General features: G+C 42.0%; 206 protein-coding genes, 2 tRNA genes and 2 pseudogenes (1 of these 210 cut by a window edge). 80 read left to right on the forward strand and 130 right to left on the reverse strand.

Annotated elements, in window-relative coordinates; genetic code table 11:
* The 13 genes from tssI to H589_RS0104240 all read right to left on the reverse strand — a co-directional run.
* A partial coding sequence (gene tssI / locus H589_RS0104180) for a type VI secretion system tip protein TssI/VgrG (protein WP_156891645.1) occupies window positions 1-1,169 on the reverse strand: 1,169 nt, incomplete at its 3' end.
* Between the two features lie 39 nt (window positions 1,170-1,208).
* A complete protein-coding gene (locus tag H589_RS0104185) occupies window positions 1,209-1,724 on the reverse strand; it encodes a TcdA/TcdB catalytic glycosyltransferase domain-containing protein (protein ID WP_027720870.1) in 516 nt (171 codons plus the stop codon).
* 101 nt (window positions 1,725-1,825) lie between these two features.
* Entirely contained in the window at window positions 1,826-2,800 is a 975-nt protein-coding gene (tssG, locus tag H589_RS0104190; RefSeq protein ID WP_169433102.1) for a type VI secretion system baseplate subunit TssG, read from the reverse strand.
* Window positions 2,764-4,587 carry a type VI secretion system baseplate subunit TssF gene (tssF, locus tag H589_RS0104195; RefSeq protein ID WP_027720872.1) on the reverse strand — a complete coding sequence of 608 codons (1,824 nt, stop codon included), beginning with the start codon at window positions 4,585-4,587 and terminating at the stop codon, window positions 2,764-2,766. Before tssF ends, tssG begins: the two co-directional genes overlap by 37 nt.
* Window positions 4,574-5,176 carry a type VI secretion system baseplate subunit TssE gene (gene tssE / locus H589_RS20275; RefSeq protein ID WP_084146863.1) on the reverse strand — a complete coding sequence of 201 codons (603 nt, stop codon included), beginning with the start codon at window positions 5,174-5,176 and terminating at the stop codon, window positions 4,574-4,576. The genes tssF and tssE overlap by 14 nt, the downstream gene beginning before the upstream one ends.
* 6 nt (window positions 5,177-5,182) lie before the next feature.
* Window positions 5,183-5,665 (reverse strand): Hcp family type VI secretion system effector, encoded by a 483-nt coding sequence (locus tag H589_RS0104205; protein ID WP_027720873.1) that lies wholly within the window; start codon window positions 5,663-5,665, stop codon window positions 5,183-5,185.
* A 33-nt stretch (window positions 5,666-5,698) separates the two neighbouring features.
* A complete protein-coding gene (tssC, locus tag H589_RS0104210) occupies window positions 5,699-7,144 on the reverse strand; it encodes a type VI secretion system contractile sheath large subunit (protein WP_035075072.1) in 1,446 nt (481 codons plus the stop codon).
* 26 nt (window positions 7,145-7,170) lie between these two features.
* Entirely contained in the window at window positions 7,171-7,809 is a 639-nt protein-coding gene (gene tssB, locus H589_RS19140) for a type VI secretion system contractile sheath small subunit (RefSeq protein WP_084146865.1), read from the reverse strand.
* Window positions 7,810-7,866: 57 nt separating this feature from the next.
* A complete protein-coding gene (gene tssA / locus H589_RS0104220; RefSeq protein ID WP_027720875.1) occupies window positions 7,867-8,961 on the reverse strand; it encodes a type VI secretion system protein TssA in 1,095 nt (364 codons plus the stop codon).
* A gap of 20 nt (window positions 8,962-8,981) precedes the next feature.
* On the reverse strand, window positions 8,982-12,962 hold the full coding sequence (locus H589_RS0104225; protein WP_027720876.1) for a type VI secretion system protein: 3,981 nt from the start codon (window positions 12,960-12,962) through the stop codon (window positions 8,982-8,984).
* A gap of 8 nt (window positions 12,963-12,970) precedes the next feature.
* On the reverse strand, window positions 12,971-13,696 hold the full coding sequence (locus H589_RS0104230) for a DotU family type IV/VI secretion system protein (protein ID WP_027720877.1): 726 nt from the start codon (window positions 13,694-13,696) through the stop codon (window positions 12,971-12,973).
* Window positions 13,696-15,102 (reverse strand): type VI secretion system baseplate subunit TssK, encoded by a 1,407-nt coding sequence (gene tssK, locus H589_RS0104235; RefSeq protein WP_027720878.1) that lies wholly within the window; start codon window positions 15,100-15,102, stop codon window positions 13,696-13,698. The genes H589_RS0104230 and tssK overlap by 1 nt, the downstream gene beginning before the upstream one ends.
* Window positions 15,095-15,652, reverse strand: coding sequence for a hypothetical protein (locus tag H589_RS0104240; protein ID WP_169433103.1), 558 nt, complete (start codon window positions 15,650-15,652; stop codon window positions 15,095-15,097). The genes tssK and H589_RS0104240 overlap by 8 nt, the downstream gene beginning before the upstream one ends.
* 746 nt (window positions 15,653-16,398) lie before the next feature.
* Between H589_RS0104240 and H589_RS20750 the strand changes: the two genes are divergently transcribed.
* From H589_RS20750 to H589_RS20755, 3 genes and pseudogenes are all read left to right on the forward strand, one after another.
* A complete protein-coding gene (locus H589_RS20750; protein WP_156891647.1) occupies window positions 16,399-16,632 on the forward strand; it encodes an IS110 family transposase in 234 nt (77 codons plus the stop codon).
* A gap of 251 nt (window positions 16,633-16,883) precedes the next feature.
* Window positions 16,884-17,129: pseudogene (locus H589_RS21205) on the forward strand (IS110 family transposase); the annotation flags it as partial.
* Window positions 17,130-17,535: 406 nt separating this feature from the next.
* A complete protein-coding gene (locus H589_RS20755) occupies window positions 17,536-17,826 on the forward strand; it encodes a hypothetical protein (protein ID WP_156891649.1) in 291 nt (96 codons plus the stop codon).
* Here the strand turns inward: H589_RS20755 and H589_RS0104260 are convergent.
* The 8 genes from H589_RS0104260 to H589_RS0104295 all read right to left on the reverse strand — a co-directional run bounded on the left by H589_RS0104260 (window position 17,754) and on the right by H589_RS0104295 (window position 25,467).
* Complete coding sequence (locus H589_RS0104260; RefSeq protein ID WP_027720882.1) at window positions 17,754-18,341, reverse strand: single-stranded DNA-binding protein; 588 nt, start codon at window positions 18,339-18,341, stop codon at window positions 17,754-17,756. The genes H589_RS20755 and H589_RS0104260 overlap by 73 nt on opposite strands.
* 13 nt (window positions 18,342-18,354) lie before the next feature.
* Complete coding sequence (locus H589_RS0104265) at window positions 18,355-18,708, reverse strand: hypothetical protein (RefSeq protein ID WP_027720883.1); 354 nt, start codon at window positions 18,706-18,708, stop codon at window positions 18,355-18,357.
* 83 nt (window positions 18,709-18,791) lie between these two features.
* On the reverse strand, window positions 18,792-19,442 hold the full coding sequence (locus tag H589_RS0104270) for a biotin/lipoyl attachment domain-containing protein (protein ID WP_027720884.1): 651 nt from the start codon (window positions 19,440-19,442) through the stop codon (window positions 18,792-18,794).
* 256 nt (window positions 19,443-19,698) lie between these two features.
* The gene (locus H589_RS0104275; RefSeq protein ID WP_027720885.1) at window positions 19,699-21,951 is read right to left on the reverse strand and encodes a carboxyl transferase domain-containing protein; all 2,253 of its coding nucleotides are present in this window, start codon (window positions 21,949-21,951) and stop codon (window positions 19,699-19,701) included.
* A gap of 136 nt (window positions 21,952-22,087) precedes the next feature.
* A complete protein-coding gene (locus tag H589_RS0104280) occupies window positions 22,088-23,506 on the reverse strand; it encodes an ATP-binding protein (protein WP_027720886.1) in 1,419 nt (472 codons plus the stop codon).
* A gap of 27 nt (window positions 23,507-23,533) precedes the next feature.
* Window positions 23,534-23,905, reverse strand: a complete 372-nt coding sequence (locus H589_RS0104285; protein WP_027720887.1) for a PilZ domain-containing protein — start codon at window positions 23,903-23,905, stop codon at window positions 23,534-23,536.
* A gap of 56 nt (window positions 23,906-23,961) precedes the next feature.
* Complete coding sequence (locus tag H589_RS0104290; RefSeq protein ID WP_027720888.1) at window positions 23,962-24,711, reverse strand: OmpA/MotB family protein; 750 nt, start codon at window positions 24,709-24,711, stop codon at window positions 23,962-23,964.
* Between the two features lie 3 nt (window positions 24,712-24,714).
* On the reverse strand, window positions 24,715-25,467 hold the full coding sequence (locus H589_RS0104295; RefSeq protein ID WP_027720889.1) for a motility protein A: 753 nt from the start codon (window positions 25,465-25,467) through the stop codon (window positions 24,715-24,717).
* Window positions 25,468-25,576: 109 nt separating this feature from the next.
* Between H589_RS0104295 and H589_RS0104300 the strand changes: the two genes are divergently transcribed.
* Entirely contained in the window at window positions 25,577-26,404 is an 828-nt protein-coding gene (locus tag H589_RS0104300; RefSeq protein WP_027720890.1) for a purine-nucleoside phosphorylase, read from the forward strand.
* A 174-nt stretch (window positions 26,405-26,578) separates the two neighbouring features.
* Window positions 26,579-27,256 carry a hypothetical protein gene (locus H589_RS0104305; RefSeq protein WP_027720891.1) on the forward strand — a complete coding sequence of 226 codons (678 nt, stop codon included), beginning with the start codon at window positions 26,579-26,581 and terminating at the stop codon, window positions 27,254-27,256.
* Window positions 27,257-27,387: 131 nt separating this feature from the next.
* Here H589_RS0104305 and H589_RS0104310 read toward each other — a convergent pair whose 3' ends face one another.
* The 5 genes from H589_RS0104310 to H589_RS0104330 all read right to left on the reverse strand — a co-directional run bounded on the left by H589_RS0104310 (window position 27,388) and on the right by H589_RS0104330 (window position 32,387).
* Window positions 27,388-28,200 carry an ATP-binding protein gene (locus tag H589_RS0104310; RefSeq protein WP_027720892.1) on the reverse strand — a complete coding sequence of 271 codons (813 nt, stop codon included), beginning with the start codon at window positions 28,198-28,200 and terminating at the stop codon, window positions 27,388-27,390.
* Between the two features lie 161 nt (window positions 28,201-28,361).
* Window positions 28,362-29,963: a hydroxylamine reductase gene (gene hcp / locus H589_RS0104315; RefSeq protein ID WP_027720893.1), complete on the reverse strand. Its 1,602-nt coding sequence runs from the start codon at window positions 29,961-29,963 to the stop codon at window positions 28,362-28,364.
* Window positions 29,964-30,065: 102 nt separating this feature from the next.
* Window positions 30,066-30,257 (reverse strand): ferredoxin, encoded by a 192-nt coding sequence (locus H589_RS0104320; RefSeq protein WP_027720894.1) that lies wholly within the window; start codon window positions 30,255-30,257, stop codon window positions 30,066-30,068.
* A gap of 153 nt (window positions 30,258-30,410) precedes the next feature.
* Window positions 30,411-31,721 carry a 4Fe-4S binding protein gene (locus H589_RS0104325; protein WP_027720895.1) on the reverse strand — a complete coding sequence of 437 codons (1,311 nt, stop codon included), beginning with the start codon at window positions 31,719-31,721 and terminating at the stop codon, window positions 30,411-30,413.
* A 42-nt stretch (window positions 31,722-31,763) separates the two neighbouring features.
* Window positions 31,764-32,387, reverse strand: coding sequence for a 4Fe-4S binding protein (locus H589_RS0104330; protein WP_027720896.1), 624 nt, complete (start codon window positions 32,385-32,387; stop codon window positions 31,764-31,766).
* Window positions 32,388-32,503: 116 nt separating this feature from the next.
* Here H589_RS0104330 and H589_RS0104335 point away from each other — a divergent pair, with 116 nt between their 5' ends.
* On the forward strand, window positions 32,504-33,184 hold the full coding sequence (locus H589_RS0104335; RefSeq protein ID WP_027720897.1) for a Crp/Fnr family transcriptional regulator: 681 nt from the start codon (window positions 32,504-32,506) through the stop codon (window positions 33,182-33,184).
* Here H589_RS0104335 and H589_RS0104340 read toward each other — a convergent pair.
* Complete coding sequence (locus H589_RS0104340) at window positions 33,179-33,769, reverse strand: methyltransferase domain-containing protein (protein ID WP_035075079.1); 591 nt, start codon at window positions 33,767-33,769, stop codon at window positions 33,179-33,181. The genes H589_RS0104335 and H589_RS0104340 overlap by 6 nt on opposite strands.
* Window positions 33,770-33,902: 133 nt before the next feature.
* Between H589_RS0104340 and H589_RS0104345 the strand changes: the two genes are divergently transcribed.
* On the forward strand, window positions 33,903-34,763 hold the full coding sequence (locus H589_RS0104345; RefSeq protein ID WP_169433104.1) for an SPOR domain-containing protein: 861 nt from the start codon (window positions 33,903-33,905) through the stop codon (window positions 34,761-34,763).
* Between the two features lie 10 nt (window positions 34,764-34,773).
* Here the strand turns inward: H589_RS0104345 and H589_RS0104350 are convergent, their stop codons facing one another.
* The 5 genes from H589_RS0104350 to H589_RS0104370 all read right to left on the reverse strand — a co-directional run bounded on the left by H589_RS0104350 (window position 34,774) and on the right by H589_RS0104370 (window position 41,785).
* Window positions 34,774-35,775: a chemotaxis protein gene (locus tag H589_RS0104350; RefSeq protein ID WP_027720900.1), complete on the reverse strand. Its 1,002-nt coding sequence runs from the start codon at window positions 35,773-35,775 to the stop codon at window positions 34,774-34,776.
* Window positions 35,776-35,901: 126 nt separating this feature from the next.
* Entirely contained in the window at window positions 35,902-37,311 is a 1,410-nt protein-coding gene (locus H589_RS0104355; protein ID WP_027720901.1) for a tetratricopeptide repeat protein, read from the reverse strand.
* Complete coding sequence (locus H589_RS0104360) at window positions 37,308-38,603, reverse strand: HlyD family type I secretion periplasmic adaptor subunit (protein ID WP_027720902.1); 1,296 nt, start codon at window positions 38,601-38,603, stop codon at window positions 37,308-37,310. The genes H589_RS0104355 and H589_RS0104360 overlap by 4 nt, the downstream gene beginning before the upstream one ends.
* Window positions 38,603-40,321: an ATP-binding cassette domain-containing protein gene (locus H589_RS0104365; protein WP_027720903.1), complete on the reverse strand. Its 1,719-nt coding sequence runs from the start codon at window positions 40,319-40,321 to the stop codon at window positions 38,603-38,605. The genes H589_RS0104360 and H589_RS0104365 overlap by 1 nt, the downstream gene beginning before the upstream one ends.
* Window positions 40,322-40,432: 111 nt before the next feature.
* A complete protein-coding gene (locus H589_RS0104370; protein ID WP_027720904.1) occupies window positions 40,433-41,785 on the reverse strand; it encodes a TolC family protein in 1,353 nt (450 codons plus the stop codon).
* Between the two features lie 180 nt (window positions 41,786-41,965).
* Here H589_RS0104370 and H589_RS0104375 point away from each other — a divergent pair, with 180 nt between their 5' ends.
* Window positions 41,966-44,326: a CHASE2 domain-containing protein gene (locus H589_RS0104375; protein WP_027720905.1), complete on the forward strand. Its 2,361-nt coding sequence runs from the start codon at window positions 41,966-41,968 to the stop codon at window positions 44,324-44,326.
* 93 nt (window positions 44,327-44,419) lie between these two features.
* Here the strand turns inward: H589_RS0104375 and H589_RS0104380 are convergent, their stop codons facing one another.
* A complete protein-coding gene (locus tag H589_RS0104380; RefSeq protein WP_027720906.1) occupies window positions 44,420-46,714 on the reverse strand; it encodes a cysteine synthase in 2,295 nt (764 codons plus the stop codon).
* Between the two features lie 184 nt (window positions 46,715-46,898).
* On the opposite strand from H589_RS0104380, the gene H589_RS0104385 reads away from it, so the two are divergent.
* From H589_RS0104385 to H589_RS0104410, 5 genes are all read left to right on the forward strand, one after another.
* Entirely contained in the window at window positions 46,899-48,662 is a 1,764-nt protein-coding gene (locus tag H589_RS0104385; RefSeq protein ID WP_027720907.1) for a motility associated factor glycosyltransferase family protein, read from the forward strand.
* 168 nt (window positions 48,663-48,830) lie between these two features.
* On the forward strand, window positions 48,831-49,058 hold the full coding sequence (locus H589_RS0104395) for a hypothetical protein (RefSeq protein ID WP_027720908.1): 228 nt from the start codon (window positions 48,831-48,833) through the stop codon (window positions 49,056-49,058).
* A 2-nt stretch (window positions 49,059-49,060) separates the two neighbouring features.
* Window positions 49,061-49,687 carry a phosphatase PAP2 family protein gene (locus H589_RS0104400; protein ID WP_035075080.1) on the forward strand — a complete coding sequence of 209 codons (627 nt, stop codon included), beginning with the start codon at window positions 49,061-49,063 and terminating at the stop codon, window positions 49,685-49,687.
* A 4-nt stretch (window positions 49,688-49,691) separates the two neighbouring features.
* A complete protein-coding gene (locus tag H589_RS0104405; protein WP_027720910.1) occupies window positions 49,692-51,329 on the forward strand; it encodes an ArnT family glycosyltransferase in 1,638 nt (545 codons plus the stop codon).
* 174 nt (window positions 51,330-51,503) lie between these two features.
* Entirely contained in the window at window positions 51,504-52,724 is a 1,221-nt protein-coding gene (locus H589_RS0104410; protein WP_027720911.1) for a response regulator, read from the forward strand.
* Between the two features lie 4 nt (window positions 52,725-52,728).
* On the opposite strand, the gene H589_RS0104415 is transcribed toward H589_RS0104410, so the two are convergent.
* Together H589_RS0104415 and H589_RS0104420 are read right to left on the reverse strand one after the other, a co-directional pair.
* A complete protein-coding gene (locus tag H589_RS0104415) occupies window positions 52,729-53,532 on the reverse strand; it encodes a metal ABC transporter permease (RefSeq protein ID WP_027720912.1) in 804 nt (267 codons plus the stop codon).
* A complete protein-coding gene (locus H589_RS0104420; protein ID WP_027720913.1) occupies window positions 53,525-54,349 on the reverse strand; it encodes a metal ABC transporter ATP-binding protein in 825 nt (274 codons plus the stop codon). The genes H589_RS0104415 and H589_RS0104420 overlap by 8 nt, the downstream gene beginning before the upstream one ends.
* A gap of 192 nt (window positions 54,350-54,541) precedes the next feature.
* Between H589_RS0104420 and H589_RS0104425 the strand changes: the two genes are divergently transcribed.
* Both H589_RS0104425 and H589_RS0104430 read left to right on the forward strand, forming a co-directional pair.
* Entirely contained in the window at window positions 54,542-55,120 is a 579-nt protein-coding gene (locus H589_RS0104425; RefSeq protein ID WP_027720914.1) for a GDSL-type esterase/lipase family protein, read from the forward strand.
* Window positions 55,121-55,189: 69 nt separating this feature from the next.
* Window positions 55,190-56,212, forward strand: a complete 1,023-nt coding sequence (locus tag H589_RS0104430) for a threonine aldolase family protein (protein ID WP_027720915.1) — start codon at window positions 55,190-55,192, stop codon at window positions 56,210-56,212.
* A 78-nt stretch (window positions 56,213-56,290) separates the two neighbouring features.
* On the opposite strand, the gene H589_RS0104435 is transcribed toward H589_RS0104430, so the two are convergent.
* On the reverse strand, window positions 56,291-58,147 hold the full coding sequence (locus H589_RS0104435) for a bifunctional lysophospholipid acyltransferase family protein/GNAT family N-acetyltransferase (RefSeq protein WP_027720916.1): 1,857 nt from the start codon (window positions 58,145-58,147) through the stop codon (window positions 56,291-56,293).
* A 205-nt stretch (window positions 58,148-58,352) separates the two neighbouring features.
* A complete protein-coding gene (locus H589_RS0104440; RefSeq protein ID WP_035075081.1) occupies window positions 58,353-58,706 on the reverse strand; it encodes a hypothetical protein in 354 nt (117 codons plus the stop codon).
* A gap of 126 nt (window positions 58,707-58,832) precedes the next feature.
* Between H589_RS0104440 and H589_RS0104445 the strand changes: the two genes are divergently transcribed.
* Together H589_RS0104445 and malQ are read left to right on the forward strand one after the other, a co-directional pair.
* Window positions 58,833-60,614, forward strand: a complete 1,782-nt coding sequence (locus tag H589_RS0104445; RefSeq protein WP_027720918.1) for an alpha-amylase family glycosyl hydrolase — start codon at window positions 58,833-58,835, stop codon at window positions 60,612-60,614.
* A gap of 119 nt (window positions 60,615-60,733) precedes the next feature.
* On the forward strand, window positions 60,734-62,245 hold the full coding sequence (gene malQ, locus H589_RS0104450; protein WP_027720919.1) for a 4-alpha-glucanotransferase: 1,512 nt from the start codon (window positions 60,734-60,736) through the stop codon (window positions 62,243-62,245).
* 10 nt (window positions 62,246-62,255) lie between these two features.
* Here malQ and H589_RS0104455 read toward each other — a convergent pair whose 3' ends face one another.
* Complete coding sequence (locus tag H589_RS0104455; protein WP_027720920.1) at window positions 62,256-63,905, reverse strand: NAD+ synthase; 1,650 nt, start codon at window positions 63,903-63,905, stop codon at window positions 62,256-62,258.
* A gap of 194 nt (window positions 63,906-64,099) precedes the next feature.
* On the opposite strand from H589_RS0104455, the gene H589_RS0104460 reads away from it, so the two are divergent.
* Together H589_RS0104460 and H589_RS0104465 are read left to right on the forward strand one after the other, a co-directional pair.
* A complete protein-coding gene (locus H589_RS0104460) occupies window positions 64,100-66,871 on the forward strand; it encodes a hybrid sensor histidine kinase/response regulator (RefSeq protein WP_027720921.1) in 2,772 nt (923 codons plus the stop codon).
* A 123-nt stretch (window positions 66,872-66,994) separates the two neighbouring features.
* Entirely contained in the window at window positions 66,995-67,336 is a 342-nt protein-coding gene (locus tag H589_RS0104465) for a hypothetical protein (protein ID WP_027720922.1), read from the forward strand.
* Window positions 67,337-67,511: 175 nt separating this feature from the next.
* On the opposite strand, the gene aroC is transcribed toward H589_RS0104465, so the two are convergent.
* Both aroC and aroL read right to left on the reverse strand, forming a co-directional pair.
* The gene (gene aroC, locus H589_RS0104470; RefSeq protein ID WP_027720923.1) at window positions 67,512-68,564 is read right to left on the reverse strand and encodes a chorismate synthase; all 1,053 of its coding nucleotides are present in this window, start codon (window positions 68,562-68,564) and stop codon (window positions 67,512-67,514) included.
* A 16-nt stretch (window positions 68,565-68,580) separates the two neighbouring features.
* Window positions 68,581-69,093: a shikimate kinase AroL gene (aroL, locus tag H589_RS0104475; protein ID WP_027720924.1), complete on the reverse strand. Its 513-nt coding sequence runs from the start codon at window positions 69,091-69,093 to the stop codon at window positions 68,581-68,583.
* A gap of 296 nt (window positions 69,094-69,389) precedes the next feature.
* Between aroL and H589_RS0104480 the strand changes: the two genes are divergently transcribed.
* Entirely contained in the window at window positions 69,390-71,894 is a 2,505-nt protein-coding gene (locus tag H589_RS0104480; protein WP_027720925.1) for a mechanosensitive ion channel family protein, read from the forward strand.
* Between the two features lie 50 nt (window positions 71,895-71,944).
* Here H589_RS0104480 and H589_RS0104485 read toward each other — a convergent pair whose 3' ends face one another.
* The 4 genes from H589_RS0104485 to H589_RS0104500 all read right to left on the reverse strand — a co-directional run bounded on the left by H589_RS0104485 (window position 71,945) and on the right by H589_RS0104500 (window position 74,878).
* Complete coding sequence (locus tag H589_RS0104485; protein ID WP_425411452.1) at window positions 71,945-72,361, reverse strand: rhodanese-related (seleno)protein; 417 nt, start codon at window positions 72,359-72,361, stop codon at window positions 71,945-71,947.
* A 163-nt stretch (window positions 72,362-72,524) separates the two neighbouring features.
* A complete protein-coding gene (locus H589_RS0104490) occupies window positions 72,525-73,853 on the reverse strand; it encodes an APC family permease (protein ID WP_027720927.1) in 1,329 nt (442 codons plus the stop codon).
* Window positions 73,854-73,982: 129 nt separating this feature from the next.
* On the reverse strand, window positions 73,983-74,321 hold the full coding sequence (locus H589_RS0104495; RefSeq protein ID WP_027720928.1) for an STAS domain-containing protein: 339 nt from the start codon (window positions 74,319-74,321) through the stop codon (window positions 73,983-73,985).
* A 113-nt stretch (window positions 74,322-74,434) separates the two neighbouring features.
* Window positions 74,435-74,878 carry an ATP-binding protein gene (locus H589_RS0104500; protein ID WP_051249625.1) on the reverse strand — a complete coding sequence of 148 codons (444 nt, stop codon included), beginning with the start codon at window positions 74,876-74,878 and terminating at the stop codon, window positions 74,435-74,437.
* A gap of 278 nt (window positions 74,879-75,156) precedes the next feature.
* On the opposite strand from H589_RS0104500, the gene H589_RS0104505 reads away from it, so the two are divergent.
* From H589_RS0104505 to H589_RS0104515, 3 genes are read left to right on the forward strand one after another with little or no spacing between them, the layout of a single operon-like run.
* Window positions 75,157-77,652, forward strand: coding sequence for an ABC transporter ATP-binding protein/permease (locus tag H589_RS0104505; protein ID WP_027720930.1), 2,496 nt, complete (start codon window positions 75,157-75,159; stop codon window positions 77,650-77,652).
* 2 nt (window positions 77,653-77,654) lie between these two features.
* Complete coding sequence (locus H589_RS0104510) at window positions 77,655-78,152, forward strand: Crp/Fnr family transcriptional regulator (RefSeq protein ID WP_027720931.1); 498 nt, start codon at window positions 77,655-77,657, stop codon at window positions 78,150-78,152.
* Window positions 78,153-78,185: 33 nt separating this feature from the next.
* Complete coding sequence (locus tag H589_RS0104515) at window positions 78,186-78,791, forward strand: hypothetical protein (protein WP_027720932.1); 606 nt, start codon at window positions 78,186-78,188, stop codon at window positions 78,789-78,791.
* A gap of 81 nt (window positions 78,792-78,872) precedes the next feature.
* On the opposite strand, the gene H589_RS0104525 is transcribed toward H589_RS0104515, so the two are convergent.
* The 6 genes from H589_RS0104525 to rfbC all read right to left on the reverse strand — a co-directional run bounded on the left by H589_RS0104525 (window position 78,873) and on the right by rfbC (window position 84,806).
* Window positions 78,873-79,319: a GNAT family N-acetyltransferase gene (locus H589_RS0104525; RefSeq protein WP_051249626.1), complete on the reverse strand. Its 447-nt coding sequence runs from the start codon at window positions 79,317-79,319 to the stop codon at window positions 78,873-78,875.
* 83 nt (window positions 79,320-79,402) lie between these two features.
* Complete coding sequence (qrcD, locus tag H589_RS0104530; RefSeq protein ID WP_027720934.1) at window positions 79,403-80,635, reverse strand: menaquinone reductase integral membrane subunit QrcD; 1,233 nt, start codon at window positions 80,633-80,635, stop codon at window positions 79,403-79,405.
* Between the two features lie 14 nt (window positions 80,636-80,649).
* Window positions 80,650-81,408, reverse strand: coding sequence for a menaquinone reductase iron-sulfur cluster-binding subunit QrcC (gene qrcC / locus H589_RS0104535; protein WP_027720935.1), 759 nt, complete (start codon window positions 81,406-81,408; stop codon window positions 80,650-80,652).
* An 18-nt stretch (window positions 81,409-81,426) separates the two neighbouring features.
* Window positions 81,427-83,499 (reverse strand): menaquinone reductase molybdopterin-binding-like subunit QrcB, encoded by a 2,073-nt coding sequence (gene qrcB / locus H589_RS0104540; RefSeq protein WP_027720936.1) that lies wholly within the window; start codon window positions 83,497-83,499, stop codon window positions 81,427-81,429.
* Window positions 83,500-83,512: 13 nt separating this feature from the next.
* Entirely contained in the window at window positions 83,513-84,064 is a 552-nt protein-coding gene (gene qrcA / locus H589_RS0104545; RefSeq protein ID WP_027720937.1) for a menaquinone reductase multiheme cytochrome c subunit QrcA, read from the reverse strand.
* 190 nt (window positions 84,065-84,254) lie between these two features.
* On the reverse strand, window positions 84,255-84,806 hold the full coding sequence (gene rfbC, locus H589_RS0104550) for a dTDP-4-dehydrorhamnose 3,5-epimerase (RefSeq protein ID WP_027720938.1): 552 nt from the start codon (window positions 84,804-84,806) through the stop codon (window positions 84,255-84,257).
* 259 nt (window positions 84,807-85,065) lie between these two features.
* Between rfbC and H589_RS0104555 the strand changes: the two genes are divergently transcribed.
* The 4 genes from H589_RS0104555 to H589_RS0104570 all read left to right on the forward strand — a co-directional run bounded on the left by H589_RS0104555 (window position 85,066) and on the right by H589_RS0104570 (window position 88,066).
* Complete coding sequence (locus H589_RS0104555; RefSeq protein WP_027720939.1) at window positions 85,066-85,626, forward strand: CvpA family protein; 561 nt, start codon at window positions 85,066-85,068, stop codon at window positions 85,624-85,626.
* Window positions 85,627-86,394 carry a nucleoside triphosphate pyrophosphohydrolase gene (mazG, locus tag H589_RS0104560; RefSeq protein ID WP_027720940.1) on the forward strand — a complete coding sequence of 256 codons (768 nt, stop codon included), beginning with the start codon at window positions 85,627-85,629 and terminating at the stop codon, window positions 86,392-86,394. It abuts the gene before it with no gap.
* A 196-nt stretch (window positions 86,395-86,590) separates the two neighbouring features.
* Window positions 86,591-86,800 (forward strand): hypothetical protein, encoded by a 210-nt coding sequence (locus H589_RS0104565; protein WP_027720941.1) that lies wholly within the window; start codon window positions 86,591-86,593, stop codon window positions 86,798-86,800.
* A gap of 252 nt (window positions 86,801-87,052) precedes the next feature.
* A complete protein-coding gene (locus H589_RS0104570; RefSeq protein ID WP_027720942.1) occupies window positions 87,053-88,066 on the forward strand; it encodes a FecR domain-containing protein in 1,014 nt (337 codons plus the stop codon).
* 194 nt (window positions 88,067-88,260) lie between these two features.
* On the opposite strand, the gene H589_RS0104575 is transcribed toward H589_RS0104570, so the two are convergent.
* The 3 genes from H589_RS0104575 to H589_RS0104585 form a co-directional block, all read right to left on the reverse strand.
* The gene (locus H589_RS0104575; protein WP_027720943.1) at window positions 88,261-92,004 is read right to left on the reverse strand and encodes a hypothetical protein; all 3,744 of its coding nucleotides are present in this window, start codon (window positions 92,002-92,004) and stop codon (window positions 88,261-88,263) included.
* Between the two features lie 233 nt (window positions 92,005-92,237).
* On the reverse strand, window positions 92,238-92,525 hold the full coding sequence (locus H589_RS0104580) for a type II toxin-antitoxin system RelE/ParE family toxin (protein ID WP_027720944.1): 288 nt from the start codon (window positions 92,523-92,525) through the stop codon (window positions 92,238-92,240).
* Entirely contained in the window at window positions 92,512-92,763 is a 252-nt protein-coding gene (locus tag H589_RS0104585) for a CopG family ribbon-helix-helix protein (protein WP_027720945.1), read from the reverse strand. Before H589_RS0104585 ends, H589_RS0104580 begins: the two co-directional genes overlap by 14 nt.
* A 310-nt stretch (window positions 92,764-93,073) precedes the next feature.
* On the opposite strand from H589_RS0104585, the gene H589_RS0104590 reads away from it, so the two are divergent.
* The 7 genes and pseudogenes from H589_RS0104590 to H589_RS0104625 all read left to right on the forward strand — a co-directional run bounded on the left by H589_RS0104590 (window position 93,074) and on the right by H589_RS0104625 (window position 99,843).
* Window positions 93,074-93,862 (forward strand): hypothetical protein, encoded by a 789-nt coding sequence (locus H589_RS0104590; protein WP_027720946.1) that lies wholly within the window; start codon window positions 93,074-93,076, stop codon window positions 93,860-93,862.
* A gap of 99 nt (window positions 93,863-93,961) precedes the next feature.
* On the forward strand, window positions 93,962-94,204 hold the full coding sequence (locus tag H589_RS0104595) for a helix-turn-helix transcriptional regulator (RefSeq protein WP_027720947.1): 243 nt from the start codon (window positions 93,962-93,964) through the stop codon (window positions 94,202-94,204).
* Window positions 94,204-95,994: pseudogene (locus tag H589_RS21210) on the forward strand (AAA family ATPase). The gene H589_RS0104595 and the pseudogene H589_RS21210 overlap by 1 nt, the downstream one beginning before the upstream one ends.
* 413 nt (window positions 95,995-96,407) lie before the next feature.
* The gene (locus H589_RS21215) at window positions 96,408-96,794 is read left to right on the forward strand and encodes a plasmid mobilization protein (protein ID WP_051249627.1); all 387 of its coding nucleotides are present in this window, start codon (window positions 96,408-96,410) and stop codon (window positions 96,792-96,794) included.
* Window positions 96,784-97,752 carry a relaxase/mobilization nuclease domain-containing protein gene (locus H589_RS19160; RefSeq protein ID WP_027720948.1) on the forward strand — a complete coding sequence of 323 codons (969 nt, stop codon included), beginning with the start codon at window positions 96,784-96,786 and terminating at the stop codon, window positions 97,750-97,752. The genes H589_RS21215 and H589_RS19160 overlap by 11 nt, the downstream gene beginning before the upstream one ends.
* 377 nt (window positions 97,753-98,129) lie before the next feature.
* Window positions 98,130-99,326 carry an AAA family ATPase gene (locus H589_RS0104620; RefSeq protein WP_027720949.1) on the forward strand — a complete coding sequence of 399 codons (1,197 nt, stop codon included), beginning with the start codon at window positions 98,130-98,132 and terminating at the stop codon, window positions 99,324-99,326.
* A gap of 1 nt (window position 99,327) precedes the next feature.
* Complete coding sequence (locus H589_RS0104625; protein ID WP_027720950.1) at window positions 99,328-99,843, forward strand: hypothetical protein; 516 nt, start codon at window positions 99,328-99,330, stop codon at window positions 99,841-99,843.
* A 10-nt stretch (window positions 99,844-99,853) separates the two neighbouring features.
* On the opposite strand, the gene H589_RS0104630 is transcribed toward H589_RS0104625, so the two are convergent.
* From H589_RS0104630 to H589_RS0104675, 10 genes are all read right to left on the reverse strand, one after another.
* Window positions 99,854-101,041: a tyrosine-type recombinase/integrase gene (locus H589_RS0104630; protein ID WP_027720951.1), complete on the reverse strand. Its 1,188-nt coding sequence runs from the start codon at window positions 101,039-101,041 to the stop codon at window positions 99,854-99,856.
* A 182-nt stretch (window positions 101,042-101,223) separates the two neighbouring features.
* Window positions 101,224-101,315 (reverse strand) — tRNA-Ser (locus tag H589_RS0104635).
* 162 nt (window positions 101,316-101,477) lie between these two features.
* Window positions 101,478-102,134: a response regulator gene (locus H589_RS0104640; RefSeq protein WP_027720952.1), complete on the reverse strand. Its 657-nt coding sequence runs from the start codon at window positions 102,132-102,134 to the stop codon at window positions 101,478-101,480.
* Between the two features lie 306 nt (window positions 102,135-102,440).
* A tRNA-Ser gene (locus tag H589_RS0104645) sits at window positions 102,441-102,535 on the reverse strand.
* A gap of 103 nt (window positions 102,536-102,638) precedes the next feature.
* A complete protein-coding gene (der, locus tag H589_RS0104650; protein WP_027720953.1) occupies window positions 102,639-103,991 on the reverse strand; it encodes a ribosome biogenesis GTPase Der in 1,353 nt (450 codons plus the stop codon).
* Between the two features lie 259 nt (window positions 103,992-104,250).
* Window positions 104,251-105,297, reverse strand: a complete 1,047-nt coding sequence (mtnA, locus tag H589_RS0104655) for an S-methyl-5-thioribose-1-phosphate isomerase (protein ID WP_027720954.1) — start codon at window positions 105,295-105,297, stop codon at window positions 104,251-104,253.
* A gap of 16 nt (window positions 105,298-105,313) precedes the next feature.
* The gene (gene gatB / locus H589_RS0104660; protein WP_027720955.1) at window positions 105,314-106,759 is read right to left on the reverse strand and encodes an Asp-tRNA(Asn)/Glu-tRNA(Gln) amidotransferase subunit GatB; all 1,446 of its coding nucleotides are present in this window, start codon (window positions 106,757-106,759) and stop codon (window positions 105,314-105,316) included.
* 51 nt (window positions 106,760-106,810) lie between these two features.
* Window positions 106,811-108,091, reverse strand: a complete 1,281-nt coding sequence (locus H589_RS0104665) for an MltA domain-containing protein (protein ID WP_027720956.1) — start codon at window positions 108,089-108,091, stop codon at window positions 106,811-106,813.
* A gap of 6 nt (window positions 108,092-108,097) precedes the next feature.
* Complete coding sequence (locus H589_RS0104670; RefSeq protein ID WP_027720957.1) at window positions 108,098-109,843, reverse strand: ARMT1-like domain-containing protein; 1,746 nt, start codon at window positions 109,841-109,843, stop codon at window positions 108,098-108,100.
* 6 nt (window positions 109,844-109,849) lie between these two features.
* Window positions 109,850-110,701 (reverse strand): NAD(+)/NADH kinase, encoded by an 852-nt coding sequence (locus tag H589_RS0104675; protein WP_027720958.1) that lies wholly within the window; start codon window positions 110,699-110,701, stop codon window positions 109,850-109,852.
* A gap of 227 nt (window positions 110,702-110,928) precedes the next feature.
* On the opposite strand from H589_RS0104675, the gene H589_RS0104680 reads away from it, so the two are divergent.
* Window positions 110,929-111,345 carry a DVU0524 family FlgM-associated protein gene (locus H589_RS0104680; RefSeq protein ID WP_027720959.1) on the forward strand — a complete coding sequence of 139 codons (417 nt, stop codon included), beginning with the start codon at window positions 110,929-110,931 and terminating at the stop codon, window positions 111,343-111,345.
* 96 nt (window positions 111,346-111,441) lie between these two features.
* Window positions 111,442-111,741 (forward strand): flagellar biosynthesis anti-sigma factor FlgM, encoded by a 300-nt coding sequence (gene flgM, locus H589_RS0104685; protein ID WP_027720960.1) that lies wholly within the window; start codon window positions 111,442-111,444, stop codon window positions 111,739-111,741.
* Window positions 111,742-111,834: 93 nt separating this feature from the next.
* On the opposite strand, the gene fliW is transcribed toward flgM, so the two are convergent.
* From fliW to H589_RS0104745, 12 genes are all read right to left on the reverse strand, one after another.
* Window positions 111,835-112,287: a flagellar assembly protein FliW gene (fliW, locus tag H589_RS0104690; RefSeq protein WP_027720961.1), complete on the reverse strand. Its 453-nt coding sequence runs from the start codon at window positions 112,285-112,287 to the stop codon at window positions 111,835-111,837.
* Window positions 112,263-112,502, reverse strand: coding sequence for a carbon storage regulator CsrA (csrA, locus tag H589_RS0104695; RefSeq protein ID WP_027720962.1), 240 nt, complete (start codon window positions 112,500-112,502; stop codon window positions 112,263-112,265). Before csrA ends, fliW begins: the two co-directional genes overlap by 25 nt.
* Window positions 112,503-112,645: 143 nt before the next feature.
* The gene (flgL, locus tag H589_RS0104700) at window positions 112,646-114,202 is read right to left on the reverse strand and encodes a flagellar hook-associated protein FlgL (RefSeq protein ID WP_027720963.1); all 1,557 of its coding nucleotides are present in this window, start codon (window positions 114,200-114,202) and stop codon (window positions 112,646-112,648) included.
* Between the two features lie 38 nt (window positions 114,203-114,240).
* A complete protein-coding gene (gene flgK, locus H589_RS0104705) occupies window positions 114,241-116,376 on the reverse strand; it encodes a flagellar hook-associated protein FlgK (protein ID WP_027720964.1) in 2,136 nt (711 codons plus the stop codon).
* Window positions 116,376-116,855, reverse strand: a complete 480-nt coding sequence (flgN, locus tag H589_RS0104710; protein WP_027720965.1) for a flagellar export chaperone FlgN — start codon at window positions 116,853-116,855, stop codon at window positions 116,376-116,378. The genes flgK and flgN overlap by 1 nt, the downstream gene beginning before the upstream one ends.
* Window positions 116,856-116,932: 77 nt before the next feature.
* Window positions 116,933-117,676 (reverse strand): rod-binding protein, encoded by a 744-nt coding sequence (locus tag H589_RS0104715; RefSeq protein WP_027720966.1) that lies wholly within the window; start codon window positions 117,674-117,676, stop codon window positions 116,933-116,935.
* 1 nt (window position 117,677) lies between these two features.
* Complete coding sequence (locus H589_RS0104720; protein ID WP_156891654.1) at window positions 117,678-118,811, reverse strand: flagellar basal body P-ring protein FlgI; 1,134 nt, start codon at window positions 118,809-118,811, stop codon at window positions 117,678-117,680.
* Window positions 118,812-118,879: 68 nt separating this feature from the next.
* A complete protein-coding gene (locus H589_RS0104725; protein WP_027720968.1) occupies window positions 118,880-119,578 on the reverse strand; it encodes a flagellar basal body L-ring protein FlgH in 699 nt (232 codons plus the stop codon).
* 22 nt (window positions 119,579-119,600) lie between these two features.
* On the reverse strand, window positions 119,601-120,605 hold the full coding sequence (flgA, locus tag H589_RS0104730; protein WP_027720969.1) for a flagellar basal body P-ring formation chaperone FlgA: 1,005 nt from the start codon (window positions 120,603-120,605) through the stop codon (window positions 119,601-119,603).
* Window positions 120,606-120,723: 118 nt separating this feature from the next.
* Entirely contained in the window at window positions 120,724-121,506 is a 783-nt protein-coding gene (gene flgG, locus H589_RS0104735; protein ID WP_027720970.1) for a flagellar basal-body rod protein FlgG, read from the reverse strand.
* A gap of 18 nt (window positions 121,507-121,524) precedes the next feature.
* Complete coding sequence (flgF, locus tag H589_RS0104740) at window positions 121,525-122,292, reverse strand: flagellar basal-body rod protein FlgF (protein ID WP_027720971.1); 768 nt, start codon at window positions 122,290-122,292, stop codon at window positions 121,525-121,527.
* 234 nt (window positions 122,293-122,526) lie between these two features.
* A complete protein-coding gene (locus tag H589_RS0104745; RefSeq protein WP_027720972.1) occupies window positions 122,527-122,799 on the reverse strand; it encodes a hypothetical protein in 273 nt (90 codons plus the stop codon).
* 462 nt (window positions 122,800-123,261) lie between these two features.
* Between H589_RS0104745 and H589_RS0104750 the strand changes: the two genes are divergently transcribed.
* The 10 genes from H589_RS0104750 (at window position 123,262) to pnp (ending at window position 133,981) form a co-directional block, all read left to right on the forward strand.
* Window positions 123,262-123,729, forward strand: coding sequence for a ribosome maturation factor RimP (locus H589_RS0104750; RefSeq protein WP_027720973.1), 468 nt, complete (start codon window positions 123,262-123,264; stop codon window positions 123,727-123,729).
* 73 nt (window positions 123,730-123,802) lie between these two features.
* Window positions 123,803-125,206 (forward strand): transcription termination factor NusA, encoded by a 1,404-nt coding sequence (nusA, locus tag H589_RS0104755; RefSeq protein WP_027720974.1) that lies wholly within the window; start codon window positions 123,803-123,805, stop codon window positions 125,204-125,206.
* A gap of 12 nt (window positions 125,207-125,218) precedes the next feature.
* Complete coding sequence (locus tag H589_RS0104760) at window positions 125,219-125,458, forward strand: YlxR family protein (RefSeq protein ID WP_027720975.1); 240 nt, start codon at window positions 125,219-125,221, stop codon at window positions 125,456-125,458.
* A gap of 6 nt (window positions 125,459-125,464) precedes the next feature.
* A complete protein-coding gene (infB, locus tag H589_RS0104765; protein ID WP_027720976.1) occupies window positions 125,465-128,362 on the forward strand; it encodes a translation initiation factor IF-2 in 2,898 nt (965 codons plus the stop codon).
* Between the two features lie 54 nt (window positions 128,363-128,416).
* Entirely contained in the window at window positions 128,417-128,704 is a 288-nt protein-coding gene (locus H589_RS0104770; RefSeq protein ID WP_027720977.1) for a DUF503 domain-containing protein, read from the forward strand.
* A gap of 40 nt (window positions 128,705-128,744) precedes the next feature.
* Window positions 128,745-129,098: a 30S ribosome-binding factor RbfA gene (rbfA, locus tag H589_RS0104775; RefSeq protein ID WP_027720978.1), complete on the forward strand. Its 354-nt coding sequence runs from the start codon at window positions 128,745-128,747 to the stop codon at window positions 129,096-129,098.
* On the forward strand, window positions 129,061-130,026 hold the full coding sequence (locus H589_RS0104780; protein WP_027720979.1) for a DHH family phosphoesterase: 966 nt from the start codon (window positions 129,061-129,063) through the stop codon (window positions 130,024-130,026). The genes rbfA and H589_RS0104780 overlap by 38 nt, the downstream gene beginning before the upstream one ends.
* A gap of 167 nt (window positions 130,027-130,193) precedes the next feature.
* A complete protein-coding gene (gene truB / locus H589_RS0104785) occupies window positions 130,194-131,129 on the forward strand; it encodes a tRNA pseudouridine(55) synthase TruB (RefSeq protein ID WP_027720980.1) in 936 nt (311 codons plus the stop codon).
* A gap of 68 nt (window positions 131,130-131,197) precedes the next feature.
* Window positions 131,198-131,467 (forward strand): 30S ribosomal protein S15, encoded by a 270-nt coding sequence (rpsO, locus tag H589_RS0104790; protein ID WP_027720981.1) that lies wholly within the window; start codon window positions 131,198-131,200, stop codon window positions 131,465-131,467.
* Between the two features lie 300 nt (window positions 131,468-131,767).
* Window positions 131,768-133,981: a polyribonucleotide nucleotidyltransferase gene (gene pnp / locus H589_RS0104795; protein ID WP_027720982.1), complete on the forward strand. Its 2,214-nt coding sequence runs from the start codon at window positions 131,768-131,770 to the stop codon at window positions 133,979-133,981.
* 136 nt (window positions 133,982-134,117) lie between these two features.
* On the opposite strand, the gene H589_RS0104800 is transcribed toward pnp, so the two are convergent.
* Window positions 134,118-135,407 (reverse strand): phenylacetate--CoA ligase family protein, encoded by a 1,290-nt coding sequence (locus H589_RS0104800; protein WP_027720983.1) that lies wholly within the window; start codon window positions 135,405-135,407, stop codon window positions 134,118-134,120.
* 119 nt (window positions 135,408-135,526) lie between these two features.
* Here H589_RS0104800 and H589_RS0104805 point away from each other — a divergent pair, with 119 nt between their 5' ends.
* A complete protein-coding gene (locus H589_RS0104805; RefSeq protein WP_051249628.1) occupies window positions 135,527-136,309 on the forward strand; it encodes a prepilin peptidase in 783 nt (260 codons plus the stop codon).
* 103 nt (window positions 136,310-136,412) lie between these two features.
* On the opposite strand, the gene gmhB is transcribed toward H589_RS0104805, so the two are convergent.
* From gmhB to H589_RS0104845, 8 genes are all read right to left on the reverse strand, one after another.
* Entirely contained in the window at window positions 136,413-136,946 is a 534-nt protein-coding gene (gmhB, locus tag H589_RS0104810; protein WP_027720985.1) for a D-glycero-beta-D-manno-heptose 1,7-bisphosphate 7-phosphatase, read from the reverse strand.
* Window positions 136,947-137,145: 199 nt separating this feature from the next.
* Window positions 137,146-137,946 (reverse strand): tetratricopeptide repeat protein, encoded by an 801-nt coding sequence (locus H589_RS0104815; protein ID WP_027720986.1) that lies wholly within the window; start codon window positions 137,944-137,946, stop codon window positions 137,146-137,148.
* A gap of 30 nt (window positions 137,947-137,976) precedes the next feature.
* Window positions 137,977-139,101 (reverse strand): glutamine-hydrolyzing carbamoyl-phosphate synthase small subunit, encoded by a 1,125-nt coding sequence (carA, locus tag H589_RS0104820; RefSeq protein ID WP_027720987.1) that lies wholly within the window; start codon window positions 139,099-139,101, stop codon window positions 137,977-137,979.
* The gene (kdsB, locus tag H589_RS0104825) at window positions 139,098-139,841 is read right to left on the reverse strand and encodes a 3-deoxy-manno-octulosonate cytidylyltransferase (RefSeq protein ID WP_027720988.1); all 744 of its coding nucleotides are present in this window, start codon (window positions 139,839-139,841) and stop codon (window positions 139,098-139,100) included. The genes carA and kdsB overlap by 4 nt, the downstream gene beginning before the upstream one ends.
* 35 nt (window positions 139,842-139,876) lie before the next feature.
* Complete coding sequence (locus H589_RS0104830; protein WP_027720989.1) at window positions 139,877-141,151, reverse strand: 3-deoxy-D-manno-octulosonic acid transferase; 1,275 nt, start codon at window positions 141,149-141,151, stop codon at window positions 139,877-139,879.
* Between the two features lie 60 nt (window positions 141,152-141,211).
* Window positions 141,212-142,120, reverse strand: a complete 909-nt coding sequence (locus tag H589_RS0104835) for a D-alanine--D-alanine ligase family protein (RefSeq protein ID WP_027720990.1) — start codon at window positions 142,118-142,120, stop codon at window positions 141,212-141,214.
* Window positions 142,086-142,745, reverse strand: coding sequence for a hypothetical protein (locus H589_RS0104840; RefSeq protein WP_027720991.1), 660 nt, complete (start codon window positions 142,743-142,745; stop codon window positions 142,086-142,088). Before H589_RS0104840 ends, H589_RS0104835 begins: the two co-directional genes overlap by 35 nt.
* Before the next feature lie 203 nt (window positions 142,746-142,948).
* The gene (locus H589_RS0104845) at window positions 142,949-143,230 is read right to left on the reverse strand and encodes a hypothetical protein (RefSeq protein ID WP_027720992.1); all 282 of its coding nucleotides are present in this window, start codon (window positions 143,228-143,230) and stop codon (window positions 142,949-142,951) included.
* A 417-nt stretch (window positions 143,231-143,647) separates the two neighbouring features.
* Between H589_RS0104845 and H589_RS0104850 the strand changes: the two genes are divergently transcribed.
* A complete protein-coding gene (locus H589_RS0104850) occupies window positions 143,648-143,965 on the forward strand; it encodes a TusE/DsrC/DsvC family sulfur relay protein (RefSeq protein ID WP_027720993.1) in 318 nt (105 codons plus the stop codon).
* A gap of 121 nt (window positions 143,966-144,086) precedes the next feature.
* Here H589_RS0104850 and lpxB read toward each other — a convergent pair whose 3' ends face one another.
* Window positions 144,087-145,214 carry a lipid-A-disaccharide synthase gene (gene lpxB / locus H589_RS0104855; RefSeq protein WP_027720994.1) on the reverse strand — a complete coding sequence of 376 codons (1,128 nt, stop codon included), beginning with the start codon at window positions 145,212-145,214 and terminating at the stop codon, window positions 144,087-144,089.
* Window positions 145,215-145,425: 211 nt separating this feature from the next.
* Between lpxB and H589_RS0104860 the strand changes: the two genes are divergently transcribed.
* Window positions 145,426-145,686: a hypothetical protein gene (locus H589_RS0104860; protein WP_027720995.1), complete on the forward strand. Its 261-nt coding sequence runs from the start codon at window positions 145,426-145,428 to the stop codon at window positions 145,684-145,686.
* 127 nt (window positions 145,687-145,813) lie between these two features.
* On the opposite strand, the gene pdxA is transcribed toward H589_RS0104860, so the two are convergent.
* The 6 genes from pdxA to H589_RS0104895 form a co-directional block, all read right to left on the reverse strand.
* On the reverse strand, window positions 145,814-146,800 hold the full coding sequence (pdxA, locus tag H589_RS0104865; RefSeq protein ID WP_084146875.1) for a 4-hydroxythreonine-4-phosphate dehydrogenase PdxA: 987 nt from the start codon (window positions 146,798-146,800) through the stop codon (window positions 145,814-145,816).
* A gap of 81 nt (window positions 146,801-146,881) precedes the next feature.
* Complete coding sequence (glgB, locus tag H589_RS0104870) at window positions 146,882-148,780, reverse strand: 1,4-alpha-glucan branching protein GlgB (RefSeq protein WP_035075091.1); 1,899 nt, start codon at window positions 148,778-148,780, stop codon at window positions 146,882-146,884.
* A gap of 7 nt (window positions 148,781-148,787) precedes the next feature.
* Window positions 148,788-148,991 (reverse strand): hypothetical protein, encoded by a 204-nt coding sequence (locus H589_RS0104875; RefSeq protein ID WP_027720998.1) that lies wholly within the window; start codon window positions 148,989-148,991, stop codon window positions 148,788-148,790.
* Between the two features lie 9 nt (window positions 148,992-149,000).
* Window positions 149,001-150,449: a glycogen synthase GlgA gene (glgA, locus tag H589_RS0104880; RefSeq protein ID WP_027720999.1), complete on the reverse strand. Its 1,449-nt coding sequence runs from the start codon at window positions 150,447-150,449 to the stop codon at window positions 149,001-149,003.
* Between the two features lie 26 nt (window positions 150,450-150,475).
* Complete coding sequence (locus tag H589_RS0104885) at window positions 150,476-150,955, reverse strand: NUDIX domain-containing protein (protein WP_027721000.1); 480 nt, start codon at window positions 150,953-150,955, stop codon at window positions 150,476-150,478.
* Between the two features lie 922 nt (window positions 150,956-151,877).
* Window positions 151,878-152,486 (reverse strand): L-threonylcarbamoyladenylate synthase, encoded by a 609-nt coding sequence (locus tag H589_RS0104895; RefSeq protein ID WP_027721001.1) that lies wholly within the window; start codon window positions 152,484-152,486, stop codon window positions 151,878-151,880.
* 201 nt (window positions 152,487-152,687) lie between these two features.
* On the opposite strand from H589_RS0104895, the gene H589_RS0104900 reads away from it, so the two are divergent.
* Window positions 152,688-154,349, forward strand: a complete 1,662-nt coding sequence (locus tag H589_RS0104900) for a glycosyltransferase family 2 protein (RefSeq protein ID WP_035075093.1) — start codon at window positions 152,688-152,690, stop codon at window positions 154,347-154,349.
* A gap of 103 nt (window positions 154,350-154,452) precedes the next feature.
* Here the strand turns inward: H589_RS0104900 and H589_RS0104905 are convergent, their stop codons facing one another.
* Window positions 154,453-155,043, reverse strand: coding sequence for a TrmH family RNA methyltransferase (locus tag H589_RS0104905; protein ID WP_027721003.1), 591 nt, complete (start codon window positions 155,041-155,043; stop codon window positions 154,453-154,455).
* A 156-nt stretch (window positions 155,044-155,199) separates the two neighbouring features.
* On the opposite strand from H589_RS0104905, the gene H589_RS0104910 reads away from it, so the two are divergent.
* The 8 genes from H589_RS0104910 to lipA all read left to right on the forward strand — a co-directional run bounded on the left by H589_RS0104910 (window position 155,200) and on the right by lipA (window position 163,439).
* Window positions 155,200-155,595, forward strand: a complete 396-nt coding sequence (locus tag H589_RS0104910) for a response regulator (RefSeq protein ID WP_027721004.1) — start codon at window positions 155,200-155,202, stop codon at window positions 155,593-155,595.
* 27 nt (window positions 155,596-155,622) lie between these two features.
* Window positions 155,623-156,348, forward strand: coding sequence for an Hpt domain-containing protein (locus tag H589_RS0104915; RefSeq protein WP_027721005.1), 726 nt, complete (start codon window positions 155,623-155,625; stop codon window positions 156,346-156,348).
* An 18-nt stretch (window positions 156,349-156,366) separates the two neighbouring features.
* A complete protein-coding gene (locus H589_RS0104920; RefSeq protein WP_027721006.1) occupies window positions 156,367-158,160 on the forward strand; it encodes a chemotaxis protein CheA in 1,794 nt (597 codons plus the stop codon).
* Window positions 158,161-158,288: 128 nt separating this feature from the next.
* Window positions 158,289-159,086, forward strand: coding sequence for a sirohydrochlorin cobaltochelatase (locus tag H589_RS0104925; RefSeq protein ID WP_027721007.1), 798 nt, complete (start codon window positions 158,289-158,291; stop codon window positions 159,084-159,086).
* Window positions 159,087-159,179: 93 nt separating this feature from the next.
* Window positions 159,180-160,730, forward strand: a complete 1,551-nt coding sequence (locus H589_RS0104930; RefSeq protein WP_027721008.1) for an ASKHA domain-containing protein — start codon at window positions 159,180-159,182, stop codon at window positions 160,728-160,730.
* Complete coding sequence (locus tag H589_RS0104935; RefSeq protein WP_027721009.1) at window positions 160,720-161,970, forward strand: small ribosomal subunit Rsm22 family protein; 1,251 nt, start codon at window positions 160,720-160,722, stop codon at window positions 161,968-161,970. Before H589_RS0104930 ends, H589_RS0104935 begins: the two co-directional genes overlap by 11 nt.
* 7 nt (window positions 161,971-161,977) lie before the next feature.
* A complete protein-coding gene (lipB, locus tag H589_RS0104940; RefSeq protein ID WP_027721010.1) occupies window positions 161,978-162,622 on the forward strand; it encodes a lipoyl(octanoyl) transferase LipB in 645 nt (214 codons plus the stop codon).
* Window positions 162,564-163,439: a lipoyl synthase gene (gene lipA, locus H589_RS0104945; protein ID WP_027721011.1), complete on the forward strand. Its 876-nt coding sequence runs from the start codon at window positions 162,564-162,566 to the stop codon at window positions 163,437-163,439. The genes lipB and lipA overlap by 59 nt, the downstream gene beginning before the upstream one ends.
* Before the next feature lie 202 nt (window positions 163,440-163,641).
* Here lipA and H589_RS0104950 read toward each other — a convergent pair whose 3' ends face one another.
* Complete coding sequence (locus tag H589_RS0104950) at window positions 163,642-164,328, reverse strand: SDR family NAD(P)-dependent oxidoreductase (protein WP_027721012.1); 687 nt, start codon at window positions 164,326-164,328, stop codon at window positions 163,642-163,644.
* 283 nt (window positions 164,329-164,611) lie between these two features.
* Between H589_RS0104950 and H589_RS0104955 the strand changes: the two genes are divergently transcribed.
* The gene (locus H589_RS0104955) at window positions 164,612-164,884 is read left to right on the forward strand and encodes a DUF4242 domain-containing protein (protein ID WP_027721013.1); all 273 of its coding nucleotides are present in this window, start codon (window positions 164,612-164,614) and stop codon (window positions 164,882-164,884) included.
* A gap of 74 nt (window positions 164,885-164,958) precedes the next feature.
* Here the strand turns inward: H589_RS0104955 and recJ are convergent, their stop codons facing one another.
* The 10 genes from recJ to H589_RS0105005 form a co-directional block, all read right to left on the reverse strand.
* A complete protein-coding gene (gene recJ / locus H589_RS0104960; protein WP_027721014.1) occupies window positions 164,959-166,692 on the reverse strand; it encodes a single-stranded-DNA-specific exonuclease RecJ in 1,734 nt (577 codons plus the stop codon).
* 108 nt (window positions 166,693-166,800) lie between these two features.
* Window positions 166,801-167,463, reverse strand: a complete 663-nt coding sequence (locus H589_RS19170) for a tetratricopeptide repeat protein (RefSeq protein WP_084146877.1) — start codon at window positions 167,461-167,463, stop codon at window positions 166,801-166,803.
* Between the two features lie 68 nt (window positions 167,464-167,531).
* The gene (gene pyrF, locus H589_RS0104970) at window positions 167,532-168,224 is read right to left on the reverse strand and encodes an orotidine-5'-phosphate decarboxylase (protein ID WP_027721015.1); all 693 of its coding nucleotides are present in this window, start codon (window positions 168,222-168,224) and stop codon (window positions 167,532-167,534) included.
* 1 nt (window position 168,225) lies between these two features.
* Window positions 168,226-168,858: a guanylate kinase gene (gmk, locus tag H589_RS0104975; RefSeq protein WP_027721016.1), complete on the reverse strand. Its 633-nt coding sequence runs from the start codon at window positions 168,856-168,858 to the stop codon at window positions 168,226-168,228.
* Complete coding sequence (locus tag H589_RS0104980) at window positions 168,851-169,111, reverse strand: DUF370 domain-containing protein (RefSeq protein WP_027721017.1); 261 nt, start codon at window positions 169,109-169,111, stop codon at window positions 168,851-168,853. Before H589_RS0104980 ends, gmk begins: the two co-directional genes overlap by 8 nt.
* A gap of 11 nt (window positions 169,112-169,122) precedes the next feature.
* A complete protein-coding gene (locus H589_RS0104985; protein ID WP_027721018.1) occupies window positions 169,123-170,004 on the reverse strand; it encodes a YicC/YloC family endoribonuclease in 882 nt (293 codons plus the stop codon).
* Between the two features lie 198 nt (window positions 170,005-170,202).
* Window positions 170,203-171,483, reverse strand: coding sequence for a tRNA (N(6)-L-threonylcarbamoyladenosine(37)-C(2))-methylthiotransferase MtaB (gene mtaB, locus H589_RS0104990; RefSeq protein WP_027721019.1), 1,281 nt, complete (start codon window positions 171,481-171,483; stop codon window positions 170,203-170,205).
* Between the two features lie 51 nt (window positions 171,484-171,534).
* Window positions 171,535-172,806 carry a DEAD/DEAH box helicase gene (locus H589_RS19175; protein WP_051249630.1) on the reverse strand — a complete coding sequence of 424 codons (1,272 nt, stop codon included), beginning with the start codon at window positions 172,804-172,806 and terminating at the stop codon, window positions 171,535-171,537.
* 321 nt (window positions 172,807-173,127) lie between these two features.
* On the reverse strand, window positions 173,128-174,117 hold the full coding sequence (locus tag H589_RS0105000) for an SAM-dependent methyltransferase (RefSeq protein ID WP_027721020.1): 990 nt from the start codon (window positions 174,115-174,117) through the stop codon (window positions 173,128-173,130).
* A gap of 274 nt (window positions 174,118-174,391) precedes the next feature.
* Window positions 174,392-175,249, reverse strand: a complete 858-nt coding sequence (locus tag H589_RS0105005; protein WP_027721021.1) for a ribonuclease H-like domain-containing protein — start codon at window positions 175,247-175,249, stop codon at window positions 174,392-174,394.
* A gap of 235 nt (window positions 175,250-175,484) precedes the next feature.
* Here H589_RS0105005 and H589_RS0105010 point away from each other — a divergent pair, with 235 nt between their 5' ends.
* Both H589_RS0105010 and H589_RS0105015 read left to right on the forward strand, forming a co-directional pair.
* A complete protein-coding gene (locus H589_RS0105010; protein WP_027721022.1) occupies window positions 175,485-176,429 on the forward strand; it encodes a PilZ domain-containing protein in 945 nt (314 codons plus the stop codon).
* A gap of 25 nt (window positions 176,430-176,454) precedes the next feature.
* Window positions 176,455-177,036 (forward strand): flavodoxin family protein, encoded by a 582-nt coding sequence (locus H589_RS0105015; RefSeq protein ID WP_027721023.1) that lies wholly within the window; start codon window positions 176,455-176,457, stop codon window positions 177,034-177,036.
* Between the two features lie 90 nt (window positions 177,037-177,126).
* On the opposite strand, the gene H589_RS0105020 is transcribed toward H589_RS0105015, so the two are convergent.
* Complete coding sequence (locus tag H589_RS0105020) at window positions 177,127-177,579, reverse strand: DUF3795 domain-containing protein (RefSeq protein ID WP_027721024.1); 453 nt, start codon at window positions 177,577-177,579, stop codon at window positions 177,127-177,129.
* Window positions 177,580-177,598: 19 nt separating this feature from the next.
* Complete coding sequence (locus H589_RS0105025; RefSeq protein WP_027721025.1) at window positions 177,599-178,228, reverse strand: YigZ family protein; 630 nt, start codon at window positions 178,226-178,228, stop codon at window positions 177,599-177,601.
* 173 nt (window positions 178,229-178,401) lie between these two features.
* Between H589_RS0105025 and H589_RS0105030 the strand changes: the two genes are divergently transcribed.
* Both H589_RS0105030 and H589_RS0105035 read left to right on the forward strand, forming a co-directional pair.
* On the forward strand, window positions 178,402-178,746 hold the full coding sequence (locus H589_RS0105030; protein WP_027721026.1) for a DVU0772 family protein: 345 nt from the start codon (window positions 178,402-178,404) through the stop codon (window positions 178,744-178,746).
* A 338-nt stretch (window positions 178,747-179,084) separates the two neighbouring features.
* On the forward strand, window positions 179,085-180,275 hold the full coding sequence (locus H589_RS0105035; RefSeq protein ID WP_027721027.1) for an aminotransferase-like domain-containing protein: 1,191 nt from the start codon (window positions 179,085-179,087) through the stop codon (window positions 180,273-180,275).
* 127 nt (window positions 180,276-180,402) lie between these two features.
* On the opposite strand, the gene H589_RS0105040 is transcribed toward H589_RS0105035, so the two are convergent.
* From H589_RS0105040 to H589_RS0105050, 3 genes are all read right to left on the reverse strand, one after another.
* Entirely contained in the window at window positions 180,403-180,756 is a 354-nt protein-coding gene (locus H589_RS0105040) for a hypothetical protein (protein WP_027721028.1), read from the reverse strand.
* Window positions 180,757-180,761: 5 nt separating this feature from the next.
* The gene (locus H589_RS0105045; protein WP_027721029.1) at window positions 180,762-181,367 is read right to left on the reverse strand and encodes a DUF8043 domain-containing protein; all 606 of its coding nucleotides are present in this window, start codon (window positions 181,365-181,367) and stop codon (window positions 180,762-180,764) included.
* 80 nt (window positions 181,368-181,447) lie between these two features.
* Window positions 181,448-182,998, reverse strand: a complete 1,551-nt coding sequence (locus H589_RS0105050) for a glycosyltransferase family 9 protein (RefSeq protein ID WP_245577042.1) — start codon at window positions 182,996-182,998, stop codon at window positions 181,448-181,450.
* 433 nt (window positions 182,999-183,431) lie between these two features.
* On the opposite strand from H589_RS0105050, the gene acs reads away from it, so the two are divergent.
* The 6 genes from acs (at window position 183,432) to H589_RS0105085 (ending at window position 192,153) form a co-directional block, all read left to right on the forward strand.
* Entirely contained in the window at window positions 183,432-185,423 is a 1,992-nt protein-coding gene (gene acs, locus H589_RS0105060) for an acetate--CoA ligase (protein ID WP_027721031.1), read from the forward strand.
* Window positions 185,424-185,713: 290 nt separating this feature from the next.
* Window positions 185,714-186,553, forward strand: coding sequence for a pirin family protein (locus H589_RS0105065; RefSeq protein ID WP_027721032.1), 840 nt, complete (start codon window positions 185,714-185,716; stop codon window positions 186,551-186,553).
* A gap of 159 nt (window positions 186,554-186,712) precedes the next feature.
* Window positions 186,713-187,339 carry a nitroreductase family protein gene (locus H589_RS0105070; protein WP_027721033.1) on the forward strand — a complete coding sequence of 209 codons (627 nt, stop codon included), beginning with the start codon at window positions 186,713-186,715 and terminating at the stop codon, window positions 187,337-187,339.
* Between the two features lie 326 nt (window positions 187,340-187,665).
* Complete coding sequence (locus H589_RS0105075; RefSeq protein ID WP_027721034.1) at window positions 187,666-188,940, forward strand: L-lactate MFS transporter; 1,275 nt, start codon at window positions 187,666-187,668, stop codon at window positions 188,938-188,940.
* Between the two features lie 297 nt (window positions 188,941-189,237).
* Window positions 189,238-189,579: a hypothetical protein gene (locus H589_RS0105080; RefSeq protein WP_027721035.1), complete on the forward strand. Its 342-nt coding sequence runs from the start codon at window positions 189,238-189,240 to the stop codon at window positions 189,577-189,579.
* A 60-nt stretch (window positions 189,580-189,639) separates the two neighbouring features.
* Window positions 189,640-192,153 carry a TIGR03960 family B12-binding radical SAM protein gene (locus tag H589_RS0105085; protein ID WP_027721036.1) on the forward strand — a complete coding sequence of 838 codons (2,514 nt, stop codon included), beginning with the start codon at window positions 189,640-189,642 and terminating at the stop codon, window positions 192,151-192,153.
* Window positions 192,154-192,372: 219 nt separating this feature from the next.
* On the opposite strand, the gene H589_RS0105090 is transcribed toward H589_RS0105085, so the two are convergent.
* A complete protein-coding gene (locus H589_RS0105090; RefSeq protein WP_027721037.1) occupies window positions 192,373-192,816 on the reverse strand; it encodes a hypothetical protein in 444 nt (147 codons plus the stop codon).
* A gap of 476 nt (window positions 192,817-193,292) precedes the next feature.
* Here H589_RS0105090 and H589_RS0105095 point away from each other — a divergent pair, with 476 nt between their 5' ends.
* Both H589_RS0105095 and H589_RS0105100 read left to right on the forward strand, forming a co-directional pair.
* On the forward strand, window positions 193,293-194,027 hold the full coding sequence (locus H589_RS0105095) for a tetratricopeptide repeat protein (protein WP_027721038.1): 735 nt from the start codon (window positions 193,293-193,295) through the stop codon (window positions 194,025-194,027).
* The gene (locus H589_RS0105100) at window positions 194,024-194,677 is read left to right on the forward strand and encodes a PilZ domain-containing protein (RefSeq protein WP_027721039.1); all 654 of its coding nucleotides are present in this window, start codon (window positions 194,024-194,026) and stop codon (window positions 194,675-194,677) included. Before H589_RS0105095 ends, H589_RS0105100 begins: the two co-directional genes overlap by 4 nt.
* A gap of 28 nt (window positions 194,678-194,705) precedes the next feature.
* On the opposite strand, the gene bioB is transcribed toward H589_RS0105100, so the two are convergent.
* The 10 genes from bioB to H589_RS0105150 all read right to left on the reverse strand — a co-directional run bounded on the left by bioB (window position 194,706) and on the right by H589_RS0105150 (window position 208,626).
* Window positions 194,706-195,686, reverse strand: a complete 981-nt coding sequence (gene bioB / locus H589_RS0105105) for a biotin synthase BioB (RefSeq protein ID WP_027721040.1) — start codon at window positions 195,684-195,686, stop codon at window positions 194,706-194,708.
* Window positions 195,687-195,688: 2 nt separating this feature from the next.
* On the reverse strand, window positions 195,689-196,978 hold the full coding sequence (gene bioA / locus H589_RS0105110; protein WP_027721041.1) for an adenosylmethionine--8-amino-7-oxononanoate transaminase: 1,290 nt from the start codon (window positions 196,976-196,978) through the stop codon (window positions 195,689-195,691).
* 62 nt (window positions 196,979-197,040) lie between these two features.
* Window positions 197,041-197,757: a dethiobiotin synthase gene (bioD, locus tag H589_RS0105115; protein ID WP_035075106.1), complete on the reverse strand. Its 717-nt coding sequence runs from the start codon at window positions 197,755-197,757 to the stop codon at window positions 197,041-197,043.
* A gap of 1 nt (window position 197,758) precedes the next feature.
* Complete coding sequence (locus H589_RS0105120) at window positions 197,759-198,115, reverse strand: hypothetical protein (RefSeq protein ID WP_027721043.1); 357 nt, start codon at window positions 198,113-198,115, stop codon at window positions 197,759-197,761.
* Window positions 198,115-199,770, reverse strand: coding sequence for a hydantoinase/oxoprolinase N-terminal domain-containing protein (locus H589_RS0105125; RefSeq protein ID WP_027721044.1), 1,656 nt, complete (start codon window positions 199,768-199,770; stop codon window positions 198,115-198,117). The genes H589_RS0105120 and H589_RS0105125 overlap by 1 nt, the downstream gene beginning before the upstream one ends.
* Window positions 199,771-199,875: 105 nt before the next feature.
* Entirely contained in the window at window positions 199,876-200,688 is an 813-nt protein-coding gene (amrB, locus tag H589_RS0105130) for an AmmeMemoRadiSam system protein B (protein ID WP_027721045.1), read from the reverse strand.
* A 16-nt stretch (window positions 200,689-200,704) separates the two neighbouring features.
* On the reverse strand, window positions 200,705-204,109 hold the full coding sequence (locus H589_RS0105135; protein ID WP_051249631.1) for a tetratricopeptide repeat protein: 3,405 nt from the start codon (window positions 204,107-204,109) through the stop codon (window positions 200,705-200,707).
* Window positions 204,110-204,216: 107 nt separating this feature from the next.
* Window positions 204,217-205,233, reverse strand: a complete 1,017-nt coding sequence (locus H589_RS0105140) for a sigma-54 interaction domain-containing protein (RefSeq protein WP_027721047.1) — start codon at window positions 205,231-205,233, stop codon at window positions 204,217-204,219.
* A 203-nt stretch (window positions 205,234-205,436) separates the two neighbouring features.
* A complete protein-coding gene (locus H589_RS0105145; protein ID WP_027721048.1) occupies window positions 205,437-206,846 on the reverse strand; it encodes a sugar porter family MFS transporter in 1,410 nt (469 codons plus the stop codon).
* A 373-nt stretch (window positions 206,847-207,219) separates the two neighbouring features.
* Window positions 207,220-208,626, reverse strand: a complete 1,407-nt coding sequence (locus H589_RS0105150) for an NAD(P)/FAD-dependent oxidoreductase (protein ID WP_027721049.1) — start codon at window positions 208,624-208,626, stop codon at window positions 207,220-207,222.
* Window positions 208,627-208,874: 248 nt separating this feature from the next.
* On the opposite strand from H589_RS0105150, the gene H589_RS0105155 reads away from it, so the two are divergent.
* From H589_RS0105155 to H589_RS19180, 3 genes are all read left to right on the forward strand, one after another.
* A complete protein-coding gene (locus H589_RS0105155) occupies window positions 208,875-209,306 on the forward strand; it encodes an RrF2 family transcriptional regulator (RefSeq protein WP_027721050.1) in 432 nt (143 codons plus the stop codon).
* Window positions 209,307-209,504: 198 nt separating this feature from the next.
* Window positions 209,505-209,978 (forward strand): DUF1499 domain-containing protein, encoded by a 474-nt coding sequence (locus tag H589_RS0105160; protein ID WP_027721051.1) that lies wholly within the window; start codon window positions 209,505-209,507, stop codon window positions 209,976-209,978.
* Between the two features lie 111 nt (window positions 209,979-210,089).
* The gene (locus H589_RS19180) at window positions 210,090-210,524 is read left to right on the forward strand and encodes a rhodanese-like domain-containing protein (RefSeq protein ID WP_035075111.1); all 435 of its coding nucleotides are present in this window, start codon (window positions 210,090-210,092) and stop codon (window positions 210,522-210,524) included.
* A gap of 172 nt (window positions 210,525-210,696) precedes the next feature.
* Here H589_RS19180 and folE2 read toward each other — a convergent pair whose 3' ends face one another.
* The 3 genes from folE2 to H589_RS0105180 form a co-directional block, all read right to left on the reverse strand.
* Window positions 210,697-211,464, reverse strand: coding sequence for a GTP cyclohydrolase FolE2 (folE2, locus tag H589_RS0105170; protein ID WP_027721052.1), 768 nt, complete (start codon window positions 211,462-211,464; stop codon window positions 210,697-210,699).
* A 180-nt stretch (window positions 211,465-211,644) separates the two neighbouring features.
* Complete coding sequence (gene nikR, locus H589_RS0105175) at window positions 211,645-212,064, reverse strand: nickel-responsive transcriptional regulator NikR (RefSeq protein WP_027721053.1); 420 nt, start codon at window positions 212,062-212,064, stop codon at window positions 211,645-211,647.
* Between the two features lie 19 nt (window positions 212,065-212,083).
* Window positions 212,084-212,749: a class I SAM-dependent methyltransferase gene (locus H589_RS0105180; protein ID WP_027721054.1), complete on the reverse strand. Its 666-nt coding sequence runs from the start codon at window positions 212,747-212,749 to the stop codon at window positions 212,084-212,086.
* A 348-nt stretch (window positions 212,750-213,097) separates the two neighbouring features.
* Between H589_RS0105180 and gcvH the strand changes: the two genes are divergently transcribed.
* The 4 genes from gcvH to H589_RS0105200 all read left to right on the forward strand — a co-directional run bounded on the left by gcvH (window position 213,098) and on the right by H589_RS0105200 (window position 217,712).
* Complete coding sequence (gene gcvH, locus H589_RS0105185) at window positions 213,098-213,478, forward strand: glycine cleavage system protein GcvH (RefSeq protein ID WP_027721055.1); 381 nt, start codon at window positions 213,098-213,100, stop codon at window positions 213,476-213,478.
* Window positions 213,479-213,566: 88 nt separating this feature from the next.
* On the forward strand, window positions 213,567-214,898 hold the full coding sequence (gcvPA, locus tag H589_RS0105190; protein WP_027721056.1) for an aminomethyl-transferring glycine dehydrogenase subunit GcvPA: 1,332 nt from the start codon (window positions 213,567-213,569) through the stop codon (window positions 214,896-214,898).
* Entirely contained in the window at window positions 214,898-216,343 is a 1,446-nt protein-coding gene (gene gcvPB / locus H589_RS0105195) for an aminomethyl-transferring glycine dehydrogenase subunit GcvPB (protein ID WP_027721057.1), read from the forward strand. The genes gcvPA and gcvPB overlap by 1 nt, the downstream gene beginning before the upstream one ends.
* The gene (locus H589_RS0105200) at window positions 216,330-217,712 is read left to right on the forward strand and encodes a dihydrolipoyl dehydrogenase family protein (RefSeq protein ID WP_027721058.1); all 1,383 of its coding nucleotides are present in this window, start codon (window positions 216,330-216,332) and stop codon (window positions 217,710-217,712) included. Before gcvPB ends, H589_RS0105200 begins: the two co-directional genes overlap by 14 nt.
* A gap of 199 nt (window positions 217,713-217,911) precedes the next feature.
* On the opposite strand, the gene H589_RS0105205 is transcribed toward H589_RS0105200, so the two are convergent.
* Window positions 217,912-219,063, reverse strand: coding sequence for an SGNH/GDSL hydrolase family protein (locus H589_RS0105205; protein WP_245577044.1), 1,152 nt, complete (start codon window positions 219,061-219,063; stop codon window positions 217,912-217,914).
* A 98-nt stretch (window positions 219,064-219,161) separates the two neighbouring features.
* Between H589_RS0105205 and H589_RS0105210 the strand changes: the two genes are divergently transcribed.
* Window positions 219,162-219,785, forward strand: coding sequence for an MBL fold metallo-hydrolase (locus tag H589_RS0105210; RefSeq protein ID WP_084146879.1), 624 nt, complete (start codon window positions 219,162-219,164; stop codon window positions 219,783-219,785).
* Between the two features lie 233 nt (window positions 219,786-220,018).
* Here the strand turns inward: H589_RS0105210 and H589_RS0105215 are convergent, their stop codons facing one another.
* On the reverse strand, window positions 220,019-221,086 hold the full coding sequence (locus tag H589_RS0105215) for a phosphotransacetylase family protein (RefSeq protein ID WP_027721061.1): 1,068 nt from the start codon (window positions 221,084-221,086) through the stop codon (window positions 220,019-220,021).
* A 74-nt stretch (window positions 221,087-221,160) separates the two neighbouring features.
* A complete protein-coding gene (locus H589_RS0105220; protein ID WP_027721062.1) occupies window positions 221,161-223,269 on the reverse strand; it encodes an acetate--CoA ligase family protein in 2,109 nt (702 codons plus the stop codon).
* A gap of 27 nt (window positions 223,270-223,296) precedes the next feature.
* Between H589_RS0105220 and rnc the strand changes: the two genes are divergently transcribed.
* A complete protein-coding gene (rnc, locus tag H589_RS0105225; protein ID WP_027721063.1) occupies window positions 223,297-224,001 on the forward strand; it encodes a ribonuclease III in 705 nt (234 codons plus the stop codon).
* Between the two features lie 105 nt (window positions 224,002-224,106).
* Here the strand turns inward: rnc and H589_RS0105230 are convergent, their stop codons facing one another.
* From H589_RS0105230 to H589_RS0105250, 5 genes are all read right to left on the reverse strand, one after another.
* Window positions 224,107-224,979: a flagellin N-terminal helical domain-containing protein gene (locus H589_RS0105230; RefSeq protein ID WP_027721064.1), complete on the reverse strand. Its 873-nt coding sequence runs from the start codon at window positions 224,977-224,979 to the stop codon at window positions 224,107-224,109.
* A gap of 527 nt (window positions 224,980-225,506) precedes the next feature.
* Window positions 225,507-227,150 carry a flagellar hook protein FlgE gene (locus H589_RS0105235; protein ID WP_027721065.1) on the reverse strand — a complete coding sequence of 548 codons (1,644 nt, stop codon included), beginning with the start codon at window positions 227,148-227,150 and terminating at the stop codon, window positions 225,507-225,509.
* Between the two features lie 75 nt (window positions 227,151-227,225).
* Window positions 227,226-227,999: a flagellar hook assembly protein FlgD gene (locus tag H589_RS0105240; RefSeq protein WP_027721066.1), complete on the reverse strand. Its 774-nt coding sequence runs from the start codon at window positions 227,997-227,999 to the stop codon at window positions 227,226-227,228.
* 43 nt (window positions 228,000-228,042) lie between these two features.
* Window positions 228,043-229,782 (reverse strand): flagellar hook-length control protein FliK, encoded by a 1,740-nt coding sequence (locus H589_RS0105245; protein ID WP_027721067.1) that lies wholly within the window; start codon window positions 229,780-229,782, stop codon window positions 228,043-228,045.
* A gap of 125 nt (window positions 229,783-229,907) precedes the next feature.
* Window positions 229,908-230,686: the 3' portion of a glycosyltransferase family 9 protein gene (locus H589_RS0105250; RefSeq protein ID WP_027721068.1), read on the reverse strand. It continues 634 nt past the right edge of the window; the window shows 779 of its 1,413 coding nt (coding positions 635-1,413); the start codon falls outside the window, past its right edge — the gene reads right to left on this strand; its stop codon occupies window positions 229,908-229,910.

The following is a 230,686-nucleotide window of genomic DNA, read 5'->3' on the forward strand; positions in this document are numbered from 1 at the left end:
CAGCAGGACGAATTTTCATCCTTTTTACCCTGCCTATCCCAAAAAAAATGCACTTTGATGCGTCCGTACTTATCAGTCCAGATTTCTTCCCCGGCCTTACCTGTGACCACAGCAGTAAGCGGACCAGGAACTCGCGGTTTTGAAAATGTACTGACAGGACGATATTTAGTTTCTGCGGGAATGGCGGTAATGCCGTATCTGCACTGCTCAGTGGAAGCTGAAATAGATAGCGCGGTAACTGCCCATTTGGCATTGATATCACGACGATCATGTTTTGTTACGGTAAAGGTTCCACCAGCGCAGAGACCGGATGCCGGAGAGGAAGCAAAGAGAACCTTCTCGTTTGCTTCCAGCCCATCAAGCCTTCTACCAGCAATGGTTTCCCCTGTGCTTTTGACGGTGTAGCCCGCAGGATATTCATATATCATCCGACTATTTTCCCCCGCAGCCGTTGAAGTAAGCTCTGTATCAGGGGTTTCAAAATTATAGTCACCTGTTCCATATTTTCCGGTAATAGTGCGTTGGGAAAGCGAAACATCAGTAATTTGCTTAGCAGGGATATTGCTTGCATTTTTAGCATGAAAAGTCAGCGAGTCCGCCTGTTCGCATTCTGCAAAAGTATTGGCACTGTCTGCCAGTACCATAGTATGGGCACTGGATGTATGGGTGAAAAAATAAAAAATACCTTCCTCTTCCATCAAACGGGAGACAAAGGCAAAAGCTGTTTCATTATATTGCACCGTATATTCGCGCGTGTCATAACTTCCAGTAAGTTTATCGCTTATGTCCGTATAACCTGCATCGTTGCAAATCTTTTTAACTATTTCCGGCACACTCATGTTCTGGAACACAGCGCAGTCCGCCTGCATGTTCATGAGCCACAGCCACGGTCGCAGCTCCAGAGTGTAATGCGTGGCTTCAACTGTGCTAAGCCCCATGGTAAAGCGTGTTACCATTCCGTTGATATATCTGTTTGATTTTCCGCCCGGCAATTGAATAGCGACTGAAACGTCTTTACCTACTATAGAGGTAAAATCCAGTGCGTTATCTTTGCTGTTTGCGGACACAGAAAAGGTAAACGGCTCAGAAATAGCTTCCTGTCCGGTTATTGCGTCTAGGGTTAGTTTATCTTTTCCTAGGGGGGTAGTTAGGGTAGTGATGTTTGTCATGAGTGCGATGCTATCTAAGCCATGTATTTTCAGATTCCATTACAAGGTTATATCCAGATTTTTTTTGAAATGAATATTAAAAGGCGCATTAATATTGGTTGGAAGAGGAGCTCCTGTTGAATATGTGTCAAAATCAAGATAAATTCCTCCTTTCGCATGAAGTGCCCATATACGTATTATATCACTTACTGCTCCATAATTTTTCCAATGTGTAAGCTCTTCATAGAGATGAGAAGGATTGCCCAATGCATGAAGAGTTGATATTGAGCGAATGTTTATAGCTATAAGATTTCTTGTATCATTTCTGAACACAATCAGCTTTTTAACACCAATTATATCAGTAAGTGCTGTAACTCTTTCAACATTTGGATATTCGCGAAGAATGTTTGCAATTATATCTGCATTTCGTTCAATGTTTGAGGTGTTTGTCCACAACCAAACGCCTTCATATTGAGGATTCTCCATAGCCCACTTTGCAAGGTTCCTTGCTTGGGGATTCGGAACTTCGTTCCCAACCCATATAAAATGAATTTTATTGGGAATTATTGTTGGCATAGTTATATCTCATGCAGTTTATGTTATTAATATAATTTGTTATCATGTTTCTATCATTAAATCTGCGACTACCTTTTCAGGACAGTATATTAGATTTTTTATTACACCCACCCCAACCACCCATCCCCACCAAACCCAAGCCGCATATCAATATGCTCGCCATCCTTAAGCAACAATTCCACATTGCATTCCATACCTTCCCCCACGTAAAACCGTACAAGATCCAGTAACAAAGTTCGGCAGTTTCCCGCAGGACAAGGCAGAAAATTTTTATATTGATCTGCCGTGAGCGGTCCGAGCACAAGAGTAAATCCTGAGGATTGATCCCATGCCTTATTGCCGAGCACCGCATCCTCGCCGAGCGTCTGATTCTGACCGGACGGACCTATACGTGTCCGGTCTTCCGGCTCAATGGTCAGCCAGTCCCCTCGGAAAGGCACAACCTTTGCCGGAATCTCAAAATGATCTGCCACTAACATTTCCAAACCGACAGCCGAACGAGGATGCATGGCAAAGAGTCCGGCATGCCGCAGAAGCGATGCATCAGGAACACCTGCCCCCCCCGGAGCTTCCGGAACAGGAGATGTACAAAGCCCTTCTGTGCCCATCCCCGCAATAGCATAGGCGTACTTGGCAAAAGGACTTTCAGAAGGATGCGGGTCAGCTCCCCTTCCTGGATGCAGTTTAACAATCGCATTGTAGTACAAGGAAATAAGACGATTGTTGAATATATCCAAGAAATCTCGTAAACCCGTGTCACCAACACGAATGCGTTCCATTATCAGGTCTGTTACTGGAGCCGGCAATGGACCGTGGGCACCGGCAAGACCTATAAAATTAACCTGCAATGCAGCCTTCCCCGTTTCTGTTTCCGCAGCAGACAGCTCACTTGCAGGAAATGCCTGCGAGACTCTGGCTGTGAAACGGATAGTCTCATCCTCGGGACTGTCGGCGCACACATCTCCCTCTGTCAGGCTGCGTAGAATACGCACTGCCTGCCAGAAATCAAAACGCCACGGTTCCGTGTAGAGTCGTTCGTTTAAAGTACAGGCTGACATCCGGTTTTCGGCGGCCATTGATACCATACTCCCTTGCGCCCGGCGCTTTTAAGCGTCAGCTGTGTAAAGGTGTTTACATTTGCATAAAGGCCGAAAAATCCATTTAAGACTGAGGCAAACACGAACCCACTGCCTCCTGCAAAATTACTTTCCTCCAAAGTCAGCTCCATACATGTTCCGCGGACAAAACCTCTCCATGCCAGATTTCCGATTCTTTTAGCCACGGGTCTGCATTGTATATTCTTTACCCCCTGTATCTGCTGCTGTGACGGAATATCATCGTCTGCGGCATAAAGACGCAAAATTTCACGCAGAGCATCTGTGGCTTGCGGACCATCAAGTGATAAGTGATTCAGGCTGAGATGTGAGATAAGACGCCACATGGCTGCGCCACCTATGGAGGGCGAACGCTGCTGTGTAGGCTTAAGAAGTAACCGGATATCACCCACTGGCATATTTATATCGCGATCAAGCAAAGTTTCAGCCTGCGCTGATGCAGCAAGATGACGGTTTGTGCATAAAAGACGGGCAAATACAGTACGTGCTGGAGGACTCATCGGGTTAAAGTCCAGATCCGTGAATGACAGATAAACATCTGTGCCGGGTGTCCCTGTAAATGCAGGAGAACGACGCATCAACCAGAAAAGACGGGCACGCTCCGCTATCATATGATGTGTTAAAGCGAAATACGGCTCTATGCGTAATGTTTCGGTTCTACCAGGCTCCACGGCACTGACTGATTCAATAGAGTGAATCTCTGTTGACAGATTTCTCCTTGCATCAGCAATCAGACGATATTCGCTTTGCGTCTCATCCAATCGAATCGGTTCAGAAATTTTCTCAAACAGATTTACCACAGGAACAGCTCCAGTGCGGAACATCGCACTGTTCACGACAGTTCGCCTTGCGGGAACTTGTGAGAGCGGGATAAGGATATCCACACTGTCAGAAGTGGATTTCAGTTGTTCTAATCCTGCAATATCAACAAAAAGAAATCGTTCAGGAAATGCAAAATATTCCTGAATCAATTGATAAGCGGGGTGAGAATAACTTCCACGCGGCAGAAGAAGTTCTTCAGGAGTGAATCCTACAGGCTTAAGATTTTTAGCTCCGAGAGAGAGAGGTGAAGCATCAGGATTATCGTGAGGGCTACGCAGGCAAACATCAAGCACGCCGGAAACAAGAGCTTCGTACAGTGGGAAAGTATCAAAACAATCTCCATGAAGAAAGATACGCAATGTGCTGAGTATGCAAGCAGAAAGAGGAACTCCTTGCCCACGCAGCCGCAACCGCAAAACAGTGGAAGCATGGGTTGCTCTGCCCTGAAAATTATACAGGGACGGAGGTTCAAAAACAGCTTCAACGACTGAAACAGGATATACAGTTACAGGCCATGCCGTGCTCCAGCGCAAGGTAACGTCCCCGTCCTGTGCTGCGCAGTGAAGCTTGGTCCCTGCAGGGATAGTGTACCCGGAAGTTAAATCTCCTTTGTCCGGGTCAGGGGATAATTCCGCAATGCTCATAGATGGTACCGGACTTGTAAAATTAGGGTAGAGCATACCCAGCAACGTAGTAGAAACCTGAGGGATTTCAGCATCAATATTTCGGCGGATTCTTGCTGTCAGCCATGCAAAGGACTCGATAAGCCGCTCAGTAAATGGATCAGGAGTTATGTCCGGTCCCAGCTCCAACCGCCCTGCAATACGGGGATAGTGCTTTGCAAATTCCATCCCCGCCTTACGAAGATACGCAAGCTCACTTTGATAATAGTCGCGAACTCCTGCATCTGATTCATGACTTGCCATTACTTTTCTCCTCTTCACTAAATGACGTGCTTTGTGCATCAAATGTCACAGGAAAAGAAAAGCTCATGCGCCCGGATACACCCTTTAAACGGGCTTCGATCTGTAAACCGACACGAAATCTCTGCCCTGCCGTATCCTGCCCGGCAGCGTCTGTAACGGCAGCAGTACCGAACACCGGATTAGCTGAAGAGTATACCCTGTCTCTCTCTCCTTTGGCCAAGGCAACTCTGTGCAAAATTTCAGACAAAGGAACAGCTGAGACCTGCACATTCTCCAGCCGAGGCTCAAAGGCACTGATAGCACGAGCTACCAGCCTGGCAAGCTGCTCGGCGTCAACTTGTACCCCCGCAACTCTCCCTCCAAGATCCGGTAAGCCATAGTCAAGAACAGTCGGGACATCGCTTCCTTCAAGCCAGTCGGCCTGAGAAGCTCTAGTATTGAGAAGTTTGAGCACGTCCCGCAATACGATTCTCCGATAATCCTCAGACAGGCATGTCCTCTTGGGAACCGGCTCAGGCCCCGCATGCGGGGTGTCATCCACGAGCCGGTCCAGAAGAGGTGCTATGTATGTCGTTTGAATACGCTGCATGATTCACTACGATATTTCATTCGTTTCTAGAGAATGTGTAGCTGCTGCGGTTCCACTGGCGCCACCAACCTTTTTCTGCTGTTTGTATTCGTATTTAATCTTTCCGTAGTTCAAAGAAAGTGTTTCGACTGGCAAGTCTCCACCACCACTGACACTGTAATTGGAAATAATGACATCGTTCATGGTTAAGATCATATAGGCAACTACATCGCTTCCATCCATACGGCAGGCTGTGAAAATCACTTCATCAATAGTGGTACCGTTCCACAAAGCTTTGCATATTGATGGGCTTGAGAGGTCAAAACGCTTTGACACTGAAAAATCAGAATGGTGTGCACGTGAAGTTGTTCCACCTCCCTCGGAACTGCGAATAGGTGATGTTGGTTGGGAAAATCCATGTGAAAACGAGTAAATCTCTATCTGTTTATCGTAGCCTTTAACCGTGGACTCTCCATCAATGTCCTTGATCTTCAAAAACATATTTTGCATTAGTGATTCCTCTATTCTCTTGCGAGGTTATGGTTAAGCTGCAGGCTGCGGTAGTTCGGCTACAAGACGAATACTGGCCGTGAGTTCTTCAAGCTGAAAATGCGGCCGTAAGAAAATAGTTGCATTATATACACCCGGCTTGCCCGGTACGTCGGTTACATCAACTCTGGCCTCACGCAGCGGATAACGTGCTTTGATTTCCTGACCTGCATCATCAGACAAAAGCACGTAATTTGATATCCACGTATTCAGGTAATCGGATACGTTTTGGGCAGTCATAAAACTACCGACTTTGTCACGCATGATAGATTTGATGTAGTGAGCAAAACGAGCTGCATTGAGCAGATATGGCAACACTGCGGAAAGCCTGGCGTTGGAATTGGCCTCGTCAGTATTATAGATCTTTGGTTTGTTAGTAGTCTGGCCCCCGAAAAAGGCCGCATAGTCGGTGTTCTTGCAGTATATCAACGGAAGAAAACCTAGATCAGACAATTCCTTCTCCCGCCTATCCGTAATCGCTATTTCAGTTGGGCACTTAACGGCGATATCACCGTCATCAGTTTTAAAAGTATGAGTAGGCAGCCCTTCAACAAGTCCTCCGCCTTCCACTCCTCTTATGGCAGCAGTCCAGCCATACTTTGCAAAGGCTGAGGTTATACGCTGTGCCATAGCCCATGCGGCATTACCCCAAAGGTATTTCTTATGTTCATGACCATCCACATCCTCTACATAATTAAACTCTTCTACCGGCAGGGTATCCGGTCCATATGGCAGGCGTAATAAAACATGAGGCATAGCAAGCGTCACATACCGAGAATCTTCACTCGCCCGGAAAGAACGCCATTTAATTAGTTCTGAACTTTCAAACAGCTTAGTCAAATCACGAGGATTTGCGAGCTCAGTAAAACTGTCCATATCAAACAACTTGGGATCTGCACCGGTCAAAAGCGGAGTGTGCGCCGCCGCTGCAACATTCGAGAGTTTCTCTATCAGCGCCATATCCTGAGGATGCCTGCCGAATTCAAAATCATACAGGAGGCAACTGTAAGGCATACCGCCAAATGTTCCATACTCTTCTTCATAAACTTTTTTAAAAAGATTGCTTTGGTCAAACTCAACCGCTTTTTCAAGATCAGCCTGCAATTCCTTGCGCGAAATATTAAGAACGCGCAGTTTCAACATTTCTCCTGTCTCGGAATTTTTGACCAGATAATTCAATCCGCGCCAAGTGCCTTCAAGCTGTTTAAAATCAGGAGAGTGCAAGACCTCGTTAAGCTGTGTAGAAATCAACTCGTCAATACGCGCAATGCGATCAACCAGCATAGCTGCTGTATCTTCCAATGGCTCCATATCCTTTGAAAGCAGCTGGTTTGCCAACTCAGCAAGCATGGCCTTGGCATAAGGAACCTGCGACTCATCTTTGGCCATTTTTCCGTCATACAGACATTTATCAAGAGTACTTTTATTTTCAGGACTCATTATGAACTCCTTTTAGGCCTGGATTGTTATGCTTTTTCAGGCTTGCTCTTACCAGCCTTATCCTCATCTTCCTTCTGTTCCGGTTCTGGCGCTGCAGATTCTACTGCATCATCAGCTTTTTTTGAATCCTTCGCGCCTTTCGCCCCCTTAGCTTCTTCCTTTTCTTCCGACCCAGCCATAGCCAAGTCAGCCAAAGTCTTAAGTTCACTTTCATCCCGAATAAATTCCTGCATCAATTTATCCAATTCATCATTGCCATCAAGTTTTCCAAGCAAATCTACCAAGCGCTGCCTTGAATCGAACAATGACTTAAGAGCGGGTACTTGTTTAACAACGTTAATGGGCAGAAAGTCATCCATTTCCTTAAACTTAAGCTCCAAATTCAGGTTTGCAGGATCGTCACCCAACTTGTTAGGAACTTGAAAGGCAAGTCGCGGGGCGGCTGAAGCCAAGACCTGATCCACGTTATCTCGATCCACAAAGACAAACTTGCGTTTCTTAAGCGGAGGAAGTGGCTCTTCCGGCTTGCCGGAAAGATCCGCCATCATACCGACAACAAAGGGTAACTGCTTCATGACTATGGCCCCACCTATCTCCACATCATAGGTGATCTGGACTCTAGGAGGTCGAACCCGTCCCAATTTTTGTTGAGTGCTTTCGGACATGTTTAGTTCTCCTTTTAAAGGTTGTTTTTCTGGGCAACGACATGCCCCCGGACTTACCTATGACAGATTATCCCCCTCGGGGATGCCTAGCAGGGAGAGTATGCTATTCAGAGAATGGTCTTCACCCACTAGCTCCCCGAGCAAGTCGGCCAGCGGCATCTGCCCCCACGATACAGCCCGTTTGACTAAATACGCAGTCGGGCTGTGCGGCTCCGTGGCTAGAAGGTAATCGGCAGCCTTATTTAAAAGGAGGTAAGCCTCCTGACGGCTGGTGATTACAGGTCCTGAAGTTGCACCCTCTTCAAGGATATCAACAGCTTCCACGGTTTCATCAGTTGTCACTGTATAATTTCCTTCCTTGTGCCATGTTTGCGTGCGGATAAGAATGGACTGGAGCATTTCTCGCAAAAGTCCAAAACCGGGAGAATCCTTACCGCACAGAGTATCCAGTAAATTCTCTAAGACATTTAGTTTCGTCAGACATTCGGCAAGGTCATTAATCAGGGTTTCGTAGAACAAAACGGAGGTCGAGCCAGCAACTTGATTGATTCCCTCCCGGGTTGCTTTTCCTTCCCGCTCTGCTTGGGCAAGAATAGCTTTATCCCGCACACCGATATGCTCTAAATATTCAGCTTCCGCCCAATCAGCATAGGTATAGGTGCGCCCATGGTGTATTTCAGGCTCAGTAATAGCTAAAAATTTAACTCGTTCTGCCAATACCGCATTCATCCAAAGAAACGGGGCAGTTCGTTTATCAATATCGCCATCAGGCAAGGGATGTACCGAATCCCAAAATGTTTTGGTCATTTCCAGTATCAGGTTCAAACCGTCATACAGCCCTTTTGCTCCATAAAGACAAAATGAAGCTTCCGTGAGCCATGCAGCTATCTGCAGATCCTTACTTGAAGTTGCGAGAGCGTCCTCACATAATCTAAAAACTTTTGGCCAGTCGGCCCGCTTAAGTTCTCGGGTCCACACCCCTCGGGGCAGATTTATATCTTCTTCGCGGCGTGCATCCTTAATCGCATCATAAGTCTCTGAATAGATAAGATACTCACCACATGGCGAAGTCTCCGACAGAGGAGAGAGGAGCAACGACAAATTAATTTCATATTCCGTCCCGCTGGACGAAGTAAATGTATAGTTTTCCATGTAAACTCCTGCCTTTACTCCTAAAATCTTTTTAAGTTCAACCAAACAGAATATGGATCAAATTTCGGCATTTCTTGTGGAAACATATCTGGAAGAGTCAGCTGTTTTCCAGGAGGACTTCCTGCCTTACCTACTTTACGTAATGTTATTCTCAAAAAAGACCTCACCACGCCTGTTGAACTGCTTTCAACAGGCATTCTGACCGAGCTGCTGTCCACTTCCTCTGATCCCTTACGCTTTGTAGGAACTTCAAACATTATTGTTCCCGATTTAGGTGTGGTTCCATCGACAAGAAACTCATCCTTAAATCGATTAGCCTGCATAAAAGCCAAAAGAGCCCATGGAGAATCATAATTATAAACAACAGTTGTTTGTGAGTCAGGTGTACCGGAATCCTCTTCTATCTTTACGGGGATGCGAGGGCCGTCTTTGGCCCACTGAAGAGTAAACATAACGGGTGAACCGTAGCTCCACAGTCCTGCGCGTTTACCATTGCGCCACGATAAGAGCGTTCTGCCGAGTTGCAATTTTTGATCGATAAGTTGATCTGTATTGAGCTCTCCGGATTGCGGATCATGAAATGCGAGCTCAACATCAAAACTTAACGGACCAAGGCTCTCACCTTGTTTCGGGTCACCCATAAATATGCGGATTTCTTCTATACTATTCAAAAAACGCTGAATCTTAATAGGCAGTTCTACATCAGGGGGTTGGGGCAACATTGATAGAAAAGTCAGAATATCATTTGGAGACGCACTTTCCTGAATATTTGACGGAGACGAAAAAGGAAAATGACTGGCCAGTTTTTGGGTAAAATAGTCTGCGGCCTGATTCCAAGCCTGTGAAAACCGCTGTAAATACAGCCAGTCAAGCCGCTTATGTACGGCTTCATATAACGCAACAGTCTTTTGATTAAACCAGCCATCTCCGGCTACAGGGGGAACTGCGGTTTGATTGCCAAGCCCATACAGCACGTATTGCTCAAGCTGGGTTAACGAATTGCCGGGGACATGCGCATCATATTGATCAAGGTCATCAATAATATCTTCCCAACGGGTAATGATGGAGAAGTCATCCTGAGTGAAGTCATCTCGCATATACAAATAGGCCAGTGCCGGTTCTGCCCAGGTTGTAGAAATAAGACGGATCCTATCACGTTGAGAAGCAAGGTATGAAACAAGTTCTTTTTTACTTTGCAGTCCAAAAAGAGCCACCGAAACAGGTGTATTTCCGTCCCATCTATCCAGTGATTGATAATTAGGGGTATATAACTTTTCTTTTTTAAGAGCTTCATCACTTCTGCGCAAAAGATTCATAGCCTGTTTGTCAACAACTGCGGATAGTTCAGAACGTTCGTATTGCTGTCCCAATCGATTATAGATGTCGAGAATTCGCAACAAAAGAGGTGCTGCCTGACTGAAATTAATAGCCCCGTCCCCTTCTGGTCTGAAACGCCCCGAATAAGTTAAACTATGAACAGGAACAAACTGCTGTGCCTGGCCAATAAGAGCTGCGATATTCTCGGATAGGCGCTCCCCTCCCTGCTTTTGTACTGTACTACGAAATGAGCTGGGAAATTCTTTCATTTCGTTGTTAAAATAAACGTCAAAAGGAGCCGCAAGCTCTACCGCTTGTTGGAGCATCGATATTTTCCAGACAAGACGTGTGGCCGGGGGAATATCAGGAGAAAGGGGAAAATCCTCAGCCTTACGCATGAATACCTGTTTTCGCAAATCAGAAATCGATTGCTGCAGTAAGATCACTATTGGTCTCAGAGTAAGGACAGAGTCTCCGGTAATAAATAGTGTGCCTGTAGGTGGCGATTTTTTTTGGGCTAAATTGGCATAGAGGGTTTTGTGTCTGATCTCACCCTTCTTGCGCCAGTTATCAATATTAAATGCGCGCAACAGAGTTTCAGACGCAGCCTTTGTGAAAAGATCATTCATTGGCCAATCAGGCGGAAAATCTAGTTTTGCCGGCCAATTCTGTTCTGGATTACTCAAAAGGCCACGCACTGCGGCAATATCATCCTCAACTCTTACTTCTTCACTACCGGGACGATACGAGCCGCCATTTTGCGTGAGCGAGCCTAATGCGTCGACAAGTTCATTTGTAGCGTGCAATAATGGATTACCATCAAAAATCTGCTCATAAAGGAGTGACATTCTGCTATCAAATGCAGTTACCGCACGCTCAGAATATTTGCTCAAATCGATACGTTGGTAGGTACTTTTAGCCATAATACCTTCCAACCTCTTTCTGTCTTCATTGAAGACATTCTCTAAATCGAGATTAAAAACATAATTTATTATATCTTTCAGATCGTCGACATTGTGTATACTTTTTAAGCTATTGAACTGTTCGCAACGAGTCTTAAAGAGAGCGGAATCATTGATATGCCTATTCAATTCTTTATATGCAGGAAGATCAGTTATATAAGCATCAGCCACATTCACATTTGGAATTGCTGGTGAATCTTTGTAAATTTCAGACCCCTTATATAGCAGACCAAGTGTAACCCCTTTTAGGATTATTTCGTTGAAGATCATGCTGTACAATTTGTCGATACGTGACTCAATCCTATACAAAAAACTTGTTGGAAAAACTATAGATGTAAGCCAGCCATCCTTTGCTCCTTCCATAGTCATTAAAAGAGTACGTGCATTATTCTGAAAGGCCTTTTGGATACGGGGAACTCTAGTTGCCATTTTTTCAAGACGGTTTTGCGGAATCTGCAATCCTTCAGTCCACCACGTCATGCCAGTGGCATTATTCATAGTAATATATGTTCTAACCACAGGCAGCACCGTTGGCACATCCCTCTGCAAGGCATTGCCTCCACCCCAGATAAAGACGGCCCAGGTACATAAAATAAAAACAATCAGGAACTGAGCAGCACGGATTATGCCTGTTCTCCGAGTCATAATTCGACTAACTGGGACAGCAGAGGAGTGTTCCGCAAACACTTTCTGCGAAAGAAGGTCCCTAATAAATACTGCACCCTGGCCCTGCCGACCGACTGGAGACCCACAAAACCAAATACCTCGAAATTGAAACGGCTCATGATAAACGCTGTGACGGAACACTTCGTTTGTAAGACGGCGCAATGGTTTAAAAAAACTTTCAATATGCGATTGAAATGCAAATATATGCTTAGCAACTTTAGGCTCTATCGGTCGGGAAAATATTTCACTGCGGAGATCTTCAAGCGCCCCCAAGATACTTCTTTCAGCTTCGTCCAGCCATCCAGAAGACCATGTAGCATCGGGGACATAAGGACTAGACCAACCAAACATTTGACGTAATTGATCGGAAGAGAGAGCACTACAAACTTCAGAAAATCCTTCAATACATTCACAAGAAGTGACCAATAAATAAATTGGTGGACGCATTCCCAATGTATCCTGCAAATGAGCCAGCTGAGAATTCACAGCTTCTCCTAAAGTCTCAGCTTTATCGATAGAGTCAAGGCTTTGTGCTGGAAGCACAACGATGAGTCCGTCAAGAGGCCTGCAAGGCTTATAACGCAACATCACTTTCAACAGAGAGGTAAAAGCATACTTCGCGTGAATATTTCCTATATCACCCAATGGACCAAGCGGAACCAGAGCGACTCCCTGCTTAAATTGAAACCAATTAAATATGCTGCCATTAGACTTTTGCGCTCCTGCATTGGCAAATATTTTCTCCCCCCCATCCTCAGCATCTCCAAGCACTAGACACCATGGAACGTCACGTAAGCGCCATAAACCGATTGATCGCACAGTTGCGTTCATTTGTTTTTGGAGACTAAGACGTATTTCTTTTTTGGTAGAGCCAAAGAGTTTACTCTGCTCTGCTTCTCCCTCAGGTTCAACAGAGACAAACTTCTCTGCAGATTTGTGAATACGCCACAGAGCAAACATTGTCACAGCAGCAAACAACAAAGTACTCACTGCCGCCCCAAAGAACAGCAATGACAAATGTGAACGAATTATATCCATTATGGATGCTACTGACATTAAATCCTCTACACAGGTAACTGATTAAGAACATCCCTAAGCGGATCAATAGCTGAACACCAAACAAAATGAGAAAGAACAAGCAAGCTCACGCACACTAAACCAGCTCCAAGCATCCAATATCTAAGAGATGGAAGACTACGAGCTACAGATGGAGTAAAATTACGCCCATAAGCATCTGGACAAAAAGTTGTTTGTGATAATTCTTCTTGAGTACGTCCAAGGACAATCAATTCTCGTAAACCGGAATGATATACAGTAGGTATACTGTTTACGGAGTCTCCATATTTTCCTGTAAACCCTAGAGCAAAGGCATCAAGCAATATTGCCGCTAATGCGGCATTATCCCGTGAACGTTCACAGATTATACGGTCGGCGATTGCATATAGCCTGTCACCCGCAGATCTGGTTCCGAAAAGTCGATATTCAAGAGGATTGGAATTCCACCATGCCTGTCCGTACCATTCATTAGATAAAAACAGATCGTCAGCCAGACCAACCATAACAAGTTGAACCTCAGCAGCGCTGCTGGCCGGAAGCATTTTTACCTGGCTTTGCAGTAACTCTAAGAGCTCACCCTGAAGCTGGTCTGGAGACTCAAAATCAGTTTGTTCTGAAAATGCCGTAGTCAGGATTTTAAAAAGCAGCCCTGTGAATTCCCGAAACTGTCGTATAGCAGAATGATCAAGACGCTCACTTCCAGCAGTACATGAAATTGATTGTGCAAGGATCATCATTTCACTCCGGTCTGCACATTTGACTCTGAAACAAAATTCAAATTTTCTGCTGAATAATTAGCAGTAGAAGTGTCATTGTTGCTTGTATGAAAGGTAAATAGGCATATCGAAGAAGGCCGTAGCATATCTTGCCCTTCAGCTACACCGGCAATGAAAAGTTCATTTGGTGGAGCAGTCGCTTCATCCATATGAACTTTATATAGAATAACCTTAACAGGTGTTACCATCCCCGCGATACGATCAAGAATGCTACGCTTGGCACCGATGGTGCGCTGCTTCATAAGTTTATTCAGTGTCTCGTCCTTGCCTATGACCGCCTGATCCATCCATTCCTTTATTTTCTGAGGATCATCATTCGGTCCAAAAGAGACTCCTATGATATAATCGCCCTCACTGTATGGTATATTCTTGACTTCAAGAGTGAATACAGATTTTTCTTGTTTAAACACATGCGTTTTATATGCTTCTGGGATACCAGCTTCAATCATACGGCAAATAAAAGCGGCTAGTTTTTTAAAGCACCGCATGGGATCGGCATGCTCATAGTCAACACGCGGCGGCAGAAATGCTCCGCCTATACTTGCTGCTCCTCCTGCAAGGCTGTGCATTGCTGTAAATAATGTCAGTGGATGTGCAGCCCCGGAATGAAGCAGTGCTTCAAATGCCGAAAGACCTGTAAGAAGCCCTAACATATGAAAACGTGTTTCCAACAATAAAGAAGATTCATTTGCACTTAACGATGCGGCTCTATCAACCAAAGTCGAAGCCTTACTCCGTATCCTCTCTGCCAATGTATGGCACAGCGAGTATAGCTTTGTATCGTCTCTAACAACCATTAACGGAGAGACAAAATGTGTTAGAAAAAACTGTACGCCTTTTGCTTTGACATGAGCCAACGGCAAGGCCGAAAATCGTGAAGGAGGAATATCTCCTGCCCACAATGCAATATTGGGCACCAGCCCAGGCACCTGAATCTCTTCACCGGTAGTCTGATCTCGGACAATCGTTTCCCGGCTATAGTATCGAGAGGTTTTGTCATCGACTAATGTTCCGTCAGCATGTCTCGGTATTGTGATCCAGATACACACTCCCTCAGGTTGTTCGGCAGCCGTAGCATCAAGGGATATTTCCAATTCTATATGCCGGGCATTATCATTCTTAAAACATACTATCTGCCCATCTGGCATAACAGCACTCAAGCTAAGGACACGAAAAAGCCCCTGAAGCAAAAGCCCTTGATTGATTTCAAGAGAATTTACCCCCCAACTAAATGGGTTAAGACTCATCAGCTTGTAATGTAATTGAGCTTCATGGTGTTGATCTGCCGCTTGGAAATGTTGAGGCATGAGAAGCATACCCTCATGCCAAAGGACAGCATCAGGAATGGCAGTAGAATCACTCATTTCCAGCCCCTGGTTCTTTAGTGTTGGGTCCAGCAACGGTAAAATCATACCTACCTAACGTAAGTACCATATTGTCTCCACGAGTTGTACGAAACCGATGCAGCCCCTCTGTCTGGTAGTCGGCAAATATGACAATAGATTTGGTCTGATCTTTCAGATTAATAGCTATAGGAGGGACGACTATGCCCGGTACATACTCATGATGCAGTACCCAATAATCCTGTTCTGACGTATAATCCCGTTGAAACTGCTCTTTTCCCGAAAACCATTGTCTCGCAGACAACGAAGCAACAGCTGTTTCGGTTCCATCAGTCAAAGGCATAAGAACATCTACTGCTACAGCACTGCTGTTATTAGCGTTCGGAGTAACATTAACGGAGATGCTTATATCCTGATGTGTAAATATAAACCCTGACGAGTGCTCAGCACAGCCGGAAAGAGACACCAGCGTGCATAAACAGAAACTAATCCCCGAAAATAGCAGGAAAGCAGCTGTACAATTCAATTCTCTCAGGAATTTCTTATGTGACCGGAAGGATAGAATGCTCAATAGACCCTCTCTGTATAGATATTAACAATTATATAGATACAATTATTCATATACTACAGAGTTATCACATCAAAATAAAAAAGAATAGTGACATCGTTAAAATAGGCAAAAAATATATTCTTACCCAACTATATATAGGTAAACAGCTAGTACCGAGCTGAGTTCAACTTATACGGTAATAATTTTCTATGATTTGAGTCTGTAATTAACAGGAATTGTTCAGAGAAATAGACAATTAGAAAGCATGGGATTATTTGTGGAAAGGTGGTACAATTAAAGGATGTAGCCTTTCTTAAGTAGGCGATATGAGAACTCTGCTTTTTTCATTACCCATTCTTTTAGCAACGTTCGATAGCATGATAAAATCAGCAGAGATATGCATATTCGTATTTGGAAAGGATTTGTGTATACAACTGCAATATATGTGATGTTGTGGGCATACAGATATATGCGACTATATGCAGTTTTATTCCATTACGCTGCGGAGAACACTGATTATAAACTTCGTTTAAAAAAGCATTTTAATTTATAACCATTACAAACAGCTTAAAGCGTAATTCTACACTGCAATCGGGCTATTAACACATTTTAATAATTCTAGAAGACTAACCAATAGTAAAAAAGAATCGCTCAGTCCCACGCCCTTCTTTAATTCACTTATTGATCTTTACCTCTGATAATCCACCATTTTTTTTGACATAAAAGTACTATGTCAGCACGCCCGTGTTTAATTTGGTAGACTACCAGTGACTGTGAAACTCACAAGGAGAGCTGACAGTCTTGACTGCATAAAGCTCGCGGAACTTGCAGTGTCAGGCCTGCTCCGGTCAATTGCTATTCCTAACGAAAGAGAAGAAGCATTTCGTGCATTATCGCGAAGACGCCATCATCTCACTGATTCAATACGTAAGGCGAAGCAACGTATCAGAGTTCTGCTTTTGTCTTCAGGTGTTAATGAACCAGTAAGTATAGACCGCTAATATATTTAGCAGTTAGTGCTCTTGAAGAACAAATTTTCCCTGCAGGAGCATCAGAAACCAGAGACATCCTTCTTTCGTAACTTCAATATTTCATTTCCGCTCAAAAAGATGTTGATACAAAACTTGAACGACTAGCTCAGGATCAAGACGAAGCCAAACGTATTGCTGCAATGAAGTCCGTTTCTGGTGTTGGAAGAGTTGTAGCAACAACATTTGCGCCAGAAAGATTTAAACCATAACGCTTTAACAAAAGTAAAGAAGTCAGATCCTATCTTGGACTTGCTCCAGTGATCCGGCAAAGCGGCAGTAGTAAAGGCAGAGCAACTCTTTGTCCGGTAGGGCAAAGAAGGCTGCGAAGCCTACTTATAGAGGCTGCTTGGATATGGAAACAAAAGGACGAATGGGCGAGAGAGTTTTACAATATAATTTTGAGCAGGCACGGAGTGTCGCAAAAGGCAATTGCTGCGCTTGCCCGAGAACTTGCAGCGTTGCTTTGAAAGCTTAGTGCTTCCAAAACAACGGCATAACTGATCGCGGGGCGGCTTTGGTTGCGTAGACAACGACATAAAAATGGCGGTCCTAAATTGATTTGGTACCGAATCGGTACTTGGTGCCACTGAGCACGAATAAGAAAAGGTGTATCAAAACTTTCACCATGTGGTGAGGAACAGTTACGGCCTATGAAAATTTGAAATCAGAACTGACGGGGTGCTTGACAATGTGCCGCATAAGAAAAAGCCGCTCCTATTTTAGACTGAATTTACAGTCCAACAGGAACGGCTTTAGTATACAACTTTAGTGTTCACCCACAGTTGAACCTTTCGCACGGGTTGATGTTCTCACCCTTAATGCAGGAGTACTCGACCGAGGGATTTACCCGGTCCATGTCGTACCATGTGGTAAATGAGTCATAGACGATTTTTCATCAGCATGGATCGTGATTCCTGCCACGATGACTCCGGTGATGATGTCGATGATTTCTTCCCGCGACTCGGACTTGATGACTTCGGTCAGAGTCCTGTCCATCCCCTTCTCTTCCATAAAATATTATACGGCCCAACAGTTCAAGGATTAAAAGCAATCCTCCTGCCGGTAACTGGACACTCTCTACACACGACGAATCAGAACGGAACCTCGTCCATACCACTTGCTTCAGAAGGAAAAGCTGGACCTAAATCTTCATCATCAGGATAGCTGCCATACTGCTGACCTTGTGCCTGCTGATTATTCTGCTGCTGAGGCTGGGCTTGAGCCTGATTCTGAGACTGATAGCCACCCTGCTGATTATTGAACTGCTGCCCCTGCTGATATCCACCTTGTTGCTGTCCCTGCGAATATCCTTCCTGCTGTCCGCCCTGATATGCTCCGTCCTGCCTGCTATCCAAACCTTGAACATTGTTGGCCTGAATTTCGGTAGTATAGCGGTCCTGACCATTCTGGTCCTGCCACTTACGGGTCTGAAGCTTACCTTCAACCAGTACAAGACGACCTTTAGAGAGATATTTACCTACAAACTCAGCAGTCTGACGCCATGCAACAACACGATGCCATTCAGTTTTATCAACTTTCTGTCCAGAGTTACGATCTTTATAGCCTTCATCAGTAGCAACTGAAAAATTCGCAACAGCCTGACCGGAGGTTGTATACGACAGTTTCGGGTCCTGCCCGATGCGTCCAATCAAAATAACTTTATTCATGCTTCCTGCCATGTACGGCCCCCATTTATCTGTCTTTTATCTTAGCTGCAATTCTTTCAGCAGCACTTAATACATCTTCCAGATCATAACTGATTGTATTGGCTTCTGATGCCTTCCAATCGCCTAAGGCTTTTTCCAGCCTGACTTTCAAATTATATGCTTCACGAACAGTCTCGCTCAGGTTTTCAGTCATATCGGCAGACATCATCCCTAAATCCAACCGACCTTTAAGATCATCCACAAGTTCCAAAACCCCGTGTGGAAGACCGGGAGGTTGCGGCAGCTGCCATGCGGACTCAACCAGATGAGGCCATTTCTTTTCAACTTCGGACTCATCATAAGTCTGGGCCATAACCCTTATCTGAAGCACTTGTCCCATCTGAAAGCTCCTTTCCTAATACGGATAAAAAGGGTCCGTCAATGACAACATTTTAGCATAAAGCATGATCACAATCAAAAATCCTATTCGTTCTCTTCCCATTCACTTTGGACTCGATTCACAACTTCCTGAATCTGATTTAACTGGTCAGCGGGACACACGCCTATAAGAGGCTGACCGGCATCTACATTATCACCATTCTGAAAATAAACAGAATAAATAAGTCCTTCAGGACCACTATAATTTAAGGCTGTTTCTCTTTTCATGCGAGAAACAATGAAAAGGTCCAGACCTTCGGTAACTTTTACAGAACGCTCGCCGGAACCTTTGATCTTAGTATCAACCTCAGGAGTGAAATAGTATTTTGCTTTTTCCGGTGCATTAAAAAGAAAAAGAGCCTTCTTCAAAATAAGCTGTATCACTTCTTCTTTAGAGAGGAAATGACGAATCTTAATAAGAGATTCTCCTGCTTCAACAAACTGCCCTTCAAGCTCCTGTCTGATAGAAACAATTTCACCTTTTTCGGGAGCAGTAATAGTCTTAGTGTTTCTTTCACGGGTAAGCTTTGCCAGCACCGTTCCAGATTTTTCCTTCCACTCTCCACAAGGACCATTAACCTTGTCGCCAACCTTAAGGCCTGAATATTCCACTAGACCTGTATGTGGTACTGAAATTTCAATTTCTTCGTAGGGTGAAGCCTTAATATCTTCTAGCAACTCTTTAATATTTAACACTATATTAACCTCTGAATTATTTCTGACTAATATTTTAACGTAAACGGCAGCAGTCGATTACTTACTGTTTTAATGCCGGACATAAAACATACACTATACAGAATACTGCATACATCTCACATAAAGTACGGCTTTGGGAAACTTGCAAACAATACACCCAAAGTCAACTGTTCATGCAGTCCCTACCACAGAAAACAAATTTAGATAACAACATACATTAGCGAAGGTTTATGTGGACGTCAGGTCATCAAGTGGCCTATCTATAGTATAAATTCCTACCGCCCATAGTCATTAAGGACTGTTGAATATTTTTAGCCATTTCGCGCCTATCCCATATCCCCTGAATATGCCCTCGCGAAAGTGCATTCCATGCATTATGATAATCCGGTGGGACAGCAATACCTGTTGTCTCAGCGATAACCCTTGGTCCTGCAAAACCTATTTTCGAAGACCGTATACCAAACTGGTAAGGTGAACATCCAAGAAAACTGGCAACTGATCCACCATAAGAATTGGAATCGTAAATAACTAGATACAATCCACCTGCATCTACGTAACGACGTAACGCCATAGTACAACGAGGCATCTGAAGAACTCCGTTTGTACCTTCCTGAATTCTAATTCCGGCAGTTCCATGGATATAAGCAATGAGAGGCAGCTGTTTACGCTGTGCCCGCTCTGTGGCACGAATAATTTTTTCCCCTTCAGCAGCTCCGACCGATCCCCCTCTAAAAGGGGCTGCAAGACAAATGACAACAGCATTAATATCATTCATGCGTGTTTCAAATGTTATGCAAGCTGAGCGCAAGCCTGTCTTTTTGCGAGCCTCATCAAGTTTCAAGTCAAATCCTTCATAGTCAATAGGATTTGCTGATTCTATTCCGGAATTAAACTCAAAACCATCGGCGTAATTAAAAACATTATACAGATACCACTGATATTCCATGGGAAAATGGTGTCCACAATGGCTGCATACCCCAGCAAAATCTCTAAAAAGATCTGGTCCCCAAAGGTCAAGGCAACCTTCTTTAGCAGCATTAGGACAGGAGTACGTCCGATCTACACGACCTCGTGGGCTGTTATATTTCCAGCGCCCCTCTTCAAAACAAGGTCCCTGCCCCGGATTAGACAGACAAAATAATTTATCACGAACTTCTGCTGACATTTTACGCTCAGACAAACATTCGTTATTATTCTTTTGGAGTATTCGTGCAGTGCGCTCTTTAACAAGGTGGGCTTCCGCCTGAATTTCTTCCATCCCCTGCTTTGCAGCTCTAACCCCCCGCCCCACGAGATTATAAAAAAACCATGATTTAGTCGCCCAGGCGACTCCCTGAATTGCTGAAACAGTGCGTAAAAAGATTGACCGGTGGTCCATGTAAGCAGAGGTGGATAACCTGCGAAATTTTTCATAACGCTTCTCGACCAGCCGTTTGCGCGCTCTATGACTCAGAGCCCAGCGCATGAAAACATCCTCTCCTTCATCGGCATTCTGCTGCTTAAGTGCCATAGCCCGAAAAAGCTTAAGGCCTTTCACTGAAATACATGCTTCATTAGTCGCTCTTATAACCTCAGTCCGCAACTGCCTGAAAAAATCGTAACTATTCGGTTTTGCACCAAGATCAGGTTCTTGAATAATCCGGTCAATATATCCCATTCTGAGGTTATCAGCAGCAGTTATAGCCAACCTTTTTGCACATCCAGCAATCAATGTATCACTGACCCTTTCCCCGTCAGTAAGGTTTGCTTCAATTGCTGCAGCTCCCTCAGGGGAAATAACAGAGTAATAACCATGAGATAGCATTAGCCTGCGGTCGGCAAGACCTATGGCCTCGGCACCGCCTGAACCGCCTTCGGAAATAACAGATATAATCGGCACATCAATGTTGCCCATCTCATAAATATTTTTGGCAATCTGCTGCGCTGCTCCGGGATAATCTTCTACTGGATATGAACCGGGAGTGAAAACGTAGGTATGAATAGGTATTCCTTCAGCCTGTGCAACCTTCATGTAATGCAAAGCCTTGGCATTACCCCAAGGTTTTACTGAACCGCCATTACGAAATTCCTGCCCATGCCCCTTTTCCTGACCAATTACCATAACAGGCTGGTGAATAATCTTCTGGCCGACTCTACGGGTTATATATGCCTGTGCAATGAGCATTGAAGGGTCAATACTGAATTCTCCAAGCCCACCAAGTTCAGTATAATTATCGTAAACATTCTCCAGAATATCTGTAAGACAGATACGTTGCGGATGGCGGACAATGCGCACGAAATCCATAGGACTAAGTTCTTTTTCGAGTTTAGATTCAAGGAAAGAAAAAAGATCTTCTAGACGGGAAAGCCTGCGTGCTGATTCCTCATTTGAAAAAGAGTTTCGCAATTCACGGAACTCACTTAGCTCAGAACTGAGCATAGCTATATTGGCATTTTCGCCATTACTGAAAATGTCCCTTATGTAAGTAAGCCGCTCTGAAAGAGCATCTATACGCTTGTCAGTGTTCATATTTAAAAGACGCTCTTAGCACTTTGATTGGTGATTTCGCCTCCGGTAGCCAAAGCGGACATTCCCCTTTGCTAACCACAGCTGCAAAGCCATTACATCACAGCTGAAAACAATGTGTATGATTAAATTAAGACAGCTAAAATTCAAGTAATCCTGAAGTCTTATCAATCAGATAAGAAATATTTGATTCTAAAGGTCTACCAGACCTGTCAAAACCATTTAAAATTAATTCTTCCAAGAATTGCACTCCTCGCCTGCGTGCCTGCTCAAGAGTGCCTCCACGCACAATTGCGAGAGCCAGATTGGGATCAAATTCAGTAGGGATATCATAATCGCGGTCAGTCGGAACCTGAGTATAAACGCTGAGCCAATCATGTTCGTTCCAACCAAATTCTGTAATTCGGCCTACCCACGGATTAAAATAATTATCAGGATTTTCCGCTATAATCCGATACTCCAAGGCAACCCCGCCAAGTGTAACATTATCCTGAGCATATTCCATAGACTCTCCCAGACCAAGTCGAACCTGCTCACGCACAATATCAACATCATCATTACCATCAATCGCAGCAATGGAAGCAGAAACACCATTTTCAACCTGAATACGGGTATTTACTTCCATAAGAAATGGTTCACCACGCGGAGTTACAATCCATTCCCACGTACCGACGTTATCGTAAGCCACTTCGCGGGCCATGGACAGAGAATGAGCTGTGATATTTTCCATTACCTCGGCAGCATTAAAAATATAATTTATCTCATCAGGAGCAAAACCGGGGGCAACTTCAATGCGTTTCTGATTCCCATTACTTTGTACCGAACAATTGCGAGTACCAAAATGAACATGCTTCTTTCCACTACGCTCGGATACAATCTGTACTTCAAGATGATTAAAGCCGTAAATACGCTGCTCAATTAACACGCCTTCATCATTAAACTGCCGTTTTGCGTAGTTACGAATACGTCTGTAAACAGACTTAAATTCATCAGGATCAGTAACTTCTTCAATCCCCATACCTCCACCGCCGGCAGAAGCTTTGACCATTATAGCCGGGGCCTGAAAGCCCTGCTCACGCTGAAAAGAGAAAAGACTTTCCGCAAGTTCTACAGCCTCAAGTTCATCATAGATCGGGCTGTCAGAACCGGGAACGGTAGGAACGCCCAGACTGCGGGCTAAGCGCTTGGTATTAATTTTGTCACCAAGCTCTTGAATAATCCACCATGATGGACCAATAAATATTAATGGATTATTTCTATCAACAACTCTGCGGGCAAACCTGAAATCCTCAGCAAAAAAACCATATCCAGGGTGAATAGCTGTTGCATTACATCTGTCCGCTACGCTGAAAATTTCATTAGCATCGCGATATGAACTAATTCTGAAAAGGCTGTTTTCCCCACCTTCATCACGCGCAAAACGTACATGCCCACTATCGATGTCAGCTTCAGTATAAACACAGGTAAAATCCTGACCAAGCTCAACACAGGCTTTGGCTATCCTGATCGCAATCTCACCACGGTTGGCAATTAAAACTTTGTGCTCAGCTTTATACACTTAAAAACCACCACAACTAGTTATTGGCTATTTGCATGCACCATTTTTCTTACGCAGCAGAATCATCCGTTTCTGTACTTCAAGGACCAATTTATCAAGACGTTCTTCCTGATACTTATCCAAATCAACAAAAACACAACCCATAAGCCCATCACCAATATCTCGAACAACTTTAGCTTCAAGATTTGATAAAAGAACCTTTTTGCCCAAAATAAATTCTATTTCAAACTGCTCATCAACATTAAACGGCTCTTTTCCTGAAGAAAAAGCCAATCCGTTTACGCTAAAATCTTTAACACTATAAGCCCCGGTGCGACCCGTAATTTTAATGACAAGCCCCGGAAGACTCGTCCGGAATGCACCTCTGGCCTGATTTTTACTTTCAAATAAAATTTCCATTACGCTCTCCAAATAATGTTCAACAGTTTTAGAAAGTCCCGCCGAACAACCATACATTATGGTCCTGTCAGTATCTTATCCAGTACAAATTCTACCCGCCTGTTTCGCATACGATTTTGCGGAGAATTATTAGGTACTAACGGTTCCATCTCCCCTAACCCCGTAGCCGTCAATCGATTCGGCTTAAGACCTAGCTTCATTAAAAACCTTAAAACATTTACTGCTCGTAAGGAAGATATTTCCCAGTTATCTTTAAGCCTGCTACCCTTACCCGGCTGGGTATTATCAGTGTATCCTTTAATATTAATATACTGATCGGGATGCTTCAAAAAGAAATCTTTAAGAGCCTTAATTGCGTCTTGTCCTTTCTTAGTCAACGTAACACGCCCCGGCTTAAACAGTACATCAGCAGGCAACTTGATCGTAATTTGTCCATCTTCAAATTTTGCACTCAAAATGCCTGCCACACCCTTGGTGGTCTGAAGATACTTCACAGATTCAAAAACCTTACGCTGAGCCTTGATAATCTGTCTGCGGGTCATAACCTGATTAAGAATAGCCCCGGCCTCTTCTCTTTCGACTCGACTGGTAGCAACCTTATTCATTTTACCGGTGATAGCCTGTGTTACAGACTGAAAAGTCATGTCAAATTTTTTAGCATCAATCTCAGACATTGAATAAAGCAAAATGAAGAAGACCAGCAGAAGCATGGATAAGTCAGCAAAAGTAGTTATCCACTCATTAGTATCGTCTTCGTCTTCCGGATCATCAATTACGAGCATCCCTTTAGTCAGATCATCACTCATAGACTACTCCCCAGCTCTATCTCTAGGTGCCTGAAATGAAGATAACTTTTCATATACAAGTCGTGGGTTATTATTCTCAAGGATAGATTTTGCTCCCTCAAAAATAATTTCAAGATGCAATTGCTCCTGAAGAGTTCTAGCCTTAAGTTTAGCTCCGATAGGAATAAAAAGAAGCGTTGCAAGCAAAGATCCGTAAAAAGTCGTCAAAATAGCAACTGCCATTGCAGGACCGATAGATGCCGGATCTTCAAGGTTTGACAGCATCTGAACCAGACCGATAAGAGTCCCGAGCATACCGAATGCAGGAGCAAGACCGGCAAGGCGCTTATAAACATCCTGTGCAATTTTATGACGCCTTTTCATGGCAGAAATCTCAATCTGCAAAGTGGCACGAATAAGTTCAGGATCAGCATTATCAGCAATCAGCTGGCATGATTTTCTTAAAACAACATTTTCCGTCTGAACATTTTCAAGAGCGATAAGTCCTTCACGGCGGCTGATTTCGGCAACCTTAACCATGATATTAACAACTTCATTAACCTTAACTTTTCTTGAGGAAAATGCCTTAAAGCCCGCAACCATGGCCTGTATGACTTCTTCAAAGGGGAAAGCAACGCAGATGGATGCCAATGTACCACCAATAACAATCATCATACCGGGAACATTGACAAAAACATCAACAGCTCCACCAATAAAAATTGCCCCCACAACCAGAGAAAGTCCCACAAGCATTCCGATTAAAGTGGAAAAATCCATAGAATCCCGTTCTCTTTTCAGTTAGTAGTGAATCCGGTAGGCAGAAAAAACGTATGAACCCCGATTCTATCTGCCCATTAAATCAACAATCAAACCACGAGTAACACCTATGTCCTCCCCAGAATCTATAAGTACTATTAGCAGGCATATACTAGAAAAGATAGATAATTTTCAACATGGTACAACCGGAATCATTCTTGGTTCCGGTCTAGGAGAAGCCATTACCAAGCTGGATAAATCTATAACAATACCCTACTCTGAAATTCCTGGCCTCCCTCAATCTACAGTCAAAGGACACAGCGGCTCTCTGATCTACGGCTTTATTAATGAAAAACCTATACTTGTCTTTAGCGGCCGTTTTCATCTTTATGAAGGATACAGTGCCGCAGAAGCCTGCACTACTGTACGGGTCATGGGAGAAATGGGTATTAAAAGAATATTCATTACTAATGCCGCAGGCGCACTTAATCCCCAGTACGACGCTGGAGATCTCATGCTGATAACTGATCACATCAACCTCACAGGACAATCTCCTCTTACTGGTCCAAATCATAATAACTGGGGATTACGCTTTCCTGACATGAGTAAAGTATACTGCAGTGAACTACGTAAAATAGCCCTTGAAGCCGCAAAAGCCGTTTCTGTCCGCCTTGAACGTGGTGTATATATGCAGATAAGCGGTCCCAATCTTGAAACACCTGCGGAAACCCGCATGTACAAAATGATGGGCGCGGATGCTATAGGAATGTCTACAGCGATTGAAGCGGTTGCCGCTGTACATATGGGTATCAAAGTTATGGGTATTACATGCCTGACTAACAAAAATCTGCCAGACTGCATGGCCGAAACAACCCATGAAGCTGTAATCGAACAAGCTACCAAATCATCTGCTGCAATGTCCTCTTTGATGAAAGAAATTATTTCTCGCTTGGATTAAAGGGACTGTCATTTTAATGGCTTAATTTGCCGTCGCCTATAAATAATCCTAAAATGCCACGGATTCAAGGGGCTGTATACACAACTCTTTTTATCCGTGGCATCTTCATTGCTACCTGTTTAACAGCAGCAAATCTATGCCCTTTTGCAGATATTATTAAATGGGGAACTTTTCATGAAAACCAAAAAATTATTCATAATTATAGCTTCGACAGCTCTTATGGCAGCCGCAGCATGTTCTGGGTATCAGGAACGTACACTAGACTACCTTGGGAAACGTCCTACAACAGGATCTTTTTTTAAAGAAGATGCAACGCCCATGGTAACAATAAACTACAAAGCAGGAACCCAGATAGCCAATCAGCTTGAAGAAAGACTGCCACCGGGGTCCCCTATAACTGTTACTATGTTCCGCATGCGCGGCAGCCAACTGCAAACAGACTTTGCAAAAGTGCTTACCGAACAGCTTGCATCAAGAATTGCTCAAGAGGGATTTGCTATTGTTGCTGACAGTTCTAAATTTCCAATGACTGCTTTAGATGATGATTTTGCTCCGCCTGAAAGATGTGTTCTTGCTGGGGCGTATTCAGTTGGCCCGGAAATTATCTCTATCACAGCCGCAGTCACAACAGTCAGCGATGGAGAAATTCTCGGATCATATGACTGGACAGTGCCGCTTAACTCGAAAACAAGAGCTCTGTTACCTATAAAAGAGTCACCATACATAGAACCCATGGTTAACACATCTGGGCCCATTGAAAAAACAGAAGCTGCTCCCAATAATTTCACGCCGCAATTCGAAACAGGATTACATAATAGAACTCCAGGTTTTGAGCAGAATATTATGGATTAGCTGAAGAAAGATAAGCCTCTAAAAACTTGATTGCTTTTTTATAACTAAAACGGGAAAATACATATTTAATATGTATTTTCCCGTTTAGCGTTTAAATCTTCGCAACTGCGTGGCTATAATAAATTACTAATTTAAAGGGGAACTGGCTGTGCCAAACTTGTTCTGGCTTTAATTTCTCCAGTTCTTTTCACAATAATTTTTTCTGCCGGGATATCTGCATTTGCCGCTTTAATAGCTGCGGCAACTATTCTACTGAAGTTTGAGCAGCAAGGAACTTCCATTTCAAGAACGGTAATAGACTTAATACCACTGATAGAAAAAATTTCAGTCAAGCGTTGGAGATATAGATCGACATCATCAAACTTAGGACAGCCCATCAGCACTTTTTTGCCAGGTAGAAATCTTTCGTGATATCCGGGAAGAGATACAGCAACACAATCAGCTGTAAGCAACAGATCTGCTCCTTTAAGAAAAGGGGCCTCAGCAGGAACAAGCCTGATCTGAATGGGCCAATGAGTTAATTGCGAAGGTCCGGGTTCGCCCCCCTTCTCTGTCGGAATATTTGCTTTCCGGCAGGGAGAAGGTTCAAATGTCTGTAATTTTGAGCCGCTGCAACCGCAACCGCTACTAACTTTAGGCTGAGTACTATCAAGCCGCAGGCTTTCAGGAGAAGGCATATGATCAGGAACATTCCGCCCCTGCTCTTTCAACAGATTCTTCACAGCATCAGGGTCAAAATCATCTGCCTCAACTTCTATAACTTTCAAAGCTCCTGTGGGACATTCCCCGAGACAGGCTCCCAGCCCATCACAATATTTTTCTGCAACAAGCTTTGCCTTTCCGTCAATAATCTGCAAAGCCCCTTCTTCACAGCCCGGCACACACTGTCCGCAGCCGTTACACAACTCTTCATCTATCTGAATTAACTTTCGTATTACTTTCATATTATACTCCGAAAAATATATATTTCAGGGAGCTTGCGTCCCTGCAGGCCTAGAATTTAATGAGGGCTAAAAATGACCATCACCAGAGCTCATTCCTGTTGCAAAATTTCAAAAAAAAGGATGGAAAAGAACTACAGTCTTTCCCATCCATATAATTATTTTTAACCGAGAATAGCCTTGAGATCTTCTTCAGGTGTACTGATAGGCATGATGTTAAAATTTTCAACTAAGAAGTTTAATACGTTAGGAGTTACAAATGCTGGAAGACTTGGTCCGAGACGGATATCTTTGATACCGAGATGGAGCAGAGTCAGCAAAATAGAGACTGCTTTCTGCTCATACCATGACAAAATCATGGATAGCGGTAACTCATTAACACCGCATTCAAATGCACCGGCAAGAGCTACGGCAATCTGAATCGCAGAGTATGCGTCATTACACTGCCCTATGTCGAGCAAACGGGGAATGCCGCCGATATCACCGAGTTTCTTGTCAAAGAAACGGAACTTGCCGCATGCAAGAGTAAGGATAACAGTGTCGTTAGGAGCCTGTTCAACAAACTCAGTATAATAATTACGCCCGGGCTTAGCACCGTCACACCCGCCAACAAGGAAAAAATGTTTGATTGCTCCAGACTTAACACCTTCGATAACCTTGTCAGCCACGCCAAGAACTGCGTTGCGAGCAAAACCGCAAAGGACTGTTCCTTTATCTGTATCAGCTGCGAAACCGGGAAGTTCTTTTGCTTTTGCTATCACTGCGGAAAAATCACCGTTAGTCACGTGTGTAACACCGGGCCAACCAACCAGCCCAGTTGTAAAGATATTACCCTTGTAACTTTCTACAGGTTTCTGGATACAGTTTGTGGTCATAAGAATAGCACCGGGAAACGCCGCAAACTCTTTTGCCTGATTCTGCCATGCTGTTCCGTAATGTCCGTAAAAATGATCAAATTTTTTCAGTTCAGGATAACCGTGACACGGTAGCATTTCACCGTGGGTATATATATTAATTCCAGTTCCTTCAGTCTGCTCAAGAAGCTGACGCAAATCTTTCAGGTCATGACCTGAAACAAGGATAGCCTTACCGGCTTTTGCACCAAGTGGAACTTCAGTAGGTACAGGATGACCATAAGCTCCAGTATTCCCTGCATCGAGAAGTTCCATAGCCTTTAGATTCATTTCACCGCATTTCATTGCCAGTCCGACCAGTTCTTCCATACTGAGAGATTTAGGTACGCTGGCAAGAGCTTCATGGATGAAAGTATATAAAGCTTCATCTTCCTGACCGAGAATAGCTGCGTGATCAGCATAAGCAGCTACGCCTTTGAGGCCGTATACAAAAATTTGTTTTAAAGAACGCAAATCTTCATTTTCATCAAATGATGTAACAGAGAAGGATTCACCCTGTTTGCTAAGCTCAGCGGCTGTGCCTGTTATAGTTATAAATGAGCCGCAATCAGCACTGACTTTTGCAGCTAATGCATCACGTGCAGCAACAACATTTTTAATGACTGGAACAAATCTTTCTTCGTCAAAATTAACGTTGGTAAGGGTTGAGAAGACTCCTTCTGCAGTCAGCCTGTTTATTTCGTTTGAAACAACAACTCCTTCTTCACGGGCAGCGGTTGCTGCTGTTCCAAGCTCAATAAGAACATAAATCAGAAGATCCTGAATAGCTGACACTTCATCGGTTTTCCCACAGACACCTTTAACGGTGCATCCCTGGCCTTTTGCTGTCTGTTCACACTGGTTGCAAAACATTTGTTTCTCCTTTTCAGGTAAATTTATTTCCTTTCCGTTGAATGCAGAATAGGAAATCCCCCCTTACAAGTATTTGATTCAGGTCAAAAATTCATATTCTTTTTAATCTTCCCAAAAAATACAGTTTACCGGACAAATTTCCATAGCGGCTTCTATCTTTTTTTCATCAGCACCTTCTGGATTGAATACCTGTGCCAGATCACCAGGGCCCATTGAGAAAACTTCCGGGCATTCTTCAACACAGGCTTCACATCCGATACAACCATCAATATCAACAACTACAATACGACTCATAATCATTCTCCTAAAAACTGACTATTAATTTTAAATTTAACATACTCGCAGGGCTTATAAAACCATTTTCAAATTGTTTTGCATTTAAACGAGAATAATTACTATAAAGGTAAAGTAAATGTATTTTAAAGAAAAAGCAGAGACGAACAGATATTAAATACGTGCCACACCCAAAAACAAAGCATGCAGAGAAATAATAATTACTAAAAAGATACTGCGAGACAGGGAAGCGGAGGTAAAAGGAAGCTTGTAATTAATGCTGGAACTGGAGCAAGAAGAAATACAATCACCGCACATGGTGCAAGAAAGCCCCGGACGCCCTGCTTCAATATCTAATTTGGAAAGGGCATCATAACGACACGTCTTGCTGCATTTCATACATTTGCAGCAAGAAGATGAAATACGCATACGCCACGGTGAGAGCTTACCCAGTAAATTAGAAAGAATCCCAAGAGGACAAAAAGCTGTGCAATGAACCATCATCCCCATTTTCATGGAAAAGTGTACCATAACCAAAATACCGACTAGACCGAAACATACTGCAAACCATATAGCTGTATAACCGGATATTCCTATATATTTCATACCCCATGCTGCACCGACAACCAACAGAAAAAGGACAAAACGCAACCAGATAAGTTTACGCATAAACACCTTAGAAGATGGTTTCATGCTGAGACGACTGCACTGATCATCCCATGCTCCAATATAGCAAAGATGGCTGCACCATGCCGGACCGACCAGCAGTACTGATACTGTAAAAAGAATCGGCATGAAAAATCCGCTGCCGCGAAATACAGGTCCGCCAACAATTAGAGCAGGTACAGGGAGATGTAGTACTCCTGTCATCAAAAAACGTTCAACTCCTGCAAGTCCAAGTACAAGCTGACCGAAAAATATCAGTGAAAAGAAAGCCCAGATGCGTGGGCGGATATTTTTTGCTCCTTGCGGTGTGTACATCTTATCGCCTATCCATGCTGCATATAAAGCAAGCAAAAATATTTCAGCTCTGCCCCAGCCTGGTAAAAACCGGTCAACCATAAGAATCGGGAAATTTACTTTACTACGGGCTATCTCAAGCAGCAAAGCAGTAAGCAGAAATATAGATGCCTTAAACCATCCCCTTTCCGCATGCCGTGAAAAATACTCCTGCCCTGTTTTTGAATAAGCAGAGACAGCTGAAAATAAAGTAAGGGCAAAAAGTAAAGTCATAATTGCAGCCAGTCTTATCCAATCATCCCCAGTATTGGTTCGGAGGCTGATCAGGTCAGCACCATTAACGACCCATATGAATGCCCCGAAAGAAAGTGATACTGCTGCGACATAGCTGAGCCATAGTTCTCTGGTAAAGGTAAGAAGACAGAGTGCAATTAAAGCAAAAGCAAAACCCCAATCCCCACCGCGAAGCGCATGAGCAGCAAGCAGAAGATATGAAATAGTTATGAAAAAAATACTCAAAAACATTTCCTCTTTATACAACAGACAGCATACCCTGCATACAAAATCCTAGTCTTTAAGAAGTTTATCATAGCCGAGACTATCCATAACTACTCCAAACCGCTTACGTTCTTCATAGTTTTTCATCCATATTTTCACGGCCTTACCAATAATACCCAGAACTTCATCACTGGAATAGACTCCTGAAAGTTCTGTTCCAAGGCGGGGATGACGTCCCAGACGTCCGCCGGCAAGAACCCGCCAGCCGTTGCGAGAACAAGAAATAGCTTCTGTAGGACAGTTGGCGACGCAATAACCGCACTCCAGACATTTATCTCTGGCAATGACAATACGTTCGCCGGACAGCTCCATAGCTTCATCAGGACATGAACGCACGCATTCCTCACAATGGATACAGTTTTCATGATCAATAACAGGCATACAGGCACGTATAAGTCCGATATCAGCAATATGGGGGCGTGAGCACCCATTGGGACAAGCTGCCACTTTTACAGAAAAAACTTTATGTCTATTAACCTTTTCACCGTAGTGTTTTTTTAAAAAATCACTCCACCCGGTATCAGCAATTGTTTTTTCAATATGTTTTGAAAAAGAACTTTCAATAAATAATGCAAAGCGGCATTCTCCGCCTTCTATACCCCGACAAATATTAATTGAAGCAGTTTTGCTCATAGTAAACATCCTCTTCCCATGTTATCAGGCTGTTAAAATATTACTATCATAGATTGGAAAACAAACTGACTTAAGTCATATAGCCACTAGATTAATTGTATTAAAGGATAGTTATAATGAAAACAAAGAATAATCTTGAAAAAATAGCCCTGTTTGCAGGCCTGTCAGACTCTCAATTAGAAAAACTGGAATCCATTGCTATCCCTAGGGATCTTGTTAAAGGAGAACAGATTTTCATTTCCGGTGAAGAGGCAAAAGGATTTTACAGTGTAGCGTCCGGTAAAGTTAAAATATATCGTGAATCACTATCAGGTAAAGAACAGATAATTCATATTTTCGGAACAGGGGAAATTTTCGGAGAAGTTCCTGTATTTCAAGGGAGCAGCTATCCCGCAAGTGCCATAACTCTTATAAAATCAACTCTACTCTATTTCTCACGCGAGAAGTTTGAGCGTATTATACGGGAAGATCCAGAACTGGCAATGTCCATGCTTGCTCTACTATCCGGCAGACTCCGCCAGATGGTAAACCATGTTGCTGCGCTAAGCCTGGCTGAAGTACCCGGAAGATTGGCAAGTTACCTGCTACTCCTGAAATCTACCCAAAAATCAAATATTCTTGAGCTGGACTTGCCCAAGGGACAAATTGCAGCGTATCTGGGAACAATTCAGGAGACTCTCTCACGCATTTTCAAAAAGATGAGTGAACAGGGACTTATCAAAGTAGAGCGTAAAACAATTGAAATTATTGATGAAGAAACATTAGAACTAATTGCCAGCGGTGAAGAACAGCTATAATTTACGCAGAATAAACTCAATACAACTTTCACATACAGGTGTACGGGTCTGATCAATCTGCTTTTCTGCCAGACTCATACGGAAAAAATCCCGTACAACTTCAAGTTTTTCAAGATAAACCTGTTCACCGAACCCAGTGACAAGATCAAGTATATTTACAGATCTTGGAGACCAGGACTTAGTTTTGTAAACTGTAAAAGTCCATTTATGCTCTTGATTAAAACGACTAGGCCATACACCCTGTTCATACATGTCCTCATCTGGAACTGAAATAACCAAAAAACCACCCGGCCTTACAATACGTATCCAGTTTTTCAAGCCTATGATGCAATCATCCAAATCCTCCAGACAATGGCTTGAATGTAAAAAATCATAACTGTTATTTTCTACATTTTCCATAAGCATTGCATCGCCATCATCTTTATCCCATGTACGACAAGAACGCATTCTGGCAAATATTCCGGCATATTGCCCAAGAGGATCTGGTCCACCACCGATATCTATACCGTCGCCCGCAAAATAACGGGTATGGAAAGGACCTATATTATAACGTCTCTTTGCCGCTTTGCTCTGTTCTTTACCCATTATTGTGCCTCAAATTAATTTCGTATTAATATTTACAGAACTAATCAGAATCAATATACATTAAGAATACTTTACTTAAAGGACTGTGTACAAAAAAATGATGTGTTTCACCAGAATTTTTATATGGACGTATGTGCTTATATGCGTAGCAATATGCAGCCCTGCTATATCATCTGCTCAATCAATAACTATTTTGGGCAAAGGTCTTTATCAAATTATCCCTTCAGAAACAAATAAAAACAAAAATATCCTTACCTTAAAAGACTATGCACAACTGAAAGACACTGTTGATATAGAAGCTGTCAAAGGAACTTCTTTCGGTTTCGAATTTGTCCTCGATGCAGCTGAACCTGTTAGCACCGTCCTTGAAATACACCATCCTAAAATAGCTCATGCAGTTGGTTTAGGGTACACAACTATTCATACTTTCCCTGTAGAATTAACACCTGATGAAAAGTATTTTGCGGGCTGGAATTTTTCAAAGACCGAAGAACTTCAAGCCGGAAAATGGACATTCGGTTTTGCCCTTCCTGATAGCCCTGTATGCGAGTTCTCTGTCACGAACATTGAAGAGCTTGTATATGACGGAAACAGCCTTAAAGGCGTTAAAGAAGTAAAAGTAATTAAAGAGAAAACCGATGCCCCCCAAATAGTTGCAGGTACAACCATTGCTGCTAAAACTGAAACAACAATTGAAAATGCAACGGATAAAAAAAGTTTGCCGTATGGAAAAACTTTAACGAGATACCTTGTAAGAGGGGGGAGGTTCCTATCGCTTGCTGAAGCTGAAGAGAATGCAGCCAGAGTTAAAAAAAGAGGGTTTGAGCCTTTTATTTTTGTGAGGGAAAAAAGCAAACAGAATTATTGGTACTATCTCTTCATCCGTATGTTTGATTCAGAGCAGGAGGCAACAGATTTTGCAACAAAATACAGGCAGGAATTTCGTCGCATGGCCGTTCCTCAGAAAATTAAAATTAAACTGGCCCCTATGTAAATAAAAATATTTATGTATTATTTGTATCCGACTTTACGTCTTCCAAAGCCTGCTTAACAAGAATAGAAATCTGAGGTTTGGAGTATTGCCGATCAGCTCCGACAGACAAGCCTTTATGCAAAAGTTCTTCGGTGATAAGTGAAGAGAAGAGATAAACTCTTAATCCACTAATATATTGGTCATTTTTTATTTTACGGGTTACGGCATGCCCGTCCATACCCGGCATTTCAATATCCGAAACAACAAGATGTACATAGTCTGAAACAGGACGACCTGTTTCTTTAACTTGATTTGAAACAGACTCAAGCTCACTCCATAAATCCTTTCCGTTAGGGAACGCCTTAACTTCAAATCCACCACGCTCAAGTGAATTTTTAACAAGATTACGCATTGAACGGGAGTCATCTGCACAAAAGGCAATATAAACCTTATCATCCACTTCTTCTATCTCAAGAAATGAAGCATTTTCTTTATTCGGACTCAAATCTTCCAAAGCCTGCTCAAGATCAAGAACCTGTAGAATTCTTTCAGGATCGGTAAGTTTCACGGTCCCGATAATAGTGCCCTCAACATACTTAGCCATACGGCCCTGCAAAGACTCAAGTTCTCCCCAGCTGATTCTGTGGATTCTATTCACCCCTGAAACAAGAAATGCACTGACCTGCTCATTAAATTCGGTAACCAGCACCATCCTGTTCTCACCACGAACCTTCTCCAAACACAACCAGCCACTGAGATCAATAAGCGGAATAACCGATCCCATAAACTCAAACATACCCAAAACAAGCGGATTCCTAGGATCAACAACACCAGAATCACCAGATTGAAGGCCTTCTTCTTTACGACCTGAAAAATTCTTTAAATCTGATTCCTTGATGATTTTCTTAACCTTCGCAACGTTGAGCCCGAAGGACCAGCGCTTTCTAGTCTCTCCAACCCATTCATCAAGATATAATTCAAGCAGTTCAACTTCATTAGTGCCTGCTTTAAGCAATATTTTGCTTCCAGTCATTTATTCCCTATCCCTTCACTTCATCGTTCCAAATAGATTTTTTTAAAAAGCAAGTGCCTACAGTTTTATCTTAGCGTGCGGATTCCGTCCAGCGTTCAATAAAAAAATAACAGAATTGACATTCTATTACATTTTCATTTCTTTATTGAGTAAATTCAGCATTTCATTAAAAACATCATCCCAATTACCTGATTTTTTCTGTCTAAAGAGAGTCATCGTTGGATACCATGGTGTGTCATTACGTTTACACATCCAGCGCCAATCAGAATTATACGGGAGAGCAACCCATACAGGCAATCCTAAAGCTCCGGCAAGGTGTGCAACAGAAGTGTCTACAGTAATAATTAAATCAAGTTGGAGCATAACTTTTGCTGTATCAGCAAAATCTTCACATCCTCCGCCAAGCTCACGAACCATTATCCCGCAAGCCATTTTTTCCCGTTGAGCAATTTCAGGACCTTTTTGCAGTGAATAAAGAGTCACTCCGGGAATACGCGTAAATGTAAGAAAGTTTTCTAAACTGACAGAACGGTTATGATCGTTTTTATGAGTTGGCTTACCTGCCCATACAATTCCTATTTTTTTAATTGTTCCTTGTGGTACATGAACGGGAAAACCAGCCTGTGCCGGCGGAGTTATATACGGACACCCCCTGGGAATAGTATTAATATCATGTTTCATAATACGCGGCAGACTCATAAGCGGAGCCTGAACATCAAAATCAGGAAGCTTGTCTCCGGCGCTGATTATTCCATCCAGCCCATCAAGGTTTCTAAGTAAAGAAATAAGTTCTTTCTGACATTCAAAAAGAACTTTGCCACCGGCTTTTGCTACTTCAGAAACATAACGGCAGAAATGCAGGCTATCTCCAAAACCCTGCTCGGTGTAGATAAAAATACGTTTTCCAGACAAAGGAGAGCCATCCCACAATGGCTGCCTGAAATGACGCTCAGTCAATTCCTCGCGCTGCCACCGATATTCGTAAGCTTCAAAACCTTTTAGAAAATCTCCCTTGGCTAGCAAAGCAAGAGCACGGTCCCAGTTAATGTTTGCCTTTCCTGGTTTCTGTTTCAGGCAATAATCAAAAATTTTAATGGCTTCATCCAGCTTGCCAAGATCCTGCAGGACCAGCCCCATATTATAATATGCGTCAATAAATTTCTTATCCAGTTCAACAGCCTTACGATGGCAGGTTACAGCTTCTTTAAGTCTTCCCATCCTGCGCAAAACATTACCCAGATTACTCCAACTTCCGGGAGAATCTTCCCTCACGGCTATAGCTCGTCTATAGCACATTTCCGCTGCTTTGAATTTATTCTGTTCACGCAAGGCAACACCGAGATTTGTAAGCAGAACAGGATCATCAGGCATGAAGGAGAGAGCCATTACATAGTGAGTTACAGCCTCATCATACTTCCTTGATGAATGTGCCCTTATAGCCTGTTCAAAGGCACGCCGTGCATTGTCCGGCAACAGATCAATCCATTCAGTTGTTTTAGGATCAGACTGTGTTGTATCATTTTCTTCCTGACTCATCTTTCCCTCATAGCATAGCTCATTGAGCCCATAAACGGTTCCAGAATATACTCTAAAACGGTTCGGGTTCCTATATGAATTCCTGCAATAACTCTGATACCAGGAAACAACTTGTAATAGTTACCGTCATGTTCGAAATAATCCTTATCAGTTACAATGCGGACACGATAAAAAGTACGGCCACGATCAGTGGAATCAGCATCAGGACTGATGTTTACTACTTTACCATCAAGATTACCAAACCTTGCTGCATCACGAGAGGCAAGTTTCACAACCGCTTTCTGACCATCTTTGACATATCCGATATCACTTATGGCCAATCGAGCTTCGATAACGAGTTTATCCCCGCCAGGCACGATATCCATAACAGTCATACCAGGACGAACCACTTCACCAAGACTGACTACGTACATAGTTTTAATAACACCATTTACAGGGGAACGAATCACCGTACGCTTTAAATTGTCCTGAAATTTTCTAAGACGCTGTGATAACTCTTCCAGTTCCCTTCGGTCATCCTGTAATTCCTGACGTACAGAAGCATAATATGAATTTGTTATTTCCTTAATGTCAGCTTTTGCCTGCGACAATGCTGAACGTGCTTTGACAAGCTTTGCGGAATCTTCTTCCATAGAACTCTTAAGCTTGGATTCTTCTTTCAGAAATCCAAGATGCTTATAACGTGAAGTCAAACCATCTTTTAAAAGACCTGAACTTATTTTGATCTGTTCCTGCAAAAATTTAAGACTGTTACGAGAATTACGCATACGCGAACTTATTTGCAGAATATCCTGCTCACGTTGAATAATTCTTTCCTTTTCTGAGTCCAAATCATTTTCAAGCCGAGCTTTACGGGTTTGAAATAATTTTAACGAACGCTCAATGAGTGTCGGAAATTTTTTAACAATATCGACTGGATAATTAGGCTGTGCAAACCCCTTGTCTTCAGCCTCAAGTCTGGCAATATTTACCCGTAATGACTTCACACGCACATCTAATTCTTCAACGCTTGAATCACTTGCTGTAGCCTCCAGCTCAATAAGCTCCTGTCCCTTAGTTACCGTGTCTCCTTCACGTACATTAATTTTTAATATAATCCCGCCTTCAAGATGCTGAACAGGTTTTACCCTTGAGCTGGGGATTACCTCACCATCAGCCTGACTGACAATATCTAACTTAAAAAAACAGGCCCACACTATAAAGCTTATACACATTGCGATACACAGCAGTAAAAATAAGTGGTTCGCCGCTTTAACTTCACCGGAGTACTCAGAATTTACTTCGGTATTCATTATTCTTCTCCACTTTCAGGCATAGCTGCAACCTGACCCTTTTCATCAGCAATACGTTTAGCACTTGATTCAGCAGTATAAGCAACTTGTGGTTTAGGTTTATGCCCAAGATCGATAATAATGTCAGCACGCTGCATAATGCGCATATCCTGCGTAACAACAATCAGAGTCTTTTTTGCCTTAACCAGACTTTGAATGACCATATTCATGATCCGCAAACCTTCCATATCAAAACCTTCGGCAGGCTCATCAAGAACTGCTACAGAACCCTTCACAGCAAGAGCACGTGCTAGAGCCAGTCTACGCCGGATACCTACAGCCAGCTCTGCCCCGCCATTCATAACAGGCGCTTCCAACCCCTTGACACTGGTATTAAGATATCTTGTAAGACCGGCAGCTTCAACAATACGTTTAACCCGGTCATCACCAATATGAGGGCAATTCAAGCATATATTTTCTTTGATTGTGCCATTCAAAAAAGTAGGTTCCTGCGGAAGGTACATCACCTGAGACCTCCACCACGGCGCTGCAAGCTGGCGTAAATCAACACCTCCAGCTAAAATCTGCCCTCTCCCTGGATCGATAAGGCCTATCAGCAACCTCACCAAAGTTGTTTTACCGGAACCGTTATGCCCGGTTACAACAACAAAATTCCCGGGTTTAATATCAACATTCAGTCCTTCAAAAAGAGGACCTGTTGAGCCGGAATAGGCAAAACCCAAATCTTTTATTTCAACGGCTCCGCTATAATCTTTAAGAACAGTTCCTGTTTCAGACTCAAGTGGCTGCCGCAAAAATTCATGCAATGACTGCATCATACTTGATGCCTGACCGATCATAGCTCGTGACTTTATAAAAGAAGTAGAAACAGAAAGGGACTTACCGGAAAGAATCGATATACCTATCAGCCCCCCCATACTAAGGGACCCCATTACAACTTCGCGTGCGCCGAAAGCATACACAAGAACCCGAAGAAGCATCGCCAGACTTTGAATAGTAGCCTGTCCGCGAGTTCCTCTATGTACCATTTGACGTTTGATAAGCTGAATCTTGCCAAACTGTTCCTGAAAAACATTTGATACAAAATTTTTACCGCCAAAAGCCCTCACCGTATCAGCACCGGATATGGCATTGGTAACATTTCCCCTATGAACTACAGACTCATCACGCATACTCTCCATAAGAACATTCCCACTGCGCATATTGGTCCAGCCTGCTAGAAGAGTCACAGCAACAGCAAAAATAGTTATCAACGCTAACGCAGGGCTCAGAAAAAAAATCGCTCCTACAAAAATAATAAAAAAAGGCATATCCAGTACAGAGCATATTACTGAAGCATCATACCCACTTTGAACTGTCTGGATTCCGCCCATCAACTCATGAATTCGTGCAGGGGGAATACGTCCCATGGTTGTCATTTTTGCGCGGGCGAGACAATTAAGCACAGTCTCTGACAAAATTCTATCAGGACAAACATTTACGGCTGCAGCTAAACGTGAACGGACAATAATGAATCCATGATTTATAAATCCGGCAATAAGCATACCGGTTGTAAGCGTAATAAGTGTCCCGTCAAATCCGTAGCCCACATAACGATTCAAGACCTGAATTACAAAAATAGGTGAGGCCAGTGAAAGAATGTTAATGAAAAAAGACGCAACAATAATTTCAAAAGCAAGAAACGGATGAAGTGATAATCTGCGCAGTAGTTCTCTCATCAATAAATATCCTTTTTCCGTCCATAATTACCAAATGAGATTTGAAAACAAAAATTCCATGGGCATGCACACATGGAATTTTATATAGTTACGGTTAAGTCAATCCGGCTATCACTCAAACACTTCAAGTTTCATGACACCCATTTGATAAAGCAGTCTGTATGCATAAATAATGTTATCAATATTAGCACCTACACTGGCACTTGTCGCTGTTGAATAATCACGCTCACCAACCAGAATATCAAGGAGTTCAACCTGCTCGCCGGTTGCTCTCTTTTTCTTGATCAGATCAAGAAATTCAGCTGTAATATTAGCCTGTGTTCTATAAAGCTCAGCATTCTTACGGAGGGTCATAAGTTCAAGCCAGGCGTTGCGAACATTTTCTTCAACCAGACGTCTGGTATCTAGGTCCTGCTTGCGGATTTCACGCAGATTGGCCTTTGCTGCCTGAGTACCTTCATACTCACCCAGCCCGGAAAAACCGGAATAACTGACCTGAAAAGTGGCTTTATTCTCCATTCTCACTCCATCAGCACCCTGATCCTGCTCCCGCCTTTTACCTTCGAGAACAACCTCAAATTTAGGAAACAGAGTTGCCTGCTGGACATCAACCTCGCTGCCGAGTCTCTCCTTAACATGTTGAAGCTGAGTTAAAAGAGGATTGAGTTTGAATGCCTGAACAATTGCATCATCAAGAGTTCCGGGCATAAAAGACGCTGGCATTGTTACCGGAACCATTTTGTTGATTTCTTCCACGGTAACAGGATATCCAAACACTGCTTTAAAACGGTTTCGAGCTGTTTCAAGAGCTCTTTCCTGTGTAACACGGTACGACATTGCACCTGCAAGCTGAGCTTTAATCTGTAACTCTTTGTATGATAGTCCTGCCCCTCTTTTTACAAGAGTTTCCTCCATTCCGGATAGACGCTTCATACTATCTTCAGACTGGATAGCGTACTTAAGAGTTTCTTTGGCACGGATAAGCCCCATGTAGGCCGAAACTCCCTGAATAATAAGATCCTGACGAATCCTTTCAAGTATTGTCTTCGACTCTTTCAAGGTCGCTTTTGCGCTGTCAACTGAACCGGAGGCTCCACCGAAATCATATAGCAACTGCGTGGCCGTAACTTTCTGCTCGTTTCTAAATTTGTTTGTTCCACCACCGGGCTTATCAATCTCCTCACGACCAGCTTCGGCAGAAACATCTAATGAAGGAGTCCAGCCAGACCAGCTTTGCGAGACAGAATGCTCAGATGATTCCACGCGAGCTTCAGCGGCCTTAATCCGATCATGAGTCGCAAGAAGATCTCTCAAAATCCCTAAAAGATATGGCTTACCGTCAACCTGATCCGGGTTTATAGCAGTCATGCCCTCTGACATAGCAGGCTGCGCACAGACATTGCTGCCAGATCCTGTTATGAGGCATATTGCCAGAATAATTGCAGATATACGGATAAACGTCACTCCAGAAAACCTCCAGATATTGTCAAATATATTAATGCAATACGATGCATTCCATCATTTTCTTCTATACTTATACTACAACATATATATAATATTAATTGAAAAATCCAGATTATTCATTAATATTAAGTTTCATATATAGTTATCTTTTAACACAAAAGAATGAGGATGAGACATAAAATGAAAAATAGGCTAAAAAAAATTTTAGGTTCCGATACCTCCCTGCTCCTTATGACAGGTTTTGCCGCCTCTATTTTTGTTGCAATTCTATATGTTTTCCAACCCTCTATTCTCCAATTCGTAGACTATAAAATTTATGATCAAATTATGCGCACCAGCCCTGTCGGTAAGAAAACAGATTTACCTGTTATTGTAGACATTGACGATGCTAGTCTGGCTGAACTTGGTCAATGGCCATGGCCCCGTTACCGTATGGCATTACTGCTTGCTAAAATTCAACAGGCAGGAGCTCTTTCAACCGGCCTTGATATTCTTATCGGCGAACCTGACAGAACCTCGCCCCTTACAATACAAAAAAGTTTAAAAAATGAGCTTGGAGTTGCTGTTGACTTCAAGGGATTGCCTCAAGGACTGATGGATAACGACGAAGTACTGGCAGATGTTCTTAAACAAGGACGTTACGTACTAGGATTCTATTTCGATTTTCTGGAACAGGAAAAGGATCCTTCCGTGACTTCACAGCCATGCTTTGTAAAACCCTTGCCAGTTGCACAGATAAAAACCAAAAACGCACCTCCGCTCAGTTCTTTAACTCTAAATGCGTTTGGTGCTATCTGCCCTTTACCTGTGCTGACAAAGGCATCCCCCCTGTGTGGATTTTATAATACAATCACCGACTTTGATGGCGTGGTACGCCGAGTACCATTAGTTATCTCACTCAACGGCAAGCAGTACCCGAGCCTTGCGTTGGGAACACTTATGAAAGCCATGGGCCGACGAAACGTAATTGCAAAAACCAACAGCTATGGTTTCGAATCTATCAGACTGGGAAAAACTACAATTCCAGTTGATGCTAAAGGGCAGATGCTAATTCGTTACCGTGGAGGCAGAACTGAATTCCCATACTATAGCGCCAAAGATATATTAAGCGGCAAAGTAGGTGAAAAAGAACTCAAAGGTAAAATAATTTTCATGGGAACTTCCGCAGCAGGTTTGCGTGATTTACGTGTAACACCTTTTGCTGCCGATTACCCTGGTGTAGAAGTTCATGCGACCATTGTAGACAACATACTTACGAAAGATTTTCTGCTTAAACCGGACTGGGTCCCCGGACTCGAACTGCTGCTTATAGTTTGCGCAGGTATTGTAACAACACTTTTGCTGACATGGTCACGTTCACTCTGGATGATGCTTCCCATTTTCGGTATGGGCACAGTCATTGTCTATGGCTCAGTTTTTATATTCAGAGAATACTCTGCATACCTCACGCCCATGTATTCACTGATAATTCTGGCTTTAAACTTTACAATGCTTACGTTGATAAAATTTTGGAGGGAAGAAGGTCAGAAAAAATTCCTGCAGGCAACTTTCTCATCTTATCTTGCACCTGAACTGATCGACGAAATGTTCTCCAACAGAGAAATGCCTGAACTGGGCGGTGAAGCAAGGTTTATTACTGCGTATTTCACTGATATCCAAAGCTTTTCTACTTTTTCAGAAAAACTGACCGCATCGCAGTTGGTCGAATTACTCAATGAATACCTATCCGTAATGACAGATATTTTAATTGAAGAAAGGGGGACGTTGGATAAATACGAAGGAGATGCAATTATTGCTTTCTTCGGTGCCCCCATGGATGTGCCTGATAACGCCCTGCGAGCCTGCCGTGTGGCCGTAAGAATGCAAAATGCCAATAACGAGCTGCGCGAAAAATGGAGCAGAGAAAAACCGCTTCCTGATGAACCGGTCCGCAACACAAAAGGATTCCCAGAAGAACAATGGGCTAAAGATGAAAAATGGCCGAAAGTTGTTCACAACATGCGCACCAGAATAGGTGTCAACTCAGGTGAAATAGTCGTTGGTAATATGGGAAGCTCCATGCGTATGAACTACACCATGATGGGTGATGCGGTTAACCTTGCCGCCCGTCTGGAAGAGGGGGCAAAACAGTTCGGAATTTTCAATGCGGTCAGCCACTTCACTCTTGAAACTGAAGTTGAAGTTGATGGCAAAACATATAAAGTAATAGACCTTGTTGAAGCACGCCTCATTGATAACATTCAAGTCGTTGGTAAAAACGAACCTGTACGCATTTATGAACTGGTCGCAATGAAGGGAGATTTGACTGAAAGCGAAAAGAAACTATTCGAATTATTTAATAAAGCCAGAAATGAATATGTCGCCATGAACTGGGATAAGGCTATTAAACTTTACGAGGAAGCCAATAAATACGAGCGTTTCTCAGACACCAAGCATACCCCGTGTGAAGTCTTCATTAAAAGAGCTGAGGAGCATAAGATAAATCCACCTGTTCCTGAAGGTGAGGCATGGGACGGTGTTTATCGAATGACTAAAAAATAAAAAAATCCCCCCGTTTCACCACGGGGGAATTCTTCTTTTCATCCGTACTAATTCGGTTACAAATACAAAATTAGTAAAAAACGCAACATCACTCTATTTCACCTTAAATACCCTTGCGCCCTCAGAACTGTCTTCAACATTATAACCAAGCTCCATAAGCTGATCACGCATGCTGTCTGCGGTGGCAAAATCTTTTTTTACTCTTGCAAGCTCTCGTTGCTCCAAAAGATCTTTGGCCTCTTCCGGTAGGAAAGAAAACGGTACAGGCATGGCTTCGTGATCAAGAATTCCAATAATTTCATCGACTTCCAAAAGCTGATCCAAGCATAACTTTGCTTCTTTACCGCAAAGCTTCCCAGCACTTAAATGAGAATTTATACTTTTTGCAAAACTAAATAGAATCGGCCAGAAACGATGCAGCATAAGATTATCATTTAATGCCTGTGACAATCCGCTTTTAAGAGTAAAAATTTCTTGATCAATGTCTTCAGACACCTCGCCGAAATCGCCGGAAACAACACTCAATCCTGCTGCCAGATCCTGCAATCTCTGCTGATTCTTTACCCACATAGAAACAGCTTGATCACTGCAGACAAGCGGTTTCTTATAAGATGAAGACAGCATCCACATACGTACAGCTATAGGTTGTACGGCTTTCTCAATCAGTTCATCTACGCATGGCAAAACAGGACCACCCGGCAGTACGGGCTGAGCCACCATCCATGCCTGCGGTGAAACTCCTGCACCGGCCCAGATAGCTCGAATGTTTTCAAGGTGTGGAAAACGGTGAATTTCACCTGCTAAGAGCAGACTCACACCGGGCAGACCTTCAAGAGCAGTGACGGCCTGCTGCATAAACCAACTGGGACGAACATTGCCCCACTCTGTTTCAATAATATCACCGAGCTTAAGATCCTGCAGAGTAGCCCGCTTAAGCAAAGTAAAATCACGAGGATTTTCCTTAACATAATTATCCATATCCACGGTCTTTCCGAGGCTGACTTTATCGATATCCATGTTGGACATCTGTCCGTAACCTTTGTCACGCGAGATATCAAAATATACTGAGCGCAACTTTTCGTAAGCCAGACCGTGCGCAAGCAATGTACGGCAAAGCTCAACAGTACGATCGATGGATTCTGAAGAACGTGAAAATTGCATGGATTCACGAACACCTAAAAGACGTGCAGCTTTACGTATTGCAGTAGCAGTCTTACTGGCAAATGTATTTCGATCTACTCCTCTTTCCCGTGAAGCAGCCAGAGTCTGATCCTCCAGATCAGCCAAGCCCACGAGGGCTGAAACTTTAGCTCCTTCACGTTTAAGATGCCGAGCCATCACATCAAGAAGTACTATTCTTCTAAATGCTTCCGGATCATAAGGATTGTCAAAAGACGGTCCCATAGTAAAAAGACCTGTTTCAGCTTCGGTAAGAGCCAAAACTTTATCTTCACCTGAACAGTGATCAAAAATCTTTGGGCCCTTCATAACCTGCGGCCGAAACAATGGAGTGGAAAGATATCTTTCACCTCCGTCAGGAAAAACAGTTACCACCAGCCCTTCATCCAGATCAGCAGCAACTGCAGCAGCACCGGCCATGGCGGCCCCGGAACTCATCCCCACAAAAACGCCTTCTTCTTTTGCAAGCCTGCGACATGCTTCAAAGGCATCATTGTCCTGCACCCTGATGACCTGATCCAGCTTATGCTTATCATATATACCTGGAGGATAAGACTCCTGCATATTCTTAAGCCCCTGAATCTTGTGTCCGGGTTCTGGTTCCACAGCTATGACCTGAATATCTTTATTCAACTCTTTAAGCCGTTTTGTTATTCCCATAACAGTTCCGCTGGTTCCCAGACAAGCGACAACATGGGTAACCTGCCCTTCAGTCTGATCCCAGATTTCCTGTCCGGTTCCCTCATAATGAGCCTCGATTGAAGCTTCATTATTGTATTGATCCATAAGCAGATATTTTTCAGGTTCTTCACGATATAAACGATAAGCAAGTTCAATCGCTCCATCAGTTGCCAGATGACCGGGGGTGAGCATGATTTCAGCACCATAGGCCCTCATAATCATTTTACGCTCTTCTGAAGCAGTCTCCGGCATAATCAGCATCAGTTTGTAGCCTTTTACTGCACATGCCATTGCCAGCCCTATTCCCGTGTTGCCTGATGTAGCCTCGATAATAATTTTGTCAGGACTAAGCTCGCCGGAAAACTCGGCCTTACGTATCATTGCCCCGGCAGCACGATCTTTGATTGACCCTCCGGGGTTCATAGATTCCAGCTTAGCCAGAATCTTGACTTTTTTATTAGGATTGAGTCCGCGCATTTCAACCAGAGGAGTACCACCAACTAATTCAAGAATATCACTAACAAACATTTTATTAATCCTTTCAAGCAGTTAAACATCAAAAATGAATCTTGAACGTCACTTGCGTTTAATCTGGCAACTTTTTTGCAAATAAAATACAGAAGATTATCGGCCTGCTTACGTAAACCGGGAAAGAAATAAACCCGGCACATGAATACAGCCTAATAAAAACAGTCTGCCAAGGACGGAAACAATGTCAGCTTATCCATTTCTTAAAGACAACATCGAAGCACTTGCAACATACAACCCGCCCTTTCATGCCTGGCTGAGCAGTCAGGATATTGACGAAGAGCAACTTACCTCTTCGCTCTTCAAAAACAACTGGGGCATTCTCGACTGGAAAATGGAGAATGGCAAGGGCCTTTTCGATTCTCTGATGCCCAATCTCATATATAAAGACTGGAAAGTCACTGAAAAAGCTGACACAAGCGCGACATTCATCATTGGTTGCAATGTAGGTTACGGACTGAATCATGTTCTCATGAATACCCCGGACACCCATAAAGTTATTATTACGGAACCCAATCCGGAACTTTTGCTGGCCTGTCTGGGACAGACTGACTACCGCCCGTTTATGAAGGCTGGAAAACTTCATTTTTGCAGTACCGATGAAAACAATTTGATGAATATCATTAAAGATCTGGACCTTCAATTCGTATACGGTAAAATATATTTACGCCTTGATATTGCAAGTCAGCAGATTGGCCCCGAATACGCACGCTGGGCCGCGACCATCCGTGATAAGATGGAATCTTTCAGTGTTGAAATGACTACTCTGCGCTTGAAGCAGGATGTTATGGTCGGCAATGAACTCGAAAATTTTTCTAAAACTATTACTGATGGCTCAATCACCCCGCTCAAAGGAGCTGGAAAAGGACTAGGAGCTGTAGTGCTCGGTGCAGGACCGTCTTTAGCTGAATTCGGACCGGAACTTGCGAAAAATCCGGGTAACGCAATTTATACTACATCGTTGCAGGGACTTCCCGCTGTACATAAAGCAGGAATAAAACCTCATTTCTGCGTCGGGATTGACTACAGTCCGCATATGATCAGGGTATATGAACAACTGGATAGAGAGTGGGCAAAAGATATTCCTCTTATCTACTCCACTAAACTGGATAACAAAGTTCTGGAAGCATATCCAGGACCGACCATTCCCATGTGGACTATGGGGGGCCTTGGCACATTTGCTTTACATAATCATGAAGAAGTCTTTGACGCAGGTAGTAACGTAAGTGTGACTCTGGCAAGATTTCTAGACTGGTGTGGTTTCAACCATATCCTTTTGGTCGGACAGGATTTCGCATGGAAAGGTAAAGTATCACATGCAGACGGTCACCAGAACTCTGGAGCTACTTATAATAAAAACATGATCGTAAATCTTAAAAATGCCGATGGTGAAGACATAACCTCAACTCTACAGTACATGACTTCCAAAAGAGAAATGGAAGGAGATATTAAAACTCTAAGCACACCATTTTTCAACCTATACGGCGGATGTGCTTTAATTGAAGGGGCACGTAATGTTGATATGCAAAAAATTCATATGGAAGGTCTGCTTTCATCTGCTCCCGGAGGAATTGATTACTTCAAAACGGCCTTGAACATGTCACGTACTCCAAGAAAATTCCCAATTTTTGAACCAAGAAGCCTAAAGTGGAACAACTCTTTGAAGCACGCAACCAAACGGCTTGAAAAACTATTCCGCAAATATTCAAAGAATCAGGAAGAAATTCATAAAGCAATGCATGAAGTTTATTTCTTCCTGCGTCAGGACCCACTATATCTGCCATATCTATATAATGAAATTCTCGATATGGCAGGTCTTGCAAGAGCAAAATCAAGCTATGCACCAAGGGATCTTCCACGCTTTAAACAAATTATTAAGAAAACCATGCAGAAAGTAAGGTACATGGATCGCTGCCTGAGTGTCGCGGATACACGTAAGGCCGCCTGAAAAGATGACCAGTAAATCACTTACTGGACAAATTTAATCGATTTTTACTGAAAATCCCCGTTATATCTGTAGCGGGGATTTTTAAATTTTATATCTTTAAAATATTTTCCAAAACAAATACGGACTATTTCACTTGAATACATTCTTTGCGGAGTGTAAACCGTGCCCATGAGCGAAAACAAACAAGATATGCCATATTTCCTTGAAGACGGAACACTGATAATCCCATTTTCATGTCCTGATCACAGCTATAAATACTGGAAAAAAGAAGGAAAAAAACTTTCTGAAATCCTGGCTGATCTTGATACAGATAAAGAAACATGGACCAAATTCACAACTGACACGCACCCGGACGATGTTCTGACCGAAGAAGAATCAAAAAAAGAAGAGAATTGAAATTGACCTCTTTCTTTCATAAGTATCAGGCTTTGTGCCATTTTTTTATAGGATCACTGCCACTCTTGTTGATTCTTGGAATTATTCAGCTGAATTTTAACAGTGAAGTGGAAGTGGCAATGTGGTTTACAGCGCATGCAAAAGCCAACCCTGACTTGAAAAGTTTTGCCAGAATTGTAACGGATTGGGGCAATATTGCTTTTTATCCTATTTATCTTTGGTTTTTAATAACCGGAATAATGCAGCGCAAAAAAAATAAATCCAGATTAAGATTTGCGCTTGTGTTTCTAGCTGTTCAACTGACTGTGAGCCTTTTGCTGGTGCGAATTATGAAAATTTCCATCGGTAAACCAAGGCCGGGAGAAGGAACTTTTTTTGATCCCTACTCCACAAGAGGCGGATACCACTCTATGCCCTCCGGGCACACTACTGAAATTTACGGGGCGTCAGTGCCCCTTATTTTGCGATACCAGCAAATCCTTCTCACGTTAGCTCTCGGTGTATTTGCCGCCGCTGTTGCCTTCAGCCGTATTTACCTCAGCTGGCACCATCCTAGCGATGTGCTTTGCGGCTGGATGATCGGTTCTGTAGCTGGATTTGCTATTCACCTTTTCTCTAAAGAGGATTGATACTATGCATTTTGAAAAAAAATCCCTGATCTGGGATACAATGGAAAAACACCCTTGGATCAGCGTTCTATTCATCATTATCCTGCAATCAATTTTTACCATGGACTATCGGTCATTGTGGTTTTCCGATGAAGTACGCTACGCGAATGTTTATCATCAGATGAAAGACGCTGGTCACTGGCTGGTTATGTATCTTAACGGCGTTCCATACCCGGACAAGCCACCTGTATATTTCTGGTTTCTATCCATGCTAGACACTTTTACGCCAGCAGACGGCATTAGTGTTTTCTTTCTGGGATCAGCTGTATCAGCAGCCATTTTTCTACTCTCAACAGTTGCGCTTGCCCGCACCTTAGGCTGTGGACGTAAAACAAGTCTCGCTACCGGACTGGTTCTACTGACAAATATATTTTTTGTAGGCATTGCACACTATTCGCGCATGGACCTGCTCTTTGGAAGCTTTATTATCTGGGCCAACATATGCCTGTTTAAAGGATTTCATACCGAAAATTCTGGAAAATGGTTCATGTCGGCATTTGCCCTGATGGGAATTGCCACTTTAACAAAAGGCCCTCTAGGTCTTGTTTTCCCATTATTGACTGCTATATGTTTTCTTATTTGGAAACAAAAATTGAAACTTTTCAAAAACAAGAACCTGCTCAAAGGTTTTTTGATTCTACTTGCGATTCTTATTGCCTGGGTTGTCGGAGCGTTACTTGTTGACGGCACCTCATTTATTCACAATATTTTTTATAAACAGATATATCAGAGAGCTGTAAGCTCATTCCATCACGAAGAACCATTTCAGTACTATCTTATAGCTTTTCCTCTGGCATGGCTTCCGTGGACAATGGCTATCTTTGCCATGCCCTTAAGAAAACTGTTTAAAGTTAATCATTGGGTTGAAGTTATAGGTCAACGTAAAAATACACTTACTGACGGGCGAGACTGGGCATGGATTATGTTTATAAGCGGATTCGTGCTTCTAACCTGTCTGAGCATTAAGGTATTAATATATATACTGCCGCTTTTTGCTCCACTTGCAATCCTCACAGCTAAAGGTCTTCTAGGTGAAGGAACAAACGAGCCTGTAATCAACTCCAGACGTCTCTGGATCGGAGTCGCCGGGGTATATCTACTTTTAGCTATAGCAGCTCCGTTTGCGGAAACGTTCTTTCCATTTGATTTCGCACTCAAAGGTATGTCTTTCACAGTTCTCATCATGGGACTCGGAGGACTGGCCCTTCTAGCGGTTAAAAACTCCGGTGGAAAAATGGGACTGCTTGTTATGGCTGCGACAATGGTTATCTGGATTCAACCTCTGGCTTTGCAGACACTGCCTTCACTTGACCAGCTTATGAGTCCCCGCCAAACGGGTGAATTAATGAAAAAATATGTAACTCAAGGCAGTTACCCTCTGGCTCATAAAATCTATTCCGGTATTTTTTCTTACTACGCCGGAACAGACATCCATGAAACAAGCGATATGGCTGAAATAGAATCGATCCTCAAAGAGAAAGATAACGTAATTCTTGTGATGCAGAAAAAATATTATGATCGCTGGGAAAATAAACCAGATGGAATAAAGGTTATCAACGAACAGTTTATTTCAGACAGACCGTATGTACTCATAAAAAAATAATTCTAAATAACAGACTTTAAACTAAAGACCGTTTCAGATACCTGAAACGGTCTTTTTTGATTATTGACTGTTTCTCTTATGCAATTCTCATTTTCAAAAACAACACACCATGGTATAAATAAAACATTATTACTTAAACCTGTTAAATCATAACTAAAGATTCGGGATAATAAAATGAGTAAATCAAAAAATATTCTTTTTGTTGACGAAGATAAATCACAGCTTGATACCCTGAACAAAATGATCAGCCCCATGGAAAACCGCTGGAAAACAAGCTATGCATGCTCAGCAGATGAAGTCTTAAATGAATTACAGACCCGTCCCTTTGATGTAGTTGCAACTGATTTGAATATAATGGGATATGAAAGTGACACTTTATTAAGTGAAATTAAACGACGCCAGCCGGGAGCAATACGATTCATCATTTCAGAATCAATCAGCTCCGAAAATTACCTTCAGTTTGTTAACTATGCACATCAATTCATCACCAAACCATGCACATCAGCGGAATTAATTGGACAGATTAAAAAAAGCCTGCGCCTGAAAAATATTTTCCTCAACGAAAGAGCCGCAAAAGCCATTGCTTCGATTGAAAAACTTCCTTCAATGCCAGATATTTATCACAAACTGGAAAGAGAGTTGAAAAAAGAAGACGTTGTCATCAGTGATATAGGTAAACTAATTGGTGAAGACATCAGCATGACTGCTGGTCTCCTCAAGTTAGTAAACTCTCCTTTTTTTGGTCTTTTCTCAAAAGTAACCAGCCCCGAAAAAGCAGTTACTCTTCTAGGACTGGATACCCTTAAAGGTCTCGTACTAGGTATGCATTTGTTCAACTCAAAAGGGTCTGAAAAAATAGATTTCTCCATCAAAGAACTGGGTAAGCACTGCCAGTATACAGGACTTCTGGGACGCTCTATCATAAAAGCAGAAGGCGGCAGCAATGATGCTGCTGAGAACACCTTTTTAGCAGGGTTCATGCATGATATAGGCAAACTGGTTCTTTCCACATCATTTACTGATGAATATGCTACTATTCTATGCATAGTACGCGAAGCAGATATCCCTATTCAGGAAGCAGAAAAAGACATTTTAGGATTTACTCACGCTGAAGTTGGTGCATATCTACTGGCGATATGGGGCTTTAATGAAGAGGTTGTAGAAGCCGTATACTGTCACCACAATCCATATAAACTAGGCAGTACAGACCTAAGCCCGGCAGTTGCAATTCATGTCGCTAATTCATTTGAACATGAACTGCGCGTAACTAATGCAAACTATGCCCCGCACCTGCTAAATGCACAATGGCTTGAACAAAATGGATTCTCAGACAAGATTGTCGGCTGGCTCCAATTATGTGCAGAGCAGATGGAGGAGGCTATAGGCGTCTCATAATTTGTTACACCTTAAACTTTGAAAGCAAAGAAGAAACAGCAAATCCAGCAACGCTTACAGCAATAATTGTTGCTCCTGATGACAGGTTAAGCTCATAAGAAAGCAGTAGCCCGCTCACGCAGAAAAACATGCTGAGAACAGATGACAAAATCATCATGGTATGCAGGGATGAAGTTCTGCTTTCAGCTATTTGCGGTGGTATCGTCAAAAGAGCAATTACAAGGATAAGTCCGACAACCCTGATGACCATCACTACGCTGAGCGCAATCAAAGCCAGCATAAGAAAATAAAGAGGAGTAACAGGTATACCCCTGGCCCGGGCAAATTCCTCATCAAAGGACATAGCCCAGAATCCTTTATAGCAGGTGAATACCACCAACAAAACAATTACTGTCAGCCAGCCCATAAGAATAAGATCAGAATGCGGAGTAGCAAGAATTCCTCCGAACAGATAACTCATCAGATCCACATTATAGCCCGGCGTAATGTCTAGCAGAATAATTCCAAGAGCCATACCAGCAGCCCACATGACTCCGATAAAAGTATCAGCCCTCTCTTTTACTTTTATCGTGACAAACGCCATCAGTAAGGCGGAAAAGACTGCAAAGGCAGCTGTAACAGGAAGCATAGGCAGGCCAAGAAAAAAAGCAAGCCCGACTCCGCCATAAGAGGCATGAGCAATACCTCCGGACAGCAGAACAACTCTGTTCACCACGACCAGAGCACCTATAATGCCGCAGATAATAGATGCAAGAACTCCGGCAATAAGGGCATTCTGCATAAACTCGAAATGTAAAACATCAATCATTCCAATCTCCTTCAACCCTATCCTTATCTTCAGCATGAAATTCAAGCACCCTGTGCGGTAGCTCTCCATGGGTAATCAATTCGATTGGGCACAACCCTTCTTCGGTTTCTCCGTAAGCTTCGTTGAGCAGTTCACGGGTAATCTTGGGCTGATCATGCAAATGAACAGTTCTGTTAACACAGGCTACGGATTTAACTCCCTGTCCCAAAACGGAAATATCATGACTGACCATAATCACTGTCATATCCTGATTTAACTCACGCAGCAGACAATAAAGACCGCTCTTGCCGGCCTGGTCAACACTGGCGGCAGGTTCATCCAATAAGAGCAATTTCGGATCATCTACAATTGCACGAGCAATAAAAACACGCTGCTTTTGTCCGCCGGAGAGATCAGTAACCTTTCGGTTAATATGTTCAAGCATACCAACTCTTTTCAACGCCCTTTCCACATCTGCTCCAGCCTTGCTTCCAAAACGGACTCCAAAAGCCCCCTTCAGGCCGGGAGCAACTTTCCCCATAAGAACCGCATCTCTTACAGTTATAGGAAAGCTCTCGGACACAGTGGTATATTGAGGCATGTACCCGACCTGCCCCCCATGTTTCCCCGGGGGCATCCCAAGTATCTCAATGCTTCCCTGCTGTGGTTCGATTAATCCTAATAACAGTTTCAACAAAGTTGTTTTACCACCGCCGTTCGGACCTATCACGGCAAGGTAATCATCCTTAAAGATATCAAAACTGACATTATCGATAACTCTTGCAGCCCCGTAACCGAAGCTTACATTTAGAAAACTGATTACCTTTTCAAAACTCATCCTTTACCTCCCCCAACTATGAGGAAACATTTTTGAAATTATTTCATATAGATTACAACTTGATATTTATATTGACCAAACCTTAACTTGGGATAATTAAGCATAAGCAGAAAATTAACAATAGACCATATGTAATTTGGCTCAGATAAAGTTCTAGGTAATTTGAAATAACATTTTTGAAGGAAAGTTAAAATGGAACTGGTATTCATAGGTGATTCTCTCACCTTAGGTGTTGGTGACCCTGAAAGGCTGGGCTGGGCCGGACGTATATGTAAACGAATCGACCCTGACGGATCAAAAATAACAGCCTATAACCTTGGTATTCGAGCTTCAAGTTCTAAACACATCTCTTCCCGCTGGAAATATGAAACAGATAAGCGCATAAATCAAAAAAACAATTCAATGTTAATTTTTTCTTTTGGAGCTGCAGATTTTGTCAACGGGTTGAAACGGAAAGAAAGCATTGCCAATGCAAAACAAATCCTTAAATCAGCCAGCACATTTTTTAAAGTGGCATTTATATCTCCACCACCTGTAATTGATAAACTGCGGGACAGTAATATCTCGGAGCTGTCAGACAACTTAATTGAACTATGCCAGAATCTTGACATTCCATATCTAAACATTAACTACAGTTTACGGAAAAAAACTGCCTATATTGCTGACATTGGCAATGGTGACGGTGTTCACCCTGGCAGTATAGGCTATGAAATTATGACAGAAATTATCTTCGATTTTCTAGCCCCTCTTATCCAACCGAATCTAGATTAAACCCTACTTCCACTACTAACAGCTGTTTTATTCGTAAATTTTTCAGCTGATTCCCAAGGAGTATTAACAATGCGCTCATTTGCCAGTGATAATTATGCAGGAGTTCATCCAGACATAATGGATGCCATAGTCAAAGCAAACCATGATCATATGCCTTCGTATGGCGTTGACCCTATTTCAACTGAAGCTCAACAGCTCTTTCGTGATCACTTTGGAAAAGATGCCAAAATATTTTTCATAGCAACAGGAACAGCTGCCAACACACTTATATTGAAACACCTCACACGCAGCTGGAACAGCGTTATCTGTTCTGAATGCGCCCACATTACCGTCGACGAATGCGGTTCCTGTGAAGCAATTGCCGGAATAAAACTGATCCATGCCCAAACAATCAATGGAAAACTCAGCGTAGAAGCTATCGATCCGATACTCTCAGGAAGACTGGATGTACATCAGAGTCAACCCGCTGTAATCTCCATAACTCAGAATACAGAACTTGGCACACTATACTCGATTAATGAGATCAAAGAAATTTGCGCATACGCCCACAGTAAAGGACTATATGTTCACATGGACGGAGCACGTATTGCTAACGCCTGTGCAGCATTAAATGTCTCACTTAAGGAAATGACTGTTGATTGCGGTGTTGATGCGCTCTCATTCGGCGGAACCAAAAATGGATGTATGTGCGCTGAAGCAGCTGTATTTATTAATCCGGAGCTCGGTGTAAATTTCGAATTTGTCCGCAAACAGGGCATGCAGCTTATCTCCAAAATGAGATATGTCGGCGCCCAGTTCAAAGCTTTGCTAAGCAACGACTTGTGGCTTAGAAATGCCCAACACTCTAATAGAATGGCAGCATTGCTGGCTGAAACTGCCGGCAAAATTAATGGAGTTACTATAACTCAAAAAGTTGAAGCCAACGGCGTTTTCGCCATTATTCCTGAAGAAGTAACCATTAAATTACAAGAAAAATTCCCTTTTTATGTTTGGGATGAATCGACAGGAGAAGTGAGATGGATGACTTCATGGTCTACGACTAATGAAGATATCAATGAATTCTGCTTCTCCCTGCAAGATCTTATGAAATAGTCTCAAATATCCAAATCAAAGAAACGCCCCGATCTGTTCAGTTCGGGGCGCTTTTTTATTAACCGCAGATCATTTATGCTATACGGCAACATTATCGTCATCTCCTTCACATTTTTCACTGATAACAGGTGCAATTTTGCGATGATACTCAAGGTATTTTGTTGCCTTATCTTTACCCATAAACTTTTTTAAACTGCGTTCTGAAGTTTCTAACAGATCAACAACTATCAAACCGTCTAAAGAATTTCCAAAATCAGGATCAACACTAAAACCGGCAAGTTTACCACCAAGCTTCAAATAATGACGCAGCAAAACAGGTATGCCGACACCTCCTTCAATATCCTGCACTACTTTCTCAAGATCATCTGGACTGGAAATTTTTTTTTCAGGCAAAGCTTTTTTCCAGTACTTAAGTTTCTTGAACTTAAGAGGCTTAACCGGCGAAACTAGCTTTGCCAGATCATCACGCCCATTATGTGTCATGAGCGAATCAGCAATAAACTCACGGGATAATTTTTTATAATCATTTGAAATGCTGACACACCCGAATAGGTATCTATATTTAGGATTATTTGAAAGGTACCCTGCCACCCCCTTCCAAAGCATCATTAGTGAGAACATATTACGCTGATATTTTGAGCTAATGAATGAACGTCCAAGCTCAAGAGAAGGACTGACATGATCAAAAAAAGTTTTATCAAATCTAAAAAAAGAATGACTATAAACACCGTTCAATCCAAATCTGTCAATTAACTCATCTGTACGGGCAAAACGATAAGCACCGGCAATTTCACTATTTTCACGACTCCAAAGCACCAGATGTATAAATGTATTATCAAAACGATCCACATCAACAGCCTGTCCGGTTCCCTCGCCAACCTCACGAAATGTTTTTTCTCTGAGCCTACCGATTTCACGCAAAATAAATGGACACTTTGATGAATGGACTTCAAAAACTATAAAATCAGTGTTTTCAGCTAGAATACTGTCTCTGCCCAATGACTCAAGCTCAGAAAGGATTCTATTTTGCCCGATTTTTTCGCATAACGGCTTCTCTTTTTTTCTAAAAACTGGAATCAAAGCTTTATTTTTTTTAAATCTTGACTGGAGTGCATAGGTTCTAAATCTCAAATATTGAATAAGGTCACTATTCTTTTCAAAATCCAGAAGCCGTTCACCGCTAATGGTATTGCCTACTGCAAATTCGACAGAGCCTGACCTTTTCTTTAAATTCTCACGAGGAATCAGAACAGTCCTTAATCTAGGATGGACCATGCCCATGGCCTGAAATAAAGCACTGTTACGTCCATTGAAGAAAACAGGAGTTGCACTTGCTTTGGTTTTCTTTATTATCCCGGCAACAGTCGGACTCCATAAAGGGTCCTCAACTTTACGGTCTTTAATCTTCAAACTGGCTACTTCTCCAGCAGGAAAGACAGCAAGCATCCCTCCTCCTTTTACCCACTTCACAGCCTCTTTCAATCCCGAGATATTACCCATTTGAGAATCTTTACGCCCAAAGGGATCTACAGAAATAAGATGTTCACGCATTTCAGGAACAAGCCCAAGCATAAAATTTGCCATTACCTTCACGTCAGGACGTACCATTTTAAGAATCCTTATCAAAAGGAGACCTTCAACAACACCAAACGGATGGTTAGCTACAACTACTGACGGGCCATTTTTAGGAATTCGTTTAAGATCCTGCTTATCTATTTCAGAATTTACACCTAGAAGCTTAAGGGCTTTACTCACAAAATCTGTCTGCCCATCCCAGCATTTTTCATCCTGCGTAATATTATACAATGAATTTAAATGCGGCAGACACAATAGGCTGGATAGCGGCTTTTCAAAAAGTGAAAAAATAGCCCCTCTAAAAGAATCTTCGAAAGGCGACCTCAGACGAAACAGCTCTGAACATCTTTCATAACCCATTAAGTACTCCCTGCGGTTAATTTTTAGTTACCCACAGTACCGACCATCTTCCCTATATGTGTTACTCTGCAGTGACATATGCTTTACATTTTAATTTTAAATACTTTCTTGTTTTAGATAGAATAATCTATATAAATAAATATAAAAAAGAGAGCAAAATACTCTCTTTTTTATATTTATAACTTGCTAATTGTTTAAAATATAACTACTGAATAGTACCAAGATCGGTTTTCAAGTGCCAATGATCACTCGGAATAGGAAGGCAAAAACTCCTTTCAGCAACATCCGCACAAAGAATAAGTCCTTTTGTCTCCTGATCCCAAAAAACTCGATCAATAAAAAAGGCTATAGCCTGTGAGCTGGTTAATTTCTCTGGACGACTTCCCGGCATGAATCTTTGCATAACTGCGGTTGCAGCCTTTTTGATTGTTCGCACGGCATTTGTAGATATTGCTATATCCTGAAAATCTAACTCATGGAGTGTTGCATTTTCGCCGGCCATGACTTGAGCTATCTTAACCCGCTCCTCAGACGCTTGGGGATTCTGAATGTTATGCATGGTCTGCCTCCTGATTCTGTTTGAAATGTGTAAGTACTTAATCACATGCAAAAGGCGAGCCGAATAAATTAACTACAGTATACCTTATTGTTAAGCAAAAAACAAAACTTCTTAGCGAGAAATTATATGGAAAAATCTTACTTCGGCGCAAGAATACGTAAAAACGGAGACTGTTCCTTCAGAATTTTCGCACCTCACATACAAAAAGCTGAAATAACAATACAAAATACTAATATACATAAAGAAAAATTAAACCAGACTGGACACGGATTTTATGAAACAACAATCAGTAATGTAACACCTGGAACAGCATACTCTTTTACACTGGATAATTTTGCCGGGATACCTGATCCGGCTTCCCGCTGGCAGCCAAATGGATTACGAAACGCTTCTATAGTTATTGATCACCATTTTTTTGACTGGCAGGGAGATAACTTTAAAGGTCTACCCATAAGTGAAATGGTTCTTTATGAAGTTCACGTAGGGGCATTCAGCGCAGAACATACTTTTTCAGGCTTGATCTCCAGACTTGACCACCTAAAAAAACTTGGCATCAATACCCTGCAACTCATGCCTGTTGCACAATTTTCAGGAACTCATGGATGGGGTTATAAAACGTCTTTCCCTTACGCAGTACACAGCCCATACGGTTCTCCGGACGACTTAAAGACTCTTATAAAACGCTGCCATCTTAATGGAATTGCAGTTGTGATTGATGCTTCGTTCGCCAGTCTTAATCCGGTTAGAGAACTTGAACCTGTTTATACTCCTTTTTTCAGTGAAAAGTACTCTCTCCCTCATGGTCTGGCACTAAATTATGATGAAAAACACAGCATTGGAGTACGCGAATATTTTCTTGATTGTGCATTGTCATGGTTCCGAGATTATCGCATTGACGGAATGCGCATTAATGATGCCCACACAATAATTGATCAGACACCAACCCATTTTTTAGAAGAACTCTCCATCAAAGTGAAAGAATTTGCGCTGTTAAATAACAGGAATTGCGTCTTAATCACCGGAGACAAGCGAAACGAGCTGAGGCCAGTCCTTCCCTTTGAAAAGGGTGGATACAATATGGACGCTCTCTATAATGACGACTTTCATAGTGCCCTGCAATATCGTCTTACCGGAGAAAAAGATGGAATTCACAGGGACTATGCTCACCCCGACCGCATTATATCAGCAATGCAATATGGATTCGCTTACCGGGGCGAATTATCGGAGCATCATCAAAGGATTCAGGGACGGACCAAGGCTGAACTCAGTGGCTGTAAATTTGTAGTATACTCTCAAAGTCATGACCCTGATTCTGAACCGCAAGATCATTGCCGCATTATTGAAAAAGCAGGATTCGAAGCGGCCAAACTTAGTGCTGGAGCAACTCTGCTCTCTCCGTACGTACCTATGATTTTTATGGGAGAGGAATATGGTGAATCTGCCCCATTCGACTATTTCTCAAATACAGAATCCCTTCCTGATGCAAAACACACCTTTGAAAACTGCCAGTTACATTGGAACAGTACAGAATCAGCACAGGGAAAAGCAATGCTTACCCTTTATAAAAAGTTACTTAAAATAAGACAGGAGCATCCTGCTATTCATGAAACATGTCGAAGTCGTTGTCAGGTTCAGGAAATTAAGCCTGGACTGGTTATGGTTATTCGCAACTCAAAGTCAGGGAATAGACAGTACGCAGCAACCCTATTTAATTTTAATAACAAAGAGTCAGAAGCCAATTTTTCAAACCACCTACCGGACGGATTATGGGGAGTTGAGTTATACAGCGCAACACCAGACTTAGGAGGATCAGCACACCCCTTGCCATCGAAAGTATCCAGAAAGAGCGTTATCAACTTAGCACCGCAATCTTTTGTCCTTCTACTCCACCAGACAATAAAGAATTAGGAGCAGACTGTTCCACCATAAAATCTGTTTACTTTACATCTCCCCCCTTGCTCTGCAATATGGTATGTATATAGTTATTCCCACAGCTAAACTATTCCTGCAGAGCAAGGAGTTTTTATATGAAACGTTCAAGCGGCGTACTTTTACATTTTACTTCATTACCATCACGATTTGGTATCGGTGATCTAGGGCCGGCAGCTTATGATTTTGCAGACTTTCTGGCAGAAGCAGGTCAAAGATTCTGGCAAGTTCTGCCGATAACTCCGACGTCACCGGAATTATGCAACTCCCCATATTCAGGTTTCTCTGCATATGCCGCTAACCCGATTCTCATCAGCCCTGAACTTATGGTCGAATACGGACTGCTGGAATACGAAGAAATACTTGAATGCACACTTCCAGACAGCGAACATGCTGATTTTAAATCGGCACTGCATATAAAAAAAACATTACTGCGCAAAGCATTCAGCCGAAATGCCAACACTATTCTCGATAATCCGTCATTCAATCAGTTTATCTGGGATAATATGCACTGGATTAATGATTTTGCTCTTTTCACAGCCGTAAAAAAACATTTTGCAAATGAAAGCTGGACCAAATGGCCGGAAGATATCAGAGACCGCACTGAAGAAGGTTTACACCATTGGGGAGAAAAACTTTACCGAGAAATTCTATTCGTAAAATTTTGTCAATGGATTTTCTTCCGCCAGTGGGGTCAGCTCAAAGATCACCTTGATGAAATCGGAGTTGAGCTGATTGGAGATGTGCCCATATATGTGACCCATGACAGCTCGGATGTATGGGCTAATCGACGTATTTTCAAACTTGATGAACATGGAAACTCATACTGCGTTGCAGGTGTTCCACCTGACTATTTCAGCAAGACAGGACAACTCTGGGGCAATCCGGTATACAACTGGGATGTTCTCAAAGAAGAAAACTTTGGCTGGTGGCTCAGCAGGATGAGGCACAACCTAGGACTCTATCACTGGGTTCGGCTTGACCATTTTAGAGGGTTTTCTGCATACTGGGAAGTTCCGGCTGACGCAAAAACAGCTATTGAAGGATATTGGGTACCAGCTCCAGGACACGATTTTTTTGAAAAACTCAGCTGCAATGAAGGATGCCTGCACATTATAGCTGAAGATCTGGGACATATAACCCCGGACGTTACCTATTTAAAGGACAGATTCCATCTTCCGGGTATGAATTTACTGCAGTTCTCATTCGGAGATGATATAGGCTACTGTGGTGATGCACTGCATAATCACCGACGAAACTCAGTAGTTTATACTGGAACCCACGACAATAACACTAACCGTGGTTGGTATAATGACGATGCAGATGAGATAAGCCGTAGACACCTGCTGGCCTATCTCGGACTGAACTGGATAGACGAATCTACAATTTCATGGAAACTTATTAGACTGCTTATGTCCAGCGTAGGCTGCCTATGCATAATTCAAGCACAGGATCTACTGAATTTAGACAGCAAAGCACGTATGAACATCCCCGGAGAAGCGGATGGAAACTGGGGCTGGAAACTCCTGCCGGGACAGCTTACACCGCTCATCCGCGAACGTCTTGGTGAAATGACCGAACTTTTCGGTCGTACCAGTAAAATTGATTAAATTTCGCTTTTTAACCGGTAAAGCGACAGGCAATAGGCATTCTCCATCCGGTCCCGAAAGCACGGGAAGTTATTTTCAACCCAGGTGCCGCCTGTTTACGCTTAAATTCTGAGAATTTTATAAGCCGTAAGACATGTTTTACAATTTCTGGATCATAACCAGTTTCAGCAATAATTTCACTTTCGGCCAGATGTTTTTCAACTCGCAACTCAATTATGCAATCCAAAACATCATAAGGAGGTAATGAATCTTCATCCTTTTGATCAGGACGCAGTTCTGCAGAAGGAGGTTTTGATATTATGGGAGCCGGTATTATTTCACCACGATCCTGTTCATTCAGCCATCGGCAAACTTTAAAGACCAGAGTTTTATAAAGATCTGAAATAACGGCTAATCCACCAGCCATATCTCCATAAATTGTACAATAGCCCACAGCAAGTTCACTCTTATTGCCAGTTGTAACCAATAAGGCTCCAATCTTGTTTGATATAGCCATTACAAGATTACCGCGGATTCTGGACTGAATATTTTCTTCAGTCACGTTGGCAGGTAACCCCTTAAAAGTCGGAGCAAGGGCCTGCTCAAACTCTTTCATCAGATTATGGATGGGTATTGTAGTAGAATTTATACCAAGATTCTCAACAAGTGCAATTGAGTCATCCACACTCCCTTTACTGGAGTATGGCGACGGCATAAGAACTCCGGTTACATTCTCAGGACCGAGAGCCTCTGCGGCCACGGCTGCTGTAAGAGCTGAATCAATTCCGCCTGAAAGTCCCAAAACAACCTGTTTAAATCCAGTTTTAGACAGATAGTTATTAAGGCCGAGCACCATTGCATTCCAGGCTTCAGCTTCTTCAGAAAAATCATCAGCCGCAATATTACCTTTAGTACATTCAGAATCAACAACAACAATATCTTCTTTAAATCCATGACCACGCGCAACAAGTCTGCCATCAACACCAAATGCGCAGCTTCTACCGTCAAATACCAGATCATCATTTCCCCCAACCTGATTGGCATACAAGATGGGAACCTTATACTTGGAAGCAATCGCTCCGAGCATCTCCTCACGATCTAATTGTTTACCTATATTAAAAGGAGACGCAGAAAGATTGATAATAATATCCGGATGTTCAGCCATCATATCATGGATTGGATTGCGTCCGTAACGCTTTTGAAAAGTATCACCACTATCATTCCAGATATCTTCACAGATGGTTACACCTATACGCTTTCCACCTAACTCAAAAAAATTAATATCCTGTGCAGGTTCAAAATAACGCTGCTCATCAAATACATCATAGGTGGGCAGCAGCCATTTATAAAAAGCTCGTGGAACAGTACCGTGTTCAATCAGCCATGCTGCATTGCGCAGAGGATTACCCATTTTATCATGATTAATATCAACTCCCCCGGCAAGAAGAGCCATCCCTTCAGGAATGCTATGAGAAAGCTCAGTTACAGCATCTCTGCAGCGGGCAACAAAATCAGCATTAAGGAGCAGATCGCGTGGAGGATATCCGGTAATTGCAAGTTCAGAAGTAACACATAGCTTCGCGCCATGATCAGCGGCCTTATGAACGCCGTCAATAATAAGCTGAAGATTTCCCTCAAGATCTCCAACAGTCAAATTCAATTGCAACAGGGCTATATTCATGAATTATTAACCATCCTTAATATTTTAGTGCGAATTGTTTAACGCTTGCCGTGCAGGTTGTCTACATATTAGAAATTATTATCACCCTGAATTACACTGTAATCTTGCAACAAATATGCTGCAATGTTAAAGATTTGTATCTACCCTATAAAAATAGCAAATTAAAAACAAATACATCTAACAACGGATTAAAATTGTTTAAAATTGATAAAGTCCAAACACGCATCGGTATATTAATCATATCAATATCGTTGATCACTTTCATTATATCAGGAGCATATGACTACAATGCGATGCGTAGTAACATGCTTCAAGAAATGAATGTAAAAGCAAATGGACTTGTTGAAAGACTTTCTGAATCGCTTATAACCCCTCTCTGGAATGTTGATCAGGCTGCAATAAACAGGATTATCATGTCAGAAATGAATGATAAAAGAATCCAAGCAATTCTTGTAACTGAAGATAATGGGAAAAATGTTTTTTCAGGAAAAGTAAGAGATAATAACTGGAATATTACAAGCTTTACAGCATGGCCACAAGGAAAGCTGATTAAACGAAAAGCAGAAATTTCAATCATGAAGCAGCCAATAGGAGCAGTTGAAATTTTTCTTACTCCTAAATTCATTGAAGATGAATTGTATCAGTCACTGCTAAATTCATTGTTAAGGACTATGCTCCTTGTTGCACTACTAATGATTACACTGTTCATTGCAATGCACAGAATTCTAATTTCACCTATTATCAAACTTACACAAACGGCAAAACAAATTTCTGTTGATAAAAATTACAGCGCTCGTGTTAAATTTAATTCACGTGGAGAAATGAAAACTCTTCTCGATAACTTCAATAATATGCTTCAACAAATTGAAGAACAAGACCAAAAACTTAAAGAATATAGTGGACAGCTTCAAGAAAGAATACACCAAAGCAATAAAAATCTTGAAAAGAGTTACAAAGAATTAAAACAAATTAATAAGGAACTCGAAAGTGCAAAAGACGCAGCTGAAGCTGCATCAAGATCAAAAAGCCAGTTCATGGCAAATGTCAGCCATGAAATAAGAACTCCTATGAATGCCATTATAGGCATGGCAGACCTTACTCTTTCTACAGACTTAAATGCAAAGCAGCGTGAATTTTTAAAAATTATAGTAAGTTCAGGTCATGTATTGCTACGATTGATAAATGATATCCTTGATTTTTCAAAAGTGGAGGCTGGCAAACTAACTTTGGAAGACGTTAACGTAAACCTGCATCAACTCATCTATGATACGTCTGATTTATTTGTCGAGCAAATGATTGCATCACAAACCGAGCTTGCCATTGATATTCGCCCTGATGTCCCGAAAAGAATCATCTGTGATCCCTTGAGGCTGAGACAAGTTCTTATTAACCTCACAGCAAATGCCTTTAAATTCACGAACAAAGGTGAAATTACAATCACAGTTTCAGCAGATATGTTAACCCAGAATAAGTCTGAAATTATTTTTGCCATCAAAGATACTGGAATAGGGATATCAGAGGAAATTCAACCTCATCTTTTTGAAGCATTCAAACAGGCAGATGGATCAACTACTAGAAAATATGGTGGAACAGGTTTAGGGCTGACTATTTCAAAAAGGATTGTAAACCTGATGGGTGGAAGCATCTGGTTAAGAAGTAAAACAGGGGAAGGCAGCACCTTCTTCTTTACTATAACTCCTAAATTAGCGCCCAATACTTCAGCATCAGAATATCTTCTACCGGAAGAATTGCAGGAATCTCCTGTTCTGATAATTGACGATAATCTTGCTGTAAGAAGTGTTCTAGCACGGCATCTTAAAGGATTCGGATTTGTGCCTACAACCGCACATTCAGCTGAAGAAGGCATTGAAATATTAAAAAATAAAGAAGGACCTCCATTTAGATTAGTTCTTATAGACTTAAAACTCCCCGGAATGAACGGAGATGAGGCAAGCAGAAAAATCCGCGAAATGTTTTCTCAAGAAGAGCTACCTATATTAATGATTACCGCAACAGAAGTAGATGCAGCTCTCAGCAAGGCACATAAAGCAGGTATAACCAGATTGCTGACCAAACCAATTAAACAGGCATCTCTTTTTGACACAATAATGCGAACATTCGGTCATGATATCCCTAAGGATTTTACCTATGAACCATTCAAAGAGATTGAAAAAGAATTTCGAGGGTTCAAAGTTCTTCTAGTTGAGGACAACCCTATCAATCAACAAGTTGCTGAACATATTTTAATCGCAACAGGACTAACCGTTGAATCTGCTGCAAACGGTAAAATTGCAGTAGAAATGATTAAAAACAATAGTTACGACATCATTCTCATGGATATCCAGATGCCTGAAATGGATGGTTACGAGGCAACAGATACAATTCGCAACAAAATGGACATAGTAGACCTGCCTATCATAGCCATGACAGCCCATGCTATGCGCGGAGATAAAGAAAAATGCCTTAAAGCTGGAATGAATGACTATATTCCAAAACCAATTGATAAAGCACAAATGATAAGTACCATCCGTTCTTTTCTTATCAAAGAAAATAAAACTGATCACAATGCTGCTATCAATTCCATCCCCAAAAATAAGCCCGATCCAGGAAATTCTATAAAACTGAATTCAATTAATATTAATGAAGTGTTGGAACGTATTGGTGGTGATTTTAATATACTTACCAGTATTCTTATTAATTTTGAAAAATATAACAGGGATTTTATAGCAGATACTCAGGATCTACTCAAAAAGGATAAGCTTAAGGAAGCCGGTGATAAGGCACACACTCTGAAAGGGTCTGCAGCAAATATATCAGCAACAGAACTATCCTCCGCAGCGTTTGATCTGGAAAAAGCATGTAAATCAAATAACAAAAAACAGGCTGAGTTGAATCTGGCAGTTGTTAATGAAAATCTCCATCAACTGGCATTGGAAATTCACAAATTGACCAAAGAAAAACAGTAAAGACATTTCTTTAAAATATTGACATCAAAATTAATGTTCACACTTAGCTTCATTAAGTTGAAATTATTTCGTAAATGAGGCAGAAATTCTGCATCAAGCAAGACTGTAAAAAAGGAATTAAATATGGCTCTCATGTTCGGCAGTCCAAGCCGCAAAGGACGCAAGTCTGTGGAAGATGCAAAAAAAGATCAACGCCTTGAAATGGCGCGTAATATCTATCTCGCAGGCAAAATAAAAATTGTCACTACCGAAGTAGTTCCCAACCGTGAAGTTACCGGAACTTTTGGTCTTATTGTTTGCAGAAGCTATAACTTCGACAACGCTTTCTACGGTCTTATAGCTCAGGCGATAGACGCAAATGCCGATGCAATACTAAGTTACCGTGAATCTGTATCCTTTCACCCTGAAGGAGATAAATTTTATTCATGCTACGGAACGGCTGTGCGGCTCAAAAAAATTAAATAACCCGTAAATGATTGAATAAGATACTCCTTATCAAGGTAACAAATATTAATCTCGCCGAGAAGAAAGACTGCAGTCAATTTCAAAAAAGGAATCGGGTAGACACAATAATTAAAATTTTAGAATCTACCCGATTTTATTTAAGTTCAAAAGAGATAACCTAACCCTACTCTATCCTCTATCCCATCCTTCGCTGTAAAAGAATAAAATCAGCTACAGTCAGCATGGCCATAGATTTTAATACGGGTACTATTCGTGGTATGGCACAGATATCATGCCTTCCACCAATTTTGATTTCAGTTTCAGTCTTATCACGGTCAACTGTTTTTTGTGGCTTGCTAATGGACGGTATAGGCTTAACATAAGCACGAACCACAATATCCTGTCCGCTGGAAATTCCACCGAGAATTCCACCAGAATTATTAGATAAAAAACCTGCAGCATCTATAAAATCATTATTCTGGCTTCCAAGAGAATCAGCTGCCTGACATCCTGATCCTATTTCAACACCCTTGACTGCTCCGACTGACATCAAAGCATATGCAAGGCGGGCATCCAGTTTATCAAAAACAGGCTCACCAAGCCCTGCAGGTACATTTTTTAAACAGACTTCGACCACTCCACCCAATGTATCTCCCTGAGAACGGACTTCTTTTACTCGTTCTTCCCACAAACTGATTACTTCCGGATCGGGAGAAAAAAACGGTTGGTCGTAAGCTTTTTCAGGAGATTTCACAGTAGCATCAATACCACCAATACGCAGTGTATAGGCGTGACACGAAATAGACTGCTGACGCAAAAATTCTTGTGCCACAGCTCCAGCTGCAACACGTGAAACAGTCTCACGTCCAGAAGACCTTCCGCCACCGCGATAATCACGGAAACCATACTTTGCATCAAAAGTAAAATCAGCATGTCCAGGACGGTAAACATTCATTATTTTTGAATAATCTCTAGAACGCTGGTCAGTGTTTTCAATATGAAAACCTATGGATGTTCCAGTTGTTCTACCTTCAAAGACACCAGACATAATTTTTATACGGTCTGCCTCTTTACGGGCAGTACCGGCAATTCCATGCCCGGGCTTACGCCTATCAAGTTCAAGTTGAAGAATCTCTTCACTTAACTCTATTCCAGAGGGACAGCCGTCAATAACTCCACCAAGCCCGGGTCCGTGCGATTCTCCATAGGTGGTCACTTTGAAAATCTGACCAAATGTATTACCACTCATTTTATTTACCTTCCTGTTACCTGGATATATAATTATCTAAAATTTGTTTACAAACATCATCAATGCTGCCGGCCCCATCGACTATAAACTTTGCACATCCGCGATAAAGCGGCTCCCGATCATTAAGAATATCTTGAATCTCTTCTACTAAAGGCTTACCGGTAAGGGACGGTCTCTGTCCGTGATTTGGATCTAATTTTAAGCGCTCAGCTAAAACTTGAACATTCGTTTTGAGATAAACGGTATAAGCGTTACGTAGAACGGCTATATTCTCCTCACGCACAACAATGCCACCACCACATGAAACAACTGCACCTGATTCAGCAACTAATTCTTTTAAAACTTCACATTCTAAATCTCTAAAACCTTCCCAACCATATTTATCAACATATTCAGAGACTTGACATCCTGCTTTTTTGATCAGAATTTCGTCGCTGTCATAAAATTTAAATTGCAATTTTTCGGAAAGGATTTTGGCAACGGTCGTTTTACCGCAAGCTCTTGGACCTATTAAATAAATATTAGACACAAACTCTCCCTGGTAACGGGGTCATCAAAAATGTTTATATTTCAAAGCACATCTAGTACAAGATGATATATCTAACGAGATTAAAAAATAATGTTAGCAAATTAGATACATTAATCCTGTTAACAGAATTAAAAGCATATTATCTTTTCTGCTATAAATCGAAAATTTTAAATGATATGAAAATCACAGACAAGACTGCGAGGAAGCAGGTTGTTTAAAAAACAAACAGAAAGCATTCAGCAGATATTTTAAGATAACCGGAAGTATACCTGCCTTGTCAAGCTTTGGAGAAGACCATGAGCAAATTCGCATTCAAAATAATCACACTGCCTACTGTTATATTAGTACTGCTTTGTTGCTCTGCTTTTGCAGAACAACAGGAATCGGCGACAAAGACATGGTTCAATATGATTCAAAGCCTTGATTCTGAAATACGCGCAGAAGGACTTGCTGTTCAGAAATTAAAGCAAAGCTACCCAGTTATGCTTGAAAAATTTGATCAACATATGCAAAAAGCACATAACCGTCTTGATCAACTTAAGTTGCTACGTGGTCTGGCTAAAAGGACACCATGGGCATATAGAACGGTTCTAATGCAGCTTGACGATGTAACGGGCTATATTGAAAGAGCTAAAGATGAGTTGCTCATTGAAAAAAACAGATTAAAAAAAATTAAAGATGACTTTGCAGTGCTTTCAGAAATTCATTTCAACAGCAAAATTTATGACAAAAAACTTTTAAAGCTGATCACATCCAGTAAAGAACATTTTATTGCTATACGGAATGATGCTGCAACTCTTAAGAGATCCATAGATATGTCGCTGGCAAAAGCTGATGCACTTGATTCAAATATAGCTGACGAACTAAAGATAACACGAAAATACTACGCACAAGCAATTAGAACATTTTACTTTACAATGGGGTCTTCACCTTTACTATCACACAACTGGATAGACATATCCTACTCATTTGAAGAATGGAGTAACAGTTACTTAAGATTTTACCAGCCTCTGATTGTATGGGTACATTGGGGTAATTTCTTAATATACATGGTGCTAATTGCAGGCATCTGCTGGCTGATATTAAGAAATCTGGTAACCCACCTCTTGAAGCGACAAATGTTCGCTAACCACAAGATTTCTTTTTATAATAAAGGATTAATATTCATATCTCTCGGAGCAGGTATGTTTATTGCCCGCTTCATGACTCTTTTTACATCCAACCAGATCACAGGGCTAGTCTGGTCTGAGCTAATGACCCTTGGAATAATTATTTGCGCCCGCAATTTTCTGTGGGCCCGTGAAAAAGAACAACCGACCAGACTTATACGCAGCCCTATGTTTACCCTATGGTGCCTTATGACCGCCGGAGACATAATGCACATGCTGACCATGCCCATGAATTGCCTCAGTGTAATATGGTTTTTTCTTAGCATTGCCGGACTTGCTTCCATGCATTTTAACCGCCACAGATACAAACTTCAAATCACACGATCCACTTTCAATGCCAACAAAATAATCCTAGGAACCGGAGCGGCTGTCACGCTATTAGGATTCGGCACACAGGCCATGATCCTGACTCAGATCTGGTTCCTTTTTTTGATTACTATACAAATTTGTACAGCTTTGAAAACCATTCTGGTTACAGATTTACCTGATCCAAATAATCTGGAACAAGAAGCAGATAAACAAAATGATGAAGAAATTAAAAACCTTAATGAATCTCGTGAAGCGGCACTCCATCATAATCAGATGATCCAGCTTTTCTATCCTCTCTCTGTTTCAATAATAATATTTCTATTTATAGGGTGGGCAACAGCATATGTAGGAGGAATTCCATTTGCGCGTTTTGTATTTAGGAATATGGACGTGCATATCGCCGGAGCAGACATCTCTATTAAAAGTCTTTTTTATATATTGATTTTATTCTTTGCTGCACGTCTTATCCTATTCTGGCTTAAATCATTGGTGAACAATACTTCAATTGGCGGGCAAAAGATTGAAAGTTCATTGGCCCATACCTTTTCAACAATAGGTTCATACATAGTATGGGTAATATTCCTGCTTTCATCATTTTATCTCATGGGCATTCCCATGTCCGCTCTAACCTGGATTGCCAGTGGATTATCCATCGGTATCGGCTTTGGACTAAAAGATATTGTCAGTAATTTTGTCAGTGGGTTAATCATTATGTTTGGCGGCTCCATTAAAAAGGGAGATACTCTGCAACACAAAAAAATTATAGGCGAAGTTGTTGACGTATCAATACGCAACACGACAATAAAATCTCTTGATAACAGCATGGTAATAATCCCTAATTCAAGTTTTCTGAAAGGCGAAATTATCAACCTCAACTATCAGGATACACGTATTAGAGTGACTATTCCTATATCACTTGTACCGGGATCTAAAATCGACAAGGCCAAAAAAATTATGATGAAAGTAGTTAAAAAACATCCCAACGTCATTAAAGATCCGGCACCAAATGTCTTTTTTAAAAAATTCGGCAACCTTGGTCTGGACTTTGAACTTTACTTTTGGGTTAATAATTTTGAAGATAAATTTCCCACAGAGTCAGATATAATGAATGAACTTGATGAAAAATTTCAAAGCAAAAAAATCAAAGTTGCCTTTAGAGGTATTAAAAATAAATATAAACCGAAAGGAGATGAGGCAGCGCAGATTGCAGCACAGCGTGAGGCGCTTAAAGAAAAGCGTAAGCTTATAAACAAGTGCTTTCGCTCGGCTTCGTTACGGAAATACAGAACCTTAAATAAAATAGAAATGGATATTCCTGAATAAAAAAAGGACGCTCACTTGAGCGTCCTTTTTTTATTCATCATATTAATGTGTTACTTTTCTACTATAGGATATTTGGCTCTATTCCACTGATGCCATCCCCCCAGTAAGGTACTAACATTCTTAAACCCCAGAATCTTTAAAGTACGCGCCACACGGGAGCTTGTGTATTCACTTGGTCAAGCGCAATAAACAACTATTTCAGCATCCTTATGAATACCTTTTGACCATTCATTTTCCTGTCCTATTTTACCGCGGATGGCGCCCTTTATTTTAAACTCACTACCGCTCCAATCAGAGCCTGTACGTGAATCAATAATAACAAAATTATCTGTACCAAGCTTACGCTTTACCTGCTCTATTGAGATACGAGGAATATCCTGTGCACTGCAATAACGAGGTAAAAAAACTATGCTTGCTACAAATATAATTACAGTAAACAGCAATAATATACTGAAACGATTATTCATTTATATTCTCCTTAGGTTATTCATACCTGCAGACTCTGAAAAATATGACAGAGTCAGACTTAATGATATCAAAAACTATTAAGGGAACAAGTAAAATAAAAGCTATCCATGATATTATAAATACAATTGAAATAATACAAATGCAGTAATGACTGAAAACTGATTATTCATAGCTTACAATGTTTAAGGATTCATCATCATTAGCTGGTTCTCCATTCTCAGCATCATCTTCAGCAGTCTCCAAAGCCTTTTTCTCAAGCGCAGCAACTCGGAAGGGTGCATCTTTTTTATAATAACTAAAACCAAAAACAAGACCCGCAACGGCCATTCCGAGAATGGCATAATAAAAATGGGCCGCAAATTCTATGTTCAATGCACTAACTGAGGCAGCAATGAAATGGATAACAAATACAATTAATGCGAAAATTGATGTAAGCAAACCGCCGCCAGATCTTCGGATTGCAATCAAATGCAAAATATCAATGAGTGCGTAGGTCCCAAACCAAAAACAAAGTCCTGCCGAAATAAAAGACTCGAGTCCATCCTCACCAGCCCACCCTGTTGCCAATAAAACACAAATAATTACTGTCAGCAGCAAAGCAGCAACTCGTGGTGCATAGGAAGTATATTTCTGTGCTACAATTCCTTTGATCTGCTCTCCTGCAATTTGAAAAAAAGCAACCAAAGCTGCAATTGTTCCCAAAACAATTGTGCCTCCCATAAGCGCACGTCCCAACTCACCCATAACTCCTTTGGCTACTTTCAAATGAGGAATAGATATCTCTGCAATAGAAGACGGAGATTCAATTAACAACGATCCCCAAACAAAAAGAATAGCCCCTGCAAAAACTAAAAGAACTGTGGCAGTAGCCCGTCTTGCTTTCTTTTCAAAAACAAGCGGTAAATCAAATCCTAAAAATACAAATACAGCCAGAAACAAAAGATTCAGAAGTCCTGAGGGACCGGACTTGAAAAATAATTCAGGAACAAGCGGAGAAAATATTTGTGGAATAGATGTAGGATAACCAACAGTATCACTAGCTGGCTGAGTCGCCATCATGGAAATATAAACAAAAGCCGCAAACCCCAAAGTCAAACAGAAGGTGAACATCTCCATTCCATCATCATCCGAGAAAATACACGCAGCTGCGGCCAATGCCAAAAGAAAAAAAGATGCTCCTAAATTAGGAAACCAAAGAAAGAAAATCTCATTTACTACATACCCGGCAATACCCAGCCATGAAACAGCTAGAACAGTCAGCGTGAAAAGACGGCTTGAATCCAAAAATCCCAAAGCCAAAACATCAAAAGAACTTGCTCTCACTTTACCGTTTGAAAGAGTTTCAATTGATTTTGCAGTATACAAAGCCGCAAACGCCGCAAGAACCAGAAGCCCTAAAAAAACAACTCCGCCGCTCCCTGCACCATTGCCTATAGCTGCAAGCCCTCTAGGAGACATCATAACTGCCAGTGATGTAAATAAACCGCTCATACACAACCCTCCAGTGCATACGTCGTTAAAATATATTTTTAATAAAAACAAACTTCCTGTCCGCAGAACTACGAACAGGAAGTTATCTACAACAAAAATCCAGAAGTCTGGACCTAATTATATAAATATCTACAGGACTGCTATACACTCATCTTTTGTTGCATAGATAGGTAAAAATGATACAAATCCAGAAAGGTCAAAAACCTCACGAATGTAATCTTTTAGAGAACAAAGTAAGAGTTTGCCTTCTCCGCCTTTCAATTCTCTCGCTGCCTTAAGCAATACACGCAGTCCAGCACTGGAAATATATTCAAGCCCTTCAAAATCAAGAATAATCTTATCTTCTCCCCCCTGTATTGAACTGAGCAGTCTTTCTTCAAAATCATTTGATGTATTAGAATCAAGACGTCCTTTCAGCTCAAAGGTAATAACACCATCATTTTTAATTTCTCCTACTTCCAGCCCCATATTATCCTCCGTTCTCAAGTAGTTCCCCGTACAAAAAATCCTCTACCTGAAAATTATTTGAAATTTAATTTTAATTCCACGAGCAGACTCGTATTCAATGAATCATTATAAAACTATCTGATATTTTTGGTCAACTTCAATTTATTCTTTCCATTTTCCCAAAAATATTCAATTTTATTCATCATTTTACGCATAAAATGAATTCCCAACCCACCAATTCTGCGTTCAGTACAATCACACTGAATCTCAGGCTCAGCCATCTCTAATGGATTAAATTTACGGCCATCATCCTCAATCTCAATATAGAGCACTTCATCCTTTAAAAATAGCTCAATATTGAAACTATGCATGTCGGCATGACATCCATAGCTGACCAAATTAGTGAAGAGCTCATCCAGCACAAGATTCAGTTCAAAAACAATCTTGGGCGGTATTCCATTTTCCTCACCAAAAAGTTCAATCTTTTCGGCAAGAACCTTTAACTCAGAGAGTTCTGACTCAAGTGAGAATGAAGAAATAGTACCGCTATCTATCTGCGGATCCGGTGTATTACCCAAGAATCTATCCCCTATTTTCTATTTTCTCTATATGACTAAAAATAAATGTTTAACCACTTTCAAACTAGAAAACACTTGTCCCCACGTCAACAAAAAGGTAAGAAATTTTGAAGCTTACATTTTTTTTAAATATTATATTATGGATAAACTGATTCATCTGCAAACCAATTATGAGTATAATAGTAATTAATTATACAAAATGTTAGTTTTTAAAAATTTTTTAATAATAAAATTTAAAATATAATCTTCTGGATTTTTTGAACGAACAGGAGTTTTTAATGATTACTAAACGCCCACTGACCTATTGGATAAAAAATAGTAATAAAAAGCTACAGTTAATGCTGTTGGTTGTTATTGTATTTACCGTAGGTATCAGACTGGTCCCGCTTGAAATGCAGAAATTGATTATTAACCAAGCCATCAGTATGCGCAAGGTTGATCTTTTGTTCATGTATTGCGGCTTTTACATCGCCTCTGTTGTTTCTGCAAGTTTGCTTAAATACCTGATTACGGTACTCCAGACTTATATAGGCCAGGAATCATTAGCTCAAATGCGTAAAGAGCTTTACGCCCATATATTAACTCTTCCACTTGGATATTTCAGAAAAGCTAATCCTGGAATGGTTGTTTCATCATTAATTACAGAACTAGCTCCCGCAGGGGAATACGTAGGGCAGTCAGTAGCCGTCCCTGTAACCAATGTACTGACGCTTATCGCATTTGCCACCTACATGTTTTACCTGAATGCAACAATGGCGGCAATTTCCATAGCACTCTATCCTTTTGTTATTTATCTAGTCCCAAAACTTCAAAAAAAATCGAACGCAGCAAACAAAAAGAGAGTCGACACTACAAGAAATCTCAGTAGCCATATTAACGAAACAATCTCCGGTATCCATGAAATCCATGGAAACGGCTCATATCGTATTGAAAATCGTAAATACGGTGCATTTGTTGACCGCCTATTCAAAATCAGAATCACATGGATTCTCTATAAACAGGGAACTAAGGTTCTTAATAGTTTCTTCCAGAACCTAGGCCCCTTAATGCTTTTCCTTGTAGGTGGTTACCTTGCAATCCAAGGACGCTTTGATCTTGGTGCACTGGTTGCATTTCTGTCTGCGTACGAAAAAATTTACGACCCATGGAAAGAGCTTATGGACTTTTACCAAGTTCATAATGACGCTTCTGTCCGCTATGAAAGGGTAATGGAATATTTTGATTGCACTCCTGAATTTGAACTTGAACCTGAAGGGCGAGCACCTGTTAAGCTTAAAGGTGATATCGAAGTTCAAAATCTGACTTTCACCGTTTCAGGAGGGGTACGTTTACTTAAACAAATTAATATGCATTTAAAACCCGGCGAACAGATGGCTCTCGTAGGTTTTTCAGGTAGTGGTAAAAGCACTCTCGCCCAATGTATCTCGCAGTTATACAAATATACAGGAGGTTCTGTAAAAATAGACGGGTATGAAGTTGATGATCTGACTAAAGCAGATATTGTTCATAATACAGGAATTGTAGCACAATCACCATTTATCTTTTCTGGAACCATAAAAGAAAATCTGCTTTATTCATGCAGCGCGGTTCTTGAAGGTGATCCGGATGCAGAAAATAAAATGCCAAGTCGTGATAATATGATTGAGTGCATTCAACAGGCAGGAATATTCATTGATGTTCTGCGCTTTGGGCTGAACACTTTACTCGACACAGAAAAAGAAGCTGAACTTTCAGAAAGACTGGTAAGAGTTCGTAAAAATTTCCACACTGACTACGGCGATAAACTTGCTGAACATGTGGAATTCTATCGTGATGGAGAATACCTGAACTACTCCACTGTTGCGGGAAATATAACTTTTGGCCATGCAAATGAAAAAATATTTTCTGACAGGGAACTCGTAACCAATGAATACTTTATTAAATATCTCAGGGAGTCCCAGCTTGAAACTCCACTGCTTAGTCTAGGAAAAGAACTGGCAACTCAGACTGTTGATATTCTGGGTAATCTACCCCCCGATGAGATTTTCTTTGAACAAAGTCCTATTCCCAGTGAAGAATTTGAAGACTATAAGCAGGTTGTAATAAGGATTGAGGGCCAAACTTTACAAGAAATTCAAGGTAGAGACCGCGAAATGCTTTTACATCTTGCTCTCAGATTTGTTCCAGGAAAACATAAAACTGTTGCTCTGCCATCTATTTTACAAGCCCTTATCCTGGATGGACGTAAGATATTCAACACTAAGATAACTACAGATAGACCAGAAGCATTCAGCTTCTTCCAAATGAATGAATTTATTCCTTCACAAACAATTCTGGATAATATTCTTTTTGGTAAACCGAAAACAGATCACCCAAAAGTTCAAGATGCTATTAACCAGTCCATGATACAACTGCTTATCGAAGAAGATCTTCTTGAAACAGTTGTTGAGCTTGGAATGGAATTTCAAGTGGGGACCAAGGGAGACAAACTTTCAGGTGGACAGTGCCAGAAACTTGCAATTGCCCGTACATTCCTAAAAAATCCACCAATAATGATCATGGATGAAGCAACTTCTGCTCTGGATAACAGATCACAGAACCGTATTCAGGGACTTCTGGAAAGTAAATGGAAAGGTAAAGCCACCCTTATTTCAGTTATTCACAGACTGGACACTATCAAGAACTACGATAAAGTAGCTGTGATGAAGGCAGGTAAGCTTATGGAAATAGGACCGTATGAGGAACTCATGGCCCGCAAAGGCCTTCTTTATGAACTTGTACATGGAGCACATTAGTCATGTCAGCAGAAACAAGTGAATATCAGGAACATTTAGAGATTATAAGAGGGATACCCTATTTTTCAGGACTGAATCTTGAAGCTCAAAAACTTATCGCTTACCTTTGTGTGCGTGACAAGTTCAGTGCAGGAGATACGGTATTCAATACAGGTGATGTAGACAAATCAGCTTATTATTTACTTAGTGGTGATATGGAAGCCTATCTTGAATCTAAAAATGTTAAAATTCATAGCTACAAAAATGGAGACTTCGTAGGAGCTCTTTCATTGATAGGTAACTCTAAACGACTTTTTACATTGAAAGCTCATTCGGATTGTGTATGCATAAGACTTACCAGTGGTAAATTTACAAAAGCTCAAGAGCAATATCCTGAAATAAGTAATAAATTTCTAAAAGCTGCAGTTGAGATGATTGGTAGCTGGGAGGAGAGACTCATCGCCAATTATAACAATAATTGCTCTGGATGTAATGCAGGAATTGGGCTGACACTTATTTAAGGCAGATCATTAATTATGAATAGGAATATTTTGATGAAAAGATTAATTTTAATAAGTACAATTCTGACAGTGACACTTCTGGCACAAATTTCTTCTGCAGCTCAGAATGCTCCTGAATCCATCGCTGGAATCACTATAGGTAACAATATTTCTACTATTCACTCGCTGCTCCAAATGGATTCAGCGAGCTCTGCATGGCAGGAAGATTATTTAAAACGTATTGAAATCAAAGACATGGAAGGTTACAAAGGTGGATATGTTGTCATAGGCGCATGTAAACGCAAAAACATCATATTACGTATGAAGCTTAAATATGCAGATGAGAGCACCAGTTTTTTCAACCAGATTTATGGAAAGTTAGAAAAAAGATTCGGTACTCCTAACGACTGGCGAGGTAACCCATTTGGCACACTAAAGGTCTGGAAATGGTCACTAAGTGACGCTGAAGGAAATATTAGTCTTATCTTGCAGCACTTTCATGGAGATGATGATTCTATAACTCAAGGTAACTCAATCAGACTTTCTCGTCCCACATGGATTGAAGAAGAAAGAGCCTGCTGGGACAAAACAAATGTGACTCCTAAAGAACAGCCTATCCCAGCAAAAATTAAAGGTATGAAATGGTTTCTGCCATACTAAAATATGTACTGATATCTAAAATCAAGAAGAGCCTCACTGACATTCAGTGAGGCTCTTTTACTTTTACGTTCCATATCCATTTTATAATTTCATATGGATGATTGGGTATGGTTTTCCTAATCCGTCTACTGGAGATCGACCAATACTCTTAAAGCCCATGTGTTCATAAAAAGAAATGGCGGCTATATTCTGTTCATTAACATCAACTTTATTAATTTTTAGCTCGGTTATAGCAAATTCAAGCAGTTTCTTTCCATACCCTTTTCCAATTGCTGCAGGATGAATAAAAAGCATCTCAACTTTATCTTCATCGACCCCAATAAATCCCAAAACAACACCCTGCGCATCCTTTAAAGTGAAAAGCTGAACACTGGAAAGGTATTCATTTTTAATCAGTGGCTTCAAATAGTTAAGATATTCTTCTGAAATAAAATGGTGCGTTGCACGAACAGAAGAATCCCATACTTTTGTGATTTCTTCATGTTCAACTTTTAATGCTTTATAAATACCCGCCACAAGATTCTTCATCCTACCGCATGTATGTCTAGATATAAGAAAAGGCCCTGTTCTAACGAACAGAGCCTTTTAACATCAAATATAAAGCCAGTTTATTACTTTTTATTCAGCTTAACTTCCTGAGGGAAGACAGGCAGATATCTGTAACAAAGACTTAATACGAGAACGCCGTATGCACAAATCATCAGAGATGTTGCCCATTCAGCCCAGTTTGGAGCATACATCTGCCAGCTATCAAAAGGCATAACAGGGATAGCAATAGTCTGAACAGTGAAGACATAACGGTTAATGGATATGCCGATACAGTCCAGAATTGCAGCAGTGTAAAGCAATGACGGGTTGTTTTTAATAGCCGGAGAAATCAGCATAATTGCGGGAAGAATTCCGCAAAGTCCGAGTTCAGTCCAGAGCAACCACTGACCATAGATATTACCATGGAACATCTGTTCAAAAGTAAGACCTACGGAAGGAAGGTAACCTACAGCCCAGGCCCATGTGTCAATGATCTTGAAGAACATGTACACACAAAGCATAGTACCGGCAATTTTTCCCATTAAAGCTTTAACTTTATATTCGACCAATTTCTTGCCAGTCATTTTTTCTATGAGAGTACAAACCAGAACTGTAAAGACAGGACCGGACCCTACAGCAGAAAGAACAAAGAGAAAGAATGTCCAAGGCCAGATGAAGAAACCTTCACGGTAAGCATAAGGACGACCGAACATAACACCATACATACCACCCAGAGAACCCTGGTGGAATGTGGACAGGAATGTTCCGATACCTGCGAACAAAGCCATATTCACATGAAGGTGATGGGCAAAGTGATGCAGAAAAGGAATTTTATTAAGTTGCTTCTGTTCTAAAACCAGCGGAATAAATTCGATGATCAGAACTGTACAATAGCAGGTAATACAGAAGATAACTTCTGTCAGCATGGAGTGCACATTAGGGTGCCAGTAACCGAACCATGCGCGGATAGGCTGTCCGATGTCCATGGTCAGAATGAGCATGGCGCCGGAATAGCACAGGAATCCGAGAATAACTGCTAAGTTAACGATATTTTTAAGTTGATCGATCTTAAGGATATATTTCAAGAACCCAGTAAAAAAGGCACCGGCTCCAAGAGCAATAACCGCAAGGTCAAAAGTAATCCAAAGTCCGAACCCGAAATAGTTATCAAGGCCGGTCACGCCGATACCGTACATAAAAACCTGTACAGCAGCATACACGCCCCAGAGCAGGACTGCGGAGACCAAAGTCAGCCAGAGCATGAACTTAGGCAGTCCGCAACGTGTTACGCCTTCGGGGAAGAGATTGCTATCCATTGTTAACCTCCCTCCTAGTGCTTGTCTTCAGCTAAGTGGTTATCACTCTGCTCACGAACCCAGTCACGACGGCTGATGTAGTAAACCTGAGGTTCCATGCCAATCGACTCCAAGATACGGAAAGCATTTGGATCTTTGATCAGCTCATGAACTTTGTGCTCAGGATTCTTTGAATCACCGAAAGAGATTGCGCCAGTGGGGCAGCCTTCGAGACAAGCTGGTTTGTACCAGCCATCAGGAAGTTTGTTAGGATCCATACCTTCGTTACGTGCACGCTCGCGAGCGTTCAAGAGTCTGGAATGACAGAAGTTGCATTTCTCAACAACACCACGCGGACGTGTTGAAGTTGTTGGAGACAACGCTTTGTCCATTCCACCCGGCCATACAGGGTCCAACCATCCAAAGTAGCGAGCATGGTAAGGACATGCAGCCATACAATACCTGCAACCGATACAACGGGGGTAGATCTGGCTGACGATTCCGCCTTCTTCGTCCTTAGTAGTTGCTACTACAGGACAGACAGGAACACATGCCGGATGACCGCATTGCATACATGGTCTGGGCAGATAGGCTACTTCTCTATTAGGGAAGTCCTTGCCATTGTTTAATTCATATACGAGCAGCCAGGTAAGGGTCTTGAGTTTATTGGACCCCTGTTCCATGGGAGCTATATTATTTTCAGCCTGGCAGGATACCATACAAGCACCGCAACCTGTGCACTTGTCGATATCGACCACCATGGTCCATTTAGTATCGAATTCTATATGTTGCATAAAATGAATCCCCTGAATTTAAGCGATGCTCACGAAAGAACTGGTCCAGACGGACAGGCCGGTACCGGATTCAGTGCTGACAGTGAGAATTTTGGAGATGTTATCGCCTTTACCGCTTGAGTATACGTCCCATGCGGTGTGACCGAATCCAAGAGGAGCGGCAATGACATCATTCATCACGCCTTCGTTAATATGGATTCTTGCGACACATTCTCCGCCTGCTCCGGACAGCTTAACCTTAGCTCCTTCAGACTTGCCTAATTTCTTGGCAGTCTTTGCATTGACCTGAACCAGAAGATCTTTGCCATACAGCTCGTTCTTGCTGACCAGTACAACGTTCAATGGCGGAATAGCCATTGTGGAGGAGCCATTAATAAGCTTGGAGTAAGGGGCAAAAGCTATCTCCCCACCTTTTGGCATTGAAACAGCTTTAGACAGTACAGATGCTGCAAACTTAATAGAACCGGATTCTGTCGAATCAGAAACAAAAGCAGCCCCTTCAATCAGAGAATCCCAATCTGCACCTGCTTTTTCGGCTTTAGCCTGAAAAAGAAGTTCAGCAGATTCGTATCCAAGATCAATCCCCATACCAGAGGCAACACTTAGAATAACATCAACTGTTGCCTTGCTGTTATACATAGGCTCTGTAACAGGAGCACATGCACTGAGCATTGCAGCACCGACACCGTAAGGAGTCTGCGCATCTTCAAAACACTCATAGCTGGTGGGATTCGGCATAATCAAATCAGCTGTTGAAGCTGTTTCGTCCATGAAAGTGCTGAAACTTACCAGAAAAGGAACCTTAGCCAGAGCAGAAGCCATAGCTTCGGTCTGAGGCAGAGAGTAAACCGGATTCGCAGCATAAACCATCATGACATCAGGAGTAGCTACTTTTCCGGCAGCTATACCTGCAAGATACCCTGCAAAGTCTTTAGCAGCCAGTTCAGAACGATCAATTGCAGATTCTACCGCTTTAGGCAGATTAGGAAGAATCTTCATTCCCCCCTTTTCATTAATACGCCCAAGCAGCATATTTACAGCTGAAGCAGCAATCACGTCTGCTGCACCTGCGCCTGCGCCGAATTCAGACCCGGCGACAACGACAGGAGCGGAAGCAGAGCTAAGCTGTTTGGCAATAGCGGCCATATCTGCGCCGGTAACACCAATTGCTTTTTCTACCTTATCAGGAGTGAATCTGGACATTACCAGAGTCTTGAAGTCATCAAAGTCAGAAACTGAAGCTGAGGCACCTGATTTAAGCAGATGAAAAGCAAGTCCGAGACAGAATATTGCGCCTGTTCCGGGAACTATCGGAATCCACTTATCACTTGCTGCAGCTGTGTTGTTAAGGAAAGATCCTGCATAGAAATACTTAGTTGTAATTTCTCCGCCGGTAGGACGACTTTCAGAGTAAACACGCTGGTTTCTAACAACCGGGCCCCATGAATCCATTGCGTCAGCACCTACAAACAATACCAGGTCAGCATTATCCAGATCATAACCGATCTGACCTTTGCCCCCCATACTGCTTAATGCCACGGCAGCGCCCTGCTCTTCACTGGGCATGAGATAACAGTCACTGCTTCCCATTTCAGTTGCAAAACCGGAGAGGACTTCGCTTGTGGTTCCAGTATTATCACCGGAAACAACTGCGAGTTTGCCTTTTTGCCCTTTCACGGCTGCGAGTTTCTCGGAAAGCATTTTTTCAGCATCTTCCCAAGAAATAGATTCGTACTTGCCATCCCCGACCTTTTTCATTGGACCATTTATACGGGAAGGACTGTACATGAGCTGGGGTCCGCTTGCGCTGATAGGATCGACGCCTCCCTTGCTCATTTCATTTTCTCCATTGCCTTTTGTTAAATAAGGGCTGCCACCAACGGATTTTACAATCTCCGCACAAGGTGAAGCTCCGAATTTAGACAATGAAGCCTGTTCTGTGATTGCACCGTATTTCAGTCTGGGAATCCACGACCAGTTCTGAGACCAGATAGATGCATCATCTAAAGATTTCCAAATTACAGGGGTGAAGAGTGAACCAACCACACCACCTGTGACCAATTGAATAAAAGTTCTGCGATCAATACCCATTGCAGTCCCTCACTTACTTATGGCAGACGTAACATGCGTTGCTGGTACCAACTTCCGCATGACAGCGTTCACACTGCCACATCTTCATGGTCTGCTTGCTGTAACCGCTTATTCTGTTTTCGTAATACGTCGGCAGCGTGTTGCTGTTGCCTACGTCGGGATGGCAATCAGTACACTCGAAGCCTTGGTGCGCCATGTGTGAAAAGTATACGTTGTCCGGCTGATACTGATAAACCAGCCAAGGAACTTCAACGCCCTTCTGCAGGTATTCAGTCACATAAACTTCTTCAGCTTTTGTTTCGCCGAGCATGTCTTCATGACATTCAGCACACTTCTCATTGGAAGGGAGACCTGCAAAGGATCCATCTTCCATAAACGTGTGACATGACTCACAGTCCATACCCTCACCTTCAACGTGAACCTTGTGACTGAAATCAACAGGCTGAGTTTTCTGGCTATAAATAACCTGCGGGAAAACCCACCAACCGATGATCAGGCTCGCAAGGACACCGATGAAGAAAGGAAGAACTCCTCCACATTGCTTCGATGTTCTTTTTTCCTCCATAACCTCGCCCCACTGCTCCTTAAGTTTTGTGAAACATAAACAACCAATTAACGCCATTTCTTAAAATAGAGAATCTTTCTATGTCAAGAGAATATGAAACTTTTCACAAACTCACCAACACAAAAAAGACCCTATATTCAGCCAAACGGGGTGCGTGAAACAAGTTAGAACTTATCTTACGCAGATCAATTTAAAAATCGAACGGGGACTCAAACTGAGCCAGTGAAGGGAGAACCCTGTCTTTATCAGAAAGCACAGGATTACTTGTATTCCAGTCAATTGCGAGGTCAGGGTCATCCCAGCGGACTCCGTCTTCGCTACCGGGGGCATACCCGGAATCAACCTTATACATGAACTCACATTCTTCAGTTAAGGTTTCATAACCATGAGCAAAACCTTTAGGGATAAACAGTCTGCGAAAGTTCTCCGCAGATAGTTCAATTTTGAACAATCTCAAATAAGTCGGTGAACCTTTTCTAAGATCCACAACTACATCATTGACTGCCCCTCTGGTTACCCAGACAAGTTTTGCCTGTGCATGAGGAGGCATCTGCAAATGCAGTCCGCGAATAACACCTATCCCTGATGAGTATGCATGGTTATCCTGTACAAAATCAGTAGGTAATCCATTTTCTGCAAAGACTTCCTTGTTAAAGCTTTCCAGAAAAAAACCCCTATCATCCCGAAACACTTTTGGCTCAATAACCATAAGTCCCGGAAACTCAGTCTCAATCAAATTCATGCATTCCTCCAGCCAGAAAAACATCCAGTTCCTGACAATAACTCGTTCCCCCAAAATTAATTGAGAATTAACCGAGATCAAGAAATGATACAACCTCATTTTTCACTTGTATTGAATATTTTTTAATTATTTTGGGGTTACTCCTATTATTCACTTTTCTTTCGCCGTCTGATAACCTTAGGTAAGTTTCAATTGAGGTTAGGTTATACATACGGACATTGTTCTGTTTTTCACAAATATTTTACCCGGAACTCAGCCAATGGAAACATCAGGAATAGCACTTAATTCTCTAGATATCATATTGATAGTTATTGCCGCAGCTCTCGTCTTCAGAGGGTTGCTCCGCGGAATAGTACGTGAAGCAATTTCTGTTTTCTCTTTGATCTTAGGTTTTTATCTGGCAGCAAAATATCATCAGGACTTAGCTCCTTATTTTGCGAACTTTTTTGATGGTCCTGGAACAGTCAAAGCTTTCAGTTATCTCTCAATAATCATAGCAACTTTACTCGTTGCTTATCTTGTTGGGACAACTATCAAAAAGATATTGACTGTCACGATGTTAAGCTGGGCGGATCAGGTACTTGGTGGAATTTTAGGATTAGCTGAAGCTGTCATGATTGGCGGTATTATTATTGTTGTATTAAACAGCTTCACGCCGAATTCAGAATTTCTCACAAAATCAAAACTAGCCCCGAAAGTAATGTCTACAGCGAGCTTTTTTATCAGCTTTGCTCCCGACAACGTACTAGATTCACTGGACATAAAATCTATGTTCCCCGAACACTCTGAACTTTCAACCCCATTAAGCGATATTATCTAAATGAGTAACAAATCACTTGAAAAATTACGGGATGTAATAGCACAACTTACAGGGCCCGACGGATGTCCATGGGACATGAAGCAAACCCCGAACTCTTTGTGTGATTATGTCATTGAAGAGGCATTTGAACTGGTTGAAGCTATCCGAGCTGATGACAAGCAAGAAGCAATGGAAGAACTTGGCGATGTTATGTTTCTGCTATTATTCATTGCTGAGCGCTATGAAAAAAGCGGTTCATTTACACTTGCTGAAGCAATTGACTCAAGTTCAGCCAAGATGATTCGCAGGCATCCGCATGTTTTTGCTGATTGCAAAGTCGAAGATCAGGAAGAACTTTTACGCAACTGGGAAAAAATTAAACGCAGTGAGAAGAAGGACTCTGATAAGATATTTGACTCCCTTCCCAAGGGTTTGCCTCCCCTCCTTAAAGCCTACCGTATAAATGCTAAAGCAGCACGCAGTGGTTTTACATTTGAATCTGATGAACAATGCATCAAACAGCTCGAAAGCGAATGGCAGGAATGGGATAAAGCTTTAAAAGCCGAAGACAATAATGCAAGCGAAGAAGAATTCGGAGATTACCTTTTTGCATTAATTGAACTAGGCCGCCGCAAAGGCATCAAGGCAAACAGTGCCTTGGATAAGACAAATAATAAATTCCTGGATAGGTTTTCAAAAATGGAAGATCTAGCCAAAGAACAAGGCAAAGATGTTTCTGAAATGGAATTAACTGAGCTAAATGAACTTTGGAACAAGATAAAAAGCTAATCCTGACTTAGTATTTAGAAAAATCCCCGGTCTGTATCAGGCCGGGGATTTTCTGTTACTGACCCTTTATTTATGAGAAAACCGTCCACAATATAAATAAATATTAATTTTTATTATTTTATATCTAAAGTATTCTATATTTCTTCCGATACGACTGATAAGCGCGTTTATCACCCTTCTACCGGAGGGGACTATTATGGACGTATCTGGTATTACTTCAGCGGCTGCAACAGTAAATGCCGCAACAGATAAACAGTTGTTCGGAGCTCAGGTAGTAACCAAGACTCTCGACTACATGAATTCCAATCAGTTCAATTCATCAAACAATAGCGACTATGATTTCCAGAAAAGCGTTCTCGGCGCCAAATATTCAGGCGTTGGAGTCATTGCAAACATTAAAACGTAGAAAGGCAGTATGCGCGCTCAAAAGATGAAACCCGGCTAATTCAGTCGGGTTTCTAATTTATCCCCCCAAAGTCACCTGCATAATTTACCAATAAGTATTTTATATACAAATATTTTGATAGATATATACTAAATTGATATCATAAATTAAATTCAACTATTTCTAAGGCAGCTTGTTATAAGCAAGTAAAAGTCGTATCGGCTACTACTCGCTATTACCCAAAACGCAACACATACAATGGAGAAAATATTCATGCTACGCATCCTACAGCTAGGCTTTATCCTTGCGCTAGTAATATGGTTTCCAGTTGTATCATCTGCGAGTACAGCCCATATTGAAAAACTTTCAGGAACAGTAGAACGATGTATTGCAGGACAAAAATTATTCAAGCATGCAAAGATAGGTGGAGAAATAGAGAACGGCGATATCATACGTACAGGACCTGACGGAAAGGCTGTTCTTCGTCTTATCGACGGCTCCACGATGAGTTTTGCAGAAGAAAGTGAGTTTATGCTGGGCAACGAGTTGGACGGATCAAAAAAGAATTTGATCGGCACATTTTTCAGAGGAGTAGTAAGAGCCGTTCTTACAAAGCAACCGGGGTCATATATTGCAACTCCAACCGGCGTTATCGGTATCAGAGGAACTGATATCACACTGACACACAGTGGCAAGATGGGCTTCTATTTTCTGGATGAGGGAGGTGTCGGTATTAAAACAAACAAAACCACTGTTCTACTTGATGCCGGAAACATGACAGCCAGCTATGCAGGACGAAAAGCCTTGCCTCCATCTTCGTTCATAAAATCATCAGGACTTGCCGAAGCCAGAAGCACATTATCTGCCCTGACCTCTGTAGAAATTCCTTCATCACTGAAAGACCATACTCTTCTAAACGAAATCCTTGCCCGCTGGGTAATCAACTACGCTCACTATCTGGCTGAATCAGGCCAACTTGACGATGCTGAAACAGCCCTTCTTATTGCTGAGGATATGACAGGACGCCACGCAGTGGAAGGAGAAATATTGCTCCAGATAGGTGGATTGTATTTTTACCGTTTCAAAGATGTGAACAGCGCGCTGAGAGCCTACCAGAAAATCATCAATGAATATCGGGAAACAACGTATTTCGAAAACGCATTATTCGGTGTCATTCGCTGCTATCATTTGCTTGAACAACCTAACAAGACCAAAGAATATATACAGCTATACAAAAAACTGTTTCCAAGCGGAAAACATCTCCAGGAATTGGATGCACTTATGTGATGCGTAGGCTGTAAAATTTATTTTTAATTATGGCGCAAACGAAAAAATAGCCCTGACTTTTCAGTCAGGGCCTAATGTACATTCTGGCGGAGAGGGAGGGATTCGAATAGATATGGTAAGAGTTTGTTTTAATGGAATTTAGAGGGCTATATTTTTGTGGTTACTCAGGGAGTTACTCATATTTATGAAAAAAATTAAATTTCTTTTAACAACCCTTTGTCCTTTAACCAAGAATCAAGACAATCAATCCTTACAAACTCTGTTTGTACCTCAGGAGACATGTTACGCATAAACGGCATTAAATCTGCTGTCACATACAGCTGATATATTTCAGGTCGCGACTGATTAACTGCAACAGGCCAACCAAGTAACTCTCGCAAATAATCAATATTTTCTTCTAAAAAAGATCTACGCTTTTCAATCTTCGCTAAATGATTTTTTTTCGCCGCATAAATATAATCCCTAAGACGTCTAGCATCTTTAAGACAAAAAGGAGCTTTATTATACTTACACTCTATGGTTAACCATATATTAGCATCAGGCCAATAAGAGAGAACATCATAATCCCCGACATCAGCAAAACCTTCTTTAGGATACCTACTATGGAAATCAACTCCCTTTTCCAAATATTGAGTCGACCGCCTGACTACCTTTTCAGCTTGAGATTCAAGCCTTTTCTCAGTTCTCTTTTTATACCCTCTTACAATTTTATTTATTTCTTCAAAATCAAAACTTCCGGGCAGACAGCCTTTGTTAATATTGCCTATCCAAATCATATAAGCTTTATATACAGAAACAACTCCCCAAACTAGGGAACCATTTCCAACACTTGATAATGGCCTGATAGAACACCTATGTAACCGCTTACTATGTTCCCAAATAGGAACATCGGCTTCAACTTGATCTCGGCCAGCTAATTTACGAATTTTGCTTGGATCTAAAGTTAAAAAATCAACAATAGCGTGTAGTTCATCAGAACAAACATCTAAAAAATGATCTTTTAATATAGTTACAATCTCCAGCTTATCACCACTATATACAATTTTATCCTTATCTAGCCCCGCTGTAGCTGCCCAATTAGCTATAAGACTCATTGCCTTAATCATATTAGTGAATGTAAAATTCAAATCTGACAAAAAGGCCACATCAATTGATTGCATAAACTCAGCATCAGCAGACTCAACTAAATCAGATTTAGTTACTCCCACTCCCATCTCCAACTGTGCCAATTCTCGAGAATAGCTTTTCCCATTGTATACGGATGTTGGGGGATAAACTACCTCTGGAACATAATCATGATTAATACTAATGCTGCATTGCTCAAGATCATTATGCAAAATATCGCTGGCTTCATACAACACCAACAGCCAATCAATGTACCCAATTATAGATCTAGCATCATCCTCAAACATTTCAATTTTACCATGACTTTTACTGCTCAGTGCGTACTCCAAAAGATATCGATAGTTACGAGCTATTTTAATATACTCTTCTTTTTTATCAGCAAATTCTTTCGCCACATCATAATTTGTCACATGAGTTTGACTCAGAGCAGCTTTTTCTTTAACAAGATCCATTTTATAATATGCTATATTACATTGTAGTGTAGCTAAAAGAACTATAGATTTAACTTCATAATTTAAAATTAATTCATGTACTATTTTTCTAAACTCGTCACGCGCAGAGCTTATTATACTTTTTGCCTCTGATCCTTCATATTCACCTGGACTTACACCTAATTTATTATAAATTTTTGCTAACTCTTTTCTAGCCAGCTTGTAGTCTACAGGTTCAGGTTCTATCAAATTGAATAGTTCTGGAACTTCATAATCAAATTTCATAGTACCGAGAGCACATCTTAACCTCCATGAAGAACTCTCTTCTATATCTTTAATCAAATTATCATCAACAGTTTTGCCAATTTTTCCATTAATATATTGAACAAAATTACTTGTAAAACTGGCCTGAAAGGATGAATCCTTTGCATCGTATATTTCATTCTGTATCTGATCTATATTTAATATCAGGTCTACAAAAACAATATCTTCATCATACACCTCAACCTTACCCCATGAATATAATGAGAGCGCATTAATTTCATCAGTAAATGTATTCTTCCTGGCTAAATTGAAACCATTCGCTAAACAATTAACCGTCAATTGTTTGTAGTTAAAAATAGCTAAAGAAGAAATCATCGCACGCCGTTGAGAAAGAGCATCAGCAAATACCTCAATTAAGAACTCAAGCAACTTACCATTATGCAAATCTAAATCGTTTAAGGCAAAGTCAAAAACAAAATGAATTGTACAATTTGCAATTTTAGTTGACCAAGCTATTTTTGATAATACTTTTGGTTGAAGACAGATAATTCCATCATAACCACTAGCAACACTCCAACGATTGTACTTATCAGGAAAATTATCAGGAGCATTTTCCCATCTTTTTTTTAATTCTTCATAACGCCAGTCCCCCCCTAATAACGGCGGGAGCACCACCTTCCCATCAAAGACGCCATCAACTAAAACTGAATGCGAGCTTCGAAAAGCCGCAAAGTTATCTACAAGCCCAACGATGCCGGGGAAAATCGTATTTTCATTTTCATCAATAAATGTCCAAAATGCATCCAACTCACTTATATTTTCAATTGAATCTGTGATGGTTATAAAATCAGGCAATGGTATTACTCTTGCTGAAGTTCTCGGAAGCGGAAGCATTCCCAGATTGGTTGAAACTTCACTTAAAACATAAATTCTTTTTACAACATCCGCTCTTGCACACTTCCCTTCTGCATCACACAACATTATAGGATTATCATCGCGCAAATTTTTTATCCCCCACCGCTCTCCAACACTTAAAACGCTATTTATCTTGCTATCCAAAAGATTAATATGACCCACTTGATCCCTAGAAATAGGAATAATAAAATATATATTTGAATCAGATTTGATTATTGTTGATATTGGAGTTTCTACCTTCATATTATCATTAAACAAAAAATATGGCCCAGATAAAACCTGCGGAAAAGAGGAATATAAATATTTAGAAATTGAACTACTAATATTAACCTTGCTTTTAGTAGAAACATTTACTCTATTCCAATAGCAAATCACGGCATCTACAGAATCTCTCAATAAAATAGGATAATACTTGTCATCAATCTTTATAGCTACAGCCGGATTGGCTTGCCCACTCATAATTTTATCGCCTAATTCATCAATTGACTTGAGCTTGTCGACTTGACCCAACTCTAGCACAAGCCCCTTACTTACATTTCCTAATTTTCCTAAAGCAATGGATTCAGATATTTCTTGTAGAGCACCACAACAAGTGCTCCAAAAGGATTCTGAAGGTGTTTCCAAATGACCACAATCAATTCTCTCTGGAACAGGATTGAAAGACCTAGGAATCAACGACAATACACTGTTCTGAAGTCTTAATACAAAATTAACATCATTTAGAGCCTTTTCATTGTCAGCATTGGCTATTTTAAAAGCCTCTATAAAATCCGTAATTCTTTCTATACTTCCACCATAGAATACTTTCATTGTCCCATTTGCTGATGGCATTTTAATTTCTCCCCAATCTGTATCCGGCACAAAGTCCTCTAACATTGGATTGGAGAGCAATAATTCGAACAAGGCCTCGCAAAAGCACCTAAAATCTTGGTATGTTTCAATTGACTTGACTCCTGAAAATTTAACTTCAGGAATCGCGCTAAAGACAGCAACGGCTAAATGATGCTTAAAAATAGCTGAAATATTAGGGAGCCATAACTGCACAACAGACAAAGCTGTTATGACTTCCGCCCCGCGGTATTGAGTGAAGAAGGGTATCATCTTATCATCAACACAAGAACCTGCTGATATTTTTAATTTTTGCCTATTCCTATTTCTAAGTCTCCTCTTTATTCCTTTGTTACTTCGTACATGCTTGCCCATTTTTGCTCCTATAATAATTACTAGCTTAAAATCATTTCGATAACTCTTGCCATTTGTTGGACATTAAATAACATCGACACTTACAAGGAAATTTAATCCAAGTCCATCAGCAAAAGCCATGATGGGCATCTAAAACTTATTACATGGCAATAAAAACGAAAGGCTGTCGAAAGGAGTAAATATCCCTCGCCAGCCACATACTACGCAAACCACATTATACCCAATTTGAAAGACTACTCCAAAACACCCCGCCAATCCTGACTATGCCGCAGCACCCTCAAAATTTCGACATCTTCATTGCAACAATATGCCACAAGATACGCCCCTTTAAGCACTATCAGTTCACGAGTTCCCGCAACTCTGCCAGCTCGTCCTATTTGCGGATGTTGCTCTAACTTTTTCACATTACTCAAAATAGCCGAAGCAACTTTCTTAGCTGATTTTGGATCATCTTGGCTTATATAATCGTAAATAGAATCTAAATCTTGAACGGCCCGTTCAAGCCATTTAATCCTCGGCATACTTGGCCTCTAAATCTTCCTGAGAGGTCCACTTAGCCTCTGGACTTCTAGCTTCAGCAAGCCCTTCCTGAATCGCTTTGACCTGCCACTCATTCACATCAAGGTAACTGGAAATAGCTTCGCCAAACAAAAAGGCCTTCGATCTATTCGTTGCCTGAGCCAGCTTTTCAAAACGCTCTTTCATTTCCGAAGTCATACGAATTGTTACGACTTCACTCTTCGGTTCTTTGCTTATCATTTTCATGCCCTCCGTTTGTATTACAATATATTACACTGTAATACGAAAGCCAAGTCTTTGTTTTTCAGATTTTCATAAAAAATATGAAAGCGAGTCAAACGAAATAGAAAAATTTCGGCCCACATCAAAATAATTATTCAAAAAATAAATTTATTTTTTATTTCATAAAACATCATTTAGTGTCCCTCAGCGTCCCTGACGCAATTCAGTAACACATCAACCTAATTGGATTAATTTGTTTTATATGGTATCAATTGCTCCCATATAATTCCAAATTTCAATTACGCACACGTACCAATTAGGAGCAGACATGGAACAAACACCACTTTTCACGGAAAAGGAATATTCTGATACTTTTAAGTTGTTAGTATTGCTTATTATGGGGGTAGCACTAGAAACAGATTTAGCAGCTCGTTGTTGCCGATTCGCCACTATTCTCGCTATATTTCCAACCGGATTTTTCTTGGAAGGAAGAAGCCGAATAAAAAAGAAAAGGGCTAAGCAAAATAGAGTACTACGGAACCAGCCAATCACCTGTGCAAATAGCCTACCTGCACTTCCTAGAGAACAAAACCTTTTGAGACGTTACCTTCTGCTGTCCACGATGTTTTTGATTCTTTTACAGTATGACCTTAAGGAAAAAAACATCCAGACTAAGCCAGAAGCCGAAATTATAAATAAACTTAGAAAACAACAATCAACTATCGCTATTCCGCTTCCATACTCGGAAAACAGCCGAGTTGAACCGAGCAGAGTTGCCAAATGGGAAAGAGATAAAGACTTAAAAGATCACTACGACATAGCTCTCGATAAGATTCTTACTTGGGAAAAATCTGTAAATGAACCAGTTAGAGCACATAAAGAAGCACTTATTCATGCCTCACGGAAATTTTTTAGCTCGTACTTCATTTACGGAGTTCCTACGGTATCTAGAGAAATGTTCATCAAAGACGTAAGCGACTATATGAAAAAGACCCCTTCAATAAAATTCATTGAAAAAAGAGCCACAGAAGCATGGCAATATCTTCCAAAAGATTTGAAGCTACTTGGCGGAACAACAGCTAAAAGCCAGCAGAAAGAACGCCCGGACACCCCTTAAAAAAGTTTAAGTCCTAAAATAAATTTAGTATCTTGTTGGATTAACAAGAAAACGTATGATTTCTCCTGATGTCAAAAAACACAACACAGGAGAAAATTGATGAAAGGTAATGAAAAAAAACTTCTTTTAAATCCACATGCAGGATTCCTACGTCTCAAGGATGTTCTCAAAATCATACCCGTAGCCAGAAGTACATGGCTGCGCGGAGTTGAGAGCGGCAGATATCCTCGATCAATAAAATTATCTGAGAGAACCGTCGCTTGGAATGCGGCTGAAATCTATGAACTTGTTGAGAAGCTTCAAACCGGAAATTCTTATCCTTTTGCCGAGGGTAATGAATAATGCCTTACCTGAATGAATTCAAACAGATATTAGAAGAGCATGGAATCTCAAACGAAAATTTAATTCGTGACGGCCAGCTGCACCGCACAGCAACACACACCAAGCCTCATAAGAAGAACGCAGCCTACATAATCCATAACAACGATCCTGCCGTTTTGTGGTGGTGTAATTGGGAAACAGGAAATCAGGGTTCATATTCCCCCAAAAACGCCACAGACACACCTGCGAATCAAGCAAAAGCTCAGGAACGGTTAGCTGGCATCAGAAAACAGCAGCGACTAGAGCACGAACTACGTCACGAAGAAGCGAAAGACCGAGCTGCAAGCATCTTACAAAGCTGTGTACCTTGCACACACAGTGAATACCTACAGCGCAAAAAACTGCCTATAGGGGACAACCTTTTCCAAGGTCGAAATGGCGAACTCATAATTCCTATTCTTTCAGAGAGTGGGTCCGTACAAAGTTTACAGCGTATTTTTCCAGACGGTAAAAAGCGGTTCCTAACTGGCGGGAAAATCAATGGCGGATTCTTCTACCTTGGCAAAAACCCTGAAAAAGTAATTTATCTATGTGAAGGCTATGCCACGGCTGCAAGCGTCTATCTCGCCTCAAAAGAAACAGCGTACGTATCCTTCTCAGCCAACAATTTAAAGGCTGTCGCTTTATTCCTGCGTAAAAAATATCCACAAATCCCAATAATCATATGTGCCGATGCGGATGAAGCTGGTCAAAAGAATGCTGGAGCGTGTCTAACCATCACGAATTTATCCGTAGTAACTCCTTCATTTTTAAATATTGAAGGATCAGACTTTAACGACTTGCATTTAAGTCAAGGACTTGGAGAAGTTTCAACGCAGATTGAAGCGGCCTACTCTACACATATTCAAGCACAGAAATCGCAAGCGCTATGTGCAATTAAACTAGGAGATTTTTTAGAAATGCCCCTACCAGAACGAGGATTTCTACTGAAACCAGTTATTCCGACTCAAGGGTTAGTCATTATGTATGCACCTCGTGGAATAGGTAAAACCTTTGCAGCGTTAAGCATGGCTCTGGCTATTTCTGGTGGAGGAGAAATTTTTGAATGGCGAGCATCCAATCAGAGCAGAGTCTTATATGTTGATGGTGAAATGCCAGCAAGGGCTATGTAGGAACGGTTAGCATACCTTGCGATGGGAAATAACGTTCCTCCTAATGCCACGAACAACCTTGTCCTTGTCACTCCGGACATTCAGCCCTGCCCCATGCCCGATCTATCTACTTATGCAGGGCAACAAGCCCTTGACCCGCTGCTAAAAGACATTTCTCTCTTGGTTTTAGATAATATTGCCACCCTATGCCGAACAGGTAAGGAAAACGAAGCTCAGTCATGGCAAAATATGCAATCGTGGCTGCTGGACTTAAGGCGCAGAGGAATTGCCGTTCTACTTATCCATCATGCTGGTAAGTCTGGCGACCAACGAGGCACAAGTGCCAGAGAAGATATCATGGACACAGTAATCAGCCTGCGCCGTCCGAAACAATATAAAATGACAGAGGGTGCTAGGTTTGAGGTTCACTTAACCAAAGCTCGTGGAATTTCTGGCGAAGATGTGAAGCCCTTTGAAGCACTCCTATGCAGCGAAAAAGAATCCTTTTACTGGAAGATAAAAGACATCGAAGATGCTGAATTAGACGAACTCAAAGCTCTTTTATCCGAAGGCCTGAGTATTAGAGATTGTGCTGAAGAAATGGGTAAATCCAAATCCGCAGTACACAGGCTAAAAAAGAAATTGGAAGCCACGAGTTGAGAGCAAAATTGACTGCCAGTCCCGCTTTTAAATTCTATGGGATTCGGGACACTGGGACAATAAAATTCGTTCCTAAATTATGAGAGAATATTTGCCCCCTAGCCCCTCGCATAAAGTTCTCTGGTAGAAAAATAAAATTAACAATTGAAGCTGAAATAGAACTCCGCCACGTACGAAATTAAAGCAAAGTGCAGCTTTGTCCCACAGTACCATCTCCTAGCAGGGAGGACGCGGGACAGTTTAATCCTGACTCCGTTTCGGCGTCCTCTGAAGAATATAGATGGCAGTCGCAATTGACACATTATAGTCGTGCGGGATTGTCAGAGGTAAGGAGCAAGCCATGTTTTCGTTTCACTTAAACGCTTGCCCTGCGGGGAAGAAAGAAATCAAAGCACAAAAAACAAAATCACAAGATGAAAAATAACAATCAGAAAAAAACAGGTCGTCCCACTCTCCCAAGCGAGGATGTCAGACAATATGTGATTGGCGTCCGTGTGAATTTAAAAGAGCGGACACTGCTAGCCAGCAAAGCCCGAATGTTAAATCTATCTCTTTCGCAATGCTTACGAGAGCTATCCATACAAAAGAACATAAACCGCTTAGTTGTCCCAGCCGTAAACAGACAAGCTTACGCCGAATTATCAAAGCTTGGGAGCAATCTTAATCAGCTTTTGCAGCTTAGTTATCGTTTAGACAGAAACGCGATCCCAGAGCAACTAATCAACGAAACGCTCGAAGCTGTCACAAAACTACGCTGCGACCTGCTAGGCCTAAACAAGGCTGCGAAGAATGATAGCTAAACTCGTAAAAGGCACAGGATTTCGCGGAGCTTTGGATTATGACCTCGGGAAAGCCGGTGCATCTATTTTAACAACCAATATGGCTGAAAAAGAGCCGAGAGAGTTGGCGCAGGAATTTGGAGCTATTCGCAATTTGCGGCCCAATTTAAAAAAAGTGGTTTGCCATGCAAGTATTAGTCTGGCTCCGCAAGAAAGCCTAACAGACAAGGAATGGCGTGACGTCACGCAAAAATACATACAAGCAATGGGATTTAGCGACTGCCAATATATTGCGACGAAACATACAGACACAGAACATCCACATATTCACATTGTAGTTAACCGAGTAACCATGAAGGGAGATGTTGTAAGCGATAGTAATGATTTTAGAAAGCAAGAAAAATTAATGCGTCAACTAGAGAACGAATACGACCTGCAAGCTGTTACAAACAGCAAAGAAGTCAATTCCAAAGCATTAACCAAAAATGAAGTTGAAAAAGCTCTCCGCACAGGAGAATTGCCTATCAGAATGCAACTTCAAAACAAGGTAAAAGAAGCTTTAAAAGCATACAAGAACCTTAATTTATTTATAAAAATACTAAGCGCAAACAATATTGAAGTTCGACTCAACCGGGCCAAAAATGGAAATATCAGAGGCATTAGTTTTGCGCTGAATGGAATAACCATGAAAGGCAGTTCCCTAGGTAAAGGTTACTCTTGGAACGGACTGCAAAACAGAGGATTATATGAGCAAAATGAAAAAAATAAAGAATTTATCGACTGTGAAAGAAGAGACTACAGAAGTAGACGAAATCACAATGATGGAAGCCCGCTTGGGGTTGCTGAGTCAGCAGGAGCAACACAAAATCGAGAGCAACATGGAGTTGATCAAGCTTTTGAAAGAATTTCAAAAAGTAATCAAGGAATCAACTCGGACAGTAGAAAAAACAATCGAAGAAACAAGGAATTTTCCCGTTAAGGCCGTGAAGTTATTAGAAAGGGACGTAAGCCGCTGTATAGCGACATGCAACCTAATCAACAAGCAAGCCGGAAAAGCCCATGAGGAAGCATGCGAAGTCTATAACTATATGCAAAATGAGGTTCGGAAAAACACCTACATAAACATCGGAATTACATTTCTTTTTTCGCTGGTTGGGGTTTTGTTTGGAGTGGTTATTGTGCTGTATAAGTTGGGGGTTTTGTAGAAAGCTCTTCAGTACCCTTTTTTGCACCGCCCTCAAGGCCTTGCATATTATACAGTATTGTAATCGAATGACTTTCATTGTAACTAAGCAACCTGAAAAAGTAACACAGATTTTAAGGGCCTACCCCAATATTCAACTAGGCGAGCAAGAAATGATCACCTCAATACGGCTTATTGACTGGAAAAGTTTTGCAGATGCAACTCTCTACTTAGATCCGCTTACGGTTCTAATTGGAACAAATGCAAGCGGCAAATCAAATGTTTTGGATGCCCTTGAATTTATACGGAGAATTGCGTCTGGCGTTAGTGTTGATGCTGCCCTAGCGGGGTCAGAGGAACTGCCTCCTTTGCGGGGAGGACGTGCTGGGGCTATCCGTCATGGAGCTGAAAAGTTCACCATAAAATTACAACTTTCGATTGACGACTATGACTACGAGTACTCTATTTCTGTTGCAACAGAAGAAAGCAAGGTAAAACTTACCGCCGAATCATTGTATGATGTAAATGGAAAAGAATACCTCATGGATATTGAAAAAAAGAAAGATTTAAATATTTATATAGCCCTAGGTAAATCACTTCTTTTTGGTCAAGATGTAACTTTGGGGCGGCCTATATACGTTTTGGAATCTGTCTCTGATTTCCTAAAACACGCTAAAAATATTACACAAATAGCAGATGAACTGAGCAACCTATTTCCTTTCAAGCCTATGCCAGAACGAATGAGGCTTCCAACGACTTTATCTGACTCCCTGTCATACAACGGATCTAACGTTGCCGGATTTCTTGCTAATCACGAAGACAAAGAAAAAATTGAATCGCAACTTCTAAATTTTGTGACTGAATTGCCAGAAGGGGACATAACCGAAGTTTGGGCCGAAACAATAGGCCGGACCGAAGCCAAGGCCGAACTGTATTGCACCGAATCGTGGGGAAAGACTGACAAAGGGCGTATTGTTGATGCGAACAGTATGTCAGATGGAACTTTACGATTTATCGCTATACTGGTTGCAGTGCTGACAATGGAGTCAGGTAGTTTAATTGCCATTGAGGAGCTTGATAACGGGCTACACCCTTCTCGAGCAGAATTGCTCCTCAAAGGACTTAAAGAACTCGGTGCAAAGCGGGGAGTAGACGTACTCGCTGTGACACATAATCCAGCCCTACTTAACACCCTTGGACCGAAGGGGATTCCTTTTGTTTCAGTCGTTCACAGAGACCAGCAAGGCAAAAGCGTAATAACTTTACTAGAAAATATAGAACGGCTTCCTAAATTACTAGCAAGTGGGCCACTTGGAGAACTTGTTACTCAAGGAAAAATTCAAGAAGCTTTACAAGACGAGGGGCGTTAGTATGGCCCGCAAAGTACTTGTCATTGATACATCTATCTTATGCGTTTACTTGGAAATCCCCCACATGGACACATGCGGACCGAGCAATGATAAATGGGATACAGAACGAGTCAAAGCGAAGATTTTAGAAGAAGAACAAAACGGAACAACCTTCATTCTTCCTCTGGCAACCTTAATCGAATGCGGCAACCATATTTCACAAACGGTAGGTGGTTGCTACGAGCTTGCCAAAGCGTTGTCTTCCATAATTGAAAAAGCAGCCCTACAAACAACTCCGTGGGCAGCTTTTACGGATCAATCCCCTCTGTGGGGCCGAGAACAACTTATAGCTCTAGCCCAAAATTGGCCTGATCGTTGCTCAGAGATTGGTATTGCAGACCATACAATTAAAGACGTTGCAGAATACTATGCAGAAATGGGTAGAGAGGTAGAACTTCTTACAGGAGACGCGGGATTGAAAGCCTATGAACCTAAAGCCCCGACAATCCCCATTCCCAGAAGACGCACTAAAAAGTAAAGGCTGGCACCTACCCCGCCAGCCCATCCAAGTAATCAGCCCACTCCTGCATCATTTTATGGCGCTCCTCTAAGTACTCAGCACGGTTGTAAGCGTCCCGAACCTTATTTGCCTCACCGTGAGCCAATTGACGCTCTATGACGTCTGGCATGTACCTTAATTCCTCATTTAGACGGGTACTCGCGGTTGTCCTGAACCCGTGACAGCACATTTCATCCTTTGCGTACCCCATACCACGTAAGGCCTTATTTATGGTATTCTCGCTTAACATCCCTTTCTTGCTACGATCGCTGTGAAAAATATACTTATTATGACCTGTTACAAGATGGGTTTTCTTTAATATGTCTATGACCTGTGTGGAGAGTGGAACAATGTGAGGTCTCGGAGCTTTCATTTTATGAGCTGGAATATGCCACTCGTTTGCTTCCCAATCAATTTCTGACCACTCGGCGCTGCGTAATTCCCCAGAGCGTACAAAGGTATACGGAATAAATTTTAATGCCTGTGCAACACTGAAAGTACCTTTGAAATTATTTATCTTCCGCAAAAGTTTCTTAATCTCGGCAGGTTTCGTTATCACAGGAAAATGCTTGACCCTTTTGGATGCGGGAATGAGTAAGGATTTAGTATCGCTGGCAGGGTTACTCAATTCTGGATTTGATACGCGAGCATAGTTGAAAATATGTACGCAAGTTAAATTAACTCGCTTGGCTGTCTCATGCAGATTCATGGCTTCCAAACGCTCAAGGATCGCAACTATATCTTTATTCGTTATTTCAAAAATGGATTTATCGGCTATGAAAGGAAATACATGATTCACAAGTCTGCCGTATATGGTCTGCCTGTCTTTTTTGTTTGCCAGAGTTAATGATTTTTTCGCAAACCATTTATCCGCAATAACTTTAAAACTATAACTGCCGTCTATCTTAGCTTTCTGCTCTTGTCGCTCTCGGGATGGATCTAATCCTTTAGCTAGTGTCTGGCGCATCTCAAAAACACGATTTCGTGCTTCTTTCAAGCTCACTTCTGGATACAACCCTAAAGAGAGCATTTTTGCTTTGCGATTAAATTGATAGCGGAGCCGCCACCTTTTAGACCCGTTAGGAATAATTTCTAAACAAAGACCGTTGTTGTCGGAGATTCGGTATAGCTTCTTCTTGGGCTTTGATGATTCAATTTGTTTTATAGTTAAAGGCATTTAAGAGTCCATGCGTTAAAAGTTGAGTAACATTTTATCCAAAAAACTGGTTACTCAAACTCTTACTCAATAAAAAGGTCTGTATCAACCTACCACATGAAATCTCGTGAAACCTAGAAAACAAAAAAGCCCTGCGTTAGCAGGGCTTTAGGCACTTCCTGAAATGAAGTGAATATGAAATATGGCGGAGAGGGAGGGATTCGAACCCCCGGAGGGCTCGCACCCTCAATAGTTTTCAAGACTACCGCGTTCAACCGGACTCTGCCACCTCTCCAAAACGTGAGAACAGAACTTTCCCGAAATTAGATCTTTTGTCAACACTTTTTTAAAAAAAAACTAAAAAATTTGTCTTTTAAATCAGGACTTACTTTATAACAGTCATCAAAAGCGAAATTAGAGCAGTAAAAACCTTGAGCTACGATAATCCAATCGAAAATTAGATAAAAATCCCCTTTTCATTCAAGTCATCTCCGTATGCTCTAACTTCAGCAATAGACTTCAATCCGATTTTTTTCATAAAATTGGACCTATGCTTCTCAACAGTTTTAACACTGATATTAAGAAGATCAGCTATTTCCCTATTTTTATACCCTGCAAGAACATGCTTAAGAATTTCACGTTCACGGGCAGTCAACAAATCAAGCTTATCACATCCCCTGCCCCGTTCCTTTTTAAGAAAACCCTTGGCAACCTCACCAGAAATATCCGGTGCTAGATAAACTTTACCTTCCATGACTGTACGAATTGCCATCATCAACTCTTCGCTTGATGATGTTTTCAACACATACCCACTTGCTCCTGCATCAAGGGCTGAAAAAACATGTACTGCTTCTCCGTGTGCTGTAAGAGCTAAAATTTTTGTTTTCCCAATCCCGGCAAGCTCTTGAATAGCCTGCACACCACTCTTAACGGGCATAGAAAGATCCATAAGAACAATATCTGGATTAAGACGTTTACATAAGCGTACAGCTTCTTCACCATTTTCTGCCATACCAAGGACATTAATCCCCGACTGTGACTTTAAAATAGTTTTAAGCCCTTCCCTGACCAAAGCATGGTCATCGGCAATAACAACTCCAACCAGATTTAACATCTATCACCAAAAACAACCTTAACAGTTGCCGCTTAATTTTACTTTAACAAACTATATAAGCTATAATACACACAACTCGAAACAATAACTATACTCAGTCACAGTTACTTGCAATCAATTATATATTTTTTGAAAATAAATCAAAGTCAACGATATAACAATACTTGTTACTTCCAGAGAGTATACATCTGCAACGTAATAACTACAAGTCCGACTTACATAACTCTGTTATTAACAACATCAATATCAACCTATTTACATAAAAAAAGACAGCTGGCGAACACCAACTGTCTTCTTACTATCATGTGGCGGAGAGGCGGGGATTTGAACCCCGGATAGAGTTTTAAGCCCTATACTCGCTTAGCAGGCGAGCGCCTTCAGCCGTGCTCGGCCACCTCTCCGTATTTTCTAAGTAAGTTGCTGCAGAAAGCTTCACTCACTCAGGAAGCGTTGAAATACATTTACGACGTGTGAATGTCAACCATTATTTCAACATTTATTTAATTATTTATGAACTATGTCATCTTTTTTTCTAAAAGTAGAGCGAAAGACTATATTTAAGGGTGCAATTTTCACATTTAGAATCTTTCTAAGCTTATTTTCAAGAAAACGATGATAAGTTGGTCTGATAAGTTTTTCATCATTAATAAAGAAAACAAAGGTTGGAGGTTCCTCGTCAGCCTGAGTCAGATACTTGAATTTAGCCCTTCTGCGCTTAACAACAGGAGGCTGATGCTTTTCAATAACATCTTTCATAATACGATTAAGCTTTCCTGTGGAAACACGTATTGCACATTCTTTCTTAAGCTTTACAGCCAAAGGAAGAATACCACCCAGCCCTGACTTACTAATACAAGAGCAGTAGACAACAGGAACATGGTTTGCAAATCTGAGCGCCTTCTCAAACCCAGCACGCAATTCGGAACGTTCTGACTGCGAAACAAGATCAATCTTATTAACTGTGATAATAAAGGGAATAGCTTCCCTGATGAGATAGTCAAGCAACCGTTTATCCTGCTTGGTAATTCCGCTAATAGCATCAACAACCATAACAGTCACATCTGCTTTAGAGCTGCTTCGAAGCGCTCTGATAACACTGAACTTTTCAATAGTATCGGTGATATTGGTCCTACGCCTTACACCGGCAGTATCTACGAAAGTAAATAACTTCCCACCACTTTCAAAGGTAACATCAACGCTGTCGCGAGTTGTACCGGCTATTTCACTTACTATTACCCGATGTTCACCGGTAAGAGCATTGACCATTGAAGATTTTCCAGCATTAGGACGGCCGAGCATAGCGATCTTAAGCCCTTTATTCTCTTCTTCCTTCTCAACCTGTTCTAAACCGGTATCTTCTGCTAGCTGAGCAACTTTTTCACGCAGTTCCAAAAGATTGTACCCATGTTCAGCTGATACAGGCATAATTTCAAAGCCAAGGCAATGAAACTCAGAAAGCGCCTGAGGCTCAAGCTCAGAGCCATCTACTTTGTTAACCAGCAACAAAATAGGCTTATTACTTTGACGTATATACGCAGCAACCTGTTCATCAAGAGGAGTCATACCAGCACGGCCGTCGACGACCAGAATAAGGGCATGAGCCTCTTCAATTGCTTCACGGGCCTGCTCAAAAATATCACCTTGGAATTCTTCGGAATCGTTATCACTTTCAATGACAAGGCCACCAGTATCAATCAATGCATACTGCACGCCATTAAAGTTACCTTCCGCATAAATACGGTCACGGGTAATACCGGGCATATCATGTGTAAGGGCCCGTTTCTTTCTCAATAATCTATTAAATAATGTGGACTTACCTACGTTAGGACGTCCTACTAATGCGATAGTTGGCAGCATAGCCAGCCTCCAGAAAAATAAAATGTCGCACGCAAAACAAACTGTTCGGCCTGCGTAGCAACACTATATATTAAAAAAAGCGGGAAGACATCTGCTTCCCGCCTTTTCATTGTCTCAACAGAGCCGTATTGCACAATGCGTACACATCTGTAAAGCACGAAATGCTCATTACTTAAAAATAGGCATACTTCCATCTGTCACATAAAAAAAGAAGCATGATTCTTTCAAAATAGTATAAACCGACAGGAAGACTCTTAATTTATATAACGCCTTCACTGAAAAGATTTTTGATAGCTTCCGTGTATGGAGGTCTGAGAACACCTTTCTCAGTAATAATTCCAGCAATAAGCTCATTAGGGGTTGGGTCGAAAGCAAAGTTAAAAACTTCCACACCTTCGGGCGTAATCCTGTGATCACCAATATGCGTTACCTCTGTGGGGGTACGGTCTTCGATCGGCACATCATCACCAGTGGGAGTTTCTGGATCAATGGTGTATACGGGTGCTGCCACATAAAAAGGAATACCGAATTCACGAGCCAGTAGAGCTACGCCATATGTCCCGATTTTATTAACAGCGTCACCGTTGGCAGCAACTCTATCTGCGCCAACTACAACTTTCTGGACCAACCCTTTCTTCATGAGAAGTGCACAAGCATTGTCACATGCAACCTTCACAGGAATACCGTCACGATGCAATTCATAAGCGGTAAGGCGGGCACCTTGAAGGAATGGACGTGTTTCATTAGCTATAACAGAAACATTTTTTCCCTGATCAACAGCACCGCGTACAACGCCAAGCGCTGTACCATAACCTGCTGTAGCAAGAGCTCCGGCATTACAATGCGTCATAATGGTATCGCCATCATCCATAAGCGCGCCACCAAATTTACCAATATCCTCACACATACGGATATCATCTACATGAATTTCTTTAGCACGTTTCAGCCAGATATCACAAAGTTCATCGAGAGTGATATCTCCTGATTCTGCCCATACACGTTTCATTTCACGGACAGACCAGCGCAAGTTGACTGCTGTAGGACGCGCATTTTCTATTTTATCAAGATTCTTCTCAAGATATGTTTTCCAGTCTGAGCTTCCAGCAACCTCACGCCCGGCAAGATAACAACCGTACGCAGCTGTCACCCCGATTGCAGGAGCACCACGCACAACCATAACAACTAAAGCTTCAACAATATCATCGGTTGTTTTACAATCAAACCAGTCTTCACGAGTTGGAAGATAGCGTTGATCAAGAAGTACAAGAGCATCTTTTTCAGGAGAAAACTGTATATGTTCGGTCATTTTTAATCTCGCTTGTTTATGAAAGTTTCTCAGAAATCATTTTGCTGACCATGCCGGGGTTGGCCTTACCTTTAGTTTCTCTCATGATCTGTCCCATAAAGAAACTCATCAGTTTTTTCTTACCCCCCTTGAACGCTTCAACTTCATCAGGGTTTTCGGCCAGAATTTTATCTACCACAGCCTCAAGAGAAGATGAGTCGGAAATCTGAACGAGACCTTTGTCTTTCACGTATTTCTCTGGATCAAGACCATCCGCAAAGATCTCGGCAAAAATATCTTTACCTATTTTAATACTGATGGTGTCTTTTTCCACCAGCTGAACCAGCTTAGCCATCATTTCAGGAGTAAACTTACAGTCTGAAATATTCATAGCAGACTGATTAACTTCCCTTAAAAAATCACCCTTGATCCAGTTAACAACTTTTTTAGGTTCGTTATGGTAATCAAGAACAGCCTCGAAATAATCAGCAACATCCTTCTCTGAACTGATCAGTTCAGCATCTTCTTCGCTAAGTTCCATGTCATCGATGAAGCGCCCTTTGCGCTCTGCCGGAAGTTCTGGAAGGGAGGCCTGCCATTCTCCAAGTAAATCATCAAAAATAACAACCGGAACTAAATCAGGATCAGGATAGTAACGATAATCATGGGCATCAGCCTTACCACGCATGGAATGAGTTGTGCCTTTATCCGCATCGTACAGACGTGTTTCCTGAATTATTTTTTCACCATCTTCGATCAAATCAATTTGACGGGCAACTTCGTAACGTATTGCTTTGTGAATATTACGGAACGAATTGATATTCTTAAGCTCAGCTCGTGTACCGAATTCTTTCTGTCCCATGGGACGCACGGATATATTTGCATCACAGCGGAAAGAACCTTCTTCAAGGTTTCCGTCACATATACCCAGATAAAGCAAAATGGACCGCAACCCTTTAAGATAGGCAACAGCTTCATCTGCGCTGCGCATATCAGGTTCACTTACAATCTCAATAAGCGGAACACCGGTGCGGTTAAGATCAACAAAGCTGGCATTTTCAGCTGCGGAGTGAATATTCTTCCCTGCATCTTCTTCCATATGAATACGGGTGATACCGATGCGTTTTTCCTGCTTTTCTCCATCTGAATTTTCAAAAACAATATCAAGATGGCCGTGTTCACAAATAGGAAGATCAAACTGAGAAATCTGATACCCTTTGGGAAGATCCGGATAAAAATAATTTTTACGGGCGAAAATAGATTTCTGATTGATGATACAGTTTGTGGCCAGCCCCATTTTGGCTGCGTACTCCATTACCTTTTCATTAAAAACCGGAAGGACGCCCGGCATACCGGAACAAACTTCACAAACATTTTCATTGGGTTCTTTCCCGAATTCAGTGGAGCACCCGCAAAATATTTTTGACTTTGTTTTAAGCTGGGCGTGAACTTCAAGCCCGATAACTGTTTCGAATTGAACCATAATATATACCGCTCCTTACAATTTCTTATTGATACAGGCATAGCCTGATTTTTATCTTCTTAACGCCGACCTGCTGATCAGCAGGTACACAGGAATCTGATTTTTCAAATGATGCGCGCCGTACTTAAATTCGTTACCAGTCCCTATATAATAGTCAAGACGTGCTCCCCTGATAGCCTTTCCTGTATCCTGAGCAAGCCCCACACCGTTTACCCTGTGGGCTGGGCTGTTTTTAGCAGGATAAATATCCGCACGAAAAGACACAATTGCCCCCAAAGGAATAAGTTGAGGATCTGAAGCTAAACTGACTTTGGCCTTCAACGGTTTCCCTATAGCGCCGAGAGGTTGACCGCGAGTAATTTTAAAAAAGATATAACTTTCATTCTCTGCCATAAGTTTCCACATATGACCGGGATTACTAAGCAGATAACTTTTAATTTTCTCCCGTGAAAGTTCATTCTTTTTAAGAATGCTATTACGATAAAGGATGCTTCCCAATCCTTTAAACGACAGCCCGTTGCTACCGCTAAATACCGCAGTACGCAACCTTCCGTCAGGCAATCTTAAAACTCCCCCACCCTGCACATGCATATAAAATAAGTCCACGGGATCCTTAAGCCATGCGACTTCAAGACCTCTTCCGGCCAGAACTCTATCTATATCAATTTCTCGACGGGAATAATATGGAAGAATCTTCCCATGTTCAACCCGATAAGCCTTACGTAATTGCTCAGACCATGGATGAGTCTGACCTGGACGGGCTTTACGCAGATCTGGGGGAACTCTGTAGACAGGGTATTGATACGGTCCCTTCCTAGTCAGACTGGCCTCAATAACAGGTGTATAATACCCAGTCATCTCAGCTCCTGAAAGTAATTCATACCAGACAAAATTTCTACCCAGCAGTTCAGGATTTTTATCCAGCCGGGGCAGAAGCCGCTCTAGGTCTTCAAGAGATTTACGCAGCTGCCCCCAAGTAAGTCTAAGCTCATTACGGTTAAGAGCCAGTCCACCAGAAGGATTACGTCTGGTATACTCAATAGATTTACGAAGATGGGGGCCGAGGTCACGCCATGATTTCATATCCTGCGACCGGGCAGAAAGCCTACGCGCAGCAAGCTCTGAAGACTGCCGAGTCATTCTTTCATACCGGACGGGGCCGGAAATAATCTTCCCAGCAGGGCGCTTACTTTTCCAAACCTTAGTACCTGTATCAGACCTGACAACTCTTCTTTTAGGAGAAGTATTTACCTTTGCCGCACACCCACTCAAAAAAGCAGACAGAAGCAGCAAAACAGTCAATATTTTGAAAATTGAAATATACTTATTCATTATTAATTATGGTTCGATCACTACGTCGCTAAACCGTCCGACACCATATTCTCGACGACGTAAAAACTTATTGGCACTGGGACCGATGATCTGCAATTCACGATGCTTCAACTGGACATCCTGTGCTATATGCATTTCTTTGGTACATCCGGTTGAGTACGTGGCATCCTTCCCTGCCCAGACAGGAGGAACTTTTTTACCCATCAGCTCAAAACTCTTTTCAATATCAGCGTAGGTTTGAAATCTCCAGATGGAAATAAATCCGCTGCGCTGAACTTTCTCCCACATAAACATGAGATCATCGGCATCCATACCTTCTTCAAAGTGCTCAGCCGGATTTATAATATAAGTATCATCAAGCCGTTCACGAAGATGCCCGACAAAAGTATTGAGTACTTCAATTGCAGTATCAACCTGGCCCGGAATACTCCCAACAACAGCACTGTAAAACATAACCGCTTTACGATCAGACCTGGCCTGCTGCATTTCAGCAATAATTTCATCAGACTTGGCAGTAATGTCAGCCTCACTGAATTTTCTTACATTCTCGGACTTCGCTTTGAAATCAAGTTTGAATTTACCATCCAGTGTACGGTAAAAACAAATGACATCGCGAGTAAACAAATGAGTATTCCCGATAAGCCTACGTCTGTTTCCCCATCCTTTTGCAAGAATGAGATCTGATTCCTTCCAAGCCCTTGCAAAAGTTACGCTACACCGAACAAGATTCAATCGCTCCCGTGTACCGTCAGAGATAACGACAAGAGAATTTTCACGTAAACTTGCCAGAAGAGCATTTTTAGAAATTCTATTTTCAGAAATAAAAATTGCCCCTTTAAGGGCTTCAGCCAGAAGCGGATCATATTCCTTATCCCAAAAGGTAGGATCATCAAAACAAAACCCTTCGCGAAGAGAAAGAATAACGCTGTGCCCTTGCCGAATCAGTGATTTGATCAAAACAAGGTCGGCCATAAGGCCGCCTGTTTCATCCGGAAGATATAAAATTTTAAGCCCAGTAGCATTCACGTGAAAAATATCTCTGACCGGACCAAAATCCACTTCATCATGTGAATACATATTGGAATACTGCTCAAAATTTCCGGTAAAAAGATTATGACTCCACTGGTCGGGAAGGCTTGCCAATCTAAAAATACGTTCAAGCTCAATCATATCCAATTCAAAGCGCATATCCTCCAGACATTCACATTCAGGAACAGGATACGGACAGGACTCAATAGCACGTTTGAAAAAATCACTTTCTACATAAGCTTTACCACGACTGAAAAGGACACTTTTTCTATTACGATAAGGATCATCAAGTCCGGAACGTGAAAGAAAGATTGTAATCATTCCCTTAAGAAGGCGCCACGGAATCAGAATAGACGAATCAAGTGCATGTTTAAATTTATGTCTGCATAGATTTAGAATAAGCCTTCGCTGATAACGATCAGAGACATGGGTTTTAACAAGCTTAACCAGCTTCAACCATACGTATGCATAAACTCTCAGTAAATCAGACTCCAGTCCGGGGTTAACTAGCCGTTTGAATTGCCAGTCTGAACAAGGAGCAAAAACCTGATTTTCATCCAGAGCAACCATAAACCGCAATTGTTCAGGAGAAGCATTTTTTACAGGATCCATGAAGTTTTCCAGGTGGTTAGCTGTCATGAAATGTAAAAGCCATGCATCAAAAGCAGGATCTTCTCCGTAACGGATATCCTTGATTGATGTAAAATCAGGCAGAATACTCACAAGTGTTTACTCCGAGAGAAAGCCTTTGCTTCTCAGTTTATAGAAAAATGTATTGCTGTTGATACGAGCCAGCATCAGCTCTGTTTTATGTTTCTTAATGATTACCCGATCCCCTTTATCAAGAGGACATGGAACTCGCCCGTCCTCAGTAAGATATACATCCCCAGAAGAGTCTGCAATATCAACGGTCAGAGGATCCTCCGCAGGCAAAACCATAGGCCTGATTCCATTTAGAAACGGGCAGACCGGAGTTACACACATAACTGAAAACTCGGGGGATACGAGAGGTCCCCCAGCTGAAACATTATATGCAGTAGAACCGGTAGGGGTTGAGATAATCATTCCATCAGCCCGTAAATTTTTAATCCACTGTCCTTTCTGACCAATATCAAGAGAAATAATTCTGGCAACTGCACCGCGCGAAATGACTAAGTCATTAATGGCAATACCACGTGCCACAACGTCATTTCCACGCTGAACCTCATATTCAAAGGCAGTACGCCTTGAAATATCAAGTTCATTGCTGAAAAATCTTTCAAGGGCTGTTTCCCATTCTTCAGGCACGACCTCTGCAAGAAACCCCACACGCCCGTGGTTAATACCAAGCACAGGTATCTCCCAATCAATTAAAACCCCAGCCGTGCTGATAAAAGTTCCGTCTCCACCTAAAACGAGAACAAGCATGCACTTCTCTCGAAATGAGGAAACATCTATACGGGATGGAGGGTAAGGGTGCTCAAGAATAATTGAATCAACCCCACGCGCATTCAACCAGCTGGCAATTTTATCACCAAGCTTGGAAGCAGGACCGCCACCGGACTTTGTTACTATAAGTACAGAACCTTGACTCTCAGACATAGAATACTCTCCTATTAGAAAGATGCCTAAGATTCAACCATTTGCTGACTTAAAAAAAGCTAAATCTTTTTTTTAAGCTACACATTTTCATAAAATTTTTGTTACCTTAAACCACACTGCGTTAACATGCTGAAAATATAAGAATTAAAAAAACATCTTTTTCTATGTTTTGCCATAAAGAATATATTGTATTGTGCCGATAAAGGTAATGAGGAGGATTTTGTACTGTGGCTCACAACCCTGCTGAAATAAGAAATATGCTGCGAACATACGGAAAGCAGCTAACCAGCGCCAAGCGACTGGCCAGATTCAGACGAGCTCTGAACAGGTCTGAATCGCCTGACGTGGTTACTATTTCGCGTGAAGCCAGAAGACGTGAGCTGATTGAAAAGATTTCACGAGAAATTATTGAAAATCTTATTATCGCGGGTAATGAAAATCCGGTAGTGTCCGATATATTAGAACAGATGGAACTTGATTTCGGAGAGAGATTTCTTTTCGAATACCCTCTTGATGGAAGCGATGTTCAGGTTTTAAAAGAGACCCCTGAAGGAGTTATTGACCTTCCGCCAACTGAAAAGGCGCAGGTAATGAACAGACTTTGGGAGATCACTCTGGACAAGGTTGATCGGACCATGCTCTGATGAATTCAGATTTAATGACTGGATTAAGGCATAAGATTTTAAAACAACCGTACAACCTCAAACACTATTGTCAACTTGGTAACCCCGGAGGGGATTATGAAAATTAACCAATATAACCCTACACCTCTCAAGGCTTACTCTGAAAACAGGGTAAAGGACGCTGCGGCAAAAACACAGCCACAGAGTCAAAGTTCAGCTGCTTCACGCGATGTAGTCAACGTGTCATCACAAGCCAGGCTCATAGGCACAGCGCGCCAGACGGCAACAGAAAGCCCCGATGTCAGAGAGCAAAAAGTGAAAGACCTGAGAGAACAGGTGCGTTCAGGAACGTACAAACCGGATATCCGCAAGACAGCTATGAACCTTGTGCGTGATGAAGTAGACTTTCTACGTTAAAAAAAACGGTGAAACCCCAAAAAGGTTCCACCGGCAAAATTTATAACGATATAAGTATAAAATACTTTTCACTTTAGACCCCGGCAACGACCTCTACGAGGATTCATCGTTGGCCGGGCGAAAGTGTGACGGATACTTGGAATCAACCTGCGGGATCTGCATCCCCCGTTTGGCTGCAGTATTGATTACAATCGGCCCGCCAAGGTTGAGTGTAGTTTCGTCAGGTCTACCCGGAGGTATAGTCACAGTAACAAGCACTGCGATCTGCCCAATATTCTCCACTCGTAAAATTCTCTTTTCAGCCTCACTCAAACGGACTTCATAATCATCCATAAAGCTGTAAGGGTCCGCAACGACAAGACCAAGTGTTGGGTCTTCAACACTTTGCAGAAGCAGAAAAGGAGATGTTTCACTTATCTGGATGAGAGCAAAATCTCTTTTGTCGTCAAAGCCGATAAGCCCGCGGGAAAAATAGACGATCCCTTCATCAGTGATCTCTCTTTCCCCTATCCTGGTTCTGATTATTTTTTTTCTTTCTTTTGCCATAATTCGGTCGCAGCAAGAAGGTCCTGCTGTCTGTTTTCAAGCGCCAAACGGTTCTGTTCTTTAATCTTGAGGTAGACTTCTTCCCTGTAAACAGTGGTCTCAGTAGGTATTTCAAGGCCCAGTTTAACCTGTCTGCCTTGCACACTCAGTACTGTGATTTTTATATTGTCATCCAGGTATAGAGCTTCCCCCGGTCTCCGGGTCAGAATAAGCATATCTTCTTGTGTGTAATAATCCTGTTGGATTGTTTAGCTTCACTTGAAAATACCCGCCACTATGATGAATATTTTCAGCTCTGGGAATGTCTTAGCGCATGAAAGCCCAAACGGGCAAGCATTACTGTATATTTTAAACTTTACTATACGTAATTCAAAATATTCATCTTCATAATCATAGAAGAACTTTTAAGAACAGCCTCATATACTATCTGCTGCTGTGAAAGTTTAGTCATGAGTTCACCTACATCAACATCTTCAATATGTGATATACGATCACCTTCATTCAGTTCTAAACTTGAAAGGACATTGTCTGCAACAGACAGTCTATTTTCTCTACCCCCAACATCTGCAGTCTTTGTAAGCACATGAGTCTGGGAAAGCTTCAGACTGTCAATGCACTCCTGAACACCGCTCTGGTTATTCGTCTCCAAAAAACCAACCAGATTGCCCATAGTTTCAAATAAATTCTGAGTCGCTTTTGCGTTACTTCCCATCAGCAGACTATTATTATTAAAGACTGCGCTTGCACCTGAACTTCCCGGAGCCTGATAAACGCCCCCGAAAATATCCTTACCTACATCATTGACTCGCACATACTCATTTTCCTGAATCTGAAAATTAATTGCGGCAGAATCAGGTCGTACTATAAATTGAGATCCCGCAGCCAGTGCATTAGCTCCACCATTGGAATGAATTGTCAGGGTTCCACCGGGGATGGTAAGCACTGCATTTGAAGTAACTCCATCTGCACTTTTTACATTACCACCAGTCCATGTAACGCCACCGTCAAAGCTATACGAGTAACTGATATTTGACTGAAGAGTTGTTGCAGAATCGATCCTTACAGTCACATCACTTGTAAAAACACCCTCAGCTTTAGTCAATCCTCCACCAAGATTCGTGTTCATTCCTGTTACATTAATGGCGTCCTGATCATCACCCATGTATTGTGCAGTAGGCCTTACCCACATCCATGTTCCGGTAGAATCGTTAGTATCCGTTGCTGAGTTTGCAGTAACAGGGGTTCCGTTTTCAAGCTCCATCGTTACGCCATCAAAATCAAGTGTAGTACTTCCTGAAGCCAAAGTCTTGGTGGTAAAAGTTTTACCTCCATCTTTGGAGTAACGATAGTCCAGATCTACAGCTCCGACATTTCCGGAATCCAAAAACTGAACAACTATGGTTTTATCAGCACTACCAGTAATGTTGAAATTTCTTGATGAAACATTCGGATCATTTGTGGTCATCCACAATTTTTCTTCAAAAGCGTTTTGGTCAACTTTATGCCCAGCATAAATACTCTTGCCTTCATACTCTGTGTTGGCAAGAGATACAAGTTGCTGAAAAAGCTGACGCGCTTCGTAACTGATTTGTTCCCGGTTCTCAGCAGTCACTGTACCGGTTGCAGCCTGCTCCGCCAATTCCTTAGCTCTGGTAACAATAGTTGAAACCTGAGTCAGAGTTGTATCCGAAAGATTCAGCCAGCCCTTAGCCGTATCAATATTATTACGATACTGCTTAACAGTTGCCAGGGTTTCACGGTGATCAAGAATACGAGCCATGCCCACAGGGTCGTCAGAAGGTTTGTTCACCTTCTTTTGAGTCTGTGCCTGAATATTAGTGTCCACCAGATCAGTAAGCGATCTGTTCATGTTTGACACATAGGTGTTGAAAAGCATTTGCTGTGATACTCTCATAACCCTCTCCCTTAGCCTTCTTTCATCAAAAAGATACCTTAGTTCTTCAGTCCAAGAAGAACTTGAAGCATTTGGTCGGCAGTTGTGATCAATTTTGCTGCTGCTGTGTATGAGTGCTGATATTTTATCAAATTACTCATTTCCTCATCAATATTGACACCTGAAACAGCTTGCTGTTTCTCATTTAAATCTGATGCCAGTGTGTTTTGAAAATTATAATTAAACTTAGCTGTCCCGGTATCGGCTCCGACGGCTGCAACTGTAGAATCATAATACTCGATCAAGGTCTGCGAGGTAGTACCATCAGAAGCAGTTGTAATACTGATATCCTTCTGCCCCATTTCTTTAATACTCAGAGCACTGGTATTATCACCGGAGTTAGCCTCCCCGGCTCCATTAACATGACCGGCATTTACAAAATCAACATCTCCGTTAACCGAACCATTAATTTCAATATCTGAAGTTTGTGAACCACTGAAATATGTATTCAGACCAAGTGCGGCATAAAGACCGGAAGTATCTGTCCCCATCTGAAATTCATAACCGCTTTTTGCTGTGATCTGCAATTTATGGTTCACAATAGAAGCATCTACATAAGTTCCGAATGAATCATCGATAGCCTGAGCAACATCCTCCAGAGAATGTTGTGCTGGGTCAAAGTTCTCAATACCAGGAGGATTAATAGAACTAAAATCGATTGGACCGAAAGAAGCCGCAGATGCGAGTGCCCCGGTTGTTGAATTATAAAAATACATCATGGAGTTCCCGGCTTGAAGCTTATCTGCAAAAGGAAGCCCTGAAGCACCGCTACCAAGTGCGGTCCCATCAGACGTTACCGCAGAAGTCCCTTCCATGTATGTATGAGCTTTGAGGCCTGCTCCCTGAGAATGAATTCTATTAGTCTGCCATATTAATTCTTTCGTCATAGCATCCATGCGTTCCTTATAACGGCCCACATTGTTATCACGAAAGGAAAAAAGGCCAGTCAGAGTTCCACCTGTCAGTCTACGGGTGTTATCCTGCCCTGCAAAATTTATTTGAGGAGTAATATTTTCTTTAGTTGAAGTATTTTGCACCCAGTAAAGAGCACTTTTAGGTGTGATATTAAATTTATCACCAACAGTGAAAGCCTGGGTAGGAGCTGTACCGGAACTGGATTCTGTTCCGAACCAAATCTTCAGATCATTAACCTGAATAGCACCATCTTCGGGGCGAGCAGAAAAAAGCTTGGTAGAACCGTCGTCGTTCTTAAGCCAGGTAGTTCCACCGTCAAGAGACACCCTGAACTGAGCTGCACCGGCACCGGATGTAACTGTTCCCGGGGTTGCAACTTCGACAGTATATTCAAACTCGCTGGACCCATCAAAATAAACCTGCCCGTCAAAATTTGATCCTGGAGTCAAGTTATTCTGACTCTGCGGGCCATCATATGAAAGGCTGAAATGCTTTGATCCATCAACCAGAGTCTGTCCAGCTGAGGTTGTAATAGTCATATCACCACGGCCGTTATCAATAACGTTAGTATCCATGATTTTAGACAGATCACGAATCAGTGTAGCTCTTTCATCATAAAGCGAGTTGGTATTGTTCTGGCCGTCAATCTGCTCCACATTGATCTGAGTATTAATATCAGCAATGCGGCTCATTATATCATTTGCCTGTTCAACATCCTGTTTAATATAATCTTCAACCTGCTGCTGGTAACGAACAAGATCATTCTGCATACTGTGCAGAGAATTAACCATATTTCTTGTATCATTTAAAAGCTGCTGACGTGAAGCTGCATCATTAGGACGCTGACTCAGGTCCTGCCAGTCATTGAAAAATGTAGTCAGGCTGGAGTTGATTCCGTATCCCTTTGACTCGTTGAACAGGCTCTCAACACTGCTCAAAGTATTATAAAGAGAATCCCAGCGCTCACGGCTGGATGCCTTATCATTGTAACTGTTCTCAACAAACTGATCAAAATTACGGTAAACTTCAGCTGCACGGACTCCAGTACCTATCTGGCCTGGTTTCCAGTTAATGCTGATCCCCTCTTCAAGACGGACATTACGACGAGAATAACCTGGGGTATTAACATTCGAAATGTTACCACCGGTTACCTGAATGGCCGACTGAGAAGCAAAAAGAGCTCCTGTTCCGAGATTTAAGAGGGAATTAACACCAGGCATTACAGTCTCCCGTTAATTAAAGTAGCTTCAGGAGTTGATGAAGCATACCGACCTCGTGCCGAATATACATTACGATCTTTCGGCGTTATCTGGCGATGCAGAAAATCCAGCATGGAAGAAGATTGTTCGAGCAAAGCATGTGCAAGCTGATGGTTTTTGGTTGCCTGCACTCCACACTTCTGCTCATTCTCGTCAATTTTAGCCAAAGTCTTTTCGATGACAACTCGGTGTTCGTCAGCAATAGCAGGAAGTATTTCGCTAATCCTCTGGGCTGAAGAGTCAAACTTTTGAACGAACGATCTCAGTGAAAAGCGTTCCGCTGATATCTGGCGCATAAGCTCCTGAATAACCAGCTCAACTCTGGTAACACCATGAGGATCCTTGTTCATGAGAAGGGAAAATTCTTCTTGAAGGAGCATAGAAAGCAACAAGACCGCCTTTGACTGCCTGTCAAGATTTTCCTGTATAAGCTTAATCATTTCTATCTCCTCCATTCGTTAACAGCATATTTTATTGAACTTTTATAATTTTTAAAGATTTCTTAATAATACTTTAGCTACAACCCTGCAAGTTTCTTGCCAATTTCTTCAGCTGTAACACCTTGTGTGTAAACCTTTTTGTCATGCTCCATTTCGATCTTACGAGCCAGAACTTCGATCTGGGCCAAAGCATCTGTACGACTCATAGGTTTTGCAGCTTTTTGACTTTTACTTGCGACAGTCGTGACTTGATCATTATCGCGCATAGCTTTTCGCTCTACGCGCTGTTCAAAAGTAAAATCTTCATCTTCAAGAGAGATTCCCGGCTTAGGTATGGGGATACCGGGAAGACCATTATCACTGACCACATTTTTATTTATGCTTTTCTTTCCGGAACGGGTTCCCTTACGGTCCACTTCATCAAGAGTTTTCAATGCAGTTGAATTCCCAGTACCGGGCAACGTTTCCTTACTGGCGTTATCCAGCTTAGAGCGAAGCTGCTGATAAAGCATATCACTAAGCCCGATACCGCCGCCTTCAGCCAGCTTCTCAGAAAAATCTTTATCAAACATCGCTGTATACTGCTGTTCATACTGACCGGTCAGATACCCAGACTTAGGAACATTCTTACGCATCTGCTGCCAGATCTTACCCATGAAAACAGCCTCAAATTTTGTGCAGGCATCACGAAGCTTAGCATCTGGTTCCTTACCACCAGCCAATCTATCGTTTAAGGAATTGAGCTTAGTCTTGAATCCTTCCAGTTGCTTACTTTCAACAGTAGCTGTGGTTACAGCTGTATTCATTGCGGATTCTATCATTTTAGATAACCTCCAATTCTGCGTGCAATGCTCCGGCAACCTTCATAGTTCTCAGAATTGAGATCAGATCGCGAGGTGTTGCGCCAATGGAATTTAGACCGTCAACCAGTTCCTGCAAAGTAGCCCCTTCAACAAGCATCAACCTATTATTGTCCTCTTGAACATTAAGGTCTGTTTCAGGTGTGGAGACCGTTTCTGCCCCCTCAGGAGCAAAAGGACCGGGCTGACTTACATCTGCCCCTTCAGCCACAACAACCTGCAGATTACCATGAGCAATAGCGACTTTGGTCAGACGGACGTTACGTCCAAGGACAACGGTTCCTGTCTTTTCATCCACAACAACCTTAGCCTTGACGTCGGGTGAAATTTCAAGATCTTCAAGCGCCGCCATCAGCGGGACCATGTTACCTACAAACTGTTCTGGAATTGCAATATCAATTGTTGAAGCGTCTACTGCATTGGCAAAAGAACCACCGACAACTCCGTTAATTCTTTTAACCACCTGCATGGCAGTTCCAAAATCAGACATACTCATATTAATTGTAATCTTTCTCTGCCTGTTAAATTCAAAAGGCACTGACCTTTCAATAGTTGCACCAGAAGGAATGCGGGCAACAGTAACAACGTTCTTAGAAGCAGAAGCAGCCTCACCTGATGTAGAAAAACCACCGACAGTAAGAGCTCCCTGCGCCAAAGCATAAACATTACCGTCTATACCTTTAAGAGGTGTTAAAAGAAGCACTCCGCCGAAAAGAGATTTTGAATCACCTATAGATGAAATAGTTACATCCAATGGAGAACCGGGTCTGGCGGAAACAGGCATTTTTGCAGTGACCATAACAGCGGCGACGTTCTTAGGCTTGATAGAAGAACGGTCAACCTGCACACCCATTTTTTCAAGCATGTTGATCATAGAGGTAATTGTGAATGCAGAGTTAGTTCCGTCACCGGTTCCTGACAAACCGACAACCAGACCGTATCCGACTAGATCGTTGTCACGCACCCCGCTAAAAGAAGAGATATCTTTCAGCCTGACAGCCTCAGCTGGCTGTGCATGCATTAGTACGATGAACAGAAGCAATACGACTGCCGCAAGCCCTGCTGTATAACTGTTCATCCTGTTAGCGATTTCCATCATTTCCTCCGTTAATCAACTATGACTCTTTTACAAAAACTTGCAGATACCTGATCATTAAAACTGAGCTAGAAAGGCCATACATTGTCGATAATTCTGGATAACCATCCTGGCCTCTGCTTATCGGCAAGAATACCGCGTCCGTAGACTTCTATATGAGCATCAGCCAGATAACTGGACTGAACAGTGTTACTGGGTCCGATATCACGCTGCCTAAGCAACCCGCGAACGACAAGAACCTGCGTTTCATCATTTATGCGGACCTGCCTAGCGCCTTCAATCTGCATTACATTACCGGGGAGTATTCTAACTATGCGACACGCAACTGAAGCAGAAAGATTTGACTCATTTTTGGCTTCGCCCGTGCTCTTAAACTTGTTTGACATGGAAGAGCTAAGCAAAGGATCTGTGCCGGCACTACCCTTGAGATTAAAAGGATCGACTGCACCAAGCGCTCCGCCGTAAAAATTTGTTACACTTAGCCCTGTTGTATTTTCTTTCTCAGCCTTTGAATTGGATGTATGTTTGCCTGAACTGTTTTCAGTAACAGAGACAACTACAATATCACCTATTCGGCGCGCGCGGTTGTCATCAAAAAGATATTCAGAATCAGTTGAGCCGAATAGCGACCCAGGGTTATTCATCGGCTCAGGCTTATACTGTGCAGGCGGAGTCATCACCGGCATTGGTGTCGGAGCCTTCTTGGCAGGAGAACACCCCGCGCATATGGCTGAAACAAGCAAAACTGCCAGTAGTGATTTTTTCATTTTTTTATTCCTCCGCTTATACTTACTTGACCTGAACGGTCTGTGCATTAATAACTGTTCCAACGATCTTTCTCTTACTTTGCAAATTGCGTACCGTAATATTCTGACCGACCCCACCATCTTCCAAAGACTCAACAGGAACAGTCAGTTTCAAGTGCTTACTTTTAAAAACAAGAGTGACCTTGTCACCACGCGAGATTACAGGTGCAGGCTCAATAGAAGTATTCATGATTGGCTGCCCTGTTCCAATAGGGATTTTAATCCGCCAGGGACCACCCTTTCCATCCCACACACGATCACCAAGGTGTGCCATATTCTTACTCTTCCAGGTAATAAGATCGGGAGTTAACAGCTCTTTGCGGTTCAGCGGGCGAACAGGACAGGGAACAGGTTTCCAAACATCAACAAAGACAGAACCGGACAACTGCCTGAGCACCTGTCCGTCAATACTAACCACTTCCATTCTAAAACTATTTGAACCGGGAGTCAGAGCTCGGGGGATCTTTACTCTGAGTCCGTCCATTGAATCCTTAAAAAAAAGATGCTCAGGCAACCTGAAATCTCTAAATTTGTAATCTCCACCACCTAGCTTGGCTTGAGGCGTCAAGACTTTGACCACTGCTCTTTTAAGATCTTCCTCAGACATCACTCTTCCACCGGACTGCATACTCAAGGAAGATGGAATTATACAATTGGAAACAAGATCACCAAGATAATGCTTGAGAGCAACACGTAATTTTTTGCGATTAACCCTAACAGGTTTGCGACCTACAGAAGGAGCATTCCATAATTCTACACCAGACAATTTCGCTTTAGTCTGAGCTGGGAGTTCACCATAAAACTCAGCTATATCCCCCAGAGTCACTCTGGGAGTATTTACAACTGCGGCAGACTTGATTTTAATTCGCCAAGATGTATCCTGTTTGGATGCAGCGACTGGAGATGCCCATAAAACAACGACAAAAGCTGCAACCAGAAACAGAACCTTAATTTTGCGATTTTCATTCATAAATACTGCCTTAGTCATAACAAACCATCCTGTCTTAAAACGATGGAGCTGAATAATATTCCAACTCAGCTACCTAAATTACGATTCACAAACACTAAGAATTAAATCATTCGCTAAGTACTAACCACTTAGCTTATTATCTCTTAACATTAATTGCTGTCTGCAACATGGAGTCAGAAGTGGTGATAGCCTTTGAATTAGTCTCATAAGCTCTCTGTCCGACAATAAGTCCTACCATCTCGTCGACAAGCTCTACGTTTGAGCCTTCCAAATAACCCTGTGCGAGAGTTCCGAAGCGATCATCACCGGGAGTTCCCTCAACAGGAGCACCGGAAGCTTCAGTTTCAACATAAAGATTCTTACCGACCGCATTAAGGCCGGGTTCATTGATAAAGTCATAAATAGGCACATCAACTGCTGCCAGCTCGATACCGTTTTTATCCAGAGCAGCGAAGTGACCATCTTCGGAAACTACAACGTTCACAGCTTCGGGTGGAACAATAAACTCAGGCTGAAGGGCGTAACCATTGGAGGTGACTACACGTCCTTCGTTATCAAGTTTAAACGCACCGGCGCGTGTATATGCTTCCTCACCATTACGGTCGACCCGGAAGAATCCCTGACCTTCAATAGCAAGATCAAGAGGGTTACCGGTACTTTCAAAAGAACCCTGACTAAAAAATTTATGAATACTGACTTCCTTAACCCCCATACCTACTTGCATACCGGTAGGAAGCTTATTTCCACCTTCTGTGGCAGAGCCGGCAATTTTCATGGTCTGATACATAAGGTCCTCAAATTCTACTCTGCTTTTTTTGAACCCCTGAGTGTTCACGTTAGCAAGGTTATTCGAAAGAACATTAATGTGTGTCTGCTGAGCAACCATACCAGTTGCTGCTGTCCAAAGTGAGCGCATCATAACTTTATCCCCCTATAATTAAGTTACCTTGCCGACCTGCTGAATGACTTTCTGGTCCAGCGTGTCGGTGGTGGTAATCATTTTCTGATACATTTCGAAGCTGCGCTGACATTCGATCATCGCAACCATTTCATTGACGACTTCAACATTAGATTTTTCAATATAGCCCTGAACAAGCTCACCCTCTGCAGGAACTTCTTCCCCGCCATCAATAGTATAAAGGTTCTCACCTTCCTTTTTGAGGGATCGGGCATCAGCAGGCTGTACAAAATCAAGCTGAGCTATCTGCTGCCCGTCGGCAGTAATGACACCTTCAGCATCAATAACTATATTTGAACGAGGCGGCACAGAAACCTCACCACCATTAGCCATCACGGGATACCCTTGCTCGGTAATGATCACACCTTCAGGAGAAAGAGAAAAAACACCGCTTCGTGTTAAAAACTCACCACCGTCTTTTTGAACTTTTAAAAAACCGTCACCCCGTATAGCAACATCAAGCGGGTTGCCAGTTTTTTGAAAAGCTCCTTGCGACATATCGATGACTTCCTCAGAAAGTCTGGGGCGGGCCATAATTTTTGGGGCAGGAAACATATCCTTGTCCCTTATAAAAGGTTTGGCATCCACCACATAATCATGAGCAAACCTCTGAAAGGTATCCTGAAACGCACAATTATCGCGTTTAAAGCCTGTAGTATTGACGTTGGCCAAATTATTGGCGCTTATATCAATCCTATGCTCGTTGGACATCGCCCCGAATAAAGCACTAAAAACACTTGATTGCATGTCTATTTCTCCTGAAAAAGATGTTCACAACATCTGGGTCTACCCTCTCTTTGCAAACTGCAGGCCAAGTTCCACATCAAAATAACTCTCGAATTAGTCCTGATTTTCTAATCCTAAAAACCCAAGCATCTACAAAACAAGTTAATAGATTTTAATACTTGAATTAATTTTCCATAAAAAAATCCCGGCTCAGCACTGCTGAACCGGGATTAAATAGACTATGAAAAATATTTATCAGATCGTATGAAAAACAATTCCTCCTACTCTGATTTCTGGAACTATACCCTGTGTTACATTAGGAGCAATATAACTCTGAGTTGCATCTGTCACTTCAAATGCGGTTGTAGCCTCAACGCTTCTTGTGCCCTGTGTTGCTGGATAAATTTCAACATGCCCAGCAGGACCTGGCACAGTACTACCTGAAGGACCAGCTGAAAAAGTCGCAGCAGGAGCGGCTTGAACATGCCCTGCAGGGCCGGCAACTATATTATCAGTCAAAACAGGCATTGATTTACCCCTATATTAAATTTACTTCTTACACTTAATAATAACAACTACTGAAAACATGTCAAATTTACTTTTACAATTTTTGAAAGTCAAATAAGAGTTTGCACTAGAGTTATTACATATGATAAATGTTACATGATATATAAAATATATAAAACGACAGCATAAGGTGGACACTCCACTACACAGTAATTAAAATATTGTATAAAGACTTGACATTAAGCCTTGCTACGCCTAAGTTGCTGTCCTCGGTGCGGATGTACCTCAGCGTTCCTGAAAGAATCGCAGAAATCTTCAAGTGGTATGTATATTTACTGAAATTCATTTCATGCAAACCTCTTTCATCCACATCAGGCCTCAATTTGTAACCTTTTGTTGGGTTGTAAGATGCTGAGGTGGGCCTTTTTCAGGTCCACTTTTTTTATTTTGTTCGCCTAAGCGATAAGAACACGGGATTAACACGTGGAACAAGGCTCACTTGCCATAAAAATCAGCGAGTTCGTGGAACCTTCTATTGAATCCATGGGACTCATGCTCTGGGGTGTTGAAGTAACTTCAGCCAATCGCCCTGCTGTAATTATTTATATTGATAGTGCTGACGGCGTCAGTATTGACCAGTGTGCTGCTGTCAGCAGAGATGTTGGACTCATGCTCGAAGTAGAAGAAATTATCGATAGTGCATATATTTTAGAAGTGTCGTCCCCAGGACTTGAAAGAAAATTTTTCAAGCCGGAACAACTCTCCGGCTATATAGGTAGAAAGCTGGATGTAGCCCTTATAGTTCCCATTGATGGCCGCAAGAAATTTAAAGGTTTTCTTGAAGGTACAGATGAGGAAGGACTCCAGCTTAAGCTTGAAGATCAGGAAGATCCCTTCAAATTTGAATGGGATAGAATTAAAAAAGTAAAACTCATTCACGAGTTTAAATAAATTAATAGGCAGTCATTCGGCTTGCCGACACAGATTGTGTGTCATGTAAATTGTGCCGAATCGGAGGAGAGATATGGGTTCTGAACTCAAAAAAGCGATTGACCAGATCAGCAAAGACCGTGGGATTGATAGAGATCTTCTCATTGATACTCTAGAAGAAGCGGTGCGTTCTTCTGTGGCTCGTAAATACGGTGATGCCATGGATATTGAGGTCAACTTCAACGAAGATGCTGGTGAAATCGAAGTTTACCAATTCAAGGTTGTTGCTGCTGAAGTAGAAGACGAGATCAGCGAAATAACTCTCGAAGAAGCACAAGCACATGATCCCAATGTCCAGATTGACGATGAAATGGGTTTCAAAGTCAACATTGAAGATCTCGGACGTATTGCAGCACAATCCGCCAAACAGGTTATTATCCAGCGTATGCGCGATGCTGAGCAGGAAATCATCTTTGATGAATACAAAACACGCATGCACGAAATTGTGAGCGGTATTATTCAAAGACGTGACCGTTCCGGATGGATTATAAACCTTGGCCGCACAGAAGCTGTTCTGCCTAAAAATGAACAAATCCCTCGTGAAAGATACAAACGTGGTGACCGTGTTCAAGCATTCATCATTGACGTTCTCAAAGAAGCACGTGGCCCCCAGGTCACCGTTTCCCGCTCACATCCAGACTACATGACAGCTCTCTTTAAAAGAGAAGTTCCTGAAGTGGACGATGCAACTGTAAAAATTATGGGCGTTGCCCGTGATCCAGGCCTTCGTGCCAAAGTTGCTGTAAACTCCACAGACCGTGATGTCGATCCAGTCGGAGCATGTGTAGGTATTCGTGGTTCTAGAATCCAAAACATTGTTCAAGAACTTCGTGGAGAGCGTATCGATATAGTTGTTTGGAGTCAGGACATAGCCATGTACGCTCAGAATGCTCTTTCTCCAGCAGTAATTACTAGAATTGCTGTTGATGAAGACGAAAAAACTCTTGAAGTAGTTGTTCCTGATGACCAGCTTACAGTCGCTATCGGCCGTAAAGGTCAGAACGTAAAACTGGCTTCACGTCTTCTCGGCTGGAAAATTGATGTTTTCACTGAAAGCCGCTACGGAGAAATGAATGCAGCAAGTAAAGGTATGGACCAGCTTGCAAGTGTTGCTGAAATTCCACTGGACAATTTTCTCTCTGCCGGTTTTGAAACTGTCAATCAGGTTGCAGGGGCTTCTGAAGAGATTCTCCTTACTATTTCCGGCATGACTCCTTCTAAAGTATCCGATATGAAAGCAGCAATTAAACTGCTCGGAATTGGTGACATAGAAGAAGAATTTGAAACTTATCAAGAAGAAGCAGAAGAAACTGTTGAAACTGAAGATTCTGTTAAATCAGAAGAAACAGACGATGCAGATGAAGCTGCCGAGGAAGTAACTGCCGAAATGGCAGATGAAGAAAGCGAATCCGGAGAAGATGATCCGGAAGAGAAATAAAGGTAGTTGTATTTGACCGGAAAAGAAAGCAGCAAGCAACACATACCCGAAAGGTCGTGTGTGATTTGCAGGCAGCGTTTTGCCAAGAAAGAACTGTTCAGGTTCGTTAGCGGCAAGGGGGCTTCCGATAACGAACTTATTCCGGACGATAAAAAGGTAATGCAAGGCCGTGGATATTATGTCTGCGGCAACGAAACATGCCTTGAAAGATTTAAATTTTTTCGGCCACGGAAGAAGAAATTCAGGGGGTAGTATTATATGGCTTCAAAAATCAAAGTGAAGGAATTGGCCACCGAGTTAGGGGTCAATCCTAAAGACATACTTCAAAAACTTCGGGAACAGGGAGTGCAGGCTAAAAGCACTGTTGCCGGTATTAGCGAAGAGCATGCTGCGACTATTCGCAAAGAACTTTCAGGTGCTTCAAGTGACGTTGTCAGACGTGAAGTACAGCCTGGTGTGATCGTACGGCGTCGTAAAAGCGTAAAGGCCAAAGATCAGGAAAATCAGCCTGAATCTAAAGATTCTACACCAGAAACAAAGGAAAACAAAGAAGAAGCTCCACAAAAAGCAACTCCAGCTGCGGAGAAAGTGGAAGCTCAGGACGAAAAAGCACCAGCAAAGAAAAAGAAAACAAAGAAAAAAGCTCCGGTAAAAAGTGATAAACCTCTTGTTAAGGTAATTAAACCGGAAGAACTGAATAAAAAGACAGTAGAAGAAGCCCCCGTAAAAGAAGACACAGCAGCGGCTCCCAAAGCGGAAACACCCCCTTCTGCCGAGCCAGTTGAAAAGAAAGCTCCCGCGGATGAAACCCCTGCTGCTCCCCCGGCGGAAGAAAAAAGCGTTAAAGAGCCAAAACGTAAGACTGAAGAAAAAGACGTAAAAACCAAAGATACAGAAGTTAAAAAGAAAAAGCGCAAAAAGAAAAAAGAAATTGAAGCGCCTAAAGTTAAAATTATTTCTAGACCGGATCCAAACTTAGAAGCAGCACAACGTGCAGCTGAAGGTCCTGGCAAAAGACGTGCACCGGAACGTCCTGGTCCAAGACCAGGTGGTGGACGTCCTGGCGGTCCCGGCGGTAGACCTGGCGGCGGACGCCCAGGCGGTCCCGGCGGAAGACCTGGCGGCGGACGTCCCGGAGGTAGACCTGGCGGACCTGCTGGAGCAGGCAGACCTGATGCTGCTGGCGGAAGACCTATTCCAGGTACTCCGGATCCTAGCAATGATCAAAGCAAGAAAAAGAAATTTAAAAAAGACAGACGTGTTGTAGAGTTTGGTAAAGATTACAAAAAAAGTGATCAGGAAAAAGAACTCGAAAGCAAGTTTCGTAAGAAAAAAGGCAAGAAAGGCAGAGGTCGTCCTGAGCCGCAGCCAGTACAGCAGAAACCGCTTAAGGCTGCTAAACGTAAAATTAAGTTCAATGAAGCCATCAGACTTTCTGACATGGCTCACCAGATGGGACTTAAAGCTCAAGAACTTATTAAGGCTCTTTTCGGCCTTGGAGTCATGGCGACCATCAACCAGTCACTTGACCTTGATACAGCAACTTTACTCGCAGCTGAATTTGAATATGAAGTAGAGAACGTTTCCTACTCGGAAGCAGATCTTCTTGTACCTGTAAGTGAAGCTGACGAAGAAAAACACCTCAAAAAACGTCCTCCCATTGTTACAATTATGGGACACGTTGACCATGGTAAAACATCACTGCTTGATGCAATCCGTCACAGTACCGTTACCGATGGTGAGGCAGGCGGTATCACCCAGCACATTGGTGCATACCATGTTACTACTGACCGTGGTGAAATCGTATTTCTTGATACTCCAGGTCATGAAGCATTTACTACAATGCGTATGCGTGGAGCTCAGGTAACAGATATTGTTATTCTGGTTGTAGCGGCTGATGATGGTGTCATGGATCAAACCCGTGAAGCAATCAGTCACTCTAAAGCAGCTGGCGTCCCCATTGTTGTTGCAGTTAACAAAATGGATAAAGAAGGCGCTAACCCTGAAAGAGTTCAGCGCGAACTCGCAGACTACGATCTTGTTCCTGAAGACTGGGGTGGAGACACAATGTTTGTTCCTGTCTCCGCAAAGCAGAGAACAGGACTTGATGAACTGCTTGAAGTAGTCCAGTTACAGGCTGAAGTTCTTGAACTTAAAGCCAACCCGGACAAATCAGCACGCGGTAATATTGTCGAAGCTAAGCTTGATAAAGGTCGCGGACCTGTCGGAACCGTCCTTATTCAGGAAGGTACCATCAATCAAGGCGATCCATTCGTTTGTGGTCTCTACCACGGACGAGTCAGAGCTATGTTTGATGACCGCGGTAAAAAGATTAAAACAGCCGGCCCAGCTTTCCCTGTTGAAATTCAGGGATTTGATGGAATACCTGAAGCAGGTGATGAGTTTATCTGCGTAGCTGATGATAAGATTGCACGCCGTATTGCTCAGGAACGTAAGCTGAAACATCGTGAACGTGAGCTGGCAGGTAAATCCAAGGTTACCCTTGAATCCTTCCTTGCTTCTAAACCGAATCAGGAAGTTCAGACTCTTAACGTTGTGCTTAAAGCTGACGTACAGGGTTCACTTGAAGCGATCGGTGAAGCTCTTGCCAAACTGGCAACAGAAGAGATTAAGGTTGATGTTATCCACGGAGGAGCAGGAGCAATCACAGAATCAGATATTCTGCTCGCATCTGCATCGCAGGCAATCATTATCGGTTTTAACGTAAGACCTACTGTTAAAATTAAAGAAGTTGCTGAACGTGAAGAAGTAGAAATCCGCTTCTACGATATCATCTACAAGCTTGTTAATGAAATTAAGGATGCAATGGGCGGTATGCTCTCCCCGGATATTAAGGAGAACTACCTTGGACAGGCTGAAGTTCGCCAGACATTCTCTGTTCCAAAAGTCGGAACAATTGCAGGTTGTATGGTTGTAGACGGAAAGCTGACCAGACATGCCAAAGTCAGACTGCTGCGTGACGGTGTCGTTATCTACACAGGAAACTTGAGCTCGCTTAAACGTTTCAAAGATGACGCCAAAGAAGTTGCCAAGAGCTACGAATGCGGTGTCGGACTTGAAAGATATAATGACCTCAAAGAAGGTGACTTTATTGAAGCCTTTGAAGAAGTCGAAATTGCAAGAACTCTCGAATAATAATTAAATAATCAGGGGTGGATTTATTTCCACCCCTGTTTTAAATTTTTAAAAATGATAATAGGCGTACTGTCACTCGAATTCAGATTACATGGCAACAGATCACTTAAAGATAAACGGAAAATATCACTCAGCCTGAAGCAGAAGCTTCGAAACAAATTCAACCTCTCAGTATCTGAGGTTGAAGCTATGGACTCACATGAAAGGCTGGTTCTTGCCGCAGTGACAGTTGCAAATGAAACTCGTAAGGTTGAAAGCAGATTATCAAAAGCTCTGGCGATGATTGAAGCTATCTCCCCAGCTGAATTAGTTAACTGCGAAACCGAAATTTTCAGTTCCTGATCATTACTGGTCAGGAAAGTTTTTTTAGAGGTATAAAAAAATGAAGACATCCACATCACGCCGCTCTGTAAAAATGGGCGACCAGATCATGCGCGAAATTGCCACAATGCTCATAGAAGAGATTGCGGACCCACGTCTTGAAATGGTTACCATCAGCGGAGTCAGGATGAATAAAGACAACCAAATTGCTGAAGTGCTCTTTACCATGTCTGGTGATAAAGAAAAAATAAATGCAGCAATTTCAGGACTTGAAAAAGCTAAAGGGTTCATTCGCAGCAAGCTCAGCAAACGCATTCGTACCCGCCAGATTCCCGAACTTAGATTTACCCACGATAATTTTCTTGAGGAGATGGTATATGGAAACTCAGTTGAAAGAAATATGCCGGATTCTTAAGGAAGAAAACGACTTTCTGATTGCATCTCATTTTAATCCCGATGGGGATGCACTAGGTTCAACGGCTGCACTTGGCTTCATAATGGAAGCTTTGGGAAAACGCTACCGCCTATATAACCAGTCCGGTAAACCTAAATCTATGGACTGGTTTGAAACCCCATCTCCTATATTGACTGAAATCCCGAAAGGGTTTGATGGATGGTACATTATTCTTGATTGCGGAGATGCCCCGCGCATGGGCGAAACGCTCATGAATGCCATGGACCCCGAAAAATCAATTAATATTGACCATCATATGGGCAATTCTAATTTTGCTGCAGTCAACTGGGTTGATATTAACCGCCCTGCTGTTGGCGAGATGATTAGCCTTATAGCTCGCGAGCTAGGAATTTCACTTTCTGGTAAACTAGGTGAGTCCATCTATCTGTCCATAGCAACAGATACCGGCTTTTTCACTTATGGAAACACCAAGCCTGAGACACTAGAAATTATTGCTGATATACTTAGACATGGTTTGCAGCTCAGCGAATACGTTCCTAAAATACGCAACCAATGGACTATGACTCGCATTGATCTTTGGACACTGGCGTTAAGCAAAGTTGAATTGCATCATGACGGACAGACAGCCATGGTTTTTATCTCACAGGAAATGCTGGACGAAACAAAAGCATCCGGCCCTGACTGTGAAGGTCTTGTCAGCTTCATATTGCGAATTCGTGGTGTCCGTATAGCTATACTCATCCGAGAAGACAGCCCGCTCAGATATAAATTCAGTTTACGCTCACAGAGTAAAGACAATGTACAGACAATAGCTTCTCTCTTTGGCGGAGGTGGTCATAAAAACGCCAGCGGCGGGCTTATTGAAAACAACCCTGAAACCGTACGTGAAAGATTAATTGAAGCCATTGGTGAGCAGTTAAAGAAATAACACTCCAAAAGACACAATAATTTTTTATATATTTACTGCGGTTCATACATATTTCAATATACTACTGCATCTACCTGATATTTATGCAAACAGACCAGACTCTAGATTGGTTAAAAAATAATGCATATTTTTAATGTGGTTAGCGCAGCCTATAAAAGGAATTTTAAGTGGGAAGAAAGCCTCGTACAAGCCCTTTTCAAAAGCATGGCGTACTGGTTCTGAATAAGCCTTCAGGACCAACATCAACTGATTGTCTGAATTCTATCAAGCGCGAATTTAAACAATATAAAATTGGACATGCAGGAACACTTGATCCTCTTGCTGAGGGAGTTCTGCTTGTCATGCTGGGTCAGGCAACAAAACTAGGGCCTTATTTAACAGGACATGATAAAGTATACACCGGAAGCCTGAGTATAGGTAGAAGTACAGATACTTACGACATTCAAGGCACAGAAACTTTCACCGGCGACATTTCTGAAATTACAGAAAAAATGGTGGAAAGTGAAATTTTTGCATGGAATGACTTGACTAGTCAGGAGGTTCCCGCATATTCCGCAGCTAAGCACAAGGGCAAACCCCTCTATGAGCTGGCTCGAAAAGGCGAGGAAACCCCCGTCAAAATCAAGAGCATTGAAATTTTTGACGCTGAACCGCTGGAAGTGAGTCTGCCAATGGCCCGTTTCCGAGTTGGGTGCTCAGCCGGCACCTACATACGCTCCCTGGTCCACAGCTTGGGGTCGCGACTCGGATGTGGCGCAGTAATGGAATCACTTAGACGTGAAGAAAGTCGGCCTTACCGACTTAGTGAAGCACATAAACTCGACGAAGTTTTAGCCGATTCTGATGGATTTGAGGCTCGTGTCATTCCAATTGCGGATGCACTTCCTCACTGGCATAGGTTTACTGTTTCAGAAAGCCTTGCTGCAAATATTAAGAACGGTGCTCGAATCAAAGTTGAGGATGTATGTCCTGATCAAAAGGACATTATCGAAGGTGAAAGGGCTATGATCCTTGAAACTGACGGTACTGCACTTGCCCTTATGGAGACTAAGTCATTTGACGAGAGGCTCTTCTGGGTTATTCTTCGCGGCTTGTGGGGATGATTCCCTGCGGGAACATCAGTTCCAGCACAAACATACACTCACGCATCGACGTGAAGGAGGATAGCGCTGTGGTTATGACTGCTGAAGATAAGGCAAAAGTTATTGAAGAGTACTCGACCAAACCCGGTGACACCGGCTCCCCTGAAGTACAGGTAGCACTTCTTACTGCAAGAATCACTTACCTGACTGACCACTTCAAAAGCCACAAAAAGGATTTTCACTCCCGCACAGGCCTGCTTAAAATGGTCGGCCAGCGCAGAAATATCCTGAAGTACCTGAAGTCTAAAGACATTCAGCGTTACCGTGATCTTATTGCAAGACTTGGTCTCCGCAAATAAGCAGTTTTTCAGGGGGAGGTTTTACCTCCCCCTTTTTTTGATTTTTTATACTCTTGTATTTCCATATGACTTTACATCATATTGATGGTAGTTGATTTTAGTTGAATAACTAAATTTAAAATATATTCCTGATCTGATTGCAGACAGGACAGGCGGAATCCGCAATTTCCCATGATGAATTTTTAGTTGGCTGAGGAAGGCGTTTATCTTACAGATGAAATCCTCCCTAAGCCGGCTGGAAAATTCGGGTAGCTTCGGATTCCCTGATTAAAAAATGATTTACTTTAATGAGGATTTTTAATGTTAGTACCTTTTGAAAAAACCGAAGTACTCGGTCAGGTCGGTAATCTTGATATCAAACTTGAAACAGGACGTATGGCCAATCAGACCAATGGTAGTGTCTGGATTCAGTCCGGCGGAACCGTTGTCCATGTTACCGCCGTTTCCATGCCCACCAGCGAGCCAAGAGATTTCTTCCCCCTCACCTGCAACTATCTCGAAAAGACTTATGCAGCAGGCCGCATTCCCGGAGGCTACTTCCGTCGTGAAGTTGGACGTCCTTCTGATCGCGAAACTTTAGTTTCCCGTCTTATGGACCGTCCGATTCGCCCCATGTTCCCTAAATCGTTCTGTGATGAAGTTCAGGTTATAGCAACCGTTCTTTCAGCTGATGCAGACACCAACCCAGATGTTCTGGCAATGACCGGTGCATCAGCAGCACTGCACATTTCTAATATGCCTTTCAACGGCCCTGTTGCCGCTGCACGTGTAGGTATGGTTAATAATGAATTCGTACTCTACCCTACATATAAAGGAATTGCAGAACAGAGCGAACTGAATCTTGTTTTTGCTGCTACACGCGAAGCAGTAATCATGGTTGAAGGCAGCTCACAGTTCCTCGCTGAAAGCACAATTGCTGAAGCTCTGGAATGGGGTCATGAACAGCTCGGACCTATGTTTGATCTTCAGGACAAACTTAGAAACAAAGTAGGACGTCCTAAAATCGAAGTAGTTGAGCCTGTTAAAGACGAAGAAGTTATTACTCTCGTTTCTGAGACTTTTTCTGCTGACCTCGACAAAGCTCTCACCATCCCCGAAAAAATGACTCGTAAGACAGCAAAGTCTGAAGTAAAAGCCAACGCTGTAAAATTTATCGAAGAAAAATTCCCTGAAGAGCCTCAGAGAGCTAAAGCTGTTGGTGATGCCATGGCAGCTCTTGAAAAGAAAATTGTACGTAACCGCATTGTTGAAAAAGGCATACGCATCGATGGTCGTGACCTAACCACCGTCCGTAATCTCTCCATGGAAGTAGGCAGCCTGCCTATGACTCACGGATCTGCTTTATTCCGTAGAGGTGAAACTTCTGCGCTTGCTGTTTGTACCCTCGGCTCAACCCGTGATGAGCAACGCTTCGAAACACTTACTGGTGAAAGCACTAAACGTTTCATGCTTCACTATAACTTTCCTCCATATTGCGTTGGTGAAGCAAGATTCCTGAGAGCTCCTTCACGCCGCGAAATTGGACACGGAACTCTTGCAGAGAGAGCTTTACGCCCTGTTCTGCCTTCATCTGAAAAATTCCCATTTACTATGCGTGTTGTTTCTGAGGTAATGGACTCTAACGGTTCTTCCTCCATGGCTTCTGTATGCGGAACCACCCTATCTCTTATGGACGCTGGTGTACCCATAAGTGCTCCGGTTGCTGGTATCGCTATGGGACTTTGTCAGGAAGGCGATGAGTACTACGTTCTCACCGACATTCTCGGTGATGAAGATGCTCTCGGCGATATGGACTTTAAAGTTGCCGGAACTGAAGACGGTGTTACTGCAATTCAAATGGATATCAAAATCAGTGGTATTCCGGCTGAAGTATTGCGTAATGCTCTCGCTCAGGCCAAAGGCGCACGTCAGATTATTCTTGATGACATGAAGAAAGTCATTTCCGAGCCTAGAAAAGAACTTTCTGTAAACGCTCCACAGATGGAAGTTTTAACCATTAATCCCGAAAAGATCAGAGATCTCATCGGACCCGGTGGTAAAAACATTAAAGCAATTACTGCTGAAACTTCAGCTGATATCGATATTGAAGATTCCGGCAAAGTTTCTATCTTCGCTCCGACTCTTGAATCTCTCAAGAAAACAGTTGAAATGGTCAAATACTACGACCAGACTGCTGAGCTTGGAACCAACTATGTAGGTACCGTTAAGAAAATTCTTGAAATCGGTGCAATCGTAGAAATTCTGCCTGGCCTCGAAGGTCTTCTGCACATTTCTCAGATCGATGTTGAGCGCATTGAAAACGTTACTGACGTTGTGCAGCTCGGTCAGGAAATCACTGTTAAGGTCGTCGAAGTACAGCCTAACGGTCGTATCCGTCTTTCCCGTAAGGCTTGGCTCATGGAGCAGGCTGGTCAGGAAGTTGATCTTGAAAAATTCAAGATGGGTGGTGGACGTCCAAGCGGGCCCAGAGGCGGACGTGACGGTGGTCGTCGCGATGATAGACGTCGCAGATAAAAATTGTTATTTACAAAATAAACTAAAAGCCGCCGAGTTTAACTCGGCGGCTTTTTTATCGTCAAAATTATCAATCTTTAGCCACACTAACTACAATCATAATACGTTAAGAAAGAAAGTGATACATACATTCTTTTTAAGAGCGCTCGTCAAAAACTCGTTTGGTTTTAGCGAAACTTCGAGGAAGAAGCCCCGGCTTAAGTATTTCAACATTGGCCCGTACAAGAATAAATTTACGGATTTCATTACAAATAGCCTTCGCAAGATTAGCATCATTATCAGCTGAAACGCCAGACTTACGCTCAACTCTAACGGTCATATGATCAAGTCCTTCACGGCGTTCCAAATATATCTGGTACTCAGAGCTAGCTTCGGAAAATGCCTCAAGGACGGATGCAATCTGCCCGGGATAAATGTTGACCCCTCTGAAAATAAACATATCATCGCTACGGCCTGAAATCGTGTCATGGCGCGGCATAGAACATCCACAAGAACATTTACCGGAAATTATACGGGTAAGGTCACGAGTACGGTAGCGGATAAGCGGCGAAGCTTCCTTATTAAGAGTCGTTACAACCAGTTCACCAACTTCTCCATCAGGTACAGGCTTAAGCGTAACAGGATCAATAATTTCAACGATATATTCATCCCCCCAATAATGTATCCCTTCCTTAGCCTCGCACTCTATTCCAGCCCCGGGTCCATATAATTCAGTCATACCCGAAATATCGTGACTGGACTCTAAACCGAGAGAATCTTCAAACTGTTTTCGCATTTTGGGAGTATGCGATTCTCCACCGAAAATACATCGCTTTAATTTAAGCTTATCACTGAGTCCGGCTTTCTGTGCTTCTTCGCCAAGCAGGAGAGCCATTGAAGCAGTTGAGCATAAGCATGTTGCTTCTAAATCAACTAAGATCTGCAGTTGAATCTCAAGCATTCCAGGTCCGACAGGAAGGGTCATAGCTCCAAAATGCTCAGAACCAAGCTGAAACCCTGCACCGGCAGTCCAGAGTCCGTATCCTACACATACTTGAACACGATCACGAGTAGTCAGCCCGGCTAATTCATAACAACGAGCAAACATATTTTTCCATGTATTAATGTCTCGCTGTGTATAAGATAAAATTTTTCGCTTTCCGGTTGTACCGCTGGAACCGTGAATTCTGACAACATCCTCTTCTGGAACTGAAAGAAGTGGAAGAGGATAACCATCTTTTAAATCTTCTGCGGTGGTAAAAGGCAGTTTTTGAAGATCATCTAAAGAATTGATATCTGCCCATTCAACTCCTTTATCTTTAAAACGAGCCGCATAAAATGGACTGTTGGACGAAGTATGGTTCACTGTCCATTTCAGTCCTTCCAGTTGTTTTGCTGCAAGTTCATCTGGTTCAAGTTCTGGAATAAATCTATATTTACTACCCATTAGAGTCTCCTGAGAATGCTTGTTCAATCACCATAACTGTCGTATCAACACTTAAACGACTTTGTTACACGCATCACTTTTGCAGTAAAACATGAAATCTTCAAGCCCCTATGAGCAACATGCAAATATTACTACTTGATTATTATGAAATTTTCATAGCAACACTTCTGGGTGCTATACTTGGCAGCTTTTATGCTTGTGCTGTGTTCAGATATATATACGGGCAGACCCTGACAAATCCTCGCCGCTCAAAATGTCCTCAATGCGGACATCAGATACGGTGGTACGAAAACGTTCCTATCTTAAGTTATCTCTTTTTAAACGGAAGATGTTCTGCCTGTCATCAGCCAATCAGCCTTATGTATCCTATTATCGAACTTACATCGATAGTGTGGGCTGTCCTGCTTATGCTGAAATTCGGGCTAAGCACACAATGGCTGGTATATATGCTCTTTGGCGGTTTGATGATTATTGCTTCTTTTATCGATCTGAAAACTTTTATCCTTCCTGATATTATCACTATACCTGGATCAATTGCAGCAATCCCGTGCGCTGCACTTTTCACCCCTCTTGGCTGGAAAGGAGCATTGCTTGGTGCATGTATCGGAGGAGGATTGTTCTGGTCTCTACGCCTTCTTTACAAAGGACTGAAGGGAATTGAAGGATTAGGCCTAGGAGACGTTAAAATCATGTTCATGATAGGAGCTCTTGCAGGACCGCAAAATATCTCTCTGGTAATAACAGTAGCAGCATTTTCAGGACTTGCTGTTGGCCTGATTTTGATGGTGGTAGATAAAAACAGAAAACTTGGTTCAATGATCCCATTCGGACCATTTCTAGCACTTGGATCAATGCTTACAACTTTGTACGCCCCGCATTTCTGGGCATGGTATTTAGGATAAAAGACTTGTTCTAGTAGCAAATTTTCAAAAATTTAATTTTCAATAATTGGCTGAAATAGTACGATGCAATCTTTTATGTAAAAAATATATTTGACCTTAAAGATCACCCTCTTTTAACTATAAACGCGGCTGCATCCAGCAGATCGTCAGCAATATAAGTTGCCTTGCAAGCACAGTTAGCCTCTTCTTTAAGCCCCTTGCCTGTGCGAACTAAAATTGCAGCAGAACCTTTAGCCAATCCAAGTTCAATATCACATAGTTTATCCCCTATAACGTAACATTCACTTGGTATAAGACCAAACTGTTCTATCGCTTGATCAAACATTCCTGTTTGTGGTTTACGGCAGTCACACTTCTGATCGGGTGTATGCGGGCAATGATAAATCGCTTTGAGCTCGATACCGCTTTTATTTAAATATTTTTTCATCCGATCGTTAACAGCATTCATATCTGCTTCAGTATAGTATCCTCTACCAATTCCAGACTGATTTGTTACAACAATGAGACCATATCCTGCATCCAGCATCATTTTCAGCCCTTGTATTGCGTTAGGTATAATTTCAACACCGTCTGGATCACATAAATAATGTTTATCCTCAATAATTGTTCCATCGCGATCCAATAATATATACTTCATCTAACCTCCGGCAGTTATCTTTAGTTAAACAGCTGCCGTTTAAAAATTCACTTCAAATTAGAAAGGGAGGCCATGACATTTTACAGCCATGCCTCCCATAATATACTGTTCGATTTAACTAAAATATACGAAACCCTCTAGCATATTTGAGCGTACAGTGGGTTCTTTTAAAAAGAAGCAATTGATGCCTGATGCATTTTTAGCCTATTTTTTTCTTTGCAAATTTTAGCATTTTTTCTGCTTCAGCAAAGTTGGGGTTGATGGCAATAGCCTTTTCAGCTGCTTTAGCCATTTTTCCCCACTTCTGCCAATCATAATACAGGCGTCCAGTGTTAAAATAAAGATACTCATCTTTATCATTTATCTGTAAGGCCTTAAGATAATATTTTTCAGCGGCTTCAAAGTCTTTCATTTTTCGCAAAACTATCCCAATACGATTATACAGAAAAATTGCATTGGGATCATTAGCAAGCGCATCCTCAAGATATCTCAACGCTTCACTATAAAGTCCTGACTTGATAAATTTATCAGCGACTTCAGCACGCAGCTCTGTATCATCTTTAAATTCACGAATAAGTTTATCAAAAAGTTTTTGAGCTTCAGAGACCTTATCCTGTGCGATAAGTTCTTGACCTTTTTCAAGAGTATCGCGCTTCTTCTTCTCCATAGCCTTAAGAAGTTCCTGCGCACTTGCGTTTACATTCTTTTGCAGCTCTTGCAGAATTTCTCTCATAACCTCTAGAAGAGCTTTCTCTTCACCATGGGTATAATTTATGATCAGCGGATAATCTTCTCTTAACTTTTTGTCACTGTTGAGAACATGAACTGTGCTATCCAGCAGTTCCTGAAATTCTTCCCTCTCTGCTTTCATCAATGATCCTTTAAGCATTGCGAGAATAGCATCATATACTGACTGCACAGCAGCCATTGCTTTTTTCTGCTTCAACAGCGAGGGAACAGTTGCCAGTTTTTTTCTGGCATTAGTAAGTTCTCCGGACATATTTATCTCCGACGTTATATTTTCCGTTTTTTATTTTCCGGTTTTCTCTTTTACCATATCACGGAATCTGGCAAAGAAATAACAGCTATCATGCGGTCCCGGAGCTGCTTCAGGATGAAACTGAATTGCGATAATCGGTTTGGTTTTGTGTGCAAACCCCTCAAGAGTTTCATCGTTCAGATTTTTATGTGTGATTTTAAGATCAGGACACTTTGAAATATCTACACAAAAACCATGATTCTGAGAAGAGATTTCAATTTTATTGCTTTCCATATCCATAACAGGATGGTTGCAGCCATGATGCCCAAATTTCAATTTAAACGCATCACCGCCAAGAGCAAGTCCTAAAATCTGATGTCCAAGACAAATACCTGCCACAGGAAGATCTTCGCATAAAGATTTTGCAGTCTTTACAGCATGATCAAGAACAGCCGGATCACCGGGGCCGTTGGAAAGGAAAATAGCTTCTGGATTAAGAGCTCTAATCTGCTCTTCAGTATAACTTGACGGAACAGAAAGAACTTCAAAACCTTCTGCATCAAGTAAACGCAGGATATTCCATTTTACCCCGTAATCAACAAGTACGAGGCGCGGTCCCTTTCCAGTCCACTCATAGCCTTTTGATACGTCAACTGGAACAGGCTTGTTATCAATCCACGCGTAGCAACTGTCGGATGTAACCTTGTCAGCAAGGTTCTGACCTTCCATTGTAGGAAGCTGTTTAGCTTTCTCAACGAGCTTTGCAGGATCGAGTTCTTCAGTAGAAATGATACCACGCATGGCACCGTTAATACGTAAGTGTCTGGTCAACGCACGGGTATCAATTCCTTCAATCCCCATAATGCCGGCCTTCTCAAGATATTCAGGCAGAGACATTACAGAACGCCAGTTTGAAGGGTTTTTGCAGCATTCTTTAACTATAAATGCGGCAACATGTATTTTAGCGGATTCAAGATCTTCTTCAGTAACACCATAGTTTCCTATAAGCGGATAAGTCATGCAGACCATCTGCCCAGTATAAGAAGGGTCGGTGAGAACTTCCTGATATCCGGTCATGCCGGTGTTGAAGATGGCTTCTCCGCCCGATTCGCCTGGGCCTGTGAAGGATGTTCCTTCAAACCATGTGCCGTCTTCAAGTGCCAGTATGGCTTTCATATTTTTTCCCTCTCAAGAATCTTTATTGCTGTATCCAAGTCCTCAGGACGGTCCACTCCATGACAGGAGTGTTCAGTAACAGTGACGTGGATTGGTATACCGTTTTCCAGCAGCCGGAGCTGTTCCAGTCGCTCCCTTTTCTCCAGGGGCGAAGCATCCGTGCCGGCAAAGGTTTCAAGGGCTTCCATGCGGAAGCCGTATAGGCCGATATGTAGAAGGTATTTCCCACTTCCATCATGGGAATACGGGATAGGTGAGCGAGAAAAATATAACGCCCGGCTATCTTTTGCAAGTGCAACTTTAACCCTATCCGGACTTTGAGCCTCTTCTGCTGTAATCGGTGATGCCAGAGTTGTAACCCTGACACTGCCGTCGGCAAAAGGACTAACCAATTCCGATAACATTTCCGGAGCGAGACAAGGCTCATCTCCCTGAATATTCACTACAACGCAATCATCTGGAAGACTAAGCTTTCTTGCAGCTTCCAGAACTCTATCAGTACCACTGGTGTGGGTATCTGCGGTCATCACGACAGGCACACCAAGTTTCTCAGCAGCGTCCTGAATTATAGGACTATCAGTGGCTAGAACAACTTTATCCATCTCTGGACATTTACAGGCGCTGTTCCACACATGCCAGAACATCGGTTTCCCGCATATGTCAGCCATCGGTTTTCCGGGAAAACGGCTGGAATCATAACGGGCCGGGATAATACCGTAACAACCATAAACAATACTCATCAATTTAAATCCTTAAAATCAGAAAGATTCACTTACTACAAATTTCTCTTGATCGCAGCACACACTGCGTCAGTTCCACCACGCATATCTACAAGATATTTTTCGAAATCTTTTTTTACTTTGTCAGGTTTAGGGGCACGTTTACTGACTTCAAGAAGCGAATTTAAAACACCTTCCCAGTCATTTTCCTGTCTGGCCAGTTTATTGTTGAAGATATCATCTCCAACCCATGTAAAATTTGACCAGTAAGGACCTATGACAGGAACAATGCCATATGCCAATGGTTCAAGAAAATTCTGACCGCCGACAGGAGCGAGAGAACCACCTATAAATGCTACCCTGGCAAGAGAGAATGCTGAATTCATTTCTCCAAAAACATCCCACAGCACAGTATGCCCGAATGGAACTTTATCTGTAATCTCAGACCGCAAAACCCATGGTAGACCTGCTTCATTAAGCATTGCTCTCCAAGCATCAATGCGATGCATATGACGCGGAAAAAGTCCTATCACAGTCTTAGGGCGCGCTTTCTTAAGCCCTTCTACAAGTTTTAGGACCTGTAATTCTTCTTCCTTTCTTATAGAACCAAGAATGATGAAAGGAGTTTTAGGTTTAAAAATTGATGACAGAGGATTGGCTGTATATGGAATTGCCGCAGCAGTTCCAGTACTGTCAAACTTGATGTTTGGCATAGTACTTATCTTTTCGATTTCAAAAAGAGTCTTAAAACGAATGGCATCTTCTTCAGAAATAGCCAAAACTTCTTCAGGAGCAATGGATTTAAAAAATTGGGGAAAAGCCATATACCCAGCAAGACTTTTTGTAGTCATCCGAGCATTGATAATAATCACTTTTACGCCAAGATCTTTACAGGCGGACAAAAACCCGGGCCAGATCTCTGTCTCGACCAAAATTACTAATTTAGGTTTTACAGCCTCCAAGGCTTTTACAGCAAGATCAGGGCTGTCAAAAGGAAAATATGTCGCTGAAGCAGTAACATTTCTGGTATTCGGTGTAATTCGATAAGCTGCTCTCTCAAGCTCTGAAAGGCCTTGCGAAGTATTGGTGGTCAGCAGGAATCTGGTAGGATTTTCCATCGAAATCAGATCCATTATTCTGGTAACTATTTTTGCTTCACCAGCAGATGCTGCCTGAATCCACACATCAGCCTCAGGCGGGAGGCTGTGTTTTAGTGTCCTACGATCAAATCCTTCTCTCAATCTTGCATTTTTCTTGAGAAAAGGAATTGCGGCTTTCCAGCCTAAGCCATAAAGAAATGAGGCTGTCCTGAGCTTAAGGGATTTTGACATGTATAAATCCTGACGTTTCCGTTCATTGATCAACCAAGTAGGTAGACCTGTTGAAAAAATTTACTTCCTCTTACTTTGTCCCAATTCAATAAGCTTTGCTATAAGCGTGTTGAATGTATATCCAGCAGCCTTGGCAGCTCTGGGAACGAGACTTGTCGGAGTCATACCGGGAAGAGTGTTGACTTCCAGCAGATAAGCCACTCCTCCAGAAATTATAAAATCAGCCCTGCTGTAATCAGCAAGCCCTAAAAGACTATGCACTCTCAAACTGATTTGCTGAATTTCCTGTGTCAACTTTGCGTCAATCGGTGCAGGACATATTTCTTCAGCTCCATCAGGAGCATATTTGCTATTATAATCAAAGAATTCAGCTTTTTCAGGAGGGGTGATAAGTATCAATGGCAAAGCTTCCCCGCCAAGAATTCCGCAGGTAACTTCAATTCCTTTTGTGTACTTTTCAACCAGTGCACTATCCCCCATAGAAAAGACCGTCTCAACACCCCTTCGCAATTCTTCATTGGTACGGGCAAAAGTCATTCCCAGACTGGAACCACCTGAGTTAGGCTTAATAAATACAGGCGGATCAAGTTTCTCAATTCCTTTGCAACCATCCGCAGGGCAGATTAATTCCCACTCAGGGGTCAAAATTGAGTTTTTATCAAAAACTGTTTTTGCAGCAGCTTTATTAAGAGTAAGAAATGAGCTTTCAGGACCAGCCCCTTGATAAGGACAGTTTGTCTGATTCAACATAGCCTGAATAAGACCATCCTCTCCCGGAGAACCATGAAGATTAATAAAAGCAAAATCTGCATATTCAGCGCGTGAAAGGATATTTTTAAAATCTGTGGCAGGATCTAAAAACTCAACTTCATGCCCAAGCTCAAGCAGGGCTGTTTTAATCCCCTCAGCTCCGCTCAAAGAGACTTCGCGCTCGTCAGACCAGCCGCCCGCTATCAAAAGAATACGCATTCAGATCAACTCCGATAAGGTTGCCGAGCCGTTCTTCCAGAACAAGAGACTGCTCGTAAGTTTGCTGGATCCTTTCTATAATTTTTTCGGTTTTCCCATATCTGATTTTCAGGTCACCGAATCTTTTTTCAAGAGAAGTAAGATTGTCATGCATCACGCGTTTATCGGCGTAGCTGACGACAAGTGGAAGAAAATATTTATCTGCCTCAGGCTCAAAGGGCCAGAAAACATGGTGAAGCACTCCCATTGCTATGGCAGGATTTCCAGTTAAACGCATGGTCCATGCAGCACCTAACTGACTGTGATTCCCTCCATGATGGATGCAGTAGCTCTTAGCTATATCATGCATAAGAGCCGAAGCTTGAATAGTTGGAATATCGACATCAACCCCGGACTCATAAGCAATTGTACTTACTTGAACCGCAACTTTGGCAACCAGATAGCTATGAGCTTTAATATTATCCAGCATAGAATAATCTTTCCACCAGGAAGTGCACTCAGAAACACTGGGAACACTCCACGCCGGATCGATTTCTACCGGTGGCGGGGGACGCAATTCGGACTCCATAGGAGGGTACCCCGGAGAGGGGTTGGCTGGTGATTTTATCACTTTGGTATTATTCATAGAAATTATCATAACCTGTTATAGGCTGGAACTGCCTTTAGTTAGCACTTTGTGCACCAAAAGGCAAAGCCCCGAATTTTATCAATCCGGGGCTTTGCCTCATAAAACAACTAACGATTTTATGAAATATATTCGTCCTACTGATCAGAAAATTAACTCTGTAACTATTAGTTATATTTAATCAATATACTTTTTACTAAGTATTAAATATCCTCTTGCAAAAGAGGATCGGAAAGAAGTTCCATAACTCTGGCCATATTAAAATCATGGGCATCATTAATTGCATTCTCTTTTGCTCCCGCTTCAACACTTTGTTCTAGCAATTCTGCGGGATCCATATCTGCTGACCTGAGTCCTGCCTTAATATTTCCAGAAACAGAATCTATAGACTGCTCTCGGTTTACTAAAGGGCTGGAAGGTTTTCTGAGAGGTGTATCATTTTTTAAATGTGCAATTGCAGCTTCTCTTGCAAAACTAATTTCCATTATATTTCCTCCTGTTTGATACTAAGCTGCAATACAAAAAACGTTCCTCTAAAACTTTATTCAATAATTTCAGATTGGTAAGAATTTAATACGGATATTTTTGCCTACCCAAAATTAAGTTTTATAAAGTATCTGTTCATATTTTCTCAAGATTATAATAAATCAGCATACTAAAATAGGACAAAAAAAATGCTTTCAAACGTGATTTTAACTGCACTGCGGATATGTTTTGATTATTATATTATGAAAAAGTTCATTCTTATATAATATTTTTCTTGAAATTTTTTTGCCTAGGTTTTAATTGGCTCTTTGGGTGAGTGAGACATTTTCCTCGGAATCGGGTTTCGGGGGAGTCTTTATAACCTGAGAGTAAAGCAGCTTGTCTGCTTTTATGATTAATTTTTTAGGAGGTTTTACATGGCAATCGTTGAATTTCAGGGCAAAAGCTTTGATGTTGATGAAGATGGTTTCCTGCTTAAGTTTGAAGATTGGTCCCCAGAATGGGTTGACTACGTAAAAGAAGGCGAAGGCATCAAAGAACTTAACGAAGAACACCAGAAAGTTATCGACTTCTTGCAGGACTACTACAAGAAAAACGGTATCGCACCCATGGTACGTATTCTTTCCAAAATCACCGGTTTCAAACTTAAACACATTTACGAACTGTTTCCTTCCGGCCCTGGTAAGGGAGCATGTAAAATGGCTGGTCTTCCTAAACCTACCGGCTGCGTTTAATTTAGAAAGTTAATTTAGATTGTGAGTTACGAAACAGCCACGTTGGCTGTTTCGTTATTGTTCCAAAGTCAGAAAACCCCCGGGGATTGGCCCCGGGGGTTTTTTATATATGTTTGTAATTTTATATTAAATCTAGATCTTGCAATATTATGTCTGCAGTACGTCCGGCAACACCGGGCTCGCCAATTAATTCCCGCAAATGCATTAATTCAGCCCTAACAGCATCAGCCGTATCAGGTTCCCTCATCCATTGCTTGACCTGCCCATAAAAATTTTCAGCCGTAGCATTATCAAACAGAAACTCGGGTAAAATTAATTTATCAGGTATAATATTGGCAAGGCTGGCAAATTTAACTTTAACAACAAGCTTTGCCAGTAATACTGAAAGTGGAGCCATCTTATATGCAACCAGGGTAGGTGTACCGATCAGAGCACATTCAAGAGTCGCTGTCCCGGAAGCAGACATAATTGCTGCAGAGCTGCGCATAAGGCGATACCTGTTTTCCGGCTGATTGATAGTCACAGGCAAATGATCAGGCCATAGTCTGCGTAATTTTTCTTCCTTAACTCCCGGTGCTCGAGCGATTGAAAATTTCAAATTAGGAAAATCTTTAGATAACATTTCCGCAGCCTTCGCGAATTCTGGCAAAAGTGAAGATATTTCTTTACTGCGACTGCCTGGTAAAATTCCAATAAGATCCGGGTCCGGTCTAATGGCATCCAAATCAGAAATGGGAATAATATCAAGTAACGGGTGTCCCACATATTTAGCTTCGACCCCGCGATCCTTAAAAAACTGCTGTTCAAATGGTAGAATACAAAGAATTTTACGGACATACTTCTGTAAAAATTTTGCCCGGCCCTGCCTCCAAGCCCATATTTGCGGAGTAATATAATAATAAATTGGTATTCCCAGTTTATGAGCTATTTTTACCAGTCTAAAATTAAAATCAGGACAGTCGATAAGAATTATTGCCTTAGGCCGTTCCTTCTTTAAAATATCCTCAATTTTACCAAAAAGCCTTAATAAGCCAGGTAGCTTAGGAAAGACTTCAGTCAGTCCGACAAGATTAATCAGTTGCATGGAATACCGGATATCGCAGCCAGATTTTTCCATAGCAGAACCGCCCATGCCCATGATTTTCAATTTAGGATCACGTTTAAACAGCTCCTTGGCAAGCATTGCCCCATGCATGTCACCAGACGCTTCTCCAACATTTATCCAGACACTATTATTTGTATTTTTCATTTATATACTCTTGATTGTGATAAAAAAATTACAATACGTTTGAGCCTACGAAAAAGCAATGTTGCTTTCCGCCCAATATACACGTGTACATAATGGTTTAATAATAACAAACATGGCATGAGAACCGCTTGCAATTATGAGGATTATAGTGTTAACAGCATTATGTCAGACAAGGTTTTACTATTTATTACTTTTTTTTAAGGAGTGCGAAATGGCTCAGAAGAACGTAAAAAAGATGATGGGCGTTCTGTCCGGGGTCTTTGCCCATACTGGTCATCTTTCTAAAGATGAAGCTATGAAAATGGCAGGAATGGACGAAGCTGAATTCAAAGATGTGTATGACAAAGCTGCAAACGTAGTGAAAAAGCTCGAAAGCTACGATAGTGCAAGCGAAAAATATGACAAATTTTCCGAGCACCTCTGGGAAGAACTTCAGGAATACGTTAAGAAGTTCGGTCCATTTGGAATCTAGTTTTTCTTCCCCGGAAAGAAATTCTTTCCGGGGTATTAAAACGAAAAGACTCTGAATTAAACACAGTTAAATTCAGAAAGGGTAGATGAAATTATATTTCAACATCTACCCTTTTTTTGTAAATTAATCACTGAGCATCAACCATGAGCTCTGCAGACTCTAAAGCAGCTTTAAAACTTTTAAGCGATGCTTTTCCGGTTCCGGTGATATCATAGCCTGTACCATGATCCGGAGAAGTTCTTGGAAACGGAAGCCCAAGGGTTATATTTACAGCTTCACTGAAATGAAGAAGCTTCAACGGTGCAAGTCCCTGATCATGGTACATAGCAAGAACTGCGCTAAACCTACCATCTGCGGCAAAATGGAATATAGTGTCACCGGGGAACGGACCTTCCACTTTATACCCTTTCTCCACAGCCTCTGTGATAGCCGGCTCGATTATTTCAATTTCCTCATGTCCAATACGTCCTGATTCACCTGCATGAGGATTAAGCCCACATACAGCAATCGGCTTATCAAGTCCAAGTGACTTAACAAGTGTATCCGTCAATTCAATACAGCGTAGAATCCGCTCTCGAGTAATAGACTTAGGAATATCAATAAATCTTGGATGAGTAGTAACCAGACTGACCTTAAGGCGAGGACCGCCGAGATGCATGCAGACATTCTCACGCCCTACCCCTGATCTGGTTGCCAAAAATTCTGTGTGACCTGGAAAATCAAATCCTGCTAGTTGCAACATTGCCTTATTCAAAGGACAGGTTACAAGGCCGAAGACAATACCACTATTAAGTAAAGTCATTGCTGCCTCAAGAGATTCTCCTGCGCAGCGTCCACCTTCAGATTCAGCAGAGCCGACCTTAAGCTTAAAGCTATCAAGAACTTCCGGACAATATAAATAATATCCGGCTTCAGCCCCGATAATTTCCTGAGGATCATTAAGCACAGTGTAAAATTTGTTTAACCCAAGCTTTTCCATATGATATTTTAGTCCATTTTCAGGACCTATCATCAAAAAAGCACGATCAGCTTTACGTTCGGAAAATAGACGGCAAACAAGCTCGGGACCCAATCCATTAGGATCGCCAAGAGTAATACAAATATTTTTCTTCATCATACTTCTCAACATAACAGGATAAAAAAACAAAAAAGAAGGAAGCCTTAAAATAAGACTCCCCTCACAAAAAAACACACTTTATTCAGGTCTTAGAGCTATAGCCCCCAGCGGAGGCAAAGTCAGTTGCAGATAATAAGGAAATGCCCCGATATCTCCGGCCTTGAGGGCCTCAACCTCTCCAATATTACCAACATTTGAACCACCGTATATTTCTGCATCTGAGTTGAAAATCTCCTTCCATTTGCCACCGACAGGACAGCCAAGGCAATATCCTTCGCGGACAACGGGAGTAAAATTAAAAACCCATAATATAGGCTTATCTCCATCACTCTTGCGTAAAAAACTCATTGCTGAGGATTTATAATCACTAAAGTCAACCCACTCAAATCCAGACCAATCCGTGTCATGCTTATACATAGCTGGATTTTCGTGCATAACTCTATTCAAATCAATTACAGTATTGCGCAATCCCTGATGTGAAGGAAATCCGAGCAAAGTCCAATCTAACTCTTTACGGCAATCCCACTCATTCCACTGCCCGAACTCACATCCCATAAAAAGAAGATTTTTACCCGGATGGGCCCATTGATACGAAAACAGAAGGCGTAAATTAGCCATCTGCTGCCACATATCTCCGGGCATTTTAGAAAGCAATGCTCCTTTTCCATGCACAACTTCATCATGGGAGAGAGGCAAAAAAAAGTTTTCGCTGAATGCATAAACCATAGAAAAAGTAAGTTTATTCTGATGGTAAGACCTATGGATCGGACTTTTTTCTATATAATCAAGAGTGTCATTCATCCACCCCATATTCCATTTAAATGTGAACCCCAGACCACCAGTATACACAGGTCTTGAAACACCGGGCCATGACGTCGACTCCTCGGCAATCATCATTGCTCCGGGAAATTGTTCATGAACGACCGTGTTGAGATTTTTAAGGAGCTGGATCGCATCAACATTCTCATTTCCACCATACTCATTAGGAATCCACTCCCCTTCACGGCGCGAATAATCAAGATAAAGCATGGAGGCAACAGCATCTATGCGCAATCCGTCAATATGAAATTCTTTGAGCCAATACAAAGCATTAGCAAGAAGGAAATTGCAGACCTCATGGCGCCCGAAGTTAAAAATATAAGTTCCCCAATCAGGGTGTTCACCTTTACGGGCATCGGCATGCTCAAAAAGAGCTGTCCCATCAAAACGCCCCAATCCCCAATCATCTTTAGGGAAATGACCCGGGACCCAATCCAGAATAACTCCCAGCCCTTCCTGATGACACTTGTCAATAAAATAGCGCAAATCATCTGGCGTGCCATGACGCGAAGTAGGAGAATAATAATGTGTTGTCTGATATCCCCACGATTCGTCAAGAGGATGTTCGGCAATCGGCATGAGCTCAATATGGGTAAACCCCATATCTTTGGCGTAAGGTATCAACTCCTTGGTGAGCTGACGATACGACCGATAGTCCCAGTCTTCCCTGCGCCATGAACCAAGGTGGACTTCATAGCATGAAATAGGTTTATCAAGCGGCAAACCTATCTCACGGCGTTTAGCCATCCACGCAGTATCTTCCCATTCATAGTTATTAAGTCCCCAGGTAACTGCTGCATGCCCGGGTCTCATTTCAGTTCTAAATGCAAATGGATCAGTCTTAAGAACCTCATGCCCGTCATCTTTTACTACACTATATTTATAGAGTTGACCGGCCTCTACCTCAGGAACAAATCCGGCCCAGATACCTGAAACTCCTACAGGAAAAAGCTGATTGGCCCGTGTATTCCAATTATTGAAATCGCCAGTAACATATATATTTTGAGCATTAGGCGCCCATACAGCAAAACGGTATCCTTCCTGTTCTTCCTGCACATCAAAATGGGCTCCTAGAATACGATAAATATCCCAGTGCTCACCTTTCCCAAACAAAAATAAATCAAATGGTGCAATATAAACCGGTAAAGTTTCGGGCATTTGGATCTTAATCCTCGGTGTTACTGGAATTTTCCATACATTCTAAATAAAAAAGGCATTCTTTCTGACTACAGAATCCACTCTCAGCTCGGGCAAAACAATCAAAATTACCCTCAAGCCGTTGAAGCAGACGAACTGCCTCAACAAGGCTGAGCCCGCTGATATCAACTTTCAATTTTTCAGCTAAATCTTCAATAAGCTTAGTGGGCATACTTTACCTCTATATTCTTGCGCCAAGCTTGCGGTACAGTTTAATATATTCATCAGCAGCGCTATCCCATGTAAATTCTTTACGCATGGCCCGTTTAACCATTTTGTCCCATTCAGTGCGATTCTGCCATACATCAACAGCCTCTAATACAGCCTCGTAAAACAACTCTGAGTCTGGCTTTTTAAAAGTAAATCCAGTCGCATCAGGATCAGGGTATGGAGTAATTGTATCCCTAAGTCCTCCGACAGCTGTAGCAACAGGGGGAGTCCCGAACCTCAGAGCATAAATCTGAGTCAATCCGCATGGCTCATAACGGGAAGGCATTAAAAAAATATCTGATCCAGCCTGTATTCCGTGTGCAAGATCTTCTGTATATCCTATTTGGACACAAAAACGTCCCGGATACTCCTCCATTAGTTCAAGCAGCCGTGCCTCATACGTGAGGTTTCCCTCCCCTAATACAATTACACCCAGGTCTTTCTTCATCAGCCTCGGCAGGATGTCAATGAGCAGGTCTACTCCCTTTTGATCGCGAAGCCTCCCGATAAATCCAAGTACAGGTTTATCATTAAGCTCTTCTGACATATCAAAATATCGCAACATATTTTTCTTACATTCCAGCTTGCCCTTTGTATTCTCCGCACTATAGTTGCATGGCAGAAATTTGTCATTGCCGGGGTCCCATACTGTATAGTCTGCCCCGTTTAAAATACCTTCCAGCTTATGAGTCTGAGTGTTTAAGAAACCTTCCAGTCCGCAACCAAATTCAGGCCCGAGGATTTCTTCAGCATATGAAGGACTTACTGTAGTAACAGCATCACTATAGGCAATACTGGCCTTAAGCATATTTAGATCACCAAAGAATTCTGCACCATGCATAGACCAGGCTTCAAGAGGCAATCCTGATTCATTAAAGAGACGTTCGGAAAAACGCCCTTGAAATGCAAGATTGTGGATAGTGGTAACACTTTTGGTGTTTGACCAGAATGAATCAGTCCTTTTTTCAAAATACAAGTAAGGAGAGACAAGTGATGACTGCCAGTCATGTGAATGAATCACAGCTGGAGGTGTAGGAAGCAGGCGGGCCCATTTTAGGACGGCTTTGCAGAAAAAAATAAACCTCTCACAATTATCAAAATAATCTCCATTGTGAGTATTATAATAATGCCTGCGGTCAAAAAACTCACCTCTTGCAACAAAATATACAGACACACCTTCGTACTCTGTCTGATATATCTCAGCAGTTGTATCCGGCCATGGATATCCCACATGCAAGTCAGAATAGACAAGACGCAACTTATTGCCGTCTAAATTCATACGCCCATAAAATGGAGTAATTACATCTGTTTTTACTCCCTTACTGCTTACACATGGAGGCAAAGCCCCCATCACATCGCCAAGGCCACCAGTCTTGGAAAAAGGATACATTTCCGATGTTACGTATAGAACCTCATGCACTGATCCAACTCCATGTTTAAAGCATGTTAATCGGAATTGCCCACAACCGCAGCTTTCTGCAGTCTGAGTATATTAGTAGAGAAATCTTGTAAAATATCTTTGTGATCAAAAACAAGTTCAGGAAGATTATCTAGAGTAAAAAAATTTGCACCACCGGCATCATCGCCTGCCTGAAGTTTATCCCGGTCACGGCAGACAGCACTATAAGTTACACTTATAGTATGCTGTCTATCATCACGCCAGGGCATTGAATAGACACCTACTAATCCTGTAAGAATAACCTCAAGACCAGTTTCCTCCTTTGCCTCACGTACTGCTGCATGCTCAAGAGTTTCACCGTAATCAACAAATCCACCGGGTAATGCCCAGCCAAAAGGAGGATTATTACGTTTGATTAATACAACACCTTGTTCAGGGTCATAAATTACAACATCAACCGTAGGAACAGGATTACGGTAATGAACGACATCTTTACCGCAATGAGGACAGGGCTTAGTGGCAACCATATTATAAAACGCCTTTACTTTGTTTACAAAATCAACACCAAAACATTTAGACAACAAATAATCACTTATACTATTACCGTGAATGATCTTTCATTACAAGAGAATCTGACTTTTAATTAAATAGTCCAGTCATAAGTCATTCGCCCCAAAAAGACCTAACCCCATAATACTACAAGCCGCTACAAGAATCTGCCTGCACTTAATTCAGATCTTCATATTTAGTCTGATAAAGATGTCAACCGAGCTACAGCTATGTACCAACATCTAAAATTAAAATATGGATGAAAAGAGGTAATATAAAACTTTGTGGTCATAAACATCGAAAAGGCCCTGCCAGATAATTCTGACAGGGCCCGGTTTCGATACTATTTCAGCAAAAGAATGAAGGTAATACTTATCTAGCAATGGATGTGCCAAAAACCTACAAGGCAGATATACAGATCTAAGACTTTGTTTTATTTAATTTTTTAAGAAACTCAACTAAGCATTAAACATACAGAATTAGTTCAATAATTTTTACTTAGTAAGGAATACGGTCCTATGCATGGGCTTTTGAGTCAAATATTTTATACTCAACCTAAACCAGAACTGAATTTAAAGAATGACATAAAAAATCGAAAGGCCCTGCCAGATATTTCTGACAGGGCCTATTTTCGATTTTATTTCAACAAAGGAATGAAGGTAATATCTATCTAGCAATGGATGTGCCAAAAACATCAAAAGTAAGATACACATCACAACACACTGTTATATTTGCATTTTAATTTTAGAAGAGGAAGATCAAAAATTAAAATACAGTTCAATTTTTTTTACCACACCAACAACTACCGCATAGAATGTGATAGTTAAGTTAAATTTTTTGTACAAAAAAAAGACCTGCCCACTTACGCTGACAGGCCACAAAATTAAATCACTCGATTAATTATTCTACAAGAACAAACCCAGCTCTTATCAACTCTCTGCCAGAAACAACTCCCTCACGTAGAATTTTTATTCTGCCATCCTTGAAAGGCTCAATGACCGTGGAAGGACTACCGCCACGCGGGCCCGGTTCAGAATCAAAAACGCCCTCAACCATAACCGTCAAATCAGCATCAAGCTTGGAAACATCAGCTGTTGCAGGTTTCCCACTCATATTTGCGCTTGTGGCTATCAATGGGGTTCTAGCCTTCAGGCAAAGACTGCTGGCTAGCGGATGGTCAGTCCAGCGCACTGAAGTATATCCTCTGGAATCTTTTACTGCAGAGGGAAGTTCTTCACGAGCTTTTACTAAAATAGACAAAGGGCCAGGCCAAAAATGACTCGCTATTCTAAGAAGATCAGCAGAAGCAAAACTGGTGACTAGGTCAAGCTGCTCCATGCTACCTATAATTAACGGTAATGGTTTAGATACTGGGCGCCCCTTAATTAGAGCCACACGATTTGCAGCTCTTTCATCGCAAGCATCTGCACCCACGGCGAAAAGAGTCTCTGTGGGATAAATCAGCACCCCACCGGTCTTTATAATGTTAATTGCTTCCTGTTCGCTCATCTAATAAAACTCCATTTTTGTACATAGCGTACGAAGCGACCATTAATACCAACTTTACATACAATGTCCAGCATCTTTTACATCTTTACAAGTTGTATTACTATTACGAAAGGTCAAACAAACTATAATCATACATGACTTTATTCTTGATTTGTCATAATAAAAAAGAAACTTACAGCAACAATAATCGGAGCATCTATAATGCAATACACTCTCAACGATGTAAAAAATTTTCTTATAGCTATAAAACAGACTATTCCTCTATGGATACTTGGAACAGAAGAGTATTCTCACCAAAGCGGACTCATCAATATCTTTCAAAATCTTGCTGTAAAAGACCCACGATTTGGAGAAGTAAGCCGTAAATTGTCCATGCTTATGTGGATGCAAAACCCTTTGGACACGGCTGCTGCTCATAAATGTCTAGAACTTAACAATCACGACTCACCAATTCAACAGCTCAATCTTCTCAAAGCTATCACTGCTCTGCCAAAAACTGTAATACCAGTAAATGATTTGGAAAACCTGTTTCAATCAGGGGATCAAGCACTGATAATACGTCATCTTTTCCCACTTCTCCGAGGATCAGATGGACTTTTATGGCTTTCCAAATCATGGGACACGCTTTTACGCATGGGTAATCCTGATTTAGCTCAAAATGCTCTTAACCTCACCCAATGGGAAGAGCGTTTTATACCTTTAAAACAAAGACTTATAACTCAGTACAATTTTTTATACGGCTCATATGAAGATGGATTAAAATCCCTTGAAAAACTTGATAGTGCCATATGGTCACTATGGAAGGAATATATGCTTAGCGAGCTAATGCTTAAATCAGAGCATCCCGCCGACGCGATAGTTATTCTTTCAAAGTTATGGAGGGAAAATATATGGAATCTTAACTGGGGACAGAAACTGCACAGTCTCCTGTATCCCATCAACACAACAAAGGCATTAGAAGATTCAGCAGATGTATCCATACTTCTCTACTCATGGAACAATGGTAGACTAATTGAAAATACACTCAAGAATGTTGCACAATCCAATATAGGTGAAGCAAAAGTTTTTGCCCTTAACAACGGCTCCAGCGATACTACTGGTGATGTTGTGAGGGACGCTAAAAACATCTTTGCTAAAGGACAGTACAAGGGAATACAGCTCCCGATTAATGTCGGAGCTCCTCCGGCACGCAACTGGCTGCTTGCTGAACCGGAAGTCCGCAAATCTAAATGGGCAGTATTTTTAGATGATGATGTGGAGTTACCGGCTAACTGGCTGGAAGAACTTCTTGCCACAGCAAAACATTATGGCAATCCCGGTGCCGTAGGCTGCAGGATAACATCAACCGGGGTACCAACTTCATTGCAATCGGCGGACTATCATCTTTTCCATCCCGGCAATGGAAGCTCACAAATTGAAGGATTAACCGAGCATGTTATGGTTTTTGACAGCTGCCGCAATGCCTTTGACTATGGTCAGTTTTCATACACACGTCCGGCTGTTCATGTTTCCGGGTGCTGCCATATGCTTAATATGGATGCCATACACAAATGCGGCTCTTTTGATGTCCGTTTCAATCCAACACAATTTGATGATCTTGAACGTGACTTGCGTGCTTATTTAAAAGGATACAACCACATTTATGCAGGACAATTGAAAATAGGACATATTCAGCACACCAGTCTTGCAAAAGCCAGCAATGTACGAGGCATGGCTCAAGTTTTCGGTAACAAAATAAAGCTGGAAAGCAAATACACAGAACAAGACTTAAATTTAATTTTTTCACGCGATATTAATGAGTTATGGAGAGATACAGAAACAAAATGGATAGAATTATATGAAGCGCTAAGGGAAAACGAATAAATTAATCACTCATAAAAGAAGACCCCTGAATAAAAATATCCAAGGGCGTTCACGTCAAAAGATCTGAGTTTTATAAGAAAAATATGTTCCTAGCTTTTTTATGCTAGCGAGCAAGCCACTCTGCGGTGAGCTTATCCATCTCTTCAGGTGAGAAGGATGGTTCATCATACATGCCTTTCGCGTATCGCTGGGTAAAACCATGATAGAGTATAAGAGCTGCAGCAACAGAAACATTAAAACTCTGGATCATCCCCTGCATTGGAATATAAACCTCATCAGGAACCAGTTCAGCAAGTTCCGGGGCTGTTCCACTATGCTCGTTACTGAGAATAACTGCTGAAGGGCGGCTAAGATCAAAATCCATTAACGGTCTTGCTGTCTCGGAAAATCCGGTACGCAAAACTTGAAAGCCTTGATCACGAAGCCCGCCGACCATCTTTACAGGGTCAGTATGCTTAGTGCGTTCCACCCATTTTTTACCGGATGCAGAAGACTTAGTTGCCAATTCCGGCCATTGGGATACTGTATAATAAAGATGTATTCCGTAGAGACCGAAAGCATCACAACTGCGCAGAATTGCGGAAACATTGTGAGGATCCCATACATTATCAACTATCAGAGTAAAATCTTTCTGACGCTTTGCCAGCACTTCCCTGACTCTAGCTTCTCTTTGGGGTGTTCTTTGTCTTTCCATGGCGGTTTAGGTAACCAACCTTTTGCAAGTTTGCAAGGCTCAACTTTTAAGATATTATATTATGATAAATTTTATATTAAACACGTTGACATTTAATTGCTAAAAAACTCATGATATGCAATTGTTATAGATGATATATATTTTATGGAGGCTTTGATGCGTGCGCTGATTGCAGAAGATGAATTTGTTGGTAGAAAATTATTATCAAATTTTCTTTCACCACTTTTTCAAATAGACATAGTTGTTAACGGACAGGAAGCCATTGATGCCTACAAGATGGCTTTTGAAGAAGATGAGCCATACGGCCTTATTCTTATGGATATTATGATGCCTGAAGTTGACGGTCTTACGGCATTGGCAGCCATCAGAGATTTTGAAAAAAACAATAATATCAATACACCTGCAAAAGTAATTATGACCACGGCATTAGATGATGCAAAAACGGTAATCCGTTCCTTTCATGATGCAGAAGCATCAGGATATATTATTAAACCCGTGATCCGGGAAAAATTGTATGATGAGCTTGCTAAAATAGGCTTGCTGCAAAAATAGACTCCGCTTTTATGGGACATACAAATTATGAGCGAAGACGATTCCCTCGTTGAAGAATTCTTTTCGGAAGTAAATGACAAATACTATCCGCAAGTACTGGAAGGTATTGATCTCCTTGATGAGCAATGCATCGAAGAAGGGATTGATGTACTTTCACGTCCACTTCATACCATAAAAGGTGTAACAGGATTCATGTCCGGGTTCGAGCCGGCTTCAACTTTCACTCATAAGGTAGAAAGTTATCTGAAAAAAATGCAGGCAGGAGAAGTTGATCATAAACTTCCTCAAATTGCCCTTGCTATTGAATCAGTTAACACCATTTTCATGCTTATTGAGCAACTCCGTGAATCAGGGGACTTTGACAAGTCCATGACTGACGATATTGAAGCAAGACTTCAGGGCATTGAAAAAGACTCGGGATTAGGAGGATCTGAAAATATTATTCCGATTGAAGTGGAATCTTCAACGGATGTAGATATAATAACAATTATGGCTAGACGTATGTATCACCCTGAACAGCTTAAAGCAGTTGATCAGATTCTTAAGAATGTAGCCAGCAATAAAAAAATTCTTATAGATTTCGGCCTGTCAATGTCGGCTGGATCATCTCTTTTTGAACTTCTTGCCAACTACAGTGATGAGCATGAAATAGGAATAACCGGGATGAACAGCCATTGCACAAGTACGTTTTATTCATGGGGCTTTCAGAAATACCTGTCTGTATTTGATAGTAGAGACAGCTTTCTCAAGTAACACCGGAGCAAACGGGTAATGAAAAAAAGTATTTCAGGTTGCATCAACCAGCTTCAAGAAGCAATCATAAATCTTGAACAAGGTTCAGGAGATATAAACTCTATTCTGCAAGATCTTGGACTTGAGCACGTAAAAATGCCCTCAACTCAGGTCATAGCACTTATGGATATGCTGTCAGACGGCATTACTCCAATCACCCCGGAACTAATTACCGCTCTTCTTGAAATTACTGAAGCTCAAAAAAAATTCTATTACTGCATAGGCGGCCTTCTTGATAAGGGTGCTGCCAAAAAAGACTCCTGCAAAGCTGATAAAGATGAAGTACAGACCAAGACGTCTTCAATTGCAGACATTGAAAAAGCAGAGATGGAGATGATGGCTGAAATGAGCGAAATGATGGGTGAGTCCCCTAGCGAAATTGACGGCTGGGAAAAAATGGATTCCATTATACAAAATGAGATCACGACTCAACCAAAAGCTGAAATTACAGATATTGAAACAGAAGAAATTATTAATACAGAATCACAACAATCAGTTGCAGCAAAAGATATAGAAACAAAAGAAAAATCTCAAAAAATCAATCTCTCCCCGGAAAAGAAAAAAGATCCGCAGGCGATTTCATCAATCCGTGTTTCAACCCAGCAACTTGACTCACTAATTGAATTGGTCGGTAAACTGATGGTGACATATGCAGTTATTGCGCAGACTAAAACTGATAACATTTCCAGAATATCTTCAAGTCTTACAGAGATGGATAAGGATATCCGCAACCTGCAATCCGAAATGGACGAAATCAGGCTGGTACCGCTCAAACAGATATTTATGCCTATGCACAGACTTGTGAAAAGTACATCACAGAAGCTTAATAAACGTATTAAATTTACAATTGAAGGTGATGATTTAGCTCTCGATAAAACCATTGTGGAATGCCTCAACGAACCTCTTGTCCATTTACTCCGCAACGCACTAGATCATGGAATTGAATCCACGGAAGACCGCAAAATGTGCGGCAAGGATGAATTAGGCAAGGTTCATCTTAACGCATTTAGAAAAGGCGAGTTCGCATACATTGAAATAAGCGATGATGGCAAAGGGTTGGACGCTGACATTCTCTTAAATAAAGCTCTTGAACGCGGTCTCGCAGATCCGGACAAGGAATACAGCAACGAAGAAATTTATGAATTTATTCTCCACTCAGGTTTTTCTACAGCAAGTGCAGTAACAGATATTTCCGGTCGCGGAGTGGGTATGGACGCAGTTGTCGCAGCTATTCATAATACTCTTGATGGAAAAATATCCATCAAGAGTGAACTGGGAGCTGGATCTACTTTTACCATTTCCATCCCCTTAAGCAGATCTGTTAACGAAGGTATCGTTGATGCATTGATTACCACTGTAGGAAATGAAACCTTTATCTTTCCCAGCCGGGAAGTTCTTGAAGTCTATGAACCGCTGGAAAAAGATTTCACAGATCTCCCAGATGGGCGTGAAACAGTATCTATACGTGGTAAAATCCATCCTCTAATCCGTATGCACAAAATATTCGATTTTCCACCTCCTGCCGCTGACGTTCTACCGAAAACCATTCTTGTCAAACTAGGAGATGTATGCGCCGCCATTTTAGTGGATGAAGTCCTAAGACAACAGAAAGCTGTTGTTACAGGATTCACTTTACCTGTAAACACCTTATATAATTTACCTATACTAGGATTCGGCATGATGGGTGAAAATGATGCATTAGTAATTGATACCGAAAAGCTTATTGCCACCCAGTTGGCGGAATTTGAAGCCAATAACCCTCTGGCAACCTGATAAATATTTATAGACAGGATAGCTGATTTTTTGCCCCGTCCAAAATGCTTTGCTCTAACAAAATTGTCTGCTATGCTTTCCAGTTCTTACCAAGTAAATAATCTGATAATCATGCGGGAATATATTTGATGAAAAAAGCCATCATTTTTGCGGCTCACGGTTCAAAAAACAGGGCTGCAAGTTCAGCCTTAGGTAATATTTTAAAGATGGCAAAAGAACTGTATCCTGAAGTTCTGATCCAAAGTGCCTTTACTTCCGGCCATGTGCTCAAGCAATTAAAAAAGCAGGGGCAGGCTCTCCCAAGCCTGAAGCAGACCCTGGAAAAGCTGAGCGACAAAGGCATAAGTCACGTTGTCATCCAGTCCCTACATGTTATTCCGGGGACAGAATTTACAAATATCAGTAGACTGATAAAACGAGTTGATAGAGGCGAAATTAAGCTTAATAAAGCTGTTCTCGGAAATCCTCTGCTCACCAATAAACAAGAGATTGAAGAAGTTTCCGACTTGATGCTCAATCTGCTGAAAGAAAGGAACCCGGATAACGAAGCTTTAATTTTAGTTGCTCATGGATCAAAATATTCAGATAGCGGCAACAGACTTTACGATCAGCTCAAGACTTCACTGGAATCGAAAGATAAAAATGCTTATCTAGGCAGACTTAACAATGAAGATGACATCATAAAAATACGTAAGCAAATTCAAGACTCAGGCATTAAAAAAGCATTTCTGATCCCATTGCTCTTTGGAGCAGGGAACCATGCCAAAAAAGATATCGATGGAAACCATGAAAAGTCATGGAAAAACATTGTCGCCCAAAAAGGAATTGAAACTGTTACTATTGCTAAGGGTTTAGGAGAATATGATATTTTCGCCAAACGCTGGATGGATAACTTGCAAAAGGCCATTAAAGAACTGGACAGCTGATTTTAAACCGAATACTGCTGCTTGCCAATCATCCGCACCGCATATACATTATGTTGGTGCGGTTTAATTTTTTATAAATAACAGCTTTTTAATATGAAAAAATATCTTACTGTACACTTTCATGATGAGCACATCGCTGAAATTGTACCATCAAACGAGCTTAATCTGGCTCAAATATTATTCCTCAACGGAGCGTTTAAGGGAGTTCCTCTTTGCTCCGGAATGGGTCGGTGCACCCTGTGCAAAGTGAGATATGAATCAAATCATCCAACTCCGCATAAGGAAGAATTAAAAAAGTTCAGCTCAAATGAAATTGAGCGGGGCTGGCGTCTGTCATGCCTTCACTCTGCCAAACCGGCAACTATTTTTATTCCGCAGCCGGAACGGGTTGTTCCTCGTGTTTCAGATAAATTTTCAAAAAAACTTCCTGAAAACATATCTCTTGCCGTTGATCTGGGAACAACAGGTCTGCAATGGGCTTTTACCATTAACGGTGAAATTGTTAAATCCGGTCAGGAACTTAATCCACAGATAGGGCTCGGCAGTGAAGTTATGTCCCGTCTTGCTTTTGCAGCCAAGCCAGAGCAATGTAAAGTTCTATCTGAACTGGTGACAGGACGTATTGAAACGCTTATAGCTGAAACAGGTAAAATAAAAGAACTGGTCATCGCCGGCAATCCATCCATGACCTCAATCCTTGCGCAGGATGATGTTCAGGGATTAAGTTATGCCCCCTACTCTTTGCCGAGCAAAGCAGGGAACTCTATCACCATAAGCCCCAGATTGCCAAAAGCATATATCCCGGCCCACTTTTCACCCTTTGTAGGAGCGGACATTACAGCCGGGATTGTATCTCTTAATTTTTCTGACGAAAAACCAGAATATCCATATCTATTTGGCGATCTAGGAACTAACGGAGAATTTGTTCTAGCTCTATCTGAGGAAGAATACATTGTCTCCTCTGTCCCCATGGGACCTGCACTTGAAGGAGTCGGACTGAGTAATGGTCGCACTGCAGGTCCTGGAGCAATTTCATCTTTCACTCTTACTCCAGTTGGTCTTACTCCGTTATTTATCAGCCAGCCGGATAAAGAAAACAGGCCCGGAATTACCGGAACAGGGTACCTTTCCCTGTGTTCACTCTTGCTTAGATCAGGAGTTCTTACACGCGAAGGACAATTCGGATCAGGTAACACTCCCTTTGCTGCAAAATTAGCGGCAAAAATCACGCAGGAGCAAGGTTCTCCGGCTCTTGACCTGGGGCATAAACTGAGTCTTCCTGCTGCTGATGTAGAAGAAATTTTAAAAGTTAAAGCGGCCTTCAACCTTGCCATGTCCGCCTTGCTTGATCAGGCGAACTTACCGCCTTCAAGCCTTAAATCACTAATTCTTGGCGGGGCAATGGGCCAGCATGTAAACATAAAGGATCTGGTAACAACCGGATTCATTCCTGCTGAAACAGCCGGGATCACCCGCGCCGCAGGCAATACCTCCCTTGCGGGAGCTGTAATCTTAACCAACAATCAAAACGCCCGGGATTTTGCCTTATCCCTACCTCCTCGATCCAGCGTGCTGGAACTGGCTGGAAGTAAGGATTTCGGACAAAAATACCTTGAAAGGATGATATTTCAATATGTCTATTAAAGTCAGTTCACTATTTCCGCTACCCACAGCTGAAATATCAAAAAAACTTGATCACTACCTGAATGTTCTGAACAAGGCGATGCCGCTTCGTTCCAAACATAAAACAGAACTCCCCTACGCTATCCGTGATTTATCACGGGCGCTCACAGGAGAAAGAGCCAGTCTTCCTAAAGACTATATGGCTGAACCTCGCAGTCTGAATGCCTATCTGCGCTACTTTCTGCCATGGAACCTCTACCGCATGTCACGTCTGTTTCAAGGACTTGATATAACGCTGCCGGATGACGGCGTAATTATTGATCTCGGAGCAGGGCCGCTTACTGTGGCTCAAGCTTTATGGATTGCCAGACCAGAGCTGCGTGAGAAGAAATTGACCTTTGTAAACGTGGACCGCACCCCTAAACCCATGCGTGAAGCAACCAAGTTATTTGAAGCTCTTGCTGGTGAAAACAGCCCGTGGCGCATGATTAATGTCAAAGGTGGCACCACTTCCAAAATAAGAGAAAAAGCAGACCTGCTGGTCACTGCCAATATGGTTAACGAAGCTTCAGGAGGGACTCGCGCTCCGCTGCCGATCTGGGCCGAGAAATTCTGCACATCCATCAGCAGAATGCTTGCACCAAAAGGGAGAATTCTCATTATTGAACCGGGAATCCGTATGTCCGGACGTGTGCTGTCTGTTATCCGTAATGAATATATTGAAAAAGGTTTTTCCATTCTAGGTCCTTGCACACATCATGAAGAGTGTCCCATGAACGGCGAGCAGGGAAAAGCATGGTGTCATTTTAATTTTGATGCAGAGAATGCCCCCGTCTGGCTGCAAAAACTTTCTGCCAACTGTCGTCTGGAAAAAAGTAATGTCAGCCTTAGTTTTCTATATGTAGCCCAGCCCGGAACTGAAACACAGCAGCCCCATGAAGGCGAAATACGTATCCGTGCTATTTCCGATTCATTCAGACTGGATGAGGGAGGCTTCGCCCAGTATGGCTGTGCAGCTGAAGGACAAATTCTGCTTACAGCCAAAGATGGAGCAAAAACCCTGTATCCCGGTGGACTTATAGGTATGCCTGCTCCAGAAGAGGATATAAAGGATGTCAAGTCAGGTGCTATGATTGTAGAGCTGCCCATGCGTGATCAGGATCAAAAAAGAGCTCCTAAAACCGAAGATAAATCTGTAGGGAAGAGAAGCGGTAAGTCTTCATATGAGAGACGTAAGCCTCAGCAGAAAAACGAAGGATAATTTTAAAATGGATTTTATTGATCTGGGACTGATCCCCCACAGTAATGCCGAACAAATCCAGTTACAACGATTAAATCAAGTGATAGAGGGCTCCGCAGCAGAAGCCCTCTATCTGCTTGAGCATCCTCCTGTAGTTACCCTCGGTAGACAAGGCGGTATAGATAACCTGCTGATCAGTAAAGAAGCACTCAAACAAATGGGAGCTGAGGTTGTTCAGACTGCACGGGGAGGCAATATAACCTGTCATTACCCCGGTCAGCTCGTTGTTTATCCAGTCATACGCGTTGAAAAAAGACGTGGTGGCATAAAAAAATTCTTTCATGACATGGAAGAAACTGCTATCCGCACGGCTTCGCATTTCGGTGTCGAAGCGGCACGCAGTGAAGGTCGACCGGGCGTATGGGTCGGCCCCGGTAAATTATGCTCCATAGGCATTGGAGTTAAGAAATGGATTACCTATCACGGCCTTTCATTCAATGTATCCCGTGACATGAAACTTTTCGACGCCATCACCCTTTGTGGACTGCATGGCGCACATCCAACATCCCTGTCCCGTGAGGCTGGGCGAGATATTGATATAGAGGAAGTAAAAAATGTCTTCAGAGAAGAATTCAGAAAAATATTTGCGGATACCGCCTTGGCTCAGAGTTAAACTTCCGACAGGAAAAACTTTCAATAATACAGCCAAACTGCTTGCGGACCTGAATTTAAACACTGTCTGCCAGAATGCCAAGTGCCCCAATACATGGGACTGTTTTTCACGCAAAGTGGCAACCTTTCTCATAATGGGCCACAACTGCACACGAAATTGTGCATTCTGCAATATTTCTCCGGGACTCATAGAGCCACTGGATGCCGATGAACCGCGCCGAGTGTCCGAGGCTGTTTCACGCCTTGAACTCAAATACGTAGTAATCACCTCGGTCACAAGAGACGATCTCCCTGATGGCGGTGCTGCGCACTACGCTGAGACCATTGAACGTATCCATAATGATCATCCTGAATGCACTGTAGAGGTTCTTATTCCTGATTTTCAAGGAGATTTTGATGCTCTCAAAACGGTTATTGCTGCTGGTCCAGATGTTATCAATCACAACGTAGAAACTCCGCCTGCACTTTATTCTAAGATACGTCCGCAAGCAGATTACAAGCAAAGTATTGAACTGCTTGACCGGGTAAAGAAAACAAGCAAAATACATGTAAAATCAGGTTTAATGGTAGGACTTGGAGAGAATGATGATCAAGTGCGCGAGGTTATCGATAATCTGGCTGCCATAAACTGCGACATAATCACCATAGGCCAATACATGCGCCCTTCAAAAGAACATCCGGCAGTAAAACGTTATGTTGAACCGTCAGTTTTTGATGAATACGCAGAATACGGCAAAGGCCTTAAAGTTCCGCATATGTTCTGCGCGCCGCTTGTAAGAAGCAGTTTTAATGCTGCCGAGGCATTCGAGGAATTGTAGTACAGGTAAAGCAACCTCATAAGCAAAAAATTACGCCAGACAAGGAGCAGGATGTCTAGTCAAGCTCCTTGTCTGGCAAAAAGAGATTTCTTTTTAAACAGGTCAGTTCCATGATTCACGACAGCACAATGTCCATGAACATGAACTTCGCCGAAACAGTGTAGCGCAGACCACCATCTGAGCGTAAGGCACAGTTAGTTGCCTAGCGATAATTAGTGCCATTGTTTAAATCAATTACTTCACCATTTATACATTCAGGTGCATCGGTCGCAAGCCAGCAAACCGTTTTTGCGACTTCTTCGGCAGTACAGAAACGTTGACGTATCGTTGCTGCTTTCAACCTATCCTTTCGATCTTGAGGAATGTTCTTCATCATTGCCGTATCTATCGGCCCTGGAGCTACGGAATTCGCAATGACTCCTTTTAAACCGAATGCTCTCGCTATAGAACGCATAGCATTAGTAATTCCAGCCTTAGAAATGCCGTACCATATATCAGGATGCCCTATTTCACCGGCGATTGACCCCATACTAACAATTCTCCCCCCACCGTTGTTAGCCATTTGCTCAGCCAAGCGAACGCTAAGTCGCACAGACGTAATCAAATTTACGTTTAGTATGTGAAGAATCTCATCCTGATTGTAATCACTTGCCGTCTTGGCATTCATAATACCAGCGTTATTAATTAGAATATTTACAGGGCCGATCTTATCAGCAATCTGAATCGTCTGTTCGTAATCTGAAACATCTGCAGCCCATGAAAAAAGGCCCTCCGGCGGGGTGCTAATTCCAGATCTTGACAAGACATGAACCTCGTACCCAAGTGCTATAAGTCTTTTTGATATTTCAAGACCGATTCCTCTGTTACCACCGGTAATAATTGCTTTCATTTTCTATTTTTCCATAAAGAGTAAAAAGAAGGTTTATTTCATAAGTTAAGTCACAGGCTGAAAGATAAAAACATAGCTGTGAGATATGCAAAAAATCAAGAAGATGAAAGACTCTATAGATATAAGTCACAAAGGTAAAACAACCTTTCCAATTGACAAACTTATAGGCAACAACATACGAATTTATATAAGGTTAGACGTCTCAACTTATTAACACAAGTGCAGACCTTGAAATCAGAGCCTTGCCTTATGGCAATAACTTACACCTAAACAGGAGAAGGATATGCCTAAATTTGTTATTGAACGGGAAATACCTAATGCCGGAGACCTGACTCCTCAGGATCTACAGGGAATTTCACAAAAATCATGTGGAGTTTTAAAAGATCTCGGCCCACAGATTCAGTGGGTGCAGAGCTATGTTACTGACAATAAAATTTATTGCATCTACATTGCGCCAGACGAAGCTACTGTACGTGAGCATGCAGAAAAAGGTGGATTCCCTGCCAACAGCGTGGCCGAAATACGCTCTACAATAGACCCTACCACTGCCGAATAAGACACATAGATATAATACAAATAAAAAAGGTTAGTTATTAATAACTAACCTTTTTTATTTGTATTATTTAAATCTTATTTAAGTCGGCGTGTATAATCTTTAATAGTAAGTTCAATCGTTGGAATACCGTTAAACTTATCAATTTTAGGAGAAAAGGCGAAACGCATAGTAGCACCAATTAGTTCTGAACCAAGCTGCTCTGCCATCCGCCATGCTTTAGCAGGCATTTTTCTAGTCTTCTCAGTATCAGCAATAGTCAATTTCACATGATCCTTTCCAATGGGCCGACGCTCCATGACTTCTACTGGTGGGGTAGTAAAAATAGGCTCAGGATTACCCATCCCGAACGGCTGCATCAGCTCCAGCTCTTTAAGTAGCACATAATCAATATTTTCAAGCGGAAGTTCTTTATCCACTTTAATCGTCGATTTAAGAGGCTCAGTCCCCACTGCATCAATCACAGACTGATCAAATCTTTCTCTGAAATCTTTAAAATGAGATGCATTAAAAGACATTCCGGCAGCAAGCTTATGACCACCAAAATTAAGGAAAAGTTCCGACATTCCAGTCAGAGCCTCATGAATATGAAATTCCTTGATAGATCGTGCAGAACCTTTGATGATTCCTTCATCCTCACAAAGCATGACTGTAGGACGATAAAACTTTTCTACCACTCTGGAAGCAACAATACCTATGATTCCTGGATGCCAGCCCGGAGAAAATAACACCAGCCCGGCTCTATTATGTTTTTTGATCTGCTCTTCTGCCTGAGCAAGAGCTTCTGCAAGAATCCTGTCTTCCTCTGCTCTGCGCTCAGAATTGAGGGTATCAAGGACTTTAGCGATAGGACGTGCGGTTTCCATATCCTCACACATGAGTAACTCTAAAGCCTTATCGGGGTCACCCATTCGACCAGAAGCATTTATACGCGGAGCAAGCCCGAAACCGACCTGTCCTGCTCCAATGGCTGCAAACATATCATAGCCGCTGACCACTTTCAGTGCAGCCAATCCTGGGCGTCTTGCATCCTTTAACAGTAATAGACCGTTCTTAACCAGAATACGATTCTGTCCCTGTAACTCTACAACATCAGCGATAGTACCAAGAGCAACAAAATCGAGATAAACCCGCATGTCTACAGGCTCACCGGGAAGAAGCCTGTTGAGCTGCGCCATCAGCATAAAAGCAACACCGACTCCTGCAAGAGTTTCACAGGGACAATTCTCAAACTTCTTACCGCTATATTCAGTTAATCGGGGATTACAGACAGCAGCAGCCGGCGGAAGAGATTCTCCGGGAAGATGATGGTCTGACACGACTACAGTCAATCCCATTTCATTAGCGGCAGAAATCTCGGCATTATTGGTTATTCCGCAGTCAACGGTAAGCAGGAGTTCAACTCCAGAGTCACGCAGCTTTTGCAGACCGTCAATATTAAGCCCGTAACCCTCTTCAAGGCGGTTAGGCAGGTGATGAGAAGACTCGAAGCCACGATCTTTAAGAAAAGATTTTACAACTGCTGTAGAAGTAACTCCATCGACATCGTAGTCACCCCAAATTGCGAAGTTTTTACCTTGAGATATTCCATCAGCCAAAACAGCTGCGGCTTCTTCCAGACCGGGAATTTCAACAGGTCTGCATAGATTGCGCAACCCCGGAGAAAGAAAAAGATCCATTTCCTTGCGGGACTGAAAACCTCTGTGCCACAAAATCTCAGCAAGCAACTCAGTTACACCGAGCTCAGCAGCAATCGAAGAGATTGAAGATGGTAATTCGTCTTCACTTCTCTGCTTCCATATTTTAGGCAATTGGATCTCCGTAGGTTAAAGGCAAAAAAAGCGGAAAACAAATATCTAGATCAGCAACAGATATCGTTAATTTTAAAGACCTTGCAACACATCTGGAAAGACTGAAAGCTAATCGCCAGCAGATATGAATCCATTGTTTTTTAAAAAATCCATAAAAAGGCAGGCTTCTTCCAAATGAGCATCCAACTCCAGCGCTTTGTTGAGATAATTGATACAGCAACCAACATCCCCGTTTTCATAGTATGCACGAGCAATGTTCAAAAATAAATTCTCATCATTGCTACTGATTTCTTCAGCTTTATGGTAATATTTCAGAGCTTGTGAATACATCTTATTCTTACGTAAACTGATACCGAATTCGTTGAAAAGATGTTTCTGTTCAGGTTCAAAGGCAGCTTTTATTTTGACAAGTCTATTAAAAACATCATTAGCCTTATCAACTTCACCACGATCAAGATAAGTTAATCCAAGGCCAAAATTAGCTTTAACATTATACTCGTCTATGCTGATAGCCTCAGTAAACTCATGTTCTGCACTGTAAACTTCATTGTTACGCCGATGCGTTTCTCCGCGCTTAATCCTGTCACTTTGCATACGCAGGCCGGGTAACACTTTTTCAGCATAGAATTCAGGCTCAGGATGATAATTTTCCAAAAAGAGCTCTCTCTCCACGGCAAGCTTAGACCCTGAAGGAAGATTATTCTCATTCAAGTCCTGAACTTCAAGAGTCCCATTTTCAAGTTCTTGAATAAAATAATACTTTTTCTGCACAGTATTCCCCGTTCCTGTACAGGAAGAAAATACGCCACAGAATAAGCTACTGGACACCCTTCACCTGCCTATCCTTCCATCTCAGCAATAATTCTACTGGCAGCTTCAGCAGGATTATCAGCGCCTGTAATAGGACGGCCTACAACCAAAAAGTTAGAACCCCGCTGGACTGCCTGTGCAGGAGTAACAACTCTGCGCTGATCGTCTGACACGCTGGCAGGTCTAATACCCGGAGTCAGACACAGAAAATCATTTCCACACTTGGCCTTAATAGCCTCTACTTCCAGACCGGAGCAAACGATACCATCAAGACCTGCCTGCGAAGAAGCAAGAGCAAGATCAAGTACAGTTGCGCCGATTCCTTCAGGAATGGGAAAAAGGATATCTTCTTCGCCCATACTGGTCAAAATTGTGATTGCCATCAAAAGAGGTCCGTCTCCTTCCACTGCAGCTTCAGCGCGCCCTTCACGGGCAGCAATAGCCATACGTTCACCACCAAGGGCGTGCAGACTGAGCATATCAGCTCCGGCTCTTGTTGCAGAGCGGACTGCGCCTTTTACTGTGTTTGGAATATCAAAAAATTTGAGGTCTACAAAAACTTTAAACCCCATTTCTTTAAAACGGATGATAATCTCAGGACCTTCAGCGCAAAAAAGCTCCAGACCTACTTTTACCCATGGTGCAATTCCACGAACTTTCTCAGCCATTTCAATGGCAGAGTTGGCATCTTTAAAATCAAGGGCAACAACTAACTCAGACATACTACTCCCAAGTGCTTAATATACTTTCAAGAAGTCCCGGATTACTGCAGGGACGATTTTTTCCGGCAAGATAAATTGATTTCAGCTCAGAATAAGCTTTATCCAGATCATTATTGACAATCCAGTACTCAAATTTAGGAGCTGAAGCCATTTCTTTCATTGCATTACGCAATCTGCGATTAATAACAGGCTTGGAATCGGTATCCCTACCTTCAAGGCGGCTTTTGAGCTCGGCATAAGAAGGAGGCATTAGAAACACAAACACAGCTTCAGGCATGGTTTCCATAAGCTGCATGCAACCCTGAAAATCAATATCGAAAAGGATATCCATACCTTTAAAAAGCATTTTTTCAATGGGCTTTTTAGGGGTGCCGTAAAAATTGCCGTGAACTTCAGCCCACTCGGCGAATTCACCGACTTCAAGTTTATCATTAAATTCTTCTACAGATAAAAAAGAATAATCAATCCCGTCGATTTCTCCCTCTCTGGGATCGCGGGTAGTACATGAAATGGAAAACCCTATCTGAGGAAATTCTTCACGCAATTTCTTTACCAAAGTACTCTTTCCTGTTCCGGAAGGAGCGCATAATACCACAACCTGCCCCTTACGTTTTGGGGGAAGAATATCAGTCATTATCACCCTCATCTGATGTGTAGCGGTGTCCAATCGTTTCGGCCTGAATCGCCGATAAAATTACATGATTTGAATCAGTAACTATAATCGAGCGGGTTTTACGTCCCTGAGTGGCATCCACCAGACGTCCCTCCTGCCTCGCATCTTCACGCAGTCTGCGCATAGGCGAGGAGGAAGGATTAACGATTGTAATCACCCTACTGGAGACTACAAAGTTACCGAAACCGATATTTAAAAGTTTCTGTTTTGGCATCTGATCAATAATTATTCGATATTCTGAACCTGCTCACGACATTTCTCAAGCTCAGCCTTGAACTCTACCACCACACGGCTGACTTCAGAATCCTGACACTTGTTACCACAGGTATTAATTTCTCTGAACGTCTCCTGTAAAAGGAAATCAAGACGTTTACCGGCATCTTTCTTACTGTTAAGCACTTCAAATATGCGTTCAAGGTGCGCATCAAGTCTGGTTATTTCTTCAGAAACATCCAGCTTATCAGTAAGAATAGCAACTTCCTGAATCATACGGTCTTCTATGTACTCCGCACCGAGAGTTTCCATGCTGTTGGTAACTCTTTCAATAAGATTTGCACGCTTGGCTTCAAGAATTTCAGGAACTTTAACTTTAACTGTTTCAGTATATTCTTTCAGCAGAGTAAAACGTTCCTCGAGGTCTTTGACCAGATCGTTTCCTTCTGCCTGTCTGGAATCCCGCCAATTGGCAAGAGCCATTTTTAAGCCCTCAGTAATAGACTGGGCCAATGCCGGATCCGGTTCACTTGAAGCATCTCTCCACAAAGCAGAGATATTGAAAAGTTTATTGTAATCAGGTGTAAAATCGACATTATTCTCTTCAGCCATGCTCCATACCTGATCCATCATAGCTTTGGCCTGCAATTTATTAAGGCTTACACCAAGAAGCTCTGTGCTGAAAACTTCCAGATTAAGAGAAAGATCAACCCTACCGCGGGAACCATATTTGCGGACTACTTTCTCCCAGCGGGATTCATAACCGCGCAATGAATTTGGAAGTCTCCATTTCAAATCCAGAAAACGGGAATTAACACTACGGATTTCCCAAACATGACTCCACTTATCTTCGGTGGTCTCAGACCGACCATAACCAGTCATACTAACAGGCATTATATATCTCCTTGTTCCTTGTGAGCGCTCCGGTATGAACATCTTCACTTTTCGTAAAAAAGAGAAGTTCAGAACTTCAAGAGTTCAGATCAACGAGGTTAGCCGACAAGCAACGATATTAATTTAAAAGGACTCAGAACTAAGCATTATCTGAATTCAAGAATAAATCTAATCCAAAAATTTTACGAAAAAAATTTTTTATTTTGATATGTTGGTGCACATCAAAACATCATCCTTAACGCGAACAGGTTTCACTTCCACAAGATCACGTGGAAGTTCTTCTAATTCTTCTTCCAGCACGCAAGTAGAATAAAATTCACAAATACCTTTATTGTGATTTTGAAAAAGAACCTTAAGTGAATCCATTTTTAAAATTCTATCCAAAAACATCTTTTTCTTGTCATTAACCAATTGCCGCAGAATTTTACTTCGTTCTTTTTTAGTCTGGGCATCAAGCTGCCCTTTCATTTCTGCTGCTGCTGTTCCCGGCCTTATAGAGTAAGGGAAAACATGCGCATAAGATAGAGGTAGTTTTCGGCAAAGTTCAAGAGTATTTTGGAATTCTTCCTCGGTTTCTCCTGGAAAACAGGTCAAAATATCAGCTCCAAGACCGAAAACCGGCCAGATTTTGCTGAGTTCATCAATAAAGCCAAGAACATCTTCCGGTTTATAATGTCCCCGTCCCATACGCTTCAACACCTGACTGTCACCGCTTTGCAATGACAAGTGAAGCTGCGGGCAGATCAATCTGGACTTAGCGAAAATTTCCAAAGATCTTTCCTTAAGCTGCCCCGGCTCAAGCGAACTGATACGCAGTCTTGCTCTACCACCCCACTCTTCCGAGAACTCGTCTTCAATCCTCTCCATCAAGTCCCAGAAATCAATTTTTTTATCAAACTCACGACCATAATGACTGAGATTAATTCCGCTAATGACCATCTCACGAAATCCTGCATCAAGAAGATGTTTGATTTCTTTCAACACGTTATCAACTTTACGGCTGACACTCGGACCACGGGTTATCGGAACTATACAATATGTACAACGGTGAGAACAACCATCCTGAACCTTTACCACCGCCCTTGATCGTTGATAGTCTTTAATCTCAAAAGGCTGAAAAACTACTTTGCTATCTTTGTCGCTGCGCTTGTCTTCAAGTTGTAAAAGATCAGACTTACGCTCCTGGGGTATCACCTCAGTTACACCAGGCAGTTCTGCAAGTTCCTGGGCAAAGACCTGAGCAGCACATCCGGTAATAATTATCTTAGCAACCGGGTTGTGACGATTGACGGCCCGTACAGTTTTGCGCAGGTCCCGAAGAGCTGAAGATGTAACTGCGCAAGAGTTAATAACAACTTCATGTGCTTCAGCATCACTGTCAGCAGGCTCAAAGCCCATATGTATCCAGCGCTGACGGATGGATTCACTCTCATATTGATTAATTTTACACCCTAAAGTGATGAGCCAGAATTTCTTCATTATATATCCGTGTTATTTGCCCCATATATCATGGAGGCTGACAATATCAAACTACTTATGTTTTCTAGAAGACTTACTTTTATTTTTAGAAAATTTGTCATTTCTTTTAGAAAACTTGCTTTTATTTTTTGGAAAATGCCCTTTTTTATGTGCATTATATGGTTTTTTATCTGTATCTGAAAAATCTGTCTTAGGTGCATTGTAATTAAAAATATCAAGATAGTAGACAGGAAGACTATGCCCTAAATCCTCTTCAATTTCAGCCAGTTTAGCCCTATCTTCGTCTGCAACAAAAGTATACGCAATTCCTTTTCTGTTAATCCGTCCGGTGCGTCCCACTCTATGAATATAAATCTCAACGGTATCAGGCATGTCATAATTTATAACATGAGAAATGTCGGAACAGTCAATGCCACGTGCAGCAAGATCTGTTGCAACTAAGACATTGAAATCACCGTTCTTAAAACCGTCTAAAGCTTTTTGACGTTTACTCTGTGAAAGATCACCATGCAGATCAATGGCCTGCATACCGCAATTCATTAACCGTTGAGCCAACCGTCTTGCCCAACGCTTAGTGCGTACAAAAACAAGCACACTTTTATAGTCAATTTCCTCAAGGAGGACCTTCAAAAAATCCTGTTTCAAATGAATCGCAACCGGACATGAAAGATGCTTGACTCCCTCAGCTGGAGCAGTCGGTGCAACCTTAACAATAAAAGGGTTATGCAAAATATCTTTGGACATGGCTGCAATAAGATCAGGCATGGTAGCTGAAAACATAAGGTTCTGCCGTTCCTTTGGCAGAATATCAAGAATCTTCTGAACCTCATCCAGAAACCCCATATCAAGCATACGGTCTGCTTCATCCAATACTAATGTATCAACCGCAGAAAGATCAACTTCCCCCCGCTCCAATAAGTCAAGCAAGCGCCCAGGACAAGCTGTTACAACTGTAACTTTTTTAATATCCTTGGCCTGCTTACCAATACCAACGCCACCGTATATCGCAGCGCTTCTTATGCCGGTCTGCCGTCCTAGTGCGATAAATGTTTCATGGACCTGCAAAGCAAGCTCACGAGTAGGAGTCAATACCAGTACCCTCACAGGACCACGTTTATCAGCGTCACTATCTAACAGCCTTTGGAGTATAGGTAATACAAAAGCTGCACTTTTTCCGGTACCTGTCTGAGCAAGGCCCATGACATCACGTCCATCCAGCACAGCAGGTATTGCCTTGCTCTGAACCGGAGTAGGGAAATCATATCCCTCAGCACGAATGCCTGCGTTAAGACGCATGTCGAAACCAAATGATTCAAAACTCAACGGGTAACCTCATTAACTGTAAAATAAAAATTTAAGTTTTAAACTGTATTAAAACAAAACGACCGACTCCAAGGAGAAGGCGCGCGGACTATTATATATTTATGTAGCACTGTAAAGTCTCATAGAGACTACTATACTACACTGAAAATCAGATGCTATCTTCCCTAAACAGTTTAATTCTCCACAGTTAAAAACAAAAAAGAGCAGATATTGAGTCTTATCCCAATATCTGCTCTTTTTTGTTTTTAACTTTTTAAGCCCATATTCAGCTGATCAAAGCAAAAAACCAGCCTAAAAAAAATATGGAGTCAGCTCTGAAAACTACCAGCGACGAGGTAATCTTCTTTGTGCCCACTCTGAAAGGTAAGGTAGAAGTTCTTCACCTAGTTTATGAAGTGGAACAATATTCCCTTCGATAATTATACCCTGCGGAAAAAGATTCATATCATGATATTCTTTAGGACCTTGAAAAGCTGTATTCTTAGCTAACAGAACTGAAACATTCATTTCTTTGCAAAAAGCTATCAGTCCTTCTGGAAAAAATGCTGCATCCTTAATGTTTTTGCCCAAAGTGGAAAACAGAGTTTTACAGATGGATACAAAATGTTCACGACGCAGTGGCTGATGCATGGCAGCGACAGTTTCGTTAGAAACGAAAGTGAGAACCTTGTCAGTAAGATCTGCATAACTGCGGCTTTCACGGGCATCTCCAAGAATAATCTCAGCAATACCAAGTTCTTTAAAAATTTTGTAACTCTGCAGACCGACCATTTTATCGTATTCAATGCCGTATAGAACAATATTTTTAAACCCATTTCTACGGGCATGAATATGCTGGGCAAGCAACAGGATTCCGGTTCCGGTCCCGATATCAAGGCCGACGTATTCATCCTGCTTGAGCAAGTCTGGAGATATATTCTGAGTCACTATAGAACGAATTATATGGCTTGTTTTGGTCACATCAGCAAGCATGCGCAATGAAAATGACCACTGACGAAGGTAATTCATGAGTTCTATGTCATCATCAGGCTCGTTAAGACTGCGATGACGGCTGAACATCTCGCACAAATTGCTTACATCATCAAGGGCTACAGGTTCGTAAAACCCACCCTTATGCACGTAGCAATAAAAAAACTTCAGAACCATCCCCATAATCATCTGGTCAGTAATTTTGACAGATGGATCGCTCATCATATCTATATCATCCATAAGTGGGCGATCATTGTAAAAAGAGGGATCAATAACCATATCTTCAATAGATATAAACGGGTGCTGAATCTTTCCAATATTGACTGCGCTCTGTTCTTGCATCTCCACAACTCCTTGCAAACATAATTCAATATATTAAATCTACGGGCATGCTTTACCTACTGCAGAGCCTTTGCATAGACTGTTCCCAAGCACAAAACTTAAACTGATGAGCAAATCAATATTCAAAAACACTGCCTATAATACACTAGTTTAATTATATAAATATTTTTTATATTCTAATAAAAAAAGGTCGTTTTTATTTCTAAAAACGACCTTAACAGGCAAAATATTCCATTTTTAAAATGGTAAAAAAACTCTGAACCGGGACAAAATTTTAAAATTTCCTATAAGAACCCTCTGAAAGATATTTACCCCGGATAGCAGCTACAACTTCCCGGTGCGCCCTGAATGGATTAACAGGTTCAGGCCTTTCAGCAATAGGCTCAAGATCATGCTGGGGAAACCTTTCTATATGAAGATTATACCCTTTGATCATTAAATTCTCCAAATTCACACTATCCAATACATTGTATGCAAGGAGAGTTTCCAAGGCTCTTTCATCTCCATGCATTTCAAATTCATTCCAGAGCAATACAGCAAAATATCCATCAAGTCCTTCTGCATCACCTCGATCCATGCCGAAGTAATGTTCGATGCCCTTAAGACCTCCGGTAATGCCTAGCGCACGGAAAACAAACCTCAGATCAATGTGCGCAGCTTCTACTTTTATCCCAAAATACTTTTCAATAAACGGGACATCAAAACATTTACCGTTAAAGCTTACAATAAGTGGATAACGAGCAATTTCGGCCTCGAAATCGTATAAATTTTTGCCCTGTACGTATGTTTTTATCTCTTTACCGTTCCACAAAGCAATTGTGGTAATATCACAGCAATGCGAATCAGTACCCGTTGTTTCAATATCTATATAGGCAATATCATCGCGAAAATGAGAATATAGACGCCATTGGTCTGAAGCAGGAAGACGGTCAGCAAACCAACAGGCATCACATTCACTAAGCTTTTGCAATGACTCGCCGCATCCTTTCTCCAATTCAACCATTTTAGCATCAGAAAGTGGAGATGAAACGCCTCCGATGATATCCTTCCATTTGCTAACCCCGGCCTGCCATATTTTAGCTTCCGTGGTGCTTCCTATTCCTTTGAGGTGGCAGAATGTTCTTTCGAGCATCTAGTTCGGCCCTGTATCCGTTCCGGTTAAGATTAATTAAATCAATTTAGGTCCAGACTGATAATAATTTAAAGACTAAAATTAACGCCCGTTCCTTGCTGCCCGTGACTATCTATAATATACAAGATAGTCCAGCATTTATACAATATTGACAATTCATCCATACTAAAACTACATAGAAAGATGATTATAAATTTTTCAGAGTGCTATACTACCAATTACAGGAAAATTAACAATGGAAAAATTTAACTTTCAGCACTATTTTGATCAATTTGATATACTCGTAACAAAGCCTGCTCAAAAATATATTGCTACTCTGCCACATGAATCTATGCCTTTAATTCTCGGGGGAGCTGCCTGTATTGCGCTTCTTGCAGCTATTTTGGCATTTCTGGCTATGCGCCCGTCAGCTAAAAAAAACATCCCATCTCTGAAAGGTTCTCAAGACTTTTCCGATTTTTTTAAAAAAAGCGGAACTATTATGGATATTTCTACAGCTGAAAATCACGAAAAACTCATTGGCCGCGGGGTTGTAACTCAAACCAGAGAAGATCGTATCAGACTTGAAATCATTGAAAATACAGGGCTTTCATCACTAGCCCCTTCTGCTAAATTATTGTGCATGTTCCCACCTGAAATGATGGGCCAAAGCAAGGTTAACGCATTTACTTCCACAATTCAGACTCTGGAGTGTAACAGTGAAGGATGCGGACGCATGACAATAAGCCCCCCTCAGTCTTTCTCGCTGATCAAACGCCGCCGCCATAAACGCAAACGCGTTATTGACCAACAATTTATAAGAGTAAAATTCTGGCTGGGTACGCCTGATTCTGACGAGACAGCATTTGCTGATGCTGTGCCGGATTTAGCTGTAAACTCATATGATCCAAGGTCCACAGGACATGAAGATAATCAGGTAATAAATATTTCTAACGGCGGAATTGGAGTAAGCGCTCATCAAGGACTTATAGATAAAAAATTCAATATAAATGATGATATCCTAATTAATATTTTCATGTTTAACTTCCGCCAAAAGGTTTTCAAGCCCTATTGGTATGCAGGAAAGATCCGGACTATTGAAGAGATGGATGGTACTTCATATAGACTCGGAGTAGAGTTCACCATGACTGGAAAGATACGTGATGAAACTGAACAGAATATAGATTGGTCAAATATTTAACTTTTTATAATATCAGGAGTAAATGATGAAAACTGTAGCCTTTAATGCCAGTGCCAGAAAAGGTGGAAACACATCTGTAATGCTGAAAGCTGCCCTTGCTCCTATTGAAGCGGCAGGCATTGAAACAGAACTTATTGAGCTTGGAGCCAAACCTCTTCAAGGTTGCATTGCCTGCTACAAATGCTTCGAACGAAAAGATGGTAAATGTGCCGTTAAAATGGACGCAATGAATGAGCATATTGCAAAAATGATCGAAGCGGACGCAATCATTCTCGGCTCACCAACCTATTTTGCTGATGTAAGCAGCAATATGAAGTCTCTCATTGATCGTGCAGGGCTGGTAACCAGAGCAAATGGGAATCTACTGAACCGCAAAGTCGGTGCAGGGGTAGCTGTTGCACGCCGAGCGGGCTCAATCCAGACACTCAATTCAATCAACCTTTTTTTCCAGATCAGTGGAATGATCGTACCCGGTTCAACATACTGGAGTGTGGGTTTCGGGCTTCAACCGGGTGACACTGAAAATGATACTGAAGGTCTGGCAACCATGCAAGATCTTGGCGTAAATGTCGCATGGCTGCTAAAAAAGACAGTAGACCAAGACTAAGAATCATCAGCTCTGATCTTTTCTACTATTAATTAAAATTTTACAAAAAAATGGCCGACTTTTTTTGAAGTCGGCCATTTTTTTGTAAAATTACTTCTGCCAGATATAAAATTTATGACGTCTACCCGGCCAGCAGTCCATACCGTTTTTCTTTATTTCATGAATATTTGATTTAGGCATTTGCCCGCACCTTGGCTCTAAAAAATCAAACTTTTCACAACCTTCATAATCACTGCATTCCCAACAGCCCTCGTAGTTCTTTTCAAGACAGCAATTCATTATTTTACATGGAACTCCAGAGCATCCACCACCTGGCCTACAAGGAATATTACACTTAGTATTAGCTAAAGTAGCTAATACTTCAGAAAATTTTTTCCAATTTTTGAACCCTTTACCGAAGGGACTATCTATTTCAGCATATTTATCAAATTCTATATCCTTGAGGTGATCCTCAAGTTTTTTAGCAAGTTTACTATAATCATTTTTGAAATGGATACAGTCAGGGCAATAAATTCCACAATATGCTGTTCTATCTTTATTCACATATACTCCTTACTAAAAATTATCGCCAGATATCCATATCTTCTATCATCATTTCGGCAGTTCCGTTGGTATCTTCCACAATTCTATCACTGAACAATTCTACCTGATCGGAAGGCATTATCAGTGTAAACATTATGGCAGAACCGAATGACTGTTCTTCTATTTCTGCTGAAAACTCAGAAAGCATTCGCCTGAGCATTCCTTCCTGCGCATAGCTGATCTCTAAAGTAAGCCGGCGCATGGGAACCTTCATTACTATATCAAGACTTTCAATCCCCTGCTGAACAGCTCCTGAATAGGCTCGCACCAACCCTCCTGTTCCTAATAGAATACCACCGAAATATCTGGTTACAACAACTGCGATATCACCTATTCCACTCCCCTGCAGAACTTGCAGCATCGGTTTCCCCGCTGTCCCTTGCGGCTCTCCGTCATCACTCATACCCATATCTCCGGTATTTGGTGGCCCGGCAATATAAGCCGAGCAATGATGGCGTGCATCAGGAAACTCCTTTTTGATTGACACAATAAAATCTTTTGCTTCCTGTCTATCAGCGATAGGGCAGATATCGCAAATAAAGCGACTTTTCTTAATATTGTCTTCAATACGTGTGCACTTTTTAGGAATTGGGTAAGCTTTATTTTTCATATTTCAATATTTGGAATTATTTAACAATACGCTGTATTTCCTTCATTTCTTATTTTGTACTATATGAAGTGACAATTTTAAACCTTTTTAACTTGACATAATAACAGGAATAGTTACTATTAAGTCAAGAGGTAACGGAAATGAGCTAACTTTAGATAAGTAAGGAGATAATTATGGGAAGCCTTAGAGATTACAGAAATTGGGATATAGACTGGGAAATGACTCCTGAGGATGCAGTAACTTTATATCTTGAGTGGGGAAATCACCCTTGGGATTCAAAGTTTGCTCCAGTAACATCAAAGAATGACTATACAAATTATTTCACTGTTTACATGTGGGATGAAAAGCCAAGAATTATTTTTGTCCGCAGAAATTCAGAAGAAGCACAAGAACTTTTAAGCGTTGAACTGCCCAGAGAAATTGCTGAAAGATTCAGAGAGTCAGTTGGTGGATTAAAGGGCAATTATCCTATCAACGATGAAGTAAAAAATTGGATTGAAACACAAATGAACAATTAGCTCCCATCTCCTTATCATCTACCCTTAGGGAGAGCAGGTTTAATCAAACCTGCTCTCCCTTTGATATCTTTACAGATATAAAAAGACCCCACCCCACATTTTTTTCTAAAATTAATCAATAAAATAAATATATTAAACTGTATCTTTATATTGAATTGATTCTGTTACTTGTGTTCTTTACAAAAATCAGTACCATGCTGTTTCTTCTATACTTGCATTTATTAATTATCCCCCATTAAGCAACGACTTGCTGGCAATCCTTCCTAAAATAGTCAGTGGAAGGCATGATTTACTGCATGCTAATAGATTGCGGCATTCTTATATCCAAGGAGGCTCTGATGCCTATTCAATTTGCTGATCGCATGGCTACTGTTCATCGTTCATTCATTCGTGAGATCCTCAAAGTAACCGAGGATCAATCTATTATTTCCTTCGCTGGCGGACTGCCTAATCCAGAACTTTTTCCTGTGGCTGACCTTCAAGCTGCAGCCGTTAAAGTTATGGAAGAAAGCGGACCCCAGTCCCTGCAATATTCCACAACTGAAGGTTTCCAGCCTCTGCGTCAATTCATTGCTGACCGCTACAAAGAGAAAAAAGGTATTGATGTAAGCGCTGACGAAATCCTGATTACTTCCGGTTCCCAACAATGTCTGGATCTACTAGGCAAGGTATTCCTTAACAAGGGTGATAACGTAATCATTGAGCGCCCTGGATATCTTGGAGCTATCCAGTCTTTCTCAATGTTTCAGTCAAATTTCCTTACGGTAGGTCTTGAAGATGACGGACCTGACCTTGCAGAACTTGAAATGGTCCTCGACCAGAACGACAGCAAAATGTTTTATGCTGTCACAAACTTCCAGAACCCGTCAGGCCTGACTTACAGCCCTGAAAAACGTCAGGGAGTGGCAGATCTCCTCAAAGGGCGGGACGTCCTTTTTGTAGAAGATGATCCGTACGGAGAACTGAGGTTCATGGGTGAATTTCACAAACCTGTTGTTCGTGGCTATCTTAAAGATGACGGTGTTCTACTCGGTTCTTTTTCAAAAGTTGCAGCACCTGGTTTCCGTCTTGGATGGATGGTCTGTTCCGGTGAAATGCGCGATAAGATGATTATTGCCAAGCAGGCTTCTGATCTGCACACTAGTACCTTTGCCCAACGCGTAATCCATCGCTATGTGACCGATAACAATCTTGACGATCACATTGAAAAAATTCGCCAGAGATATGGCAATCAGCGTGAAGTTATGGTTAAATCCATAGAGAAATTCTTCCCTGCCGAGGCAAAAGTAACACAACCTGAAGGCGGTATGTTCCTCTGGGTAACACTGCCTGAATCAGTTTCCGCTATGGAGCTCTTTGATGAAGCTATTAAAAACAAAGTTGCCTTTGTACCGGGACGTCCTTTCTACGTTGACGGCACAGGCGAAAATACTTTTCGCTTAAATTTCTCCAACTCCGATGAAACACGCATAGAGGAAGGAATAAAAAGACTCGGCTCTGGAATCAAAGAATTTCTGACCAAATCATAAGTATATGCTTTAAAAGCCTTATATGCCTGACCACGAATAACAAAAAAATCTCCTCTGAACTGTAGTTCAGAGGAGATTTTTTTTGTTGTACCGACCTTCGAAAGGATAGCCAGATCGCTTTCGAATATTATCCAACTTTGTTGATATATCTGTTCTGAATAAGGGGAGTTCCGCGAGCGGCCCTGCCGTACCCCTTGAACCGAACATTTTCTTTTTTAACTCTTGTAATATCCTGTCTAAGGGACTCATGAAGCTTTTTTGCTTCACAAGTAAGCTGACCTTGCAGGTTTTTAAGTCTGTTAAGTTTCTCCAGAATCTGATCAAGACTCACGCTTTCTTTTATTTCAAGAGCCTGAGTAGTTAGAAAACTTCTTCTTTCTGCAGCTTCAAAAGCATCAGCCACTTCCCCTGCAGCAAGAAATCTCAACTCTTCATATCCTATTTCCAGAGCCTGATCCAGAAGACTTATAGTTTCAGCCATAATGTTTACCTCTTAGAAACCTCCCTGATATCCTCACGGATGGCAGAGATGACGGACTTCCACTTTTCAACGGAAGGCAAGAATTCATATTCAAGTAAATCAGCCAATAAAATCCAGTCTTCATTTTCAAGAACTTCTGTCATTTCGGAAAACAGACTAGAAAATTCTTCTACAATTTTTTCAAATTTTTCAGTTTCTTTCAGTGCGAAATGGTCACGCAGGCTGCCTAGCATGCCAAGAAAATCTCTAGTTACATCCAGAAGATCCTGATAAAGTTCAAGAGCTTCAGCATCATCGGCCTGTCTAAATAGTTCAGCAACCTGCTTTCCTCCACCAGCCATAATATTCACGACCTTATAGAGTTCAAGAGTAATTGATCCAGCCATTTCAACGGTGGATGCACTCTTGATTTCCAAGGTTTCAACTTCGGAAGTTTCAATATCTTCTGACTGGTTGGGATAAATTTCACTGAAAGGTTCATCGTTGACCAGTACGTCGGTCACAATGCGATCATCAAGGTGTCCACTTTCAAGGACCTTATCAAAAACCTGCTCAAGATTTTCAAAACTTCTGATATCAAACTCAGTTTTAGTTCCATCGATTACGATCATTTGACTCTCCTCCTAAATAGGTACGTATAATTTTCCGGTTGGCCCGGTACGTCCAAATTCATACAAGAGTCATGCCATATTTATGTAATAGAAGATGATAAAGAAGTAATAAGCATCATATACCGACGGAGTTGTGAGACAAGTCCATCCATGGAATCCTGTGATCTTGCTTCCAGATCCCAAAGAGAGGAAAGTACTGAAAGCTGAGGACAGGAAGATAAGATGTCCTGTATTCTCTGAAAGTTAGCCAAAAATTTAACCTTCATTTTTTCCATAGGATCACCTTGGAGAAGTATAGCCTGCTTGCTGATCAAAAATAGTAAATCATGACATTCTGATAAGGTTTTTATCAGAATATCCCGGAATTCAATTGAAAAAGAAATCGGTTCCACCACAAAACCGGAAAGATCTTCCCCGTCAAGAAAACGACGGTAAAACTCTCTCTGCAACAGAATCCATTTATAGCGATCCGTCTGTTCATGACCTGACAACGACTTAAGCTCAATAAAGCCATGTTCATCATGCCCTGTCAGATATGCCCGAACACCCCTGTTTTCCATTCGTGGCCAGCAACTCTGATTAATAAAAGAAGATACAGCGTCAAAAATTTCAGCAACTCCAATGTGCTGACGACATTTATTTTCATAAGCACACTTCACTCCAAATGGGCAGGGGTGACAATCAAGATCTGGTTCAAAACAAAGTAAATTGCCCGCAGCCGGCCCTGTATCCCACGGCTGGGCTGTTGCAAGAAAAACAGCAGCAACGGGGGTTCCTGAGCCAGCGGCAAGATGCATTGTCCCAGTATCATTGGTCACCAGAAGGTCCAGTCTACGCAGTACTGCAGCTAATTCCGGCAGGGAGGTTTTACCCATAAGATTAATTACCGGAAAATCAGCGTCTTCTAAGATCTTCTGCCCAAGGTGAGATTCATTTTTTGTTCCTAATAATACAGGAATCCGGCGCATTTCATTCCAGATGCGGCTACCCAATTCTTTAAAATTAGCAACTGGCCAACGTCTGCGATCATCGCTTGCACCGGGCTGAAAACCGACAAAACCCTGAGCTTCAGACTCAGAATTATCTAAATACTTAAGTGCCGCAATTCTCATTTCAGGTGAAGGTTTAGCAAGATGGAAAGGAGCAGGTCTTTTCAATTCGGCAACACGGCTGAATAAATCAACAACATTAAATGGACTGGAACCACGGTTTGCAGATGCCATTTGCAAAAAGACCGCCCACTGATTTGTATCTGCGCTAAAACCGAACTTATCCATAGCAAAACCCCGCACCTCACGATCTTTACCGAGACGAAGAGCTATCAACCGAGCTGAAACAGATGGAGTCAAATTAATAATAAGATCAGGATTGAATTTCTTTTCAATTTCACGGCAATAAGAGTCAAAAACATTCACCGCGTTACGCCAGTCACGATCGATGGAAGCCAAAAACAAAGCCCCCGGCAAAGGAAAAGTTTCCACGACATCACGCATGAGCTCTGTGGTGGCGGCAAAATTTTTAAGACACACTACTGCCGACTTATACCCTTCATTTGCAAGAGAAGAAATAACAGGCTGAGTCTGTAACAGATCACCAAATCGTGTAAGATTTATAACTAACGCTTTTTTCAACTGAAACATCCTGAGGTTAATTTTTATTTCTGTATCAATATGGATATACAGCAACTATGCAGATTACGGCAATAGCAGCAAGCAGCTTTAATAATGTAAAGATATTGTAATATATACCTTAAAAAATATTTTCTGTGAAACTGCCAGAAAGCAACTTTATTGCAAAGTCTTTTAAAAGACATCCCTTACTAAGTTTTATCCTCCCAGCTTAAACGGTCTATTTTTCAGTTAAACGGGTAGTAGCCACAGTCAAACGGTTTTAACTTTCCATTCGTATTTTTGTTCTGCCGTTTATCGAAAAGCATGTGCATAGAATAAAAAAAAGATATATAAACTAATCATCCGGTCAGAAAAGTGATCAGCACAAAAAAAAATCTGCCGTAACCATTTTTTGCATAACCAGCAATTTTAAAACCTTTCAGGAGGCCAGCTAATGACTGAAGAACATAATATCGAAAGCTATTCATCAGAAAACAGAATTTTCAATCCTCCTACGAATGTACCTACGGCATGTGTTAAAAGCCTGGAAGAATATCAAGCAATTTATGATCGTTCCATTAATGACATGGAAGGATTCTGGGCTGAACGTGCTGAAGAACTTCTCACCTGGGATAAAAAATGGGATAAAGTGCTTGATTATGATTTCGACAAGCCTGAGATAAAATGGTTTGAAGGCGGAAAGCTAAACGCCTCTGCAAACTGTCTTGACCGCCATATCAAAAATGGTCGCCGCAACAAAGCTGCGCTTATCTGGCAGGGAGAGGAAGATCATGAAGTAAAAGTATATACATATGACATGCTTCACCGTGAAGTATGCCGCTTTGCCAATGTGCTTAAAAAAATGGGTGTACAGAAAGGTGATCGAGTATCCATTTACCTGCCCATGATCCCTGAGCTAGCTATCGCCATGTTGGCCTGTACCCGCATAGGAGCACCGCATTCCATTATTTTTGCAGGATTCAGCTCCAACAGTCTGCGTGACCGTATAAATGACTGCGGAGCTAAAATCCATATCACAGGTGATGGCGTTTTGAGAGGCGGAAGGGCTATTCCCTTAAAACCTAACTCAGATGAAGCTCTCAAGGAATGCCCTACAATTGAGCAATGCATTGTTGTGCCTAGAGCAAACAACGACATTGAAATGGTTGAAGGACGTGATTGTCTCTGGTCAGATCTCATGTCTGACCCTGAAATTACAGATAACTGTCCATACGAACTGATGGATGCAGAAGATCCTCTCTTCATCCTCTACACTTCCGGCAGTACCGGAAAACCCAAAGGAGTCTTCCACACTACAGGCGGTTACCTGACATACGCCGCCCATACCTGCCAATGGGTTTTTGACCTTAAGGATGATGATGTTCACTGGTGTACAGCGGATATAGGCTGGGTTACCGGACACTCATACATTGTATATGGTCCGCTTGCTCTCGGTTCGACCAGCATTATGTTTGAATCAGTACCCACATACCCTGATCCGGCAAGATTCTGGCAGGTTTGTGAAAAATTCAGAGTTAATATTTTCTACACTGCTCCGACTGCCATTCGAGCACTCATGCGTGAAGGTGACCAATGGACCCAGAAATATGACCTCTCAAGTCTGCGAATTCTCGGAACTGTCGGTGAACCAATCAACCCTGAAGCATGGATGTGGTATCATGAAAAGATAGGTAACGAAAAACTGCCCATTGTTGATACATGGTGGCAGACTGAAACAGGCGGACATGTCCTCTCCCCTCTGCCGTATGCAACACCGCTTAAACCAGGGTCTGCAACCCTTCCACTGCCGGGTATTGATGCAGCCATTGTGGATAGACACGGCAATGAAGTTGGCCCGAATGAAGGCGGATTTCTTATTATAAGAAAACCATGGCCTGGAATGCTTCGCGGTGTATGGGGCAATCAGGAAAGATTCAAGCAACAGTATTTCGAAGGTTTTCCAGGTGTATACGAATCCGGAGACGGTGCTCGCAAAGATGCTGACGGATACTTCTGGATTATGGGCCGTGTTGACGATGTTATCAATGTTTCCGGTCATAGACTGGGAACTGCTGAGATAGAATCGGCTCTGGTCTCGCACCCAGCTGTCTCTGAAGCTGCTGTTGTCGGCATGCCGCATCAGGTTAAAGGACAATCTATTTATGCATACGTTACTCTCAAATCAAATTCAGATTACGATGAAGATGATGATCTTATCAAAGAATTGCGTATGCATGTACGTAAGGAAATCGGTCCACTGGCCTCACCGGAAGTTATCCAGTTTGCTCCGTCACTTCCTAAAACCAGAAGTGGTAAAATTATGCGCCGGATTCTGCGTAAGATTGTTGAAGGTGATGCTGCCAACCTTGGAGACACCTCGACACTTGCTGACCCATCAGTAGTAACCGATCTCATCGAAGGTTACGAAGAAATTATAAATCCTTAAAACATAAAATCAGCTGCATAGCAGCCGCAAACTTACCGGATTAGACCGGGATACACGAAATAATTTTCTACAGATTTGGAAGGTGCTGTAGAAATTAGGTGTATCCCGGTCTTTCTTTTTAAAATTTTCTTTTACTTGAAACATATTAAAAATAATTCCTAATTCATAATTTTTAATCTCTCTAAACGATCATAATATGAGCCTACTATATTTTTTATCCTTTCCTTCTTGCAATTGCACTTTTTGTTGCTACCATACAGTAAATCATACTTTTGTCTGATGGAGAAAAAATGCGACGTAAAATAAAACAAATATTTAATGGTGAACCAGTCCATGAAGGAGCCGGAGTAAAGCTTCATCGTGCTTTTGGATACTTTGAAGCTTCTCTTTTTGATCCATTTCTGATGCTTGATGACTTCAGATCTAATAATCCAGAGGACTATCTTAAAGGATTTCCATGGCATCCACACCGGGGAATTGAAACAATCACGTACATTTTAAAGGGTAATGTGGAACATGGCGACAGTCTCGGTAATTCAGCGATAACAACTTCCGGAAGTGTCCAATGGATGACTGCGGGTAGTGGAATTGTCCATCAGGAAATGCCCAAAGGAGACTCAAAAGGCTCCATGCAAGGATTCCAGCTCTGGGCAAACCTGGCAGCCACCGACAAAATGATTGCTCCTGAATATCGAGAAATTACAGCAGACGAAATTCCGGAACTGAAACGAAAAAACGGAACAAGAGTTAAAGTCATTGCAGGTAAAATTGACGGAATTACGGGACCGGCAAAAGGGATTGGGATAGACCCAGAATATTTTGATGTCACAGTTCCAGCAGGGCAGGAGTTTGTCCACTCTGTAAAAAAAGGTTATACTGCTTTCATTTATGTAACTGCCGGCAAAGGATTTTCTGATGGCAGCTCTGTAGAAAACAGATCACTGGTTTTATTTGAAGACGGTGATGAAATTGCAATTTCAGCGGATGAAACTCCATTAAGCTTTTTACTGCTGACCGGAAAACCTATAAATGAACCAATTTTCTGGAGAGGTCCCATTGTCATGAACACAGCGGAAGAACTCGAAGAAGCTTTTGAAGAATACAAAAATGGCACCTTCATAAAAAAGTAAATTTAACTATTAACTTCTGATATTATGAAAGACAAAACGGCTATGTTCCTAATCCCTGCAAACATTAAAGAAATATTTTAATAACTATTGTTCTCTGGATTTCAGTTTGATGAAATATCCAGTTTGGTAAACAGTAAACCATAACTACAGGAGATTAAAATGAATTTTGATCAAATCATTGAAAAAAGACGTGCTGTTAATTTTTTTGATACTGAAAAAGACGTAGATGAATCCTTACTTAAAAAAATTATTCTGGAAGCAGGCAATGCTCCATCCAGCTACAATTTACAACCTTGGAAACTTAAAATTATCCGCACTCCTGAACAAAAGGAAGCTCTTCGTAAACTTGCTTTTGATCAACCTAAAGTAACAGAAGCTCCTGTAACTCTTATGGTACTTGCTGACAGAGATGGCTGGAAAGAAGGTAATCCCACCATGGAAAAAGTTTTTGCAGACTTTGTGAAAGCAGGAAAGATGCAAGAAGAACAGCGAGAATGGTTTGCAGGAGCAAGACAGGCGCTTTATGGTAGAGACGCAGAAGCTGCTCAAGCCTTTGCTAATAAAAACAGCAGTCTGTTCGCCATGTCTCTCATGTTCTCTGCAACTGCCAATGGTCTGGAATCACATCCTATGGATGGATTTGACCACGAAGGAGTGCGTAAAGAATTTAATATTCCTGACAACTACTGGATCCCCATGCTTATAGCCATTGGCTATCTTAAACCAGGAGCACAAATATACCCCAAAGGCTGGCGCCAATCTTTCGAAGAAATAATTTTAGACTAAAAGACTTTCTCAGTCGTATATAAAGTCAAAGTGTTCTCGAAGATAGAAGCAAGCGAGCGCTGCTCTGCAAATCAGTAAATATTATAATTTCCCGTAAACGGTAATTTATCAAAGGCGGGTGGCAAAAGTGCCGGATCACATAGTGCTCCGGCACTTTTTTATTTCCGTTCAACGAAAATAAAATGAACTATTCACTTATATATGCTTTAATTCAAATTAACGGAAAATATAAGACCAGCATGAAAAAAGGACATGCAATAAAAAACTAATAGGAAAAATGAGATACTAAAACTCTAATCACAAACAATAAAATTAAGGGGGAAAAGATGAGTGAGAATCGTGTAATGAATCGATGGTTTGCAGTACTTGGAGCTATCTTGATGCAAATTGCTCTGGGGGCTATCTATGCATGGTCAGTCTTCACCCCTTCCCTGATTCAAACCGGCTGGACAAAATTTCAAACTCAAGTTGTTTTCTCCATAGCACTTGTAACCTTTGCTCTAACAATGGTGTGGGCCGGTAAAAAACTGGTTGTATGGGGGCCGATGAGACTTTCCTTTTTAAGTGCAGTGATACTTGGAGCAGGCTATGTTCTTGCAGGTCTGGCAGGAGAAACAAATTTTATATTATTGTGCCTGTTTATTGGAGTTATTGGAGGTACAGGAATCGGGTTGGGATACGTTGTACCTATTGCGGTAGGAATGCGCTGGTTTCCGGATAAAAAGGGATTCATAACCGGACTTGCTGTGGCCGGTTTCGGTTTTGGGGCCATGGCCTGGGTCAAACTTGCCGGAACATGGGGAAACCTTATCGAAACGTATGGACTTTCCACTACATTTTTTATTTACGGAATATTATTCTTCGTCATGATTGCAGCAGGAGGAATTTTTATGAAATTTCCGCCTGAAAAATGGACTCCTAAGGGATACAGTATTGATGTAGATCACTCTGAACAGGATAAAATTGAAAAAAATTTCAGTTTTTCTGAAATGCTTAAGACACCACAGTTTTACCTGATTTTTGTTACATTCACTTTCAGTGCAGCTGCGGGGCTGATGTCCATCGGATTGATGAAGCTTTACCCTATGGAAGCACTACAATCCTCAGGACACACAGCAGCGGAATCAAGTGCGATTGCAGGCACTGCAATGGCGGTATTTTTCAGTCTGTCTAACGGTGTGGGCAGAATTGTATGGGGCAGTGCCAGCGACAGACTAGGACGCAAAAATTCTATCCTTCTCATGACTTCCATACAAGGAGTAACCCTACTCCTGTTCACAATCATGGCAGGCAATGAATATATGTTGTATATAGTTGCAACTGTCATCGGATTTAACTTCGGCGGAAACTTTGCCCTGTTCCCGACTATCACTGCGGATACATTTGGGACAAAAAATGTCGGACAAAATTATCCGTATGTATTTCTCGCATACGGTGTAGGCGGTTTAGTCGGGCCAATGCTTGGCGGTATGCTTGGCGATATGGGGAACTTCCCCCTCGCCTTCACCATCTGTGGTACATGCTGTTTGATTGGATCTGCTACAATTTATATGACAAAAAAACCGCAAATTAAAACTCTGGAAACGACTGAATTTTCATAAGTAAACAAGAATATAAGATAACCATTTCTCATACAGATTATAAGATTAAAGCTCACGACAACATGCCGTGAGCTTTAATCTTATAAGATCCATAAACTTGACACATTGGCAAGCAAGAACTAATTCTTATAAGTTACATATACGCAATAATTGAACCGGAACAGGATTTATGATTAACCCGTCCGGTCTTTTTTTATTATTCTATAATTTAATCAAATTGTTCCAGAATGTGCTAAACCTGCTTGCCCGTGCAAAGTAAAAGTACTTTTTGAGAACAGCCTTCAAGGAGTTTTCACAATGGCTTATGATGTAAAACTTTTCAAACTTATCAATGGTGATATGGTTATCGGTAAATGGGACGCTGCAAACAACAAAATCAACGATCCAGCCATTCTCCAGACCGTTCCTGCACAACAAGGTGTGCAAATGATGATCCTGCCTTTTGGCTATCCTTTCGACAATGAAATTGAAGGTGAAATTGACGGCGCACATATCATTTACGAATATAAAAACTGCCCGGAAGATGTTTCCACTAAGTATCTGGAAGCTTCCAGCAATCTGACCCTTACAGCTCCTTCCGGAGGACTGGGTGGCATGGGCGGAAACGTTTCAGACATATCCCAGCTCCTCAAAAAGTAATTTACAGGGAGCCAATAAAGGCTCCCTTCTTCAACCACTAATTTTTATCAGGAATGTACATTGAAAAAGCTGCTTCCTCTTTTGCCGCGTCCGACCCGCTATCTTGGATCAGAATGGGGCACTGTGCATAAAGACCTTTCCAAGGTTAAAGCACATATTGCCATTGGATTCCCTGACCTTTACGAAATCGGAATGTCTTATCTCGGACAAAAAATTCTTTATGAAATTGTCAACAAGCATCCTGATTTCTATGCTGAACGGGCTTACGTTCCATGTGAAGAAACAGCTGCGATCATGCGTGAACACAATGAACTGCTGGCAACGATGGAAAGCGACACTCGCCTTAAAGACGTGGACGCTCTCGGCATAAGCCTGACACATGAGTTGTGCTATACTAATGTTCTTTTCATGCTCGACCTTGCCGGGATTCCCTTAAAATCAGTAGACCGTGACGATGACAACCCTCTCATTATTGCCGGAGGAGGAGCATGCTTCAATGCTGAACCTATGGCAGACTTTTTAGATGTGGTAATGCTCGGTGACGGTGAAGAATCAATCCTTAAAGTCATGGAAGTGATTTCAGACTGCAAGGAAAAGAAACTGGGCAGAAAGGAAAAGCTGGGAGCTCTGTCAAAGCTGCCCGGTATTTATATTCCTGAATTTTTTGATCCCGAAAACCCTGGCGATTTCTTTGTTGAAAAAGCAGTTGTGGATGATTTGAACCCCATCCCTTTTCCCAAAGGGCAGGTCCTGCCATACGGAAAAGCTGTCCACGATAGATTGACCATGGAAATTGCCCGGGGATGTACACGCGGTTGCCGTTTCTGTCAGGCAGGAATTATCTACCGCCCTGTGCGTGAACGAACTCCTGAAACGCTCAACGAAACTCTGACAAAGGGGCTTGAGGAAACAGGATACGAGGAGACTTCTTTTCTTTCTCTGAGCACAGGGGACTATTCCGCTCTTGATGCTCTTTTTGCCAAAAGTTTTGACAACTGCGCGGCTCAGCAAATTTCAATTTCTCTGCCATCACTGCGTGTAGGCTCACTTTCCGAGCCTATTATGGAACGCATCGCTACGATAAGACGCACAGGAGCAACCCTTGCTCCCGAAGCCGGTACTCAGCGTATGCGAGATGTAATCAACAAAGGAGTAACTGAACAGGCCCTGCTTGATCATGCTCTCATGCTCTACGATAATGGCTGGCAGAATATAAAACTTTACTTCATGATCGGGCTGCCAACTGAAACATTCGAAGATCTCGATGGTATTCTTGATCTATGTGTTAAAGTTCGTGATGTTGCAGGAAGGCATATTAAAAAACTAAATATTACTGCAGCAGTATCTCCTTTCGTACCCAAACCACATACTCCGTTCCAATGGGAACGCCAGATTTCACTTGATGAAGTGAATGAACGACTCGATTACTTACGCGAAAAATTCAATACCCAGAAAAGACTCAAGCTCAAATTCCATATTCCACGCATGACCTTCCTTGAAGGTATATTCTCACGAGGCGACCGCAGACTGGCTCCGGTAATTCAAAAAGCATATGAACGGGGAGCACTCTTCTCCAGTTGGAAAGACCACCTCAATCTTAATCCGTACCTTGAGGCTATGGAGGAGGAAGGTTTAAATCCTGATGATTTTCTCGCTGCACGTGATAAAGAAGCCAGACTTCCTTGGGACCATCTTTCCAGCGGGGTTACCAAAAAATTCCTGCTTACTGAGTTAAAACGCGGATATGATGAAAAACTTACTGGCGACTGCCGTTACGAAGAATGCCGTAATTGCGGCGTATGTGAGTTTGATGGAAGAAAATCTCAACTTGTGGAGCAGGCTGCCCAAAAAGACATCCGTCCTAAAATGGTATTCGAAAACCGCGATCAAGCAGGAGATGTTCCTCCATTTGTGCAGGAAGAGAAACCTGACCTCGGCTTAAAAGGCAGTAATTTCCGTTTATGGTACACTAAAATTGGAACAACTGCGTATCTTAGCCAGTTAGACCTTCAGCCTGTAATTGAGAGAGCTATGCGCAGGGCTGATCTTCCGCTGACTTTTTCTCAGGGATTCCATCCTATGCCGCGGCTGTCATTTGGCCGAGCTCTTCCCGTAGGAGTGGAAAGTCTGTGCGAATGGATGAACGTAATGCTGCGTACCGAAATTTCAGCACAAGAACTTATAGACAGGCTTAATGAACAGATGCCAATGGGAATACGGATTGTTGCAGCAGATCCTCTGACTCTGTCTAAAAAACAGGCCCATCCATCCGTGGAGGATTTCACTCTGACTTTCACATGCAGTGATGAAGAAGTTACTGAAAAGAAAAGTAAACTTCGTGAACTAGCAGAATCAGAAGAATATATAATATCTCACACCACTAAAAATAAGGTTAAAGAAAAGGATATTCGCCCAACTCTTATTCATTTTGAAGAAGTGGGTGACCGAACCATAAAAATGACTTTTGACTGGTCTGAATTATATATTAGTCCGGTAAAAATGATTACAGCAATCTGCCCGGGCACAACGCTGCTTGACTACACACTGCTGAAAACAGGCCAGCGTTTTAAATAGCTTAAATATTTTTTTAGGTGGATAAATATTTCTAATCAGTATCTATCTAAAAGACCTTTAATTGTAAGCTTTAAAACAAAGCGTCTAGCTGAAGTTTTAAATGATCTAAATCCAAAAAAGAGCGGATATAGACAAAAATATGTCTATATCCGCTCTTTTTTTATTCCCGAATATTAAATTAAACAGCTCACCGGGCAAAACGGCTGCAGAGGGTAAACATTACCAGACAATAAATGGTTCACCTTCTTTAGTTATGTTGATGTTTACAATTTTATAAGCATCACGCTGTTCTTCATTTGGTCTCTTTATATTAATGATCACCGAAGTTTCACCAAGACCGATCATATTAAGTTCAAACCTCCAGCGCCCGAAATCCCCCAGCAAACCAGACTCCGGTGGTATAATACTATATTTTTCAAGTTTTATAAGCTTGGGGTCAAAAGTTATTCCATCAAAACCGTATCCTCCTGAACCGGGGTTACGCATTTCAAACACAACGGTATCTTCCGGCATGAGAATCAGGTTCATTTCATGCTTTCCGTCCAAATCATATTCAGGAATTTCATCAGCAAAAGGATTGATGGACGCACACCCAGATGTCACAAGCACACAAAAAATAAGTATGAAAACAGCCAGATGAGAATATTTTTTTTTAAATTTCATTTATACCGGTCTTTTTTAAATCTGATTTAATGCTGGTCTGGATGGATCATATCATACAATTCAAATCTAATATCACCAACATGGAAATGATAATCCGCACGAAGCAATAGTTCACCATATTCTCCAACCAGCCTCTAAATTACCTTTTATTCGTGATGTTCACGGATAACAAGATATTTAGTATTTTGTTATACATTGAATATCAAGCAACATGTGAATAAAAACAATATATACTCAATCCCCTTATAACTTTTTTTTGATATCGATTTTAAAAGATACAATACCCAAAAACATATTTATCTGCTCATAGTACCCCGTAGTTGGAGGATTCTTATAAGTTTCTTATTTTTTTTAAATTCTAATCGACATTTATCTCAAGCCTGATTATAAAAAAGGGCAGCTATATTTATATCATATATAACTACACACGACATATCACGCGACAATTTAAAACTTGTAGGGAGTTAATAAGGTCCATGGGGGAATTGAATCAAGTTCTTGGTGTTTACTCTAAAAACACGACAGACCACACTGGAACAGGTGCAACTTTACAAAAAGCAGAACACAAAACATATTACTATATCACGCGCTCTGGAATTGACGAATACCATGTTCAACCACTTAACGATCAAAATATCCCGTCAGGTATTATAACTTCGCTGACAAAAAAACAGTTCATAATATCATTCACCCCTGAAAGAGATTATTATGAGCGCAAGACTTTACCGGCACTTAAATCCCTAAAGGCCAAAATAGATAGAGGAGAAGAAGATTTTACAAATGGGGAGATGGACAAAGCCGAACAGGCCTTTGCCAAGGCTCTTTTGCTGGACCCGGAAAATTCCAAAGCCAACTTGGGCATGGGATCCGTGCAATGCACCAAAAAAAATTTTGATAAGCTATCAACTATAGTAAAAAAACTCCTCAATAATGACGAAGTATTTATTGAGGAGCAGCGTCAGGAATTCAACATGTTTGCTATATCACTTCGCAAACAAGCTCTTTTTGAAGATGCAATTACATTTTATAGCAAGGCGCTCGAAATTAATGCAAAAGATGAACATCTTCATTTCAACATAGCCAGAGCATATTTTGATTCCGGAAATTATGACAAAGCACTAAACCACATTGATGAGGCCCTACAGATTCAACCGGATCTTGAATGGGCTATTAAATTTAAAAAATATATAACAAAACAAGCCGCAAAATGATCAGTCAGAAAACCAAATTAAAAGTAGCATGTACCCCGGGTCTTAGGGTAGCAGTTGAACTTGCAGGTCTCAACGACAAAGCTCCGTCCATTGTTATCGGAGGAGATCCGGGTAAATACGTTATAGTCAAAGACCCTATGGTTCACCCTACTGACCGAGCATTGTGGTCTGAATACCTCTATTCCGGCAATGACGCTACGGTCAGATTTATATATGAAGGTATAGCGTCCGGATTTGAAACAAGCATAATCAAACTTATTAATTCACCTGACAAACTGCTTTTCCTCAAATATCCAAAACGTATTGAGACATACAACCTCAGAAGACACAAACGGATCAACTGTTTCCTTGAAGCAGAACTGGAACTATCCGGAAAAAAAACAATTGCAGTTATTGAAGACCTGAGTTCAAGCGGTTGCTGTATAACATATATTAAAGACGAAAAGACAGAAACTCCCGAGATTGGCGATAGTTTAAGTGCACACTGTCCATATTTCGCTGAAAATGGTGAATATATCATTCCCTGTAAAGTCCAGCGTGTAACAAAAGACTCTCGAAAGATAGCCTTAGGAGTTACTTTTGAAAAACCATCCCCAAGTGTTCTTGTAAAAATTCAAGATTATGTAGCTACGATCCTACACCATACTTAACTGATATTTTAATGGCTATTAAAGAAAGTTATTTTTTCTTCACCGAAAAACCTAAATCTTTGAGCATAGTCAGATCTGCTTCAATTCCCTGCCCTGAAACGGTAAGGAAATCTCCCACCATAAGAGCATTACATCCTGCATGAAAAATAAATGCCTGCAATGAACGTAAAGCGGATCTTCCCGCAGCCATGCGCACCTGAGCATGAGGATTTACCAACCGAAACATAGCAATAGTAAGTAATATTTCAAGAGGCTGCATAGGTTTTACGTTTTCAAGAGGAGTACCTGGAATAGGCACAAGAAAATTTAGAGGAATTGAATCAACCTCCTCTGCAGCAATGGCTAAAGCAAGCTCCACCCTCTGCTGAGGACTCTCACCAATCCCCATAAGTCCACCGCAGCAGACTTCAAGACCTGCCTTTTTTGCGTCACGCACAGTACCAATTCTTTCAGCATATGTGTGAGTGGTACAAACGCTTGGAAAAAAACTTTCTGACGACTCAAGGTTATGGTGATACCTTACCACCCCAGCACTTTTAAGTTTCTCCAGAGACTCGAGATCAAGACACCCAAGCGATGCACAGTGCTTGAAAGAAGTGTCACGCATTCCGTCCACAGCTTCGCAGACATTGCTTAAAGATTTCCCCTTGAGCGCTCTGCCGCTTGTCACATAACTAAAAAATTCAACCGGAGACTCACCTGCTTTTTTAGCACAATCTCTAATTTCCTCAACAGACATGAGCGGATAAGTAGGAGCTGGTGTTCCCGTAAAATGACTGGACTGGGCGCAGAAAGAACAGTTTTCAGAACAATTTCCGCTACGTACATTGGCAATGCCGCATAAACTTATTTCGCGGCCGAATCGGCGCATAGTCATGGTATGGGCAGCATGAAGAATTTCTGCAAGCTCACCGTGGGAGGCACCTAGAATTGAAACCGCCGTATGCTCATCAATGGCTCCGCCGCCGTGAACGGCGGTCCAGATAGCTTGTTTATCTTTTCTATCCAATTTTAATTTCCTATGTGTAAACTGACAACTTCACAAATAGCGGAAGTGAGAGCTTCAAGTTCTAAGTCTGAAATAATATACGGTGGCATCACATAAACAAGCTTACCGAAAGGCCTCACCCAGACCCCTCGTTTAACAAATTCACGCTGAATGAGATTCATATTCACCGGCTGTTTAAGTTCTATAACTCCGATAGCCCCGAGACAGCGAACATCAGCAACATTGAAAAGTTTTTCACATCTTGAAAGACCGCTACGCAACATATGAGTTATGTTGTCTACCCGTTCCTGCCAGTTACTTTTGACCAGCAAATCCAGAGAAGCATTGGCCACAGCACAGGCGAGCGGATTGCCCATAAATGTCGGACCATGCATGAAAACGCCGCCCTTAGATGAAATACCTTCTGCAACGGCTTTGGTTGCAAGGGTCGCGGCAAGACTCATCATGCCACCGGTTATGGCTTTGCCTACACACATAATATCAGGACTGATACCTGCAATCTCACTGGCAAACATAGCTCCTGCGCGACCAAACCCAGTGGCAATTTCATCACAGATGAGTAAAACTCCATACTCATCACAAGCTGCTCGAACCCTTTTCAAATATTCAGGAGAGTAGAAACGCATTCCTCCTGCTCCCTGTACTAAAGGCTCAAGGATAACAGCAGCAAGTTCATGAGCATGCTTTTCTATCTTCTCTTTAAAATCAGCAAAATCATCATCAGAACATCCTCCCTCAAAACGGCATGGAGGAGCATCTGCAAAAATATGTTCAGGCAGCACCGAGGTAAACATAGAATGCATCCCGTTAACAGGATCACACACGGACATACAGCCTAGAGTATCTCCATGGTAGCCGTTACGGACAGTCATAAGTCTGTTCTTTTCAGCGTGTCCCAGAGCATACCAGTATTGGATTGCCATCTTTATGGCCACTTCTACTGAAACAGAACCTGAATCGGCAAGAAATACATGTTGCAACGGTTCAGGAGTAAGTTCCACCAGTTTCTCGGAAAGAGAAATAGCTGGTTCGTGTGTCAGCCCTCCGAACATAACGTGAGGCATTTTTTCTGCCTGATCACAAAGAGCTTTACGTAGTACAGGATGATTGTAACCATGAATAGCGCACCACCACGAAGCCATACCGTCAATAAGCTCCCGGCCATCTTCAAGAATAATCTTAACACCTTCAGTTGCGGCGACAGGATAAACATTCAAGGGATCGACTGCAGAGGTATACGGATGCCAGATATGATCGCGATCAAAACTAAGCATAGATTCTGTTATAGACATGATAAACTCTTTTTTAAAAAGCCTGTGGCAGCTTTTACGTGAAACCAAAGAAAGTAATCTTCTTATCTGGTATAATTTATTATATTAAGATCGGAGAGATATTTATCCAATTCCGTCCAGCAATGGTTATTGCTGCTGTCCCAATCAAAAATATACGGAATGGAGGCGAGAACCTTTACTGCAGAAAACTTTTCTATCATCTTAATATTGTCAGCAGCCATGCCGAACTCTTCCGGTTCGGGCTGATTTACAGCAGTCATTAAGACTCCTGCTATTTCAAGTCCGGCCCTTTTCAATTCATTTATTGAAAGCAAAGTTTCATTAATTGTTCCCAGCTTGTTCTCTGAAACAAGAATTACAGGGTAAGCCAAATCTTTCATCAGATCCAGCATAGTGGAATCACCATTTATCGGAACTAAGATGCCACCGGCTCCTTCCACAAGCAAAAAGCCTTCTTTTTCCAGCCCCCTAACCTTCTCAGCAACATCAGCTATATCTATTCTGGTTCCTGCCAACTCTGCGGCTAAATGCGGAGAGCTGGCAGGTTCAAAAATATAAGGACACTGCGTTTCAGGATGCCATTCTGCCTGAGCAAATTTATAGACTTCACCATCTGGAGAGTCCATTTTCCCATCAGCACGGACTTTCCCTCCAGACTGGATAGGCTTAACAGGAAGACATTTTACACCGTTATGACTAAAAAACCGGGCAAGTCCGGCTGTAACCACAGTCTTACCCACATCAGTTCCAGTACCTGTTATAAAAAAACCTGCAGCCATTTTACTCACCCTTTTGAGCTTCAATAACTTCCAGGGGGTCCTGTTCGGAAGTTTCTGCAAAGAAGAGATCTGTATCATATGGACCGAAATGCTTCTCGTTACCAACCAATTCAAAAAATTCAATACGTGAGTAACGCCTGCAACGATCGCTGCTGACCATATATTTTGTATAGTAATCAGACTTGTCTGTTGAATGTGTCGATAGAGCAAGATCAATCACTCTATCTGCAAATTCGCACCATGCGTGCGCTGTCCATACTCCGTCTTTAAATATCCAGCCATGAACAACTTCCGTCTCAATATTCTCACTGGCACCTTCAAGACAATATTCCCATGCGGAAGGTTGGCGATTATACATTATTTGCTCTCCTTTTTCATATTATCAAGAGCCATTTTAATTGCGCCAAGGGCGTTACCGACCTCATGGTGATCAGGAAAAACAGCCTTTGTATGTAATTTTTCAGCAACTTCTGGCAAAAGTTTATCCGCTGCAGCGCCAATGCCCACAATTGGTAAATTGAGCGAAACATCAAAGCGGACCAACTCGCTGGCAGAACGTCCGGCAACGATACCAGCCATATTTCCGCCAATCTCTTTGCGCACAATATGTTCAAGCATGGCATTCTCAATTTTGAGTCTGGTTTCAGCCAAAACTTTTTGAGCAAAACCTTTGCCATCCATATCAAATTCAGCGCCTAATGTTTTTGCCGCTGCGATAGATTTTTCAGCATCACCAATTTCAAGTTCACCGAGAACATGCAAAGCATCAGTTGGAGTGAACCCTGCTTCCTCAATCTGCTGCTCGCGGACAAGCTGCTGAACACGACCGGTAAGTTTGATTTCCCCCATATCAACACCCCCAAGAATCTGGCCAAAAGTAGAAGGACCATTTTCCATCAGGTAATCAAGTACAGGGTCATCAGAATTTTTAAAGGCAGTTGGTCCAGCTTTAATCAAATGTGATTCATGTGCGCAGCCAATCCATTTCTCAGGTGAAGGAATATCACCAGCCATGCAAAGGGGAACAACTCTGCCTGGACCAACTTCAAGATTTCCTGACCTGTTAATACGTGAAAAACTGTCTCCCCCAACACCAACGGTAAACATTTCAACGGCTTCAACATGGGTTTCCCAGTCGCCGATTATGCTTCCGCTCTCTTCTATGGTCGGACGAGAGTTTCTGATCAGCGTAACATCCGTAGTTGTTCCACCGACATCAACTATCAGAGCATCTTTTGCCGGAGAATAAATACTACCGTAATAAGCCGTTGATGCAGGACCGCTGGCAAAGGTATCTGCAGCACGCTGCACAGCATCATCCATACTCATGGATGTTGCATTACCACGCACAACGACAACAGATTTACCAAGCCCACGTTCATCAAGAGCTTTGGCAACTCCGGATAAAAATTCTTTCATTACGGGCATCAGGCGGGCATTAAGCACCGCTGTTGCGGCTCTTTCTTTCTGACCGGCGCGGGTACTTATGGAATGGGAACAGAAAACAGGTTTGGGATCTGTGATAGTTATCGCTTTTGCAGCAATAAGTTCATGAGCCGGATTTTTGATACTCATGGCACTGCAGACAGCATATCCGTCAACATGCCCGGCCATATCATTGATTCCATCAACAAGAGATTCTATATCAAGGGGATCTTCTTCAGCTCCGGTTATTTTGTGTCCTCCGCTTACATAACGGACAGTAACAACCGGCAGCTTCAAAGCCTTGGTAGAGCCGATCATAAAAAGTCCGATCCGGGCTCCTTTGTTTTCGACAACAGCATTGGTCGCCAGAGTAGTAGAAACAGAAACGAGAGTTACATCATCAGGAGAAATTCCGCTTCTCTGAATGGCTTTATCAAGAGATGAAGCCAGCCCCAGACTCAAGTCATGATGTGTGGTAGGAGATTTTGCCGAGGCAATAACGCTGGAATCAGCACAATTAACAACAACAGTATCAGTATAAGTTCCACCAGTATCAATGCCAATGGCATAACCGTTAACTAGACTCATCGCGCATATATCCTTCGCCCTTAACAGGCATTATTTTTCTGAACCAGACTGCACCACCGCAACCCGATCAGTACAAATAATGCTGCTTTCGCCGATTGGCAAGTGCTAGGAAATAATAACTCCGGCATAAGCTACCACACTCTCGTAATCCCCGGTAACTTTTCCTGAATTTGTATACTCAATAAGCCGCCCGCTGCTTGCCCCGTTTTTCTTAGCTGCGTACATGCCTACCGTCATAGGCAACACACCGCACATGCTGATCTGGTTAGACGAAACAATCGAATAAAAGTCTGCAGGGTCCAGACGAATTACAGCTTCCAAGGCCATAGAATCCATTTTCTTAGCCTTGGCAGCAGAAATAAAATGACTCATATCTGAACTTACCACTATCGAAACAGGCTCTGGATATTCACTGATAATATCAGCCAGAAGCTCTCCTGCTTTATGTAAAGTTACAGGCGAAGACTCAGATATACAGACGGGAACAATTTTTGTTTCAGGATTAAGATAATGCAAAAACGGAAGAAGAACCTCCAGAGAGTGCTCACGCGCATGGGCCGCCTGGTTATCTACATAACCTGTTTTACTATCAATAAGTTTTTGAGCAAAGACATCATCCACTTCAAGCATTCCACCGGGAAACTCCCATGCTCCGGAACTCCAGACAGAAATAGAAGACCCCAATCCGGTATGGTTTGGACCAAGCAATACAACTGTAGGAGCCAGATTTGCCTGCATGATTGTCTTGCCACAGGCTTCACCTGAGAACATATATCCGGCATGTGGCAGCATAACCAGCCTGTCATATGACCGATCAGTTTTATTTTTAAGCCGTTTTAAATACTGACCGAGCTCACTTTTCAACTGTGTTGGGTTGTCGGGGTAAAAACGCCCGGCAACAACTGGCTTTCTGATCATACTTACCTGCCTTTAATTATTGAAAACCCATGTTCGGCTTAAACTTGGATGCATCCTGCTCAATCTTATGTGTTTCAAGAGCAGATTTTGCCAACCGGCCATATAAATCATCAGCACTCTTTTCTGCCACTTCTTCCATCAACTTCTTCCATTCAGACATGGCTCCGGCCTTCTCATAAAGCTGAGCCAAACGAAATCGTGAAGAAGCCCATTCAGAATCAGAGATCGGAATATACTTGTCATACTCGGCAGCCCATTTAAGAGCCTCACGATATCTGCCGGAACTCTCTGCCGCAAAAATTGTCATCAAAATACAATCTTTGATCTTTTCCCTGTCACCACCGGTCTCAAGAAGCATAGACAACGCTTCCTGGGCATAGATAAAAACTTTTTTAAGTTCCTTCTTCTTCATAGAGGACTTAGCCATATAGTACATGGAATAAGCACGCGACGATTCAGGCAAAAGAAGGTTTGAGGCCAGCCCGGCCCATAGAGGAGTACTGCGCTCGGTTTCGCCTAAATTTTCATAAGCCATTGCCTGTGCATATTCAATCTGCACTTGCTGCTTCGGGTCAAGCTTCCATTTATTTTTCGCGAGATTGACCAGATTAGTGACCTTACTCCAAGCCTGATCTTCAACATAAATTCCAAGAGCCATATCAAGCGCCATAGCTGAATATTTTGGTACTTCTTCTTCCTGAAGATAACGATCAATAAGCTCAAGAGCTTTTTGCGGCTGCGCTTTTTTCCAATAGCTTAAGGCAACCCCCATACGGGTATCATCATTTACACCTTTGCCGTCATCATTTTTGGCTGCGTACTTGTTCCAATAATCAATAACTCTGCCATAATTTTCATCTTTAACCAATTCAGGGACGGCCTTATCAAAGACCTGAGTCCCGAGTTGACTGGCTTTTTCGCGCAATGCACTACGTGGATACTTATCCAGAAAATCCTGTACAGCACTTAAACAGTCACCATATTTTTTATTCCAGTAATACCACATACCAAGCTTGAGCTGTGCAAGCGGCGCAAGAGGACTGTCAGGATGCTTTTCTACAATACGATTATAAATCTTCTGTGGTCTAAGATTGTAAGGACGATCAAAGACTTTATCCATTTGCGACATACTTGGATCATCATAAATACCTTCTTCAGCCAGACGCATCATAGCAACAAGGCCACCTTCTTTGTCAGGAAAATCCTTGGCTGCTTTTTCATAAATTTCTTTTGCTGCGTCTTTATCGCCCTGCTTTAAATAAATATCACCTATACGTGCTAAAACAATATCGGCTTCCTTTGCATCAGGAGCCAGGTTGTAGTATGCCCAATAATTTCCCTTGGCATCATTGACCTTGCCAAGTCTATTCTGGGTGTTTGCCGCCATAAGCAAGAAATCAAGGTCTTCAATATAAAATCTAGGCCAACGTTTATCGATGTAATCAATGATTTGATATGCCTGCTCATCATAACCCAGCTTATCAAGGGCCTTAGCCAAACCTAAAGCGGCATCACGCACAACTTTGCTGTCAGGATACATCTGAACAAGATATTGGAACTGATCAGCTGCTTTCTCGTACTCTCCCAAACCTAGATAATACTGCCCCCAATAATAGCTGATATAGGGTATATTAGGATCATTAGGATATTGAGATTTCAAAAGATTAAAATATGCCTTTGCTTCCGGCATATTCCCTACCTTAAGATTCAAAAGTCCCAGATTAAGCAACGCCATCGGAACATTAGGAGCCTTAGTGTCAGCATTCATTGCTTCCATCCAGGCACTGGAAGTCTCACCAAAATTGTCAGCCGGAGCATCCTTATAAAGTTCAGTCAAAGCCTCGGCCTTGCCATATAGGGCACGAAGGCGCATATCAGTTGGAATATATGGCAACAATGAAATTTCTTTAAAACCATCAACTGCAGCCTGTACCTGACCGTCAGCTAAGGTACTTTCTGCGGCAAGAAGCATCCCCTTGGCAATTTTTATCTTTTCTTCAAGGGTCATTTCCTTTTTAGTGCCACCTTCCTCATCTTCCCCTACGGAACTTTCAACAGGAAAAGCATCAGAACCGTCATCTACATAGCTATCGCCTTCGGCGCCCTCAGTTGCATCTGCTTCTCCCACTAAAGCAGATGCATTTACATTTTCATCACCCTGATCTGAAGTATCATACTCTCCAGCTTCAAAACTATCCTCATTTTGTGGTGGAGGAACAACCTGTCCTGATGCACCTGAATCAGGCGGGACGATACTACTACCGGCTACAGGACCATTTACTGTTCCAGATGCTTGTGACGGAGGAGGAGCGATTCTTCCGGAAGCTCCTCCTTCAGATAACTGCGGCGGAGACACTGCTCCGGAAACGCCTCCTTCTCCGGAAGGTCGTACTGCTTCAAAGCTATCAGATTCAGTCTGCGGCGGAGGCATGACACCTCCGGCAACGCCACCTTCTGACTGGACTGTCTCAGGCACAACCTGTCCTCCAGCTTTACCATTGTCAGCGCTATGAACTTCCTGATTCGACACAGGCACAACACTTCCAGCTGAATTTCCAGTGTCTGGATAAGAAGCCTGGGCAGTCTTATTGTAGCCTATTCCAGCTCTAGCAGGAGGAATAGAAGTATCTACAGGTTTAGCCTCACCGGGGCCGACATTGGATACTGGAGCACGGTAGGTATAAGGAACTGAATAAAATGGCCGTCTTGAAGGAACTGAAACATCCTGCTGAGCTGGATTATTAATTTCCTGAGCAGCTTTAAGTTCGTCCTTAAGCACAGGTGACTCTTCACTGTCAGGTAAATCTACTTCTGAAATAACAGGAGGTTTTTCAACCGATTTACGAATAACCTGTTTTTTTTCTACAGGCTTAGATTCGACTCTTGATTCTTTTTTTTCAACTGGAGTTGTTGACTTAGCAGAAGTTTTGAGGACAGACTTCTTCTGATCAGCAACTTTCTTGGATGCCGCTTTCTTCTGCGCAGCACGTTTTTGCGCAGCACGCTTTTGTGCAGCTTTCTTACGCTCAGCTTCCTTTTTAGCTTTGTAGTTGGGAGAACGCCATTTAGATCCGATAGGATCACGAAAAACCTGGATCAGCATTTCCCCGTTACCGGCAGGTATACGGATAAAACCAAACCCGGTAATACGAGTGCCGAGTGTAATAGAATTCTTGCCGACCTTTAAGGAGTCAACTATTCGCAGGGAAGCTACGGGAGCTGGAGTAGGTTTTTTTTCAGCAGCAAGTGCATTATCTGGAAAAGAAATAGTGATTTGATTGCGCCCTGTACGGCGCACTTTGCCGGATATATTTTTCTGATCAAAGACAAAACGAATTGTATCCATGTCAGCTTTGGTATCAATAAAATACTCCAAAGCATAACCAGGATGCGGGCAGGCCAGCCAAATAACGGCTGCCATAAAAAGCGTCCGGAAAATTCCGGTAAATCGGCTGATCGTCACAATCAGGTATCTCTGCAATATTCCTGCCTTCCCCGCATATCCACCACAATAAATTTAAAAAATTGTTATACTTCCAACTTCCTCTTCTTAATTTTCTCAATAAGAGTAGTCCGTTTAACTCCAAGCAGCTCAGCAGCTTTATTTCGAACACCACCGGATTTCTCCAAGGCTTCAATAAGAATTCTGTCTTCAATCTTTTCAAGAAAATCCTTAAGTCCAGCAGCACCCTGCTCAGCCATATCATCAAGAGTAGGCCAACTGAAGCCAACAGGCTGCATAAGCTCTGCGACTTTCTTTTTCGGTTCTTTACCAACATCTTTCCAGATTTTATCTGGAAGATCCTCTGGAACAATTTCGTCCGCATCGCAGAGAATACACATACGTTCCATGAAATTTTCAAGTTCGCGAACATTGCCGGGCCATGAATATGATACCATCATATCTGCTGCAACAGCATCAATGCGCAAGGCTTCTATATCCTTATCTTCACTGAAACGATTCAAAAAATGTTTTGCCAGCATCAGGACATCGCCACCACGATCTCTGAGAGGTGGAAGATGCATAGGAATTACATTGAGTCGATAGAAAAGATCTTCGCGAAAACGTCCGGCAGCAACTTCCTCCTCAAGATCACGATTGGTAGCTGCAACAATACGAACATCTACCTTTTTTATGGATGTTCCACCAACCCGTTCAATTTCTTTTTCCTGCAGGACCCTGAGAATTTTAACCTGCAAGCTTAAATCCATCTCACCTATTTCATCGAGAAATATTGTACCACCGTCAGCGAGTTCGAACCGACCGGGGCGAGACCGTACCGCATGCGTAAATGCACCTTTTTCATGCCCGAAAAGCTCAGATTCCAGAAGTTCTTTAGGAATAGCACCGCAGTTCACTGGAACAAAAGGCTTCTCCTTTCGCTTGCTGTTATGGTGCAATGCACGGACCAGTAATTCCTTCCCCGTGCCGGATTCCCCCGTAACCAGCACGGTACTGTCCGTAGGCGCAACCTTTGCAAGAATAGCAAAGACCTCCTTAAGCGCAGGACTGTTTCCGATAATTCCATTCACATTAAGAGCCATTCGGCCTCCAAAAAAATATTTTCAGGGGATGACTTGATAGATGTTTCACCTGAGTTAGGTGATAGTATCATAATAAAATCAGTAACCCTACACATTCACTGTCAATCAAATGACACAAAGTCAATAAGCAAGTTGATTTTTATTACAAAATATAATCAAAAAACTCATCGGTACATTTTTAAATTTGTTTAAAAACAAAATTACTACTCCATATCCTCTAATTCCCGACCTCTGGTTTCACGAATCAAAAACATGACAAAGAAAAAAGACACCGCTGCAAAAAATGTATAACCCAAATAAGTAAATCCAAGGCCAACCCATTCTACAAGAGAAGGAAAAGAAGCGGAAACAACAAAGTTAGCGACCCACTGAGCCCCGGCTCCCAAGGCAAGAGCAGATGCCCGCATTCGGTTGTTGAACATTTCTCCAAGCAAAACCCAGACAACAGGTCCCCATGAAAAACCGAAACAAAAAACATAAATGTTAGCTGCAACAAGGGCAGTCGTAGCAGTCTCTCCAATAAGCTTAGGATTTCCAGCAGCATCAAGTGGTGCTGTACCAAACAGATATGCAAGTATCCCTAAGGTAATGACCATTCCGGCAGATCCTGACAGGAGCAACGGTTTACGCCCGATACAATCAATAAAAACAATCGCAATAAGCGTTGTCACTATATTTACAATTCCTGTAACAACCGTAATCCACAAGGAATGCTGCTCGGTAAACCCAACACTCCGCCAGAGCATACTTCCATAATAAAAAATTACATTAATCCCAACAAACTGCTGCAATACAGATAGTCCAAGTCCAAGCCAGACAATGTGCTTAAAGCCGATTCGCCCCTTAATATCAGCAAAGGCAGCCCCACCTTCGACTTGTAGTGTAACCTTGATTTCTTCTATCTTCTCAAGAACACTATCTCCAATTACTTTTCCTAAAATTTCATGAGCTTCAGTTTCTCTCCCTCTTCCGATTAGATATCTCGGAGACTCAGGAATCATCATAGATGCAATTAAATAAAGTAAAGCCGGAGGAACCTCAGCCCAAAACATCCAACGCCATGTTTCAAAACCAAACCACAATTCATTACCGGCAGAACCACCGGCAACCTCAACCAGCATGTAATTACTCAGCATAGCGATAAAAATACCCACGACAATAGCCAATTGCTGTAATGACCCAAATCGCCCTCTAAGAGACGCCGGTGAAATTTCGGCAATATAAGCAGGCGTTATGGCACTTGCCAGCCCGATACCGATTCCACCTAAAATCCTCCAGAAAATGAAATCCCAAACAGTAAAAGGAAGCCCTGCTCCGACGCCACTTGCTGTAAACAACACAGCCGCCAGCATCATACCTTTAATACGTCCATATTTATCAGAAATATATCCGGACCCCAGTGCACCAACGGCAGAACCAAGTAAAGCCAGTGAAACAGACATTCCAACCAGCACCGGACCGACTTTAAAATAATCACCCAAAGCGATGACTGCTCCGTTTATAACAGCTGTATCAAATCCAAATAGAAACCCTCCAAGAGCGGCAGCAGTCGACAGAAGTAAAACAAAAGCAATGCAGGCAGGCTGTTTGTCACTAGTAGGAGCAGAGATCATCTTTCACCTTCTTAACTTTAAATTAAGCAGCAACATAAAAACATTTTATAATGAACATCCTTTCCCATTAACACAGTAAATTTTAGGTGTCATTACAGTTCACTGCTACAGTTACCTGTATGCCACATTTTAAATCATTCAATTTAATTTTAAATAAAAATCGCTCTACCTCCATTTTTTATGCTGAAATGATGAAAAATAAAAAGTGAGAACAAAAACGGTAATTAAAATTGTTTCAACTCAGGCACGGATTTTATTAATTACACTAAAAAAAAGGGTTGAATTTCTTTAAAGAAATTCAACCCCATACAAAGCGCTTACATCGTACTACTTAAAGTCAAAAGACGCTTCTCATCTCAAGTACATATATTAATTATTTTTTAATTCTGCTCACAATTTCTTTGGCCGGGATAATACCGGTAGCAGAAGCTGAAACAATGTTTCCGGCCACTCCCGGGCCATCCCCAGCAACAAAGAGGCCTTCAAGAGCTGTTTCAAGAACTTCTGAAGTTTCAATCTGGGTTGAGAAAAACTTAATTTCCGGAGCATAAAGAAGTGTTTCTTCGTTAGCTACTCCGGGGACAACATCATTAAGCTTTTCAAGACCTTCAATAAGGTTACGAACTATACGCTCAGGCAGCGCCATAGCGATGTCACCGCAAGTCACGTTTTTCATAGTAGGTTCAACAAAGCTGTTGCGAACCCTGTTCCATGTAGAACGTCGTCCACGCTTTAGATCACCAAAACGCTGTAAAATAGGCTTACCGCCACCAATAATAGTTGCAAGTTTCCCTATGGACTCTCCATATGCCTGATTATCAGTAACAGGCTCTTCGAGCACTACTTTAGAAAGAAAAGCAAAGTTGGTATTTTCCGATTTCTTATCCATATATGCATGTCCGTTCACACAGACAAAATCCTGATAATTTTCAAGTGCGACAAAACCACCCTGATTAGTACAAAAAGTGCGAACCTGATCGTCATAAGTGTTAGTACGGATAAAGAAAGTCGGGTCATAAATAACGCTGCAAAGGTCACGCATAATATCACCATGAACTTCAACACGCACACCAACTTCAATACCACGCTGAGTAATAGCCAGATCATGTCTCTTTGCTACAGATCCCATCCACTCTGCCCCGACACGTCCAGGAGCGAGAATAACATTTTTAGCTCTATACTCAGCTTTTTTAGTCACTACACCGGCGAGCTTTCCATCCTCAATGAGGATATCTTCAACATTTTCATTGGTATGAAAAGTTACTCCCTTCTCCTTGCAATACTCAGCCATAGCTGCAATATGCCCGGGAAGATTGTCACTGCCGAGATGCTTTTGCTTAATAAGCAGCAAATCGATGCCATGCTTCAAGGCATCTTTTCGAATATTTTTTGCCGTTTCCATGTCAGTAGGAAAAACCTTTCCATCCATGTTGAAACGGTTAAAGATTTCTTCAGTTTCATCAATGAGAGCTTTTGCCTCAGAAACAGACATAAACTGCGTCAAATCAGTCTTGCCCAGCTTGTGAATATAATTAAGCTTTCCATCTGAGAAAAGCCCGGCTCCCCCTACACCAGACAAGATGTTACAAGGCTTACACTTGATACATTCCTGATCTCCGGTAATAGGACAGTTTCTTTTAAGGGAACTTTTCCCTTTTTCGATGACCAGCACATCAAGATTTGTATGCTCGCCAAGATAAAACGCGGCAAAAAGTCCTGCTGGACCACCACCGACAATAATTACATCAAACTCTTTCTTCCCGGAATTGTTCGGGTTCATAATAATCTCCAAATATTGGTCTAGAATCCACACAAATCAAAAAGACGCGCAGAAATGCCAATGTACACTTTTACCGAAAAGCAATCAATAAATCAACATTTTCTTCTATTTTTACATCATCAAATAAAATATAATATTATCAAAGCTTTAACTAAGAATATCCAAACAATAACACTATCAAAACTTAATCCCTCTTGACCCGACAGAATTACTTTTTTAATTAGACTGTAAAGCAAGAAGGAAAATACATGAGACTGACCACCAGAAGTAGATACGGTACCAGAATGATGCTGGATATAGCGATGCACTGTAGAACAGGACCAGTTCGTATCAGCGATATTGCCAGCCGCCAGGGACTATCCACCAAATACCTTGAAAAACTCATTCGAGAGCTTAAAAAAGCTGGCTTCATCACCAGCAAAAGAGGCCCCGGTGGAGGACATATTTTGTCAATGTCTCCGGAAGATATCTCCGTTGGAGATGTTGTAAGAAGCCTTGAAGGTGAATCTGGACTTGTTGAATGCCTTGAAGATGATGTTATGTGCCAGCGCATTGAGAACTGCCCCACCCGTGAGGTATGGATCAAAGCCAGCAAAGCCATGTATGCAGCTCTTGACGAAATCAGCATCTCAGATTTACTCAAAGAAGGCTCATTCTGTATCAAAACAAACCCATTCTAAATTTATACAGCTCGGATAAAAATATCCCTTGTCGGTTTATGTACCGGCAAGGGATATTTTTGTTTTGCACATAGTTATTAACAGCATGTCACTAACTCACTAAACTGGTATATTTTTTGATTTAATAAAGACAACTCTTTAGATTTTATTAATAAACTTCTTGCTCATAAGATATTTTATGACCTATCCTTTTTAATTATGACATACAAAATAATTTTATTATTAATGGTAGTTTCAGGGATAGCGCTCTTCACAGCCGCATGTATATCCACTGCTCCAGACAATCTTGGAGTAAAAAATGGAAAATTTTCTCCATGCCCTGACAGTCCTAAATGCGTCTCATCGCAGGCAAAAGATCCGTCGCATAGAATTGATGCAATCAAAGCTTCAGGCTCGGCACAGGAAGTGATGCAGCACCTCACAGAGGTCATAAAACAAATAGAAGGATCAAAAATAATAAAAACAGAAGGCCCATATCTTTATGCTGAATTCAGAAGTAAAATATTCAGATATGTTGATGACTTCGAATGTTTTTATGATGAACCAAATGGATTAATAGAAGTAAAATCTTCGGCACGGCTCGGATATTACGATTTTTCCGTAAACAGAGACAGAGTCGAAAAAATACGCGAACTTTTTAAAGAAAAATCTGACCGAACACTTATACAATAGAAAAATACAATACAATCTCATTTTAAGTATCAGCATTTAATATTCGACGAGAAGTTCTCCTTATGGTTACACGCAAGTAAATAATTACACCTACACCAAAAGGAGAACAACATGAGCTTATCAAAGAAATTACTGCTGGTATTAGGTACAGCTATCATGACTCTTGTAATTGCAGCCTCTGCCTTTGCTATGAAAGAGAAATATAATTATATGAGTGCTGCATCACTGCAAAAAGCCATCGAAAATAAAGCTGATATTGCCATTATAGATATTCAGGAATCAGATGATTTTAAAGCCCACCACATTAAAGGCGCAGTTGAAACATGTGCATATCCTGTTAAATCTGATTCAGACAAAATCAAACTTGAAGCAAGTCTGAATGAACTGAAAGATTCCACCAAACCAGTTGTCGTAATTTGCCCGAGAGGCAAAGGCGGCGCAGAAAGAACAGTTGACTACTTTGTGAAAAAAGGGATTGCACCTTATCGTGTATTTATCCTCACTGAAGGTCAGGGCGGCTGGTCTTACAGCGTTGAGACAGAATAATTATTTCCACGTGAAAACAAAAAAATGCCGCCAGAAGTTCTGACGGCATTTTTTTTAACCTTAAAATGTCGTCGCTGTTGCTTAACCCATGGGTCAAGCAACAGCGACTATCTCCGGAGCTCAGGTGAAGTCTTTACCTCCCCTGTCTCCCTACTTGTAATATAAGCACAAATCAGCCTTTGACAATACTTGCAAAAGCACAATGATTGTGAATCGATTCAAAGCTATCCACATCCACTTTGTACCATAATATTTTGGGGTGTTTTTCCAACCCCATAGCCGCATTCCGAACAACATCTTCTACAAAAGTCGGATTAGAAAAACTTTTTTCTGTAACATGCTTTTCATCTTCTCTTTTCAGCAATGAATAGACTTCGCAGGAACCGGACTGTTCAGCAATCTCAACCAGATCTTCAATCCAGACAAACCCATCAGACTTGGTTTTAATATGAACTACTGCCCGCTGACTATGAGCACCTTCATCACTGATCGCCTTTGAGCAAGGGCAAACGGTCATAACCGGAATCTTAACTCCAAGAGTGAATTCAAGTTTATTCCCAACAAGCTCACCCTCTACAGAGCAATCATAACTCATAACCCCGATACGGCCACTTACAGGGGACTTCTTTTTCAGGCAAAACGGAAAGCTCAATTCAGCATGAGCACTACGCGCTTCCAGTCTACGCAGAATATCGCTTAATAAATTGAAAAAACTTTCATAATCCAGTTCCTCAGTCCAGTCTTCAAGAGCCTCTACAAAACGGCTCATATGCGTACCCTTAAAATGAGCAGGCAAATCAACTGAAAGAGCCACTTTAGCCATTGTATGCTGACTTCCGGTTTTGCGATCACGTACAACCAATGGGAGGGTGAGATCCCGCACACCGACACGGTTAATAGACATGGCCACTTTGGCAGGACTATTTTGAACGTCTTCCATTTTTTTCCTGAAATTTATTTGATGCGCTGTAACCATCTATCTGAGACAATTTAATAGCTAGAGGAGTTTTATAAAAACTCCTCTAGCCTTTTAAAAATCTTTAATAAACTTTGCGCTGGTTGAATAAAAATTTAGATTAAAAGTAGTAAAGAACTATACAGCTAATCCATTTCACAATAGCTAAACAAGTGTCTCGCCGGTAGTAGTAAGTCCAAGTTTTCCGTGCTTAACACCTTTAGTCGAGATAAGACGATGAGCAAGCTCTTTGATCAACTTACCATTGCCTTTAAGCACCATTACTTCGAGACAGTTATCGTGATCAAGATGAACATGCAGAGTAGACATTATAAGATCATGGCTATCATGCTGCAGCTCAGTCAGCCTCTGTGACAAACCGGTATGGTGATGATCGTAAACTAGGGAAAGTGTACCGGCCATTTCACCTTCGGTTTCATCCCATTCTTTTTCAACCAGCATATTACGGATCAAATCTCTGATTGCCTCAGAGCGGGTCTGGTAACTTTTTTCATCACAAAGTTTATCAAATTTTTCAAGCAGGTCGGAATCAAGGGAAACCCCGAAACGTATTGTTTTGCCCATTTTCAAACCTCCGTAGCGATTATATTTTGTGTCCGGGAACAACTTCCCGAATATTAACTGTCATTTCAGCATTGCAGCAAGCTGCCTTTTCCGTAAGCGGCAATGAAGTCTGCCAACCTAGATTTTCAAGTTTGCTCCAGACAGGATAGGAAACATCCCTGACAGGCTCTGCCATCCAGATCATACCACATGGCTTAAGCACCCTGCGAAAAAGTTTCTCCAATGGATCAAAAAACCTTTTTTCGTAAAGAATATCGCCACCCCAGATAAAATCAAATGAATCTTCGGCCAAAGCAGGATCACGCCAATCCATCTGTAGCCACAATGGCTGCTCAGTCTTATTTATTTGAGCATTTTCTCTGGCATATACGAGCGGTGCGAATTCATAATCAAAAGCAACAACTTCTGCTCCGAGAGACTGGCCTATTATAGCAGTCAAACCAAGCCCGCAGCCAAGATCTAAGCATTTCTTACCCCTGATAGATGCGGCATTACGATAAAGCCATTCACCGAGAAGAACACTTGCAGGCCAAAGTTCAGCCCAGTAAGGAAGACGTTCATCCTCACCAAATTCATCCTCACCGATGGAATCCCATAAGGTTTCAAGATCAGCTGTACGCTCAATATCCCAAATCCTTCCGGCAGTTTTGATCTTGAGAGTCTCCTTGTCAGTCGACACGACCATTACTGTCTGCTCCTACATATAACATAACAATTTTATAAGTATTTATATTTAAAAATAGTGACATCGGGCAGAATCCACCCTTAAAAACAAATCTACATACAAACTCTTTACTAGCTGCGTATGCCCTTTTTCGTCAAAACACAAGTTTTAGTAACACGGACAAATTCACTGCAAATTTATAAAATTATTAATTTTTTCATTATGCGCTAAATTTTTATGTAAATTTTATGAAAATTGCCCTTCACAAAGGCTTTTATTTCTTAAGCATGAATGCTATCTGTCACAAGTTCATTTAATGCATATCAGTTAGGAAAATTCAATTTTTTGTTCACACATAAAGGAGGCCTCATGATCCCCCAGGAACTTCTTTACGCCAAATCTCACGAATGGCTCAAAGTAGACGGTGAAAACGGAACTATCGGTATTTCCCATTTTGCACAGGAACAGCTCGGCGATCTTACATTCGTCGAACTTCCTCAGGTAGGAGATTCATTTGCAGCCGGTGACGAATTCGGTTCTATCGAATCAGTAAAAGCTGCCAGTGAAATATACGCTCCTGTAGACTTCGAAGTTATTGCTATAAATGAAGCACTCGAAGACGCTCCCGAAAAAGTTAACGAAGACCCTTATGGTGACGGCTGGATGGTCAAAGTTAAAATAACCGGTCCAACAGACGCTCTTCTTGATGCAGCAGCCTACGAAAAGGTTACTGAAGAAGAAGATCATTAATCTGGAGCAATTCTAGTATAGTTAACAATTTCCCCGCCGGCCGCTCACGTCAGCGGGGAATTAATATTTTATATACCGGAGGACAACCATGCCTTACGTACCTCATTCCCCGGAAGAAATACGGGAAATGCTTGATGTGATCGGCGTAAACTCCGTGGAAGACCTGTTTGCAGAAATTCCGACAGAACTTCGCCCAAAAAGCTTCGACCTTCCTAAAGGTAAAAGTGAAATGGCAGTTCTGGAAATGCTGGAAAAAATGGCATCCAGAAACACCACCAACCTGACCAGCTTCCTTGGCGCAGGATTTTACGACCACTTCATCCCCACAGCAGTTGATGCGCTGTCATCACGCAGTGAATTCTATACCGCATACACACCATATCAGCCAGAATCTTCACAGGGAACTTTGCAGGCTATTTTCGAGTACCAGACCGCTATGGCCAGACTCATGGGTATGCAATACTCCAACGCTTCTGTATATGATGGTGGAAGCGCACTCTATGAAGCCACCCTTATGGCTGTCCGCAAAACCAGACGCCGCAAAATTATTGTCAGTGAATCACTGAACCCTATTTACAGGGTGATGCTGAATTCCTACACAAGCAATTTAAATATTGAACTTGTGACTGTGCCCCACAACCACGGATGCACAAACGTCAAATCAATTACCGCAGCCATTGATAATGAAACTGCGGCAATCATAGTTCAGAACCCGAACTTCTTTGGTTCTGTAAATGATTTCACAGATCTTTTTGCTACAGTTCACGAACATAAAGCTGTAGCTATCATGTCCACCTATCCGGTCATGCAATCTGTGCTAAAAACACCGGGTCAGATGGGAGCTGATATTGCTGTTGCAGATGGTCAGTCTATTGGGCAGCCCCTTTCATTCGGTGGGCCGTATCTCGGCATTATGACTTGTTCTAAAGCACTAATCCGCCAAATGCCGGGGCGTATGGCAGGACGCACTGAGGATGAAGACGGTAAGACCGGTTACGTTCTTACCCTGCAAGCCAGAGAACAGCATATCCGCCGCCAGAAAGCGACTTCAAATATCTGTTCCAATCAGGCTCTTTGTGCTTTACGCACTCTCATTCACCTCTGCCTGCTGGGAGAAGAAGGACTGCGCCGCACAGCTACTTTATCAGCTGAACGGGCTCATTACGCAGTAGAAAGACTCACTGCAATTGACGGTGTTGAGTTGTTCACAAAAGGACCGTTCGGGAATGAATTCGCATTAACCCTTCCAGTAAATGCGTTTGAAGTTATCGACAAGCTCACCGAGCGCGGCATCATCCCCGGTTTTCCTTTGGGCCGTTATTTCGACGGCATGGAAAACGGACTGCTGGTAGCCTGCACTGAAAAGACCACAGAAGAACAGATCGGCATTTTTGCTGAAATTCTGCGGGGGGCAATCTAATGAAAACAGTATTCCAGAAATCAATTCCCGGCCGTGAAGGCTGCTGGCCTGAAGAACCAAAGAAAAAAATTGAAGATATGATTCCTGCTGATCTTCTGCGTGAAGACGCCGGCATGCCTTCTCTTTCTGAACTGGACGTGGTTCGCCACTTTACCCAGCTTTCCATGAAAAACTACGGTGTGGATTCCAATTTTTATCCTCTTGGATCCTGCACCATGAAATATAATCCCAAGTTCACTGAAAAAGTAGCTGCCCTGCCCGGATTTGCAAAATTGCACCCGGCTATGCCCCAGTTAAAGGGAGCAGGACGCCATTGTCAGGGAGCATTGGAAGTTATTTATGAAACTGAAAAGCTGCTCTGTGAACTGACCGGTATGGCAGATTTCACCATGCACCCGATGGCCGGAGCGCATGGTGAATTGACCGGAGTAATGCTTATCGCTGCCTATCATGCAGATAAAGGCAACAAAAAAACTAAAATCATCTGCCCGGACTCCGCACACGGTACTAATCCCGCATCAGCAGCTATTGCCGGATACGATGTTGTATCTGTTGAGTCGACCGATGGCATTATCACTCCAGAAGCTCTTGCAGAGGTTCTGGACGATGAAGTTGCAGGTGTAATGATGACCTGTCCTAACACTCTTGGACTATTCGAAACACATCTGCCAGAACTCGTCAAAATGATTCATGATAAAGATGCCCTGCTTTACTACGACGGCGCAAATATGAACGCTATTATGGGTAAACTGCGCGTCGGAGATGCAGGTTTTGATGTTGTGCACCTTAATCTGCATAAGACCTTTGCAACACCACACGGTGGAGGAGGCCCAGGTTCAGGTCCTGTCGGTGTAAGTGAAAGACTTGTTCCTTTCCTACCAGCATCGCACGTTAAAAAGATGGAAGACGGACAATTTTATCTTGATTACGATGCTCCTAAATCCATTGGATATGTTGCACCTTTCTACGGTAACTTCGGCGTATACCTTAAAGCGTATGCATACATGCTCCGCCTTGGCCGTGAAGGCCTGATAAGAGCAACCGAAGGAGCAGTCCTCGGTGCAAACTATATGCGCAAGAGACTTGAAGATTACTTTGAAATTCCGCACAACCGTATCTGCATGCATGAATTTGTTGCTTCAGCTGTAAAACAGGCTAAAAACGGTGTTCGGGCTCTTGATGTAGCAAAAGCACTGCTTGATAAGGGTCACCATGCTCCTACCATCTACTTCCCGCTCATTGTGAAGGAATGTATGATGATTGAGCCTACCGAAACCGAAAGTAAGGAAACTCTGGACCAGTTCATTGATGATCTTATTGAGATTGCAGCGCTGGCTGAGACTAATCCTGAACTGATTCAGGCTGCGCCTGTAACCCTTTCAGTGAAAAGACTCGACGAAACAAAAGCAGCACGCGACATGGTGATGACCGATGACCTCGGATAATCTCCCTGAAAACAACCGCTCCTACGACCTCGTTGTCGTGGGAGCCGGACCGGGTGGTTTTGACGCCGCTATAGAAGCAGCAGAAGAAGGAATCAAAGTCGCACTGATTGAAAAAGAACTGTTAGGTGGAACCTGCCTTAACGTTGGCTGTATTCCCACCAAACTCTATCTCGGAGCAACATCTCCTGTAGAAGAACTGGAGGCGCAGTCCAAAGCCCGTGTTGCCAAGGGTGAAATCGAAATTGATTTTAAAGCCCTGTGTACTAAAAAAGACCGCTTCATCGGGGCAACCCGCAAGGCTATGGCTCAAAAAGCTAAAAAACTGGGTATTGATATATATCCTGCCACAGCAAAAGTAATTGAGCCGGGTAAAGTTGAAGTTTCCCACCCGGAAGAATGTGCTGTACTAGAGTACAAATCACTAGTCCTGGCAACGGGGTCCCACCCAACAGTTTTCCCGGGACTTGAACCAGACAATGAGACCATTTTAGATAATACAGGTTTTCTGGCACTCACTGAAATGCCAGAATCACTACTGGTTATCGGCGCTGGGTTCATTGGTCTTGAAATGGCCCAGATTGCGCACCGTACCGGCTGCAAAATCACTGTGGTCGATGCTCTTGACCGCATAGCCGTTTATGAAGATCCTGAAGTTTCAAAAGCTTTACACGGAGTTTTCAAACGCAATAAATGGGATATAAAACTCGGAGTGAAGGTTAAATCAGTCACTGCCGAAGACGGCAAAGCCGTTCTGCGGACCGAGGATGGTGAAGAACTTATTGCAGATAAAGCGCTGATAGCCATTGGACGCCGTCCTAACTCCAAAGATCTTGGACTCGAAGTTCTTGGTGTTGAGACTGCAGGACCAGGCTTTGTCAAGGTTAATGAAAATCTTGAAGCCGCGCAGAATGTCTACGCCATCGGTGATCTGAACGGAAAAGTTCTGCTCGCACACGCTGCAAGCCATCAGGCAGGCTACGTGGTGCGCCGTATTAGTGGAAAGACAGAAGGTCCCTATGAGCACGGGCCTATTCCGTCAATACTTTACGGCTCTCCAGAAACCATGCGTGTAGGCCGTATGCCGGCTGATCTTGAAGGACAGGGCGAAGTTAAAGTTTCATCCTTTCCGCTTGTAGCCAACCCTATTGCCCAGGCATATGCTGCGACACAAGGGTTTGTTAAAGTCGTCTGGCTGGACGGCAAAGTTGCCGGAATAACCGCTGTAGGACATCATGTTTCAGGTTTTACAACAGCCGCGGCAATGATCGTGCAAGAAAGCTGGACTAAAGATGATATCCACAAAGTAGTATTCCCGCACCCCTCGCTTGATGAAGCTCTTCTCGGAGCTCTCAAAGGTGAACAAAAGTAAGAATTACCAAAACTATTCTACTGCGTAACTAGCGTAAGTACATACTGTATTTGATAATAAAAAAATCCCCTTGAACTCCCAGTTCAAGGGGATTTCAGATTGATACCTTTTACTCACACCTGTCTATGCAAAAAGCCAATGTACTTAGAACGCTAAAATATAAATTCATAACAGACAAAAACTCGCCAGCGCAGAATATTTAGTGCCCTAGAGCATATCGCTCAATTTCATCAATTCGTTGAAGGTAGTCTTTCATATATATTGGACCATTGGCTGTAAACTCTGCCGCAGTACGGCGATGCACCTGACACCAATACGCAAGAGCAGGGTTTCTCCAGATACGCCCATAAGTTTTAATCATATGTAAAGTATTGTGGCAGACAGGAGTGAACTCTGCCGTGCGAACCAAAAACTCAGTATAATCATTATCCAGATCAAGAAAAAATGTCCCTATGGCACGTGCGCATAAATAATTCGCACCTGATGAAAGCATTTCTATAATCCTTCCCTCATCAAACTTTTCAGGCTGCCAAGGCTTAAGCCATGCATCTGGGACGACTTCATCTTCAGTATACGTAATCCTGCCCTGTTTAAGAAATTGCTCGATCTTACCGGCAAGAATAGGCCACATAGAGCCAATATGCTCAACATCACGACTGGCATGCAACCCGGTAATCACGTTGTTTTCCTCTATAATATCAAACTTTAAAAAAGGACAATGTGATTCAATTTTCTTATCTGACGTGGACCAGATGCCTGCAAAAATTCTGTCCATTTCAACAATAGTCAACCCGTTAATTTCCTTTTCCCATCGCTTGAAGACTGATCCGGCTGTGCGCCAAAGTTCTCCCCACCCCTCTAGATATGAATACGGATCAGGACCAAAGGCGGGAAAATGTGAAAGGCGTGAGACAACAATTAAGGGAACATCTGCAAAATTAGCCCTCACATTTTTAAGCATCTCCTCATATCTTTTAAAATAAGTAGTAGGATTGGCACCGATCATACCGAATTCTGCCTTCATCCATACTTCAAATTCGGGATATTCTTTCCAGACATCAGGATTAATAAAAAATATGTACTTTGCTGTATTATTAATAAAAAGAGGGCTGTTTTCATGAAATAAATTTAATACAATAAGCTCAGGCCGCTTATCATCAGGACCGATAATTTGAAACTGATTCAAAAGCTGACGGTCATGGTAATAATCTTTCAAATTAAAAATTTTATCTTTAACAACCAACTCTTGAGGAATAACGCCAGGAGAACTGTTATAAGTAAAGGGAGAGGCCAGAACTCTGTATTTACAACCGTATCCCAATCTCTCAACCGCCCTGCTGAGAAAATCCATTTGACAGTTTCCTAGAAAGTAAAGCATCGTTGTTCCTTAATGTTTGTGATTAATTTTAAGATTTCACTCTATTGCCGACTTTCAGTCAAGGACCGATAATGAAAGATATTATAGTTGAAACATTTGTACTAGGTCCTCTTGAAACCAATTGCTATCTACTTACTTCCGGCAAAAATGCTGTTGTAATTGACTGTGGTCTGGAACCACTTCCCCTTTTACGTGCGATCCGCGATCGGGATATTGATGTACAAGCCATCTATTTAACACATATGCATTTTGATCATATAGGTGGAGTTGCCGACCTGCAAAAGGTAACTCAAGCCCCTGTTTACGGCAGTACAAAAGATGAATACCTGAAAGAAGTTGCCGTAATGTACGGAGGTTCATTAGAATATCAAAGTATGATTGATTTTAAATTGACCGATCAGAAGCCGGGACGCATTAATATACTTGAGAGTCCTGTGATAGTTCTATCCACTCCCGGTCATTCTCCAGGAAGTCTTTCATACTTCTTCCCTGCGCTTGGTTGCGTATTTGTCGGGGATCTTATTTTTATGATTTCAACAGGTAGGACAGATTTTCCAGGCGGAGATGAAGAAGCTTTAATCAAATCAGTTAAAGAACGAATATTTCTCCTACCCGAGACGACAAAAATATTTTCAGGACACGGACCTATGACCACTGTAAAACATGAACTGAACAACAACCCTCTTTTTGCGTAGGCATCAAAAACATCATTCCTGCAAGCAGGTCGTAAACAATTCTTCATTGCCCATAAAAGTTTTCAGCAACTTTATATAAATTTATTGCCTTCTCTATACACTTTTAATTTATCCAACAAATTTACACCTTCAACAATATATAAAAAGGTGTAAATGCCGACTATGTCAGTATTTACACCTTTATTATGTGCTTTTTATTACCAGATATTTTAACAGAATATTCAGATCAAATTCTAATATTTCAAGCCTAATGCTTTTTTCAGATATGTAAAATCGATATGTTTTTCTACGAGAGCTACACCATGTTTAATTTTAGCTGATTCACGTAACTTATGCCTCGAAAGAATATCCTCCATTTTTTTGGCCACCGAAAAAGTATCATCACGAACCATAATAATTGGTGTTTCTAATACTTCAGAGCGAGTCAAAATAATATCATTGGGATATAAATTACCTGTCAGAACCAGACATGGGCACTCACCTTCCAACGCAACAAGCTGAACATCGGAACGGTCACCACCGACAATAACAGCTGAGTTTCTGTGTCTTCGAAAGTGAGTCATAAAATTTTCAACCTGCATTGTTCCGATAAGAAAACTCTCTACAGGCAGATCCGTCATATTGTGCGCGGAAATAATCTTCCCACCGAGACGCTCTGACAGGTCACCAACCTTGATAGTTCCCATAAGCGGATCTTTAGGAATCACGCCGAGAACTTTTACCCCTTTGCGCTCCAGGAATGGTTTAATGAGAGTCGTGATCTCATCCATAAAAGTCGGCGGGATATCATTAAGAATAACGCCAACCAGATTATCACCAAGCGATTCTTTCAAGACAACCAGATAGTCATAATTGAGTTCTTTTTGGAAACGATCAATCACAACACATTTTACACCAAGAGTCTTAACCAGATGAATTCCGTCTACTCCACAGTATTTTCCGGAGTACATGGAACCGGATCCACCAATAAGGGTCAAATCTTTGCCGGAACTTACTTTTTCATAACTGTTTACGATTGGTGCTACATGGTCCTCAACTTTACCGTTAAAAGCTTGAACTTTAAAATCATGCGTTACCACAACCGGAGTAACTACGTTCGCAGGATTGGAAACGCCTAGTACATCCTGAATAAAAAAAGCATCTTCATCGCCTAAGCATCCGTCTTTTTCAGTCGGAATAGCCCCTACAGGTTTCATGTACCCCAGACTGACTCCCTGTTTCTGAAAATGCAATCCCAGTCCCATAACAATCATGTTTTTGCCAGAGTATCCGCTGGTGGAACCAATATATAAACCGGGCATGGATATTACTCCTTAGAATTAAATTCAATTACTGCAAATAATATATAAAAATCAAAAAAAAAAAATTTTACGAACTATCCGACTGTCATGCGCATATTGGCGATGACAGCTCCTTCCGGCCCTGCGATAATAGGATCAAATTCAGCCTCTTGAATTTCAGGCAGATCCATAGCCATCTGGGAAACCATTAGTAGAATATCCTCAAGCGCACCTAGATTTACAGCGCCTCCAAAACGCACTCCTCTTAAAATAGGATAAGCTTTTATCTCGCGAATCATTTCCTGTGCATCATTTAATGCCAGAGGAGCAAGTCTTGACGATACATCATTGAGCATGTCTTCGTGAAGACCTGCCAGTGAAAAACTTATCAGCGGCCCGAACTGTGGATCTCGACGAAAATGCACCACCACTTCATGAGAATCTTCAGGTCCCATAGCCTGTACCAGACATCCTGTAATATACGCATCTTTACAGCGTCTGGTTGCTCGTGTGGTTATTTCAAGAAATGCTTTACGCAATTCCTGAGGAGTTTTGATATTTGTTGAAACCAGTCCGAGTTCCTGCTTACGTGAAATTAATGGTGAAGCGATTTTAAGTGCAACAGGATACCCGATACGCTTTGCTGCCTTGGCCGCCTGATTAGAAGTACGCGCCAGAACAGTTTCAGGTACAGGAAGTTCATAAGCAGAACCAAGATGCATGGCATCAAGCTCAACGAGCTCATTAAGACCTGTTAACTTACAATTTTCTACTATGCTTTTAGCTTTTGAATAATCACGACGAAAACAGACTTCAATAGGCCAGTCTTTTTTACGCCAGCGATCACAGCGGGTCATAGCATCAAGACTTCTAACTGCTGTTTCAGGAAAATCATAACATGGAATACCTGCCCCGCGCAGAAGTTTTCTTGAACTTTCTACTGAAGGCCCTCCCATAAAGCAGGTAATAATCGGCTTTTCACACTCTTTTTCAAGCGCAATTATATCTGCGGCAATTTTTGCCACATCATTTAATACATTCGCCGCAGGACTCAGAATAATCAGAATAGAGTGAAAGGCATCATCTTCTGCCACAGCCCGCAAAGTTTTGTGATAAGTATCTGCATTGGCATCACCAAGCATATCAATCGGGTTATACAAAGATGCGTAAGCCGGAAGAATTCCCTTCAAAATATCTATCGTAGCAGATGAAGGTCTGGAAATGGTTAAGGTGCCTTTTTCGCACATATCCGCCGCAAGAATCCCGGGACCACCGGAATTGGAAACAATTGCTACATTTGACCCCTTTGGTAGAGGTTGTGAGGAAAATGCATGAGCAAGATTAAACATATCCTCAATATCAACAGCCTGCATTACCCCAGTCTGCCTGAAAGCAGCATTATAAGCTGTAGTAGAACCGGTCAACGCTCCGGCATGAGCAGATGCCGCTCGGGCTCCTGCTGGAGTCTCTCCTGCACGCAGCAGGATAAGCGGTTTCTTAGTGGTAGTATCATAAGCCGTTCTAAGAAAGTCCTGACCGTCTTTAAGAGTTTCGCAATACCCTACGATAACTTTAGTATCTGGATCGTCAGCAAGATAGTTGAGTATTGTGGCTTCACCAAGAATAGCTTTATTTCCAAGGCTTATAAATTTAGAAAAACCAACGCCCTCACAATTAGCCCAGTCTAGAGCTGTTGTACAAATTGCTCCTGATTGAGAAAAGAATGCAATATTGCCGCTAAAAGTGAAATCAGGCTCAATACTTGCGTTCATAGAGAGCGCAGAGTTCATTAGCCCCATACAATTCGGGCCGAGTATGATCATATCGCAGTTCTTGGCAGTTCTTGCCAAATGCTTCTCCAGCAGGTAGCCTTCTCGACCGATCTCCCCGAATCCTCCACTGGTGACAACAGCTGCCCTGACCGGAATTTCAGCGAGCAGTTCAAGAATGCTGCTGACTTCAGATGGAGGCAGACAGATTATCGCCAAATCAGTTGAACGGGGAAGTTCATTAACAGAAGAAAAGGCTCTGATTTCATGAACATCTTCACCTTCACCATTGACGGGAAAGATTTTACCCTTATATCCTGAGGCAAGAAGATTGGCTATAATGATGCTACCCGGATTATCTGCTTCAGCAGATGTTCCGATCACCGCAATTGACTGTGGCTCAAATAAAGCCTTTAAGCATGAATAAGAATACATTTTAATATAAATTTAAGTAGGTTTTTTATGGTAGAAGATTTTTCTCGCCTCCAGCAATGTATCCACTATCGATTTTCTCAAGTCAAGCATTTAGCCACTGCCCTTACCCACAGTTCATGGGCAAATGAGCAGCAAGATCCCGTTGAAGATAACGAGAGATTAGAATTTCTGGGAGATGCAGTTCTGGAACTCTGTGTAACAGAAGAGCTTTTTAAAATGTTCGGAGAAGCTCATGAAGGACAGTTAACCAAGATCAGGTCAAAACTTGTTAAAGAGAAAAGCCTTGCAGATATTGCACTCGAGCTTAATCTTAATGACTTTATTTTGCTTGGCAAGGGAGAGGAAACACAGGGAGGCCGAACCAGGAACTCTTTGATGGCAGATGCCATGGAAGCAGTTATAGGAGCGGTTTTTCTTGACGGAGGCTATCAGGAAGCCCATAAATTTATTCTAAGAATCTTTAAGGATAAATGGCCCCAAACTTTCAAACTCGAAAGTTCTAAAGATTTCAAAAGCAAATTACAGGAATCAACTCAATCCATATTTAAAGAACGTCCGACGTATGTACTCACCGGAACTAAAGGACCTGAGCACGAGAAGATCTTCATGGTAGAGCTAACTTTACCTGATAATAAAACTTTTAATTCTGAAGGGTCCAGCCTGAAAAAAGCTGAGCAGATGGCTGCAGAGGAAGCTTTGGTCTATTTAGAGCTGTCTCATAAAACTGATTAGTACTATTCATTATATTCTATACTATCTACCAAATAACCAAGGACCGGGAGACGGTGATCAGCCGTCTCCACAGTCCTTAATCTTCACCCTGTATTTCATAGGCTACTAACCGCCGATGAGCTGCATGGCCATCTTTGGCAGTGAGTTAGCCTGCGACAGCATGGCGACTGCCGACTGAGTGAGAATCTGGTTACGAACGAATTCGGTCATTTCGGTTGCTACGTCAACATCAGAAATACGTGATTCTGCTGCCTGAACGTTTTCAGCCTGAATGGAAAGGTTGGTGATAGTGTTTTCCAACCTGTTCTGCATTCCACCGAGATTCGCACGGATTTTATCTTTTGAAATAATTGCTTGCTGAAGCTTATCAAGAGCCAACTGAGCAAGTTCCTGAGTGGAGATTGAAGTCTGCACACCCAAAGCTGAAGCAGTAGAGTCACCTATTGCGATGTAATAGTAGTCTTCAGCAGAATCGTTGCCTGTTCCGAAGTGAACTTTCAGCGGGCCGCTTGAATGTAAGCCGCTACCCTCGTGACTGCTAGTCTCGCCGGAAAGGTTACCGTTAAGCAGGTGGATACCGTTAAAATCGGTAGCATTTGCGATACGGGTAATTTCAGATGCCATTGCCTGAAATTCCGAATCAATAATCATACGCTGACTTGAGTTGTAGGTACCGGTTGATGCCTGTGTTGCAAGCTCTTTCATACGGATGAGCTTTTCATCAATTACCTGCAATGCTCCGTCAGCAGTCTGAATCATAGAAATCGCGTCGTTTGCGTTTCTCATACCCTGGTTAAGGGATTTTACATCTGCACGCATAAGTTCGCGAATTGCAAGACCGGCTGCATCATCAGCTGCAGTTCCGACTCTAAGACCGGAAGAAAGACGACGGGTTGAAACACCGAGATTGCCATACGATTGCTGAAGGTTTCGCGAAGCGCTGGCTGCCATAAGGTTGTGGTTAATGACTAAGGACATATCTGAACCTCCTTGTAGTTCACAAAATTCCGTTTTGTTAACCAACCTTAAGCAGTAGATGTGCCAAAGATATTATTCTATTTAATTACAGTATGTTATATATATTAACAAAGTCTAGACTTCTTAATATTAAGCCCGATAGTCAAATTTTTCCCGCTTATATCAGGTTGATAGTGTCAATTTTCAAGCTACTCGGAAAAATGATTCTATCATCCTGCAAAACACTGTATTTAATACTCTTTTAAACAGAATACATTATTTTTAAATGAGAAGATATTAACTCATGGAATGATTTAGACTTAATATGAAGATAAAATATTCTATATGGAATTGAGTAAGTATAAAGATCACTTCATATATATTAACAAAGCACTCAAAAAAAATGATAACCCCGCATCCGAAACGGCATATTCGGGTGCGGGGTTATCTGGTACCTGTGCAGTCGGGGGAGTCAATCCCGTCTGCGGAGGTTGTAGAAGGAGTTATCCTATATATTCAGCATCATCTAAGGAAGCATCATTCCATTATTAGCGCTTAAGCTGGATCAGTTCGCCCATCATAGAGTCAGTGGTAGTGATAACCTTGGAGTTCGCCTGGAATCCACGCTGTGTGGTAATCATTCCTACGAATTCAACAGCAAGGTCAACGTTGGACTGTTCAAGAGAGTTGGAAGCGATCGATCCCTTGCCACCAGTACTTGGACGTCCGGTAAGAGCATCTCCAGACTCTCTGGTCTGACTGTAGAGATTACCCCCCTCCCGCCTGAGGCCCCATTCATTATTAAAGTCTGCAATGGTCAGAACATAGAGTTCCTTAATCTGACCGTTGGAATAACGCCCAGTCATTACGCCGTCCCTGCTGACTGATACGTTCTGCAGAAAACCTGCGGTGTATCCGTCCTGAGACTGGAACAATGTAGTTGAACCGGAGCTGTAGCTTGTTGTAGCAAGAGCACTTTTCTCAGGTTCGCCAAAATTTGGAATCCTGGTTGTATCAGTGACATTAGTTCCAAGCTGAGAGGCATTTGAGATACTTGCTGATCCAGTGTTCCACCCCTTAGTCACCCCACTGCCTGACAGATTTTTATTACTTAGACCGAAGTTCATTTCTATTGTTGTCGGCTGAGCTGAATCAGTAAAACTTGCGTTAGATGTTGAAAGAAAGTTCGCTGTAAGTACAGGCAGACCATCTTGTGAGAAGTTAGCCAGACTCCAGTTTGACAAACTCTTCAGACCGCCACTACCAACACCGCTCTTAAGAGTGAAAGCAGCAGCTCCGGTCAAATCACCAGCTGCGTTAAAAGTAAGAGTTCCAGTCATAAGCAGGCCGGCCCCGGAAGTGTTCGCGAAGGGAGTTGTGCCACCTGTGACACGCCCATCTTCAGCAGGTTCGCTGGTTACGATGAATTCCCAAACCTTCTTACCGCCAGCATTACTAAGAGTAACCTGATCAAAATATGTGGTTAAGTTATGTGCAGAACCGTTCGCATCGTACACTTTAAGTGTAGACTGATATCCGTACAAAGAATCACCAAGGGGTGGGGTTTTTGATCCATCCCATGCTTCAAAGAGTGAAAAGTAAGGATTAGTTGAACTGGTTGAACGGCTGGCTTCCTGTGAATCAAGGTTAGTAATCATATTGACTTTTGAAGTTGCCTGAGGTGCAGACTGAAAGTTTTCTAACCGGATATCGGTAGGAACTCCGATTGTGCGCACGGAGTTAGACTGCTGTACAGTTGTACCAGTTGCGACTTCACTTGTGGTATCCTGAACCTGCCATCCCTGAATAACATAACCATGAGGATCGGTAAGATAACCGTCTTTGTCAAAACGAAAGTTACCTGCTCTGGTATAATAGGTTGTATCTTCACTCTTTGGAGATACTATGAAAAAGCCATTACCACCGATTGCAAGGTCTGTAGCTTCAGAAGTTGTCTCGAAAGACCCCTGTGCGAAATCGGCATAAATTGCCCCGACCTGAACACCGCGACCGACCTGTGCAGTACCGGTTGCAGTTGTCACCTCTTGACTGATAGCATCTTCAAAGTGCATTTTAGCACTTTTGAAACCAACTGTGTTTACGTTTGCGATGTTGTTACCAATTACAGACATCTTGTCGCCGTGCGCCTGTAATCCTGTAATTCCTGAATACAATGATGCTGAGATACCCATGAGAAACCTCCTTAAGGTCCTATTGACTCATGTATGTTTCAAAAACGCTTTCTATTGATTCTTGCCGTAGAATCTTTAGCCTGAAGTAGTTCCTGAATCTGATCCTGAATCTGATCCTGAATCTGATCCGCTTCCAGCTTCTTTACTTGCATCTTTCTCTGAAACATCAGTAGGACTTACTACTTCTCTAACGTTGAGGAAGTTGATGTAACGACCGTCTTTCAGATGCAGAAATTGCTGACCACCTTCTGAAACGACTCCGCTGACTTCACCACTTACTTCCGTCTTAACCATAACCGGCTTGCCATTTATATCTTCCGCTGCCATAGCAATGGTATAAACACCGTCCGGTACATTCTTATCTGTATAGTCCTTTCCGTCCCACTCGAACTCGTGTGTTCCGGAACCTTTTTCACCTAGCTGGACTGTTCGAACAAGGTTTTGATCTTTATCATAAATATTGATGAAGGCATTTGCGACAGGTTCACCAAGTCCGTAGAAGATCTTGCTTATCTTGTCGCCTTCACGACTTACAGAATAACCTTCAGCCTGAACTTCTTTACCTATAAAACCTACAGCTGAAATCATTTGATTCTGAGCGTCGTTATTTATCATGGTCTTCATAGAATCGTTCAACTGGTTGAGCTGTTCGAGACTTGAGAACTGTGCCATCTGAGCCATGTACTCTTTATCTTCCATGGGATTCGCAGGATCCTGATTCTGCATCTGAGTAAGAAGAAGTTTCATAAAGTCATCCTGTCCCAGCTGACTTTTATGCTCAGGCTGGTTACTGGCAGCCATATCCGCTTCTGCTCTTCCTAGAATATTACTAAATCCTACGTATGACATGATTCCTACCTCTTAAGTTACACTAAGCTTGTATATAGTTTTATTAAGTTACTATGTACAAGCCGCCCTGGGAAATTGTTGCCTTCTGCTCAACAGACTGCATTTCCTGGGCCAAAGAGGCTCCTTCGTGTCTTAAAACCTGCCAGCGACGTCTCATTTCAGACATCATTCCCTGATATTGCGAGTTGTTATGATCCTCAGCATTATGCCATGAATTTTGTGTATTATGGTCTGCAATGCCGGTTTGAACTTCAAGTTTTTCCACCTTCAGTCCCTGATCTTCCAGAGCCTTCTTCACAACATCCAATTGCTCGGCAATTACTTTTGCAGTGTCAGGATTTTCAGCCTTAATTACGGCCTGAACTTCCTTGTTCTTAACCTGCAACATGACATTAACAGAGCCAAGATTATGCGGATTAAGCTGTAAAGTAAGCTGCTTGCGGCCTTGTCCAAGATTTTTGAAAGCTCCTTCCTGAACCTGATCAAGAACACTGGACCTGGCAGTATTTTCCCACATAGGGCTGGCCTTACCTGCCTGAGCAGATTTTGCTGCGGTCTGAAGTGTGCCCATGGCATTACCGAAAATATTACCTTTTAGATTTCCTTCGCCCTTTATGCTGGACTCATCTGAAAGTTTACCAAAGAAATCCTTCCAGCTATCCGCGCTTTTTGAATCGGAAAGAATCTTATCAAGCCAATGCTTCTGACCATTGCTGGAATCTGCTTCGCCCATATTCTGGCCACTATTAGGATTACCATCATTGCCCTTATTATTCTGCTCAGATCCATTCGGATTGCCATTGCCAGACATATTCTGACCATTTTGCTTTACACTTTCACTTACGTCTTTAGCTGCTCCCATGGAGTTACTGATTACGTCTGCTGAAGCCATACGAATATTGCTTGGAGCCTGGTCGGATGCCTTTTCCATTGTACTTCGCAATGAATCGCCGATAGACTTTACTAACTTGAGATCCTTGGCATCCTGTTCTTGCTGCTGTTTTGCAAATGCATCTTTAAGACCAGCAAATCCCTTTTTAATATCACCGACGGTTGTACCATCAGTATTAAAAAGCTGTGCAAGCTTCTTTCCATTTTCACCTGAAAGATTAAAGAGCTTACTGAGAGTTGCTGTTTCCCCCTCAGAAAACTCAAGTTTCTGAGAATCAGACATAGTCGCGAGCTTAGCCTGCATCTTTTCAATTACTTTACCGAGTTTACCCTGCCGGATTTCACCAAGCATAGACTTAGATTCATCTGGACTGAAACCAAGCTTAGCAAAAATTGAATTAAGCCCCTGTTCCTGAGCAGGAGTCAATTCTATTCCTTTAAGGATCTTCATCATACCGGAAAGTTCAGAAACGAGCTGTCCGTAAGTCATGCCGTTTTCGCTCATGACTTTTTCTTCAAGATCGGCAATATCCTTCTTGTCCAATCCATACTCTTCAAGCTCTTCCTTTATCTCATTCCAGTCTTCCCGACTGACCTGCATATCCTGCGGTTGCTCCTCAACAGACTGCATGGCAACCTCATGGGCAGCTTCATCTAGCTTATCAGCAGCAGATTCAGCTTCAGCTCTAGCATACTTGCTTTCTTCACGCGCAGAATTCAAATCATTAACTGTGTCCTGCAACGGCTGATAAACTGATTCTGCGTCATTCTGACCGGCATAGAGAAAACTATCGAACATTGCTGAACGATATGAGTCTTCAACCACGGGCGCTCTGTCTAATAAAGCAGATATGTCCTGATTTTTTTGTTCGAGATGTGGAAGTAATTTCATTTTCGTAACTCCTCGGTAAACATGTATTCACGAGGCGTGCCAAAAATAAAATACAATTATTTAAAGATATTAAATAATAGGATAGAGGCATTTTATTCCCCATAAGGAAAAAAATGCATAGCGGATCAACGTTTATTGAGAAGAGAAGCAAGAGTTTCGTAAAGCGAAAGAACCCTTATCCATGAAGTACGACTATAATCATTATTTTGCAAAAAAAGATGAATATAACCGGTAAATTGCCTGTAGAGCAGAGGGCAAGAACTCCAGAAAGAATCTGGCAAAGGAGCACTCTTGGCGAGTCCTTTACTAAACTCTTTACCCAGCTGAGGAAGTAAAGAACGCATCTTATCTGCAAGTATTGGCTGATTTTCACTAAACTCACCCCAGGCCTTTCCAGCCCCTGAAAAGTCCCAAAGCCCGAAAGATGCACCAAAATACTGTTGCCAAAAACGCCCCAGCATATCACCAGAACTGATTCCCTGCCCACTGATATGCCTTAAATGATACAGCCCGTTCTCGTCATGAAAAGAATTATAAACTCGAAGTCCAGGCATATTTATTTTAGAAACAGCACTCTGATCATTCAAAATCATACGTCTGGCAATGACCGCTATGCGGGAAGGGGTGAAAGGTGTGTGGCAATAAAGCTGATCACGCTTGCATGACCAACATCCCAAAGCACAACTCATTGTCGCCCGAATTACATAATGATCATTCTGATACGGCCCTGTTTCCCATGGATTAACATTACCCATAGACAAATTTAAAACTTTCAAACCTGACCACGCGGCAAGATGCATTGGTCCGGTATCGGGAGTAATAAAAAGTTGCAGAGACTGTCCTACAGCAATCAATTCTCCAAGATTAAGCTTGCCACACATATCCAAAACAGGACCGCCGAATA

Origin of the sequence: Maridesulfovibrio zosterae DSM 11974 (assembly GCF_000425265.1) — a bacterium.
GTDB lineage: Bacteria > Desulfobacterota > Desulfovibrionia > Desulfovibrionales > Desulfovibrionaceae > Maridesulfovibrio > Maridesulfovibrio zosterae.

Coding starts and splice junctions, on each gene's coding strand:
- H589_RS0104185 (WP_027720870.1), bottom strand. CDS start 1,724: ATGCCAACAATAATTCCCAATAAAATTCATTTTATATGGGTTGGGAAC.
- tssG (WP_169433102.1), bottom strand. CDS start 2,800: ATGGCCGCCGAAAACCGGATGTCAGCCTGTACTTTAAACGAACGACTC.
- tssF (WP_027720872.1), bottom strand. CDS start 4,587: ATGGCAAGTCATGAATCAGATGCAGGAGTTCGCGACTATTATCAAAGT.
- tssE (WP_084146863.1), bottom strand. CDS start 5,176: ATGCAGCGTATTCAAACGACATACATAGCACCTCTTCTGGACCGGCTC.
- H589_RS0104205 (WP_027720873.1), bottom strand. CDS start 5,665: ATGCAAAATATGTTTTTGAAGATCAAGGACATTGATGGAGAGTCCACG.
- tssC (WP_035075072.1), bottom strand. CDS start 7,144: ATGAGTCCTGAAAATAAAAGTACTCTTGATAAATGTCTGTATGACGGA.
- tssB (WP_084146865.1), bottom strand. CDS start 7,809: ATGTCCGAAAGCACTCAACAAAAATTGGGACGGGTTCGACCTCCTAGA.
- tssA (WP_027720875.1), bottom strand. CDS start 8,961: ATGGAAAACTATACATTTACTTCGTCCAGCGGGACGGAATATGAAATT.
- H589_RS0104225 (WP_027720876.1), bottom strand. CDS start 12,962: ATGTCAGTAGCATCCATAATGGATATAATTCGTTCACATTTGTCATTG.
- H589_RS0104230 (WP_027720877.1), bottom strand. CDS start 13,696: ATGATCCTTGCACAATCAATTTCATGTACTGCTGGAAGTGAGCGTCTT.
- tssK (WP_027720878.1), bottom strand. CDS start 15,102: ATGAGTGATTCTACTGCCATTCCTGATGCTGTCCTTTGGCATGAGGGT.
- H589_RS20755 (WP_156891649.1), top strand. CDS start 17,536: ATGAGTCATAGACGATTTTTCATCAGCATGGATCGTGATTCCTGCCAC.
- H589_RS0104260 (WP_027720882.1), bottom strand. CDS start 18,341: ATGGCAGGAAGCATGAATAAAGTTATTTTGATTGGACGCATCGGGCAG.
- H589_RS0104265 (WP_027720883.1), bottom strand. CDS start 18,708: ATGGGACAAGTGCTTCAGATAAGGGTTATGGCCCAGACTTATGATGAG.
- H589_RS0104275 (WP_027720885.1), bottom strand. CDS start 21,951: ATGAACACTGACAAGCGTATAGATGCTCTTTCAGAGCGGCTTACTTAC.
- H589_RS0104285 (WP_027720887.1), bottom strand. CDS start 23,905: ATGGAAATTTTATTTGAAAGTAAAAATCAGGCCAGAGGTGCATTCCGG.
- H589_RS0104290 (WP_027720888.1), bottom strand. CDS start 24,711: ATGAGTGATGATCTGACTAAAGGGATGCTCGTAATTGATGATCCGGAA.
- H589_RS0104295 (WP_027720889.1), bottom strand. CDS start 25,467: ATGGATTTTTCCACTTTAATCGGAATGCTTGTGGGACTTTCTCTGGTT.
- H589_RS0104300 (WP_027720890.1), top strand. CDS start 25,577: ATGTCCTCCCCAGAATCTATAAGTACTATTAGCAGGCATATACTAGAA.
- H589_RS0104305 (WP_027720891.1), top strand. CDS start 26,579: ATGAAAACCAAAAAATTATTCATAATTATAGCTTCGACAGCTCTTATG.
- H589_RS0104310 (WP_027720892.1), bottom strand. CDS start 28,200: ATGAAAGTAATACGAAAGTTAATTCAGATAGATGAAGAGTTGTGTAAC.
- hcp (WP_027720893.1), bottom strand. CDS start 29,963: ATGTTTTGCAACCAGTGTGAACAGACAGCAAAAGGCCAGGGATGCACC.
- H589_RS0104320 (WP_027720894.1), bottom strand. CDS start 30,257: ATGAGTCGTATTGTAGTTGTTGATATTGATGGTTGTATCGGATGTGAA.
- H589_RS0104325 (WP_027720895.1), bottom strand. CDS start 31,721: ATGTTTTTGAGTATTTTTTTCATAACTATTTCATATCTTCTGCTTGCT.
- H589_RS0104330 (WP_027720896.1), bottom strand. CDS start 32,387: ATGAGCAAAACTGCTTCAATTAATATTTGTCGGGGTATAGAAGGCGGA.
- H589_RS0104335 (WP_027720897.1), top strand. CDS start 32,504: ATGAAAACAAAGAATAATCTTGAAAAAATAGCCCTGTTTGCAGGCCTG.
- H589_RS0104340 (WP_035075079.1), bottom strand. CDS start 33,769: ATGGGTAAAGAACAGAGCAAAGCGGCAAAGAGACGTTATAATATAGGT.
- H589_RS0104350 (WP_027720900.1), bottom strand. CDS start 35,775: ATGACTGGAAGCAAAATATTGCTTAAAGCAGGCACTAATGAAGTTGAA.
- H589_RS0104355 (WP_027720901.1), bottom strand. CDS start 37,311: ATGAGTCAGGAAGAAAATGATACAACACAGTCTGATCCTAAAACAACT.
- H589_RS0104360 (WP_027720902.1), bottom strand. CDS start 38,603: ATGAATACCGAAGTAAATTCTGAGTACTCCGGTGAAGTTAAAGCGGCG.
- H589_RS0104365 (WP_027720903.1), bottom strand. CDS start 40,321: ATGAGAGAACTACTGCGCAGATTATCACTTCATCCGTTTCTTGCTTTT.
- H589_RS0104375 (WP_027720905.1), top strand. CDS start 41,966: ATGAAAAATAGGCTAAAAAAAATTTTAGGTTCCGATACCTCCCTGCTC.
- H589_RS0104380 (WP_027720906.1), bottom strand. CDS start 46,714: ATGTTTGTTAGTGATATTCTTGAATTAGTTGGTGGTACTCCTCTGGTT.
- H589_RS0104385 (WP_027720907.1), top strand. CDS start 46,899: ATGTCAGCTTATCCATTTCTTAAAGACAACATCGAAGCACTTGCAACA.
- H589_RS0104395 (WP_027720908.1), top strand. CDS start 48,831: ATGAGCGAAAACAAACAAGATATGCCATATTTCCTTGAAGACGGAACA.
- H589_RS0104405 (WP_027720910.1), top strand. CDS start 49,692: ATGCATTTTGAAAAAAAATCCCTGATCTGGGATACAATGGAAAAACAC.
- H589_RS0104410 (WP_027720911.1), top strand. CDS start 51,504: ATGAGTAAATCAAAAAATATTCTTTTTGTTGACGAAGATAAATCACAG.
- H589_RS0104415 (WP_027720912.1), bottom strand. CDS start 53,532: ATGATTGATGTTTTACATTTCGAGTTTATGCAGAATGCCCTTATTGCC.
- H589_RS0104420 (WP_027720913.1), bottom strand. CDS start 54,349: ATGAGTTTTGAAAAGGTAATCAGTTTTCTAAATGTAAGCTTCGGTTAC.
- H589_RS0104425 (WP_027720914.1), top strand. CDS start 54,542: ATGGAACTGGTATTCATAGGTGATTCTCTCACCTTAGGTGTTGGTGAC.
- H589_RS0104430 (WP_027720915.1), top strand. CDS start 55,190: ATGCGCTCATTTGCCAGTGATAATTATGCAGGAGTTCATCCAGACATA.
- H589_RS0104435 (WP_027720916.1), bottom strand. CDS start 58,147: ATGGGTTATGAAAGATGTTCAGAGCTGTTTCGTCTGAGGTCGCCTTTC.
- H589_RS0104440 (WP_035075081.1), bottom strand. CDS start 58,706: ATGCATAACATTCAGAATCCCCAAGCGTCTGAGGAGCGGGTTAAGATA.
- H589_RS0104445 (WP_027720918.1), top strand. CDS start 58,833: ATGGAAAAATCTTACTTCGGCGCAAGAATACGTAAAAACGGAGACTGT.
- malQ (WP_027720919.1), top strand. CDS start 60,734: ATGAAACGTTCAAGCGGCGTACTTTTACATTTTACTTCATTACCATCA.
- H589_RS0104455 (WP_027720920.1), bottom strand. CDS start 63,905: ATGAATATAGCCCTGTTGCAATTGAATTTGACTGTTGGAGATCTTGAG.
- H589_RS0104465 (WP_027720922.1), top strand. CDS start 66,995: ATGGCTCTCATGTTCGGCAGTCCAAGCCGCAAAGGACGCAAGTCTGTG.
- aroC (WP_027720923.1), bottom strand. CDS start 68,564: ATGAGTGGTAATACATTTGGTCAGATTTTCAAAGTGACCACCTATGGA.
- H589_RS0104480 (WP_027720925.1), top strand. CDS start 69,390: ATGAGCAAATTCGCATTCAAAATAATCACACTGCCTACTGTTATATTA.
- H589_RS0104490 (WP_027720927.1), bottom strand. CDS start 73,853: ATGAGCGGTTTATTTACATCACTGGCAGTTATGATGTCTCCTAGAGGG.
- H589_RS0104495 (WP_027720928.1), bottom strand. CDS start 74,321: ATGGGGCTGGAAGTAGGAGAAATTAAAAATGATGGTGTTATTACCTTT.
- H589_RS0104505 (WP_027720930.1), top strand. CDS start 75,157: ATGATTACTAAACGCCCACTGACCTATTGGATAAAAAATAGTAATAAA.
- H589_RS0104510 (WP_027720931.1), top strand. CDS start 77,655: ATGTCAGCAGAAACAAGTGAATATCAGGAACATTTAGAGATTATAAGA.
- H589_RS0104515 (WP_027720932.1), top strand. CDS start 78,186: ATGAAAAGATTAATTTTAATAAGTACAATTCTGACAGTGACACTTCTG.
- H589_RS0104525 (WP_051249626.1), bottom strand. CDS start 79,319: ATGAAGAATCTTGTGGCGGGTATTTATAAAGCATTAAAAGTTGAACAT.
- qrcD (WP_027720934.1), bottom strand. CDS start 80,635: ATGGATAGCAATCTCTTCCCCGAAGGCGTAACACGTTGCGGACTGCCT.
- qrcC (WP_027720935.1), bottom strand. CDS start 81,408: ATGCAACATATAGAATTCGATACTAAATGGACCATGGTGGTCGATATC.
- qrcB (WP_027720936.1), bottom strand. CDS start 83,499: ATGGGTATTGATCGCAGAACTTTTATTCAATTGGTCACAGGTGGTGTG.
- qrcA (WP_027720937.1), bottom strand. CDS start 84,064: ATGGAGGAAAAAAGAACATCGAAGCAATGTGGAGGAGTTCTTCCTTTC.
- rfbC (WP_027720938.1), bottom strand. CDS start 84,806: ATGAATTTGATTGAGACTGAGTTTCCGGGACTTATGGTTATTGAGCCA.
- H589_RS0104555 (WP_027720939.1), top strand. CDS start 85,066: ATGGAAACATCAGGAATAGCACTTAATTCTCTAGATATCATATTGATA.
- mazG (WP_027720940.1), top strand. CDS start 85,627: ATGAGTAACAAATCACTTGAAAAATTACGGGATGTAATAGCACAACTT.
- H589_RS0104565 (WP_027720941.1), top strand. CDS start 86,591: ATGGACGTATCTGGTATTACTTCAGCGGCTGCAACAGTAAATGCCGCA.
- H589_RS0104570 (WP_027720942.1), top strand. CDS start 87,053: ATGCTACGCATCCTACAGCTAGGCTTTATCCTTGCGCTAGTAATATGG.
- H589_RS0104575 (WP_027720943.1), bottom strand. CDS start 92,004: ATGGGCAAGCATGTACGAAGTAACAAAGGAATAAAGAGGAGACTTAGA.
- H589_RS0104580 (WP_027720944.1), bottom strand. CDS start 92,525: ATGCCGAGGATTAAATGGCTTGAACGGGCCGTTCAAGATTTAGATTCT.
- H589_RS0104585 (WP_027720945.1), bottom strand. CDS start 92,763: ATGATAAGCAAAGAACCGAAGAGTGAAGTCGTAACAATTCGTATGACT.
- H589_RS0104590 (WP_027720946.1), top strand. CDS start 93,074: ATGGAACAAACACCACTTTTCACGGAAAAGGAATATTCTGATACTTTT.
- H589_RS0104595 (WP_027720947.1), top strand. CDS start 93,962: ATGAAAGGTAATGAAAAAAAACTTCTTTTAAATCCACATGCAGGATTC.
- H589_RS21215 (WP_051249627.1), top strand. CDS start 96,408: ATGAAAAATAACAATCAGAAAAAAACAGGTCGTCCCACTCTCCCAAGC.
- H589_RS19160 (WP_027720948.1), top strand. CDS start 96,784: ATGATAGCTAAACTCGTAAAAGGCACAGGATTTCGCGGAGCTTTGGAT.
- H589_RS0104620 (WP_027720949.1), top strand. CDS start 98,130: ATGATCACCTCAATACGGCTTATTGACTGGAAAAGTTTTGCAGATGCA.
- H589_RS0104625 (WP_027720950.1), top strand. CDS start 99,328: ATGGCCCGCAAAGTACTTGTCATTGATACATCTATCTTATGCGTTTAC.
- H589_RS0104630 (WP_027720951.1), bottom strand. CDS start 101,041: ATGCCTTTAACTATAAAACAAATTGAATCATCAAAGCCCAAGAAGAAG.
- H589_RS0104640 (WP_027720952.1), bottom strand. CDS start 102,134: ATGTTAAATCTGGTTGGAGTTGTTATTGCCGATGACCATGCTTTGGTC.
- der (WP_027720953.1), bottom strand. CDS start 103,991: ATGCTGCCAACTATCGCATTAGTAGGACGTCCTAACGTAGGTAAGTCC.
- mtnA (WP_027720954.1), bottom strand. CDS start 105,297: ATGACCGAACATATACAGTTTTCTCCTGAAAAAGATGCTCTTGTACTT.
- gatB (WP_027720955.1), bottom strand. CDS start 106,759: ATGGTTCAATTCGAAACAGTTATCGGGCTTGAAGTTCACGCCCAGCTT.
- H589_RS0104665 (WP_027720956.1), bottom strand. CDS start 108,091: ATGAATAAGTATATTTCAATTTTCAAAATATTGACTGTTTTGCTGCTT.
- H589_RS0104675 (WP_027720958.1), bottom strand. CDS start 110,701: ATGTCTGAGAGTCAAGGTTCTGTACTTATAGTAACAAAGTCCGGTGGC.
- flgM (WP_027720960.1), top strand. CDS start 111,442: ATGAAAATTAACCAATATAACCCTACACCTCTCAAGGCTTACTCTGAA.
- fliW (WP_027720961.1), bottom strand. CDS start 112,287: ATGGCAAAAGAAAGAAAAAAAATAATCAGAACCAGGATAGGGGAAAGA.
- csrA (WP_027720962.1), bottom strand. CDS start 112,502: ATGCTTATTCTGACCCGGAGACCGGGGGAAGCTCTATACCTGGATGAC.
- flgL (WP_027720963.1), bottom strand. CDS start 114,202: ATGAGAGTATCACAGCAAATGCTTTTCAACACCTATGTGTCAAACATG.
- flgK (WP_027720964.1), bottom strand. CDS start 116,376: ATGCCTGGTGTTAATTCCCTCTTAAATCTCGGAACAGGAGCTCTTTTT.
- flgN (WP_027720965.1), bottom strand. CDS start 116,855: ATGATTAAGCTTATACAGGAAAATCTTGACAGGCAGTCAAAGGCGGTC.
- H589_RS0104715 (WP_027720966.1), bottom strand. CDS start 117,676: ATGATAGAATCCGCAATGAATACAGCTGTAACCACAGCTACTGTTGAA.
- H589_RS0104720 (WP_156891654.1), bottom strand. CDS start 118,811: ATGGAAATCGCTAACAGGATGAACAGTTATACAGCAGGGCTTGCGGCA.
- H589_RS0104725 (WP_027720968.1), bottom strand. CDS start 119,578: ATGAAAAAATCACTACTGGCAGTTTTGCTTGTTTCAGCCATATGCGCG.
- flgA (WP_027720969.1), bottom strand. CDS start 120,605: ATGACTAAGGCAGTATTTATGAATGAAAATCGCAAAATTAAGGTTCTG.
- flgG (WP_027720970.1), bottom strand. CDS start 121,506: ATGATGCGCTCACTTTGGACAGCAGCAACTGGTATGGTTGCTCAGCAG.
- flgF (WP_027720971.1), bottom strand. CDS start 122,292: ATGCAATCAAGTGTTTTTAGTGCTTTATTCGGGGCGATGTCCAACGAG.
- H589_RS0104745 (WP_027720972.1), bottom strand. CDS start 122,799: ATGCCTGTTTTGACTGATAATATAGTTGCCGGCCCTGCAGGGCATGTT.
- nusA (WP_027720974.1), top strand. CDS start 123,803: ATGGGTTCTGAACTCAAAAAAGCGATTGACCAGATCAGCAAAGACCGT.
- infB (WP_027720976.1), top strand. CDS start 125,465: ATGGCTTCAAAAATCAAAGTGAAGGAATTGGCCACCGAGTTAGGGGTC.
- H589_RS0104770 (WP_027720977.1), top strand. CDS start 128,417: ATGATAATAGGCGTACTGTCACTCGAATTCAGATTACATGGCAACAGA.
- rbfA (WP_027720978.1), top strand. CDS start 128,745: ATGAAGACATCCACATCACGCCGCTCTGTAAAAATGGGCGACCAGATC.
- H589_RS0104780 (WP_027720979.1), top strand. CDS start 129,061: ATGGAAACTCAGTTGAAAGAAATATGCCGGATTCTTAAGGAAGAAAAC.
- pnp (WP_027720982.1), top strand. CDS start 131,768: ATGTTAGTACCTTTTGAAAAAACCGAAGTACTCGGTCAGGTCGGTAAT.
- H589_RS0104800 (WP_027720983.1), bottom strand. CDS start 135,407: ATGGGTAGTAAATATAGATTTATTCCAGAACTTGAACCAGATGAACTT.
- H589_RS0104805 (WP_051249628.1), top strand. CDS start 135,527: ATGCAAATATTACTACTTGATTATTATGAAATTTTCATAGCAACACTT.
- gmhB (WP_027720985.1), bottom strand. CDS start 136,946: ATGAAGTATATATTATTGGATCGCGATGGAACAATTATTGAGGATAAA.
- H589_RS0104815 (WP_027720986.1), bottom strand. CDS start 137,946: ATGTCCGGAGAACTTACTAATGCCAGAAAAAAACTGGCAACTGTTCCC.
- carA (WP_027720987.1), bottom strand. CDS start 139,101: ATGAAAGCCATACTGGCACTTGAAGACGGCACATGGTTTGAAGGAACA.
- kdsB (WP_027720988.1), bottom strand. CDS start 139,841: ATGAGTATTGTTTATGGTTGTTACGGTATTATCCCGGCCCGTTATGAT.
- H589_RS0104830 (WP_027720989.1), bottom strand. CDS start 141,151: ATGTCAAAATCCCTTAAGCTCAGGACAGCCTCATTTCTTTATGGCTTA.
- H589_RS0104835 (WP_027720990.1), bottom strand. CDS start 142,120: ATGCGTATTCTTTTGATAGCGGGCGGCTGGTCTGACGAGCGCGAAGTC.
- H589_RS0104840 (WP_027720991.1), bottom strand. CDS start 142,745: ATGAATAATACCAAAGTGATAAAATCACCAGCCAACCCCTCTCCGGGG.
- H589_RS0104845 (WP_027720992.1), bottom strand. CDS start 143,230: ATGGAAATTAGTTTTGCAAGAGAAGCTGCAATTGCACATTTAAAAAAT.
- H589_RS0104850 (WP_027720993.1), top strand. CDS start 143,648: ATGGCAATCGTTGAATTTCAGGGCAAAAGCTTTGATGTTGATGAAGAT.
- lpxB (WP_027720994.1), bottom strand. CDS start 145,214: ATGAAAAATACAAATAATAGTGTCTGGATAAATGTTGGAGAAGCGTCT.
- H589_RS0104860 (WP_027720995.1), top strand. CDS start 145,426: ATGGCTCAGAAGAACGTAAAAAAGATGATGGGCGTTCTGTCCGGGGTC.
- pdxA (WP_084146875.1), bottom strand. CDS start 146,800: ATGAAGAAAAATATTTGTATTACTCTTGGCGATCCTAATGGATTGGGT.
- glgB (WP_035075091.1), bottom strand. CDS start 148,780: ATGCCCGAAACTTTACCGGTTTATATTGCACCATTTGATTTATTTTTG.
- H589_RS0104875 (WP_027720998.1), bottom strand. CDS start 148,991: ATGCCCACTAAGCTTATTGAAGATTTAGCTGAAAAATTGAAAGTTGAT.
- H589_RS0104885 (WP_027721000.1), bottom strand. CDS start 150,955: ATGGTTGCCACTAAGCCCTGTCCTCATTGCGGTAAAGATGTCGTTCAT.
- H589_RS0104895 (WP_027721001.1), bottom strand. CDS start 152,486: ATGAGCGAACAGGAAGCAATTAACATTATAAAGACCGGTGGGGTGCTG.
- H589_RS0104900 (WP_035075093.1), top strand. CDS start 152,688: ATGCAATACACTCTCAACGATGTAAAAAATTTTCTTATAGCTATAAAA.
- H589_RS0104905 (WP_027721003.1), bottom strand. CDS start 155,043: ATGGAAAGACAAAGAACACCCCAAAGAGAAGCTAGAGTCAGGGAAGTG.
- H589_RS0104910 (WP_027721004.1), top strand. CDS start 155,200: ATGCGTGCGCTGATTGCAGAAGATGAATTTGTTGGTAGAAAATTATTA.
- H589_RS0104915 (WP_027721005.1), top strand. CDS start 155,623: ATGAGCGAAGACGATTCCCTCGTTGAAGAATTCTTTTCGGAAGTAAAT.
- H589_RS0104920 (WP_027721006.1), top strand. CDS start 156,367: ATGAAAAAAAGTATTTCAGGTTGCATCAACCAGCTTCAAGAAGCAATC.
- H589_RS0104925 (WP_027721007.1), top strand. CDS start 158,289: ATGAAAAAAGCCATCATTTTTGCGGCTCACGGTTCAAAAAACAGGGCT.
- H589_RS0104930 (WP_027721008.1), top strand. CDS start 159,180: ATGAAAAAATATCTTACTGTACACTTTCATGATGAGCACATCGCTGAA.
- H589_RS0104935 (WP_027721009.1), top strand. CDS start 160,720: ATGTCTATTAAAGTCAGTTCACTATTTCCGCTACCCACAGCTGAAATA.
- lipB (WP_027721010.1), top strand. CDS start 161,978: ATGGATTTTATTGATCTGGGACTGATCCCCCACAGTAATGCCGAACAA.
- lipA (WP_027721011.1), top strand. CDS start 162,564: ATGTCTTCAGAGAAGAATTCAGAAAAATATTTGCGGATACCGCCTTGG.
- H589_RS0104950 (WP_027721012.1), bottom strand. CDS start 164,328: ATGAAAGCAATTATTACCGGTGGTAACAGAGGAATCGGTCTTGAAATA.
- H589_RS0104955 (WP_027721013.1), top strand. CDS start 164,612: ATGCCTAAATTTGTTATTGAACGGGAAATACCTAATGCCGGAGACCTG.
- pyrF (WP_027721015.1), bottom strand. CDS start 168,224: ATGTCTGAGTTAGTTGTTGCCCTTGATTTTAAAGATGCCAACTCTGCC.
- gmk (WP_027721016.1), bottom strand. CDS start 168,858: ATGACTGATATTCTTCCCCCAAAACGTAAGGGGCAGGTTGTGGTATTA.
- H589_RS0104980 (WP_027721017.1), bottom strand. CDS start 169,111: ATGCCAAAACAGAAACTTTTAAATATCGGTTTCGGTAACTTTGTAGTC.
- H589_RS0104985 (WP_027721018.1), bottom strand. CDS start 170,004: ATGCCTGTTAGTATGACTGGTTATGGTCGGTCTGAGACCACCGAAGAT.
- mtaB (WP_027721019.1), bottom strand. CDS start 171,483: ATGAAGAAATTCTGGCTCATCACTTTAGGGTGTAAAATTAATCAATAT.
- H589_RS0105000 (WP_027721020.1), bottom strand. CDS start 174,117: ATGCAAGAACAGAGCGCAGTCAATATTGGAAAGATTCAGCACCCGTTT.
- H589_RS0105005 (WP_027721021.1), bottom strand. CDS start 175,249: ATGCTCGAAAGAACATTCTGCCACCTCAAAGGAATAGGAAGCACCACG.
- H589_RS0105010 (WP_027721022.1), top strand. CDS start 175,485: ATGGAAAAATTTAACTTTCAGCACTATTTTGATCAATTTGATATACTC.
- H589_RS0105015 (WP_027721023.1), top strand. CDS start 176,455: ATGAAAACTGTAGCCTTTAATGCCAGTGCCAGAAAAGGTGGAAACACA.
- H589_RS0105025 (WP_027721025.1), bottom strand. CDS start 178,228: ATGAAAAATAAAGCTTACCCAATTCCTAAAAAGTGCACACGTATTGAA.
- H589_RS0105030 (WP_027721026.1), top strand. CDS start 178,402: ATGGGAAGCCTTAGAGATTACAGAAATTGGGATATAGACTGGGAAATG.
- H589_RS0105035 (WP_027721027.1), top strand. CDS start 179,085: ATGCCTATTCAATTTGCTGATCGCATGGCTACTGTTCATCGTTCATTC.
- H589_RS0105040 (WP_027721028.1), bottom strand. CDS start 180,756: ATGGCTGAAACTATAAGTCTTCTGGATCAGGCTCTGGAAATAGGATAT.
- H589_RS0105045 (WP_027721029.1), bottom strand. CDS start 181,367: ATGATCGTAATCGATGGAACTAAAACTGAGTTTGATATCAGAAGTTTT.
- acs (WP_027721031.1), top strand. CDS start 183,432: ATGACTGAAGAACATAATATCGAAAGCTATTCATCAGAAAACAGAATT.
- H589_RS0105065 (WP_027721032.1), top strand. CDS start 185,714: ATGCGACGTAAAATAAAACAAATATTTAATGGTGAACCAGTCCATGAA.
- H589_RS0105070 (WP_027721033.1), top strand. CDS start 186,713: ATGAATTTTGATCAAATCATTGAAAAAAGACGTGCTGTTAATTTTTTT.
- H589_RS0105075 (WP_027721034.1), top strand. CDS start 187,666: ATGAGTGAGAATCGTGTAATGAATCGATGGTTTGCAGTACTTGGAGCT.
- H589_RS0105080 (WP_027721035.1), top strand. CDS start 189,238: ATGGCTTATGATGTAAAACTTTTCAAACTTATCAATGGTGATATGGTT.
- H589_RS0105090 (WP_027721037.1), bottom strand. CDS start 192,816: ATGAAATTTAAAAAAAAATATTCTCATCTGGCTGTTTTCATACTTATT.
- H589_RS0105095 (WP_027721038.1), top strand. CDS start 193,293: ATGGGGGAATTGAATCAAGTTCTTGGTGTTTACTCTAAAAACACGACA.
- H589_RS0105100 (WP_027721039.1), top strand. CDS start 194,024: ATGATCAGTCAGAAAACCAAATTAAAAGTAGCATGTACCCCGGGTCTT.
- bioA (WP_027721041.1), bottom strand. CDS start 196,978: ATGTCTATAACAGAATCTATGCTTAGTTTTGATCGCGATCATATCTGG.
- bioD (WP_035075106.1), bottom strand. CDS start 197,757: ATGGCTGCAGGTTTTTTTATAACAGGTACTGGAACTGATGTGGGTAAG.
- H589_RS0105120 (WP_027721043.1), bottom strand. CDS start 198,115: ATGTATAATCGCCAACCTTCCGCATGGGAATATTGTCTTGAAGGTGCC.
- H589_RS0105125 (WP_027721044.1), bottom strand. CDS start 199,770: ATGAGTCTAGTTAACGGTTATGCCATTGGCATTGATACTGGTGGAACT.
- amrB (WP_027721045.1), bottom strand. CDS start 200,688: ATGATCAGAAAGCCAGTTGTTGCCGGGCGTTTTTACCCCGACAACCCA.
- H589_RS0105135 (WP_051249631.1), bottom strand. CDS start 204,109: ATGGCAGCCGTTATTTGGCTGGCCTGCCCGCATCCTGGTTATGCTTTG.
- H589_RS0105140 (WP_027721047.1), bottom strand. CDS start 205,233: ATGGCTCTTAATGTGAATGGAATTATCGGAAACAGTCCTGCGCTTAAG.
- H589_RS0105145 (WP_027721048.1), bottom strand. CDS start 206,846: ATGATCTCTGCTCCTACTAGTGACAAACAGCCTGCCTGCATTGCTTTT.
- H589_RS0105150 (WP_027721049.1), bottom strand. CDS start 208,626: ATGAACCCGAACAATTCCGGGAAGAAAGAGTTTGATGTAATTATTGTC.
- H589_RS0105155 (WP_027721050.1), top strand. CDS start 208,875: ATGAGACTGACCACCAGAAGTAGATACGGTACCAGAATGATGCTGGAT.
- H589_RS0105160 (WP_027721051.1), top strand. CDS start 209,505: ATGACATACAAAATAATTTTATTATTAATGGTAGTTTCAGGGATAGCG.
- H589_RS19180 (WP_035075111.1), top strand. CDS start 210,090: ATGAGCTTATCAAAGAAATTACTGCTGGTATTAGGTACAGCTATCATG.
- folE2 (WP_027721052.1), bottom strand. CDS start 211,464: ATGGAAGACGTTCAAAATAGTCCTGCCAAAGTGGCCATGTCTATTAAC.
- nikR (WP_027721053.1), bottom strand. CDS start 212,064: ATGGGCAAAACAATACGTTTCGGGGTTTCCCTTGATTCCGACCTGCTT.
- H589_RS0105180 (WP_027721054.1), bottom strand. CDS start 212,749: ATGGTCGTGTCGACTGACAAGGAGACTCTCAAGATCAAAACTGCCGGA.
- gcvH (WP_027721055.1), top strand. CDS start 213,098: ATGATCCCCCAGGAACTTCTTTACGCCAAATCTCACGAATGGCTCAAA.
- gcvPA (WP_027721056.1), top strand. CDS start 213,567: ATGCCTTACGTACCTCATTCCCCGGAAGAAATACGGGAAATGCTTGAT.
- gcvPB (WP_027721057.1), top strand. CDS start 214,898: ATGAAAACAGTATTCCAGAAATCAATTCCCGGCCGTGAAGGCTGCTGG.
- H589_RS0105200 (WP_027721058.1), top strand. CDS start 216,330: ATGACCTCGGATAATCTCCCTGAAAACAACCGCTCCTACGACCTCGTT.
- H589_RS0105205 (WP_245577044.1), bottom strand. CDS start 219,063: ATGGATTTTCTCAGCAGGGCGGTTGAGAGATTGGGATACGGTTGTAAA.
- H589_RS0105210 (WP_084146879.1), top strand. CDS start 219,162: ATGAAAGATATTATAGTTGAAACATTTGTACTAGGTCCTCTTGAAACC.
- H589_RS0105215 (WP_027721061.1), bottom strand. CDS start 221,086: ATGCCCGGTTTATATATTGGTTCCACCAGCGGATACTCTGGCAAAAAC.
- H589_RS0105220 (WP_027721062.1), bottom strand. CDS start 223,269: ATGTATTCTTATTCATGCTTAAAGGCTTTATTTGAGCCACAGTCAATT.
- rnc (WP_027721063.1), top strand. CDS start 223,297: ATGGTAGAAGATTTTTCTCGCCTCCAGCAATGTATCCACTATCGATTT.
- H589_RS0105230 (WP_027721064.1), bottom strand. CDS start 224,979: ATGTCCTTAGTCATTAACCACAACCTTATGGCAGCCAGCGCTTCGCGA.
- H589_RS0105235 (WP_027721065.1), bottom strand. CDS start 227,150: ATGGGTATCTCAGCATCATTGTATTCAGGAATTACAGGATTACAGGCG.
- H589_RS0105240 (WP_027721066.1), bottom strand. CDS start 227,999: ATGTCATACGTAGGATTTAGTAATATTCTAGGAAGAGCAGAAGCGGAT.
- H589_RS0105245 (WP_027721067.1), bottom strand. CDS start 229,782: ATGAAATTACTTCCACATCTCGAACAAAAAAATCAGGACATATCTGCT.